We start from the raw sequence: 229350 nt of genomic DNA on the forward strand, positions 1-229350 counted from the left end.
CGCGATAGACTCGAGCGATCCGGCGCTCGTTGAGCACGGAGCGGCCGCCGTGGAACTGCATGCCCTGTTCAGCGATGTCGACCGCGGCTTCCGTTGCGCTCGTCTTCGCCAGTGCCGCCCAGTAGCCGGCGTTGTCGTCGGTTGCAACTTTTTCGCAGGCGCGCCAAGTGAGTGCGCGTGCGCTCTCGAAGTCCATCAGCATGTCTGCGAGACCGTGCTGGACGGCCTGGAACTCGTTGATCGAGCGGCCGAACTGCTCGCGGTCGTGGGTGAACGACCAAGCTTCCTCAATAGCGGCCGCGGCCATGCCGAGGCCGTGTCCGGCGACGGCGATGCGGCCGTGGTTGAAGAAGTCCGCGAGCATCCAGAAGCCTGCGCCCTCGGCACCGATCAGGTTCTCCTCGGGAATCCGGCAGTCGTCGAACTCAATGTGGGCCTGTTTCGAGGCGCGCATGGCCATCTTTTCGGGGATGTGTTCGGCGTCGTAGCCCTCGGTGTCGGTCGGCACGATGAACATCGAGTGGTTGCCGTAGCGGTTGGTCTCATCGTCGCCGGTTCGGGCGTAGAGAGTGATCCAGTCGGCCTCGACACCGTTGCCGATCCAGTACTTTTCCCCGTTGATGACCCACTCATCGCCGTCTTTCTCTGCGCGCGTCTGAACGCCCGCGAGGTCGCTGCCGGTTTCGGGTTCGGAGACGGCAAGTCCCGATAGCTGTTCGCCCTCCGCGACGGGTCGAATGTACTCCTCGCACTGCTCGTCGGTGCCGTACTCGTAGGTGATTTCACAGCCGAAACTTGCGAGTTGGAGCGTGAGCGCAATGCCTGCATCCGCACGATAGAACTCCTCAGTCAGCGCGAGCAGTTGTGGCAGATCAAAGCCACGGCCACCCCACTCCTCGGGGATGTCCTGAGCGACCAGTCCCGCTTCCTGGCCCGCCTCGAGAATGTCGTGGGGGTACTCGCCGGCGTCGAAGTACTCCTGGGCGTTGGGTGCGATGTACTCGTCGGCGAACTCGCGGGCTTCCTGCTTGATGTCGTGTGCGTGCTCGGGCACGATGGAGTCATCGAGTACGTCCATAGATCGCTAGACGGGAGCGACCCGAATATAGCCGCGGGTTTCGACTCAGTGACCGACACGTTCCGCGAGTTGCGACCGGCGATCACACACTCACACTGGCCGCAAGTGCTCGCAGTCGCCCGCCGCAACCGTTTCCCGTCCATCGTCGGTCTCGAGAACGAGCGCTCCCGTTTCGGTGATGTCGATAGCGTCACCAACGACCTCGCCTACGGGTCGATCAACGCGGACGCGCTGGCCAAGCGTCAACGCCAGCTCGCGCCAGTCGGGAACGACCGACTCGAGGTCAGCACGGTACGCGTCGAACTCCTCGAGCAGGCACTGGACGAATCGTCGCCGGTCGACGTCGCCTGCTTCCTCGCGGATGCTCGTGGCTCCCTCTGGGAGGTCCTCAACGTCGATATTCGCGTTGATTCCGAGGCCAACGATCAGCCACTCCACGCGATCCATCTCGGCTTCCATCTCCGTCAAAATTCCCGAGAGCTTGCGGTAGTCGCCATCATCGCCGACGGGAACGACCACATCGTTTGGCCACTTGATCTGTGCGTCGACGCCCGCCTCACGCGCCGCTCGTGCCGTCGCCACCGCGGCCGCAAGCGTGTATAGAGTGGCCTGCGAGGGCGCGATTTCTGGTCGGTCGACGATGCTTATCCAGACACCACCCGCGGGAGCCGTCCACTCGCGCTCGAGACGGCCTCGCCCGCCCGTCTGCTCATCGGCGAGGACCGCAACGTCCGTCGCGCCGTCGACTGCCACCTCGCGCGCTCGAGCGTTCGTACTCCCAATTGAGTCGTGGTACTCGAGTGAAAACGGTGCCTCGAGACCAAACTCGACGGCATCGCTGCCGTAGGCGGCAACCTCGAGCAGTTCGTACCCTGCTGGCCCGCTTTCGATCTCGAAGCCAGCCTCCCGAAGTTCCTCGACGTGCTTCCAGACCGCAGCGCGGGACACCTCGAGTGACTCGGCCAGGTCGGGACCCGAGACCGGCCCGTCGTCGAGCGCCTCGAGGATGGCTCGTCGCGTCTCGTTCATAGCAACACGAGGGGAGCGCGCGCACTTCAATCGGAAGGATTGCTATGACTCTGATTCAGGTCCTGATTGGAGTCGTTAGTGTCTAAAGGGATGTGATCGGGCTCTGTGAACTTCCTTGGTAGGTCATGTATTTCAGTAGCCATGCTGGATACAGAGTGCGAGTCTTGCACGACGGCCTGGTTTGTTGAATGATTATTTACCATCCAACTAATGATATAAAATGGGTGCTAATGATCGGAACGTACTCTAAAAATTCCGTAAAGCGTGATGAAAATACTGAGCCACATCAGAGCAGCAAATACTGCCCCATCACCCGTGAACAATTCTTGAGGTTTCATCAGATCAATGAGTGCCGATAATCCGGTAACAAGAGTAATTTGTAACCCAAGAATACCTAAGAGAATTTTATCTGAGTTCATATAAATAAAAATATCGGGCAGAATAAAAGTCTTCTGCGACCAGGGGTCTCACACAACCACTGACTGTTTGGTTTACGTGAACCGGTACGGAAGTAACGATGACTAAGTGCTGCACTCACCCTCTGTATTTAACAGACGGTTTGTACTAGTCGCTGAGGATTCAACAGAGTCACGAATCAATAGTGAAACGTCCTGACTGCTCGAGTCAGTCCCGAATCTCGAGTAGCTTTTCGCGCCCCGGTGCGATCAGTTCGTCGAGGTAACTCGCAAGCGTCCCCTTCGCGTCGGCGGGGTGAAGCTCACCGGACTCGAGATCGGCCGCGAGCGTCTCGTAGTCGTCGTAGGTCAGGTCGCCGCCGTACTCCTCGGGGCGCTCGACGACGATTTCGTCGAATCGCGGGAAGACGTGGTACTCGAACAGTTCGAGGACGGGGTTCTCGAGGTCGCCCTCAGGATCACGCGTCGGCGGACAGAACGCCGAGTTGACCTTTTCCTCGAGTTCCTCGGTGGAGTCTTCCATCGATATGGTGACGCCCTCGCTCGAGGACATCTTGCCCTCGCCGCTGGTGAGGTCGGCGACGATAGGGGTGTGCAGTGCAGGACGCACGTCGTAGCCCAGCCCTGGGAGTTCCTCGCGGGCGAGCATATGGACCTTGCGCTGATCCAGACCGCCGACGGCGAGATCGAGGTCGAGGTACTCGATATCGAGCGTCTGCATCAGCGGGTAGACGACATGGCTCACTTTTGCGGTCTCGCCGCCCTGAATCTCGGCCATCGCGCGCTGGGCGCGATTGAGCGTCGTCGCGAGTTCGAGTTCGTGCAGATCGAGGGTGTAGTCTTCCTCGAGTTGGAACTCGGAGCCGTAGACGAACTCGGTGTTCTCTTCATCGAGGCCGTAGGCGATGAACTGGGCTTTCATCTGCTCTGCGGTCTCGCGGATCTCCTCGAAGGTGCCCTTGCCGTTCAGGTAGGCGTGGACATCTGCGAGGAGGACGACGACCTCCATCCCCGCATCCTGCAGGTCGATGAGTTTGTTCGCGGTCAGGAGGTGGCCGAGGTGGAGCACGCCAGAGGGCTCGTAGCCGACGTACGCGCGCTTGCCGTCGGCGTCGGCGGCGAGATCGCGCACTTCCTCGTCGGTCACGACCTCCTCGGCGTTTCGCATGATCAGGTCGTAGGTATCCATTGGTATCCGAGTGAAATCAGCGGACGGGTTTATGTGTTCTTGAACTGTGTGACCGTGTCGGTCAGCTCAAAACGGCAGTTTGTCTCGGGCCGATCCCGCGAGATAGCCGGTCGCTGCGCCGACGCCCGCTCCGACAGCACCGCCAGCTGGACCGGCGACGCCGCCGACTTTGCCGCCGACTTTCGCGCCCTTCGCTGCGCCTTCGGAGGCATGTTTTGACCGCAGACACGGTGGCTCGAGTGATGGCATAGCCCTCGCTTCGTTCGGGACCGAAATAATCGTTCGGCTCCGCTCGAGAGACAGCCCCATGACAGATCGGGACCTGCCTGCCGTACACTCATCCGGTTTGGGGCCGTATCCTTCGGGCGTCTATGGGGTACACGGAGGATTTCATCAACGCAGTCCGGCGAAGCTTCGTTCCGCAAATCCATTACCTACTTCGGGGCACCTTCGGCGGCTACGCCGTCAGCCACACCACAGCAGAGGAGTACGCGCTGACGGCACGCTGTTCCGAAGACCAACTCGAGGATATCCTCGAAAAACTGGGATTTTCGCGGAATCCAATCGCCTCGCTGAAGGTGCGCATGGACGGCAACACCTCGGAGGGGTCGTGGGTCTGGCGAGCGTCACCGCTTGCAGATAACCAGTTGCATATCGTCCTCCACGAACTCGAGGACGAGTCGGGCGTCGACGTCTACGCCCACTGGGAGTGTTCGTGGATTCGCCACCCCTACAAACACTACGTCGCGCGGGGCTACGACGCCGATCTTGGCGTGGAACTGGCTCGACGGTGGCTCACCGACTACGGCGGCGACGAACTCGAGGGAACTGCTGTCGAGTACGAAATCGATAGCTCTGCGAGTCGTCGTCTGAGCGAGTACCTCTCGCTGTCGTACTACCAGCTCGAGGACGTGTTCGCGGCGATCCGTTCGCGGGTGCCACAACTGGATGACGAGGAGGACCTCGATATCGACCGCGATGGGGAACGCGATAGCGTGTCACCGCGGATCGCCGACCGCTGATCGGGTTTCCAACGACACCGGAACACGGCTGAAATCCCCTCTAATAAACTGTTTCGTGCTGTTTGGCGGCCGCCAAATTCGAATGTGGGTTTAACACCCCTCCCCGAAATGAGTCCACTAACGCGATGGCTTCGCTCCCTCCCTGGATCGACACCCGCATCGACGACGGCCTGAACAAGAAGTTGACACAGCGACACGTCGTCGAAACGATGCTCGAGGCAGACCGGCCGTACTTCTCGGCAGAACAGATCCGCGCACGGGTCCGCCCGGACGTGAGCAAAGAGACCGTCCGACTTCGACTCAACGAACTCCTCGAGATCGACGTCATCGCAGCCGATACGTACCCGGAGTCGATCACACTGTACTACATCAACCACCCCGACTCACACTGGCCGCTGAGCCCCGAAGGAAAAGACGCACTGGTACACGAAACACCGCTCGAGACGCTTTCGGTCGGTGACTTTCTCCGCCTGCGGAACCCGGCAGGGATCAGAACGCTGGTGCTCGCGGGCTTTCAGTTGGGTCTCGTACTCTTCGCGCTCGGAATCGTTGCCGCGCCGATTGCGGGCGATCCGGTCGTCCAGAGTTCGAACGCCTACTGGGAAGCCGCAGGGAACCTGTTCGTCCTCTGTGTTGTCCTGTTGGTCCTTGAGCGAGTCGCCCGAAAAATCCGGACGGACGGCGTGCTGGCGGGTGGCCTTCGCCCCAGTACGCCGGAGTCGAAGTGAGCCAGCGCCAAACAATCAGTCGTGACACCAGCGAACACCGCCTCCCACGCTACCCAACATATGTCCAACGAACACGACCATCCGACGGCATCGACGACACAACCAGGACCGCGCATTCTCGAGGAGCGGACGCTTTCGGGAATCTTCGTCCATTTTCTCGGACTCGGGACTGGAGTCGTACTCCCCGCACTCGTCTATCTGGTCGCCGAGAACGAGTTCACGCGCGAGAACGCCCGGAACGCATTCAACTGGCAGGTGATCGTCACGGGCGTCTTCACGCTCATGTTCGGCCTTCTCGGCGGTGCAATCGCGATTGATTCTACGTTTCCTGAAGAGTCGGCCGTTCAGTATCTCGGACTGGCATTGATCGTCGGCGCGGCCATCGTCATGTTCGGATCGTCGCTGTTCTTTTTTGTCAACGTCGCCTTCGGGCTGATTGCGATGGGGAAAGCAATCTTTGGAACGGCGTGGTCATACCCGCTTGCACCAGATTTCGTTGGCTGGCTCGCAGCGAGAACTGGCGACGATGTTCGCTGGTGGCGACTCCTCGTTCCACACTTGCTTATTACACCGCTACTGGGAGCGTTTTTCGCCGGGGAAATTCTCGAGTCATGGATGGAAAACGACTCGATGTTTTTCGGTGGCTTTGGCCTCGTGCTGGCGGTCCTTCTCACGTCGGTACTTACACCGGGCGTGCTCGTCCGCGATATGCGGGCCGTCGCGGCGAGGACGTCGTGGCAGCCACAGTGGCTGTGGTACATTGGCGGCCCAGCAGGCGTTGCGCTCCTCACCTACGTTGTTGCAGCCGCCCAGTTCACCTCCGAAAATCCGGCCGGAGATGCGATCTATGCCTTCGCGGGCGCACTCTGGCTCGCCGTGCTCGTCTACCTGCTCAGACGCTATCGGCAGGTCGATGCGTCGTAGAATCAGGGTCCCTGTTATAGGCCGCTTCGAATCCGATTCTCTGCGTCCTCGAGCGCGTCTTCCCGGTCAAAGTCTTCGATAATTTCCTCGAGTTCGTCTGCCGACGCGTCCGCTAACTCCCGCGCGTGCGCTGTCATATTCGGCACGGCGCGGATGATGTTATCGACGATTGGCACCTCGGCAACCTGTGGCGAGCGCGAGAGCGGGTTCAGGTCGATTACGAGTTCTGTCTTGCCCATTGCCTCGAGTGCCTCGGCACGGTCGCCGTCCTCGAGTGGCACGAGCACCACATCAGCCGTGTAAATGCCGTCTTCGTCGACCTTTGCGCGCTGGTGGTCGAGGTTCGGGATCCTTGCGTCGGCCTCGAGTCCCTTGACGTCCTCGGCACCGTGCTCTCGAAGATGGTCGGCGATGGCCGCGATACGCTCGTCAGTCCGGTTAAAGAGGTTGATCTCGAGGGCTGCGTCGACGGCGTCGGCCAGGGCGACCATCTCGCCGGGGACGAGGGCGGCGACGTTGCCGTTGATCGAGAGCACGGGGTGGTCAGCACGCAGGAGATGAGCCGCTGCGGCACGTTCTGCGGCATCGGCGCTTGGAATCGTCTCCTCGCCCAGCAGGTAATCGAAGGCGCTGCCCCGGCCTTCGGCGTGCATCCCCTGGAGGTGCGTGATCCCCTTCTCGACGCCCGTCTCGATCCGATGGCGCGTGAGCAGATCCTGATAGCGCGGGTGGTCTTCGGGAATCTCCTCCTCGTGTGCCACGTCGGCCGGAACGGTCTCGTCCTCGTTCACGCTCGAGCGATAGCGTGGGGCGATAAAAAGACGACCGATCCGTCACTCGAGGTGTGATCTCTCATAACTTCTCAGTCCCGACACTGCTCTCGAGACAGTATCTATCAGTGAACAGTCCCTTCGAACTGGTTCTCTGGCAGACAGTTATATCAAGAAAACAGGCGGTACGGTCGGGTTTAATGGATGAATCTGGCGTAGGAGAGTACTATGACATCTGTCCGCATGGAGAATGTTAGCAAATACTTCGATGCGGGAAACACCGTTGCGAACTATCAGCTAAACCTCGAGGTCGAAGACGGCGAGTTTCTCGTCTTTCTCGGCCCGTCCGGCTGTGGGAAAACCACGGCGCTCAGGCTCATCGCAGGCCTCGAGCAGCCCTCGGAGGGAGCGATTTACTTCGGCGACGAACGCGTCGATGGGCGCTCCTCGAGTGATCGTAACGTCGCGATGGTGTTCCAGAACTACGCGCTGTACCCGCATATGACGGTCGCAGAAAACATCGGCTATCCGCTGAAAGTCCGCGGGATGACGCCCGACGACCGTGATACGAAGGTCGAAGAGGTAACTGAGTTGCTCCACATTGAAGGCCAAGTCGAGAAGAAACCGGGTGCGCTGTCAGGTGGCCAGCGCCAGCGGGTTGCACTCGCCCGCGCAATCGTTCGCGAACCGACCGTCTTCTTGCTCGACGAGCCGCTGTCGAATCTCGACGCCAAACTCCGCCAGGAGATGCGAGTCGAACTCAAACGCCTGCAGAACGAACTCGAGATCACGACGGTCTACGTCACGCACAATCAGGAAGAGGCGATGAGCATGGCCGACAGGGTCGTCGTGATGAACCGGGGAACGATCCAGCAGATTGCCCCGCCGGGCGAACTGTACGAGCGCCCGCGGACGGCCTGGGTGGCCCGCTTTATCGGCTCGCCGCCGATGAATCTCTTTCAGGGACAGCGCCGAAACGGCTCGCTCGAGGTCGGGTCAGCGGGAGCCGTCGACCTGACTAGCATTGCACCGACAGCAGAGTCCAGCCCACAACCGGGTGAGGAAGCCGTCGTCGAAGCCGGCCAACCCGATGCAGGCGCGGCGGGCATGGTCACGGACGCATCTCAGGCGACGGGCGACCTCTCGCTCGGTGTTCGGCCGGAGGATCTAACGGTGACGACGTCGCCGCCATCCACTGGTCACGCGCTCGAGGGCACCGTCGACACCATCGAACCCTTCGGCGAGTACGACCTGATCAACGTCACCGTCAACGACCAACTGGTCAACGCGAAAATGGCGTCTGCAACGGTCAGTCGCGGCGACAGGGTCTATCTGACGTTCGAGGACGACGATGCATACCTGTACGACGAAACCGGCGAACTGGTCGGGTGAGCCGAGATGAGCTTCCGAGACCGACTCGAGGACCTCGAGTTCGATACCGACCGCGGTGAGGGGGCGATGCTGTCGTTCGACCGGGAGAAAGCGCTCGCGATAGCGGTGTTTCTGATTCCTGGGCTCACGCTGTTTGGTATCTTCTCTGTCGGGCCGATTGCCTACTCGGCGGTTGGCAGTTTCTACTCGTGGGAGACGTTCACGATGGGCGAGTTCGTCGGGTTGGACAACTGGATTGACTCACTCACTGACCCGCTCATCGTCCACTGGTCGAACATCCAAGAGCTACGGTATCCGATGGGGGCGCTGACGCACAACCTGCTGTGGGTCGTGATTCACGTCCCGGCGAGTACCTTCCTCGGATTGGGTTTAGCACTGCTCTTTGCGGACCTTCGCGGGCGACGAATCCTCCGCGCGATGGTGTTTGCGGGCTTTACCGTCCCGCCAATCGTCATCGGGCTGGTGTTGCTGTTTATCTACGACCCGCAGGCGGGGATCTTCAACGAGTTGCTTCGAGTGATCGGCCAGGAGCAGTGGGTTCGCAACTGGACGCAGTCGCCACAGGTCGCAATCTACGCTCTCATCGCGGGTGGCATCTGGGTCCACACCGGCTTCAGCATGCTGCTGTATAGCTCGTCGCTCTCAGCAATCGATCCCTCCCTGATTGAATCGGCTAAAGTCGACGGAGCCGGCCCGTGGCGGCGATTCCGCGATATCATCTGGCCGCTGGTCAAGCCGGTGACTGCCGTGGTCGTCATCATGGGCATCATCTGGGTGATGCGCATGTTCGACATCGTCTACGCCGCTGGCGGCGCGGCAGGCGGTCCGAATCACGCCTACTCGGTCCTCGGAATCGAGGTGTATCGCGCGGCCTTCCGGCCGGATATCGACTACGGGATGGCGATGGTCGTTGCCCTGTTGCAACTGTTCATCGTTGCCCCGCTCGCGCTGTACATCGCACGAATGAGGTAATCATGAGTAACGACGACCCACTCGAGCCGACTGGCACCGGCCCACACGCAGACACGGCAGGCACAGACCGCTATCTACGCGTCGAGGACATCCCCGAGACGGCTCCAGCAGCGGATCTCACCTGGCAGGAGCGACTCGCTGATGCCATCCCGACGAAACGACGCGCGCTCAAATACGTGCTCGCCATCGCGATTGCACTCCTCTGGATCGTTCCCTTTATCGGCTTACTCATGGCCTCGTTCCGGCCGCTCTCGGAGATCATCGGCGGCTGGTGGCACGTCGAGGGGATGACGCTCACGCTCGAGAACTACTACGGCGCGTGGAACTACAGCACGGCACCGATGAGTCAGGCGCTGCTCAACACGTTCATCGTGACGATTCCAGCCGTGTTAGTTGTCATGCTGCTCGGCGTAATGGCCGCCTATCCGTTCGCTCGCTTCGAGTTCCCGCTGAAGACGACGCTGTTCTTCCTGATCTTGCTCGTGATGGCCGCGCCGCCAGAACTCGTTGCGATGGGCAACTACAACGCCCTACGCGAGTTTGGCCTGTTCGACACCTACATGGGGCTGATCCTGATCCACATCGGCTGGGGCCTTGGCTGGGTCGTGCTGTTCTTGCGCAACTTCCTGCTTAGCATTCCGACAGAACTCGAGGAGGCTGCGCGAATCGACGGTGCCTCACGCTACCAGATTTTCCGGACGATCATCCTGCCGCTGTCGACGCCGGCGCTGGTGTCGGTGGCGGTGATCCAGTTCACGTGGGTCTGGAACGCCTTCTTCTTCCCGTTGGTGTTCATGCGCTCGCCCGAACTGTACCTCGCGCCGCAGGTGCTCCCGCTGATGAGCGGGCGCGTGCAGGTCGAGTGGGGGATGATCGCGGCCGGCTCGATTATGACGATGGCAGTGCCCGTGATCCTGTTCCTCGTGCTCCAGCGGTACTACACGCGCGGAATGGTGGCTGCCGTGGCGGATTGACTTCGAACTTTTTTCGCCTCGGGTTCGCTCGCGGTGCTCACGGGTCGCTCACGCTCCCCGTTCACAATTCCGCGGCGCTACGCGCCGCGTACCGCTCGCTCACCTCTCGGCGCAAAACGTCCTCAGAAGATCTGATGGGCCCACAAACGCGAAGGTTTGTGGACTTCGATGAAAAAGGCCACTCGCTCCCTGACTCACGGCGCGAAGCGCCGCGCTTTCGGTCGCTCGCGGGTGCAACGCTTGCGACTCGACTGCAGCGGTAACGCCTCTGCCTGGTGTCTTTCGCTCCAAGTCTGCTGACGTTACTGACGCTTGCTAACGCGATCAAATCCGGTTGACACCATCATACATTGGGGATCCGTGGTGCTGAATACGCGCACTATAGCGGCATGTACCCGGCTCGAGTCACGACCACAGCCACACCAATCACGAGCATGTTCGTGAGGAAAAACAGCCGTGAGGACATCCACGCGAACGAGAGCAAGACGGCGATGGGGAGCAACGCGATGAGCGCCGGCCAGGTGCCCCGAATCGCGAGCGTCGCGAAAAACGCCGTCGTGAACACGTACAGGAAGTCGACGGCGACGGCGTTGGCACTACTTCGGCGAATCTCCTGTCCGACGATGACGAGCGACTCGAGGAGGCCACGGCTGTCCCCGGTGGCTGCCTCCGGCCCCGTCTGCTCGCTGCCATCGCCGTCGCTGCCGTCGGTGGGTGTCGCCACGGGTCAGTTAGGCCTCGTCGTCCTCGTCGACGGTTTCCTGTAACACGTCGTCAAGCGACTCGAGCATCGGCTCGATGTCCTGTTCGGGTTCCGCCCAGAGGCCGAGCAGTTGCGACCAGAACTCCGCCTGGAACGGATCACCGAGTGCGTCATCTAAGTCGGGCACGAGTTCAACGTCGTCTGCTTGCTCGGAGATGTCTTGCATGACCTCGAGGTCGAAGGCATCGTCGGGCACGTCGAGCGCGGTGGGGACGAACCCGCCGAGCTCGGTCCAGACTTCCTGCCCGTCGGGTGAGATGATCGCCTCGACGGCCTCAGTCGCGGCGTCAACGTCGGGTGCGTAGGCAGGCACAGTGAACCAGTTGATACTCGTCACCATCGCCTCCGAGCCAGGCAGCATGAAGTAGTCTAAGTCCTCCGGATCCTCAATCGCGCCAAACGCTGGCGTCCACGAGCCCATAAAGTACAGCGGAATCTCGTTTTCCCAGAAGAACTCGTACTGGACGCCAAAGTCCCGAACCTCACTGAAGTACCCCTCCTCGAGCAGTTCCTGTAACTCCTCGAAGGCGGTGACGACGCGGTCGTCGGTAAACGAGGCATCGCCCTCGATGAGATCAACCTGTAACTCGGCACCGTCTTCTTGCCGAAGGATGAACGCCTCTGCCACGTCGCTCAATGGCCAGCCGTCGCCGTTGCCCGATGCAAGGGGCGCTTCGACGCCATCGATGTCGTCGATCTCGTCGAGCAAGTCGAGAAACTCGTCGTAGTCCTCGGGTTCCTCGAGATCGTGTTCGTCGAAAAACGACGGGCGGTACCAGAAGCCGGGTTTGATGTCCCCGCCGAAGGGGGCTGCGTACACCTCGCCGTCGACTTCGACCGCGCTGTAGTCAGTCGTGTAGTCGTCTTCGTCCCAGAGGTCACCCAGTGGCTCGAGGTGGCCTGCGGCTCCATCCAGTCGAACACGCCCTTCGGTTGGCAAGACGACAATATCGGCGGTTGCAACGCCGACTTCGTAGTCCATGAGCGTCTCCGTCAGGAGTGTTTCAGTGTCTCGAGGCGCATACGAAATCTCGAGGCCGGTTTCATTTTCGGCATAGTCGACGACCTCGAGGAAGTCTTCTTCCTCGTCGTCGGTCCAGACCGCGGTCACGGTGATCGCTTCCTGTGCGCTCGCCCCGCCGACGCTTCCCAGACCTGTTAGTACGACGAGTCCGCCACCTGCTCCTCGAAGGACCGTTCGTCGGCCGACATGAGTGTTATTCTCGCCCATATCAGCCGTATGCCGATCACATCCTTAATGGTTTCACACATGATTCTGTATGTACAGTTACGTGTACTGTCAGTATCGATTCACACGTTTACAGGAAGCTGTGTTGAGTGCCGTCTATCCACTATAACTCAAAAAGAAGATAGCTGACGTCTTGCCTTACTCAGTGAAGGTGATCCAGCCGTCCGGCGCGTGGCTCTTGACGTCGTTCATTGCCTCGCGAGCGTCCGTTCGGCTCTCGTAGGTCTGCGTACTTTCGGCCATCGTCGAGCCGTACTCATCGATGAGTTGCCAGACCCAGCCATCCTCGGCCGTATGCAACTCGAAGGAGACGCTATCGATCTCGAGGATGCTCGCGGAGTCGATCAGTTCACGGACGTTCTCGAGTGCCTCGCGGGCTCGGTCGTTCGACTCGTACGACTCTGTGCCGGTTGCGACCGCGCGGCCATCAGCATCGAGCAAGCGCCACTGCCAGCGGTCGTCCTCGTCGGAAACGAGTTCGAACGACGCCACGTCGAAGTCGACACGGCCGGCCATCGGCGCGAGTTGGCGGACCTCCTCGACAACCGTATAGAGGTCGTCTTTGGTCGCCTCGGTGTCAGCCGAGCCAGCGACAACCTCGCGGTCAGCAGTGATGAGATTCCAGCGCCAGCCATCCTCGGTGTCACCACCCTGCTCGAGTTGGACGACAGTGTCTTCAATTGTGAAGATCGGTGCCGATTCCGCGTGGTCAGTCAACGCTGCGACGCGTTCGCGAGCGTCTTCACGCGTGTCGTAGGAGACGCTCGAGTCGGCGATTTCCTCGCGGTCGCGGTCGAGGACGCGCCAGTGCCAGCCACTGTTTTCGTAGAGCTGGGCGGTTACGTCGCCAATCGTACAGCCACGTGCCGTTGCTGCAGCCTTCTTGATCTCCGGAACTCGCTCGGTGAGTTCGTCTCGAGTTGGATGTGGTTCGTCGTCGACGGCAACGGTCTGTCCCGACGGCAAGACGAATCGCCAGTGCCAGTCCTCTGCCGCAGAAAGCTGGAAGATGGCGTCGTCCATCGTCCGTACATCGGACTCAAGGTGCTCGAGCAGTCGGTTCATCGCGTCTCGCGCGGCGCTGCGAGTTGGATGGGTTGTCGGGTCTTCGGCGACGAGCTTTCCGCCCTCGTCGATGAGCCGCCATCCCCACTCGTCGTCATCGTTGACGAACAGTTCGAACGCGGCGGTTTCGATCTCGAGCAGTTCGGCGTCGGGTGCCTGCTCTTTAAGCGTCATCATGGCCTCGGCGGCCTCGCCGCGGCTCGTGTGCTCTTCACCGCTGTCTGCGAGGACGTTGCCATCCTCGTCGATCAGCCGCCAGCGCCACTCACTGTCGTCGGCTTCGTAGACCTGAAACGCTGCGTTTTCGAACTCGATGAGATCCGCTTCGCGAGCCTGCTCGCGCATGCGCTGGATCGCATCTTTTGCCGTCTCCGTGCCCATGTGTCGCTCGTTGCTCGCTGCGATGATGTCTCGTTCTTCGGTGACGAGACGCCACTGCCACGGCGTCTGTGGCTCCATTTCGTCCTCGTTGTGCTCGAGGGTGACGCCACCGTCGGTCGTCGCTGTCGACGTATCGGCCGTCGCTGGGAGATCATCGTCTGGCGTCATCCCGTCACCGAGTGACATCTCTCCGGCAGGGTAGAGTTCGTACTCTGCGCCGTCGATTTCGACGACATCCGCGTCGGTTGCGTGCTCGGCGAATTTGTCGGTTTCCTCGCTTGCAATCGCGTGGTTCGCGTGGCCGTCCGGCGAGCGGGCAACGATACGTTCGGCACCGTCGATGAGTCGCCACTGCCACTCTTCACCGGATTGATAGCGTTCGTACGTGGGTTCGCCAGCGACCGTTACGGGTGCCGACCCGAGGTCTGGCAGGAGCGTTTCAGCGGCTTCCTCAGCCTGACGGCGAGCATCGTAGGTCGCTGTCGCGGTCGCAACGACGCTGTCGGTGTCGTCGACAAATCGCCACGTCCATCCCTCATCTCGCTCGTACAGTTCGACGCCGAGGTGTTCGATATCGAGCACTCGAGCCTGTTCGAACCGTTCGGCGAACGATCGGGCAGCCTCCTCAGCACCGGCTTGGTCCGCGTGGCTCTCGTCGCTGGTTGCCAACACAGTGTGGTCGTCATCAACCAGTTGCCAGTACCAGCGGTCGCGCTCTTCGGTGTAGGTGAACGCCGCGCCTTCGATTTCGATGACGTCTGCGTCTGGGCCGCGATCTTTCAGGAAGCTCACGGACTCTTCTGCACCATCGCGCTCGGCGAACTCGCCGCTGCAGGCACCGACGACACTCCCGTCATCGCGTGCAAGCGTCCACTGCCAGGTCCCATCTCGGCCTTCGTATAGCCGGAACGCCGAGGTCGTCAACTCCATCAATCCCGCAGAACTGATCTGGGCTTTAACGCGCTCGATTCCTTCGCGCGCTTCCGGTCGCGTGACCGCACTCCCATCGCTCGTCGCCAGCGCCTCCCGGTGAAGCACGTTCCACTTCCAGTCACCGTTCTCGTCTCGGAACACCGCAAACTGGGCGTCCTCGAGTGCGTTCCCCGTCAAAATTGGTGGGTCATCGGTCGTTCCTTCCTCTTCGACGAACATCCCTTTCTGGCCGGTAAGGACGGGAACAAGTGCCATTACACCCGCAATAATCGCGACCCCGGCCGTGTAGACAACGATCACTTCCACGTCAAGCCCCTGACCCAGGTGTCGCCAATCGTGTGGGTACACGGACGCGAACCAGCCGACGCCGCCGAGTGCTACGAGAAGACCGACGAAACTCGCCTGTATCCCGCGTTTTCGAACCGGCAGCATCAACCCGATGCCGAACAGGCAAATCGCCAGGCTTGTCGCTGCGGCGGTGCCCGAAATTCTGATAATCGTCTCCTCAGTGACGCCGCCCGCGTAGCCGATAACAAATGTGATCAGCGCCGCGGCGGCAATTGCATACCCCAAAATAAACAACCAGTACCCGTACACATCCTTCCCCGAATCCGGTTCTCCGACGTAGTGTTCGTACAGTCGGTAGAGCCGGCGATTAATTTCGCTCGTGAATGACATTCGTAAATTCGAGTGCATAACTCGAACGTAATATGATAAAGGTTCGGCCAAGCGTTTGCTAAATTATGTGTATCGATAGATGTATTCGCCGGTTGCTACCCTGTGAACTACCGTAATCACACGACGGGACTGGGATCCAATCTGAACAGGTCTACAAAAGAGGAGGCTGGAATCGGGCGTTTAGGACCCTATATGGCCTGGTTTCTGTCGATTGTTACTGCAACATGGCTCCAGCGGGATGCGTCGCACAGACGTTCGGGTCGTAGCCTGCATCTGAGAGTCCAGTCCCCAGCGCGAACACCGTCTCGCCGAGCATCGCCATCGACGCGTGCCCGTTGACATCCGTAACATCTCCGATCGTTCTGGCAACCTGCTCAGTCACTAATTCAGCCTCCCGCGCGAATAGTCGGGATGCATACATCAACGACAGCAGCGTCGGCTCTTTGACCACTCGAGACAGCGCTTCTTTGCCGGCAGCAGTCAACTGCTCTGTGTCGCCCGAAAGCACGTCGGCCGTCGAAAGTTCGCCGAAGGTAACGTACTCGACGCGGGCGCGAGCCGGAATCGAATCCAATACGTTCTCGTGAGGGCCGCCAGGCTCGAGGCGGATCGGAATGCCGCCGTGAGCCTGGGCGACGACATCGCCCAGACCGGTCCCAGCCTGTACCTCCGCGCCGTGTGCAATCGTCACGAGTTCGTTCGTCGAGAGGGTGCGCTCGAATACCCGGTTCGTCGCGAGTGCGGTACCGAGCGCCATCGCCCCCGACACGCCGAATCCTGCCCCGAGCGGCAGGTCTGACTCCGCTTCGACGTGGGCCGTCGCCTCGAGCGTCTCGAGGACGGTCTGGACGGGTTCGATCTCGAGTTCCTCACCGTCGAGAACAATCGTCGTTTCTGCGGCCGGTTCAACCGTCACGGTAACGCCGTCGGTGAGTGTGAGTCCGGCTCCTCGAGAGCCCGCTTTCGTCGGATCGTCGGCCGGATGGGCGCTAAAAAAGCCCGTAATGTGGCCAGGAACGAACGCAGTCGCCTCATCGCGCATTACCTGCCGTTTCGGACCGAACGGTATAACAGTGTAGATTTCGGCCCTCGAGTCGGCATCGACGCCACCTGACTGGTCGTCACTAACGAGACGTGTTGTTTGGGTACACTCTCATCACACAGTGAATCTCACGACATCGTATTTATGTAACTGCGTTGGATGGTACGTATGAACACGGACCCCGATTCGAGCCCAAGTGACTCCGCTAGTCCACTCCACGACGGTGCCCACCTCAAGCACGAAGCAACACTCGAGACAGTCAGTCACGACGGCGTCGATCCACAGCCAGACGCGACCGACTCAGCAACCGCGAACACAGCGCTCTCCGAAGCGACCAGCCGATTCGAACCCCAGAGCGACCGCTGTCGAACCTGTGGCACGTCAATTGGTCCTCGAGAGTACCGCATCAGTTGGCGACAGAAAGGCGGTCAGGGGACACTCGAGGCCCACTACTGTAGCGAGAACTGTCTCCCGGACGACGCCCCCGGCGGGCACTCGCCAGACGGAGATGAGGCCGACATCGGCGAGACTGACACCTCGAGCAAGGCCCACCGACACAGCCCACAGGACTGGTCGTACTGTCGCTGATCAGCGCTGGCGTTCGATCACGTCGGGGATCTCGGTCAACCCCATCTCGCCGCGCTGGGAAGCGGACTCGTGCCAGCCAGCAAGCGTCGCCTCGACACCGTCTGCCTCTGCAATGAGTCTGTCGGTTGTGATCTGTTCTTCCCGTCGAAGCGCCTCGCGAGCGACCCGTCCGGCGAGATGGCGAACATCTCGAATGCTAAAGCCCGCCGTCGCCTCGGCCACTGTCTCGAGGTCGATATCTGCCGCCAAAAAACCGTCCGGCAGCGACTTGGCGAGAATCGCCGCTCGTGTCGTCCCGTCTGGCGGTGGGACCTCGATGCGCTCGTCGAACGTCCCCGCATGGAGCACGTCGATGTTGACGCCATCCACGCTGCGCGTCGTTGCGACGACGAGCACATCGTCGCCGAGTGTCGGTAACAGCGTCTCGAGGCGCGTCGTAACTCGTCTGGTCGCTCTCGAACCGCCTGAGGTAGGAGCGAGTTCGTCGAGGTCATCCAGCATGAGCACACACGGGGCGAGCGACCGTGCATCTTCGATGATCTCGGCTGCGCGGTCTGCCGGCTCGTCGACGCCCTCCTGATGGAATCGGGCCGTACTCAGTTCGACGATTGGCCGATCCAGTTCTGCCGCGAGCGACTGTGCAAGCGACGTTTTCCCTGCATCGGGCGGGCCGTACAGCAGAACGCCATCGACCGCAGGCACCTCGTACCGTTCGTAGCCGTCGGGATTTCGAACCGGCTCGAGAACCCGCCGCTCAAGTTCGGCCCCGATATCCTCCATCCCGGGTAAGGAATCGAGCGCAACCGGCTCATCGGCAGACGACCGGCCCAGTTCTTCGCCGAAGTGATCTTCGTAGCGATCCAGCCAGCCCGCGATGCTGGTGTCAATCTCTGAGACGGCCTGCTGGAGGTGGCCCTGTTCCACCGGCGATTCGTCGCCGATTGCGTGTCTGATTGCGACATCCGCGACGAGCGTAACATCGCTCGAGGCGTAGCCCGCAGTCGCCTCGGCAATTGCCTCGAGACTTACCTCCTCGGAAACCGGCGCATCGGCGAGTTCGAGTCGGAGCATCTCGAGACGTGCCCGTCGGTCCGGCGGCGGGATCTCGATGCGCTCGTCGAACCGGCCAGATCGCAAGATGGCGTCGTCAACATCGTCGACGTAGTTCGTCGCCGCGAAGACGACAATGTCGGCGTCGGTTTGGGACTCGAGTTCGGTCAGAAGTTGGTTGACCATCTGCTGTTCGCTGTTTGCCATCCGCCCCGAACGGTCGCCCGCGATGGCGTCGATTTCGTCGATAAAGACGAGACAGGGCTCGTTCTCGCGGGCTGTCTCGAACAGTGTCGCGACGTTGTCTGCGGCCTCGCCGATGTACTTGCTCGTGATATCCGAGGGCGTCACCTCGAGGTAGTTGTAGTCCGTTTCAGCCGCGAGCGCGCTCGCGACGAACGTCTTCCCACAGCCCGGTGGGCCATGAAAGAGCACGCCGTTGACCGCCCCAATCCCGTAGTAGTCATAGACGTCCTCGCGCGTCAATGGGTCGATCACCCGGTCGTGAAGTGTCTCTTTTAACTCCATCATTCCGCCGACGTCCGAGAAGTCGTGGCCCGGTGGCTCTGTCTCGAGGTCGTCGCCCGCGAGTGCGGTTCCAGTTTCGTCCTCGCTGTCGTCTCGAGCGTGCGACGAGTCGCCATCGCCCGGTGCTCCCTGTATCTGGCGCGTTTGTGTCCCCCCGTCCGTGTGCCGGCCGACGAACTGCCAGGCCAGCGTCAGCGCTGGCGGCGCGAACACGAGTGCGGCGTCGCCGGTCGCGACGAACCCGCCGACGCCAACGACGTACGCAGCACCCAGAAATAGCCGATCCGCCTGTGCGGCGACCGCCCACGAGACCGTTCGGAGCGCGACCGCGACCGTTCCGGCCATCAGCACGACTGCAAGAAATGCGGTCGAGCCGGGAACGAGCGCACTCGCGTCGGTGAGCAGCGCCGGTGTCAAATCATTCATTACTGATACGTGAAACGAATTTACCAAAATAGTTCCGGTGATCGGTGCGATAATTGATCGGTATCGACGGGGACAGAAAGGATCTGGAGCGTCGTCGTCGTCCGCTTACCGGACAACCGTCACGGGCACCGGCGCGCGCCGAGCGACCGTCTCGGCGACGCTGCCGAGTAGCAACCGCGCTGCGCCGTGTCGGCCCTGACTGCCGATAACGATGATATCGACGTCATCCGCGGCATCGATGATCGACCGCGTCGGATCGCCAACGCCCGTTTTCGTCTCGAGTGCCGCCTCGTAGCTCGCCTCACTTGCAATCTCTCGTGCTCTATCAAACACCTCATCGGCCTGGCTCTCCATATCCTGCTGGACGTCGCTGTCAAACCCGAGGCCGTCACCGACCGACAGTGTCGAGCCCTCGAGTTCGACGACATGTAACACCGTCACCGCAGCGTCAGGGTGGAATTCAAAGGCATGCTCGAGGGCGGTTTCGGCCGGTTCCGAGCCATCCATCGGAACGAGTACTCGCGTAGTCATACGTCCTATAGGTGTGCCCCGCAGATAGGCCTTAGCGATCTATGTGCGGCTACAGACAGCAGTCACATTGCTACTCGCGAGTCAGTTTCTGCAAAAAGTGGGTGTCGTTCGCAGTCTCGAGGATGCTCGAACTGGTTGCGTTCTCGCTTATGACGAAGACGTTGACGATCACGCGAAACTCGCTTCGCTCGTTTCGCTTGCTCCCAGAGACTTCGCCCTTACGGGCTCAGTCTCTGGCGATCTCGCGGGAACACCGTTGGACTCGCGCTGCTCGTCCAACGAGCTCCCACTCAACGAACAGCGCTCTCGCTTATGGCGAGAGGCGCTGTCGGTCCTGCAAGACGGGGCTCACTCCGTTCGCCACGCCTTGCTGGCTCCCAGGTTTGTCGCCTATGGCGACAAACGCTGGCGATCTCGTGGGAACAACACAGCCTCTCGGATGTTGCTCAATCCAAGAATCGTCATGATGAGGCGCTCGCCACCGAGGCCGAAGCCGGCGTGAGGCGGCATGCCGTACTTGAACATCTTCGTGTAGTACTCGAACTCGCTTGGATCGAGACCTTGCTGTTCAAAGCCTTCGATAAGCTTCTCGTGGCGGTGTTCACGCTGGCCACCGGAGACCAGTTCCATGCGCGGGTGCATCAGGTCGAACCCGGTCGAGAGGTCGGGATCGTCGTCGTGGTCCTTGATGTAGAACGGCTTGATCTCACTTGGCCAGTCCGTGATGAAGTAGTGGCCGCCGACGTCCTGTCCGAGCGCCTCCTCGGCTGGCGTCGAGAGGTCGTCGCCCCAAACGAGTTGCTCGTCGAGTTCGCCCGTCGCGTTGATGCGCTCGAGGGCCTCCTCGTAGGAAATGCGTGGGAAGTCGCCTTCTGGCACTTCGAAGTCCTCGGCGAGGTCGAGGTCCTCGAGTACGTCACCGTACTGCTCCTCGACGGCTTCGTAGGCGGATTTGACGACGCCTTCGGCGACGTCCATCGCGTCAGTGTGGTCACAGAACGCGCCCTCGAAGTCGATCGAGGTTGCCTCGTTCAGGTGTCGCGGCGTGTTGTGTTCTTCCGCGCGGAAGATCGGGCCGATTTCGAAGACGCGTTCGACGCCCGAGCCGGCGATGAGCTGTTTGAACAGCTGTGGCGACTGGTTCATGAACGCCTCTTCGCCGAAGTACGTGATTGGGAACAGTTCCGTACCGCCCTCGGTACCCGTGGCGACGATTTTCGGCGTGTTGATCTCCGTACACTCGAAGTCACGGAACTGGTCGCGAACGGCGCTCAGGACGTCCGAACGGATTTCGAAGACCGTCTGGACCTCGTCCTTGCGGAGGTCGAGCGTGCGGTTGTCCAGTCGCGTCGAGAGTTCGGCGTCGACCTTTCCGGAGGGGTCGAGTGGCAGTTCGGGGTCAGCGGGTGCGACGACCTCGAGCGACTCGGGAGTCACTTCGACGCCGGTCGGCGCGCGCGGTTCTTCTTCGACAGCGCCGGAGACTTTGACGACGCTTTCACGAGAGACGCCGAGGCCGGTCTCGACTAAGTCCTCGTCCATCTCGTCTTTCTCGAATTTGACCTGGATTTTCCCGGTCGTATCGCGGAGAATCAGAAAGGCGATGCCGCCGAGGTCGCGGATCTCGTGGACCCACCCAGCGACGGTTGCGTCGTCGCCTGGCTCGGCGTCCGCAGTGTAGGTTCTATCCTGCATACCCACTGCTTCACGCAGGCGGAACTTAAGCGCAATCGTTCGGCCTCGTCAGCGTGTGTCGCAGTCTCGTGGCTGTCGAGTGTGCCCAGTTAGTACGACTGGGTCTCTGCCTGCGTTGGCTCGTACGTCTCTGGCTCTCGAGTCAGGATCGGCTCGTCGGCGATGATGGCCGTCGCAGCAACCATCAGATCGAGATTGTCAACGGATTTTTTGTCCTCAGCGAGTCGCTTGTGTTCCTGCAGGGCGCAGTGGCCCTCGTCGATCGTATACGGCACGACACCGACCTCGCGGAGGATCGAATCGAACTCCTCGTGTCTTTCCTCTGGGAGGCCGCGTCGTAACTCTGTGACCGTGATCAACGAGACGGAGGCATCGCGCCAGTCGAACGTCTCGAGGGCGGCGATTGCGTCGTTGTCCTCATCGAACAGGTCGAACAGAAACGTCCCATCAAGCAGAACCATCGTCGCCTCCGAGCAGTTCTGATTTAAGTTGGTCGACGGATTGCGGGCGCTGGTCGTTCTCGCCCCGAAGTTTTGAGCGGAATATGTGTGATTCGCGTTTGACTGCCTCGAGTTCGTCCCCCTCGACGAACCCAATCAGTTCGCGAAGCGGATTGTCCTCGGCATCGGTGTGAGTCTCGTCTCCCATTGAACGCTCCGTCATAGGAATGCCATCATCATAAATGTTGTATGATGGACTTACAGTGAGGGAGATTCTCTCTGCCTGAACGCAGGGCTATCGCTCGCGAACAGTCATCGGTATCTCGTGTTTTGGCCGCGCAGTGATCGTCGCCCGCAGATCGAGGTCGACTCCGGGAACCAACTCGAGGTGATACTGCTGATAGATCGTCGCAAGCAACAACTGTGCCTCGAGCATCGCAAAGCGGTCGCCGATACAGCGCCGTGGCCCGGCAGCAAACGGGAAGTACGCCAGTTTCGGCAGGTCGGCTTCCATGTCGTCGCTCCAGCGGTCGGGCTGAAACGCCAGTGGATCGTCGTACCAGCGCGGATCGCGGTGGACAACCCACTGGTGCATGCGCACGGTCGCACCCGGCGGAATCGTGTAGCCGTCGATTACGTCCGGCTTAGTCGGCTCGCGGACGATGCCCGGCACCGGCGGATAGAGTCGCATTGACTCTTGGACCACCTGCTCCGTATAGGTGAGATCCTTGAGATCGGCCATCGTCGGTACCTCGCCCTCGAGAACGTCGTCTAACTCCTCGACGAGTCGCTTCTCGGCGGCGGGATTTGTCGAAAGCAAGTAAAACGTCAGCGTCAACGCCAGCGCGGTCGTTTCGTGACCGGCTAGCAAGAGCGTGACAACCTCGTCGCGGATCTGTTCGGTTGACAGCGACTCCCCCGTCTCGTCGGTGACGTCCACCAGTTTCGAAATCACATCGTGGTCGGTCGGATTCGCCCGGCGCTGTTCGATCAGGTGATAGACGACCTCATCGAGTTGTTCTCGAGCGCGTTGAATCTGGCGGCGAGCGGGCGTCGGCACCTGCGGTGGGAGGACGAGATGGCCAAGGTTCTCAGTCGCCGCCATGAACGTCTCGAGGGCATCCCCGATCCGGTCGACGTAGTCGTCGATGTCCGTCCCGAACAGCGCGCGGGCGACGATCCGCAGCGTCAGTTCCATCATATCCTCGTGGATCTCCCGTGTCTGGCCGCCCTGCCAGTCCTCGAGTGCTGACTCGGTGAAGTCAGTCATCATCGTCGCGTACTCCTGAATGCGCTCGGGATGAAACGCCGGTTGGATGAGATGGCGATTGCGCCGCCAGATTTCGCCCTCACTGTTCAGAATGCCGTTGCCGGTGATCGGCCGGAGAATATGCTGGAACTGTTCGCCTTTGACGTACTGTTCGTTTTTCTGGACCAGCACCTGCTCGATGTGGTCGGGGTGATTGAGCTGATACACCGGCCCGCCGGGGTCCTCCCAGGCCGCGATATCGCCGTGCTCGCGGGCGATCCGTGTCATCGACTGATAGGGCTCGCGCAAAAACGTGAGTTGGTTCCCGACCAGCGGCAACCCATCGGGACCCGGCGGATGATCCTCGGGAAGTGACGGTGTATTGAAAGCCATCGGTTTCGTCCGTAGGTCAACGCGGGCGCGTTTATAGCCGCCGCTCGCTCGAGGCAGCGGACGAATCGAGTGACCTGTTCGCTTTTGTCGATCCACCTCGAGGAGTCGGTATGGACGCAGTCCTCGAGCGACTCGCGGACGAAATCAGGGAGGCAGAAACGGTGGTGGCACTGACTGGGGCGGGTATTTCCGCTCCCTCCGGCGTGCCGACGTTTCGCGGCGACGACGGCGTCTGGGAGCACTTCGATGAGGGCCAGTTCACCCATGGTCGATTTCAGCGCGATCCGGAAGGGTTCTGGGACGACCGCGTTGCCCTCCATCGCGAACTGTTCGGCGAGGAGTACGAGCCAAACGTCGCCCACGAGGCACTGGCCGAACTGGGCCGAGACGGCCATCTCGAGGCGATTTGCACACAGAACACGGACGGGCTCCACCTCGATGCAGCGGCTGTGGTCGGTGAGAACGGCGACTCGAGTGTGAGTGACTCGAGCGCCGACGCAAACGTACCCGGAAGCGAGACGACAGTGCTCGAACTCCACGGCAACGCTCGGCGTGTTCGCTGTCAGGACTGTGGCGCACGAACCGAAGCAGGTCCGATCTACGACCGTGCCGAGAACGGCGAACTACCGCCGACCTGTGACTGTGGCGGCATCTACAAACCCGATGTCGTCCTCTTTGGCGAGCAACTCTCGGGGGCCGCGATACAGCGAGCGCAGTCACTCGCCCGCGAAAGCGACGTGTTCCTCGCGATTGGCTCGTCACTCATCGTCACCCCTGCGGCCTCGCTGCCCCGCACCGCCGCCTCGTCGGGCGCGACCGTTGCCATCGTGACGCTCGAGGAGACGCCACTCGATGACGTGGCCGACGTGTGTTGCCAGCAAGACGTGACCGACCTACTCCCGCACTTGCAGGCGCTCGTCACCGGCGAGTCCTCGAGTACGGAGTAAGGGACAGTTGGCAGTATAGTAGCCACTGCAAGTCAATGCGCACCTGTTCGCACGACGGGAGCGCGGTTCGGTGTGAGCGAAGCGAACGAGAACCGCGGAAAAGCGAACGGGTACGATGTGCCCGTGAGTCGGCTGTGCGATCAGTGTGTAAATCGTTGCAGTTGTTACTATAGAACAGAGTCGCTGGCGCTACTGATCGACACCGGGTGCAGCCGGAAGAACGTATTCCTCGATGAGCCTGGCTTGCCCACGCCGGAGTCGCTCGCTGACTGCCTGTTCCGAAATATTGAACGCGTCCGCGACCGCCGACAGTTCGGTTTCTCGCGGTACTGAAAAGAAGCCGTACTCGAACGCAAGGATCAGCGCCTCTCGCTGGGACTCAGTGAGCGTCTCAGTTGCGGCCTGTGGTGGCTCGACCTCGGCTCCAGTTGCAAGTCGATGCAGGTCGAACTCGACGCCATGATCCTCGAGATATGCGTGGTACTGTGCAAACGCCTCTTGATCCGGAAATCGCATCGTCATCGACCAGCGGCCATCACTCCCGTGGCCCTCGAGCAGTTGGCCACCGACAGACACCCACTCGCGATAGGCTGACAGACTCTCGTCATCGCTGTGTCGGACCCGGTAGAGCGTCTGGTCTGGGGTTTGCTCGAGTTGTTGAAACGAAGTAATTGTTCGGTCCGTCGTGAGCAACTGCTCGAGGTGGGTACGGTCGGGACAGCGCACCCAGCAGAACGTAATCGGCTGTGCGGGATCGAGAGCGTACTGGCGCTCGATGGTGAGTTCGACCGACGGCATCGCTTGCAGCGTGGGACCGAGAACGAGGTCCGGCGATGTCACGTCGAACTCCGCACGAAGGCACATAGCCATTCCAACGAGTCTATCAAAATAACTGTTGAGGCCACTCTGGTCAGCAGGGCCATAAGCGCTAATAGACGGAAGAATCGAAAACGGCCGCCACTCGAGAACGAATCCGGATTAGGCGTCCGATGCTGCCTCGACGGTTTCACGAACTGCCTCGACACCCTCGTCGTGTGCGAGGTCACCAACGACGATGACATCTGCGTACTGGGCCATCTGATAGGCTGAGTCGTAGTCGTGGATGCCGCCACCGTAGAACAGCGTTGCCTCGTCGGTTGCGTCGCTTGCTGCCTCGACGATTGCTTCGTCGCCGAGCATGCCGGAGTACTCGAGATAGACGATATCCTGGCCAAACATGCGTTCTGCGACTTCGGTGTAGGCTGCAACGTCGTCGGCGTCTAAGTCGCAATCGGCCTCGGTGTAGGTCGCGACGTCGGCGTCGGGGTTCATCACGATGTACGCTTCCGTGCTCGTTCGATCCCAGTCGAGGCCAGTATCGAGGCGCACCCACTCTTTGTGTGCGCCGGTGATCCAGAACGGCGAGCCGGCGTTGAGCACCGTCGGAATCAGATAGCCATCCAGTGCGTCATCGTCGATGACGACGTCAGGACTCGAGGGTTCTTGATAGAGTGCAACATCGTGTTCGGCACAGGCGCTCAGCACGTCGGCCGTGTTCTCCTCGGTAATGCCCATCGTGCCACCGATTTCGATCGCGTCAGTGCCAGTCGCACAGAGATCGCCATAGGTAATGCCGTCGGGGAGGTCCTTGTCCGGGTCGATTTTGAGAATGTGATCCCAGTCGGACCAGGGAGCAGTCATACCGCCCCGTTTCCCGACAACCGGCAAAAACGCTACGAATCGGGTGTGCACTCGAGTCGGTCCCGACAGATCGTCCGGTGACACCGTTTCTTCTCGGTGTTTTCGTAGCAAACGAGTGCCAGCGACTCACCACGCTCGAGACGATTCTCGAGCGACTCGAGTGCCGCCCGCGCGTCGGCTGACTCCTCGAGATACTGGCGATACTGCTCGCCGAAGCCCACCTGTTCCCAGGCAGCGTTGTGTGCGCCTTCCTCACAGAGTCCCTGTATCTTCATGTCCGATTCGGTCTCGTGAACAGCCTCGAGCAGGTCTGTCGGCGGCCCAAGTTCGGGCAGATTCTCGTTGACGGCCGCGTGAAACCACGAGGTCGGCTGGCGAACGACCCCGACGAGCGTCGCGTCCGCGGGGAGGTCTGCCAGGTCGTGCTGGAGCGCGGCGACGTAGGTATCCGCGAGCGTCCCGCGCCCGGAATCCGATTCGGCAGCCATACGTGTTGTGACGGTCGCCCCGCATTTATATACGCCGCCAGTGCGAATCGTCGCGTCTCGATACCGATGCCAGGGGACAGCGAAGACCCGAACGCGGACGTACAGTACCACCTCGAGGTCGGTCCCGACGACGTCGCCGACACCGTGCTCTTACCGGGCAATCCCGAGCGCCTCGAGAAGATCGTCGCCCACTGGGATGACCACGACATGCGCGCTCACCACCGCGAGTACCGGACGGCAACGGGAAGCTACGAGGGAACGCCGATCTCAGTCACCTCGACCGGTATCGGCGGCCCCTCAGCAGCGATTGCACTCGAGGAACTTGCGCGCGTCGACTGTGAGACGTTCATCCGCGTGGGTTCCTGCGGCGCGATTCAGGAGGAGATGGCTGTTGGCGACCTCGTGATCACGACTGGCGCGGTTCGACAGGAGGGCACGAGCGACGAGTACGTCCGCGAGGAGTATCCAGCAAGCGCGGACTACGAAGTCGTGAGCGCACTCATCGCCGCTGCCGAGCGACTAGGCTATGACTATCACACCGGGATCACGATGAGCGCGGATTCGTTCTATCCGGGCCAGGGCCGACCCGGATTCGACGGGTTCGAGGCCGCCGGCGCTGACACGCTCGTCGACGACCTCAAGGAGGCGAACGTCGCGAACATCGAGATGGAAGCGAGCGCCATCCTGACGCTCGCAAACATCTACGGCCTTCGCGCGGGCGCAGTCTGTTCAGTGTATGCAAACCGGGAAACCGGCGAGTTCCGAACCGAAGGCGAGTCGCGCGCCGCAGAAACTGCGACGCTTGCAACGCACCTGCTCGCGAAAATGGATGCCAAAAAGCGCGAGGTTGGTGCCGACCGATGGCACGCCGGACTCTCACTCGAGTAGCTGGTCAGTCACGGACGCGCGCGATTTCGTCGTCGAACACTCGCCGATTGGGAATAATGTACTCCTCGCCGTTGTTCTCGATTTTCGTGACAAACAGATCGACCTCCTGAACGATGCCCGTCTGTTCGCCGATTCGAATCTCGTCACCGATACCGTAGGGCTGGTTCAACAGCAGGTAAATCCCCGCTGCACTCGAGACGAGGAAGTCTTTGAACGCGACTGCGCCGAGGATGATAACGCCGACCGTATAGACGAGCAGCAGGATCAGCAGTGGCTGAATGTAGACGCCGATCTGGCCGAGTGCGATCAGAAAGGCCACGTACAGGACAGTGTATTTGACGAGTTTCGGGATAATTGCAACTTCCGGGAGTTTGACGCTACGGAGATACTCGCTGACGATGAGTTCGGCCTTATCAGCAACGATGAAGCCAAGAATAACGACAAGAACGGCGATGAACACCTGCGGGATGAACTCGGTAATACGAAACCAGAACTGGTCGGTGTCGAGCAACTGCGCGATATGAATTGCCGTCAGTACGGCGATGCCGTAGATGAACCACGAACTCAGTCGAGCAACGATTTCGACCGTCGACGTCCCAAGTGACTGGGCAGTCCGCTCGAACGGCGTCCCTTCGACCGCTTCCGGCACGCCCGAGGCAGAGAGCAGTTCCTGGTTCAGTCGGCCAACGAGGTAGCCCACGACAAAGCCAAGCGCTAACACCGCGGCGGCAATGACTGCTGGCTCGTCGAGAAACGTCTGCCAGTCCATCTCAATACGCCTCCGGGTCGACCTCGAAAATTAACTCGCCGGCTTTGAACGCGCGGACGAGTCCATCGCTTTCCGATAGCACGATCGTAATCGCGTTCGTATCACGCGTAATCGCCGCCCCGGCCATGTGACGCGTCCCGAGACCTTTCGGGATGTCGACTCCCTCTGCGGAGGGCTCGAGGTAGCGATACGCCGAGACGATCTTGCCAGCGTCGGAGATGACGAACGCACCGTCGAGCCGCGAGAACTCCTTGAGCATGACGTTGACAATTGGGTCGCCAACATGGACGTGGGACTTCTCGAATGGGTTGTACGACAGCGGGCGCGATTTGTTCATGACCTTGCCCGCGTCGCCGACGACGAACAGCGCACCGACGGGTTTGCCTTTCTGTCCTTTCTGCCCGAGTTCGAGTACTAATTCAAGGACAGATTTGACGACCTCGGGGTCTGCACGGGATTTTGCGAAGAGATCGTAGATGCCAGTGTGATCGCCGGCATCAGCTCGCACGCGTGAGAGCGTATCAATATCGTCATCAAAAATGTTCGTTGCACACAGCAAGTCGTCGCCGTCGTCGATGACGCCTTGCCCGAGAGCGCCCTCGAGTGCGAATCGAACTCGCTCTGAAACATCGCTGAACTCGAGGGGGAGTTCCACGAACGTCTCTGCGCCGACGTCGTTTTCCGTTCCGACGACGATCACGTCGAGGTCATCAACGGCAGCGATCTGCTCATAGTACGACCCACTCGGTGCAAAGAGCATGACCGCATCGACTCCCGAAAAGAGTTCCCCATACACGTCGTCTAACCCGGCCATTGCTCATACAACCCGTTTGCGCGCGAATAAGCGTTATGGACGTGTCTGACATGTGTCTGCCGATTCTCAACGAGTTCACTCGAGTTTAATTAGTTCAGAGACGGAAGTATCGAACGGTGCAATCGTTTCAGTGCTCGAGCACACCCAATGAATCGTTCACTGGGCAATCCCAGTGTCCAATCAGCTCTGAACGAGGGGTGTCACGCCTCGAGGCTGTCGCTACACCAGTGACTAACCGCAAATTAGGTCGACTTATTCCGACGTGCCCGTTTTGGTGATTGGGCGGAATTCGCCGTCACCACACGTACAGTCCTCCGAAACGCCGATTGGCCGAATCGATCCATCTGCTCTGATCTCGGAGACGAAGACCGACTCACAGGAGCGACACATGACGACGGTCTTCGAATGCGCTGATGACTTGCTCACGACAACTGGTACATGCTATGATCGTATCACCATTCCTCCAACCTGTTTTGGTACGGCCGCTCGTGACTGTCATAGCCACTTGAACGTTGGTAATCGTCTCCTGCAAGCGCCACAACTATATGCGTATTTCAAAAAGCGCGCCGATCAGTTGTCCTGCTCTTTCGAGGAGTCGTTACTGCCGACCCAGCGCTCCCAGAACGGCTCGAACTCCGCATCGTCCTCAGCAATTCGATTCCACTCTGCGAGGCCGCGCTCTTTGCGCGTCCCGGGAATCGTATTATCCAAGAAGAGTGCAGCCAATCCGCCAACTGCCATGCCCGTCGAGCCGATGATGTAGACCGTATCGACGACGGCGTATCCGGCAGCCTCGAGCCACGCTGTTGCGTCCGCACTCACGAGCCCTAGCGGCTCGAGCACCGATACCAGCGACGCAATCGCCCCCTCGAGTCCAACGGCGTCGCGGAACTCGAGCGTCGTCTCGAAGTTGCCCATGTACGCCGGAATTGCGAGCCCGACGAACAGCGCAAACCCGATGATGAAGACATTTCTCGAGGACTCGAGGTCGACGTGTCTGAGGTTGCCGATACCGACGGCGACGATCTGGGCGAACATGGCGATAAAGAGGCCGCCGATGATCGGGTCGGGAATCGTTGCGATGAGTTGGCCGAAGTAGCCGATGAAGCCGAAGATGAGCATGAAGACGGCACCGATCTGGACGACGTAGCGCGAGGCGACGCCGGTGAGCCCGATTGCGCCGATGTTCTCGGAGTAGGAGGTCGAGCCGCCGGTGCCCATGATGCCCGAGAAGACGTTCATCAGCCCTTCCATCCCGATACCGTGGTTAATTCGTTTCTCGCTCGGTGCGGCTGAACCGGTGATGTTCGCGACGGCGTAGTAGTCACCAATGCTTTCGACAATCGAGGCGAGCACGCCGGCGAACATGCCGATAACGAACGCTGCAGTCACTTCGGGTATTCCCCACTGGAGCGGGTAGATCGGCATGAGCAACGAGGCGTCCGTCACCTCGCCAAAGGAGATGTAGCCGGGGTGGCCGTCACCAATCGTGCCGGTTGCTGAGAGCATCGCAGCGACAGCCCAGGCGAGACCAATTGCAATGATAACTGGATAGAGCCGGAACGCGCGGTGTTTGACGTCGAGATACTGCGAAAAGAGGACAATGAGCCCAAGCGTGAAGCCGAGCAAGAGCCAACTCTGGTCCGTCTGCGTTACCTGATCGACGTTGAACAGCGCCAGTCCGATCAGGGCAATCGTCGGCGCGATCACGACCGGCGAGAGGAAGCGACGAAGCTTCCCGACCAGTCCGAAATACCCCATCGCGACCTGCACCGTCGCGGCGACGATGATTGCGCCCTGTAACTGTAACAGGGCCGTTTCCCAGTCACCAGCACCGACGCCACCCGCAGTCACGACCGTGATGATCGCCAGCGCGGGTGCGAGCATCGAGAACGGTGCCCCCTGAACGATTGGATACCGGTTCCCGAACGTCGTCTGGGCGAGCGTCGCGATCCCGCTCACGACGAAGAAGGTGCCGATAAATCGCGCCGCAACATCACCCGGCATCTCCATCGCACCCGCCAAAATCAGCGGGACTGCGATGTTCGCCCCCACCATCGTCAGGTAGTGTTGAATGCCAAGCACCGCCGATTCGCCCATCGGCGGCCGGTCGTCGATCCCGTACTCGATGTCGTCGTTTTCCTCGACGGCCCCTGATGAACCGTCGCGATTCCCCGCCGCCGCTGCATCGTCCCCCGTCATCTACGAGTCACTCACGGAGTCACGAGTGGGCATGCCAAAAGGCGTATTGATCCATTCCGACCAGTACAGTTGCTATCGTGACAGTTCCTGGCGCTCGAGGACAGTCTCCCTGCTCACAAGCGGTGAGACGTGGGCCCTACTCAACGGCGACCTGTGGCTGTTCGCCCTCCATCGGCTCCTCGGGTGCGTTCGTGCCTACCTGGACGGTGAGGACGGGAACCTCGGCACAGCGGACGACGCGTTCGGTGACGCTGCCGAGCAGGAGGCGGTCAATGCCGCCGCGGCCGTGTGTTCCCATGACGATGAGATCACACGCGTCGGGGCCGGCTTCCTCGACGATGACGCGACTCGGTGAGCCATCGAGGATTTTGGTGTCGACCTCGACGCCCTCCGGAGCGAGTTCTTCGACGCGCTCGACTGCCGACCGGCCTTCCTCGCGCAGCGCCTCGCTGATCCCTTCCCAGGCGGTCTCCATCGGGAGGCCACCATAGCCTGCTGCGTTGACGACGTAGACGGCCCGAATCGTCGCGTCGTGTGCGAGTGCAAGATCGAACGCGTACTCGAGTGCACGTTCACCCTTCGGTGAGCCATCAGTTGGGACGACGATGCAATCGTACATGGTTATGTGATAACGTTTCTCACCCACCTATAATAACGTTGTCGTAGTTCTGACCGACCATCAACTGGCGTGATAGGACTCGAAACGGTTCCTTCTGACTGATCAGTCAGGACGCGATTCGCAAATAGTCCGAACAAAGACTAATTTTGCCCTGCTCATTCCGGCCGGAACCGCTCGAGAAAAACTGAGCACACGACTCGAGTCAGTGTGTTCTCATCCGTAACTGGTCAGTTCGTGGCTGGCTCGAGGATCGTCTCCTGAATGTCATCGACACCAGCGCGGCGGACGACCGCCCGAACGGGGTCTCGCGCGCCCGCAAGATTGTGCGAGTCGCCATCGAGCACCAGCAGTCGTGCCTCGCGACCCGGCTCGAGGACGCCGTACTCGAGGCCGGCGATTTCAGCGCCGTTGATCGTCGCCATCCGCAACACTTCGTCGGCTGGGAGATCTGAGCATTTCGCCATGAACTCCATTTCGCGGAACATCGACGGCGAGTTGAGCATCACGTTATCCGTGCCGAGTGCGAGCGTCGTCCGCTCGGAAAGTTCTGTGTACGGCGAGAGCCCAACGTTCGTGACGAGATTCGACCGCGGGCAGACAACGATGGGCACGTTCTGGTCGGCAACGCGCTCGAAGTGGTGTTCTTCGGGGTGGACCATATGGACGAGAAACTCCGGCTCGAGGTCAAGCGCGGGGTCGATGTCGGTCGCGTTGACCTCGCCGGCGTGAATCCCGAACGGCTTGCCCGCCTCGCGGGTGGCCTCGCGTTCGGCGTCGAACGTGTTGTCGTTCGCGCCGCTGGCACCGAAGCCGTCGCCGGCGCGCATGGCGTCGACCGAGCCCCGGGCGAACGCGAGCGCCTCGAGCGGCAGTCCCTGCTGTGCCTCGGTGAGCATCTCGACGCCCGCCACGTCGCCCTCGCGGAAATCCAGACAGGCCGCCGTTCCGCTTCGCTGCATGAATCGCAGTGAGCGACGCATTTCGCGGACGAGGTCTTCGCGGTCAGCGCTGCGAAGCAGGCGATGTTTTAGCCCGTCCGGCGGCGCAACCAACTCCTCGAGCGAGAGCCCGCGTCCGGCCTCTTTCGCAATCGAGTCACCGATATGCGTGTGTGCGTTGACGAACGCCGGACAGATGATGTCGTTACTCTCGACGGACGCCTCCTCGATGGCTTCGATTCGCCCCGCCTCATCGATCACGATCCGTCCCTCGACTGGCTCGAACTCCCGCCCGCGTAGAATCGTCCCCGTGCGTTCCATGCGACGGTGTTCGACAGCGGTGTTTTCAACGCCATCGGTTCACGTTCCGAAGGGGTCTCGAGCCCGGAACAGGTAAGCAACCTTAAGAGCCGCGACGAACTGGGTTGGCGTATGCAACCGCGCGACCTGTCCGATCACGTCGCTTACGAGGCGGGTCGGGGCATCGAGGAAGTCGCCCGCGAACTTGGGCGCGATCCCGACGAGTTCATCAAACTCGCCTCGAACGAGAACCCACACGGCCCCTCACCGGCGGCCGCTGTCGCCCTTCGCGACGCCGCCTCGAGTGTGAGTTCCTACCCGAAATCCACCCATACGGACCTCACCGATGCGATTGCCGAACAGTGGGCTGTCGACTCGAGTCAAGTCTGGCTCGCAAACGGCGGCGACGGCGCGCTCGATTACCTCTCGAGAGCCATGCTCGAGCCTGACGACACCGTGCTCGTCCCCTCACCCGGTTTCGCCTACTACGGGATGAGCGCGCGCTATCACCACGGCGACGTCCGCGAGTATAGTCTCGAGCGCACCGAGGACTTCGAACAGACGGCCAAGGCCGTTCTTGAGGCCTACGATGGCGACCGAATCGTCTACCTCACGAGTCCACACAACCCATCCGGCTCGACGATCTCGCTCGAGGCAATCGAGCAAATCGCCGAGGAAACCGACGAGGAGACGCTTGTTGTCGTCGACGAGGCCTACGGGGAGTTCGCCAACGTCGACAGCGCCGTCTCGCTGCTCGAGGGTCGCGATGGCTTCGACGCACGAGACGATATCGCTGTCTTGCGGACGTTCTCGAAAGCCTACGGGCTCGCCGGCGTCCGACTCGGCTACGCTGTCGTTCCCGACGCGTGGGCGGACGCCTACGCGCGTGTGAATACACCTTTTGCCGCCAGCGAACTTGCCTGCCGGGCCGGACTGGCTGCCATCGGCGACGACGAACATGTCGCCCGAACCGTGGAAACGGCTCGAAACTCCCGCGCGTACATGCGAGAGCACATCGACAGCCACGTCTGGGAGAGCGAGGGGAACTTCGCTCTCGTCGACGTTGGCGATGCCAGTGCCGTCGCTGCGGAGTTACAGGAACGCGGCGTTATCGTCCGCGACTGCACGAGTTTCGGCCTACCGGGCTGTATCCGCATCACCTGTGGCACCGAGGAGGAAACCGAACGCGCCGTCGAAACCCTCAACGCTGTCCTCGAGGACTTCGAGGTCGACCCTGGACTCGCAACTGACGGCAGCGGCAGGGCGGCAGACGCTAACCCTGAGGTGCCCGACGCGTGAGGGTCGCCGTCACTGGCACGCCGGGAACCGGCAAGACGACCGCAACCGAGCGACTTGCAGAGCGATTTGCCGACGGCGAGTTCGAAGTCATCCACCTCAATCGAGTCCTCGAGGACGAGAAGCTCTATACCGAGGTCGACGCCGACCGCGAGAGTAAGATCGCCGACCTCGAGGCCCTCGCAGAGTGGCTCAAGGGCCGCGACGATGTCGTCATCGAATCGCACCTCGCACACCACTTCGACGCTGACCGCGTAGCCGTTCTCCGGTGTGCGCCTGCAACACTCGAGCAGCGATTACTCGAACGCGGCGAGACCGAGGCCAAAGCCCGCGAGAACGCAGAAAGCGAAGCGCTCGATGTCATCCTCGCCGAAGCAGCCGAAGAACACGGCCTCGAGTCGGTCTACGAAATCGACACGACCGAGCGCGAACCCGACGCCGTTGCAGATGCGCTCGAGGCGGTTGTGACGGGCGCACGCGAACCGAGTGCTGGTGGCGTTGACTTTGTGGGGTATCTCGGATGACGCTTGATCAACTGCGACCATACGTTTCACCGTTTCTTGACCCGTTCGTCAATGGGTTCGACCGTATTGGATTGACGCCGGATGGCGTGAGTGTGATCGCGTTCGGCATGGCAGTGCTCGCTGCCGTTGCCTTCTTCCTTGGCGGGCAGGCACACGAAATCTGGTACGTCGTGGCTGCTGCGTTGGTCTTTCTGAACGGCTGGCTTGACATTGTCGACGGCGCACTCGCGCGCGAGCAGAACGTCGCCTCCGCCGGTGGTGACCTGCTTGATCACGTTCTCGACCGGTACGCGGATATTGTTATCATCGCCGGGCTCGCCGCGGGCGTCGAGAACTACTTCCTCGGCTTTCTCGCCGTGACGGGCGTCATCATGACCTCGTATCTCGGCACGCAGGCCCAAGCTGTCGGCCTCGACCGCGTCTACGGCGGCCTCGTCGGCCGTGCCGACCGACTGGCGATCATCGGCATCGTCGGCTTTCTGGCCTACCCGCTTGCAGCCATGGATCCCGGCGGACTTACCGTGATCGGCTGGCTGCTCGTCTTCCTCGCCATTGTCGGCCACCTGACCGCTCTCCAGCGATTTGCGCACTCCTGGTCGGCACTCGAGTAAGCCGCCGCCGCTTGAATGAGTTTCTGTCGATTCGAGAGCACGCCGCATGCTTTATAGCTCGTCACGATATAGCTACGTGCATGGTTCAGTGCGAGATGTGTGGCGCCGAGACGTCGTCTCCGAAGACCATCAAAGTCGAGGGAGCAGAACTCGACGTGTGTTCGAACTGTACGGACTTCGGCACTGAAGTGAAACAGACCTCGAGTTCGAGTTCCTCGAGCAAATATTCAACTACCTCGAGTTCGTCGGGGTCCTCAAGTTCAAGTGGGGGTGCAAGCGGCACGAGCGCTGGAAGCTCCGCATCCTCCTCGAGTTCCTCCAGCCAATCGCGAACCGATATGTTCGACGATATGGACGAACTCGCGACGGACTATGATGAGCGGGTTCGACAGGCTCGTGAGAGCAAGGGCCTCAGTCAGTCCGACCTCGCGAACGAACTCAACGAGAAAGCAAGTCTCATCCGCAAAATCGAACGCGGTGATACCCTTCCGAGTGACGGCGTGCAGTCGAAACTCGAGCGCAACCTCGATATTTCCCTGAGCGCGGAGGGCAGTTCCGGTGATGACTCGGAGTGGTCGGGCGGGTCGTCCTCCGGCAGTTACACGCTGGGCGATGTCGTTAAACGCAAAGACTAGATCGAGCAGGTGTCGCCAGCAGTTTGGTTGCTGGCCCACCACCAGCGGCGTCGGTATCGGCTGTCTTTTTGCTGTCGACGCGACACTGACTCGCAAGCTATTTCTTTGCCGGGGCAGGGGTTGCATATATGTTCGTTCTCGTCAACCTGAAGACGTACCCGTGTGACCCGGTCGAGGTCGCAACGGCCGTTCGCGATGTCAACGATACCACTGACGCCCGACTAGCGGTTGCTCCACAGGCAGCCCACTTAGAGCGCGTCGCCGAAACGGGCGTCGAGACGTGGGCCCAGCACGTCGACCCAATCGACTACGGGAGCAACACCGGACACACGCTCGCAGAAACCGCCGCGGACGCGGGCGCGGTCGGGACGCTCATCAACCACTCCGAGCAGCGCCTGAAACTGGCCGACATCGACGGCTCTGTTCGCGCGGCCGAGCGCGCCGGCCTCGAGACGGTCGTCTGTGCGAACAACCCGGAACAGATTGGCGCGGCCGCAGCTCTCGGCCCGGATGCTGTCGCCGTCGAGCCACCAGAACTCATCGGCACTGGCACGCCGGTCAGTCAAGCAGACCCTGATGTCGTCGAAGACGCTGTTACTGCAGCTGAACACGTCGATAGCGACGTGTCTGTTCTCTGTGGAGCCGGTATCAGCACCGGCGACGATGTCGTCGCAGCCGGAGATCTCGGGAGCGAGGGCGTCTTACTCGCAAGCGGCGTCGCCAAAGCCGACGACCCTGAAGCCGCACTCGAGGACCTGGTCGCTCCGCTGTAAGCCTCAGACCACACTCGTCGATCATCCCTATTGTTCTGCACAGACCGCGGTTCAACGGGAACTTGACGGCTATTGAATTCTAACAATCGTCCCTTGAACAGATGTCTTGGTCAAGCGAAACCAGGTAAATTAATAGTGCATCGGTTACGTATCGGAGACGATGACGGGGGAACAGCTATACGTTTCACACGCACCCGGCGACCTCGAGCTCGTCCAAGAGCTGTTCTCCACAGTGAAGAATTTCCCGATTGGTGTCCACATCGCCCTCGAGGAGATCGAGTCTGGCCGCTCGCGGACGCGACTCACAGGTCGAATTTCGAACAGTGATGTCGTCGCCGTTGTCTTGACAGAGCAGTCGGCGACGAATCAGTGGGTCAATCAGGAAATCGGCTACGCACAGGCGAAAGGAATTCCGATTTTGCCACTGTACGATCACGAGCAACTTCGAGGCGGCTTCGTCGGCGATATCGAAGGCGTGACGATTGATCGCCAGAATCTGTCGGTGACGGTGTTCAACTTGCTCTGTCGACTTCGCAGTGAACTCGCCCCGCTCGGGGCGCTTTCGGTACCGAACTGGTATGTCGAGTTCCCGTGTACCAGCCCGGGCTGTACGCACTCGGTGACACTCGAGATCGAGCGTGCACAGACGAAACTCTGGAAACTCCACCGGCGTGGTCGCCACCTCACTGCTGACTGTGCCGAGTGTGAGACGCGATACTACTTCGATCCGGGAACGATCGGGTTCGTGGGCCGTGAGGACCGACATCGCCAGCGTCACTGAGGCGGGTACCTCTGGCGTACTGCGAAAAGTAGCGTACTACTCCGAAGAGTCCGTTTGCAGCCGGTCGTAGGCATCGGTCACGAGCTGGAACGCAGATCGACTGCCGCTCGGGCGGTCGGGGTGTGCGCGTTTGACTTGCTGGTGGTATGCTGCCCGGACGTCGTCTGCCGTCGCGTCCTGCTCGACATCAAGCACCTCACGCGCTCGCGCGGCCCGCATCTCGACGTGTTTGATGATTCCGTTCTCTGCAAAGCGGTCCTTACAGGTCGGACAGAGCTGTTCACTGCGGTCATCGACGGTCGTCACGCGAAACAGTTCAGCGCCAACCTGTTCAGTACACTGGCTACAGCGGTGTGTCTGTGCCGCATCTTGGGTGGTGTCGCAGTCGTCCGTCTCAGTGTTCGTAGTCGTTGTCGTCGTCTCGTCTGTGTCGGCTCGAGGCGCTTCGCTTGCACACGAAGCACAACACGCGAGGACGGTGCCGTCTTGCAGCACGAGTTGCTCGAGTTCGGACTCGAGGACGGTGCGACGACAGCCATCACAGGCGCTGCGTCGCTGGTCGAGTGTGGACTGGCTGTCGGTCGTTGTTTCCGCAGCATCGCCACCAATCGAACGAGCGTGTGGCTCACACTCCGGGCAACAACAGACTCGGTCGCCGGTGGGTAAGACGACAGTCGTCGACTCCTCGCTCGCCATCGTACACCCACAGCCATCACAGCCAATTTCACCCGCGGCCATCGGCGCTGTAATTTGTAGTCGCCCCCTTTATTTCTACCGTCATTTGTGTTCGGTGTCACGTTTGTCGCCCTGGCTGACCGTTGTCACAGACACAGCCGCGGGTTTCAACGAGTACTAGACCCTCCCATCCCAAGAGACAGCAATGACTGCTGGCGTTCACACTGAGCAGACGGGTGCACTGAGATCGCAGACGACGCTCCGGCTGGTTGCGGGCGATAGTCTCTTGCTCGTTGGCCTGCTGGCAGTTGGTCTCTACGAACACGAAACCAATCCACTCCTCGAGCCGCTGACATCGCTCGAGACGATGATTCCGTTTCTGTTCGGCTGGGCGGTTGCAGGCGTGCTTGCTGGCGTCTATACGCGGACTGTCGCGACCTCGCCGCGCCACGCTGCCCGTATCGTTGCGGTTGCCTGGCTCGCGGCGATGAACGTCGGACTCCTCTTGCGGTCGTCGCCGCTGTTCGATGGCGGGGCCGCCTGGCAGTTCAACGCCGTGATGACGGGACTTGGGCTGGCTGTCTTGCTCATCTGGCGCGTCGGTTACGCGGCACTGGTTGGTTCGGAATCGCCGTAGCGGGATCTGTAGCCCGGCGTCGATGGATTGGCCCGCGATCAGTGTTAGTTTTCGAACGAGTTGTTCACTCGCCCTCATGCTAACTTCACCCTCGGGTAATGGCACCAATTGTCTATCTAAAATACCAGAGACATCACCAACACCTCACAATTGAAAGATGTTTGTGGATGGAATTCGCGCCTCGAGCGAGCCACTCTCGTCCGCCATTAGTTCCACTATGGCCAAAGTAAAGGAGGAATAGAAACATGTGCTTCACAATTTCCGTCAAAATAGCTAATATCTGTCCAACAATCCCTGAATTACTGTGTACGGCTCATAAATGAGATGGCGGATTTGCGCCAAATAACATTCTCGTAAGTTATGAGTAACCAGTGCTCTAAATATGGGTTACGAACGAATCCAGTATCGGCTAATTATGGGAAACACTTATATGCCTATTCGTCATACTATAGGATACATTATGACTGGATATTACGACATTGTTCTTGGTCTTATCCCGGTCGCACTGCTCGGAATCAGCGCTGCCCTTACGGTCGTTGGCCTGTCGTTGACAGCGGCAATTCCGGTCGGTGCGTTCGTCGCAATGGCAATTATTGGCCACGCAATGTTCGTCAATACACCTGCAGACGCCTCCGACGACGCCCGCTCGGCACGCCCACCAATCAACGCGGACTAGGCATAATCCAGTCTCTCTCTCTTTGCGCTCTGTGTGCCGTTTTCCCTGTTTGTTTCCCTTCTGGCGCTAGCTTTTCCTTTCCTGTCTCCGAACGTCCCGGTATGACCACTGCGTTGTTTCTCACCAGCGACGACGTTACCGACCTTGCATCGCCAGTAGCGTACGTTGACGCGGTCCGTGACGGCTATCGCCAGCGTGGTGCGGGTGCACCCGCCCAGCCACGGTCGAAGTTTGTCCGCGCTGACCCCGGCGGAATGCTGACCAGCTACGCCGCTATTCTCCCCGAGACCGGTGTCATGGGCGGCTACATGTACAGTGCCGGATTTGGTGCCAAAGATGCCTGGTTCATGACACCACTTTTCAATGCCGACTCCGGTGAGCCACTCGCCCTGCTCGATGGCGCAAGCATGAACCCGTTCAAAACCGGCGCTGCTGGCGCTGTCGGCGTTGACACCCTCGCTCGAGAAGATGCCGAAACACTTGCGATCATCGGCAGTGGTGCACAGGCTCGCGGCCAACTGCGCGCAACGGCGACAGTCAGATCGCTGACTGATGTACGCGTCTACTCGCCAACGCCGACCAACCGCAAGGCGTTTGCCGAGGAGTTCAACGAGTGCCTCGAGGCCGAGGTTCGAGCCGTCGACTCGAGTGCAGCGGCACTACAGGGTGCCGATATCGTCATCACGGCGACGCGGGCCAGCGAGCCGGTGTTCGATGGCGAGGACCTCGAGCCAGGCATGCACGTCACGGCGATGGGCCAGTACGCGACTGACAGGCGCGAACTCGATACGACGACGATCGAGCGTGCGACGTACGTTCCGGATTTGCGTGAGCGGGCGACGTTCGACGCGGGGGCGTTTCTGGCAGCGCTCGAGGACGGCGCCATTACCGAGGCGGACATTCACGCCGAACTCGGCGAGGTCGTCGCCGGACAGGCACCTGGTCGGACGAGCGATGACGAGATTACGGTGTTCGATAGCGGCGGGACAGGGATCGAAACCGTCGCCGCGGCACACATGCTGTACGAACGCGCACTCGAGTCGGGCGTTGGCACGGACATTGAGTTTGCACCGGCGAGTGAGGCATTGACTGGCGAGTAACTCACTTTCACCGACTCAGTGGCCGGCTGTATGGTCGCCATAGCTGGTCACACTCGCTCGTTGGCTGTCCTTACGATGCTGTACTCGCCCGTGATTCAAGCGTCTCGGTGCTGTAGCCGACGGTATGACCCGCGCGGCCGACCTCGTGTCCGTCCTCGAGACGGCCGATTCGTTGGCAATTGTCTGTCACGACAATCCCGATCCTGACTGTCTCGCGAGCGCGTTGGCTCTCGAAGCGATTGCACTCGAGGCCGACGTCTCGTCGGTGACAATCGTCTACGGGGGTGAGATTTCTCACCAGCAGAATCGGGCGTTCGTCAACATGCTCGAGATTACGTTAGAAAGCGTCACGGATTCGGCGGTCGAGGAGTTTGATTGTATCGCGTTCGTCGATCACACACAACCTGGTGCGAATACGGAAGTCGCCGCCCACATCGACCCAGATATCGTCGTCGATCATCATCCCGGCGAGCCAAGCGACGCGCGGTTCCAAGACGTTCGAACGAAATACGGTGCGACAGCAACTATTTTCATCGAGTACCTTCAGCAACTCGAGACCCATCTCACGACGCGACTCGCCTCAGCCTTGCTGTTTGCACTCCATCGCGAACGCCTCGATTTCGTCCGCGAACCGACCCGCCGCGAGTATGAAGCCGCCCTCGCCGTCTATCCCGATGCCGACCTCGAGATGCTCGAGCAACTGTATGGAAGCGCCTTCTCACCGGGGACGATTGACGCAATCGGGCGAGCAATCGCGTCTCGCGACCGACGAGGCTCCTCGATGGTTGCGAGCGTCGGGGTGACTGGCGAGACTGATGCCTTGCCACAGGCGGCAGACTATCTGCTCAATCTCGAGGGCGTCGATACCGTCCTTGCCTATGGCATCGTCGGCGACGCAATCCGGCTAAGCGGTCGCTCGATCGATCCACGCGTACATATTGGTGAGACGATTGCCGATGGCTTCGACGAGTTGGGTGCCGTTGGTGGCCACCATGATATGGCCGGCGGTCGGATTGGGCTCGGACTGTTCGCAGACACGGCTGGAGACGAGGACGCACTGCTCGAGTTCGTCGGCGAACGCGTCACTAAACGATTCTTCGAATCGTTAAATCTCGACGACGATCGAGATCGATGATCCACCGGATGGGATCCTCAATCACCGGAAACACGTACTACCACTTCGTCTTACTCGATATCGATCGGCGTCGTCTCATCCGGGTGCGTTGACTCTCGCTTCGGGAGTCGAACCGTGAGGATCCCGTTGTTCACGGTTGCCGTCACCGCGTCCGTTTCGACCGGTGCTGGCAGTGGCACCTGCCGGCTAAACGACTGAACCGACCGTTCGGTGCGAGCGTGCTCAGGGGACGAGTCAGTATGAATCGCTTCCTGCTCGCGATTACCCGTAATGAGCAGTGACGGGCCGGTGAGACGAATCTCGAGGTCGGCTGCCTCGTAGCCGGGTGCGTCGACCGTGACGCGAAACTCATCTCCCTCGTCGACGAGATCGAGACTCGTCAGTCCCGACTGAAGCGACGGAATCGGCGTTCGCCTCCACGTGTGACGGCCGATCCGTCGATCACTGTGATCGGAGCGATCGCCCTCGAGCAATCGAGCCATCGCCTCAAAACGTCGCGTGAGTCGCTGGATAGCTGTTCGCAACTCGTCGAACGGTCCAGTTCGGTCGGTCATACGCGAGTAGAGGCGTGCAAGCGCGAAAAAGCCACTGTGGGGATGGCCTGACTCTCACGAAGGCCGACCCGTCAGGCGAAACTACCGGCAGCATCGATGGCAGGGCTGGGAGTTTTGACGTTGCCGTTCGTAGCTGGAACTATGACGAGCGCATTGTTTATCGTCAGCGAAGAAGGGTATTGGGGAGAAGAGTGTATCGAGCCGCTCGAGACGCTCTCAGATGCCGACTTTGAGATCACTGTCGCGACGCCCTCGGGCGATCCACCCGTCCTTGATGAAACGTCGGCTGATCCAGACGAGGTCGGCGAGGAGACTGCCGAACACGTGCGTGAGGTCCACGAGAACGACGAGCGACTGAACGATCCGATTCCGACCGCTCGAGCGGATGCCAACGACTACAATGCGGTTGTCTTCCCCGGCGGCCACGGCACCGAGTGGGACATTAATCAGGACCACGATGCGCGACGACTCCTCCGAGATGCTGTCGAAGGCGACAGTGGAAAAGCACTCGTCGTCTGCCATGCCGTTGGCATCCTCGCGTTCGCGCGCGACAGCCAGGGCGCGTTTATCGTCAACGGTCGCGACGTAACCGGCTTCCCCAACGAATGGGAAGAGGGCATCGTCGATGACGACGATCTGATGCCCACCGGGCGAAAGCTTCCCTACTGGGTCGAAGACGAAGTCATCGCCGCCGGCGGCAACTGGGACGCCGAACTCGAGGCCGACACGAGCGTCACCGTCGACGGCGACCTCCTGACCGCCAGAGGGCCGGAATCCTCGAGTGCTGCAGCCGAGACGCTGCTCGAGGAACTGAACGTATAGACTGCCTGTTCGCTTTCGTGGTTGCGCTATTTTCGCGGTATCACCGTCGAGTAGCCATCTCGCTGGTCAGTACCGGCACAACTGTTCCTCGTGCGAAGGACTAACATCCACCATCGCAAGACGACAGCTATGGAAATTACGATACTCGAGACGTTTACCAGCCGTCGAGTCGGATTCGTCCGTGTTCACACATCGGACGGTGACACTGGGATCGGGCAACTCTCACCCTACAACGCCGATATCGCCGCGACTGTCTTTCACCGACAAATTGCTCCCCAGGCGCTGGGTCGCGACCCGCTCGAGATCGAGTCACTGGTCGAGGAAATCATCACGGGCCAGTACAAATTTCCCTGGTCCTACGTCTGTCGGGCGGCCTGCGGGCTCGATACGGCGCTCTGGGATCTTCGCGGCAAGCGGCAGGAGGAACCAGTTGTCTCGCTGCTCGGTGGCGAACCGACCGCGGTCCCTGTCTATGGTTCGAGCATGCGCCGTGATATCGAGCCTGAAGCCGAGGCTGACCGGCTTGTGCGTCTGCGCGACGAGGACGGGTACGACGCGTTCAAGATCCGCATCGGCGGCAGCAACTCGCTGGGCGACGACGAAGACGAATGGGACGGGCGCAGTGAGCAGATCGTTCCCACCGTCCGGCAGGCAATCGGTGACGATGTCGACCTCTACGTCGACGCAAACGGCGCATATACGCCAGAAAAGGCAATCGAAATCGGGCAAGAGGTTCTCGAGCCAAACGATGTCGTCCACTACGAGGAACCCTGCCCGTTCTGGGAACTCGAGCAGACCGCCGTGGTTACCGAGCGACTGGACATTCCAGTGACAGGGGGCGAACAGGACAACGACCTCGCGCAGTGGCGACGGATGCTCGAGATGGGTGCAGTCGACGTTGCCCAACCGGATGTGTGCTATATCGGCGGGCTCAGTCGCGCGAAACGCGTCGCAGAACTCGCCGCTGACGCCGGACTCCCCTGTGTCCCCCACTCGGCGAACCACTCGCTGGTGACCGTCTTCGCGTTGCACTTACTCGGCGCGATTGACAACGGCGGTCGCCTTGAGTTCTCGATCGAAGACCACTGGGCGACTGGGCTGTACGACCCCGAACTCACTGTCGAAGACGGCGCTGTCGAGATTCCGTCTCGTCCGGGTTGGGGTGTCACCCTCGATCCTGACTGGCTCGCAACGGCGCAGTACGAGGTGAGCGAACCGTGAAAAACGACGAAGCGCCCGACAGCTATCACTATCCAGAACCGTTATTGTCCGTGTTATCCGTGCGAATAACCCAATGACGCTTTCAGTCGGACTCATCGGCGCTGGCGGCATCGGCGAGACGCACGCGACGAATATCGACGCACATCCAGACGCGACGCTGCAAGCCGTCTGCGACCTCGAGCGTGACCGTGCCGAGGCGGTTGCGGAGGCAGCCGGTGCGGAGGCCACCGTCTACACGGACTACCGCGACGCACTCGCAGAGTTGGCACTCGACGCGGTGTACATCACGGTTCCACCCCAGATTCGAGTCGACGTGATCCGAGACGTTGCAGCGGCGGGTGCGGCGATCTTCTGTGAGAAACCGCTCGCGACGACGCTCGAGGACGGCCGCGAGATCGCCGATATCGTCGAAGAAGCCGAGATACCGTTCATGATGGGCTTTTGCCTTCGTTTTGCGAAACCACTGCAGGATCTTCACTCGCTCGTCGCAGACGGTGCAGTCGGCGAGCCGATCTGTCTGTTCAGCACGCGGCGGGGCTGGGGCGTCCCCGATGGCGATAACTGGCGGACGAATCCTGAGCACGCGTGTGGCATTACAATCGAATCCACCTCCCACAACATCGACCTGCTGCGCTGGCTTGGCGGCGATATCGAGACCGCCGGTGGCGCAACGACCAACGTGACACATCCCGAACTCGAGGCGTTCGACGACACCATGGTCGCCCACGTCACCTTCGAGAACGGCGCGATCGGGACGATACTCAACAGTTGGACGGCTCACGTCGAGGCGTTTTGTCATGGTGTCATCGGCACCGAGGGCACCGCCGTTGCGTCGGGCGACGGCTGGTGGCAACTCGACCGCCTCGAGTACGCGTGCGGAGGCGAATCGACGATGACCGAGTACGACAGCGACGTTGCAACAGCAATGGGCTATCAGGGCGAAACTGCTGCCTTCCTCGAGTCGGTCGCTGCCGGGACGGAGCCACCAGTCGAGATCGAGGACGGACTGCGCGCGCTCAACGTGTCCCACGACATCCTTGGGTGACCACGTCTCGGTGGCCGGGCACAGAACGTAGCGATTCAAGTCACTTACCCGATCGCAGGACGGCGTTGCGACCGGGTGTACATCGTTTCAAACACTCCTGTAGGATCCTTTTGGGCTGAATATGGCTGGCCTACCGCGATTACGGGTGGCCGAGATAGAACTGGCTCGAGGCGGAATTACGACTCATCCGATAGAGTCCATTGCGAGTTACCAGCGTGGCGGCTCGAGGCCCGCCCGCTCGAGAATATCCTTCCAGCGCTGTTGGATCGACAGTCGTGAGACGTCGGCAGCGTCGGCGACGGCACGCTGGGTGCGCCCATCGCCGGCGACGAGCGACCCGGCGTAGACGCTCGCCGCGAGGACGACCCGCTTGGAGCGGTCAGCGTCTGGAACGTCGGTTAGAAAGAGGTCGATGGCACACGAGCGAGCATCATCCTCGAGTTCGAGTTCCGTTGCGATCTCCTCGAGATCCTCGAGCCAGGGCTCGTACTCGAGGCGGTCTCGTGCACTGTGCATACCTGCTGTAAGTGCTCGCATCGCATAAACATACGTGGCTGTGTACTGGTACACGTAGTAGCTATTGGTGATGGTGTATGGACCTAGCATCTGATTATCGAATTGTTCCCATTCAGTCATTGATTCTCAGACCAACGAGTAAATTAGCTTAAAACGATCACACAGGCCGTTTGTTTGGCTTGTCTAACTGCCATATTGTATTCTCTGGAGCAGATAATTCGGCGTAGATGCGCTCTCTTGTCGGCAGATTCAACAGAGTATCTATCATGTGTCTGTGGTGAACAATCGCCTCGACGTTCAAGTGAGACTGTCACCAGCAGGGGTGAATATATCGCCGTATTTGAACACTGTCTGTGTGTACGCCGTCCCGAGCGATACCCAATACTGTGCTACCGAATCCAACGTTCAGCTAGTACTGAGTCGGTATACCGGCCGTTCTCGTCCGGTTCCGCTAGGAGACGACTACTAAAGCCCTCTGACGACCCAGTGATGAATATGCCACCGCCCGGCAGCGATCGGGCCTGTTCGCCATGAAGGAACCAACTTGCAAACTCGTCTGTACTGGGTGCGGCCTCGAGATGCCATACCGAGATCGTTCGCTGGCCGAACAGGCTGCGGAGCTGCATCAGCTTCGAGATCCAGAGCACATCACGTTTATTGTGCCGCCGGATTGGTCGCCTGAGGAGCCGGTCAAGCATCAGTAATTGTCTCTCGCAGCGGATAGCTCGGATCGACAGGTTCTTACTCGATTCGTGAAAACGAACAGATGCGCGCGGGTAGCCAAGCCAGGCCAACGGCGCAGCGCTTAGGACGCTGTCCCGTAGGGGTCCGCCGGTTCGAATCCGGTCCCGCGCATGAGCGAACGAAGTGAGTGAAGAGCAGGCCGGATTCGAACGAGAGAAGACGCGCGCAGCACCGCGAGCACGTCTTCGCGTTGTTCGAATCCGGTCCCGCACACCGTCGACTGTTCACACGTTCACTCGAGCGCAACGCCCCGTCGAGACTCGAGCGGACACCAGAAGTTCCTCCTCGAGCGGACACTGACTGTCCAGATTCGAGGATCAAGTTCTACTCGAGTATCTTACCACCATTCGAGCACCCGTGCACCGCTCGAGCAGCGGCTATCGAGAATCGCCAGCCGATGGCAACTGGACCGAACCTTTACCTCGTCGGTCAGCAGAGAACGGTGTATGTCACTACTCGTTCCCTTCGATGCCTCCCAGCTCGCAACGACTGCACTCGAGCGCGCCGTAATGTTCGGGTCGGTACTCGAGGAAGATGTTGTTGTGCTGACTGTAATTCCCGATGATCCGGCCTACGCTCGAGAGCGGGGCTGGATCACGGAGGGTGAGCCGTTCGAGATGGATGCCATCGAGTCGGGACTGACAGCTCGAGCGAACGATGTGGCTCCGGCGGCGACGGTGCGGACGGTTCGGGTCAGCTCCGATGAGCCGACGGCGACGTCGACGACGAACGTGGTGCGAGAGATTCGTCGCGTTGCTGGCGAGATTGATCCAACAGTGTTGTTTATCGGGTCAGAAAACGCGGGCTCGGTCATTGCGCCCCAATCGAGCGTTGGCAGCCCAGTGGCAAACGACCAACGATACGATGTGTACGTCGTTCGTGAGAGTACGAAAACGGACGCAAGCGATCTCGAGTCGACAGCGGAGTTCTAAGGCGCGACCGACTCGAGCGAGTGGTCTCGTCCGGCTGTAGTGTGTCCCATACTGCCCGCAACACCTGTTTGAGTGCGTGTATAATGCGGTACTGGTCTGAATAGGCCGTTCGTACGGCTGGAACCGTCAACGCCTTTTTTTGCGGCGACACGAACGCGGTGTTCGTGGACAGGCGTGTGCAAGCGAAGCGAATCGCAGTAATAGGCGGTACAGAGCCGGTGTACTAAGCGATGGTGTCGGGATGGCCGGTCGACGATCCAATACTCGTCTTCGGTATTGCGATCGTCGTTTTCTTGACGGCACCGCTTGTGATCCGGCGGGTTCGACTGCCAGGAATTATCGGTATTATTGTTGTCGGTGCAGCTATCGGTCCCAACGGGCTGGGGGTGCTCGAGCGCGATGCGACGATTATCCTGCTCGGCGAGGTTGGAATCGTCTACCTGCTCTTTGTGGCCGGCCTCGAGATCAATCTCTCGCAGTTTATTCGGTACACAGACCGCAGCATCGTCTTTGGGGTGCTGTCGTTTCTCGTCCCGCAGACAGTGGGGATGGTCGTTGGCTACAGCGTACTCGGGCTGTCGCTGGGAGCAGCATCGCTCTTTGCGGCGATTTTCGCGTCGCATACGTTGCTGGCCTATCCGGTTGTCGCCCAGTTGGGGATTGCAACTCGCGAGAGCGTGACGGCGACAATTGGGGGGACGATCATCACCGATACGCTCGCATTACTCGTGCTTGCGGTCGTGATTGCCGCTGAACAGGGGACGCTCGGGCCGACGTTCTGGCTCGAGTTGAGCGTCGGGTTGGCGCTGTTTTTCGGCGGTGTCTGGGTGATTGTGCCGCGACTCGGTCGCTGGTTCTTTCGGACGGTCGAGCGGGAGAGCTACGTTGAGTTTCTGTTTGTCATGGCTGTCCTGTTCGGCTGTGCGTATCTCGCGGAACTTGCCCGCGTCGAGCCGATTATCGGGGCGTTTCTGGCTGGTCTTGCGCTCAATCGCCTGATCCCAGAAAGCGGGCCGCTGATGAATCGTATCGAATTCGTCGGAAACGCGCTTTTTATCCCGTTTTTCCTCCTGTCGGTCGGCATGCTCGTCGATGTTCGCGTGCTCGCTGCAGGCCTCGAGACGGTAGTTCTCACCGTCACCCTGCTCGTTCTCGTCATCACGACAAAGTACGCGGCTGCGTGGCTGACGGCTCGGAAATTCGGCTACTCGCATGCAGAGACGATGACGATGTTCGGACTTTCGGTCGGGCAGGCCGCTGCAGCGCTGGCAATCGTTCTTATCGGCTTCGATGCGGGTCTTCTCAGTGAGGCGATGCTCAATGCGGTCGTGCTCATGATTCTGGTTGTCAGCGTGCTCAGCCCGATTGTCGTCGACCGCTACGGGAGCGTCCTCGCGCGTCGCTCCGATCGGACCGCATATGACCCTCGAACCGTACCCCAGCGCGTCGCGGTTCCGTTCGCGAGTACGCTTCCGACCGTCGAACGCGATCGCCTTCTCGAGTGTGGGCTACTCGTCCGTGACCAGCGGGAAGAACAGCCACTAATACTGCTGAGCGTCGCACAACCCGGCGAAGAGACGACGACAGAGTTGGCGGCGATCGAGGAGGCGTTCGAGGATGCGGCTGGTGTTGCTGCTGGTGCCGAGGTTCCAATCGAGCGCGAGACACGCATTGCCGAGCGGCCAGCATCAGGCATCGTTCGTGCAGCCTACGAAAACCGCGCGACGACACTGCTTTTGGGGTGGGATGGCGCGTCGCCACCACGCGGGCGACAGGTCAGCACTACTATCGACGACGTGCTTGCCCGGACGACTCAACAGGTGCTGGTGACGACGCTCCGCCAACCGCTCAATACGACGACCAAAATTGCGGTGATCCTGCCGCCGGCGATCAACCGCACCGACGGGTTTTACGATACGATTCGGATGCTCGAGCACCTCGCGGTCGGCGTTGGTGCGTCGATCCATGCCGTCGCTGTCGGCCACGAACCCGACCGCTACGAGCAACTGTTCGACCTGATTGAACCGGCCACGTCAGTGACTGTCGATGCCGTCGACGGCTGGCGTGCACTCGAGGCGTGGCTTCACTCGCTCGAGGCGACGACGCTTGTCGTGGGGGTGTGTCCGCGCTCCGGAGCAGCGGGCTGGCATCCCGAATTACGCGATGTTCCGCTTCGACTCGTCCAGCACGCACCTGGTTCAGTTATGCTCGTCTATCCACCAAGCAGCGACCGCGAGGATAACAGACAGTTCCTGCAGTTCGGGTGAATTAGTCGAAAATCGCTAGCCCCTATGGCGGTGTCTCCGGAGGAACGTTTATTCGGCTGACTCTCGTCGGTTCGAATGAGACATGGTTGATCGGAGCGGGTGGGGACAAGATCGGACCGTTCCGACCGGGTCGCCACACAGCCCCCCAGCGTGGTTCACCGAACAGGCAAACGTCGCTGACTCGAGTATCTACGAGACGTTTGATACCTCCTGGCCAGCGTGTTGGGAACAGGCGGCTGACTTGCTGTCATGGGACCGTGAGTACGACAGCGTCCTCGAGACGGACGACGCGCCGTTTTACGAGTGGTTTTCCGGCGGGCAACTGAATGCCGCGTACAACTGCGTCGACAGACACCTCGAGTCGGGGCGAAAAACTCAGGTTGCGATTCGCTGGGAGGGCAAACACGGCGAGCGCAAGACGTACACATACCGGGATCTGTACGTGGAAGTCAACGAGTTCGCCGCTGCGTTGCGTGGACTTGGGGTCGAGGAAGACGACGTCGTGACGATCTATTTGCCGATGATCCCCGAGTTACCGATTGCAATGCTCGCGTGTGCGCGTATCGGCGCACCACACAGCGTGGTTTTTGCAGGACTCTCGGCGGACGCGCTCGCGACGCGAATGGACGCCGCAGACAGCGAATTTCTTGTCACCTGTGACGGCTACTACCGCCGCGGCGATGCGTTCAACCAGAAGAGCAAGGTCGATAACGCACGCCTTGCACTCGAGGCGGACATCGAAACGGTGGTCGTCGACCGACTCGGCGATGATCTCCCGCACGTCCTCGGTGAGAACGAACACGACTATCACGAGTTGCAGGCCGCCCATGCCGGCGAGACGGTCGATCCGGTTGCTCGAGACGCCGAGGAGATGCTGTTTCTGATGTATACCTCGGGGACGACGGGCGAGCCAAAGGGCGTGGTGCACACGACCGGTGGCTATCTGGCCCACGTCGCCTGGACGAGTCAGGCAGTCCTCGATATCGAGCCCGAAGACACCTACTGGTGTGCGGCTGATATCGGCTGGATTACCGGCCACTCTTACATTGTCTACGGGCCGCTTGCACTGGGGACGACGACGGTCATGTACGAGGGGACACCGGACTACCCTGACCGGGATCGGCTCTGGGAAATCGTCGACAGAAACGCTGTCGACATCTTTTACACCGCCCCAACCGCGATTCGTGCGTTCATGAAGTGGGGCTCAGAGTACCCTGACAAACACGACCTCTCGAGTGTGCGCTTGCTTGGGTCGGTCGGGGAACCGATTAGCCCACGCCCGTGGCGCTGGTACCGCGAGCATATTGGCAACGGAGAGTGTCCGGTTGTCGACACCTGGTGGCAGACAGAAACGGGAGCCGTCGTTGTCTCGACGTTGCCGGGTGTGGACGAGATGAAACCCGGCTCGGCCGGACCGGGGCTCCCTGGCATCGAAGCCACCGTCGTTGACGACACCGGAACCCCCGTCGACCCGGGGGAAACCGGTTATCTCGTTCTCGAGCAGCCATGGCCAGGGATGGCTCGAACGTTGTACGACGGCGACGAGCACTATCGCACGGAGTACTGGGAGCGCTTTTCCGACCCAGCCGACGATGAGTGGCGCTACGCAAGCGGCGACGCCGCAGCGGTCGATGCCGACGGCTACATCACCGTGCTTGGGCGCATCGATGACGTGATCAACGTCTCCGGGCGGCGACTGAGTACGATGGAGATCGAGAGCGCAATTACCGACGTTGCCGGCATCGCAGAAACCGCCGTCGTCGGGCGCTCGAGCGATATCGGCGACACGGAGATCTACGCATACGTTTCGACTGAAAGCGGCTACGAAGCCGACGGGGAGATTCGAGCGGCGATCATCGACAACATCGACGCGACAATTGGGCCGATTGCCAAACCGACCGAAATTGTGTTCACACCAGAGTTGCCCAAAACACGCTCGGGCAAGATCATGCGCCGCCTGCTCGAGGATATCGCCAACGGCGCGGAGTTAGGTGATACGAGCGCGCTCCGGAACCCAGAAATCGTCGGCGAGATTCAGGCCGAACGCAGCGACGACTGATTCGGCGTTTCAAATCACGCGAAACTGGATCGATTAGTCAATATTTTGTAGAGCCTCAAACGCACATTCTTGGGTCTCTCTGTCGATACTATTATGTTCGTCTCTGCTGAAACCGCGAACTATGTCGCTCGAGGAGGCAGGCGAAGAGCGAGTGGGACTCTCGAAACGCCAGTACGAGTCACTACTCGACGCTGCTGAAACCTATCGCGAGGCGCTCGTCGTCCAACTTTGCGGTGCAGTTGGCCTTCGACCGGCCGAGTTGGCGCGGCTCACGGTCGGCGATATCGAGCAAGTTCGAATGGACCCGCCGCGCTATCTCGTTCGGATTCCTGACGGTGAGGATCGTGACGGTCGAACAGCGTACCTGCCGACGACTGTCGAGCGAGAGCTGCGACGTTACGCCCGCAGTAACGACCTTTCTGCTGATGACCGGCTGTTCGGCGTGACGCCGCGTCGCCTCCAGATGCTCGTCTCAGCGGTCAGCGATCGAGCGGCCGAACACACCGACGACCCCGCGCTTGCTGACGTCTCGACAAGCGATCTGCGGCAATACTTTGTGGCTCAAGCGCTCGTTGAGCACGATATCAACCCGCGGATCGTCAAAGCCGCAGGTGGCTGGCAGAGTTTCGAAGCGCTTGAGCGCTATCTCGAGGAGCCAACGGATACCGCGCTCGTCGACGCGTTCGGGGCTGTCGAACGGCCCAGGCCGGGCGAGCAACAGAGCCACGAGGAGTCACGAACGGAGAGCGTCCTCGGTGACAGCGTTATTCGACTGTTGCTCGCTGCGAGTGATCGCTATGCCCTCATCCGCCTGGATGCGGAGGGCTACGTCGAGCGCTGGAATCGCAGTGCAGCCAGTCTCTTCGGCTACCGGGCTGGCGAAATCGTCGGCACGCATCTCTCGACGTTCTACCCCGACGACGCCGTCGAGGCGGGCGACCCCGACCGAACGCTGTCAGCCGCACTCGAGGATGCTGGAACGGAAGTCGACGGCTGGCGTGTCCATAAGGATGGCTCGCGATTTCGCGCGACAGAGGTCGTCTCGCCGCTTCGAGATGATCGAGGTCGCCACCGCGGGTTCGTCGTCTTCGTCCGTGACGGAACCGCCACACAGGACGAACTCGAGGAAATGCGTGCCGAGAGAGATACGCTGGCGTCCCGACAGACGATCGCACAGCGGTATCGAGCGCTGACACAGGGGCTGCTCGAGGCAACAGACCACGAGACTGTCGAACGAAAGGCCTGTCGGGCGCTGGCAGCGGGTGACCCCTACGTCGGTGCCTGGATTGACCGGACGACGATCGCACAGCGCCAGGGGAAACGGACGACTGCGGGGTTTGCAGCAGCAGCAGCCGAGAGACTTACTCCAGACGAGTGGCCCGTGGACGGACCGACTACTGCGTCGACGGGTGTGCTCACGCGCGACGTACAGGCGACGATCGATGAAACCTCGTTTACCGGCACGCTTGCAGCTGTCGAACTCACTTACGGCGACACGACGTATGGGACTCTCGCAGTTGTGACGTCCCGTCCCGAGGCGTTTGACGACGACGAGTGCGCGTGGCTCGAGACGATCGGTCGCCACATCGGCGCGGCAATCGCAGCCGTTCGTCGTCGCAACCTGTTGCTCTCCGATCGGGTCGCCGAACTCGAGATTGTCTGCAAAGACAGCGGTTCGTTCTTCGTTGAGACCTCTCGGAGCCTCGGCTGTCGATTCGAACTCGAGACGCTGGTACCCGTCGCCGAGTCGACACAGTTGTACTACGTTCGACTCGAGGGGAGTTCGCCAGCCGAGGTTTTCGAACGTGCGGAGGCCACCGAGGGCATCGCTGACTGCCGGTTAGTCGAAACCGATGCCGAGGGCTGGCGACTCGAGTTCGTCGTCGACGGCGCTGCGCCGACGCTGACGCTAACGGAGTACGGCGTGACCGTCCTCGAGGCAGTCATCGAAGACGGAACAGCGACGATCACCGGCGAGTGTGCAGCCGATACCGAACTTCGAACCGTTGTTGACGGGCTGCGAGCCGTCTTCCCCGACAGCAAACTTGTTGGCAAACGCGAGACCGAACGTACCGTCCAGACGGCTCGAGAGTTTCGGACAGGACTCGAGGATCAGCTTACTGACCGGCAGGAGGCAACGCTTCGAGCGGCCTACTACGGCGGCTACTACGACTGGCCACGCGAGAGTACGGCCGAAGAGATCGCTGATGCGATGGACGTCTCCTCACCGACCCTGCACAATCACTTGCGAAAGGCCCAACACGAGTTGCTCCAGACCTTTTTCGACCGGTCAACAGGTGACGGAGAGGCCGGCCGCGAGCGCCTTGAATCGACAGCTGACACAGCTACCCAGAGCTGACACAGTGCTCGAGGCAGGCAACTCGTCTGTAAGCCAATACTAATTCTCTAGATGAGCGCGTAATCTGCCCTTACAGCGGCGAAACAAACGGCTTTCGGACAGGCATTTTCGATATGAGAGTGATCGTGGACGGACTGTCTTGCACAGGTAGCCCGATAAACCGGTGCTCGGCCGCACACTCATGCTTCGTTCACGCGCTCAATTTTGCACACCTAGAGCGCCCTTTTAGTATCATGGTTATTCATTGACTGTGTGTACCATGACACAGGAGGAAGTTAGTCTCGAGGCACGACTCGAAGAGCAGGCGGCGTTCGACCCGCCCGAGTCGTTCGTCGAGCAGGCAAACGTGTCGGATCCGGCGGTGTATGAGGAGTTCGAAGAGAACTGGCCCGAGTGCTGGGAGCGGGCGGCTGACCTGCTGTCGTGGGACCGCGACTACGACACCGTTCTCGATGACGACGATGGGCCGTTCTACGAGTGGTTCACAGGTGGGGAGCTAAACGCCTCTGCGAACTGTTTGGACCGCCACGTCGAAGATGGGGCAAAGAATCGGGCGGCGATCAAGTGGGAGGGCGAACTGGGCGAAACGCGGACGTACACCTACGGCGAGTTGTTGAACGAGGTCGAATCGTTCGCGGCGACGCTGCGTGACCTCGGCGTCGAAGAAGATGACGTCGTCACGCTGTACATGCCGATGATCCCCGAGTTGCCGGTCGCGATGCTCGCGTGTGCCCGCATCGGCGCGCCACACAGCGTCGTCTTTGCCGGCTTTTCGGCGGACGCGCTCGCGACGCGGATGAACGCCGCAGACAGCGAGTATCTCGTTACCTGTGATGGGTACTACCGCCGCGGCGACGCACTCGACCACATCTCGAAGGCCAACGAAGGCCTCGCTGGCGTCGAACACGAGGTATCCGACGTCGTTGTCGTCGACCGACTGGGCGATGCGCTGACGCATTCGCTCGCGGACAACCAGCACGATTACGACGAGTTGGTTGCGGAGCATGCTGGCGCATCGGTCGAGCCAGTCTCTCGTGACGCCGAGGACATGCTGTTCCTGATGTACACGTCGGGAACGACGGGCGAGCCGAAGGGTGTCAAACACACCACGGGTGGCTACCTCTCGTACGCCGCCTGGACGAGTCACTCGGTGCTGGACATCAAGCCTGAGGACACCTACTGGTGTTCCGCGGATATCGGCTGGATTACCGGCCACTCCTACATCGTCTACGGCCCGCTCGCACTCGGGACGACGACGATGATGTACGAGGGGACGCCCGATTACCCCGACAAGGACCGGCTGTGGGAGATCATCGAGCGCAACCGCGTCGATATCTTCTACACCGCCCCAACCGCGATTCGCGCGTTCATGAAGTGGGGCCAGCAGTACCCAGACGAACACGACCTCTCGAGTCTGCGGCTGCTCGGGACGGTCGGGGAGCCGATCAACCCGCGCGCGTGGAAGTGGTACTACAAACACATCGGCAACGAGTCCTGCCCCATCGTCGATACCTGGTGGCAGACCGAAACCGGCGGGATGATGATCACGACGCTGCCGGCGATCAACACGATGAAACCCGGCTCTGCCGGCCCGCCGCTGCCGGGCATCGACGCACGGGTCGTCGACGCCGAAGGCGAGGAGGTCGAGGCCGGCAAAGCGGGCTATGTGACGGTCGATAAGCCGTGGCCGGGCATGCTCCGAACGCTGTACAACAACGACGAGCGGTTCATCAACGAGTACTGGCAGGAGTATTCAGACCCCGACAACGACGAGTGGGTGTACTTCCCCGAAGACGGCGCGAAAATCGACGACGACGGCTATATCACGATTTTGGGCCGCGTCGACGACGTGATCAACGTCTCCGGCCACCGCCTCGGAACCATGGAGATCGAATCCGCCGTTGTCGGCGTCGAAGGGATCGCAGAGGCCGCCGTTGTTGGTGGTGACCACGAGGTCAAAGGCGAGGCGGTCTACGTCTACGCGATTCCCGAAGACGGCTACGAGGGTGGCGACGACCTCGAGGCCAAGGCCGAAGACGCGATCAACGACTCGATTGGGCCGATTGCACGGCCAGAGAGCGTGATCTTCACACCCGAACTGCCGAAAACGCGCTCAGGGAAGATCATGCGCCGCCTGCTCGAGGATATCGCAAGCGGCAACGACCTCGGGAGTACGTCGACGCTGCGCAATCCCGATGTCGTCGACGAGATCGAAGCGAAGGTACAGGACGAGTAACTGAGCTGTTTCGTTCCAGTTTTCCGACTACTGGGACGGAACCAAACGCAATCAACTATGGCAGATAATACCACTCACGATTCGACAGACGCCGCGGAGACGGATGGTGGCGTCACGACGGAAGCGTACCTCGATAAGGAAATAAACATCTTCAAGCCCGCGACGCCGTTCATGCGGGACCATCTTCGGGTGATCTGGCTGTCGTTTGCCGCGTGGGCTATCGTCGTTTTCGGCCCGACGACCGCGCTACTGATCGAAGCCGAGTTCCTCGACTCGAGCGTGATGACCGGGACGACGGTGTTGGGCGGCTTCCCGCTGCACTTTTTCCTAGCGGCGATTGTCACGCCGCTTGGCGCGTTGTTGCTCTCGGTCGCATACGCCATGCAGCGTGACCGCCTCGACACCAAGTACGGCATCTCACACGACGACGATGACCCCGACTCGAGTAGCACCGTTGCTGCTGACGGAGGTGAGAACTGATGTTAGGATTGCTCGAGCCAGTGCTCCTCGAGACGGCGCTCGATGTTGGTGACTTTAAACTCGTTCCGGCGCTGACGGTGGCTGCAATGCTGGCACTGTTCCTTGGTGTTGGCTACTTCTTCCGCGTAGCTGCAGTCGACGAACTATGGGTTGCCGGTCGCTCGATCGGGTCGATTGAAAACGGGATGGCGATTGGGGCTAACTGGATGAGTGCAGCCTCGTACCTCGGCGTCGCAGCATTAATCGCGACGCTTGGGTACTTCGGGCTTGCCTACGTCGTCGGCTGGACGACAGGGTACTTCATCCTCCTGATCTTCATGGCGGCGCAGTTCCGCCGATTCGGGAAGTACACCGCGCCCGACTTCGTCGGCGACCGATTCTACTCCGACTGGGCGCGCGGCATAGCCGCGTTCACCACGCTCGCCATTGCGTTTACCTACGCGATTGGGCAGGCAAGCGGCATGGGACTGATGGCCCAGTACATCTTCGGCATCTCCTACGAGATGGGCGTGATTCTGCTGATGGCCGTCACCATCGGCTACGTCGCTCTTTCCGGCATGTTGGGGACGACGAAGAACATGGCCATCCAGTACATCATCCTCATCATCGCGTTCACGCTCGGTCTCTACGCGACCGGCTGGACGGAAGGCTGGTCTACTGCCCTTCCGTATCTGGAGGCCGGTTCCCAGGTCGCTGAGGCAGCCAGCCTCGAGGCACAGTTCGTTGAACCGTTCGCGAGTGTGGGCTACTACGGCTGGATCGCACTGGCCTTTAGCCTGATCGTTGGTACCTGTGGACTCCCGCACGTCCTCGTGCGTTTCTATACGGTCGATAACGAGCGGACCGCCCGCTGGTCGACCGTCTGGGGCCTGTTCTTCATCTGCCTGCTGTACTGGGGTACTGCGACGTACGCCGCGTTCGGTGGGCTACTCTACGATAGCGAAGTCAGCGGCGGCGACGGCTTTACCGGTATGGCTGGTGAGGAGGCCGACGCGCTGGTCGTCCTCACGACCCAACTCGCGGGACTGCCAGAATGGCTCGTTGGTCTGGTCGCAGCAGGCGCGGTCGCAGCCGCGCTGGCGACGACCGCAGGGCTGTTCATCACGGCCTCGTCGGCAGCAGCTCACGACATCTACACGAACCTTTACAAGGACAACGCAACCCAGCGTGAGCAGATGGTCGTCGGTCGTTTGACGATCCTCGGTATCGGTGTACTCGTGACCCTCATCGGGCTCAACCCGCCAGCGCTGATCGGTGAACTCGTCGCGATGTCGTTCGCCATCGCTGGCTCCGTCTTCTTCCCAGTCTTCTTCCTCGGGCTCTGGTGGGAGCACACGACTCGAGAAGGTGCTATCACCGGCATGCTCACCGGCATCGTCATCTCGTTCGGTGCGATTCTCAACGACACCGCGATTCCGATGTACACGGGCGTCGAAGAAGCCGTGATCCCGGCACTTGCGACGTGGCTCCCAGGCACGTCCTCTGCACTCGTGGGCGTGCCGGTCGTCTTCGCCGTGATCATCGTCGTCTCGATTCTCACGGAGGAGCCACCGGAGGATGTCAAACGCCTCGTCCGGCAGTGTCACAGCCCAGAACCGATGAGCCGCATGGAAACCGCCGAAGACGTGGCAACTGACGGCGGCACCGACGATTCCGTCGCCACTGACGGCGGCGTCGACACCGACACGGAGGCTGAGTAACGATGTACGACACCATTCTCGTCCCCACCGACGGCAGCGACGTTGCAGAGAACGCAGTCGACCACGCAGTCGACCTCGCGAGACAGTACGATGCCGACATCCACGCGCTGTACGTCGTCGACCTGGATGCAATGGACGTCGCCGTCGGCACCGAACAGATCGACCGCTTTAAACAAGGCAATCTAAGCGACCTGCCCGAACTCGAGCAGCGAGCCACGGACGCGACTGGCAGCGTCGCCCAGCAGGTCAGCGAGAGCGGCATCGACGTCACGGAGGCGATCATCGCTGGCAACCCGCACACGCAAATCGCCAACTATGCTGACGACCATGACGTCGACCTGATCGTCATGGGATCGGCAGGCCGTGGCGGCGTCCGCCGGGTGCTGCTCGGGAGCGTTGCTGAACGAACGCTGCGCTCGACGCAGAAGCCAGTACTGGTCGTTGACATCGACCGAGAGTAACGAACTATACGCAGCCGTTTCGTTTTTATTGTTCAGTCTGTCTCACTGCTCGCGCTCCGACGAGCGTGCCAGCTCGAGGCTCGCGAAGAAGCCAAAGTACGCGATGATACCGGCAAGCATGAACATGTAGTACGCCCAGTCTGGGCCCTCGAGCACGCGAAAGAGCAGATCGACCATCGTTACCCAGGCGACGGCAAACGCGAGGTCGACGAGCAGTCCCCACCGCTCTTCTCGAGCCGTTGTGATCCACTCGCGAACGCCGCTCATTGGCCACCCACCCGGTGACTGCGTCTGCCACTCACCCGTTCGAGCATTACGGTACTGTTTCGCACACCACCGAAAAAAGCTATCGACAGCGGCTGGCGACAGGCTGCACCCGGTCAGCCGTCCCAGTAGTCGACGTCGTCCTCGAGACGATAGGTGCCCTCAAGCGAGCGCTCATCACGCCCGCCCGGTGGCGAGCCGACGTAGACCCCGAACGTCTCGTTCTCGGGGTACACAGTGATATCCGGTTCATTCATCGTCGAGAGCAGGAGATATCGCAGCGGGTCGTCGCTATCGTTGACGATCCGATGGCCACCACGTTCACTTGCGGGGAACGTGACGTAGTCTCCAGTCTCGAGCGGCTGCTCTCCGTCCGCTGCGATCAACAACCCGTCGCCGGAGAGGACGTACAGCGCTTCCTCGTTCGCCGTGTGATAGTGATAGGGCCACGACCGCGCTCCCGGCGGCAGTTCGTAGAGGCTGCAACCGATGTCGGCTGCGTCAACAGCGTTCGAGAGTTCTTTCCGGCGAAACTCCGTTTCATCGTCGGCCTCGGGATCGTATCGCTGCCACTCGAGGTCGTGCTCGTTGCGTTTGTCCATACAGAACCCATTCGGTGTGGTACCATTGAACTATTGAACGCCCGTCACTGACTGCGGCCTGGACTCTCGGTTTGACCGTGAAACTCCGCCCAAGCGAAAGCGAAACCACCTAACCGCCGCCGGGACTGCACTCGAGTATGCACACCGAATCGACGGTCGCCGTCCTTCGACTCGGCCACCGGCCCGGCCGGGACGAGCGGATGACGACCCACGTCGGACTTACAGCGCGGGCACTCGGCGCTGACCGGGTCTGGATCCCGGACAACGCGGGCCAATCGCTCGAGACGGTCAGCGATATCACGGACCGCTTTGGGGGTCCCTTCGAGGCGGAGTTGACGGATTCGCCGAAGGGAATTATCCGAAACTGGGATGGGCGGGTCGTTCACCTCACGATGTACGGCGAGCGCGTGCAGGACGTTGAAGCCGATATCCGCGACGCACACGCAGACGGCGAGGACCTACTCGTCGTCGTCGGCTCCGAGAAAGTCTCCTTCGACGTCTACGAGGAGGCCGACTGGAACGTCGGCGTCACTAACCAACCTCACTCCGAAGTGGCCGGCCTCGCCGTCTTTCTCGACCGACTATTCGAGGGACGCGAACTCGAGCGCGAGTGGGAGAATGCGGATCGGCAGGTAATCCCGATGGAGACAGGCAAACGAGTTGAGCCAGCCGACGACGAGGGACAGTAGTCGAGTCTCGGACAGAGCGACCGATGGGGCTAATTGCCTGCCGACTTGCCTGTTCGTAGCCAATCTATTTGTGTCCATCCGGTGGCAGATGTCCTATGGCTGAAACCACGGCAAACACGGACGACCTCTCACGCGACGAAGCAGCAGACCTCCTCCAGGGACTTGCACACGAACTCCGTGGCACCGGTGATGCAAACATCCGAATCGGCAACAAGACGCTGACACTCCAGCCCAGTTCAACAGTCGAGTACGAAATCGAAGCCGAAGAGCGCTCGCCGATGCTCGGTGGCAACCGCGAGGCGGTGTCGGTGACCGTCAGCTGGGAACTTGAGGACACCGGGGCGGAGTGACACACCCACCCGCACTGGGTTTCCGTGCGGGCAGAAGTTGACAAGACTTAATGGCTGCATGGCGTTAGTGGTAGGTAATGGCTTTTGAGGACCTGCTCGAGGATCCGGTCGTTCAAAAGTATCTTCACGAGCTTGTCGGTCCCAAGGGGATGCCGGTTGCAGCGGCACCACCTGACGGGGAAGTGACCGACGAGGAGCTTGCAGAAGACCTGGATCTCGAGCTAAACGATGTACGACGGGCGCTGTTTATCCTGTACGAGAACGATCTCGCAACCTACCGACGGCTGCGAGATGAAGACTCGGGGTGGCTCACCTACCTCTGGACGTTCCAGTACCAGAACATCCCGGAGAATCTCGAGGAGGAGATGCACCGTCTCCATGACGCCCTCGACGATCGACAGGAGTACGAACGCACCCACGAGTTCTACCTCTGTGAAATCTGTTCCATCCGATTCGAGTTCGGCGAAGCCATGGACTTTGGCTTTGAATGCCCCGAATGTGGCTCGCCACTCGAGTCGATGGATAACGACCGCCTCGTCACCGCGATGGAAGACCGCCTCGCGGCGCTCGAGGACGAACTTAATCTCGATACGAACGCGGACGCCTAATGGTCGTACTCGCAACGAAACTTTACGTCGACGGTGATGCACAGGACCGAGCGCTCGATTCGCTGCGCTCGCTCGTCGGAAACGAAATTACAGATCTCGATGTCGAATACGAGGTCGGCTTGCGCCACGATGACTTCCCTACCGTCACCATCGACGGGGACGACGCCGTCGTCGCGCGAAACGTCCTCCGCGAGGAGTTCGGCGAAATCGTCACCGACCTCGAGGACGGCGAAGTCTATACGGGCACGCTGATCTCGTGGGACGAAGACGGCTTCGTCCTTGATGCCGGACAGGCAATCGAACTGTCGACGGACGACCTCGGGCTTGGCCCCGGGACAGGCATCCAGATTCGCGACCGCTACGGACTGGTTCAGCATATGCCGCTGCGATTCGTCTATCACGAGGACGGGCCGGCGACGCTGGCTGAGGAGGAAGTCGACCGCCTCTACGAGTGGACACGCGGTGATGGCCGACTCAACGTCAACAGTGCAACGCGTGCGGAGGTTCGAGCGACACTGAATCGCGCGGGCCACGCACAGGACTACATCACCGTCGAGCGACTTGGCCTCTTAGAACAGAGCGTCATCTGTACCGAAGGCACCGATCCGCCGGGGCTGCTCGCAAGCGTCGGCGAGTACCTCCCTGCGGAACTGCGGTGTGTCGTCCCGTAATATGAATCGCCGACTCGTTCTCGCAGTGATCGCGGTCGGCTTCCTTGTCGGCTTAGCTGGCTGTTCGATGATCTTCGGCGGCATCTCCGACGAGGACCTCGATCAGGAGCAAGACTACGACGACCTGCGCGACAGCGACGCCGACGTGGCGATCGATATCGAAGGTGGCGGCCTCATCAGCAGCAGTGAGTTCCGCGCCGTTTACGATCTCAACGAAACTGACGACCTCTCGCTGTATCGGACCAGTTTCTATCGGGACGAAGCACTCGACATCCACAGCGTCCGGTATTGGTACCCTAACAATGGCACCGAAGTAACCGGCTCGGACCTCGAGATAGATCAAGGCCGCTCGAGTACGGACGTACAGGTTCCAGATGGGAACGGGACGCTTGCGTTCTCGGGGAGTGGCGGCAGCCAGACGTTCCAGTTGCCGGCGTACACCCACGGCTCGTACGAACTCACGTTGCCCGAAGACCATCGAACGTCGAACTTCCTGTTCGGCGACGTGAATCCGGGTGGCTATGACCGCGACATTAGCGATAATCGCGAGCAGTTGACCTGGGATCACGTCGATAGTACGCTCTCAGTGCGATTCTATCAGACGCGGGATATCCCACTGTTCATCGGGCTGGTCGTCACTGCTGTGGTCCTTGGCGGAATCGGGGTCGCCTACTACTACCGAAAGGTACAGCGACTCCAAGAAGAGCGCAAAGAGATGGGCCTCGATATCGATATCGACGACGATTCTGACGATGGTCCGCCGCCCGGACTCCGGTAGTCTGAGCGTTGGTTCCATCTTGCACGATAGGTCCTTTTTGTACTGAATAACGAGGGCGCGACAGCAGACCGAATTAGCCGTGAATTGCTGTTTCGTCGAGTAAAATTGCGCCACCGTCATCGAATTCGAACCGGCCAGCGATGTACTGGGTTGGTGCCTGTGTCGGCTCGAGTGACGAGGCCTGGACCGTTCTCGTGACATCGACGCCGTCGACCAGCCAGCCGTAGTACGTACCACTATCATCAGGTTCGCTCAGCACGAGCAACATTGGATCGTCGATTCGAGCGGTAGTTTTTGTCACACCGGCAAACACCCGTGGTAGGTCGACAATGCGAACGCGAGCGTCGCCAACCGAGACCGAACCAGCGTTCCACGGATCATCAGCATTCTCGAGTTGGGTTGTCTCTGAGACGGCGCGAACGGTCGCAACGGCGTCAGTGCGGACGCAATAGCGGTCATCCGCAAGCTCGAATGTAAGGACAGAAAACTGCTCGTCGGGAGGTGGATCAGTATTAGAAGCAGGGGGCATCGTTTGCGAAAGCGGGAACGAGACGCCGAAAAATAAACTCCTCGCTTTGCCAGATTGCGTGAGCGAGTCACACGCCACAGCGAACTCGAGGGGATCAATGTTTTATCGCTGGACTTGGATACTCGAACAGAACATGGCTCCGGACCTCCCCGACAAACTACTCGGTATCGACCTCGACGAGGCTCAATCGACGCGCGAGACAGATCGTTCCGACGACGATGACGTTGACGAGGAACATATTCGCGTCGTCCGGTTTCTGGTCGGAGACCACCGTCTCGCGGTGCCGGTCGACGACGTGCGGACGACGATGGACGTTCCCGGCGACCTCACTGAAGTCCCACGAACGCCCGAGGCTGTCGAGGGCCTCACTGACCTTCGCGGCGAGATCACAGCCGTTATCGATCCAACTGTTCACTTTCCAACGGAAACTGCCGGCTCCGAGCGCGAGCAACTGCTCGTCTTCGACCGCTCGAGTGAGGGCCAACCAGCAGCAATTCGCGTCGACGAGATTCAACAGGTCGCGTCGATCCCAGAACGCGACGTACTCGACGCCGACGAGGCAACCAAACGCGACCTCTCTGCCGACGCCCTCGAGCATCCACTCGTTCAGTCGCTCGTCGTACAGGAACACCGCCGGTCGCGTCGATTTGGGTCGGCAGTTGTCTCGCCGACAGCAGCAGACGAGTCAGAGACGGAGATCACAGCGACAGACGACGAGAGCGGTCAAACGGATGATTCGGTGTCGCGAGGGGAACCTACAGGGCCACAGACGGTTATCGAAGTTACGCCGGTGATTGATACGGATCAGTTGCTTGCGGCGGCCGGGCCCACAGTCCACAGTCGATAATGGCGATTGAGGCAGTTCATTGGAGAGTCAAGAGTGGAATCACCCGGCGGACGCGGCCGGGTGACAGTGACGTGTGCTGGAGTGCCTTCTAGATCGGGAGTCATCGAGAGTTCTTTTGGTAACAACCGCTCGAAATAGGACGTCTGAGCAGGCTCTGACGGCAATTATGCCGCTTATCAGAGGTGATAATTGAGAGACAGCATTTATGGTAGTTCTATGGCAATCAGCAGTTGGTGTACTAGTGAATGTCGACAGGGGTGCTCATCGTAGACGACTCACATTTTATGCGGAATCTATTGCGGCAGATTCTCGAACAGGACCACCGCATTCTGGGTGAGGCGTCGAACGGGGCTGAGGCAGTCAAGTTGTACAAAGAACACGAACCCGATATCGTGATGATGGACATCGTCATGCCCAAATGCAACGGCATCAAGGCAACGGCAGCCATCAAGAAAATAGACCCGAGCGCCCGTGTGATTATGTGCACGAGCGTCGGACAGCGCGAGAAGATGAAACTCGCCGTCAAAGCCGGGGCGGACGGCTACGTGACGAAACCCTTTGAGGAGCCAAGCGTCAGGAAAGCCCTCACGGACGTCGTTGCTGCATGACGCGAGTACTCGTTGTCGACGACTCGCAGTTCTTCCGAACAGTCGTCGGCAACGCGCTCACTGAAACCGGTTACACGATTGAAACGGCTGACGACGGTCTCGAGGCTGTCAAAACGGCTGCAACGTTCGATCCCGACGTAATCACGATGGACGTCAAGATGCCCGAACTAAACGGCATTGACGCTCTCGAGCGAATTATGCAAACCTCGCCGGTTCCCGTGATCATGGCCAGTGCATATACCGAAGCAAACGCGGATGCGACCTTCGATGCACTCGAGGCCGGCGCCGTCGACGTCATCGAGAAACCCGACGGCTCGGGCTCGAGAAATATCGCCCACTTCGTCGACGAACTCGAGGAAACGATCGAGCGACTCTCGGATGCGGATATTTCGGCACTCGCACTCGAGCAAACCGCAGCGACGGCACAGTTGACCCGTGCGCGAATGCAGGGGTCCTCAGAGCCGGCGACGTCGCCGACATCGGCGCGTGCCTCGGCCGCTGGCACTAGCTCGACACAGACCGACGTTGGAACGGCCGGTCCAACCGGCGCTGACGTCTCGGTTGAACAGCCAGCAGCGCCACTCGAGGACCAGACGACAGTGGCAGACGACGACGCTGTACCACCGACGATCATCATCGGGGCCTCGACCGGCGGCCCGAAGATTGTCGAACGAGTCTGTGCAGAACTCCCACGAACGCTTCGTGCGCGAGTGGTCATTGTACAGCACATGCCTGCGGATTTCACGGCACGATTCGCAGAACGACTCGATTCACGGACGACGTACGACGTCACCCACGCTACCGATGGCGACTGGGTCAGTGCCGGCGAGGCTGTTGTCGCACCTGGCGACGCAGACCTCGAGATTACGACCGACGCCGACGGTGCGTTTCGGGTTCGACTGGTCGATGGCGGCGAGACGATCCAGCCGTCGATCGATGTAACCATGAAAAGCGCCGCCACGACGATTTCGGCGTCGCTCTGTGGTGTCGTCTTGAGCGGCATGGGGAGCGATGGCGCGGCCGGTATCGAGGCAATCGCCGCTGCCGGCGGCCAGACGATTGCACAGGATGAGTCGACGAGTCCCGTGTTCGGAATCCCCTGTCAGGCGATCGAAACCGGGTGCGTCGACACAGTCGCACCCGCCGGCGACCTCGTCGACGAACTCGTCGAAGCAACCACAACGACAGGTGACAGTGATGACTGAGTACTGGGCAGATTTTGTTCGCGAAAGTCGCGATCGGATTACGGAACTCAACAACGCACTGTTGACCCTCGAGCGCAATCCAGATGACTCCGAAGCGATGGAGGAAGTGTTCCGGATCGCACACACGCTCAAAGGGAACTGCGGTGCAGCGGGTCTCGAGGGCGCAAGCGAACTCGCACACGCCATCGAGGACCTATTAGACGCTGTCCGTGCCGGCCGACTCGAGGTCTCGCCGGAGTTGATGGACGATATCTTCGACGCCGTCGACGACCTCGAGACAATGGTCGAGCGCGTTGCTGACCACCAAGAGCGTGGCGAGGTCGATGTGACGGCGCTCCAGACTGCGCCCTCTGCGTCGATCCAATCGTTGCGCTCCCATCTCGAGGGACCAGCACCGATCGATGTGCCGACCGACGAGGAGATCGAAGAGGTCCTCTCGCGGTTCGAACAGCCAGCCGGCGACCAGAACGTCTATCTGGTTCGTATCTCGGTCGCCGAGAGCGAAGTCGAGGGCGAAAACGCCGGTATTCTGGTTGTCAAAGCCCTGATCGACGCGTTCGACCTCATCGGGACGGCTCCGCCACGACACGCAATCGAAGCACACGCGTACAACGGCCGATTCGACGCTGTCTTCGCGAGCGCGGTGACGAAAGCCGCGATCGCCTCCGGCCTCGAGCCGGTTGATGAAGTGGCTGACTTCGAACTCGTTGACGTGACCGAGCAGTTCGATGACATCGCCGCGATGGATACGGACGAATCAGAGTCCAGCCTCTCGGACCCAGATATTAGCGCGGACGAAGCGAAAGACCTCGAGGTCGACGAACTCCTCGGCGAGTTCGACCAGTACGATGACCTCGATAACCTCGTCGAGGAAGTCGAAGACGACGATGATCTCGATGCGTTCGACAACATGGGGAAAGCAGGGTCGTTCGAGGACCTCCTCGGCGACGACGATGTCGAAATTGAATTCGACGAAGCGAACGATGTTGACGCCGATGCCGACTCGGCAGCCGACGCGGACGTCACTCCAGCGGACACCCAAGCCGCAACCGACTCGAGTGCCGCCTCAGAGGCGTCCGACACTGGGGCTGCAGCCGACGAGGACTCTGAAACCGTTGACGACGCCGAAGCGGTGTTCCAGGAACTCAAAGACGAAGTCGAGATGGTCGGCTTCGACGAACTGCAGGAAGAACTCGACGAGCTCGAGTTTGACGAGTTCGATACCGACGACGAGGTCGGCATGGACGAACTGCTCGGCGACGACCTCGAAACAGACAGCGATGAGACGTTCCTCGGCGAGCCGCCTGCTGATTCCGATACTGTCGAGACTGACGAGTCCGACGCAGCCCTTGAGGACGATCTCGAGGACCTCGTCACCGGCGACGAGTCGGCAGACGAGGGAGATCCGGTACCCGACAACAACGATGCCGACGCCGACGATAGCGCGACCGACGTTGGAACGGCTGGAACCGGGCTCGAGACGGCACCTGATGCAGATGCTGAGACAGACGGTCAGGACGAGTCCGAGCAAAGCGATGTGTCCGACGATGTCGAACATGGCGACGACTCACTCGAGGAAGACGTCGACCGCGAGTCGATCGAGGACGAGCCGTCCGCCGAAGAAGACGACACAACGGACGTCGACGAAGACGGCTTCGGCGACGATCCGAGCGTGTCCGAGTTCACTGAGACAAGCGACGAAGACACGGCTGCCGTCGTCGAGCAGGAAGACGACACTGTTTCCGAGGAGATCGATGAAGACGACTCTGACGAGTCAGATGCTGATGACGACTTCGCGACCGGTGGATTCGAGCCAGCGACTGACAGTCTCGAGCCAGTGACGACTGATACGGACGATAAAGTCGACACCGACAACAACATCGTGGACTTCAGCAAGTTCGGCAGTGAAATCGGCGCGACCGTTGCCGACGAGGGTGGCCTCGAGGCGGGCGACACGGAGACAGCGGATGCGTCGGCGGCTGACGAAGCTGGCGATCCAGAGGCGGCAGACGCGTCGACTGCTAACGAGACTGGTGACGAAACAGCGTTCGGTGACGGTAAAACCCACGACGACTCGCTCGAGACCGACGACGAGTGGACCACACCCGATGCTGATTCGGTCGACTCGTTTACCGATGCCGACACTCTCGACGAATCGGCGTTCACGGATGATGATCTTTCGGACTCATTCGAGACGACAGTCGACACTGACGCCGCTGCGTTCGACCAAGACCTCGAGTCCGGCGTCGAATCGGAACTCGATGATGATCGCTTCGACGACGCGGCCGATGAGTTCGAGACGCCAGACGACGACACGGCGGCGTTTGAGGCCGTTAGCGACACCTCGGATGCGGAGGCGTTTGAAATCGATGACGATGCCTCCTTCGATGCACTTGAGGCGTCGACGAACGCGACTGTCGAGACCGATTTCAACGAGTCCGATGCGGTGTCCGTCGACACGGAGGCATCACTCGATGACACAGCGGACTCCCTCGAGTCGCTCGAGGATACGCTCGACACCGATGACGCGGAATCCTTCGAGGATACCTTCGGTGACGATGCGTTCGGCGAACTCGAAGACGGCAAGTTCGATATCGCTGATACCTTCGAAGCGGACGACAGCGAGGGCTTTGGCGACGACGCAGCCGACCGTGATGGTGACCGCTCGGACACCGCAGCCGACGACAAAGCGGTTGAACCCGAGATCCGCATCGACGAGCCGTCACTCGAGATACCGGACATCGATCTGCCAGACGATTCGCGTGTCCGCGAGACCGACGACGGGCCCGATGAAATGCAATCCGTTCACGTCGATGTCGAACAGATCGACGAACTGCTCACGCTCGTCGAGGGACTGGTGACCAGCCGTGTTCGGCTCCGACACGCTGTTGACGCCGACGAGGATCGCCAGGCACTCGAGAGTGAACTCGACGCACTCGAGGACCTCACGGGTGAGTTACAGGAGACGGTCATGGACGTTCGCCTCGTCCCGCTTGGGACCGTCACGAACCGTCTCCCGCGGGTCGTCCGCGATATCTCGCGCGAACAGGACAAAACTGTCTCGTTCGAAATCACGGGCGAAGACGTCGAACTCGATCGGACGATTCTCGATCGCATCAGCGATCCGCTGATGCATCTGGTTCGAAACGCCGTCGACCACGGCATTGAAGCGCCCGACGAGCGAGCGGACACGGACAAGCCTGAAGCGGGATCGGTCGAGGTTACTGCAACGCGGACGCGCGATCGCGTCGAACTCACTGTCGAAGACGACGGAAGTGGCCTCGATCCGGACCGCCTTCGATCGGAAGCGATCGACGCAGGCGTAATTGGCGAAGACGATGCTGAAGCGATGTCTGACGAACAGGTCTACGACCTCGTCTTCCACCCCGGGCTCTCGACAGCCGATGAGGTCACTGATGTCAGTGGCCGCGGTGTGGGGATGGACGTCGTCAAACGAACCGTCACTGAACTCGACGGCTCGGTCTCGGTCGACAGCACCCCTGGCGACGGGACGACCGTCACGATGATGCTGCCCGTCTCGATCGCGATCGATGACGTGCTGTTCCTCGAGATCGCAGGCCAGGAGTTTGGCATCCCGATCGACGTGGTTCACGATGTTGAATCGGCCACGCTGATCGAGACGGCAGACGGCAAACCGGTGTTGCCCGTTTCCAACGAACCCGACGACGGCGTCGGTGCTGGTTCCGGAGCGACAGCAGTACAATCCACTGTCAGTGCTGGCGCCGAAGAGTCCGGCTCCGGGCACGCTGGAAGTGTCCCAGTCGTCTCACTTACAGATGTTCTCGAGACAAAGGCTGAGACTGAGACGGATGCTGAGCCGGCAGCCGATGGTGATACCAAGAGCGGTGTCGTCGTGCGAATTCGCGACGACGTTCGACAGGTCGCGTTCCAGTGTGACCATGTCTACGGCCAACAGGAGGTCGTCGTAAAACCCTTTGAGGGCTTTATGAGCGGCATTCCGGGCCTCAGTGGCGCAACCGTTCGCGGACGAGGAGAGATAGTTAATATCCTTGATGTGACAACACTATGAACGTGAAACGACACGAAGCGATACAATCACACCCACGGAGGAACCCATGACGATGATGGTCGATATTCGAAAGTTGAGCTTTATAAACGAAATGGCAAAAGTCGGTACGAACGGCGTCGCCGACAATATGAGCAAGCTGACTGGGCAGGACGCCCAGATGGAAGTGACGAAGACAAACTTCGTCGACGTCGCCGATATCGAGTCTCAACTCGACGGTGGCAAACGCGTCGGCGTCCGGGTCAGACTACTCAACCCGCCACACGGACACATTCTCATCCTCTTCCCGGAGGCAAGCGCCAAGAAGATCACCGCGATCATGCTTGACGACGTTGTTGACGACATGTCCGACGTCTCCGGAAAGATGGCACGCAGTGCCGTCGAAGAGATGGGGAACATGATGGCCAGTGGCTTCATCGACGGCTGGGCCGACGTACTCGGGCGCGTGATCGACGTTGCTGCACCACAGCTCGTCTACGCGCCAACCGAGGAAATCGTCACCCGAACGGCAAATCTGGGCGATGATGATCTCGCCCTGTTTTTCGATTCGGACCTGTCGGTGCCAAGCTACCAGATCGAAGCCGAAATTTATGCCTTCCCCGAACTCGAAGAGTTCGTTGAAATGGTCAACCAAACCGACGTCAAACCGGCATGAAACTCGACGTCAACGCACTCGGGACGTTCTACCGAATGGCCCGAGAGGGTGCTGGGTTAGCCGCCGGTCGGCTCACTCATATGACCGATGTCGAGACGCGCGTCGGCGTCACGAAACTCAACTTCATGCGCGGGCACGAACTCCGCCACGATTTTGAGGACGCTGGCGAGAAGGTCGGCGTTCGCGTCGAACTCAGCGGTGCGATCGACGGCTACTCCGTCATCGTCTTCGACCGCGCAAACGCCTTGCGCATCGTCGAAACGCTCGTCGAGAAGTCCGACGCAGAGGAGTTCGACGAGATGAACCGCAGCGCAGTCACCGAAGTCGGCCAGATTATGAACAACGGGTTTATTGATGGCTGGGCCGACGTTCTCGAGACTGTCATCGACGTTTCGACCCCCGAGTTCATCAAAGGCGACTCCGCAGAACCGTTCCTCGGCGACATTGAAACGGCCTCAGGCGATGAACTCGCCCTTCTCTTTCAGAGCCAGATCGAAGCCGTCGGCACCGAAGTCGGCTTCAGTCACTATCTGTTCCCAACGCGGGACTCGATGGCCGATCTGTTAGAGCAACTGCGAGCAAGCAACGGCATTGAGTACGACAAACTCGACGGCTTCGACCGCATGGCCGAACGCGGTGCCGAAGAGATCGCCAAAACGGCGACCACGCTGACCGGCATCGAAACCAGCGTCGACATCCGCCGGCTGAATTTCGTCTCGCTCGAGGCGATCCCCCAGCAGGTGCCAAACGAGAAACTGGTCGGTGTCGCCTTCGAATTTGAGGGCACGCCGAGTGGCTTTTTGCTCTTCTTGTTCGACGAGGAGTCGGCCGATGAGATCATCGATGCAATGGTTCCGTCGGGTACGGCGTCGGGAGACGACGACACGGACGGCTACGACCAAATGGGCCGCAGCGCGATCACTGAACTCGGAAACATCATGGCCAGTGGCTTTCTCGACGGCTGGGCAAACGTCCTTGATACGACAATCGACCACTCGACACCGGAGTTCATCCACGACATCGGTGCTGCAGCCGTCGACCCGGTCGTTATCCGACTTGGAGAAAATCAAGAGTTTGCGTTCGTCTTCGATACGGTCATCACCGCCGACGGCCGAGAGTTCGACTGTGAAGTGTACGCCATTCCCGACGAATCCGACCTCGAACGTGCGCTGAACGACCTCGATGTCGAACGAATCGAGGAGACGCCGACGACAGCGGACTTCCAGCAAGTGAACAACACATGAAAACATACGGAAGCGAACCGGGCATGCCATCGTCTGTCCAGGTCGGGATTTCCGAACTGGTCGTCAGCGATGGCACCGAAGACAGCGACGAGACGCTCAAATCGTACGGGCTCGGCTCGTGTCTCGCGATTGCACTGTACGACCCCGAGACCGGCATTGGCGGCCTCGCACACGCAATGCTCCCTGATGGCGATACGGCCGACCACAGCGATCGCAAACCCGGCAAGTACGCCGACACCGCGATTCGTGCGATGCTCCGTCGAATGGTCGAACGCGGAGCCAGCTACACAGCCGTCGAAGCGAAACTCGCTGGCGGCAGTGACATGTTCGATTTCGATAGCTTTGGCGATGGCGTCGGCCAGCGCAACATCGTCGCCGCCAGAGAGGAACTTGAGCGCCTCGGCGTCCCAATCGTCGCCGAAGACGTCGGCGGCGACCGCGGGCGCACCGTCGAATTCTCTCCCGAGTCCGGAACGCTTCTGGTAAAGTGCTCGAGCGACGAGGGGGAAGACGGAGTGACTAAATTGTGACCGACGAGTCGTTCGACGAACTCCTCGAGTACGTCGAGCACGAACTGAATTTCGCGACGAGCCACTACAACGACAGCTATCTTGACCGCCGTGTCTCCTCGCGCATGCGACGCACGCAAAACGAAACGTATACTGAGTACCTCGAACTGCTACAGGGAGACCCCGACGAACAGGAGGCGCTGTTGCAGGCGATGAGCATCAACGTCACCGGCTTCTTTCGCAATCCCGATGTCTGGGCAGGCATTCGAGACGTGTTGCGAACCCTCTCCACTGCAAACGACGACGTTCGCATCTGGAGTGCCGCCTGCGCAGACGGACGCGAACCCTACTCGCTGTCGATGCTTGCCCACGACGATAGCCAGATTGACGAATCGGCAGTCTCAATTCTCGGCAGCGATATCAGCGAACCCGCCCTCGAGACGGCAAGAGAAGGTGTCTACGAGGAGTCCCGAACGGTTGATTTCAGCGAGCAACTGTCCTTTCTGGATCGCTACGAACAGTACGTCGACCAAGACGAGCGACTGTACTCCATTACCGACCAGATCCAAGAACGCGTCACGTTCGAACGCCACGACCTGATCAATGACGACCCAAAATCCGGCTTTGACCTCGTCGTCTGTCGGAATCTGTTTATCTACATCGACAACGAGTACAAGCGATCGATGCTCGCCTCAATCGCGAAATCGCTTCGGCCGAAAGGCTATCTCGTCATCGGGAAAGCCGAAACAATCCCGCCGAACCTCAAATCCGCCTTCGAAGTCGATGACGCGCGGCTGCGGATCTACCAGCGAGATCCGGACGTCTCGCTGTAGCTCGCCGTATATTCCTTGGAGCGGTCGTCTGTATCGCCCCCTGAATAACACCCTGACATTACATACTCTCTGATCGAATACACTCGCGTAATGACCGGCTCCGATCTCCGCTCGTTTGTCTCACGAACAACCGCCCTTATTTCTGCCACCCCGCCCTCGACCGGCCGCGAAACTCGGGCGTGGATCGTCGATCCGCTCCTCGAGACACTCGGCTGGGACCGCTACGCTGCGTCAACGATCACCGATACAGCCGTCGAGGATGCCCATCTCGAGTACATCCTCGCTGTCGAATCGACCCCTGCGCTGTTCGTCGCCGTCGAGCCGTACGGTCGTGACCTCTCTGAACAGCGCGCTCGTACCCTTCTCGAGGCGATGGCCTGGACGGGCGTCGACCGCGCCCTCTACACAAACGGCCACTCGGTCGCGTTCTTTGCTGGGACGACCGACGCAGACCGATTGCTGTGTCCTCTCACATCGCTTCCCGACCACGAGTCATCACTCGAGCACTACACTCGAGCCGCGGCATCCAAGCGCCTCGAGACGGACACAGCAGACGCTGTTGCCCGTCGGCTCGCGGTCAATCGCTCGAGCGTCACGGAGTCGATTACGGACGAACTGGTAACTGTTGGGGGCGAGACCTACCGCGACGAGTTCGAAACTGCAGCGGATCGACTGCTCGACCGCCTCGTCGTCTCCTTTGCCGACAACGACGCCGAGCGATTCGAACCCGACTCGGACGATGTCGCACTCGAGTTTACGGACTCCTCTCAAGAGCACCCCCAGACAGACTCGGCCGCTGTGTCTCGAGACCCCACTGAAGACGAGTTGAGCGGTGGCTCCGTCGATGAGACAGCACCCACAGCAAATACGGATTCGGACGTGATCGAGGGTGAGAACACAGCCGAAACCAGCAGCAATGAGTCAGCAACCGAACCTGAACCGTCCGAACCTGCGACAGACAGCACTGACGAGGATGCAAATACCGACGAGACTAAGAGCGACCCCGACACCGAATACGTCGCGCGATTCTTCAACGACCGCGGCTCAATCGGCGCGGTCGGCCACTCCCAATCCGAACAGGCACTCGTCAGTGTCGCCGACTATCTCTTCGAGCGCGGCCTCTCTGGGATCACCGTCCCCTGGAGCCCTGATGACGACTCCGTTCCAACGCTTCTCAACGACAACCCACAGCGAGCCACCGGCGACCCAATGGCCTCGCCTCGAGAGTTATCGAACGGACTCACCCTCGAGACTGCCGGTGACGCCGAGTCTCACGCCCGAATTGCAGAAGCACTCGCCGCTCGAGCAGGGTTGCGGGTGATGTTGACGGGCGATTGGGAGTCGCCGGAATAGTCCAGAACAGAACCGTTCGATTAGTAGTCGATTTCGACTTCGACGATTGTGATAAGAATCCGATCCATATCTTCATTATTCCAGTGGGCCTCGTCGAGATAGTCTTCCCATATCTCACTTTCGTCACCACCTGAAACGCTTATCTCAACATCATCTTTGACCAATTTGCTCGTTCGATTTTTAACTGAAACAGAGAATCCTTGACTCCCATCGCTCTGAATGGATTGCCGGTCACCGTCAATTTTGACGAGCGAGAGGATGGCGACATCATCATTGTACTGTAACTTCGGATCAGAGAGGAATAGTCCACCGCCACTCTCAGCTTCTCGGGCCACAGCGCCGCCTTCGTACGAAATCGTGTCCGAACCGGACTCGTAAGTCAGCGATCCGAGGGGGATTGAGTCACCACTGTTCTCGAGGTGTTCGAATCCGTCGGTATCCGTAAGTTGGTTTCCATCGACTTCGATGTCCAGTTCTGGTCCACCGTCGCCATCGACTGTCACCGTCCCGCCACGCACCGTCAATTCACCGTAGCGTTCCTCGAGGCCGTCGTATCGTAGAACATCGTTGAAATTGTCCGCGAGTGTTTGCATCGCTCGGTCCGCGTTCTGCTGTTGTTCGCTTTCCTGATAGCTGTCCATCGCCTGGAAACCAGTCACCGAGAGAATGGCAACCGAGGTGAGAATAATCCCGAAGACGAGGACGAACGCCAGCACCTCAGAGACACCACGGTCATCTCGAGCAAATGTTATCTCGACAGTACAACGATTGTCTCGCATTAGTTGGCCCTCTCAAGTGTGATTCCGTCGTCTTCGTCGTAGCTGATCTCGATTGATCCACCGGAGGCCGTGCTTTCATGGTCGACAGCCGAATCGACAGCAACCGGTACATGGACGACTGCATCGTGATCGTATGTTTCTAACTCGAGACAGGCAGTCTCGGTGTCCTCGAGTAACGGTGCATCCTCCTCGTCACCGCATTTCTCGAGTAACGTGACTGTATATCCTGAATTCGAAACTGTTCGCGGATGATCGACAGTCAGGGTCACGTCCTCTGTTCCATCAGTGCTCGCGATCTGATCGACGTTTCCAATCTCACCCGCGATTCGTTCGCCAACCGTCTCGAGGGAGGTATCCGCTGAGCGGTCAGTCTCTGACTCGAGGAGCGTACTTCCGCTCATTAACAGCATGGCGATGAGAATCGTTGTGATTCCGATGGTCAGGACGTGCGTGATCGCAACAGAGACACCACGTTCCTGTGTTTGGGCTTGGGATTCGTTTCGCGGCCCGATCATGGATGCCCTCCTGGACAGTCATCGGGTTCAATCTCCTCGAGTTCCTGCGTGTAACTGAGGTCAGATGAATCATACCTAATCGAAACAGTTGTATTGACAATTTCCTCTCCATCACGTTCGTACTCATCCAAAGTAATTGTCTGAACCGATGGGCTTGATTGCGCTGTTACGTTCTGATAGTGATCACTCAGTGGTTCAATCTCGTTTCCAAGGTCGTCAGTATCTGCTGTGAAATCTTCGTCATCATTGAGTGCTGCAAGCAGACATCCGATGCTCTGATTCACCTCTGTGTTTGTCACATCGGCCGTACTGGCGCTCTGACTCGAGGACCCCGATGAAACGGTCTCCGTATAGAGAACGCCATTAAAGACGACGACGACACCGAGGATGATGAACGCAAGCGCGATTGCCCCAATGAGGATGACTTGCCCGCGAGAGTGGTCCTCGGTTACCATACGATCACCCGGACCTCCACGACATTGTATAGTTGTGGGTCATCTTTTACTCGCGGAATTGGAACCTCGTAGTCATCTTCTGCACCTTCGAGTGTCTCTTCCCCTATGTTGTTGTCGTCTGGATCAGACGTTACAGTCTGATTGTCATACAGTGCAACAGTATAGCTCGCCGTCACCGCATCGGACGGTGGACTCCCTTGATAGACAAGTGAGCTATTTGCTGGGCCGTGGCCCTCGTCTTCGTAATGTAATTCGACGTTGTAGCTCCATCCACGATCGGCAAAGCGCTCTTCTAGAACGCCACCGAGTGTGGATTCATTGAATTCGGAGACGCTGTACGTATTGTGATCTTCACCCGGTGCAGATGGATCCGTAGCTCCTTCGAACCCGCTATTACCATCCCAGTATCGGATCGTCTCTGAGAGATCTCCATCGTGGGTCGATACCAACAGCGCATCTTGTGCCTCCTGCTGAATCTGGTCTTGTACTGTCCGGTCAGCCAACCCGCCGGTTGTTGGTGTGATAACGACCGACTGCAACGCAAACAACAGCGCCATCAAGACGATCATCGCACCGATGAATCCCTCGAGGGTGTAGGCCTGTCCACGCTCGTCATTGGTGGGTGTATTCCCTCGCATGTGATCACCAGACCCTCACGATGAGTCGGTAGGCGTCTTCATCATCATCATCAACGGAAACGATCCGAGCCGAACTCGCGGCTGGTTGGTCCTCGTCATACGTATCACCAAACGACCACTCATCGTCGTCGCTATCGAGTTCCTGTACAGTCACGTTCAGACGATCAATATTATTGCCACTATTGGCTGTTCGAAGTCCAAACGCCTTCACCATATCGTGCTCATCTTCGAACTCTTCGAGAGCATCGGCATCGATTTCGTTCGGGTCAGCACCCGTCGAAAGATTGTCAAGGGCCTTATCCGAAATCCGATCTGCCTGTGCCGTCTCTGCACCGCCGATGGACGAATCATAGGGTGTCACGATCGAGGGCAGAAACGAGAAGACGAACGCGACGGCGAGGATAAAGATCCCGATGCCGACGGCGAAATCCTGCGTTGTCTGGCCGCGATCGCGGTCGCGCTCGAGTGGAGACGAAATCGTGACCGTCCGTGAGCGCTCGCTGGGGCGGTCGGTCGTCTCGTCTCGAGTGTCGAATCGATCCCGGAACATCTTAGGCCACCAGTACCCAGCCGACGAGTGCGATCGTTGCGAGCGCAACCGCGTATTTCAGCCCGCTGAGGACGTCTGCATCACGGATGTACCCGCAGATAAATCCGGAGAGGATCCCCTGCATCGCGACGGCGTGGAAGAACAACACCGATAGCATATCGACATCGATGTTTTCACTCAGATCTGCATCGGCGATCCCATCGGCACCGCCACCTGCAGCATCGGCGTCAACATCACCACCACCGGCCTCGAGTCCGGCCATCGTATCGATGAACTGAGTTTTAAGGATTGCAATGACGGCGAGGACGGTCATGAACGTCATGATGATGATGACGACCTGCATCCGAGTTCGGGATTTGCGTTCGCGCTCGATGTCGTCGTGATTCTCGCTGGCGCGGGCAGCCGTCCGCAGGACATCGGTGATCTGATTCGACGCTTCCTGTGCTTCGGTAATCAGTCGCGTCGAGCGAGCGAGTCGCGGAATATGATACTTGTTGTTGAACTCGATAAGTGCCTCTTTGAGGCTCATGCCGTAGTTGACCTTCGTGTGCATCATCTCGAACTCACGAGCTAGTTTGCCGTTGGTCGTATCAGAGACGGATTTGAGCGACTCGAGTAAGGTCAAGCCGGTGTCGTTGGCGCTGCCGAGTTTACGGAGGTTCTCCGAAAGGTTGTTGACGACTGCGTTTCGGTGTCGAACGTTCCACTCGCGGAAAATCGAGAGTGGAATTGCAATACAGTACAGCGGCACGTAGAGGTAGATGAACGTCCCCCAGATCGGATTCTCGAGGAGGGCGTTCCACGAGAGCGGAGCCGAGTCGGTCACCATCGCAGTTGTGACGACGACCAGTGAGACTGGCACCGTTACTGCAAGCGTATACAGGGGGTTATCTCGGAAGAAAATATGTGGCTTTTTGAGGACCTGCATGGTCTCGTGGGTTCCCTCGCGGTTCTTGATGCGGTCGAAGACACTGCGCTCGCCGGTGAACTGCTCGACGAGTCCGAGGTTGAGCAGGCCGCGCTCCTGAGCACTTTTGATCCGCTTGTCGTCACCGCCCATCGTCAGGAAGCCATCGCCAGGTTCGTCGTGTTTGACCGTCGAGACGAGTACGAGAAAGGCGATGCTGGTGAGCGGAATCAACCCGTAAACGGTCAGATACAGCATCTCGTTAGAGACCTCCGCGTCGGGAATCATCTGCATGACGACCATGATGATGATCAAAAGCAACGGGAACAGCGACAGCGTCATGTACATTTCGCCGAACAACTCGAGTGTCTCGAGAGTGATTTCCTGTTCCTGCTTGGCTGTCCGCATGTGTTTTTCTTTTTTATCCTCGAGGAAGCTCTCCATGTCACCGCCGCTGTTGACAATCGAGAGCATATCCGTCAGGAACTGCGAGAGTTCGTCACTTGGCGTCTCGAGTGCCTGTTTGCGGATCGCAGTCCGGTAGTCGACGTCGAAGTACTCGGTCTCTTTGACGATGCTCTGGAACTCTTTTGAGACCTCACCGTAGGTGTCGTCAGCCTGTGCCATCGCGTCGATGATCTCGAGTTGGTTGAGACCTCCGACCGACAGCGCGTACATGAACGAGACCGAGTCGGTGAGGAGCATGTTGATCTCGCGCTTTCGGGCTGATGCCCTCGAGTACGGAATCGCGACGAGCGAGCCAAAGCCAGTCGCGAATCCGATGGTCCCGAAAACAAGACCCGTGATGAACACGAGCGCTGGCACGCGAAGCGTCTCGAATGCCGTGATGAGCGTCTCATTCTGGAGTGGCATGCCAAACGCGCCGACGGTGATGAGCCCAGTCGCAAAGAGCGCGTAGCCAAGGGTCAATCCGAGAAGCCACAGCGCGAGGCCGGCGATGAACCCAATGCCAAGTGCGCGCGAGAGATACAGTTCAACCGGGTCGGTCATCCGGGCCTGTGCGAGTTTGGTTTCGACGTCCGCAGTGAACTCGCTTCCCTCGCCGAACAGGCGGTTGTACAGGGGATAGAATGCGTTGCCGAGTACGTCTGAGCCGGAGCCAAGACTCCCAGTTCCCCCGCTGGCGCTATCATCGGTCTGGAGGCTCATGTGTCACGCTCCGCAGATTCGTCACTCGAATCTTGCTGGTCACCCTCACTATTCTCGTTTGGCTCACTGTCTGCGTCTGTGCTATTGTCCGCATCTGCGGCGTTCTCGTCTTCAGTGTTTATTTCGTCTGCGTCGCCAGCCTCGTCCTCGTTGTCGGTGAAGATCGACCCGTCGTCAGTCTCTTCCCGTTCATCAAATAACGAACCGGATTCCGTGGTCTCTTCCTCGTCGGTCTCCGTGAACACCGATTCGGATTCGTCACCAAATATCGACGATGTGTCTGTTGGTGACTCTCCATTTTCTGCTGGAATCGCCTCATTGTTGCCATCCGTCACCGCGTCGCCAGTTTCATCGGGTGACTCGTCCTCGGTCGCAGCAGATTCGGCGTCTCCTGCTTGTGACTCGAGTGTCGGGTCGTCAAGTTCAATCGTCGGCGGGTCGCTGTCTGGTGCTGACTCCGCCGCTGGCTCATCTTTCCCCGCTGATTCAGCGCCAGTATCGTCCGGTGCTGTCGCCTCCTCGCCGTCAGACTCGCTCGTCATCGACTCGTCGATCTCGATCGTTGGAACGTTCTGTTCGGATACCTCATTCGAGTTGGCGCCGTCGTCTGTGGCCGATGTGTCCGATGATGACTCTGTGTCTGGTGCCGGCTCTGATTCGAGTGTTGATTCGACTTCTGAATCCGGTTCAGGCTCCGTCTCAGATGCTGGCGCGTGGTCGGGCGCTGGTGTCGACGCGGTCTCGGCTTCCGACGTCGACGTGGTCTGTGAGCCTGCGTTCGTCTCCCAGGCGTCCGAAGCCGACGGTGATTCTTCTGACTCTGTCTCAACGTCGGACAGATGCGCGGTGAAATCACCAGAGCCTTCGCCTGCACTCGAGTCCGGATCGAAAATCGAACCGGACGATTCCTGAGCGAAGACCGGGGAATCGTCGTCTCCGTCGGTCCCCTCATGGCCTGGCGCTGGTGCATTCGTAGTCGCTGTCTCGGCTTCATCGAGTTCTGCAAGCGCCTCACCCATATTTTCAAAGAGTCCACCGAGGTCGTCATCGGCATCGGGCGCGACCGAGGATCCGCGCGCTCCGAGTTGCTCGTTGACCGCATCCTCGGTCGACGGCTCTGCATCTGCGGTCTCGATCGGATTCATATCGAACTGCCCGGTCGAGGATCCACCACCTACGCCACCAATATCCGTACTACTTCCGGCACTCGAGAACGGATCTGAATCGGCACCGCTGCTCTCGTCAGTTGGCCCAAACCCACCGTTGGACCCCGATGCAGTACTGGCACTGGCCGTCGTACTCGAGCCGGTGTCCGCACCTGCGGTTGCCGTATCAGTGGTTCCTGATTCATCGAACCCAACCTCGAAGTCGGTGTCGTCAGTGATCCACGACGGCTGGTCACTGGACCCATCCGAACCGACTGTAAAGCCACTCGCATCGGACCACGAGTCGTTCCCGGTGCTAAACGAGTCGCTGAAGCCGAACTCCTCGTCATCGCTGGTATCGTCGGCCTCAACATCGATCGTCTCTGCGTCCTCGATATCCCCGAGTGCACTTGCAAGCCCGCTGGGAACTTTCCCACGATACTCTTCGAACAGCGACTCCTCAGCTCGCTCGAGGATGTCCGTCGACGTATTGTACGTCTCTGTTGTCGGGTCCGGCCGGGGGACGAGTTCCTCCTTGTCCTGATCGACGTCGATCAGCACGCTCTCCATCTCACGGAGATCATCGAGGCTGTCCTCGAGTTGCCCGTTTGCGATGAGCGTCAGAATCGTCTCTGGATCATTGATAAACGCCTGTGCGGTCGCGGCGACTTCCGCGTAGGTGTTCAGTTCGTTCTTGATGAGATAGGCGAGGATGACCTGGCGCTTGAACAGTTCCTGCTGGAGTTTCTCGTTGTTCCAGCCGCGGTCGAACTGGATTTCCTCTAAGGTGTTCGAGTCCCCCATCTTGAGGTACTCGTCAGTTTCTGCTTGCCACTGGTAGACGTCCTGAACGTTGATCTCGTCGTTTTCGGCCTCGTAGTGGTTAATCTCCGTCAGGGACTTGTTCCGGCGAACCTTGTTCCCCTGTACACGTGTCTGAGTCTGGATCGAAACCAGATCCAGCGCGGTGAACATCGTCTTCGAGACGTTGATCGGGTCCGTCGTGAATCGTTTGAGGACCTCGTCGACGGAGTCCGCGTGGAACGTCGTATACGTGGTGTGACCCGTCGACATGACCTGGAACAGGGTTCGACCTTCCTCACCACGGATCTCACCCATGACGATGTAGTCAGGCCGCTGTCGCAGTGCAGCCTCGAGCAGGTCGAACTCGTCGACGTCACCCTGCTCGTCGTCGGAGAACGAGGGGCGCGTAATGCTTGCAATCCAGTTTCGCTGTGGCAACTCGACCTCGCGTGTGTCCTCGATGGAGACGATCTTTGCACTGCTTGGGATGAACAGCGAGACCGCATTCAGCGAGGTTGTCTTCCCGGATGCCGTCCCGCCAGCGAAGATCAGGCTCTTGTGGTTCTCGATACAGAGCCAGAGAAACGCCATCTCGTCGAGTGAGAAGGTGTTCCAGTTGATCAGGTCGATTGGCGTGAACGGGACGTCCTTGAACTGACGGATGGTGTAGTTGGTCCCGTGGTCGGAGACTTCCTTCCCCAGAGTGAGTTGGGCACGCGACCCGTCGGGAAGCGTCGCATCGACCTGTGGGAGCCGTTTACTGATCCCCTTGCCCGAGCGCTGGGCAAGTTTGACGACGAAGTCGTCGAGTTCGTCCTCGCCGTGGTAGATGTTCGAAATAATCTGCTCGTAGTCGGAGTGATAGACGAAAACGGGCGAGTTGTAGCCATCACAGGAAACGTCCTCCACGTTGATGTCGTGTTTGATGCCATCAATCCGCTCGTAGCCGATGAAGTTCCGTTTAAGTAAATAGAGGAGTTTCTCGACCTGGTACTCGTTCAACGTATCCGGATCGTCCGCGAGGATAGCAGGTTCGGGACGGACCTCGATTCCCTCGAGTTCATCGGGACCGTCCTCGTCATCCTCATCGTCGTCGTTCAGGAGCGACTGGACGGTTTCGATGATGCCCGCCGTCTTGCTCCCCGCAGTCTTCTCGAATAGGTCGTAGCGTTTCAGCAGCCGGCGTGTCTCGTCTTCGATGACGTTTCGCCGGCCGTCCTCGTTCGCTTTCTCTTTAATACCGTCGTCGGAGTACTTGATTGCCGTCCGGAGTTTGCCCGAGAGGAACTCCTGTAAGTCCCCCTCGATCTCGTTGATGTACGGCTCGATCATGTAGTACTTCTTCTCGTTTTCCTTCTCGGAATGGAAGATGACGACGTAGGCGTAGGGCTTGTTGACCCAGTAACGCTCGACCTCTTGGTAGTGGGTCTTTTTGTCCATCGGCACCGACTTCTCGAGATCGTAGCGATTCGAGAGCGTCGTCGCGCCGTCGGCCGTCGAGAAGAAGTCGTCTTCCTCGATATCGTCTTGGACGTTGACCGTCCGTTCCTCGACAACATCGTCGAGTTCCATCGCCCGGTCCGCGCCGACAGTCAGTCGCTCCTCGAGCGTCTCGGGATCGAATCCGAGCGCCTCTTCCTTGTCGTGGCGGACGATCTTGCCGTCACTATCGCGCGGTCGACTGCCGTCTTCCTCGTAGTAGTACTCCCACTTGTAGTGCTCCCAGGTCCAGACGTCTTTGACGACCGGCGTTGTCTCCGGATCGACATACTTGAGAAACGATCGCTCGAGAATATCGTTGTTCGTCCCTGCAGTTGGAAGCACGTGGTCACGAATATCGTCCGGATGATAGCCCAGATAGACAGACGGATCGAACGAAACGCGATCCCAGTCCTCACCACGTGGCACCGTCGAGACGCTCGCTTCACCAGTCTCGAGACCGAGCTGGTCGTCTTCGTCGGGAGTCGGATCGTCCGGATACAGCGCGGAAATCTCCTCGCCGTAGCCGTATTCGGTCATAAAATCTTCCCACGAATAGTCGCCGACGCGAACCCGGCTCGAACCCGACGTGGCAGCCCGATTGCCCTCCGACATAGCATCGGACGCGTCACCCGCTGACGTCCCCCCGGCGCCCGATTGTTTGCCCTCGTCAATAGCCATTACATTCACGCTATCAGTCACCCTTCAAAAACCTCATCCATACATTACCACATCTGATAATCTTCTTCGCTAAAATTGTGTGAAAATACACACGTTCGTAGTGCCATACTCGAGTACTCACTCGCATATGAGTTACTCGGCTATGACACAGTGCAAACGCGGTATGCTAGTCGTTGTCCACACCTGACACTGGTGGACTGTCTCACGCAGACTGTTCAGGGCGCTCGATAAATCGTCTCGAGGACGGAACAGCCTCGAGAAGCGAGTTCGATGATGCCCCCGGTGTCACTCAGCTAGCACTGTCGCTATCGTTTGATTTTCAGGAAAACGGGCGTGGCGGGATTCGAACCACCTGAACGTCGCTCGCTATCGCTCGCTTGTTCCATAGTTCAAGAATCCCGCACGATCCGTTATCGCCCTCGTATTCACTCGGTACGATAACGGGCGTGGCGGGATTCGAACCACGGTCGTTCCGCTTCGTTTCACTCCCTGATTCGAATCCGTGCCCGTCCACTCCTCACGTCCGTTCGTCGCGGACGGGCGTGGCGGGATTCGAACCCACGATCAGAAGGTTAGGAACCTCCTGCCCTCTCCGCTAGGCCACACGCCCCGGCAAAAACCGCGTTAGTTGGTTTCCGTTTCTGTCTCGGTGTCGACGTCAGCGTCAGTGTCCTCGGCAGAGACCGGCTCCGTGTCGACGAAGTCGGTGTCAGCCTCGTCCTCGTCGAAGTCCCCTTCGAAGTCTCCGTCGCGCATCTCCTCGAGTTCTGTTTCGACCTTCTCACGCCCCTTCTGGAATTCGCCCATAGCCTCACCGGTCGAGCGAGCCAGCTTCGGGATCTTGTTCGCCCCGAAGAGCAAAATGGCGATGAAAAGGATGATCAAAAGTTCCGGACCCCCGGGTGCGCCGGGGATGAACAGCGGTGCGATTTCGGCTACCATCTCTATGCGTGGCTTACCGGCTGGCAATTATAACCTTTTTGGACCACTTAGTAACGTACAAGACATCGAAAGTCCGGTTTCGAGGCGCTGCCAGCCACATCGTACTCGAGGACACAAACCCTCCGGGAGAGCAACGCAAACGCGTTTTTCTCACGCACTGGCAACTCACAGTCCCTCTCCTCGGGTAGCGCTCTCGAGGCGCAACTCGCCACCGTTCCGCGGCAGACGCCTTGTGAGCGGGACCGAAAGTGGTACGATAAGTAAAACCACTGCTGCTCGAGGCGGGGTCGAATGCAGCTCACGCACCTCCTCACAACCCACCACGAACAGAACGGCGCAGTCGTCCGCGAACGAAACTATCTTTCCCGGTTAGACATAAGGGATAGTCGATGGTAGATACTGGCGACACTGCACCCGACTTTACCGCACCGCTCGCAAACGGCGACGTCGACTCGTTCACTCTTTCGGACCGACTCGAAGACGACGCGCCAATCGTTCTTGCGTTCTTCCCCGGTGCGTTCACGGGCGTCTGTACCGATGAGATGTGTACGTTCCAGGACCGCCTCTCGGCCTTCGAGGATCTCGACGCCTCGGTCTACGGCGTCAGCCGTGACTCGCCGTTCTCGCTCAACGAGTTCCGCGACCAGAACGACCTCGAGTTCGGCCTCCTGAGCGACTTCAACAAGGAAATCATCGACGACTACGGCATCGCGATGGACTTCGACGACCTCGGCGTCTACGGCGTTGCCAAGCGTTCGGTCTTCGTCGTCGACGCCGACGGCGACGTCACGTACGCGTGGGTCAGCGACGACCCCGGCGTCGAACCGGACTACGACGAGGTCGAGGCCGCTGTCGAGGACGCAGCCTAACGACGCGAACCGATACCGATTCCACGCGGGTTGCGCGCGACGTCACCACCCGCGCCGTAGCGCTTTTTTGTACCGCAGTCGACCATCCACTATGAGTGATTCTGCCGCCGATGATCTCCCCGAGGAGGCTGATGAGGATTCCGGACGGATCTACGAACCCGACGCTGCACACCACTTCCCCGACGAGAAACTCAACCGCGTCCTCGAGTTCATCACAACCGACGAGGAGATCCAGACGTATCTCGAGGCCCAAAACATCAATGCGGTTGATCGGATGCAGTACAACGACCACGGTGCAAAACACATCGAGATCGTCCGCAATCGCGCGCTGTGTTTATACGACCTGCTGAAAGCCGGTGGTGTCGAGTTTCACGCACATCAGCAGGGACTCGCCGAAGAAGACGAGGCGGTCATCGTCGCGCTTGCTGCGACGCTTCACGACGTTGGCCACGTCGTCCACCGTGACGACCACGTCTACTACTCGATCCCGCTTGCGGCCGATATCATGGATCGCGTGCTCCCCGAATTCTACGACATCGCAGACACGGTCCGTGTCAAAGGTGAGGTCCTCCACGCTATTCTGTGTCACCACACGGCCGAAACACCGCTGACGAACGAAGCAGGCGTCATCCGCGTCGCAGATGCCCTAGATATGGAAAGCGGGCGCTCACGCATCCCCTACGAACACGGCGGGCGGGGTATTAACACGCTCTCGAGTCAGGCGATCAAACGCGTCTCACTCTACGAAGGCGAGAGCCGCCCCGTAATGGTCGAAATCGCGATGACCAACGCTGCAGGTGTCTATCAGGTCGATAACCTCCTGAAGGAAAAACTGCACAACTCTGGACTCGAGGATTGCATTCGGATCGTTGCGGTCAACACGAACGAGAACCACGAGCAGTTAGTCGAACGGATCGAGCTCTAGGGACGAAGTTTTGCTCTGTCGTTCGAAAGACGCTCGCGTCTTTCGTGATGACGAGAGAGCTCCGCTCTCTCGAACCACGGGCGCGGCACGCCGCGCCCTCGGCAAAAATTCGATTAAAAGCACTCCTCTTTCCCCGCCAGCCGCGCACAGCGCGGCTTTTCGGTCAGTCGTCGGCCCGCTCGCTCACTTCGTTCGCTCGCGGTCGATAGCTGTGTGATGGCCTACCCTCCCCCGGTTCGCGGAGTCGCCGTCAATCGCGGCGACTCCGCTCTCGGCCATTGTTATCGCCCGTACAAGCACTGTACTACGACTCCGACCGCAAAATCAAACCAGTTCGTAGCGTCCGTTTCGGCGCTCGAGGTGGCCGCGCTCACGGAGCGTGCCAGTGATCGAAAGGACAGTGCTCTTGTTGACGTCAAGCGCAGATCGGAGTTCATCCGCCGTTGCGCTGCCGTTTGTGGTGAGATAGAGATAGACCAACTTCGCACGAGGAGAGGCGAGGTCCTCCGGCATCGACACATCGATTCCCTGTACCGTTGTCGGACTCATACTCGTGAGTCACTGTTTCGACGATAATAAACCTATGTTTCAACGATTGTCGAAGATTGGCCCACGATAGCGGGGTGTCGCGGCCTCTTCGAACTTTCTTTGAACCTCAAAACGGACCTACTTGCCGCCGTTGGGACTCAACGCTCGAGAATGTTGGTTTCACTGATCGTCGTGAATATCGTTCCGTGTGACCAATACCCACAGGGTGCCGGAGCACTACGAACATGCCGTAAGCGAGTGGCAGTGCGGGTTTCAGTCGCGTTCAGGAAGACTCGAGTACCAGTGAGAGTTTGGACATCCCCCAGGCGAACGATAGGAGTCCAACGAACGTGAGGTAGGCGACACCGAACGGGACGATGATGACCGGCAGCGACCCGTAGAACGCGTAGCCGGCCGCCAGCAGTAACGGCACCACGACCAGATTCGCCTTGATGAACCGCTCGAGACCCATAGCTGCATAGCAGCCCTGCGTGTACAAAGTCGTGGTGATGTTACGGACGCGGCGCTGTGGGCGAACGATATCACGAGGAGAAATAGAGGCGGTGTTAGTAGCTGCGGACTTTCGGCTCGTAGGTCTTGTCCTGGCCCTCGAGGATGACGGGGCGGTAGAAGATGTTTGGTTCGCCGTCGTCCCACGAGATGAGCGTGTGTTTGAGCCACTCCTCGTCTTTGCGCTCTTGGTGTTCCTGACGCCAGTGAGCGCCGCGGAACTCCGTGCGGACGAGTGCGCCAAGTGCAATTGTCTCGGCGACATCGATCAGATTGCGCGTCTCGTAGGTCATCTGGAGGTCGGTGTTGAACGTCCGCGATGGGTCATCAACGTAGACGTTCTGGTACTCCTCGCGGCACTCGCGGATGACCTTCAGTGCCTTCTTGATGCCGTCTTCGGTCCGGAAGACGTTGACGTAGTCGGTCATCGCGTTCTGGAGCTTCGAGCGGATCTCGGCGTGCTGGACGCCATCGTCTTTGTCCATTAGATGGTCGACACGCGTTCGCTCGCGTTCGACGGCACGCTCGAGGAGGCCGTCAGCGTCGGCGGTGACGCCTCCGTCGGCGGCAACACCATCGCTTGTCTCGATTCCGGCCTCACCGGGCTGGACGGGCAGTTCGGTGTCGTCGTCTTCGACATCGTCGCCGTAGCCAGTGCGAATCTGTGGCTCGCCGAGGTCGTCGCCGGCGGCGTGGCGGCCGGCGCGTTTCCCGAAGACGATCAGTTCCGGCAGTGCGTTGCCGCCGAGTCGGTTCCCACCGTGGACGGAGACACAGGCACACTCACCGGCGGCGTAGAGACCGTTGATGTTGGTCTGGCCGTTCTCGTCGGTCTCGATGCCGCCCATCGCGTAGTGCTGACCGGGCTTGACTGGCATCGGCTCGACGAGGCCGTCGACGCCCTCGAAGTCTTCTGCAAGGTGCAGAATGTTCTCGAGGCGGTCGAGGATGCGGTCTTCGCCGAGGTGGCGCATGTCGAGGTGGACGTACTCGTCTTCGACACCGCGGCCTGCATCGACTTCGTCGAGTTCGGCGCGGGCGACGACGTCACGGCTTGCGAGTTCGCCGGAGTTGTTCGCGTAGCCGTGTTCGAACATGAATCGCTCGCCCTCGTTGTTGTAGAGGATCCCACCTTCACCACGGACACCCTCGGAAATGAGGACACCGGTGGATGGTAGCGAGGTTGGGTGGAACTGGATGAACTCCATATCCTCGAGGGGGACGCCTGCGCGGTAGGCCATTGCGTGGCCGTCACCGGTACAGGAGACAGCGTTAGTGGTGTGATCGAAGGCCTGTCCGGGGCCGCCGGTCGCGAGGACGACACCGTTGTTGGCTTTGAAGCCCTCGATCTGACCGGACTGGACGTCGTAGGCGACGACGCCGTGGCACTCGCGGTCGTTTGGATCGGCTTCGTCGGTGGTGACGAGATTCATTACGTACCACTCGTCGTAGACCTGAATGCCGTGTTTGACTGCCTGCTCGTACATCGTATGCAGCAGGTGGTGTCCCGTCTCGGCACCGGCGTAGGTCGTTCGTGGATAGGAAAGGCCACCGAACGGGCGCTGGGAAACGGTTCCGTCCTCTTCGCGCGAGAACGGCATTCCCCAGTGCTCGAGGTTCATCGTTTCCTCTGGGGCGTCCTGTGCGAGGGTCTCGACTGCCGGGGCATCGCCCAGGTAGTCAGAGCCTTTCATCGTGTCGTAGGCATGGAGTTCCCAGTCGTCGCCCTCTTGCAGGGCGGCGTTAATGCCACCCTCTGCTGCGCCGGTGTGGCTGCGAACCGGGTGGAGTTTCGTGACGAGGGCCGTGTCGGCTCCCGCCTCGCTCGCTGCGACCGCGGCTCGGAGGCCGGCACCACCTGCGCCGACCACGATAACGTCGTGTTCGTACATATTACCAGAATTTCAGGTTCTTCTTGACTGCTTCGCGCTTGAGCTCCTGAATGTGCTCGGTGAGCGGAATGTCTTTCGGACACACCTCGGTACAGGAGAACTGGGTCTGGCACCGCCAGACGCCGTGTTCCTGCTCGAGAATGCGGAGTCGGTGCTCTTTGATGTCGTCGCTTTCGCGGTCGTCCATCGCGAACTTGTAGGCCTTGTTGATCGCGGCCGGGCCGAGATATTCGTTGTCGCCGGCGGCGATGTTACACGAGGACATACACGCAGCACACCAGATACAGCGCGAAGACATCTTGATCTTCTCGCGGTTTTCTGGGCTCTGGCGTTGCTCCTCTAAGTCGTCCGGATCTGGCGTATCCTCGTCCTGGAAGTACGGCTCGACGGCGTGCATCTGGTCGTAGAAGTGGTCCATATCGACGACCAGGTCCTTGACGACCTCCTGATGTGGCAGGGGTTCGATGCGAACCGGCTGCTCGAGTTCGGAGATCTGGGTTTTGCAGCCGAGTTTCTGCGTGCCGTTGACGAAGAAGGCGTCGGAGCCACAGACTGCCTGGCGACAGGAGTGACGGAAGGTAAGTGAGGAATCGAACTCGTCGCGGGCATACATGACCGCGTCGAGGACGGTCATCCCCTTCGTGAAGGGGACGTGGAAGTCGTCGAAGCGCGGTTCCTGTTTGGCTTCGACTTCGGGGTCGTAGCGGAACACTTTGAGGTGGACCGTCTCGTCAGCGAGTTCGGCCTCCTTCTCGGCGTGTTCGTCGACCATACCGCCTTCTTTTTCTTTGAGTCGGCGCTGCTGTGGCGACTCCGCCCCTTTCATCTCGGGGTCTTTCGGTGACTCCTGGCTCTCTGGCTCTTGTTGCTGCTGTTGTGTACTCATGTTAGATGAAATCCCCCATGACAAGTGCAACGTAGGTACCCTGCGCGACGAGTGCTACCCCGGCAATGACAAGGACCGCAAGCACGACCTTCTTCTGGGTGCCCTCGAGGCCCTGATTGACCAACGCGTTGTAGACGCCGTTGACGCCGTGGAACGCCGCGGTGACCAAGAACAGTATCATCGTGATAAAGTAGCCCACGTTCTCCATGCGGGCTTGTGTTCCCTCGAACGTCACGTCTGCGGCGTGATTGACGAAGTGTAGTTGGAAGAAGTGGAACGCGAGCACGACAACGAGAAATGCCGCCGTGATGCGCTGGAGCAACCAACGCGTCCCGCCTGGCGTGAACGACGAGTATCGTTCTGCCATTAGAAGCCCACCCCGTCCATGAAGGTTGGGACGCTGGCCACGGTAATAAGACCAGTGAGGATCAGCGAGGCGTAGAAACTCTTATCTTGGGCATCAAGTCCAATCCCGAGATCGACCATCAGCAGACGAAGCCCGTTCAGGATGTGGAAGACGGCCACTGCGAGCAGGCCGACCTCGAGCACTCGGATGATAAAGAGGGACTCGAGACCCTGAATCGTTACTGTGTAGATATCTGTCTGGTCAGCGATTGCCGCTTCGTTTCCTGCTGCACCAATAGCTGTACTCAGCACGGCGATGTGGGTAAACAGGTAGCCGATCAGCATCCACCCGGTGAATTTGTGGAAAATCCACGCCCACATCCCGGCCGAGAACTCCTTCCACCGCCCGAAGTCCTCTATGAGGCCGCGATTGTAAGACTGACTCATGCGCTCATGTGGACCGTTTGACCGTGGGGGTATAGAACTTACTTTTATCTCGCCGAGAACGTGTGACGCGCATGAATAATTGGCAGTGATTCGCAACCGGTGTCAAGTCGATTGCGCTCGAGTGCCAGACCCAGTGACAGGCCTCGAGACACACTTACTCGCGCTGTCGAAGCTTCGACTGTGAACGCTGTTCTGTATGTTCACGCTCGAGGGCAACTTGCGTGTCCGGCGAGAGCCCAACGAGGTGACAGAGCGGGTTTCCGGGGTAGACAACCGGATTCTCGAGGACACCGACGACGAGGCCGGTAAAGGGCGCTTCAACGGAGACGATGTCCTCTTCTTCTTTGAAGGGGTTCGTAATCGAACAGATGACGTCGCCGCCTCTGACGAGTTCGCCGCGGCCGTGTTTCATGTCGACGATCCCGCCGGCGTCGGCGCGAATCCAGGTCTTCTTGCTCGAGTCGTCGATGACGGTGCGCCAACCGGGCCAGTGGACCGACGAGTCGGGATGACAGCCAAATTCGGCGAGGACACTCGCGACGCCGGTTAGCGCACGGTCGATGAGGCGGCGCTGGAAGCGGTGGGCTTCGCCCATCTCGACGGTGATTGCCGGCACACCTGCATCAGTTGCTTCGCGCCGGAGCGTCCCGGATGGGCCTTCGCCACCGATGATGACGTTCGAACTGAACGCGTTGGCAAGGCGGGCGACCTGCCCGTTGCCCATGTTGGCTCGGACGTGGAGCATGTTGGTTCGCCCGCGCGTCGAGGTGTGAAAGTCAATCCCCAGATCGCAGGGCTCGATGAAGTTCGTAAAGATACGGTGGGCCATCCGCCGCGCGCTCGTCGAGCCTTCCCGGCCGGGAAACGATCGATTCAGGTCTCGGTCGTAGATCGGCAGATAGCGCTCCTGGGCGAGAAAGCCCGGGACGTTCATCACGGGCAGACAAACGAGCGTGCCGTGTAACTCGCTGTGATCCCAATCGTGGGCCACCTCGCGGACGACTTCGATGCCGTTGAGTTCGTCGCCATGGGCCGCCGCCGAGAGAAATACTGTCGGACCAGGGTGCTCGCCGTTGACGATTGTCACCGGAATCCGTACCGGATCGCCCAGATACGTCTCACTAATCCCATAGCGAATGTTCGCCGATTCGCCGGGATCAACTCGCCCGCCGTCGTAGGTAAACGCCTCCTCGAGAGGATCGGCGTCAGCGGTGGTCCCGCCATCACAGACGGGCCTGTCACCGTCGACGTCCGAACCGTCGTCGCTCATACCCTCGTCTGGGTGGGCAGCAATGTGAATCTTGTCGTTAGCTATAGTAGTCACTGCACGTCAGTGTACACCTGATCGCCAGGGGATTCGGCGAGCAGTGGGTCACTCGGTGCAGTTGTCACGGTCCGAACGCCGGGCAACTGCGGGAGAAACTCGCCCCGTGGGCATACGTTTTGTAGGAGGGCGTGATACCACCTCGCATGGAGATCCGTACTGCGACCGATTCGGATACCGAAACCATTCGCTCGATTGCCCAGCAGTCGCTCAGTTCGACGTATACGGACTTCCTTGAGAGCGAAACGATCGATCAGGCTATCGAGCAGTGGTACGGCGACTCGTTCAGCGACGACCTCGATACCGCGGACAGTCTCGTCCTCGTGGTCGAACGCGATGGCGACGTCGTCGGCTTCTCACAAAGTGACCTGATCGGTCAGCAACACAGCACCGGTCGCATCCTCTGGCTCCACATCGACCCCGACCATCGTGGCGGCGGGACAGGTGTTCGTCTGCTCGTTCGCACCCGTGAACGACTGCTCGAGGAGGGTGCCGACCACATTCAAGGCCTCGTCCTCGCGGATAACGAGGGCGGGAACGCCTTTTATGAAAATCACGGCTTCGAGCAGGCCGGCCAGCGCGAGGTCGACATCGGCGAGGAAACGTTCACCGAAAACGTCTACGCCGAAGGCGATCTCGAGGATGAGGGCTGGAGCGCAATCGACGAACTCGAGATAGATGGCGAAACGGTCTACGTCAACTACGGCGAGGCCGCTCGCGGCTCGAAATCGCCGTTTTACAGCGCCTACGAGACGGATGACCGTGAGGAGGTGTACGCCTGGCTCTGCGGGCAGTGTGACTCACTCGATAATACGATGGATACGATGGGCAGAATCCAGTGCAACGTCTGTGGTAATCAGCGAAAAGCGACTCGCTGGGACGCTTCCTACCTCTGAGTGCACCGGAAAAAGACGGTTACGACGTCCTTGTGCAGTACCGAATTGGGACGTAACGCATCCCTAGTGTGGAACGATGGTATCAGGATAGCAGTGCGGCGGTGTTCGCTTGGCTTCGAGCGTTACTGGGCGACAATCGCTCGAGACCGCCTGTATGAGGCTATTTCGCCGGAGTATCTTGGTCTTTCGTCCCTGTGGACTCGAGTTCGTCCCTGTTGACGCTGCATTACAATTGTCCCACTCCGTGACCGACAGAGTAGTTCGGTCGTCAGCTCGCAGTGACCGGAGACCATCGTCCGGTGCTATTCACCCGCTATCATCTCTATGAGTACCCAGGATCACATCGTTCGCGGCTTCAAGGCAACGCTCGTCGCTCGAGCAATCTACATGGTCTCGAGCGCACTCTTGATGTTCGTTCTCGCGCGCTTTCTGCTCGACCCGGACGGCTACGGCGCGCTGTACTGGGCGATAGGCATCTTGGCTATCGTCCAACTGTTCGCCGACGTGGGCCTCGGGAAGTCCGTCGCGAGATACATTTCTGAATACAGCGAGAAAGACCCCGGTCAGATCCCGCATCTGCTGCGCTCGACCATCGCGTACAAACTGGTTATCATCGCTATCGTGGCCTATGCGCTGTTGCTCTTTCACGAACAGATTGCGGTCATGCTCGGCGAGCCAAGTGCCGCTCCCTTCCTTGCCGCAGGCGTCCTCTACATCGTCGTCAACTCGTTTAACTCCTTTACGCAGGTCGCGTTTCAGGGCTTCAATCATCTTCAGTATAGCGCGGCAACGCAAGCCATCGGCGGCGCGATGCGTCTCATCTTCGCCGTCATCTTCGTCATGGCAGGTTTTGGCGCACTCGGCGCGCTGTTTGGCTACATTGTCGGCTACGCCATCGCCGCCGCGTTCGGGCTCGGAATCCTCTATTTCAAATTCTATCGCACCTACGATCCGGCCGAAGAGTACGAGCAGGGCCTCTCGAGGCGCTTGCTCGAGTACAGCGTACCGTTGACAGCGACCCGGAGTGCGAACGTCGTCGATAAACAGATCGACACCGTCCTCGTCGGTGTCTTTCTGACGCCGACGGCAGTTGCGTTCTACACACTGGCAAAGCAGATTACGGATTTCGTGCTTGCGCCCGCCGAATCGCTCGGCTTTACGATTTCGCCGAACTTTGGGGAGTACAAGGCGAACGGCAATCTTGCGGAGGCGCGCCAGATCTACGAAACGTCACTGCTGAACACGATGTTGCTGTACATTCCTGCTGCGGTGGGCCTCGCAATCGTCGCCGGCCCGTTCATTACGATGATCTTCGGTGCCGACTACGCCGGTGCCATCGTCGTCTTGCAAGTGCTCACCGCGTTCGTCGTCTTGCAGGCGATCACGAACCTCACCAGTGACAGTCTGGACTACCTCGGTCGCGCTCGCTCCCGCGCGATCGCAAAAGGAGTCACTGCCGCGGCGAATCTCGTCCTCAACATCATCCTTATTCCGACGATGGGCGTCGTCGGCGCAGCGGTTGCGACGGTTGCGACGCACTCGGTCTACGTCGCGGTCAACGTCTACATCGTCCACAGCGAACTGTCGCTTCGACTCGGTTATCTTGCCCGGTCGATGGGGCTGATCTGTGCAATCACTGGCGTGATGGCTGTGACTGTCCTCCTCGTGACGCCGATGGTCTCGAACATTCTGATGCTGTTTGGCGCGGTCGCACTCGGTGCGGCAATCTGGGCGGTACTGGCCGTTCTCAGTGGTCTTGTTGACCCGAATGAAGTTCGCTCCGTGATGAGTTAACGTGACGGCCAGGTAACTCCTACAAGCCGCTCAGAGCCGCAGAAACAGAGAGATGACGGCGAATACTTAACCTCGCAGTCGATGTCTAGGAAATATGGCTGTCGACGAGCCCGTCACCGTTGGGGTACTAAGTTTACACACAAGCAAAGAGACCAAAGCAATACTCAACGCCGTCGAGGCATTGGGACACGACACCGCGTGGCTACGCGCGGAAAACACGTCGATCAGCATTGAGGACGGAAGCGTCGTCCTCGAGCCGACTGTCGACGTGATCGCGAACCGAATGCTGTTATCGAACACCGAGCAGCCAGCGGAGGAACTCGGCCTCGCAAATACGTTTGCCCAACTCGTCCCAATGCTCAACGAGCCGTCGTCGGTACTGACGGCAATGCACAAGCTCTCGACGGCGACGACACTTGCGGCCAACGATGTCATCGTTCCCGACGTCACCCTCGCGTTACATAGCGACACCCTCAATGCGGCTCGAGACCGCTACGGCGAGGAGGCGGTCTACAAGACTGCAATTGGGACACACGGCGGGGGGACATGGAAGGTCGGCCCCGAGGATCCGATCAACGCCAAGGTCGGCAACCGATATGCTTTCTTACAGGAACTCATCGACCGCGACGACGCGCGCCACCGAGATATTCGCATCTACGTCGTCGACGGCGAGGTTATCGGCGCGATGTATCGCTATGCACCTGACAACGATTGGCGCACGAACGTTGCACTGGGTGGCAGTGTCGAAAATGCGACTGACGACCTGCCCGACGAAGCCCGCGAGATGGCTCGCCGTGCGGCTGACTCCATTGGCCTCGACTACGCCGGCGTCGATCTCGTCGAGAGCGACGACGGCTGGTTCGTCCTCGAGGTAAACCCGACGGCTGGATTCAAAGGGCTGTATGAAGCGACTGGTATCAGCCCTGCACCGGCCATCGCGAAACTCGCAATCGAGCAGGCAGGCGGCACGGTTGATACTGAGCGCGTGTCGGAGCTCTCGACCGTATTAGACGACTCACAGCCAACGGCGCGACCGCCTCAGTCGATTCAAGACGACAGCGAACGAAGCGTCATTGGCTACACTGAAGAGGTGGTCCTGTCGGGAACAAGTGGCTCGAAATCGGTGCTCTCGAAGTCAGATACCGGCGCAACCCGGACGAGTATCGATACGGCACTTGCGGCAGAGATCGGGGCCGGCCCAATCAAGTCGATCACACGTGTTCGCTCGGGCAGCAGCAAAACCGCAAAGAGCCGCCCAGTTGTCGATGTTGTCGTCGGCGTTGGTGGCAACCAACACACTGTAACCGCAAGCGTCGAAGACCGCAGCCATATGGACTACCCTGTCATCCTCGGACGTGACATTTTGGGCAACTACCAGGTCGACGTGAGCCGACGCGCGGACGCCGATATGGAGGACATGCCCGAGGAAGAAGAGGAGTAAGCTCGAGCCAACAATACACCGATCGTAATTGCCGTCTCTTATGACTGCTTCACCGATTAGTTTATTGACTATTCTTACGAACATGAATCTACGATGGCGACGGTCCTCGCATCCACCCTCTCCGGCAAACCCGTGATGAGCACGAACGGCGAAGAACTCGGCACGGTCGAAAATATCACGATGGACGTCAACAGCGGCGCGCTCGAGGCGGTTCGCGTTGCGCCAGCCAGCGACACGATTCGTGGATTCGACCGTACTGACGACGGGTCGTTACTGGTCCCCGCAGCGTGTCTGTGTGACGTCGATGACTACTTGCTCGTCGAGCGTCCAAGTCACTGAGGCCACTACCGACGACTGCTGTGTGGCAGTGTGCAGACAGTTGTAGTTGCGACTATATTGTCACCTGAGTCTATCATCGAGTGACGATCGTTTGAATGGTGACTCGAGTCAGCAGTCTGGCTGTTGTGAGGGGTTGTCTCGCGACCGACGATAACAAAAATTCGCAGATTGGAAAGTTCAGTTCTCACTGGCAAAAGACATCCTTCGCGAAGTAGACAATCTTAATAGGGAAAAGCAGCAACTGTCGTATGATGACAAAGTCAAACCAAGATTGGTGGCCGAACCGGTTGAACTTGGATATTCTCGACCAGAATACGCGCCGCATTGACCCGCGCGGCGAGGAGTTCGACTACGGTGCGGCATTCGAGGAACTCGATCTCGAGGAGGTGAAAGCGGATATTGAAGACGTCATGACCGACTCGCAGGACTGGTGGCCGGCAGATTACGGTCACTATGGACCGCTGTTTATCCGGATGGCCTGGCACAGCGCCGGGACGTACCGGACCAGCGACGGTCGTGGTGGCGCCGCCGGCGGTCGGCAGCGTTTCGCGCCGCTTAACAGCTGGCCGGACAACGCGAACCTCGATAAGGCACGCCGCGTGCTCTGGCCTGTCAAACAGAAGTACGGCCAGAACCTCTCGTGGGCCGACCTGATCGTGCTGGCTGGCAACGTTGCACTCGAGTCGATGGGATTCGAGACGTACGGCTTTGCTGGCGGGCGTGAAGACGAGTTCGAGCCCGACGAAGCCGTTGACTGGGGACCAGAGAACGAGTGGGAGGCCTCCGAACGCTTCGAGGACGAGGACGAACTACAGGAAAGACTCGGCGCAACCGTGATGGGCCTTATTTACGTCAACCCTGAGGGGCCAAACGGCGAACCGGATCCAGAGTGGTCTGCAGAACGCATTCGTGAGTCGTTTGGCCGAATGGCAATGAACGACAAGGAAACGGCTGCACTCATCGCCGGTGGACACACCTTCGGGAAGGTCCACGGCGCGGAGAATCCGGACGACCACGTCGGTCCAGAGCCAGAAGCAGCCCCAATCGACCAGCAGGGACTCGGCTGGGAAAGCAGCCACGGCTCTGGGAAAGGAGCCGACACGATCACGAGCGGGATCGAAGGCCCATGGAATACCACGCCAATCCAGTGGGATATGGGTTACATCGACAGCCTGCTGAACTACAAATGGTGGCCAGAAAAGGGCCCCGGCGGTGCCTGGCAGTGGACCACCCAGAACGGCGAACTCGACGGGACCGCCCCCAGCACCGACGGCTCCGACGAGAAAGAAGACGTCATGATGCTCACGACGGACGTCGCGCTCAAACGCGACCCAGACTACCGGGAGATTCTCGAGACGTTCCAGGAGAACCCACGGGAGTTCCAGCAGGCGTTCGCGAAAGCCTGGTACAAGCTGATCCACCGCGACATGGGTCCATCGGAGCGTTTCCGCGGCCCCGAAGTGCCAGACGAAGAGCAGCTCTGGCAGGATCCAATCCCCGATGCAGAGTACGACCTCATCGGCGACGAGGAAGTCGCCGAGCTCAAAGACGAGATTCTCGCAACCGATCTCTCGATCTCGCAACTCGCAAAAACCGCCTGGGCAGCTGCTTCGACTTACCGCGACAGCGACAAGCGCGGCGGCGCAAACGGTGCTCGCATCCGCCTCGAGCCACAGGCAAACTGGGAGGTCAACGAGCCCGACGAACTCGAGTCGGTACTTGCGACCTACGAGGAGATTCAGGCTGAGTTCAACGATTCGCGCTCGGATGACGTGCGCGTCTCGCTTGCTGACCTGATCGTTCTTGGCGGGAACGCAGCCGTCGAACAGGCTGCTGCCGACGCCGGCTACGATATCGAGGTGGCGTTCGAACCTGGCCGCACCGACGCCTCGCAGGAACAGACCGATGTCGAGTCGTTCCAGGCGCTCAAGCCTGCCGCTGATGGATTCCGTAACTACTACGGCGACGCTGCCAACGAGTCCCAAGAAGAGTTGCTCGTCGACAAAGCGGACCTGCTCGACCTGTCGCCAACCGAGATGACGGTACTGGTCGGTGGTATGCGAGCGCTGGGCGCGACCTATCAGGACTCCGACCTTGGCGTCCTCACTGACCAGCCCGAGACGCTGACCAACGACTTCTTCGTGAACCTACTCGACATGGACTACGAGTGGGAAGCCTCTGGAGACTCGGCAGACATCATGGGTTGGGAAGCAACCACTGATACCGAGACCGACGAGGTCTTTGAACTGCGCGACCGCGAGACAGGCGAGGTTGAGTGGACAGCAACCCGTGCCGATCTCATCTTCGGGTCGAACTCCCGACTGCGTGCCATCGCAGACGTCTACGCGTCCAACGATGGGGAGGAGAAGTTCGTCCAGGACTTCGCCGAGGCGTGGGGTACCGTGATGCACCTCGACCGCTTCGACCTCGAGTAATCGCGACACGTCTTTTTGTTTTTCTCCCTGCTACCGCTCTCGTCACTCGCTTCGAATGATGATTTCGTCGTCCGTGATTTCTGCGATCTGTGCGGGTTCGACCGGATACTCGTCGCTTCCGTCACCACCCCATCCGAGTCGTGCTTTGAGCCGGTCGGCGAGGCCGGCCTCCGGGTCGACGTAGACTGTCTCATTCTCGACTTGGGAGGCGATTCCAACCTCCTGTCCGGAGGCGTCAACGACGACTTTTCCCTGATCGTCCGCCGAGGGCGTATGCATCACTGCCGGATCGACCGATGGCTGGCTGTCGCTGCTATTGGTATCGGGGTCCATCGCCGAGTCAACACCCTGTCCAGTCGCTGGCGGTGACGCTGTCTCATCGTCGTGGGCCGTCGCTTCACCGGCTTCGGCCGCCTCGTGTTCCCCAGCCAGAACCGTCTCGTACTCCTCGAGGGCGATGAGTTCGCTCTCGAGGATGTCGCTGCCGATTACGTCGGTGTCGACGGTGTGAGTCTCCTCGAGGATGAACGTCATGTGCGTTTGCTCCGAGATTTTTTCGTCCCGCGTGCGGCGTTCGATGAGTTCGGTTCGGACGGTGTCGCCTTCGCCGCGCTTGCTCTCGATGACCTCTCGCTCGATGACCTCATCCGGCGCCACGTCGGCGGTGACGACATCGCTCTCTACAATCGAGCGCTGGACGGTCTCGAGTTCGACATCGGTCTCGAGGTCGTCGCGTTCAACATGCTCGTCTGACTGGAGGTCGACGTCGACGACGCGGCTCTCGATCGTGTAGCGTTCGATCTCCTCGATCGTCTCGAGTCGGGTTTCCTCCGTCGTCACGTCGATCGTGTCGGCGCTGACGAACTCGGTATCGGTAATTTCGCGCTCGAGCAACTCTGAGTCAACAACGTGTCGGTCGGCGAGTTCGGTGTCGATGATCTCGCTTTCGATCGTATCTCGTTCGACGATTTCGCGTTCGATCACCTGCGTCTCGACGAGTTCGGTCGTGACCGTCTCACCCTGTCGGAGCCGATCCTCGAGTTCGGTCTGCCCGAGGTCTGCCCGTTCGAACGCCGCGTCGCGTTCGACGAGGTCGAAGGAACCGAGTCCCTCGCGTTCGCTTGCGCGATCATCTTCGTAGACGAAGACCAGTTCCTCCGTCGTAAACGTCTCCGAGAACTCCTCCCAGGTGTGTTCCTCGTGGTCTTGCTCGAGTTCGTTTCGACGAGCGAACGTGTGGCCATGGCCCTCACCACCATGGGTTGAAACCGGGACAGCATCACGTTCTTCAGCCCACTCACGAATCTGATCTGGATCAGTTGTCATCCGTCGCGTCGACTGGGTGTCATCGACAGCGTGGTCTGCGTTGGAGTCGGGATCAGGTGTGTCGTCCGTCATCGACCCCCACTGCAGGCGGCGCACACTTCAGTCGACAGGGCCGTCTCTGCAATTCAGCCTGGGATTTCCTACAATGTACGATCGACTCGAGCCGACGTCCGCTGTAATCGATGATTGAACTCACTAGCGGCGCTCTCGAGTAGTCATTCTACACGTATTCGAAGGTGCCTATGCAAGTGGCGCAAGCCCTTCTTTTGGTATTGTCATGTCTTCGGCTCCGAAAACAGTAGCCGCTAGCTGCCAGTGAGAGATTACTGTTGCCGGCTCTCATACTACTGGACACAAGTCAGTACAAATTTTCGACTCCCCGTTCGGTCGAAAATCTGCTACTCGTTTTGTCCGATGGTATCAGTCTGATTCGTACTCCGCCCAGATATACCGCGTCGCAACACTCCGATACGGCTGCCACGGCTCAGCAATCTCGCGCATTTCTGCGCGAGTCAACTCCGAACCATCGGCGTACAACTGCTCGATTCCGCGCCGGACCGCCAGATCACCGAGCGGAAGGATATCTGGCCGCTCGAGGACGAACAAGAGGTACATCCGGGCCGTCCAGTCGCCGATTCCCTTGATTTCGGTGAGTTGGTTGATGACCTCCTCGTTCGAGTAGTCGGCCAGTCCGGTTCGCGTGTAGTCGTTTTCTTGGAACGCACGCGCGGCGTTCCGAACGTATTCGATCTTGCTCCGGGCGAGTCCGGCCTCGTAGAGTGCGTCTTGATCGGCCGCCAGCACTGTCTCTGGCGCAACGTCTCCGCCGAGGACGTCGAACACACGCTCGCGAATCGCCAGCGCGCTCGCGGTCGAGACCTGCTGGTTAATAATCGAAATACAGAGTCGCTCGTACTCGCTCCAGTCCGGTTCCTCGTAGGGGTCGTGGTCGTCGATCAGCCGTGCCATGACGGGATCATCTCGCAGGACGGATTCTGCCTCGTCTCTCATGCGATAGGGGGTGACCAAACTACAGGACCGAATCCGGATAGGCGTCTCGCTTCCGGCGAGTTGCGAGCGAGCCCGAGTAGCTCACTCGAGATGATGATAGTCGAGTTCGTATCCGACATCCAGCGCCTGCTGGACTGGCTCACTCGGCTCACCGACGCCACGACGCCGAACGTCCGTACCGCGTTCGTCTGCCGAGAGGACGAGATTGACACGCCAGTCTGCGTCCGTCTCCGGATAATCCGTCCGGTAGTGCGATCCCCGAGATTCAGTGCGCTCGAGTGCGGTCCGGAACAGAGTCTCAGCGACTGTGAGGCTAAACGAGAGATCGACAGCGTACTCGAACGAGCGCGACGTGCGGTCGCCGTCAACTCGAAGTGCACCCGTGCGATCTCGAAGCGAGGTGAGCCGTTCGAGGCCCTCTCGAAGGGTCGATTCGTCTCGCAGGATGCCGGCGTGGTCCCACAGTATCTCGCCAAGTTCGCCGAGCAGTGTTTCCGGTGTGTGGCGACCGTCTGCGGCCTCGAGTTGGGCGAGCGCCCGGAGTTCGCGCTCGGCAAGTGCTCGCTGGTCGGCGGTGACGGTTGGCTCCAGATTCACGTCCGTCACCATGTTGGCGACGTGCTCGCCGACGAGTTTGCCGATGGCAACGGTTTCGGCCAGCGAGTTACCGCCGAGACGGTTTGCACCGTGGACGCCCGCAACGGCTTCGCCGACCGCGTAGAGTCCGTCGACGGCTGTTTCGCCCGTCTCGAAATCGATATCGACGCCGCCCATCGTGTAGTGGGCGGTTGGAGCAACTTCCATCGGCTCGCTAGTGATATCGACGCCGAGGCTGTCGAAGCGCTCGACCATCGTTGGCAGGCGCTCGCGGATGTACTCGTCGTCGCGGTGTGAAATATCGAGGTAGACGCCGTCGGTGTCTGTTCCGCGGCCTTCGCGGAGCTCCTGGGCAATTGCTCGAGCGACGACATCGCGGGCGTCGAGTTCCATCTGGTCGGGCGAATAGCGTTCCATGAACCGCTCGCCGTCTACATTGTAGAGCCGTCCACCCTCGCCGCGGACGGCTTCAGTGACGAGGCGGCCGTCCCACTCTTCGCCGTAGCGTTCGCCGACCATCCCCGTCGGATGAAACTGGACGAATTCGAGGTCGAGCAACCGAGCGCCGGCCTCGAGTGCCAGCGCCTGTGCGTCACCGTTGTTCTCGTCATCCCTCGAGGAGTGGCGATCATAGATTGCAGAGAAGCCGCCTGCGGCGAGGACGACGTGGTCCGACCGAAACAGCAGGCCCGTCCCGGTGTCCATGTCGAAGCCAACTGCACCCGAGACGCGGTCGCCGTCAGAGAGCAGTCGCGTGATCATCACGTTCTCGCGATAGGGGATCTCGAGCGCCTGTGCTCGGTCGATCAACGTCTCGAGGATTGCCTCGCCCGTGCGGTCGCCGATAAAGCAGGTTCGGCGGTAGGACTGGGCACCGAAGTACCGCTGGTTGATCGCACCCTCTTCGGTGCGGTCGAACGGTGTCCCCCACGCGTCGAGTTCACGGATGCGGTCGGGCATCTCCTGTGCAGTGAGTTCGACCGCCACCGGATCGTTCAGGTGGTGGCCCTCATTGAGCGTATCGGCCGCGTGGATCGTCCAGTCGTCTTCCTCGTCAAGCGAGCCGAGCGCGGCGTTGATGCCGCCGGCCGCCCAGACCGTGTGTGCATCGCCGTGATTGCGCTTACCGATCACCAGCGGCTCGAGGCCGGATTCTGCGAGTTCGATTGCAACCCGCGCCCCAGCCGCACCAGCACCGATGACGAGCACTGGCGTCTGTACAACCTCGTACTCGAGGCCGTTCGCTGACGGCGTGCCGGTTCCCGGGCCGAGTCGGTTCTCGACGCCGGCTCCGCGCCCGCTTGCCGCACTCGTCGGCCGATTCCCCTCACCCGGATCAGCATGTTCGTCAGCAGGCATAATGGTACAATGTACCCTCAGAAGCGACCGTATTTAGGGCACACCCCGAACGATGCAATTCCCTCGAGAAGGGGGCTGTCGAACCCGTTTGGCGGACTTGCCGGCCCACCGTTTACGTCACTCGAGTCCATACACGCGACCAAACTGACGGATGCAACCGATCGTCCACCTCGTGGTTGGCTACCTCTGCTATGCAGCCTATGCACGCTGGCGTTTCGACGGGCCGCCCGCCGAGGTTCCGGCGCTCGTAGCCATCGGCGGCGCGGCGCTGCCGGATCTGATAGATCAGTCGCTTGCCGCCGCCGGGATCACTGGAGTTACCCGGACGATTGGCCACTCGCTGCTGTTTGTCGTCCCACTCATCATCGTCGTCTGGCTCTACGCGCGCGCTCGAGACCGAGAAATTCTGGGCGTTGCCTTCGCTATCGGACTGCTCTCACACATCGCGACGGACATTCCCTGGCACGTCCTTGCCGGCGATTACCACGAACTCGGCTTTCTCCTCTGGCCGATCACGCCGATGCCGGAGTACAGCGGCGTCAAGAACCTCGGAACCGTTGCCGGCCTCGAGGTCACGACACTCTGGCTCGAGGCCGTGATCTTCGTCGCTGGCGTGGCGCTCTGGTGGCACGACGGGAAGCCGGGACTCGAGCCACTACGGAAATTCGGCCGCAAGTAGGGCGTTAGTGCTCTATTTCGGGGTCGTCAGGGGTTTCAGGTTCGACGTTCGCGAGTCGCATCGCGTTGCCGGTCACACCGAGGCTCATCCCCATATCACCGATGACGACCGCGTGGATTACCGTCACAATACCGAACGGTGCACCTGCGGCGAGGACGGCTTTTACCGCGAGACTCGACCACACGTTCTGGCGAATCACGCCATTTGCCTGTCCTGAGAGTTCATACAGGTAGGGAAGACGCGTGAGGTCATCACCCATCAGGGCCACGTCGGCCGTCTCGAGCGCGGTATCGGTGCCTGCTGCGCCCATCGCGATGCCAACCGTTGCGGTCGCGAGCGCGGGCGCGTCGTTGATGCCGTCGCCGACCATGGCGACGTGGGCCGGATCGCCCTCCTCACCGTAGTCGGCTTCGAGCGAGCGAATCCACTCGAGTTTTTCGTCGGGCAGGAGTTCCGCGTGGTAGTCGTCGATGCCAACTTCACTCGCAATTGCGCGGGCGGTTCCCTCGTTGTCACCGGTAAGCATCACGACGCGAACGCCCTGATCCTGCAGTTGCGAAACGGCCCACGCGGCCTCCGGCCGAACGCGATCTGCGACGGCGACGACACCAAGCGGGCAATCTTCCGTGCCGACGATCACGACTGTTTTTCCATCGGCCTCGAGATCTGGCACGATGTCAGAAAGGACGTCCAGACAGCCCGCTCGAGTACACTGGGGCTGGGGCGTCGTCCCGTAGCCCATCTCCGCGAGCGCGACGCCGCCGTCGGTCGTCGCGTGGACGTGCTCTAAGTCGGCGAGGCCGTCAAATAAGTCCGGTTTGCCGACGTAGTGTGTCTCGCCGTCGATATCAGCGCGGACTCCTTTGCCGGTCAAGGCCTCGAAATCGGAGACGGTGGCTTCGTCGTCTGCAGCGAGACCCTGCTCGTCAGCGTAGCCGACGATTGCCTGGCCAATTGGGTGCTCGCTGCGCCGTTCAGCGGCCGCAGCGCGTCTGAGGACATCCGATTCGTCGGCTCCCTCAAGTGGGATCACATCGGTCACGGAGAGGTCGCCCGTCGTCAGCGTACCCGTCTTGTCCACGGCGAGGACGTCGCTATCGCCGACCGCCTCGAGGTGTTTTCCGCCTTTGATCAGGACGCCGTTTCGCGCGGCGCTCGTGATACCGGAGACGACGCTGACGGGCGTCGAAATGACCAGCGCGCAGGGACAGGAGATAACGAGTAGCGTCAGCCCGACGATGAACCAGTAGCTCCAGGATGCGCCGAAGACGAGTGGCGGCAGGAACGCAGCAGCGGCCGCGAGGACGACCACAATCGGCGTGTAGACGCTCGCAAAGCGGTCGATGAACTGCTCACGCTCGGTCTTTTCGCGCTCTGCATCCTCGACCATGCGGACGATCCGGGCGATAGTCGAGTCAGCAGCCTCGCTCTCGACATCGACCTCGAGATAGCCCGATTCTGGAATCGTCCCGGCGTAGACCTCGTCACCCGCGGCCTTGTCTTCAGGCACGCTTTCGCCCGTAATCGGCGACTGATCGACCGCGCTCGTTCCGCCGAGAACGGTCCCATCGGCAGGAATCTTCTCGCCCGGTCGGACGACGACTCGGTCGCCGATCTCGAGGTCGTCCGCGGGAATCGTCTCTTCGCTCCCGTCCGCGCGCTTGACGGTCGCGGTGTCTGGCGAGAGATCCATGAGTTCGCGCAGGGAGTCCCGCGCGCGGTCCATCGAGAACTGCTCTAAGAGTTCGGCGACGCTGAAGAGGACGGCGAGGATGGCACCCTCAAACGGGTGGTGTGCTGCGACGCTCGCGAGGATGCCAAGGCTCATCAGGAAGTCAATGTCGAGACTTCGATTGCGTAGCGAGTAGTAGCCGTTTCGCAGGATCGGTGTTCCGGCAACGACGACGGCCACAATGAACAGGAGATGCGAGAGGTCGTAGCCCCGGTCGACCGGCCCCACGGCAAGCGTCCCAAGCGCCGGATCGACAGCCGGGAACACGAACTCGAGGGCCATCCCGATGGCAACGAGGAGGCCACCAACTGCGGTGCCGATGGCGCGGCGGCTCTTCCAAACGGCCTCGCGCTCGCCGAGTGCGCTGTCGTCGTCGCCGACCAGCGTTGCCTCGTAGCCGGCGGATTCAACCGCCGCTGTCACGGTTTCGCGGTCTGCGTCCGTCGTCGACACTGTGACCCGACCCGATGCTGGCTGGGTTTCGACCGCTCCGACGCCATCGGTATCGGCGAGTGCGTTCTCGACTTTACTCGCACAGGAGGCACAGTCCATGCCGGGGACTGACAGCGTGAGTTCCGAGGCGGTTGCCTCGACCGTGTAGCCGGCTGCCTCGACGCGGTCGCGAATTGCGCGCTCGCTCGTCGTGGTCGCGTCGTACGTCACGACGAGTCGCCCGCTGGTTACTCGCGGGTCAATCTTGTCGATGCCATCGAGGCGCTCGACGCTGTTCGTGACCTTCCCTGCACAGGTCGGACAATCCATCTCGGGCACCCGCAGTTCGAGCGTGCGACTCGAGTCCGGCGGCGTGTCGGGGGTGGACTCGTTCATCACGCTGCTGTAGGACCCAGTCTCGGATAGGGGTTATTTGGCGTGCGCCAACTCGAGTGTTGGAACAGGCTGATTAGGGCGTTACAATCGCGCTGGCATAGCCTCGAGAGACGCCATCTCGTCGGCGAATTCGGTCGCCAGCGCGGCTTCAGCGCGCCGGAGTCGATAGGAGAGCGTCGAGCGCGGAATCTCGAGTTTCTCGGCGAGATCGGACAGTTCGACCTGCCGCGGCGTTTCGTAGTAGCCGTGCTCGACGGCCGCCTGCAGGGCCGCTTGTTGCTCGCGGGGCAACTCGGTCGCGCCGACATCGTCGTCGCTATGGTCGGGGTCGACATCGGTCAGCCGAAGCATTTCCATGCCCGTACACTCGCCGACCTCCTCGCCCAGCGCGTCGAAAAAGTCGTGAATCGGTGCCTCGTTCCCGAGGACGATCCGCCAGCGGTAGCGCCGGCCCTCGCGATAGGTTTCGAACAGCAGCCCCTCTCCAAGGTGCTCGAGGGCGACGTGGGGAACTGACGTACACACGTCGGTGCGCTCCCAGTAGGTGTAGACGACGAGCGTGTCGCCCGAGCGATCTAACACCTGTACCTCACACGCTGCGCCGCAGTCGTCTTTGACCAAACAGTCGGCGAAGTAGTCCGCCGTTTTGTACGCTTGTTCTAAGGATTCGAGAGCCTCTTCGGAGCCGCTTGCGTGGTCGACCCGCCAGAGGCTATCGGCGCTGACGTGACACGACAGCGATCGAATGGAGGCGTCGGGGTGGTCCGCGAGCACGTCGGCCACCGGGTTCGTCCCCGGTTCGTACTCGAGGGCGAAGACGAATTCTCTCATAGCTGTTGAAAGGGCCTCGGCGACCAAAGGGTTTCTCGCTGGCGACCGTAGCCTCGCCTATGGTCGCGCTGTGTGCAGTTCACTCGAGCGTTTCGAGCCGGCTGAGTGCGTTCTGGGCGTTCTACCGCGGCTATACCAAGACGGCGGTTCACACCGCCGCGACGGCTGCACTCGCGATCTTCGGACTGCTCATCTTTCTCGATCCGTGGTTTGCCGCGCTCGCGATTGCGGCGTACGTTCTCCCGCCGGTCGTGTTATTCCTGCGCCACTCAAAACAGGTCGAGGCGACTGTGGGTCAGGCTGCTGCGGACGCGAATCATCCACGACCGGCGGCGTCCACCCAATCGGACACTGGATCGACCCAGTCGGCGCGTCCCGAATCGGTGACGACGCATCGACAACGGGAGGGAGAGACAACAACAGAGACCGGCGGCACCGATTCGGATTCGGACACAGACAGCGATGGCACGGATTCAGACAGTGACTCGGATTCTGACTCAGACAGCGACGGGGCAGATTTAGACAGCGACGGACTGGACACTGATAGCGACGGGCCAGACACAGGCACGGATTCAGACAGCGATACCGATGGGTCAGACGGAGACTCCGATACGGACAGCGACTCCGACTGAGGCGAACACTCGAGGCAGCAGTATTATACTGATCTCGGCGGTACCTCGAGCCAGAGCCGTGTCGTCCACTCACACCCCATCGCTTGTCGGACTCGTCATCGCTGGTGGCTACTCCACGCGCTTTGGCGAGGCCGACAAAGCAGTCGCCGACCTCGCCGGGACGCCGATGATCCGCCGGGTTGTCGACCGACTGGCCCTCCTCACCGACTCGGTCGTCGTCAACTGCCGCGAGGACCAACACGAGGCGATCCGGGGCGCACTCGAGGGCTGTACACCGGAAATCCGATTCGCGTTCGATCCAGTCGACGATCAGGGACCAGTGGCCGGCATCCGGACCGGCCTCGAGGCACTCGAGCGGGAGTACGCGGCCGTCGTCGCCTGCGACATGCCCTTCGTCGACCCGGCGCTGTTCGAGGTGCTTCTCGAGCGCGCACGCGAACACGACACCAGTGCTGACGCTGCCGGTGCCGACGCCGCCCTCGTCAAACTCGAGGACGGCTGGTATCAGACGACACAAGCGCTGTACCGGACTGATGCGATGGCACACGCCTGTGGTGACGCACTCGCAGTCGACGACGGCCGCATTCTCAGCGCACTCGAGCGTCTCGAGTACGTCACCGTCAACGGGGACACGCTCGAGCGTGCCGGCATCGACGAGACGAGTTTCGAGAGCATCGACACGCGGGAGGCACTCGAGGCAGCCGCAGATCGACTCGAGTAGTGCGACTCGAACGTTCGAACGACAATCCCCTCGTTGCAGGCGAACATGTTCGTCAGTTTTCTTCTGGGGAGCACCATCGTCCGAGAAGGCGTGACTTATCATGCCTCGACGCAAGGTGCGACCATGAGCAGCGATGAGTTCGACTACGGCAAAGACGAGCAGTTGCGCAGTCGTGAGGTGACCGAGGGCGCAGAGAAAGCCCCACATCGCGCGATGTTCCGCGCGATGGGATTCGACGACGACGATTTTGGCTCGCCGATGATCGGCGTACCAAACCCCGCGGCCGATATCACGCCGTGTAACGTCCACCTCGATGATGTCGCAGACGCCGCACTCGCCGGCGTCGACGACTCCGGCGGGATGCCCATCGAGTTCGGGACGATCACGATCTCGGACGCAATCTCGATGGGGACCGAAGGGATGAAAGCCTCGCTCATCTCTCGAGAACTGATCGCCGACTCCGTCGAACTGGTCAGTTTTGGCGAGCGGATGGACGGGTTGGTCACCATCGGCGGCTGTGACAAGAACATGCCCGGGATGATGATGGCCGCGATCCGGACGGATCTCCCAAGCGTCTTCCTCTACGGCGGCTCGATCATGCCCGGCGAGCACGAGGGTCGCGAGGTCACCGTTCAGAACCTCTTCGAGGGCGTTGGTGCCGTCTCTGACGGCGATATGTCTGCCGAAGAACTCGACGAGATGGAACGCCACGCCTGCCCCGGTGCCGGTTCCTGCGGTGGCATGTTCACCGCGAACACGATGGCCTCGATTTCGGAGGCACTCGGCTTCGCACCGCTTGGCAGTTCCAGTCCGCCAGCAGAAGACGAGGCTCGCTACGAGGTCGCCCGCGAAGCCGGTGAACTCGCCGTCGAAGCCGTCGAAGCCCAGCGCAAACCCTCTGACTTCCTGAGTAAGCAATCGTTCGAGAACGCTATCGCCCTGCAGGTCGCCGTCGGCGGTTCGACCAACGCCGTCCTCCACCTGCTCGCGATGGCCGCCGAAGCCGGTGTCGACCTCGAGATCGAGGAGTTCGACGAGATCAGCCAGCGCACGCCGAAGATCGCCGACCTCCAGCCCGGCGGCACGCGCGTGATGAACGACCTCCACGAAATCGGCGGCGTGCCGGTCATCCTGAACGCCCTCTACGAGGCCGATCTGCTCCACGGCGACGCACTGACCGTCACCGGGAACACAATCGGCGAGGAACTCGAGGCACTCGACGTGCCGGCTATCGAGGACCTCGGCGCAGACTTCCTCTACACCGTCGAGGAGCCGAAAAACGAGCAGGGCGCGATCCGTATCCTGACGGGCAATCTCGCGCCCGGCGGCTCCGTTCTCAAGGTGACCGGCGACGACGACCTGCGCCACGAGGGACCAGCCCGTGTCTTCGAGGAGGAAGAAGCTGCGATGAAGTACGTCCAGGAGGGCAACGTCGAATCCGGCGACGTGCTCATCATCCGTAACGAGGGGCCACAGGGCGGCCCCGGCATGCGTGAGATGCTCGGCGTCACGAGCGCTGTTGCCGGCCAGGGCCACGCCGAAGACGTCGCACTCATCACCGACGGCCGCTTCTCTGGTGCCACACGTGGCTTTTCGATCGGCCACGTCGCACCCGAAGCCTTCGCTGGCGGCCCAATCGGCCTCATAGAGGACGGGGACGTCGTTGAGATCGACATCGACGAACGGACGCTTGCTGTCGATCTGACCGACGACGAACTCGCCGAACGCCGCGACGAGTGGGATCAGCCAGAACCAAACTACGACACCGGCGTGCTCGCGAAGTTCGGCCGTGACTTTGGCTCCGCTGAAAACGGTGCCGTGACCAATCCTGGCGTCAAACACGACTAAGTAGACGATTGCGGACGCGACGTTCGCGCTGTGTTAGACTTATTCACCTCTACAGCGTTCGAGTGAGGCTCGGTCGGAGGTCTCACTCCGGTGCGTGCCTTCGATTTCCTGCATGAACCTTTCGACGCCCTATCACAAAATGACCTATAGAGGAACGAATGTGCAAATACTGTCTCGAGTGTAACTGGCAAATCAGTACGATGCAGGGCTACACGGAAGCAGAAACGTCAGAGAAAGCGATCGAGCATTTCGTCGAGACAGGCCATACAGTCGATACACTGCGACCACCGCCGAAAGCAGTGCTTCAAAATTGACCCGCGGTTCGTTGCTGCGTGCACTCGATCGGTGCAAGTGCAGTGATTCCAAACCCGTTTTCAGACCAACTCGAGAGCGGACCTGGTCGCCTTAGAACGGCGGCGAGTTCGGAATGTCGCTCTCGAAGTCGTCGACTGGGCGAACGCCGATACCGTGGAAGTCCGGCGTGCTGATGTCTTCGTCCTCGATCTCCTCATCAGAGTAGCCCGTAATCGGATCCGGCTGGGCAACGTCGACGATCTCGTGCGTCTCGATGTCAAGAATCGAGAAGCCAGGTGTGACACCGGTCGCGGCGTGTGGGTCACCGGAGACGGGCTCAGGGCCGCGCAGACTGACGAACATGTATTCGCCGTCGGGCGACGACCACATGATGTCTGGTGCGTCTCGCTCTTCTGGCTCGTCGTTTTGCCATTCGCCGAAGGCATCGATTTCGTCGATGACTTCGTCGGTCTCTGGGTCGACGACAACGCCGTCGTTGGTCTCGCGGTTCAGGACCCACAGTTCCTCGCCATCTGGCGTGAACCAGAAGCCGTGTGCGTCGACACCTTCCGTGCTGACACCGTCTTCCGTGAGAATCTCGTCTTCGGCAGTGTCGTAGACGTAGAACTCGCCAACGCCTTCGTAATCAATGGAGTCCTCGTCAGCCTCTGGATCGGACGGAAGTCCGGCCGTGAGGTAGAATTTCTCCTCGTCAGGGTGGGGCATCGTCCCGCAGTTGGTTGGCAGTTCGTCGTGGGAGTACGCAAGGTCGACCGTAAAGTCATCGTGGTCAACGATCACGAGCGCGCCGTCGTGGTAACTTGGGCCGAGTGTGTGCAGCGAGCGACCGTCATGAGCGAACTGGTGACAGATCGGTGCACCGGAATCGATACCGGCGTCCTGAACGACATCATTTTCGAGAACCTCGATGTAGTCGGTCTCTTCGAACTCCTCTTCCTCGAGGTCGGCTTCGACGCGGACGATCTTTCCATCGTCGATCACGTCGACGTGAATGTACTCGTCGTCAGGCGAGAACGCGGCCATGTGTGAGCCAGGACCGGTCTCGATGTTGCCAACGAGTTCGTAGTCTTCGGTCCGGAAGACAAGGGTCCGTGCACCAGCCGTACAGGCGATTGCGGCGTACTCGTAGTCCGAACTGAAATCGATCATGTGCGGAACGACGCCTTCGTCTGGGACACCCTCGAGTTGGTTGAGATCGATCAGTTCGCTGGTCTCAACCGTAGACCCGGCACTTGGTCTGTAGATGTAGATCGTATCCTGGCCCTGGTCAAGCGCCCAGATATCGTACATCAACTGTTCTTCTTCCTCTTCTTCTCCCTCCTCCTCTTCTTCCTCTTCCTCTTCGCTCTCGTCGTCGTCTTCTGGTTCTTCCTCTTCCTCGGGTTCGTCGTCAGTATCGTCATCAGCACCGGCGCAACCAGCAATAGCAATAATACCTGCGCTGGCACTACCGGCGAGAAGTTTTCGTCGAGTCGGATCGATCGTCATGTCTGCGTACTCCGAACTACGGGATGAAAAGTTTGCGGGTTTCAGTCCGTCTCTGTGGCAAATATGGCGGATGTGGGGTATAGAGGAAAGTATTGTCGTGAACTCTGTTGCCCATCAACGCGACTGTCCAGATTCAACCGTTACCCGTCATACTACGACTCATCTCAACCTTTTACCAGAAATTATTTCCGCTAACTGTGTCACACTCCACACACGTTGGTGAGTGATAGCGTGGGTGGTTTTCCCATGACTACACGAGTTTCAGTTACAACTGTTGGCGGGCGAACTCAGTCCCGTCGCTCAAGAATTCGGTCGATTATGTGTCGGGTCGATAATATTTCGCTATCGGCTGTGGGCTCGCGGGCGCTTGCGCGTTTGACGACACACTCAATTTCGCGGCGCTCGAGTTCGTCCTCGATAGCTGACTCGTCGTGGTGCTGGTCGTGACCGAGTGCAATCACGTCAGGGTCGATCGCTTCGATTGGCACAAAAATATCTTCCTCGTGGCCGAGAATCGCCCGGTCGACCGGCTCGAGGGCATCAACGACGTCGCGGCGCTGTTTGGCTGGACAGATCGGAGTTTCCTTGTGATCGACGTTAGCCTTACGCGCGACGATAACGACGAGTTCGTCACCCATCGCAGCGGCCTCCTCGAGATAGTGGACGTGCCCGGGGTGGAGTATATCAAACGTCCCCTGGGCGATGATCGTTCTGGTCATTGTTCTGGCCCTACGGTTTCAGCGGTTTGCGTTGCCCGCCGCCTCGTCGCTGGTTGGCTGCTCAGTGCGCTCATCGTCGAATCTGTCCCCTGGTACAATCCCATCGTTAGCCTCGCAAATCCTCATCGATATCCGCCTGCGTAAAGTCGAAGAAGTCCTCCGAATCGGGGAGTTCGACATCGATAACGTGCAGATTCGTCCGTTTCCCACTCGAGTCGAACGCCGTCCAGTCTGAGCGGCGATACGGTGCGCCGATAATGATGTGGACGCTTCCCCGACCGAACGTTTCTAAATCCGCGCTGCTCGGCCTAATAACGCCGTTTGGATGCGAGTGGACGCTTCCGAGAGCCTTGACATCGTTCGGAATCTGGCTCGTTCTGACAGTGGCGCTCACGCTGTTGGATTCCGTTCCTGGGACCACGAGAACGTCCGTGATCACCAGTCCATCTTGCTCGAGTCCAAGTTGGCTCGCTTCAGTCCCGCGCAGAAAGCCCATGTACTCGTCCGGGTGGGCGGCTTCCGAGGATTCGATGGCAAACTCGAGGGTTTCCTCGGCGATGCCAAGAATCTCGTTCGACCGAAACAGCGCGTCGAGCAGCCCCATATCTCCCCGTCCGGGCTTGCGGTTGCTAAACGTTCCGATGCGTCGGTTGGGGAATCCGAGGCATGTGCCGAGTCGCTCCATCTCCTTGGCAAGGGTTATACGCGGCCACCCCCAAACGACGAGTCAAGATGACACGAGCGTCCGCCGGGGAGCCCGGCGCGGACGACGGGGATTCCGTCGTCTACGATCTCGATGCTGATTGTACCGCAGATGATATTGACCGCAACCAGGCCTATCTCGCCACAATTAACGGTATTGTCGATTACGGCGTCTTCGTCGACCTCTCCGAATCCGTCTCCGGCCTCGTCCACGAATCCGTTCTCGAAGGCACCTTTGCTGTCGGCGACGACCTCGCCGTCGAACTCGAGACGGTCCGCGACAACGGCGACATGGCGTTCGAACCCGCCGACATCGACCTTGAGGATGCGCCCATCGAAGCCATTTCTCACGAGTACTCGCTGACCGGAACCGGCCGCCTCGAGGCCAACGTCGGCGAACAGGTCCACCTCGAGGGCGAGATCGTTCAGGTCAAACAGACCGGCGGGCCGACAATCTTCCACATCGCGGACGAAGACGGTGTCGTCCCGTGTGCGGCGTTCGAAGAAGCTGGCGTCCGCGCCTACCCGTCCGTTGAAGTCGGCGATGTCGTCCGCGTCACCGGTACCCCCGAACACCGTGACGAATCGGTCCAGATCGAAGTCGACGGCCTCTCGAAACTCGAGGGCGAAGACGCTGAAGACGCTCGCGAGCGCATCGACGCTGCACTCGACGAACGCGCAGAACCGCACGATGTCGAGCCGCTGATCGACTGGCCTGCCTTCGAAAAGCTCCGCCCAAGCCTGCAAGAAGTCGCGAAACGACTTCGCCGAACAGTGCTTGAGGGGCGCCCAATTCGCGTCCGCCATCACGCAGACGGCGACGGCATGTGCGCTGCCGTGCCCGTCCAGATTGCCCTCGAGCGATTCATCGCTGATGTCCACGAGGACGACAACGCGCCACGCCACCTCATCAAGCGCCTGCCCGCGAAAGCGCCGTTCTACGAGATGGAAGATGCGACGCGCGACCTCAACTTCGCGCTCGAGGACCGCGAGAAACACGGCCAGCAACTGCCTCTCCTGTTGATGCTGGACAACGGCTCGACCGCAGAGGATGTCCCCGCCTACGAGACGCTGGCTCACTACGATATCCCAATCGTCGCTATCGATCACCACCACCCCGACCCTGACGCAGTGAGCGACCTGCTCGATTCCCACGTCAATCCGTACCTCCACGACGAGGACTACCGGATCACGACGGGAATGCTCTGTGTGGAACTCGCGCGGATGATCTATCCGGACCTCACCGAGGAACTGCGCCACGTCCCCGCCGTTGCCGGCCTCTCGGATCGCTCGAAAGCCGACGCGATGACCGACTACCTCGAGTTAGCTGGCGAGGAAGGCTACGACGAAGACCGCCTGCAGGACCTGAGCGAAGCGCTCGACTACGCCGCGTTCTGGCTGCGCTATAACTCCGGTGACCGCCTGATTCAGGACCTCCTGCAGGTCGGCAGCGACGACGAGGACCGCCACGACGAACTCGTCTCCTTCTTTGCCGACCGCGCCCGCGCAGAGGTCGACGAGCAACTCGACGCAGCCATGCCCCACCTCGAGCACGAAGACCTCGAGAACGGCGCGCATCTCTACCGGATCGACGTGGAGAACCACGCCCACCGATTTACCTACCCTGCACCCGGTAAAACGACCGGCGAGATTCACGACCGTAAAATCGAAGAAACTGGCGATCCTGTCATCACGGTCGGATACGGCCCTGACTTCGCTGTGCTTCGATCCGATGGCGTCCGCCTTGACATCCCCACGATGGTCACCGAACTCGAGGAAGAGATCCCCGGCGGCGGCGTCTCCGGCGGCGGCCACCTCGTTGTCGGCTCGATCAAGTTCGTGAAAGGCAAACGTGAGGAAGTGATCGACGCCCTGGTCGAGAAGATGGAAGATGCAGAACTCGACGAAGCGCTCTCGAGTGCGGCACCGATTGACGACTGATCGGATCGTCGCTGTTCTGAACTTCGGTTTTCGTTGTGATCACGCTTGGTAGTGTTCCGCCACGGAGAGGCGTCACTCCGCGACGACACCAACCCAAAATCGTCTTAATCGGAGCCGTGACGTGGCGTATGACCGCATTCAGTGCACTCGAGTGCGCCGTGTCGTACTCGCAGTGCGCCGGTGCATTCGTTACAGCGGAGGCCGGTATCGGTTGGGGACTGACTGATTGCCATGGGCGAATGCCAGAACTGGACGATTATAAACTCGCCTATTACAGTGATTAGATAGTTCTGTGGGATATAAACGCATACCTGTGTGCCGGGCAGACGGTCAGAACTGATAGCGCCGCTCGTCGTCCATCGTCGGATACTGATCCGCGCCAGTCATCTCCTCGAAGGTCATCCCCGAGAGATACTCATCGTAGGTCACGTCGTAGCCAGATCGAAGTTGGAAATCGAGTTTGCCGGTTTCGACGGTCGACTGAAACAGCAGGTGAATGGCTCGGCGGACGAGTTCGTCCGTCTCGTCGGGTTCGAGTGCTGCCTCGAGCAAGGCGAGTTCGTTTCGCGTCTCCCGGTCGAGTGAAACCGTTAGTTCGTCGTCGAAGGCGGTGTACGATGCCTGCATCTCCTCGTTTAGATCCTCGAGGGACATGGCCGATTGCAGGTGAGCCCGCACGATAGTCCTTTCGTGGTCGGTTGACGATGCTCAGTCAACCCACACAAAGATCGGAGGTGAATCACTGCCGACGCCGCAGGTGAGATTACTGCTCTGCCAGCCAGTCGAGCGCTTCCGACTCGGAAGCGAACATGCGGTACTCGAAGGAGGGATCGATCGCATTCAGTTTGCCTTCGATTTCCTCCATATCCATGCTCGCGAGCGCGGAATCACCAAAGACGCCAGCGCCGTATCGAACACCGTGGTCGATGAGGTTTGGAATCCACGTCTCGGCAAGCCACTGTTTGTCTTCGGCGTCGTGGGCAGTGATCGACTGGGTGTTGACGACGTACTTGTCCGCACCTTCCGATTCGATGACGTCCTCCCATTGGCTGGCGATCTCCCGAAGGCCCTCACCGGAAACGTATTTGTTGTACGTGAAAATCGGAATGTCGAGTTCGGCGTCTAGTTCGATCGTGTGTTGATCCGTTTCTTCCAACGTTTTCGTTGCCATCGTCTGGTCCATCAAACGCCGTCAGGGTAAGTGTTCTCGCCGAATTTACATCCATTATAGTCCATACTCAAATAGTTAACTCGAGAGCACTTCCTGGAACTTGAACAAAGTGGAAGGCCTAACCGAATCGGTGGACCGATATCGTCTTCAGTCCTGATCTACGGGTTCGGTTTGACCCCGAATCGCTGATCGACAGCCTCTCGAACTCGCTCGAGGACGACCGGATTGTCGCTTGGCCGGCCAACACTCACTGCATCAGCGCCGTACTCGACGTACTCACGGACGGTCTCATCGTCGCGAACGCCGTTGTTGGCGATAATAAATAGATCAGTCGCGTCCGCAACGTCGGCAACCACCAATTCGGAGTCCATCGCATCGACATGAACGAACGTTGCGCCCGCCTCCTCGAGTCGCTTTGAGAGGGCTGCAAGGTCGACACCAGGAACTTCGGCTCGAACTTTGACGCCGGTCGTCACCCCGGTCTCGGCAGCGGTTTCGACGTATGCACAGAGCCGGTCGTCATCCTGAAGCAACGTCTCACCGCAGCCAACGGCACACAGTTCGTCCTGTCGGCAATGGGCGTTGATCTCGAGGAGGCCGTCCCGATCACGACAGACTCGAGCGGCGTCGCTGATCGGGCCGACAGTCGCACTCCGGACATTGAACCCCGTCTGAATCGGTACGTCTGCGAGTGCCTCCAGTTGCTCGTCGATGAATGTGAGCGGGTCGTCCGGAAGGAACTCAGTCCGGTCGCGCGCGACGAGGTCGCGGGCCGCGGCTCTCGAGTCCGCATCGAGTGCGATGCCGCCAAGGATGGCCGCGCCGGCGTAGTCGGCACCTGCTCGAGCCCATTCGGCGTCTGCTTCCCCGCTGAGGCTGGCGAGTGCGAGCGGTGGGTGGAACATTAGCTGGCGAGGTCGATCGCTTCATCGACCGCACGGGCAACGCGTGTTGCGTCTTCCGGCGAGTCGATTGTAATATCCGTCTGGATGGTCGGTCGGTCGAACTCGACGTCGTCGCCGTCGTCAACGATAAACACGTCCGCAAAAGGATAGGCGGTCGCCAGTCCGTGCGTGTTCGGTTCAGCGTTGACCGCTTCCATCAGATCCTCGGCGGGCCCCGAGAACGCTTCGTCACCCAAAAACGGCGAGACAGCGACGACGGTTGTCTTTGCGAGTGCGTCCGCAAATCCTGGCAGCGCGAGCATCGGTCCGATACTCGTCACCGGATTCGACGGCCCGATTACGACCGGTCCCTCGAGTGCCTCGAGGACGCCGGGTGCGGGTGTCGCGTTCGAGGAGCCCCGGAACTCGACAGTTTCGACGTCGGGCTCACCGCGGTGGCCAACCCAGTATTCCTGAAAGTGCATCATGCCTTGGTCGGTGTGGACGAGACTGGCGACGGGGTCGTTGCTCATCGGCAGGAGTGAGACGGAGAGATCAAACGCGTCCGCGAGCGTCTGGGTTGCGTCGACTAGCGTGTTCCCCTGATCCAGCAGACTTGTGCGCGTGAGGTGGACGGCCCGGTCACGGTCGCCAATCGTCATGAACTCGGCGATGCCGGAGAATCGCCGCCAGCGCGCGAGTCGCCGGCCAGCGGTCTGTTTCTCGTCGGGCAGATACTGCGGTCCCTCGGGTAGATCCGCGGCGGCGGCGAGATCCATTAGCGCCGAGTTCGTCCGGTGTGTATCGCCGGCGATCCCCCACCACGTCTCGCGGTCGAGGACGCCCCCACCCTGAAAGAGCAGCGTATCGACGTCCGGCGAGACGAACAGCCCACCAAGCTCGATGTCGTCGCCGGTGTTGGCGACGATTGTCGTCTCCTCCGGCGAGAATACAGCCCCAGCACCGTCTAATAGCTTCGGCGTTCCCGTACCCCCGGAGAGGAAGGTTACCATACGCTAGACTCTCGGCTGAAGATGTTTAATGACTTTTGGCTCAGGAGAGTAACCACCGATACACCAGAAATTCCCATTCGACATTATTCCACAATCACAATGCTTGGGGTAATGTGTGGGAGAATATGTGGATTAATACCGATATAATTAGAGATCTAGGAAAATGGATCTCAATAGCATAGAGGATATTGAATGTTTGGCTCGATGTCCATACTATTGGGTATTTGGCAAATAACACCGTTTTGCTGTTTTTGTATGTGAATATCAACACAAATTCATATATAGTGCATACATTCATACATGTGTGAAATACTAAAATAAATATAAGAACCAATGGCTACTACCAATGGATATGGGTGATGAAAAGCACTACCCAACCCGGAGAACTGCTCTTAAAGCAACTGCTGCACTCGGTTCAATGATCGAATTGAAGACGGCGAAGACGAGCGTAGTCTAAATACAATTACAATCGACACTTCTGAATTAGATGGAGATATCCAAAGCGAGTTGGATATAACAATTCCGGAACAGTATCAGGGACTTAATGTTGATGCAGAGTTAGTCACCTCTGAGAAAGCATGTGTGAATCGAACAACATTTGATCCGGTTCCAGGAGGCGTTGCAATGAATGAGCCACCAAATGAATCCGGTACCACTTGCTGTCGTGTAAATCATGACGGGTTTGGAGACCACCTAATGCTCACTGCAGATCACGTAATACCGGATGGGGAGGGTGCAACGGTTTATCAGGATTCAAACTTCTTTGGAACAGCAACCTCATATGGTTCGGAATATTTAGACTATCGGCTTGTTGAAAGAGAACGTTCTGGCATATCTATGGATTGTACTGTTGAACATGATGGTGTCAACGAAGAATTCCACGGCCATGCAACAAATATGGAGGCACTTGATCACGATGGTGAAACAATCTATAAAACCGGTATCTCAACAGGGTATACTAGTGGGGAATTGGATATTCTTGATGATGACTTTGCAAATGTCGGGGCTGAGGCTGCTTCAGGTGATTCAGGTGGACCTCTATTTTATTATGAGGACTTTCCTCATCCGGTCGGAACAGGTGCGGTTATAGTTGGTATGACTATCGCAACATTAACTACAAATGATAGCATTGAATGTGCGGGCGAAGAAAGACAGTGGGGGCCTGGAACGACAATTACCCGAGCTGATGCAATAGCAGATGATGATGACGACATTATGTTTGACGGATGTGATGTCTAGAAGACACTTATAGAATCCCACATATATTTCTACCCAGACAATAATTCTGGGAAATTATTTCGTATTAGCCAGGATTACTGTATTATGGCCGATCGTGATTGTACAGTCCATTCTCTTGTGAGTGATACAGTTTGCTGTAACAATTCACCGCTACGATCGCAGGACAGTCGAGATGGTACCGGAAATGGCTTACTGCGGTTCATATGAACGAATCGCTTTTGGTTATATCCATGACCCCAATATTTTTGTGATATTGTGATAAACATTCTATTATGAACCGTCGGACATATCTTGTGGCCGTGGCTGGTAGCAGCAGCCTCGCAGTTGGAGGACTCGTTGCGGCCCATACGCAACAAAAGTCGTCTCCAGAGATAGCAGAAGATCCTCCTGAGGACGCCGAGCGACAAATCTCGATCGAAGACGTTGGGTCGATCCCCGACGAATCGCCGGTCGCGTTCGACGTGGAAGTCGACGATCCGTGGATCACGCCGTCCTCGACCGCGACGGTCGAGATTACGACGACGAACAGGGACGATCGGTCACACCAGGTCGACGCCGCATTTTTGAAGGGAGCGAGCGCCGACCGGAGCGACCGCGGAATCGTCGTCTACAACCACCGGGCTGCGGATTTCGAGGTCGACGAGTACGTGCCGCCGTGTTTCGCCGAGGACGTGGACCCAATCGTCTGGACCTCCGAGGGCTACATCGACGAGGACGTGGACCTCAACGACGTCGACCCGGCTGAGGAGGACGTCGGCATCATGTTCACGATGGAACCAACGCCGCAGGATCGGTTGGGACCAGGGGAGTCGCGGACGGAGCAGTTTATCGTCGCGGACGATCCGCTCGTTGACGCGTGTTTTCCGCCCGGAACCTACGAGTTCGCGGGCGAGGACCTGGCGTTCGAGGTCGACGGGGCGTCGGTCGACGTTCGCCTGACGTGGGAACTTACGGCCGAGTCGGTCTGAGAATGTCCGATCAGTCGCCGATCCAGTCCGCAAAACTCCCCTCGAGTAGGGTCTCGCGCTGTCGGTCCACATAGGTCCGCTGCATCGTCGCGATTGCCTCCTCGAGCGAGTCCCCGTCCTCGAGTGCCGCGTGGACGTGCTCGCGTTTCCAACTCGCGGGCGTGACGCCCTGTCGAACGCGACGCCGAAGCGGATAGAGATACTTTGCGGCCTGTTCGTCGGTCAGCCCCCGATTCGTCAGACCGTCTTCGGCGTGTGCCAGTAGATCCTCGTAGATGTCGAGCGTGTCCGTGGTCTCTTTGCCGTCGTTCGTGATCCACGTCAGGTCTGCCTCGAGGCCATCGCGCATCGCGGCGTAGAAGTTCTCGCGGGCGAGTTCCCAGTCGAGTTCGTGGACCGGATGCTCGAGACGGGTCAGGCTCTCGAGGAGCCCGGCGAAGGCAGCGAGGAAGGCCGTCGAATCTCGCACCGTCGGCTGGGCGGGGATCGGACGGAACTCGATGCGGGCGTTTGCCGCCGAGCGGGTCGGGCCGCCAAAGACCGGGCGAACCCAGCGCCAGTAGGTGCCGTGTTTCTCGCGGAAGTGCGGGAACTGATCGTCGAAGCGCTCTCCCTTCTCGACTGGCATCGGGACAATGGTATCGTCGTCGGCGACGCGGTCGACCGCCTCGTGGACCGACTCGAGGTCGTGAGGGAATCGGACCTTGCCTTCGCCCGTCGTGGGATCGTTCAGGACGGTTTCGAAGACGCTGATGCGGTTTTCCATCCAGCTATCGGCGAGGATGTCCTCGGGTGTTGCCTCGTCGTCGTAGAGATCCGCAGGGAAGAACGGAGAGTTGACGCCGAGTGCGAGCAGCGGGCCAGCAACGCGGACGGCGTAGTTGAAGTACGTCGGCAGATCGATTGCGTGGGCCACCTGATAGTGAGGCTGGATCGAGGTGATGAGACTCTCCGGCATCACGGTCTCGGCCTCGAGCGAGACGTGTGGCGCATCGAGGTGCATCCCGGCCGATTGGGCTTGGTCCGTGTTGGCCATCGCGTGATAGCGCGCGGAGTCGCTCATGTTCGTCGCGATGCGAATCGAGCGCTCGCTGCCGTTGGCGTCGTCCGCTGGTCGTTCGATACTGTCAGTAAGATACGTCGTCGCCGACTCGCCTTCTGGCGGGATGGTCCACAGGCCGTCGCTGACCAGTCGCATCCGCTCGGATTCGGTTACCCTGAGCGCCGTCTGCAATCGGGCTTTGACCTCTGATTCTTGTGCCGCGATTCCGTAGGCGTTCAGCGGCTGTGGACTCGTTGTCATCTCGGCGTTGTGCAGCCCCAGTTCCTTCTCGAATCCGATCAGTTCGAGCAAGCGACGTGGCACCCGCCGCAGCGTCGCGTCGTCATCTTTGATCGCATAGAACTCGTACTCGAGGCCGACAATGGCTTGCGGATTGTCGAACACCCCATCTTCGATGGCGTCTTTGATCACGTCCGCATCGGCCACGGCCCGGTCTCGGAACCCGTCGGCATCGACCGAGAGGACGTCAGCGACCCGCGGCGCAAGTGCTCCCTCTGTCATACTATCTCCGAGTGCGAGCGCGAACGCCTTGAAAGCACTCTCTCGGTGTGCCGGTTGGCGAACCGTCACACCCGCTCAAGGCCAGCCACCCGAAGGTATATAGTTCAGTCAGTTGAACAGTTGGCTATGAACCGAACAACCGCACTCTCGAGTCTCAGCCGCGCCTGCAAGCGCTATGGACCGGGTCGATTGCCAAAGGCAGACCACCGGGCGATCGGGGCTGGCTACGCTGGTGCCGCAGCGGCAGTGGGAATTGCGACCGTCTTTGCACTCGGTATGTTCGGCCTGTTTTACTACGGCCCGCCGCTCGAGACGTGGGCAATCGCGCCGTTCTGGGGACTCAGCGCACTTGTCGCGATTCCAATCGTGCTTACGACCGCGTTTCTCGCGGGCGCACTCACCTGGAACGTCGTACCCGCGTCGATCCCGTACGCCGGCGCTGTTGCAGGGTTTCTCGCGACGATCCTCACCTACATCGCCTCGCTCGCTGTCGTCTTCACGATTCTGTTTGGTGTCGCCGCCACTGATGGAGCGACATCGCTTTCGGCTGGCCTCACCGAAGCGGGTACCCTCACCGCCCTCATTGGCATCTTCGCTGTCGTCCTAACCGCCTGGTTCACGCTCCCGCTTGGCTGTGTCTGCGGGGAAATCTATGAGCGGGCTCGAGACACCACTTCTGAGTCCTAACACGGACACAAACAGACAAGCCGACCACCGCTTCTCAGAACCGTTTTACCGTCCCCGACGATAGCAGTCGGTGATGGAGTTCGCCACGTTCGCCGACCGTGTCGCTGCAATCGACGACGAGTCTGCAGACCTCGAGATCGTTGCTCACGTCACCGACTTGCTGACGGACGCGGAGACGGATCTCGACGTAGTCGCCCGCTTCGTGCAGGGTCGAGTATTTCCAGCATGGGAGTCCCAAACGCTCGATATCGGGCCGCGGACGTGCTACGAGGCGATTGCTCGTGCGGCAGGGACGAACGTCGACAGCGATGACGTGGAAGACCGTCTCGCCGAGGTCGGCGAAATCGGCGCGGTGGCGGCGAGCTACGACTTCGGCGGTCAGCAGGGTCTGGGCGCATTTACCGGCGGCACAGACACCGACGACCTCACCGTCAGCGAGGTCAATACTACCCTCATCGACCTGGCTGCCGCAGACGGGTCAGGAAGTCAGGATCACAAGGTCGATCTCCTATTTGGATTACTCAATCGCTGCTCGAGCGAGGAGGCACGCTATCTCGCCCGTCTCGTGCTCTCGGAAATGCGTATCGGCGTCGGCGAGGGCACTGTCAGAGACGCGATCGCCGAGGCGTTCGACGTTCCCGGCGAGCGCGTCGAACGCGCCCTGCAGGTGTCGAACGATTACGGTCACGTCGCCCACGTCGCCCGCGATGACGGACTCGAGGGGCTGGATGCCATGGACCTCGAGATTGGCCGCCCCGTGCAGGCCATGCTCGCGCAGGCCGGGACAGTTACCGAGGCGCTCGAGGAGTGGGAGGAGGCTGCGGTAGAATGGAAATATGACGGTGCCAGAATACAACTGCACCACGATCCGGCTGGAATGGCTGCTGCAGATGGTGAGACGACCGAAACCCGCGTCTTCTCCCGAAACATGGAGGAAGTCACCGACGCCCTCCCCGAAGTCGTTGAGTATGCAGAACGCACCCTCTCCGAGCCGACGATTCTCGATGGCGAGGTCGTCGCCGTCGACGACGATGGCGCGCCACTGCCGTTTCAGGAAGTTCTCAAGCGGTTCCGCCGAAAACACGACGTGGCGAAAGCCCGCGAAGAGGTGGCCGTCCGCCCGGTCTTTTTCGACTGCCTGCACACCGACGGCGAAGATTTGCTCGAGAAGGAATTAACAGCACGACACGACCGCCTCGAGTCACTGCTGACACCCGACGGGGCGGCTGTCGAGCCTGCAGACGTCGAGGGCTTGTCCCTGCTGTGGACCACCGACGACCCCGAACGAATCGAAGCAATCGATGCCGATGCACTCGAGGCAGGCCACGAGGGAATCATGCTCAAGAACCCCGACTCGACGTACTCACCGGGTCGGCGCGGGAAGAACTGGCGCAAGCGCAAACCCGACATCGAGACGCTCGACTGCGTCGTCACGGGCGCGGAGTGGGGCGAAGGCCGACGGGCAACCTTCCTCGGGACGTTCGAACTCTCGGTCTGGAACGGTGACGACCTCGAGACTGTCGGGAAAGTCGCGACGGGCATTACGGATGAAAAACTCGAGGAACTCACGGACCTGCTCGAGCCCCACGTCACGGCTGAGGACGGCCAGGAGGTCGACCTCGAGCCAGCAGTTGTCTTCGAGGTGGGCTACGAGGAGATTCAGACCTCGCCGACGTACTCGTCGGGCTACGCGCTTCGATTCCCGCGATTTCTGGCGGTTCGATCAGATAAGGAGCCAGCAGATGCAGAAACGCTCGAGCGAGTTGAATCCCTGCGTTCGGCGTGACTGACCGGGTCGACTGGTTACTCCATGAACCGGTCGAGCGTCGTATCGACACCGTCCCGAACCTCACTGACTAGCGCACCATCGATATCGAGTCCGAGCACGTCGACGGCCGCGTGGCCGACGGATTCGCGCATCTCGTCCGGACAGTAAACGCCGAGTCGCCACTGCGAGTACTGTGCAGCCCGTAGCGCGGCGACAAGCGGTGACTGTTGGCCAAGCGAGCGAACCTCACCGTTGACCATCACGCGCGTCGTCGACTCGGTCATTGACGGCCGGCGTGGAACGTCGATAATGACGCTTTCTGGGTCAACGCTGGCGATTTCTGCAATCTCGCGTTCGAACGCTCGCACTTCTTCGTGGCCGCTTTCGATCACACCGCCCGGAACGTCATCGATTTCGGCCCAGACGGCTCGCTTGAACAGGTCTCGCTCGTCTAATCGACGGGAGAACTCACTCGTTGTCTCGCTCGAGCGAAGCGCGACGAGCAAGTCGGCATCGTCCATTCGCTGCAGCGTTGCAGCGTCCGTTTCAGTCTGCTCGAGGAGTCGTTCGGCCGCGCGCCGGAGCATGGCCTTGCTGATTCGGGCGACGCTATGGCTGTAGACGGTCGGATTCATCAACGCGCGTGCGACGAGCAGACTCTCTGCGGCCTGGACGTTCCCCTCAGCTAAGACGAGTTCGCCGTCGACGAACGCGAGTTCGCGCAGCAGTCGCTCGTGGTCGATCGTCCCGTAGGGAACGCCAGTATGGTGGGCGTCCCGGACGAGGTAGTCCATCCGGTCAACGTCGAGTTCACCCGAGACGATCTGACCGAACCGGCCATCACCCGCGATTAGCCCCGCAACTCGGGCTGGCTCGAGGTTGTGGGATCGCAACACATCGCCGACAGCGCCGTCTGCGAGCAGATCGTGAACGTCGTCGTGATAACGGCCGGTCTCGCGGTAAGTCAGCGACTCGAGATTATGGCTGAACGGCCCGTGGCCAACATCGTGGAGCAAGGCTGCAGCCTGGACGCGGTCGGCTTGCTGGCCGTCGATGTCGAGGTTCTCGAGGGCTTTGCAGGCGAGGTGGTAGACGCCGAGACTGTGCTCGAACCGGGTGTGATTTGCGGAGGGATAGACGAACGAGACCGTTCCGAGTTGGGTAATCCGGCGGAGTCGCTGGACCTCGGGCGTATCGAGGAGATCGCGGGCAACGCCGTCAACCCGGATGTGATCGTGAACGCTGTCCTTGATGACCTTCATTGGCTGTACTTACTGCCGATCATACAAAAACCGTCGTTCACGGAGTGGGTTGGAGAGCCGTCACAGGGAGTCTCCATGCGCCTCGAGTGGCTGTGGACCGGTAGCCCTTTTATTGGCGGCTTCGAAGCCCCGCTATGCCATCACAACAGCTGATGACAATCGGTCTGTTCGTCATCGTAATCCTCTGTCTGATTGCGCTGTTGTACATTTCGACCCAGTGGGAGGCGTAGCCAGCACAAAAGCGCCCGTCATCTGACGCCGCCGTACTTACCCGCTTCGGCGTGGTCGTCTTTGACACCGATGACAGAGCTTGAAATCCCGCCGGATGCCTCCGAAGAGCGCGCCGCGAAACTCGTCCAAGAACACGTCTCGGTCGGTGACGTCGTCGAAGTCTGGGAAGCCGATCGGACCGATGCATCGGACGCTGACCGCACGGGAGAGGTAACTGGTATCGAACACGGCTATCTCGAACTTGACGGCCACGACCTCAACGAGGGGAGCGTTCGCTACGACGAGATACGTACCCTTATCAGAGTCAAGTCGAGATAGCGACCGGGTCGTGGGCGGTCCGATTGTGGAACATCTGCCTGCATGCGACCGGAACGACGTCATTCTGCCCGACAGGATTAGTATTATGGTAGCGACTTCACGTCACTGCACACCTGATTGCACGACGGGAGCGCGGTTCGGTGTAAGCGAAGCGAACAAGAACCGCGGAAAAGCGAACGGGCACGATGTGCCCGTGAGTCGGCTGTGCAATCACTGTGTAACTCGTTGCAGTTGTTACTGTCCCACAGTCGTGTGTACCAATTCGTCGCAGTATCATGGACTGAGGATGCTGATACTGCTGATTACTGAAGAACGGACCGATATCACAGAGAGTATCTGGTCTGCCATATGATAATATGTAGGAAGCTACCGTTCCACAAACGAGACAGACGAGAGAGAATGGCGGTCGCTCGTGTTTTTATTCTCATGCGAGTAAGTGCATAGTTCATTCGTATCAGCAGTTAGTTTAGTTGCTCGAACAAATGTCTATTCGCTTAAGTTTATTAACAATGGTGAAGTATCTGGACAAGTAATGTTGTCAACTGACACTGCAGAGCGGACCGAGTCATCCGGAATCGATCGGCGAACGGCGCTCGCATCGGGGGTCGCTATCGTTGCTGGATCATCATTAGCGGGCTGTCTCGGTGACGATGACGACGGCAATGACAATGGGAACGGGGACGCGGACGACACTGACGATACGGGCGACGAAGATGCGGCAACATCGGTCGCAATCATCTCGAGTCCGGCTGGCTTTGATGACAACGCGTTCAATGACAACGCCGCGTCTGGTCTCGAGGAAGCGTCAAACGATTTTGACCTCGAGTATACAACGATTGAAGAGACTGAAGAGGCCCAGTACGAGTCGGTACAAGCGGACACAGCTGAGAGCGGCTACGATCTCATTGTCTGTGTCGGCGACCACCATACGGATCCGATGGCGACGAATGCTGAGCAGTATCCGGACCAGAACTGGATGCTTATCAATAACGTCGTTGAGGGCGCCGATAATGTGTCAGGTTGGATCGAAATGAACAACGAAATGTCGTTCCTCGCGGGCGTTGTCGCCGGTGTGATGACTGACGAGGAGTTCGAACACGAAGACAGTGAAACCGATCCGGACGAGTCAATTGTTGGCTTCGTCGGCGGCGAGGATATTCCACTCATCAACGCGTTCGAGCAGTCCTACATCGAGGGAGTCGAGTGGGTCAACGACGACGCGGAGGTGCTGACGGGCTACGGCGGGAGCTTCTCGGATACCGGTTCGGCGAACAACGTCGCTGAATCCCAAATTGACGACGGTGCAGACATCGTCTGGCACGCTGCCTCGGCGGCAGGAGCCGGTGCGTTTGCAGCCGCCCAGGACAATGACCGCTTCGCGATCGGCGTCGACGTCGATCAGTCCATCGAGGAAGAGCAGTACCAGGATGTCATCCTTGGCTCTGCAGTGAAGGAACTCAACGAGGCGACCTACCAGGTCTCCGAAGCCGTCGTCAACGACGACTTCGAGAGCCAGGTTGGCGAGCAGAACTTGAGCATCGAACAGGAGAGTATCGACTTCATCGTCGGTCAGGCGTTCGAAGGCGAACTCCCCGACGCCGTCGAAGAGGAACTCGAGGCTGCGAAAGATGCTATCGTCGCAGATGAGGTCGAGCTGACGTGCGGTCCGACGAGCTGCTAACGTCGGTATTTTTCCATTTGTACACATGAGCGCACTTTCAACGGAGGGGAGACAATGACACCGGACGGGCCACCAGCGGTCCATCTCGAGGGAATCACCAAACGGTTCGGGGACGTGGTCGCGAACGACGACATCGAGTTCATGCTCGAGACGGGCTCGATCCACGCGCTGCTCGGCGAGAACGGGTCGGGAAAGACGACCCTGATGAGCGTCCTCTATGGGTTGTACGACCAGAACGACGGGACAATCTACGTCGATGGTCAGGAACGGTCGTTTGACTCGCCGCGGGACGCGATGGACGCTGGAATCGGCATGATCCACCAGCACTTTCAGCTGGTGAAGCCGATGACGGTTCTGCAAAATATCGTCCTGGGTCACGAACCGACCGAGAACCGGTTTGGCCAGATCAATGAGGATGTAGCCAGAGACGAGATTGAGGCAATCTGCTCGCGGTATGATTTCGACGTGGATCAGTACCTCGACACACCGATCGAGGAACTCGACCTTGGCGCACAACAGCGCGTCGAGATTGTCAAGAGCCTTTACCGAGGGGCAGCGGTGCTCATCCTCGACGAACCGACCGCGGTGCTTACGCCTCAGGAAGTCGAGAGCCTGATGGACGTCATGGCCGACCTCAAAGCCGACGGCCACTCGCTCATTTTCATCTCACACAAACTCGATGAGGCGCTGTCGATCGCCGACGACATCACCGTTCTCCGGGATGGCAAGGCAATCGGAACCGTCGACGCCGCCGACACGACCGAACAGGACCTAGCGCGGATGATGGTCGGCCGAGAAGTGCTGTTCGACCGCCTCGAGCGCGAGACTGAACCCGGTGAGCCTGTCCTCGAGGTTGAACGGCTCCAGATGCGTGGCGATCGAGGGCGAGAGCAGGTTGACGGCGTCGACCTCACTGTTCGAGAGGGCGAGATTCTCGGTATCGCGGGGGTACAGGGGAATGGCCAGCGCGAACTCATTGAGGGCATCACCGGCCTTCGCACTGTCGCGGACGGCACGGTTCGCCTCGATGGGACGGACATTACAAACGCTAGTCGCCGCCGCCGTATCGAGGCTGGTATCGCCTACATTCCCGAAGATCGCCAGAGTGAAGGGCTGGTTCAGGGTGATTCGCTCGTCCGAAACGCGCTGCTCGGAAATCAGACGATCGATCCCTACGCGAGCGACGGTATCCTCGACTGGTGGGCAGTCCGCGATCACGCCGAAGATATCATCACGGAGTTCGACGTGCAGCCACCCGATCCCAACACAACGGCCGGATCGCTCTCCGGAGGAAATCAGCAGAAGTTCATTGTTGGACGCGAGATTGGCCACGATCCCGACGTAATCGTCGCCTCGCACCCGACTCGAGGCGTCGATATCGGCTCGATCGAGTTCATTCACAACCGACTGATCGAACTACGCGATGAGGGGCTGGCGATTCTCGTCGTCTCCTCGAAACTCGATGAAATTCAGAAGCTCTCGGATCGCATCGCGGTCATGTACGAAGGCGCGTTCATCGATGTCGTCGATCCCGAATCCGTCTCCGAGGCGGATCTCGGACTCTTGATGGCTGGCCAGTCCCTCGAGAATGCCCAGTCCCTCACAAACGAACAAGAGGACGCCGACGAGGCCGAGTCCGGCGAATCTGATCGAGGTGTCCAAACGTGAGTGAGGATTCCGACGGACGAGCGCGCGGAACGCTTGATCGAATAGCGACTCGCATGTTGGATGCGACGGTGCTCGAGCGGATCGGAATCGCGGTCGGGTCGACGGTGTCAGCGCTACTTATTGGGCTGGTGATCGTCGCGATTTCAGGCTACAATCCAGTGGAGTTTGCCAGCCAGTTGCTCGTTGGTTCGTTCGGGAGCGAGCGAGCGGTGGCGCGAACGCTTCGCTATTCGGTGCTGTTCGTGCTGGCAGGTGTCGCCGTTGCGATTGCGTTCCGGGCTGGCGTGTTCAATATCGGCGTCCAGGGCCAGTTCATCGTCGGTGGCTTCGCGACTGTCGTCTCGATCATTACACTCGCACCGTACCTGCCGAACGGTACGGGCGGCGGGGTTGCCCTGATGCTCATTGGTACCGTCGCGGCGATCGCCGCAGGCGGGCTGTATGCGGCACTCCCGGGCGTATTGAAAGCCTACGGCGGCGCGAACGAGATCATTACGACGATCATGTTGAACTTCATCGCGATCGGCTTCGTTGGCTGGCTCGTCGCCGGCCGGTTCGGCGATCCACAGGCGACGGCGACGCGGACCGAGCACATGCCAGAGAACGTCGGATTCCCGTCGGTCATCTTTGACGATCCGAACCTCTCAATTGTCGGAATTGTGCTGACGCTGGTTGTCGTCGCGCTCATTGCGGCCGTCATGACTCGAACCAGTTTCGGCTACGACATGGTGACAAGCGGCACGCAGGAAGCCGCCGCGACGTACTCCGGGGTCGACGCCAAACGCATGATCGTTTCGACAATGACCCTGTCCGGAATGGTCGCCGGACTGGCCGGCGCGATCTTCGCCATCATGATCCAGGGCTATTTCACCGACCCATCCGGAATCGGTAACTACGGGTTCGACGCGATTGCCGTGAGCCTGCTTGCGGCGAACAACCCAATCGGGGTCATCCCCGCAGGTCTCTTATTCGGCGGCCTCGAGTCTGCTGGCTCGCACATCCAGATCAGCACCGATGTGCCAGTGCAACTAATCGACGGCATCGTCGGGCTGGTCGTGCTGTTCGTCGCCGTCCCGGAACTGTTCAGGATGATTGCGAAACGAACCGGGCTGGGAGGTGACGGCGAATGAGCGTCGTCGACTACACCGAGCAACGACGGGTTCGACTCGGCGCGGTCGCCCTCGCCGCAACGCTCGTCGCGCTTGCGGTCGTTGGTACCCAGACCGACATTGCTCTCGAGCGACTGTTCACGCTTGGCTTCCTGACCCGTTCGCTCGAGATGGCGACCCCGATCGCGCTCGCAGCTATCGGCGGCCTCTACGCCGAAAAGAGCGGTGTCTTCAACATCGGCCTCGAGGGATTCATGATCTTCGGGGCGTTCACCGCCGCAGCGAGCATGTACGCCATCGGGGGAACGGCCTCGACGCAGGTTCACGTCTGGTCTGCGATCGGGATTTCGGTGCTGATTACGGGGGCGATGACGGCTATCTTCGCCGTGCTCGTGATCCGGTTCAAGGCGGATCAGATCGTCGCCGGGCTGGCCGTCTGGTTCATCGGCCTCGGATTCGCACCCTTCACCGCGTCGATTATCTGGGGAAGCCAGTCGAGTCCGGGCCTCTCGAGCGTCGGGTCGCTTCCGTTTGGCCAGTCGCCGTTGGTCGTCCTGACTGTCGTCATCGTGGTCGCCGCCTGGTACGTTCTCTATCGCACGCGCTATGGCTACTGGGTGCAGGCAGCCGGCGAGAACCCCGAAGCACTCGACACTGCGGGGGTCAACGTCAATCGCGTCCGCTACGCGACCGTGATCTTCTCCGGTGTGATGGCTGGATTGGGCGGAGCCGTGTTGCTCGCCCACGAGGGGAACTTTGTCGGCACCGGAGACACGATGGTCGAAGGCCGCGGCTGGATCGCCATCGTTGCCTACCTGTTCGGCAACTACAACCCAATTGGAGCGGCCGCTGCTGCGTTGCTATTCGGTGGGCTTGACATGCTGAACGTCCAGTTCCAGACCGTTGGGATTGAGGTATCCGCGCGGCTCGTCAACCTCCTACCGTACATTGCTGTGATCGTCGTGCTCTCAGCGTGGGGCAAGACGCGAATGCCCTCGTCCGTCGGCGAATCCTACGAAAGCGAGGACTAGCAGCAATCGGTTCCCACACCGTCTTTTGGCTGACTGCATCTGTCTTGGTGCAGCCGAACAAGTTCGGGCACGTCCTTTCCGCGCTCGAGGCCGTCTAGACGGCTATGCCTGCAGAAATCGCGCCCGAAACGGAGACCAGCGACGAGTCGCCCGTCACGACAACCGTAACCGTCCGCTGTACCGGCCACGTTCGCGACGCCGTCGGGGCTCACGAACTCGAGTACACGTTCGAGGGAACGCGATTACGAGACTTTCTCGAGGCCTTCTTCGCGGAGTACGATGTTGAGGACATGCTCATCGCCGAGACTGAGGCCGACGCAACGGCTCGCGGCTGGGCACCGCCGCCGGATGATCTACCCGGAACGTGGCGCAAGAATCCGGAAGGTGAGCAAACCCGGCCCTACGCCCGTGTCTGTATCAACGGCCGCTTCAACGAACACGCAGCGGGATTTAAGACCAAACTTGCGGACGGCGACCGGGTTGCACTGATCTACCCGTTCATGTTCTGCTGTTGAGGGAGTGCATGTACCTCTGCTGTGCGCGAGCGCATTGACGGCGTAAGCCGCCGGTCTGCAGGCACCTTACCCGTCCCACTCCGCAAGCACAGCCGTCTGATCGTCGGTTGGCGACTCCCAGATCACCTGCACCGGTTCGTCATCGACAGTACCCTCGCCAAGACAGGTCGTCAAACTCGAGCCCGCATCGACCATGCCGTTCTCGAGGCCGGTCGGTTCGTGTCCGTCTGGGTTCTCCCACGTCGTTGGCGTGCTCTTTGCTGGTGAGTGTAGATAGAGTTCGTCGGCTGGAATTGAGTCGCCAGCAACGTGAGTTACGGTGACGCCGTCGCCATCGCAGTCTGTCTCGTCGAACGAAAAGCCGGCAATCGGCTGCGGTTCGGGCGGTTCGTCGGCAAAGCCGATCAGTGCGGCGTGCACTGTCCCTGCCAGAATAATCGTGATCGCAACCATCAGGACGACGCCGATGACGGGCGTGACAGCCGTCTCTGCGTCGCGGAACCGTTGTGTTGTTGTTGACCCCCACGGAGAACGCATACGCTGAGACTCACAGTCCGTAGCCGTTGTTATACTGCGATTATCGCCGCGCAAGAACGTCGTACCCGTGAGATAGTCGTCCTTGCAATCCAGTAGTCGCCGGAAAACCCAGCGCCAACCCGAACATCTCGGGCCGGGACGAACATGTCTGTGTCTTCTATCGCTTTGGGAACGAGAGCAGTCCTTTCGTGTGCGACCCACCAACGCTCGCCAATGCGACCTGGTCAGTCACTCGATACGACAGCCCGCCCGCTGGTGCTCATCTGGGAAGTCACGCAAGCCTGCGGGCTGGCCTGTGACCACTGCCGGGCCGACGCACAGGAACTGCGCCACCCCGATGAACTCTCGACTTCCGGGGGTAAACGCCTGCTCGAGGACGTTTCCGAATTCGGCGAGGGACAACTCGTCGTCCTCTCGGGTGGCGACCCGCTCATCCGGGACGACCTCGAGGAACTGGTCTCCTACGGGACGGAGTTGGGACTGACGATGACGATTACACCGAGCGGGACGCGCTCACTGACAGCCGAGCGCATTCAGGCGCTCGCGGACGCGGGCCTCACCCGGATGGCGGTCAGTCTCGACGGCGCGACACCGGAGCATCACGACGATTTTCGCGGCGAGTCCGGCAGTTTCGACGAAACCATCGCAGCCGTCGAAGACGCCCGCGCCGTCGGGCTGCCGGTCCAGGTGAATACGACCGTCTGCGAGGCGACCGTCGACGAACTGCCTGCAATTCGCGACCTGCTCCGCGAGATCGGCATCGTACTCTGGAGCGTCTTCTTTCTCGTGCCCGTCGGCCGTGGGAGAATTCTCGAGCCGATTGATCCTGAAACGGCCGATGCGGTGATGGCCTGGCTCCACACAGTCAGCACCGACGAACCGTTCGGCCTCAAGACGACGGAAGCACCCCAGTATCGACGGGTGGCACTCCAGCGCCGGGCGAATGAGGACCCAAAGACGAACCCAGCGGCCACCGAGACCACCCGTCGCGCTGGGATCATCGCCGGCGACGGCTTCGCGTTCGTCAGCCACACCGGCGAGGTCTTCCCCTCTGGCTTCCTGCCCGAATCAGCCGGAAACGTCCTCGAGCGCCCAATTACCGACATCTATCGCAACACCGACCTGTTCGAGTCGCTCCGAGACCGTGACCAACTCGAGGGCAAATGTGGTGCCTGTCCGTACCGACACGTCTGCGGTGGCAGTCGCTCGCGTGCGTTCGCGACGACTGGAAATCCACTCGCAAGCGATCCGCTTTGCCCGTACGTTCCTGACGGGTACGACGGACCACTGCCGTGGTCAAGCGAAACGGGATCGGATCACGTCGCCAGCGACTGAGCGGAGCGTCTCATTCTCTCAATTTGCTCGATGCTATCTCACACTGTATAGCCACGAAAAGATTCGAGCGGTTTCGACGGCCACCCGAAGAGATGGCTGACCAGGCTCCACCAGCACGGGGAAACCGAACTGTGTGCTCAGGGTGGCCGTCGTGCTCGAGACGGGATCGAACCAACGCAACTATGTTGTCGAACTCGATCCTCACGCGAAACGCAAGCCCAACTGGACTATGTCCGCGTGCAGTTGCCGTTTCGCGACATCACAGTTGAACGTTGGCCTGCATATGTTCGGATACTGTACCACCACCGGGAACGCTCTGTACAGATTCGAGAAATCGGATACAACGCAGGCCGTTCGCTCGCTACTCGAGGACGACGAGTACGTCGCCCATATCGACGCTCTGGTCTTCCTCAATTGCGATCTCGGTGACCGTCCCCCCCTTGGAGGCGACGATATCGTTTTCCATTTTCATCGCCTCGAGGACGACGAGCACGTCGCCGGCGGCAACCTCGTCACCTTCCTCGACTTCGATGTCGAGAATCGTCCCCTGCATCTCGGCATCGACCGTTTCGCCGTCGCCGCTGAGGTCCGCCTCGTCGCTCGAGCCACCGGCAGGCTGCGGTGGGCCGGATGGGTTGCCGGCGTCAACATCGCCGGTTGGAATCGCCGGCGCGCCGTGTTCTGCGAGTTCGACCTCGAAGCGCTTGCCGTTGACCTCGACGGTGAACTCGCGTTCGACGGTCTCCTCCTCGTCGTCGCTCGAGCCGTCGCCGATGTCACCGCCCCACTGTGATTGGGCCTCTTCGATGCGACTTTCGTCGAGTTCCTCGTCGAGATACTTCGTCGTGTGTGTGCTCTCGACGAACGCCTCGTCGGTGAGCATCAGGCGGTGGAACGGGATGATCGTCGGGATGCCCTCGATGTCGTACTCTCGAAGCGCGCGCAGCGAGCGCTCGATGCAGTCGTTTCGGTCCTCGCCCCAGACGATCAGCTTCGCGATCATCGAGTCGTAGTCCGTCACGAGGTCGTCGCCCTGCCGGAGCGCATCATCCATGCGGACGCCAATCCCGCCCGGCGGGTCGTACACCTCGAGCGTGCCGCCCGTTGCGGGGGCGAAGTCCTCGGCGGCGTTTTCGGCGTTGATCCGGAACTCCATGGCGTGGCCGTCGATCTCGACCTCATCCTGTGCGAAGTCGACTTCCTCGCCTGCCGCGATCTGAATCTGGCGCTTGACGATATCGAGGCCCGTAATCTCTTCCGTGACGGTGTGTTCGACCTGAATCCGGGTGTTGACCTCGAGGAAGTAGAAGTTCGCGTCGGGGCCGAGCGGTTCGTCGGGGCCGCGTCCGGGTGCTTCCTCGACGAGGAACTCGACGGTGCCGGCGTTGGTGTAGTCCGCAGCGGCGACTCCGCGGCGGGCCGCTTCGCCGATTTTCTCGCGCAGTTCGTCCGTCAGGGCCGCTGATGGGCCCTCCTCGATGACCTTCTGGTGACGCCGTTGCAGGGAACAGTCTCGTTCGCCCAGATGGCGCACGTTGCCGTGTTCATCTGCCAGAATCTGGACTTCGATGTGACGCGGGTGCTCGAGATAGCGCTCGAGATAGACCGAGTCGTTATCGAAGTAGGCTTCACCCTCTCGCTGGGCGCTCTCGAGTTGGTCTGCGACCTCGCTTTCGTCGCGGACGACTTTCATCCCGCGGCCGCCACCGCCGCCTTCGGCTTTGATCGCAATGGGATAGCCGTGTTCCTCGCCGAAGGCTTCGACTTCGTCGGGGTCGGTGACCGGGTCCGTCGTCCCGGGGACGATTGGCACGTCGGCGTCGTCCATGATCGTCCGCGCTTTGGTCTTCTCGCCGAGGCTCTCCATCGCCTCTGCGGCGGGGCCAATCCAGGTGATACCCTCGGCCTCCTCGACTTTCGCCGCGAACTCGGCGTTCTCCGCGAGGAAGCCGTAGCCGGGGTGGATCGCGTCGGCATCGGCCTTGCGCGCAGCCTCGATCACTGCCTCGTGATCCAGATAGGAGTCAGCCGCTCGCGCCGGCCCGACGTTGTACGCCTCGTCGGCGTAGCGAACATGGCCGCCGTCTGTGTCGGCCTCGGAGTAAATGGCGACAGTCCCAACGTTTAGCTCCTCACACGCCCGCATCACTCTGACGGCGATCTCGCCACGATTCGCCACCAAAACCTTCCTGAACATTCTTGGGCAAACAGTTGCTCGGCCAGTACCTTACTTTTTCGCAACGGATAGCGCCCTTGAGAACGGCGATTGTTACTGAGCTGTCTTGTTGGTCGCTTCTCGAGCCGTGATCATCGTTGTGTCTCTGACTCCCACAGACGACTCGAAACGTAACTGTTACTACGCACACTCGCCATTGTTGAAACGAACTCGTGGCCAGTCTACTGGCTGCGACGACACTGAGGCGGCCACAGCGGCGAGGACCCTCCCGTACCCATCCCGAACACGGAAGATAAGCTCGCCTGCGTGTCGGCAACTACTGGAGTGGGCGACCCTCTGGGAACGTCGACTCGCCGCCTCGCTCTTCATACTCGTTCTCAGCCCTCGAGCAACTGCACTATCGCACTCGAGCGCACATCGAAAACTGTCTCAGAAATCTACGCCGCGACAGCGCCGATTCAGAACCGATCCACGCGTCCCGCAGCCGACCACGCATCCGTTGGCGCGTTCCGAGGCACGCGAGCGAATCGACCTTGCTGAGCGCGGACACGACCGCTGAACGCCCAGCGCTTGCCATCCCACGATTCCTCTTCGCTCTGGGCGGCCGCAGCGACGGCAAGTGCCTGATCGTGGAGATGTGCACCGACAGCGGCGACAATGGCGGCCGCTTCCGCCTCGTCTGCGTCGTCGGGCAGCGTGATATCGACTTCGGACAGGAGTGACGGCTCGAGTGCGTCACACGCGTGCTCGTCCGTGGGCGCGTCGGCGTCGGTCGTCTCCGTCTGATTTTGTGATGCCATCGAACTCGCTTACAGCGGGATGTTGCCGTGTTTCTTGTCCGGGTTCGATTCGCGCTTGGTTTCGAGCATCTCGAGGTCTGCGATCAGGCGCGGTCGGGTTTCGGTGGGGACGATCACGTCGTCTAAGAAGCCCTTGTCCGTCGCGGTGTAGGGGTTGGCGAACTCCTCGCGGTACTCCTCGATGAGTTCGTCCCGCAAGGCGTCGGGGTCGTCGGCTTCGGCGAGTTCGTCGCGATAGAGAATGTTGACCGCACCCTGTGGCCCCATCACCGCGATTTCGGCGGTCGGCCAGGCGTAGTTGACGTCTGCACCGAGATTCTTCGATGCCATGACGCAGTAGGCGCCGCCGTAGGCTTTGCGCGTGATAACCGTCAGGAGTGGAACGGTCGCCTCGGCGTACGCATAGAGCAGTTTCGCGCCGTGGCGGATGATCCCGCGGTGTTCCTGGTCCGTCCCAGGCATGTAGCCAGGGACGTCGACGAAGGTGACGATAGGGATGTTAAACGAGTCACAGAAGCGTATGAATCTCGAGCCCTTCATCGAGGAGTCGACGGTGAGCGTGCCCGCGTTCACGCGGGGCTGGTTCGCGACGATGCCGACCGACCGGCCATCGAGGCGGCCGAAGCCGACGACGAGTTCCTTCGCGAAGTTGTCCGCGACTTCGAAGAAGGAGCCTTCGTCGACCACGCTGTCGACCACATCGATCATATCGTAGGGTTTCTGCGGACTCGAGGGGACGATGGATTTGAGGTCCTCGTCACGTCGGTCGGGGTCGTCCCACGGCTCGACGCGCGGTGGGTCCTCGACGTTGTTCTGCGGGAGATACGAGAGGAGGCGCTTCATATCGTCGAGTGCCTGCTCTTCGCTTTCGCAGGCGAACTGGGCGACGCCGGTCTTTCCAGAATGCGTCATCGCACCGCCGAGTTCCTCGTGCGTCACGTCCTCGCCGGTGACGGTCTTGGTGACGCCGGGGCCGGTGATGTACATGTGACTCGTGTCTTTGACCATGAAGATGAAGTCGGTAATCGACGGCGAGTAGACGGCCCCGCCGGCACACGGCCCCATAATCCCCGAAATCTGTGGGATGACGCCACTGGCTTCCTGATTCCGGTTGAAGATTTCAGTGAAGCCGGCGAGGGACTTGACGCCTTCCTGAATACGCGCACCAGCGGAGTCGTTGAGTCCGATCACGGGCGCGCCGACCTCCATGGCCATATCCATGACCTTGCAGATCTTTTCGGCGAACACTTCGCCGAGCGAGCCACCGAAGACGGTGAAGTCGTGTGCGAAGACGAACGTCGTCCGTCCGTTGACCTCACCGTAGCCCGTGACGACGCCGTCGCCCGGGATCTTCTGTTCTTCCATCCCGAACTGGCTCGTCTGGTGAGTTCGGAGCTGGTCGAATTCCGTGAAGGTGCCCTCATCGAGGAAGTACTCGATCCGCTCGCGGGCAGTCATCTTCCCCTTGTCGTGTTGTTTGTCGATTCGTTCCTCGCCACCACCCAGGCGAGCCTCCTCGCGGCGCTCCTCGAGGTCGTCGATGCGGTCTTCCATCGTCACGTCTGGAACACCCCAGTCGGTTGCATACCGCGTTGTGTGAGCACCAACTGGAAAAGGATTCCGTAACACTATCACGACCTTTCTCCAATCTAGTAACAGGTATAGGACATATTTAGAAAAGTTATATAGTCTTGCTATTTAAAGTGACACACCATGGCACGAGAAACATGGGCAACACGTACAGGTTTCATCCTCGCCGCGGTCGGGAGTGCGGTGGGGCTTGGCAATATCTGGCGATTCCCGTTCGTTACCAGTGAGGGGGGTGGGGCAGCGTTCCTCCTTGTCTACCTACTTTTCATTGCGCTCGTCGGGTTCCCAGCAATCCTCGTCGAGTTCGTTATCGGCCGACGAACCAATCTGAATCCGGTGGGTGCACTTCGTGAACTCGGTGGTGATACATGGAAATACGTCGGGTACATTTTCTTCGTCACCGGTTTCGTCATCCTCTCGTACTACAGTGTCGTTGCAGGCTGGTTCGTTCGCTACTTCGTGATGGGAATCACACAGGGGTACGATGACGCCGTCGGACAGTACGAAGCGGAAGCGGCTGAAGCGGATGTGTTAGCCGCAGATCTACTGTTCGGCGCGGTTTCGACTGGTCTTGATTCAATGCTGTTCCATGCGCTGTTCATGGCAGTGACGGTCGGTATCGTTGCACTCGGCGTCCAGAAAGGGATCGAACTCGCGGTCAAAGTCATGGTCCCTGCGTTGATTATCTTGCTCGTTGGCCTCGCAATCTGGGCTGCAACACTCCCCGGTGCGATGGAGGGCTACCAGTACTACCTCGAGCCAGACTTCGGTGAAATCGCCGCGAACTGGACGACGCTGCTTCCTGCCGCCGCTGGACAGGCGTTCTTTACGCTCTCGCTCGGGATGGGTGTGATGATCGTCTACGCCTCCTACATCGGCGAAGACCGGAATCTGGCCAAAGACGGCGGCATCATCATCGGCTTCGACACCGCAATCGCGCTGCTGGTCGGTCTCGTTGTCTTCCCAATCCTGCTCACCGCGACACCTGACCCCGATGGTGAACTCCTGTTCGCCTCGCCAATCGGTGCAATCTTCACCGCCGTCGCCGACGCCATGACCGAAGTGCCCGACATTCTCGGCTTGCTCTTCTTCGGCGTCGTCTCCGTTGCAGCACTCTCGAGTGCGATCAGTATTCTCGAGTTCATCGTTGCGTATCTGATGGACGAACACGATCTCGAGCGAAAGACCGCAGCGGTTGGCGCTGGCGGCGCACTGTTCCTGCTCGGCGTCCCAGTGACGTACGATCTGGTGTTCCTCGAGTTGTTCGACTACTTCGCAGATTCCGTTCTGCTCGTCCTCGGTGCACTGGTGCTCGTCATCTTCGTCGGCTGGGTGATTCCGGATACTGCACTCGACGAAGTTTCCAAGGGTGTCGGCTCGCTCGGTTCGGCTGGAGCCGTCTGGATCTGGTCCGTCCGTATCCCGCTGCTGATCGTGCTGGCTGTCACGCTGGCTCTCGGTATCATCGACTACGTGAACTTCCTGACCGGTGACTTCGCAGACTGGCTCGGCGCCAACCTGTAGAGTAGCCGACGACTACAGTCCGTTTTTTGCGCATTGCTCTTCGAGAATAGCATCGCCCCTCCGTTCGGTTACAATCGACTCGAGACGAGAACGGAGCGATTACACCGATTCGTACGGCCCTAACCGCGTTCCATCGAGGAGATACGCCTCACCGCCCGCGAGCCCATCGGGCAAAAACGGCGAGAGAAACGACTGTTCTGCGAGATTGACCCACGTTCCACCCACAAGGTCGTTAAACGCCGGCAGGACCACCAGTCGCGGCGGTTCCGCACTCGAGTCCGTGAGCCACGAAACGTCCTCGTAGCTGCCATGCTCGCGAAACGGCGTCGGATCGACGCGCCCGCGAAGCCACGCGCGTTCGACGCGACTCCCGCCGACTTCGTCCTCGAGTCGCACGCAAGGGTGTTCGTGGCCGAGACAGAGCACGTCACACTCGAGCACGTCGGCTGCGGGCCAGGTGTGGCCGTGACAGACGCCGACGCCGTCGAGAGCGATGCCGTCGCCGGAGACGACGCTGACACTCGCGCTGGGAGCACCAGCTACCGCATCACCGTCGGCTCCGAACCACGTCTCGAGATTGCCATCGTGGTTCCCCTTGATGACTGTGACGTCAATAGTCGATGGAAGCGACTCGAGTACCACCTCGAGTTCGCCGCGTTCGGCTCCGCCGGGGTCGCCAATCGAGTGCATCAGATCGCCGAGGACAACGAGTCGGTCGGCTGCGGTTTGCTCGCAGAGTGAGAGCAGTCGCTCTCGGCGGTCGGAGGCCTTACTTGGAACGTCGACGCCGCGTTCGTATCGCAGTCCGGCCTCGTAGCCGGCGTGGTAGTCCGCGACGAGCAGCGCGCGCTCGCCGTCAACTGTGGCGGTCGCGGCTGGCTCGCCGGGCACGGGTTCGACGCGGACGCGACGCCCTCGAGTCATCGTCGGCGATTAGATCGGCTTCAGCGAGTCGTCGTTCGGTTCGTAACACTGTCCGCCCATGAGCGCGTCCTGAATGGCGTCTTCGACCTCGTCCTCGGAGACGCCGATGTCGCTCGCGACGGTCTCGACGAGTTCCGAGCGGTCGGCACCGTCGCCGTCGTCCAGGTCGCCCATGGTGTCGATGACGTAGTCCTGTAGGTCGACGTCTTCGGCGGGCTCGTCTGCCTCGTCCGCAGCTACTGGCTCATCTGCCTCGTCGTCGGCTGTGTCGTCCTCGTCTCCCGACGCCTCGGCAGGCTCGCTGTCAGCGTCCGATTCATCGGAGTCGCTGGACTCTGCGGTCTCGAGGCCGGATTCCGGCGGTGCACCGATGTCGTCAGTGTCAGTCGCGGGTTCGTCGTCCGCAACAACGTCTGCCGGCTCACTCTCGTCGACAGCGTCAGCCGACTCATCCTCGGTGTCCATATCGACTTCAACGTCAATACCAGCCTCGCCGGGTTCTTGGACCTCTGAGCCGGTCGTAAACTCCGCGCCGAACTGTTCCTCGAGTTGCTCGCGCTCGTCGTCGTCCATCTCGTACATGCCGGTGTCTTCGGCGTCGAAGTTCTCGAGGTCGTTGTCGCTGCTGTCCACTTCGGCGTCTGCGGCGTCGTCAGAGTCGGCTGCAGCGTCCGTTTCGTCGAACGTTGTCGTCGTCTCCGCTGCCGACTCGTCTTCGGCCTCGGCATCAGCTGCAGTATCGGTGTCCGTCTCGGTCGGCTCGGACTCGAGTGAGGATTTGGACTCAGTCTCGGTCGGCTCGGACTCGACCTCAATCTCAGTTTCCGCTTCGGCAGCAGTCGCAGTCTCAGACTCGGCACTCGCTTCCGAGTCAGCCGCCTCTGCGGATTCGTCGACATCGACATCGACGGATTCTGTACTCGAGTCGGGCGTTCCTGTCGCCGTTCCCGCTGCCGACGAGGCGTCGAGAGCGTCAGTCACAACAGCATCGTCTTCGTCCGAGACTGCAGCAGTCGGAGTCGATACTGTCGATTCGGCTGGTATTGCCGTCTCGAGCGCCTCGAGATCGAGACTCGAGAGCGCCGAAAGCGACTCGAACGTCGCGTCGTCGGAGCCGGGTGCTGGCTGATCCGGTTGGGCGTCGAACGACCCGACCTGATCGCGCTCGCCGGCGACGACTGCGACGGCCTCCTCCGCGCAGTCGCGCAGGGCGGCGAGATACGCAGGGGTCGTTCCATAGCCGTCCTGTGCGAGTGGAATTCCCGCCGCGAGGCCAGGTTCGATATCAGCCTCGAGCAAGGCATCGGTCAACTCGTCGCCGCTTGCGTCAACGTCGGCTGCAGCGGCGTAGGTTCCGATCCGCTCGAGCGTCTGCTCGGCCGCGCTGACGACCCAGCGGTCGCGGGTGTCGGCGTCGACCGTTGCGATGCTTTCGGGTCGGATCGACGTGTAGACGCGATCCGAATCATCGGGCTGGAACGTCCGGGCTTTGCCGGTGACCGCAACGAACGCGGGCGGCTCGAGGGACTCGAGCGTGGCGAGTGCGTCGGGCTGATACTGGCCTGCGTAGACGACGAACGCGCCCGTCGGGTCGACGATACGGGCGCGAAGCATCTCGTCGTTGACCGCCGTGATTTCGGTCAGCGTCCCGACGGCGAACAGGCGGTTGATTCGCGCGCCTGTCGGGGCGATGACGTAGTTTGGGGCACGCTCTTCGTCGCTTTCAGTGTGAGACACAGAGGCGTCGTCGTACTCCGTTGCAAAGAGCCGGTAGGCGACTTCGCGTCCCGGAATTACCTCATCCTCGTCGGTTGCGCTCATGCGTCCACCTCCTCGAGTTCGCCAGCAGTGTCATCGATCCCCTCGAGGAACGCACTCGCACGCGTCTCGGGGTCGTCGTCGCTCTCGGCGAAGGATTCGGCATCGAGATTCGCGCCGTACTCATCGACCGAGAGGTGCCCGCGGACACGGTACTCGCGGCCGACGATCTCCTCGCGGATCGTGTCGGCGACGACCTCCTGATCCATCGCCTCGCGGGCGGCCTCGAGCGCATCGTCCAAGGTGCCGCCGTAGACGTCTTCGGTGATTTCGTCGTCCAGCACGGCGGTGACGGTGCCGGTGCCGTCGTCAACGATTGCCTTAACGCGCAGGTCGTCGATGCCGTCAACGCTGCCGTGGGTTCGACACTGGCCTTTCTGGATGACGCGATAGCATTCGGGACAGCGCTGGATGAGCCCCGAGCCGTCGCGGACGGCGATGACGTTGCCGACGACTTCCACGTCGTAGACGCCGCCCGTGCGGACGGCCTCGCCGACAGCCATCGTCGTCGTATCTGCGCCGACGTCGATTTCGCGCTCGAGGGCGGAGACTGTCGAGAACTTCGAGACGTTGACTTCGGGAACGCCGCGGAACTCCTGGACGTAGGCGTTTTCGATGCGGACCGTCCCACCTTCTTCGATCTCCGGGGCAGGGTCCCAGTTCGTAAACGGCAGGCGGCCGCTCTCGTCGCCGAAGACGCCGCTCAGGATGTCCGTTTCGCCGTCGCGGCCATCGATTGTCCGGCGCTCGCACTCCACAACGGAGACTTCGACGGTTGCCGCGCGGTCGCCCGTCTCGAGGTCGGCGAGGTCGGCGTCGCCGCCGATTTCGTGGGGCACCTCGAGTCCGTCTTCATCGAACGAGATGGACGTGCTCTCGCCGAGGTTGAGTTCGGGTTCGCCGTCCCACTCGCGGACGTTCGCGTTGCCCGCGGTGATGGTATCGCCCGGCGAGAGACCGAAGTCTTCCCACGAGGTGTAATCGACGGTGCCGGTCTCGTCTGCGAGGCGGCCCTCGACGATGACGTGATCGTCGCCCTGGTAGCGGATCGAGCGCTTGCCAGCGGAGAGGACGACGCCCGTGACAGTCACGCTGCTGTCGTCGGGCGTGATGTCGGCGATGTCCTTGGCCGACGGCGCTCCGCCGCCGCCACTACTCCCGTCGCCGTACTTCCGGCGAAGGCTCTGCTTGGCTTCGTCGATTGGCACGCTGTACTCCACTAAGTTCTGCAGGTCGGCTATGACCTCCTCTTTGTCGACACCGAGGTCGGAGGCAAGATCCTCGGCATGATTCTCGAGTTCCATTCGTCCGTAATTGGCGTGGTGGATTTATAAGCGTTCCCGCGAGACGCGCCCTGTGAGCGGGTGATGAGTTACCGACCCGGCGCTCCCAGTCACCGGGAATGGTGGTCCCGTCTTAGGTCCCTGCAGGTCGATGTACTCGTATGGCCCTCGCTTCCGATTCGGACCACGAGCACCCGACGCAGTTCCCGCGCCCACCAACGCGGATTACCGATCAGGCGGATCGCTCGATCAGCATCGACACCCACGCCGACGACCCAGAGCCACTGGTCGCAATGTACGAACGCTTCGACGAGGAGTCACGCGCACAGGGACTCCCGCCACGCCAGGAGCCGCGAATCCGTGACTGGGTGAGCCTGCTGCTCGAGGACGGCTACAACGTCGTGGCTCGTCACGGCGACGACGTGGTCGGTCACGCGGCACTGGTTCCTCACGATGACACGTCGGAACTCGCGATTTTCGTCCATCCAGACTACCAGTCGGCGGGGATCGGTACGCACCTCATTCGCGGGCTCCTCGGGCACGGCCAGTCCCGCGGACTGACCCACGTCTGGCTCTCCGTGGCCCGCACGAACCGGATCGCGATGAATCTCTACCGATCCGCTGGCTTCGAGACGACGCTGCGCGAGCGCGGCGAGTACGAAATGGCCCGCTCGATCTGAGCGGATTCGAGTTCGAACTCGAGGGTCACCCCGTTTTACCACCGTGCACTGTGTGTTTTGCGTATGGACGCCGCTCACTCGAGAACCAGCCACCCGTTTCGCTTCGCGTACGATCCGGCGACGATTCGCGTCGGAACCACCTGCGTCGCCGACCTCGCAGACGAACTCGAGCGCCAGAACAGCGAGCGCGCGCTGGTCGTCTGTGGCTCGACGGTCGGGAACACGCCTGCCGTAATCGACCCCGTCCGCGAGGGCCTCGGCGACCGGCTCGCAGGCGTGTTCGACGAGACGACGCCCGAGAAACGGCTCGGAACGGCGTTCGACGGCCTCGATCGCCTCGAGTCAGGAGACGCCGATGCGCTCGTGAGCCTCGGCGGGGGTAGCAGTCTGGACGTCGCGAAGGTGATCAGCGTGCTCGCGGCGAGTGACCGCTCGCACGAAGACGTCGCCGCGGAGTTCGCCGAAACGGGAACGATCTCCGTGCCGGATGAGAATCACATCTCCATCATCGCGATTCCGACGACCCTCGCCGGAGCCGACCTCTCGCAGGGTGCTGGCGTGACGGCCGCACCGGACTCGAGTCCGGTCGATGCAGAACAGGGCGGCGGCATTAGCGATCCAGGGCTGATGCCCGATGCGGTGTTCTACGACCCGGAACTCGTCTCGACGACGCCGGACGGCGTGCTCGCGGGCTCGGCGATGAACGGCTTCGACAAGGGCCTCGAGACGCTCTATGCCGCGAACCGAACGCCGATTACCGACGCCACGGCCAGACACGGCCTCGAGAACTTCGCGGACGGACTCCGCGCCTTTGGCGACGGCACGCGCAATCTCGAGACATTCGAGGCGCTGCTCGAGGGCGTGCTCCTCGTCCAGTACGGGATCTCGCGACCGGGTGGAACGACGCTCTCGATTATCCATGCGTTCGGCCACGCACTCACGCGAACGGACGACGTACAACAGGGCGAAGCGCACGCAATCGTCGCGCCTCACGTCCTCGAGTACCTATTTGAGCAGGACGGCGTCGACGCCCGTGTGGGACTGCTCGCGAACGCGCTTGGGGTTGACAACGCAGTGGATCAGGGCGCTGCCGTCGTCGAAGCGGTGACGACGATCCGCGATGGCCTCGAGTTACCGTCACAACTGCGGGCTGTCGACGGCCCCCAGCCTGCGGAGTTCACCGCGGTCGCTGAGGACGTTCTCGCGGACCGATTCATGGAAAACGCGCCACCGGGCCTCGAGCCGACGGTCGCGGAGATCGAAGACGTACTCGAGGCGGCGTGGTGAGCGCACTGATCAGGACTCGACCCGTTCTGGTAGCTCGACCTCGACGCCACGACGTGCCGGCTCGAGGCCGCGATGAAACGGCGAGACGAGCCTGAGCAGCGAAATGACGATGATCGTCACGCCAGTCATACAGAGTGCCACGACGAGTGCCCCGGTGGCCGGCAGGAACTCGAGTGCGGAAATCCCGAGGCCGCCACTGAACAACGTAAAGAGCGTCAACCCGCCGATGTCTTTCTCCAGAAGGGACTTGACAATCGGTTCTCGGTAATACACGGCGTAGGCGTAGCCACACCAGAGCCCTGCTGCAGCGGCCAGCCAGGCGGTGGTCGCCTGTGGCCAGGCAAATCCGTCGCGACCGGTGACGAACCAGAGCGCAACGGGGAGCGTGACGAGGAGTGCAACGAGTTCACCCCGACGACCCGTCGGCGTCGTCCACTCACCCTCTTCGTCACGAACCCACTCGAGGAGGCCGGAGGCCATTGACATGTCTACAATAGCTGTCGATGATAGTCAACATTACTCTCAGTAGCTAACAGGTTTCGGCTGTCATTACTGGTTGCAGCTTCTGCGAAGCACCAGCAGGTGCCGCCGCAAGCACGGGCTATACGTCCCCGGAAGACCCCGTTTGAGACAAGATGCCTGCTGAAATGCGTGCCTTCCAGATCGAAGAGTACGGCGATCCGGACGTCTTCGAGGCGGCGACTGTCGACGTTCCAGAACCCGGCCCCGACGAGATCCGCGTCGAAGTCGTGGCCTCGAGCGTCAACCCGGTTGACTACAAGATTCGTCGCGGAGACATTCCAGATTTCACCCCCGAGTTCCCGGCGACGCTGCACTGTGACATTGCCGGCGTGGTCGATGCGGTCGGCGAGGATGTCGATGCGTTCGAGGCGGGCGACGAAGTCTACGGCATGCCCGGCGGCGCGGGTCGACAGGGCACACTCGCTGACTATGCTGTCGGCCACGCAGGTACGTTTGCACACGCCCCCGACTCGATTCCGCTCGCAGACAGCGCCGCGCTCCCAATCGTCGCACTCACCGCGTGGGAGATGCTCGCCGACAAAACGACGGTCGACATCGGCGACGAGGTACTGGTCTATGGCGCAAGCGGCGGCGTCGGCCACATCGGCGTCCAACTCGCCGACTGGTTCGGTGCGAACGTCACCGCGACCGCCTCGAGCGAGCAAAAGCGCGACCTCGCCACCGACCTCGGAGCCGATGCAACCGTCGACTACACCGACACCGCAGTCGAGGAATACGTCGCCGAACACGCCACCGGCGACGGCTTCGATACTGTCTTTGATCCTGTCGGCGACGGCCACCTCGAGACCGCGTTCGAGGCAGTCCGGCCGTTTGGGACCGTCGTGACGACTGAATCCAGCGCCGCGCAGGACCTCGATCTCGCGCCGATGCACGGCAACTCGCTTGAGTTAGGCGTCGTGCTCGTGATCCTCCCAGTACTGCTAGGTGACCGCCAGGAGCGCATCGGCGACGAACTCGAGACCATCGCAACGCTGGTCGACAAGGGTGCGCTCGAGCCCCACATCGACGGTCGGTACGCCTTCGAGGAGGTTGCAGACGCCCACAGTCACGCGGAAGAAGGTGATTTCGTCGGCAAGCTGTTGCTGGTCGCCGAGTGAGATACGGCGGCGTCAGCAATCGATTGGCGCCCCGTCTTCGGGCTCGCCGCCGTGTTCGTCGACGCGGTAGGTCGCTGTCTCGGAGACAAAGTAGTACGCCACTGCTTCGCCGTCGCCGTGGAACTCCTCGGTCACCAGCGACACATCGATGGCGTCCCCCTCATGCTCGAGAACAACAGTCTCTTGCTCGCTCCCACGACCATCGATTTCGAACGCCTCGAGGAACCCGTCACGAATTGCGTTGTACTCATCGAAATCGGCGTGGAGAGTTGTTTCCTCGCCGGAATCAACAACCTCAGAAAGCACCCGTCGAAACTCCGCAAGGTCGGCGAACGGTTCGCTGTCGGACGCTGGCGCGTCCGCTGGGGGATCAGACGATCCGGGTTGGAGCGTGATCTCGAGGATGTCCACGCCGGGAACTATCCAGTGTGACTCAACCTCGAGTTCGGTGTACTCGTGGTTGTATCGCTCACTCGAGACAACCGAGGCGTCGATCGATGGAGGATCCTCGTCGTCGAAGACGTTGCGCTCGAGGTACGAACCCTCACAGTCTTCGATTTCAGACGCAGAGCTGTCCGGCGATCTGGAGATTGTCGACAGACATCCAGCAAGCCCAGCGGCACACCCACATATCGCGACAAGGGCTGCTCGCCGCTTCATAGCTCGAGTCAGTTTGACCGGCGTATAGGTTTTCTGGACGGCGTCTGATACGGATTGCTGTACCGATTTCCCGGTGCAACCGCCGCCCGCGTCGCGGTTGCGCCGGAAATGACGGACAGTAAACCCTATGAGTGTCGAGTTAGCCTACGTTTCGAACCCGTCCTCGACGTACGACGGCCGTTCTGCGTACTCGATTGGGTCTCTCACGCCGACGTTCTGAAACGCCTGCAGGCGGAACGCGCAGGCATCGCAGGTGCCACAGGCTGGCTCGTTCTCGCGGTAACAGCTCCAGGTGTGTTCGTAGGGCACCTCGAGGTCGACCCCGTGTGCCGCGATGTCGGTCTTTGACCACTCGACGAACGGCGCTTCGATTGCGATGTCGGTTTCGGGTTTCGTCCCCACGTCGACGACGGACTCGAACGCCTCGAAGAAGGCGAGGCGGCAGTCAGGATAGCCTGAGAAGTCCTCGCTGTGTGCGCCGATGAAGACAGCCTCGCAGTCGTTGGCCTCGGCGTAGGAGACTGCCATCGAGAGCAGGTTCGCATTTCTGAACGGAACATACGAGGTGGGAATCTCGTCGCTCTCCAGATCCGCGTCCGCGACGGCTAACTCGTCGTCGGTCAGACTCGAGGCCCCGATTGCTGCGAGGTGGCCCGTTTCGATCTGCAGGAAGTCTGTGGCGTCGATTTCCTCAGCGAGTCGGCGCGCACACTCGAGTTCGCGATCCTCGGTTCGCTGGCCGTAGGACGTATGGAGGGCGTACACCTCGTACCCCCGCTCGCGGGCCTCGGAGGCGGCAGTGGCGCTGTCCATGCCGCCCGAGAGGAGAACAACGGCGCGCTTGTCTTGGGGTCGGTCAGCAGACGATTCACTGTCGTCGGTGGTGTCGGTGGTATCGGCTTCGGTGGTCATGGTCGGGTAGTCTGTAGTCGTGTCAGCAGTCTACGTTTCGGGCGCGTCGTTCCAGAGATCGACGTGCAGGCGCGGCGTGTAGCGAAAGCCGTACTCGAGGGCAAGCTCCGCGGTTCGATTGCGCGTCTCCGCGAGGCGTTCTCGGGTCGCGCCCTCGGGCATCAGGAGGACGTTCTGATCGGGAATGGCCACGTCAGCAGCGTCGCGGAGATCCGCGAGCAACTCGAGAATCTCGTCCATATCGGCCTCGTCTGTGACGACGAACTTCAACTGAAAGTTGTAGTGTTCGACGAGCGCGGCTAGTGCCTCGAGGTCGATTCGGTCGTCCTCGTGGCGTTGTGCCCACTCGCCCCCGCCCTTGCTCCCGTTCGCGCTCGCGCCCCCGCCGTCCGGATCGCGCGCCGGCGTCGGCGTGCTGCTCTTGAGTTTCGGGCTGATCGAGGCGAGATCGATCGGAGCGTCGCGATAGATCGTCCCGTTCGTCTCGACGGTCGTATGGTAGCCCCGGTCATCGAGGGCCTCGAGCAGGGCGACGCTCTCTTCGTGCAACAGCGGTTCGCCGCCGGTAAGGACGACGTGCTCGACGTCGTGGGACTCGATTTCGGCGATGATGTCCTCGAGTTCCAGCCAGGCGTGGGTTGGCTCCCAGGAGGTGTGATAGGAGTCACAGAACCAACAGCGGAGGTTACAGCCGCTCGTGCGGACGAACACGGACGGGACGCCAGCGAGCGTTCCCTCGCCTTGCAGAGAGGCAAACAGTTCGTTGATAGGGAGTGCGGGGCCGTCGATATCGGCTGTCGCTGTATCTTCCATATCGACATCGACGGAATCGGAAACCGGCATTCAGAACCGACTGCCTCCACAGAGTTCGCTCGTTTCGGTAACCTGTACTGCAACGTCGGTGACTGTCTTGGGCAGCGCGTCCTCGAGTTTTCGCTCGAGGACGACGCTCATCACCTCGGCGGTTGGTGGCTGCTCGAGGACGATGAGGCTGTCTGCGTCGCCGGCCGCCTCGAACGCCTCGATCAGCGGATCACCGGCCTCGAGTAGGAACATGTGATCCCACTCGTCGATTACTGCAGTAATATCGCCTTTGTCGGCGATCCATCCCTCTGCGGTGAGTTCGCCCGTGAGCGCGACGGTGACCTCGTAGTTGTGGCCGTGGGGTCGCGAGCACTTGCCGTCGTGATGCAACAGTCGATGCCCTGCACTGATTCGGATTGGCCGGTCTCGCCCAATATGGAGGACGCGTTCGGTGCCGATGACCTGCGTGTCGGTCGCCTCTGCATCTGTGGCATGGCCGACGGGGCCCAACGAGTTAGACATACCTTGGTATTCTCGAGAGAATACTTAAGGATGATCGTTACTGGCGGACAATCAGTAGGCGATGTGCTGTGCTGGCGAGCAGACGACGTGCTGCCCGTATCAGTTCAGACGCGTTTCGCCAGAAATCAGACGCTCGAACGGCTGATTCGCTCGCGAACACCTTGCGAACGAGCCAATCCGCTATCGCTGCCAGTCCACTTCCGACTGCGACCTCGAAATGCCGTTGTGGCCCCACCCACATCGACCTGCAACTGCAACCGTCCCCCATCCCACACCAGAACGTTCGTGAGTTGTGTTTCTGTCAGTTACTCCCCAAGTTGATCCTGGATCTGATTCTTTGCCTCGGTGCGGCGTTTCTGTGAGAACGCCGGGCGCTCCGAAGAGAAGTCGACCTCGAGTTCGTCGACCGTTCGGCGGTAGATGTTCGTTCGTCGCCCCTTCTCTGAGAGCTGTCGCCCCTCACAGGTCAACAAGCCCGCATCGACCAGTTCCTCGATACGGCGATAGCAGGTCGCGATGGGGATTTCGATATCCTCACTCAGCGCTTGCGCTGATTTTGGCGTGCCTGCTGCACAGAGGATTTCGGCACTGTATTTGTTCCCGAGTGCCGAGAGAACCGCGGGTGAATTTCGGTCTGTCTGTTTCGTCCGGTGCGAAGACATAAGTGAACAATATCTAATTACACGAATTGAATCTTATGGTTATAGCGAGTGTTGTTTTATACGTACTCCCTCTCGAGGCGAGATTACGAATTGACGAGCCAGAGATGTTGCCAGGCTGTCGTGTGTGCCAACGTAGACCTCTCTCGAGGTAATTTTTGTTTTTGTTCCCTCCGCCTTTGGGCATTATACAAGCACGAAAACACGCTATTAGCCATCCGGTCGACTGGTTGTTTCACCGGACAGACTATCAAATCACGAGAATTGTATATATACTCACACGTCGACTAGTATACTGGGTGTTACCATGAACACAGTAACCACTACATCTGATGCTGAGCAGATCCAGACTGAGTGGCGAACGCTCGCCATTGCCGGCGGTTTGATCGCGATTGCTGGCCTGCTTGCGCTCGTCGCGCCGTTTGCGACCGGCATCGCGCTTACATACGTCCTTGGGGCGCTGTTGGTCGTCGGCGGGATCATCCACGCCGGTCACGCTTTCACGGTCGGCGACTGGACCGGACGGTTCTGGCAACTCGCGCTCGCGGTCGTCTCGGTCATCGCAGGAATCATCCTGCTCGTGAACCCCATGGTTGGACTCGTGAGTCTGACGCTGCTGGTCATCGCATACTTGGTCGTTGATGGCGCGGCCGAACTCTGGATGAGTATCCGCATGTCCGGTGAATCTGGTCGTGGCTGGATCGCCGCAAGCGGCGTCGTCTCGCTCGTCTTGGCGGCGTTCCTCTGGGCAGGCTTCCCCGTCGACGCAACGTGGCTCATCGGCGCTGTCGTCGGTGTCGCGCTGCTCATGACCGGGTTCTCGATGATCGCGGTCGCCTACAGCGGGCGCCGCATCGACGAAGACGATGTGACGCCACCCGCAGCCGAACCGCGACGTGCCTAATCTCTTTTATTTTCATAGTGCGTTTCAAGAGTCACCACCGCGCTCCGCAACCGCGTCAAACTCCCCACCAAGCGCTGCGGCCGTCGTGGCCCGCTCGAGAACGTGTGCTGGATCGATCGTCACGTCCGCGCCCAACTCCGCGATGTCTGCCCGTCGCTCGCGGGCGACGAGCGCAATAAGACGGACAGTCGAGTCAAGTCGCCGAGCAGCGAGGACAGTGTAGGGCGTCTCCTCGGCGTCAGTCGCAACGACGATTGCGGTGAGGTCAGTCGGTGTTGCCTGCTCAAGCACTTTGTCGTCGGTCGGATCACCAACTGTCACGTCGATGTCGTCGGCCTCGAGTTGGGTTGCCCACCCCTCATCGGTTGTGACGACGGTGAGAGCACCCTGCCTCGAGAGCGAGGAGATGAGTTGGTTTCCGGGTGTGGACGTGCCGATCAGGAGGAACTGCTCGCCATTTGTCGGGCGCTCGGCGTTCGTGGCTCGAGCACCGGCGCGCGTGAAGTACGATTGTAGAGAGGGGCCGATAAGCGAGCCAGCAATCGCAGCGACGCTTGCGGGGCCGAGTAACACAAGCGAGATGGCAAACAGCCGTCCGGCGTCGGTGCTTGCGTGGATATCGCCGTAGCCGACAGTGCTCGCCGTAACGAGCGTGAAATACAGGCCGTCGATAAGCGAGTCGACGCCCTCGAAATCGGCTCTGAGGACGTACGAGCCGATGGTTCCATAGCAGACGACGCTGCCGACTGCAAGCACCGCACCGATCTGTGACTCCGTCAGCGTAATCGAGCGCGTAAACGGCGTTTCGGAACGCCAGCGAACGAGTAATGCGGTGACGACGAGAGAGAGCACAACGAGTGGAATCGACAGGAGCCGCGTTTGGACGATGCCGTGTGTCGCCGCGAGAACGACCAAAACGATTGCAGCAAGATACGCAACCCGAAAGCCACGGCGCATTCCCCAACTGGCTCCGAGAAGCGCAAAGCCGACGAGCACACCGCTGAATCCGGTCGCGGTTGCGAGTGTCGGTGTGTGAAAGCCAGTCTCGAACGTGGGGTCTGTACTCATCGCTGCGAGCCCCGTCGCAATGGAGACGAACGCAACGGCGGTGACGAGGACCACGGCGAGGTGGACAATTCGGCTGCGCTGGCCGGAGACGTGAGCCATACTCGAGCAACCACGTCGATGATAAAGAAAGCAGAGTGGCAATCTCCGTAGATACCGTTTTGAGGGCCACTCCCTAACTCCCGGCTATGAATGTCGCGGTCGTCACCGTCGGAGACGAACTACTAGCCGGGCGAACCACGGACACGAACGCCACCTGGCTCTGTGAGCGCCTCGCCGACCGTGGGGCGACAGTCGAACGCGTCACAACCGTCCCGGATCGTATCGCAGATATCGCACGTGTCGTCAACGAGTACCGCGCTGAGTACGATGCCGTCATCGTCACCGGCGGCCTCGGGCCAACTCACGACGATGTGACTATGGAAGGCATCGCCGCCGCGCTCGGGCGCTCACTCGAGGAGCACGAGGATGCACTTGCCTGGCTCGAGGAGGACGGTTACTCGCGTGCAGCGTTGACTGAGGGCACAGCGCACCTCCCGGAAGGCGCGCGAGCCCTTCACAACGAGGCTGGCGTCGCACCGGGAGCAGCACTCGAGGGCGTGTATGTTCTTCCTGGTGTCCCGACGGAGATGCGGGCGATGTTCGAGTCGATCAAATCGGAGTTTTCAGGGACCCCCACGCATGTCGTAGAAGTCGTGGCTGACGAACCCGAAAGTGCGTTACTCGACCGCCTTGAAGAGGTACGGGAGCGATTCGACGTCTCTGTCGGGAGCTATCCTGGCGAGTCCGTTCGACTCACAGTTGAAAGCACCGATGAGGAGACAGCCGAGGCTGCAGCCTCGTGGCTTCGCGAGCACGTTGAGACGCGATAGCGCGGTCTGCTATCCTACCGATAGAGGTACGCGAGCCAGACGAACGTCACGATGAGAGCCAGTGCCAGCGTCCCCCAGCCGGCAATATCCATTGGCAGTGTCGTCTCGAGTACGGCGTGTGTCAGTGCGGTCATACTCGGCGGTCCGTTCTGGGACCTCTTAATGGTTCATACTGCCGGCCAAAACGAGTCACAGCGTTTCGATCGAATGGGTGGTCGAAACGCTGTACTGATTGTTGGCCGGTCGTATCTGAAAACTGGCCGAACCGACGACACACCGAGGCACCTTTTTGCGTGCTGTCCGTGATTTCGGTATGGACGTGGGCGTCGTCGTCAACCCAATTGCAGGTATGGGCGGCCGGGTCGGCCTGAAAGGCACCGACGGCAAACTCGAGGAGGCACGCGAACGCGGCGCAGAGCCACGCGCACCGGCTCGAGCCCGAGAAGCACTCGAGTCACTCGCTCGACACGCACCCGAGTGTACGCTCTACACTGTCGCCGGTATGATGGGCGAGGATGTTGCTCGAGCCGCTGGATTTGACCCACAGATCATCACCACTGGCGATGGAGCGACTGACACAGCACCGATGGACGAAGATGGAGCAGAACTGGAGACGTCCGCTGAGGACACGCAAAACGCCGTCCGCGCGTTTCTCGAGCAGGGCGTCGATCTCGTACTGTTCGTCGGCGGCGACGGCACGGCAGTCGACGTTGCAGACGTCCTCGAGACGCTCGAGGGAGCCGAGACGGGAATCGATGACAGCGATCGAACGCCGATGCTCGGTGTACCCGCAGGCGTCAAAATCTATTCATCCGTCTTCGCTGTCACGCCCGCCGACGCAGGGCGGGTCGCCGCGGAGTTCGAGCGCGTCGAGTTTCGCGAGGTCAACGACATCGACGAAGACGCCTATCGCGAGGGAACCGTTCGAAGTGAGCTTCGAGCAATCGTTCCCGTCCCTGTCGCCCCCGCACTGCAATCGAGCAAACAGCTTGCAAGCGGGAGCGTCGACTCCCTCGCAGCCGGATTCGCCCGTGAGATCGAATCGGATCGCATCTACATCTTCGGTCCCGGCAGCACCGTCGGCGCAATCGAAACCGAACTCGAGATCGACCCATCGCCCCTCGGTATCGACGTCTGGTACGACGGCGATCTGCTTGCTCGCGACGCAGCAGAAGCCGATATCCTCGAGGCCCTCGCAGAACGGGACGCCGACGTCACAATCGTCGTCTCGCCAATCGGCGGGCAGGGATTCATTTTCGGTCGTGGGAACCACCAGCTTTCGCCAGCCGTCCTCGAGCACGCAGATGAGATCGAGGTCGTCGCGTCGGAGGCGAAACTCGACGGTATCGACGCGTTGCACGTTGATACGGACGACAAATCGATTGACGAGGACCTTTGCGGCTGGATTCGCGTCCGAACGGGGCGATTTACGACGCGTCTTATTCAGGTCGTCTAGAATTATCATCTCCGAAGCGATACTCGAGCAGTTTCGCCCGGTTTGACGCGAGAATCACGTCACGAGTGGCTGCGGCCGTCGCTATTGTCGAATTATATAAGGTCTGCTGGAATTGTGGGGAATCACCCAAGCATATAACGACGGCACTGTGATATAATGGCAATATAGTCAAGATTAAGGTTGAGTGTTGCATACGAAGGTGTATGGAAACCCGGAAAGTGCAGCGTCTCGGCCCATCGACACTCGCGATGACGCTTCCCGCGGAGTGGGCGTCCGAGCACAATGTCGAGAAAGGCGACGAGGTCTCGCTGCGAACCAGTGGCAAGGGAACGCTGACGGTGATGCCCGAATCTGCAAGTTCTGAAGAAACTGAGGCGATTATCCACGCTGACGATCTCAATGCCGACGCCGTCGAGCGAGCAATCGTCGCCCAGTACGTCCTTGGCCGCCGCGTCATCCGTATCGAACGCGAAGAGGGCGCGCTCTCGTCCGATCACATCAACGCCGTCTACCAGGCAGAAACCCAACTCATGGGACTTGGCGTGATCGAAGAAACGCCCGAAAGCATCTCTATTCGCTGCTCGGTCGACCCTGAGGACTTCACCCTCGACAACCTGCTCGAGCGCCTCGAGCGAACCGGCCAGACGATGCGTGGTGAGGGGATCAAAGCCCTTGCACACGGCAATCCCGACCTCGCACAGCGAGCGCTCAACCGCGAGCGCCAAGCCAACAAAATCTTCGTGTTGCTCTTGCGGCTGATCTTTACGGCCTACCAGAACCCGAATCTCGCACGTGCCGTCGATCTCGACAGTGGCTTCCCATTGATCGGCTACCGATCCATCGCGAAGAACCTCGAGTTGACGGCGGACAACGGTGAGGATATTGCAGAGATCGTTATCGAAGCCGAAGATCACGATATCGACGTCGACAGTTCCGTGATGCGCGACATTCGTGAGATGAACGATCTCGTCGATGAGATTACAACCATCTCGGTCGAAGCAGCCGTCGAACGCGATTACGACAAATCGAATCGCGTCCGCGAACTGTTTCACGAAATCTCCGACCGCGAAGACGAAATCCTCGACGGACTTCCCGAGATGCCGAACAAGGACCTGCTTCGCGTTCGAGAGGTCCTCGTCAGCCTCGAGCAGACTGCACAGTACGCGATGCGAAACGCCGAAATTGCGGCGAACCTGGCACTAAACGAAGAGTCAGATCATACAACGATCAAATAATCGCCGACTCGACTCGAGGAGCAAAGCGACTACCCTGATCGGTTCGATTCTCGAGAATAAGTGCGTTTAAGAGACCCCACTCACAATCTCGGGGTATGGCTACCGAATCGAACTCGACGACGGACAAAGGGCTCGGCGTCGCACTCGCCTGTGCGGCAGTCGTTGCGGTCGGGGCAGTGTTGATGATCACTGGCGCACCGGATATCGAAGCCGCATGGGGCTTCGCCGCGGCAATGATCTTTAGCGCAATCGCAATCGTCGCGATCCATCTCTGGGGCTAAGGGCCTGTCCGCTGTTCTCGCGGCACACGTGGTCACGCAATACTGTTAAGACCGACGAGTGCGTACGTTTTGGTACGGACGATGACTGACTATTCCGACGAAGAGAAGCGGATCCTCTCGCACCTCCGTGAGAGTGCTGCCCGGGGAGAACAGTACTTTCGGGCGAAAAACATCGCCGCAGCGATCGGACTCTCGTCGAAACAGGTTGGCGCACGACTACCCCACTTGGCAGAAAAATCAGAGGATGTTGACATCGAAAAGTGGGGTCGCGCCCGCTCGACGACGTGGAAAGTGACTGTCAGTTAACCCCGGACCGCCACGTTTGCGTTTCGATCGGCGTTTCTCGCGTACTATTCACTATCGTATTCTATAGTTTCTCGAGAAAGGGTCCGTCTCGAGTCGTCACGGTCCACGGCCTTTTTACCCCAGAATCTCCGAGGTAGCCCCATGACTGTACGGGTCGATCGTTCGTTCGAGTTGTCGGCGTCACCCGAGCGCGTCTGGGAGTTCATTTCTGACCCGGAGAATCGCGCTCGAGCGATCAGCGTTGTCCAAGACTATCGTGTCACCGACCCAGCTGGTCGACAGGTCACCTGGGATGTGGAACTGCCAATCCCGCTTGTCCGTCGGACGGTCAGCGTCGAAACCGAAGATGTAACGCGAAATGAGCCGGAATACGTCAAATTCGTCGGGAAGGCGAAGGTCATGCAGGTGACCGGCGAACACACCATCGTCCCCACTGAAACCGGGACTCGAGTCGAGAATCACTTCGTCGTGGATGGGAAGCTTCCGGGCGTCGAAAAGTACTTCAAACGCAATCTGGACGGCGAACTCGAGAATCTCCAGCGCGCACTCGAGCGAGCCGTCCAGACGACGTAGATAGCATGACCCCACCAGCGATACCAGCACCAGATGCGACGCTGACGCTTGGAGCGGCCCAACTGCAGATCGACCCGGGTGCAGTGACAGCCAACCTCGAGCGCGCACTCGAGGCAATCGAACAGGCCGCAAGCCGTGGCGTGGACCTGATTGCGCTGCCGGAACTCTTTACGGTCGGCTACTTCGCGTTCGACCAGTACGACGCAAGCGCCGAACCACTCGAGGGCGAGACGCTGACGCGCCTGCAAAATGCGGCCGACGAACACAACGTGGCCGTCCTCGCGGGCACCGTCGTCGAGGACCTTGCGGCGACTGAGGGCGTTCCAACGCCAGCCGAGACGGGACTCGCGAACACCGCCGTTCTTTTCGATTCCGCTGGAAAGCGCCAACTTGTCTATCGGAAACACCACCTCTTTGGGTACGACTCGGCCGAATCGGACCTCCTCGTCCCCGGCGAGCGCCTCGAGACGGCGACAATTGGCGGCCTCACAGTAGGCGTGACGACTTGCTACGACCTGCGGTTTCCGGAACTCTATCGGCGGCTGGTCGATGCCGGCGTCGAACTCATTCTCGTGCCGAGCGCGTGGCCCTACCCGCGTATTGAGCACTGGGAGACGCTCTCGAGAGCGCGTGCAATCGAAAACCAATGCTACGTGGCGACGATTAACGGCGCGGGAACGTTTCCGACCGACAGCGGCGAGACGACGCTGCTCGGACGCTCGAGTGTTATTGATCCCTGGGGCGTGACGCTAGCCTCGAGTGGTGACGACCCTGCACTGGTCACCGCAGAGATCGATCGTGAGACGGTGACAGCCGTTCGTGAGGAGTTTCCGGCGCTTCGGGACCGGCGATTCTAAGCGCTGGACCGCTGGGTTCACTCCGACCGACTGTACTGCCAGCAATACCATCAGGCGACCGCTGACTTTTTAGTCGGGTAGCGTCTGTGTATAGACGCCGGTTCAGGCGCTTTTCACGTCTCGCCGGCAACAAAGCGCGTCTCCGGGCCACCGAACGCTCGTCCCCGGGAACGAGTGTTCAGCCACGTCCGCATCCACTCCGCCACTCACCTCGGCCTCGTCCACCCCTTTCGTATTACGCTTTCTCGCCCAGTGGCACAAGTGTCGACACCCGTGCGTTTTCTTTGATCTCGAGGCCACCATCGGGAACGGTCAGTGGCACCAGCGGAAGGTGCGAGCCGACCTGTACCGACGGATGGGAGCCACCGCGCGCAAGGAGTTCGTTTCGCGGCTGGAGCAACAGCGCCATCTCGGGGTCCGTCAGAAACTCGTTGTGCTGGATAACGTACTGGCCGCCCTCGAGTGACCACCAGCCGAACTCGTCGTCGGGGTTACGGAGTTCAGTGTCGACCGGCGCTAAGTCGGCGTCTGCGAGTTCGTCGCCGCCGAAATCGAGTCGGCCGGGTGCGGTGACTTCGTAGATCGCACTCGCCGTCAGGTCGATACCGTGCTCGTGAACCTGCGTTGGTTCGTAGATCAGGTTATCGACGACGTCAGCGATTGGATTCCGATCTGCATTCGTTGGGGGATCATCAGCAGACATTTGCGATAGCTGACGGGTTCGACCGACAAAAAAGTGGCTTCGACATGTCTCGTCCCGCAGTTCTATACTGTCCCCGTTGAAGATATCCGTATGGTCGAGGTACTCAGCGACGAGATCACTCGCTTCGTGCGCACAGTTGGCCCGGATACTGACGAGACGCTCGAGGAGATGGACGCCTACGCAGAACGGGAAGGGTTCCCTCACGTTGGCCCTGAAGTCGGCGGCGTCCTTCGATTGCTCGCCCGACTCAGTAACGCCGAGCGCGTCTTCGAGTTCGGCTCTGGCTACGGCTACTCGGCGTACTGGTTCGCAGGCGCGCTCCCCGATGACGGCGAGATTGTCCTCACCGAAGTCGACGAAGACGAACTCGAGATGGCTCGTGAGTACATGGCCGAGGGTGGCTACGACGACATCGCGCAGTACGAACTCGGGGACGCACTCGAGGCGATTGAACGCTACGACGGCCCCTTTGAGACGGTGTTAATCGACCACCAGAAGCACCGCTACGTCGAGGCGTTCGACGCGGTTCGCGAGAAAGTCCCCGTCGGGGGCGTGATCGTCGCGGACAACGCAATCACCGCCGGTCCACTCGAGTTTGACAAACTACTCGCACTTGCGGAGGGTGACGAGACAGTCGCTGCTGACGCAAACAAACATACGCGCGGTATTGCGGACTATCTCGAGCGTGTTACGACTGATCCAGCGTTTGAGACGGTCGTGCTACCATTGGGAGAAGGAATCGCCGTGAGTTACCGCGTCGAGTAATCCGAGGTCTCACCCTCGAGCACCTGTTCTTCGGCCGCATGCGCGCTCGAGGCACCGTATTCTCGGAACCCGAGGAAAGTGGTCGAACCACAGGCCGTCAAAAACGTCGCCCAAGTGATTGCCGTCAGCGAGGCAACGAGAACGCTACTCGAGCCTGGAACGGCACTCGCGATTGCCTCGAGGCCGATAGCGTGGAGTCCAGAGACGGCGAGGAAGGCGATCCAGAACGCAAACGAGAGGTTCGCAAGCGTCCGGCGGCTAACCCGATTCGCGTAGCGGGCGAGACAGTACACAGCGATGACGGCAAGCGCGGTCGCTGTTACTGTGTGTCCAAGTGAAAGCACCTCGGCGCTGCCAGTCGCGATGCCGGCAACGGCGAAACAGGCGAACGAGGCGGCGAGCAGAAGTCGATCCGAACGGACGTTAGACTGGATCACGGCGGTCACTGCCTTGGCGAGAGGTGTCTCCGGGTGACTATATAGCTGTTGGTGGCATCGAATCCCGCCGCTACTCGCCGTTCAGGAGACTTGTCTCTCAGTGCTCCTGCTCAGTTGCTGGTAGGGTAAACGACACTGACGTTTGTTCGCCGGGTTCGGACTCAATCCAGATGTCGCCACCGTGGCGTTCGATGATCCGCTTACAGACTGCGAGTCCGATCCCCGTTCCATCGTGTGTCTCCCGACTATGCAGTCGCTGGAATACCTCGAAGACGCGCTCGGTCGCATTCGCTTTGATTCCGATCCCGTGATCCGTAACCGTCAATTCCCAGTACGACCCGTCGCGCTCGCTCGAGATCTCGATATCTGGGGCCTCGTCACCGCTGTATTCGATCGCGTTCGACAGCAGATTCTGAAAGACTTGGCGCAGTTGCGAGGCGTCTCCGCGCACTGTTGGCAGCGAGTTTGTCGTCACCACAGCGTCGGATTCAGCGATACGCAACTGCAGATCCTCGTGGACGTTCGAAACGACTGTCTCGAGGTCAACCGGCTCGAGCGGGTCACCCTGGGTTTCGACGCGCGAGTAGGTGAGCAAGCCGTCGATCATGTTTCGCATCCGATCTGCGCCATCAGTTGCATACTCCAGAAACTCCTGGCCATCGTCATCGAGGTCGTCACCGTAGCGTTGTTCGATCAAGCGGAGGTAACTCGAGACCATCCGTAACGGCTCCTGTAAGTCGTGGCTGGCGGCGTAGGCGAACTGTTCTAAGCGTTCGTTCGACGCCTCGAGCTGTCGTTCATACACTTTCCGTTCAGTTACGTCGCGAAAGTACACCGAAAGGCCGGTTTCGGAGGGGTACACGTTAAACTCGAGCCAGGCGTCTGTCGTCCCATCGTAGGATTCGAAACTGACACGCTCCTGTGAGTTCATTGCGTCGTGAAACTGCTGACGGATGCGGTCCGTTTCTCCCTCTTCGGCTGTATCCGCAGCGTAGATCTCTTCAAGTCGACGGCCACGCAACTCGCCGGGCGCGTATTGCAGCAACGCTGCAGCTCGGTCATTGACGTGGGTGAACCGATAGTCTTCATCGAGCGCGAAGAACGCATCCGAGATACGCCCCAGAATCTCGCTCAGTTCGGTCTCGAGTTCGCTCTTGCGGCGCTCGAGTTGGCGCTGCTGAGTCTTGAGCTCTGTAATGTCTTCACCGACGGTGATGACGCGCTCGACGGTCCCGTCAGCGTCAAAGACCGGCGCGGCGTTGACGATGAACCACGTGCGCGTGCCGTCTGCACCCACTCCCTCGAGTTCGACATCGACAACCGGCTCACCGCGATCCCACGCGCGAGCCGCTGGCGTTCGCTCGAGTGGCAGCGGGTTTCCGTCAGCATCGTACAGTGTCAGCGTCTCGTCCGCGTCGACCGCCTGCTGCGTGGGAAAACCGGGAAGCTCCATAGCGTGTCGGTTCGCCTGGACGGTCTCACCATCACCATTCATGACCGCGATTGCGACTGGCGCCGTCTGCAGAAGCTTCTCCATCTGGACGTGCTCGCGCTCGAGTTGGCGTTCGTTTTCGATGCGGTTGAACGTCGCCTCGAGACTCGATGCGGCGATTTTAAGCAACGAGAGATCCCCGCGGTCGAACGCACCCGGCTGTTCCGAACCGGCGATGATGATGCCGTAGTCGCCGATTGGCAGGATGATCTCGCTTCTAATGGGCGTCTCGAGGTTGTAAACGTCCGGATCCGACCTGACATCGTCGTAGATTTCGGGGCTTCCAGTTTCGAAGACGCGCCAGGCGATTCCCTCCCCGCGTTCGAACGTCGGTGCCTCGTCGAACAGGCCGAGCCCCGGTTCCGAGATCGCAATCGGACACAGCGCCTGTGCAGTTTCCTCGTAGCGAAAGACGCCGTTTATCTCGAGGTCGAGAATCCCACGCAGACTGCGACAGGCCCGTTCGGCGGCATCTTTGTCTGACTCCGCCTGCAGCCAGTCGTTGACGGCTTCGTTGAGTCGACGTAACTGGTAGGACCGACGACGGCGATCGGTTACGTCGTAGTAGAGTTCGATCCGCCCACCGGCGTACGGTCCAGACTCGATCGGTTGGCTCCGATGCTCGAGCCAGCGTGTCTCCCGATTTTCGCCGGGGAGGATTCGACACTCGAACTGCTCCACGTAGCTGTTGTCGTCGTACGTTGCGATGACGGTGTCGCGAAACCGCGGGAAATCGGCGACCCGATCAGCGAGTGTTTCGGTGATCAAGGAACGTTTGTCCCGGCCGACCACGGCCTCCCGATTAAGCCCGAAGTAGCGTTCGGTAGCTTCGTTGATCCACGCGACATCGAACGCCGAATCTAACACGAACACGCCGACAGCGGCTTCCTCGAGCACGGAGGCGACGGTTGTATGTGTCTCATCCATCGGGGGGAATGGCTGATCGCCGGTGGCATCAGCTGTTTTTATCGGCTCGACAATCCCAATCAGGGACGGCGGCGTGCGGGAATCGTCGACCCCGAAGTGCTTCAACCGAAGGGTACAGGGAAGTCGTCGGCCGTCTGCGGTGTGAACGTCGATTGCTACCGTCTCAGTCTTGGTTTCGGCCTCAGCTGCCTGATTGGCGAGGAACTCGTCGAAACACTCACTCGAGCGGCCGTCACCGTCGCGGTGGTCGAAGACGGCACTGACCGGTTCGCCAAGCAGGCGGTCACGACTATTGTTGGTCAACTCGAGGAACGTTTCGTCGAGTCCGACCAGACGGCCGTCAGCGCTGAGCTGAACGACGCCGCCGTCGACCATCTCGACGAGTGCCCGGTAGCCCGCGAACCCACCGTGGTCGTCACCGACGGCCCAGAACGTCGAGTCAGTCGCCGCTGCTCGGTCGTCCATTACCGGGAGAACGGTGGTCCAAGGCATAAGTCCCGCGCTCGCTCTGGTGGACCGCCGCACGGACGAACGCGAACAGCGAACGGCCGGTGCTGATTCGATCAGGAGCCACGAGCACCCACCCGCATTACTGCGATCCAGTCCGCGCGACGTGAGGCTGTGGCATGAGCGCCTCGAGCGGCTGGGCATCGAGCCACTCGAGCAGCGCAACGAGTTGCTCGGTTGCAGCCTCGAACAGTCGCTCGCCGATTTCAGGGGTGGCCTCCGTCTGATCGCCAAAGACGCCGTTCTCGCTATTATCAATCGTATCGTAGAACGTCGTCGCGCCGTGGACGCGCTCAGCGTCGAAATCGAAGACGGCTCCGCCATCGCGGGCGTCCTCGAGGCGGTCCCCGTGAACGAGTTCGTTTGCGATGTGCATGATCATCGCCGTCTCCTTTGGACCGCCGTGGGGGCCAGGCGTCTCGAAGACCTCCTCGAGCACGTCGGGAATCGACTCGTCCCACATCCACTCGAGGGCGTAGGCCGTCTCGTCGTCGTGGAGTCGTTTGCCAACTTCGCGGAGGTGGGCGACGTTGCCCCCGTGGGCGTTGACGTAGACGATGCGGTCGATGCCGTGGTAGGTAAGATTCCGCGAGAAATTCTCGACGAAGTCGCGAAAGACCAGCGGATCGACCCACATCGTGCCGGGAAACTGCCGATGATGGGAGCTAACGCCGATTCGCAGCGGGGCCGTACAGAGCACGTCAGTCCGGTCCGTGGCCGCTCGAGCCAGTGCTTCGGCGATCAGGTGATCGGTCCCTTCGGGGAGATGCGGCCCGTGTTGTTCGGTCGAGCCGATGGGAACGACCGCGAGTGACTCGGTCTCGACGTATTCGGTCAGATCCGGCCAGGCCTGCTCAGGAAGGTACATATGGTGCACTCGGAGCGAACGCGCAAAACTTCGGTGGCTGATGTGACGTTCCTGCAGCAAGACCGCGGACTGTTAGCATCGAGGTGCGCCGAACCCGGCATTCGATGATAAACCTTAATACTTGCTGACGGCCGAGTTATTATATGGCAGTCGTAAGCGTCTCGATGCCCGATGAACTCCTCGAGCGACTCGACCAGTTCGCTGACGAACACGGCTACACCGGCCGCAGCGAGGTCGTCCGCGAAGCCTCGCGCAATCTGCTTGGCGAATTCGAGGACACCCGACTCGAGGAACGCGACCTCATGGGCCTCGTCACAATCTTGTTCGACTACGAGACCACGAGCGTCGAAGAGCGGATGATGCACCTACGCCACGAACACGAAGACCTCGTCGCCTCGAACTTCCACAGCCACGTCGGCGACCACTACTGCATGGAACTGTTCGTCCTCGAGGGCGAACTCGAGGATATCTCGACGTTCGTCGGGAAGATCCGTGCAACGCAGGATGCGCTGACGGTTGATTACTCCGTGATTCCGGTCGACGATTTCGACCCGATTTCACAGGAGCACTCCTAATCGACGAACTGTTATTTTCGAACCGGTCAGCGGCCTGCTGTGGCCAATTCGCTGTCGACAACGCGGCTGATCCCCTGTCGAAGTAAGACGAGAACCGCGAGCAGGCCGGCGATGAACACCGCAAACACCGGTGCGAGAAGGACACCGCCAACGCCGGCGACGAGAATGTAGATACTGCCCACGACCAGCCAGAGCGTCGTCAGCGAAAGCACACCGAACACGAGTGACGTTGCGAGCGCGAGTACCGACGTGTCGCCTGCACGCCGCCGATCCGTGTCGGTCACCAGCGACGAGACGAGTCGATAGCCGTGTGCCAGAACACCGAGGAGGACCCACAGCGCGAACACCCCCGGACCCCCGATGATCACGACGGGGACGAGAAGTTCGCCGAGTGCCCACCCAGCACGTCCGGACGGTTGCACGAGAAATACCAGCGCAATCCCAACGACCAGCAGCGCCAGTGCCGCCTCGAGGCCGTCGCGAGTGAGCGGAGCGGACAATCGATTCATACCCACATCATTTCTGACACCAGCAATAACCGTTCGGCTGGGTCGAGAGTCGTTTTACCTGCAGTATGGACCTCGAGATCATCTCTTGGTTGACAACACAGTATGGTCTCACACAGACGTGAACCGATAATAATTAAAACTATTTTGACCGGAATTTTCTCGATTGCTGTCGAAACCCGGTTGAACCAGTGGTTCTAAGGCTTTGTCACCTCTCAATTCATATATGGATTCGATCTCTGCCGTCGTTCTTGCGGGAGGAGAGGGATCGCGCCTCCGCCCGCTGACGCGCTATCGGCCGAAACCACTCTTACCGGCCGCTACGACGCCGATTATCGAGCACGTCTTCGATCAGTTGATCGAGGCGGGCGTGACGAATATCACCGTCGTCGTCGGCTACAAACGCCAGCGGGTACAGTCACACTTCGGGTCGACCTACCGCAACATCCCGCTGACGTACGTCACACAGGACAACCAGTTCGGCAGCGGCCACGCACTGCTGGCTGCAGACGGCACTGTTTCCGGGCCGATGCTCGTCGTCAACGGCGACCAGTTCGTCGAGAGTGCGATCATCAAAGACGTGCTCGAGGCCCACGACGACAGCAACGCCGCGGCGACACTCGGCGTGCTCAACCGGATGGATCTCGACCCCTACGGTGGCGTCGTCCTCGAGGACGAGACAGTCACCGCAGTCGTCGAGAACCCGGACGATGATCGCAGCTATCGGCTCAACGCAGGCGTCTACGTCTTCGAATCCGGGATTTTTGACGCGATTCGCGCCGCCGAGTCACGAGCGGGTGAGCAGTCACTGACCGATGGGATCGCCGAACTCCTCGAGCGCGGTGAATCTGTGTGTGGAACGGTCTCTGAGGGAGTCTGGGTCGATGCAACCTACCCGTGGGATCTGCTCGACGTCTCCTTTGAACTGCTCGAGAGCGGTGTCGTCGACGACAAACGGGACTCACCGATTGCCGAAACGGCGACGATTCACGACTCAGCTGTGATTCGCGAGCCGGTCGTCGTCGCACCTGACTGTGAGGTCGGTGCGGGTGCCGTCGTCGGTCCCTTCACCTGCCTTGGCGAAAACGCGACCGTCGGTTCGAACGCAGTCGTCGAGCGAAGCGTAATCGATGCGGATACGCGAATCGGCGCGAACGCGACGGTTGTCGACTGCGTGACCGGCATCGGCGTCACGGTCGGCAACGGGTCGGCAATCCCCGGCGGTCCTGGCGACGTTCGCGTCGGGAACCGCATCTTCGAAGGCGAGCGACTCGGCGCCTTGCTCAGTGATCGCGTCACGGACCGTGGCGGCAGTACGTACGTCCCTGGTGCCGTCATCGGACCTGACGTGAGCGTCGAAGCCGGCGCGACCGTCCGCGGAACCATCGCCGAAGACACCGAGGTTCGATCCTAATGTGTGGGATCATCGGCTACACTGGGTCGGAAAACGACGTCCTCGAGGTGCTCATGTCGGGCCTCTCGAACCTCGAGTATCGGGGTTATGACTCCGCTGGCGTCGCGATTGCCGATGACTCGCTCTCGGTTGAAAAACGCGAAGGCGAGGTCTCCGCACTCGAGGGGGCGCTGCCCGACGGCGGTATCGACGGACTCGCGGGCATCGGCCACACGCGCTGGAGTACGCACGGGCCACCCTCAGACAGAAACGCCCACCCACACACCGACTGTACGGGTCAGGTCGCCGTCGTCCACAACGGCATTATCGAGAACTATCAGACGCTGCGGACGAGGCTCGAGGATGAGGGCCATACCTTTGCGAGCGACACTGATACCGAGGTCGTCCCCCACCTGATCGAGGACGAACTCGCAGACGGAGCGAGCTCCGAACAGGCGTTTCGACACGCCATTTCCCGTATCGAGGGTAGTTACGCCGTCGCGGCCGTCTTTGGGGATTCAGACACGATCTATGCGGCTCGCCACGAGTCACCACTGGTGCTTGGCCTCAGCGATGATGGCCACTACCTGGGCAGCGACGTGCCCGCGTTTCTTGAGTACACGGATCAAGTCATCTACCTCGAGGACGGGCAGTTCGCTCGCATTTCGCCAGATGAAATCGTCATCACGGACAGCGAGGGAACTGTCGTCGAGATGCCAGTCGACACCGTCGCGTGGGACCCCGAAGATGCCGGGAAATCGGGCTACGACCACTACATGCTCAAGGAGATCAACGAACAGCCACTGGCGCTTCGTCAGTGTCTGCGCGAACGGGTCTCCGAACTCGAGCGGACGATTACGGTCGAGGAACTTGCAGACCTCGAGCGTCGTGGGCCGGTCCAGTTCGTCGCCTGTGGAACCTCCTATCACGCGGCGTTGTACGGTGCCCGGTTGCTTCGCGAGCAGGGCATCCCAGCGCAGTGTTTCCTCGCGAGTGAGTACGACGCGCGCTCGATTCCGATCACCGACGAAACGCTGGTCGTCGGCGTCACCCAGAGCGGCGAGACGGCGGATACGATGTCGGCGCTTCGCGGTGCGAACCGAACCGGCGCGACAACGCTTGCGCTGACGAACGTCGTCGGAAGTTCGGCCGCCCGCGAGTGTGATTACGTCATGTACATCCGCGCCGGCCCGGAGATCGGCGTCGCCGCGACCAAGACGTTCGCGAGCCAGCAAGCTGCCCTCGCGATGCTGTCCGGTGTCCTCTCAGACGACCACTCCCCGAACCTCATCAGACGGCTCCGGCGACTCCCCGATCAACTCCAGCAGGTGCTAGACGAGTCGAGCGCCCGCAAAATTGCGAGTAGGTACGTCGACGCCGATGCGTACTTCTTCATCGGGCGGGGCTACAACGCGCCGGTCGCACTCGAGGGCGCGCTCAAGATGAAAGAAATTACGTACAAACACGCGGAGGGCTTCGCCGCCGGTGAGTTGAAACACGGGCCGCTGGCGCTCGTGACCGAGGAGACACCCGTATTCGCGCTGATTTCGGGGCCGAACGCGGCGAAGACACTCGGCAACGTCAAGGAGGTCGAAGCCCGCGGCGCGCCAGTGATCGCCGTGACTGACCAACCGGACCTCGTCGAGCAGTACGCGACGCACGTTCTCGAGGTGCCAGACGCTGGACGCCGACTGACGCCGATTCTGGCAAACGTCCAGTTGCAGTTGCTTTCCTACTGGGTGGCCAACGAACTGGGCCGCTCAATCGACAAGCCGCGCAATCTGGCAAAGAGTGTGACCGTCGAGTGAGCGGGCTGGTGTAGCCGCGACTGCAATTGGGTGAGGAAGTGCACGAACCACCTGGTTCGAACCCTGTCGATCAGAAGATACTTGTCCACGTATTTGGGATATTCCGGGCATGCAAGCTGTCGTTCTTGCCGCCGGCGAGGGGACGCGTCTGCGGCCGCTCACCGAGGACAAGCCAAAAGGGATGGTCGAAGTCGATGAGGAGCCAATTCTCACGCACTGTTTCGACCAACTCGTCGACCTCGGCGCGACCGAACTCATCGTCGTCGTTGGCTACCTCAAAGAGCGGATTATCGACCACTACGGCGATGAATACCGTGACGTCCCCATCACCTACGCCCACCAGCGCGAACAGCAGGGCCTCGCCCACGCCCTGGTGACCGTCGAGGAGCACGTCGACGACGACTTCATGCTCATCCTCGGCGACAACATCTTCCAGGCCAATCTCGAGGATGTCGTGCGCCGCCAGCGCGAGGACCGCGCCGACGCCGCCTTCCTCGTCGAGGAGGTCCCCTGGGAGGAAGCCTCGAGATACGGCGTCTGCGATACGAACAAGTACGGCGAGATCACCGACGTCGTCGAGAAACCAGACGACCCGCCGTCGAACCTCGTGATGACCGGCTTCTATACGTTTACGCCCGCAATTTTCCACGCCTGTCACCTCGTCCAGCCATCCAATCGCGGCGAGTACGAGATCAGCGAAGCCATCGACCTGTTGATTCAGTCCGGCCGCACCATCGACGCCATCGGCCTCGAGGGCTGGCGAATCGACGTTGGCTACCCCGAAGACCGTGAGGAAGCCGAGACGCGGCTTCAGGATGGGGAGGCCGACCTCGAGCAGTCGTAACTAAGTCACACGCTACCAAGCGAACCTGACTGACACTCACTGGCACTCTATCCGGCGAGACAGTCTCGTATCCGAACGTTTTCGCCGACTGACTGCAAACGACGAGTCGTGTCTTCGCCCTCTCCCGAGCGACCAGATAGTCGCCGCAGTTGGCTGGTGGCCATCGTCGGCTCGATTGCGATGGTGTTTACGTTCGGAACGCCGCTTTCGTACGGCGTCTTCCACCAGCCATTCAGCGACGCGTTCGGGATTTCGCCGGTCGCAATGTCGACTGTCTTCTCAGTGATGCTGTTTGCCTTTTTTATTGGCTCTGGATTGATCGGTATCGCCTCGACACGACTCCCTGCTCGCGTCGTGCTTCTTGCATGCGCTGGCGCGACTGCCGCAATCGCGCCCGCACTCTACGTAACGGAGTCATATCTGGGCCTCGTCGCCGTCTTTGCCGTGCTCGGGCTGGCGCTCGGGACCGTCTTCGTTCTGCTCGCCTCTGTTGTTCCGCGCTGGTTTGACGAACGCCGCGGCGTTGCAACCGGCCTGATCTTCGTCGGAAATGGATTAGGCTTGACCGTCTTGCCACCGATCTGGCAAGCCGCAATCGAAACCGTCGGCGTCCGGCAGGGCTTTCTCGTCGTCATGGGCGTGACAGCCGCCGCGTTCGCCCTCGCCGGTCTCACCTGTCGCCGACCCCGGTGGGCCGACCAGACGACAGAGTCGTTCCGCGGCGTCCTCGAGTGGGTCCGCGGGTTAGCCGGCAGCCGAACCTTTCAGTTACTGTTCGTCGGCATGAGTCTCGCGTTTGCGTGGTATCAGTTGCTCGCCGCCTACGCGATCGATTACTTTGCGGCGCGAGGGATGACTGAAGCCGCCGCATCCGTCGCGTTCGGGCTCATCGGCGGCGTGAGCATCATCTCTCGAATCGGTGGCGGCTACGTCGCAGACGTCGTCGGCTCGAGGCGGGCGTTTCTGGCCTCGCTGGGCTGTGCAGCCGTCGGTGTCGTGTTATTGTTGGTGCCCGGCTGGGTGGCCCTCGGGGTTGCGATTATCGTTACTGGCCTCGGGTTAGGCGGAAGTGCAACGCTGTACATCCCAGTGTTGATGGAAATTTTCGACCCGAAGCGAGATACGGCGATCATCGGCATTTTCAACGTCGCTGGCGGCGTGGGTGCGCTGGCGATGCCGCCGCTTGGGACGGCGAGTGTCGCCTACACGGGTAGTTACACCGTTGCACTCGCACTGACCGTCGGCGTCGTTCTCACCGGCTTTTGGCTGATCGCGATGGGAACGCGTATCCGCTGATAGTAGATCGGCTACGGGCTCGAGAAGGAGCTATGCATTGTGCCTGATTGCCACAACGTTCAGGCCTAACAGTGACTACAGTCCACACTTCCCAAAGAATACTCGTGAGACCGACGTTCGCAGCATTCGCCACCCACAGTCGGACACAACCCCCAGCGGCCACCCATTTTTCATGGCGAAACCACGACTGTTATGACGTCGCGCTTCTTCAGTCACGCCAGCATGTGGCCACTCGGACACGCTGCGGTCGGCTATCTTCTGTATACGTTCGCGACACGGACGCGATTTGATAGCCCGCCCGCTGCCCTCCCGCTTTTTTCACTCCTGCTCGGGACGCAGTTTCCGGACCTCGTTGACAAGCCACTGGCGTGGTACGTCGGCGTCCTGCCAACCGGCCGAACGCTTGCCCACTCGCTGCTGTTTTTGATCCCGCTCTCGATCATCGTCCTCGCAGTTGCCCGTCGCTACGACCGGACCGAACTCGGCTTCGCGTTCGTCCTCGGCGCACTCTCACACGCGGTCGTCGACGTCATCCCTGCACTCTGGGGTGCTGCCGATCCGAACATGCTGCTCTGGCCGCTTCTCCCCGTCGAGACCTACGAGAGTGGGCCGCCCACCATTATCGGACTCTTCCTCGAGTCGCTGTCCGATCCGTACTTCCTCCTCGAGTTCGTCCTCGCCGCGCTCGCGCTCGCGGCGTGGCGACGCGATGGATACCCCGGCCTCGAGGTCGTTCGCTCGGCGGTTGGTCGGCTACTGCCGGGTCGGTCGGATGCTTGACCCAGGCGTGTTTTACACGGCGAAGGCCCTCAGCAAGCGGAGCGTAACTGACACCGACCGCTCGAGAGTACAACTCGTCGGCGAGTACAATATGTGTAGTTAAGTACGGCGACGGTCGTCTGTAGAGTAAGATGGTCTACTATGCGGGCGTCGACCTCGGCGCGACGAACGTGCGGGCCGCCGTCGCGGAAGACGACGGGACGACAATTGGTGTGAGTAAAAACGCCACACCGCGGGGGCCAACTGGCATCGATGTCACGGAAGGTGTGCTCCAGACAGTGCGAGAAGCTTGTATCGACGGCGACATCGATCCCGAAGCCGTCGAGTCGGCGGGAATCGGCTCGATTGGGCCGTTCGACCTCGCGGAAGGCGCGGTGGTCGACCCGGCGAACCTCCCCGACTCGATCGACCGAATCCCACTCACCGGCCCGATTGGCGAACTGATCGACAGCAACGAGGTCTACCTACACAACGACACGAACGCGGGTGTCATCGGCGAACGGTTCCACGCCGACCGCAACCCCGACGACATGGTCTACATCACCATCTCCTCGGGGATTGGTGCCGGTGTCTGCTGTGACGGCGAAATCTTAGACGGCTGGGACGGCAACGCCGGCGAAGTCGGCCACTGTGTCGTCGACCCCCGTGGCCGCCTCACCTGTGGCTGTGGCGTTGATGGCCACTGGGAAGCGTACTGCTCGGGCAATGGCATCCCCGACTATACCCGCCTGCTTGCCGAAGACGACCCGACGATTTCAACCTCGCTCCCGCTCGAGGACCCCGACTTCACGGCCAGAGACGTCTTCGAACTCGCAGGCGAGGACGAACTGGCAGACTACACAATCGAGCAACTCGCCCACTGGAACGCAATCGGCGTCGCCAACGTGATCCACTCGTTTGCCCCACTCGTCATCTCCTTTGGTGGAGCAGTTGCCCTCCATAACGAGCAGCTGGTCGTCGACCAAATCCGTGACCGAATCTCCAGAATGATCATGAGCAACGTCCCTGAAATCCGCGTGACGGATATGGGCGATGACGTCGTGCTCGAGGGCGCACTCGCGAGTGCAATGACCGAAGGCACTGGCGACCGACGACGATTCCAGAACTGACCCGCAAGTCGTCGGTACTGGCTCGGACTCGCGTGAGATGGCATTATGTGTCTCCGACGATGACTAATGCGTATGCGACGACGTGCCCTCCTTCGGACTGGTGGCGCGAGCCTGGTGATCGGGATGGCCGGGGCCGGGATACTCGCCGGAAGTCCGCGAATACGAGCGACCACGACGCAGGCAGACTACGAACCACTCGGTCGTGTTGAGATCGATAACGCGGCGGAAGCTGTCGTTGGCGACGATGGCGATATTGTCTACGTCGCGGCCACCACCGGCTTTGCGACCGTCGATATTAGCGATCCAGCAGACCCCGAGGTTCTCGCCGAAGAACGCGGCCTCGAGTTCGATGACCAGAGATTCAACGAGATTCTGGACGTGAAAGTCGACGGCAACCTGCTCGCTGTTGCTGGCCCGGCAAATCAGGCGAACGACTTCCTCTTTCATGGATTTGCAATATACGACGTGAGCGACCCTGCCGAGCCGGAACTGCTCGGCGAGCCGTACGAAACCGGCTACCACATCCACAACTGCTTTCTCGAGGATGAGACGCTCTACGTCGTCGGCAACGGCGAACTCGAGAACCCGCTCGTTGTGTTCGACCTTGGCGGTGACGAAATCGAAGAGATCAGCCGGTGGTCATTGGTCGAACAGGAACCCGACTGGCAGGATGTCAACTGGCTCGTGCGCTACCTCCACGACGTGTACGTCCACGACGACATTGCGTACCTCGCCCACTGGAACGCCGGAACCTACCTGCTCGATGTCAGCGACCCCAGCGAGCCGGAGTACATCTCTCACGTCTCAGAGACCACGCTCGAGGACGAACTGGCCGTCGAGGACGACAACGAGGCACAGATGGGGCTGCCCGGCAACGATCACTATTCGGCAGTTGATGACACCGGCGACCTGCTCGGCGTCGGCCGCGAAGCCTGGGCGACGGGGCAAGGCGACACCGATACTGATCGACCGGGCGGGATCGACCTCTACGACGTCAGTGATCCCGCCGATCCCGTCCATCGGGCGACGATTGACGCACCTCGAGCGCTTAACGAACGTTACAACGGCGGGCTCTGGACGACGGCACACAATTTTGAACTCCGGGACAACGAACTCTACGCCTCGTGGTATCAGGGCGGCGTGACAATTCACAACGTGAGCGATCCGAGCGACCCCGAGGAAATCGCCTCGTGGCACGACCCCGAAGCCGCGGGCTTCTGGACCGCTCGAGTCGCCGAGCCCGGTGAAACGTTCGTCGCGAGCAGCACCGAACTCATCCCGAACGCGCCGACCGAGGGCGCACTCTATACGTTCCCAATCGAGGCCGGCGAACAGGCCGACCAGCCCTCACTCACCGATCCCGACGACCTCGAATTCGACGTGGAAGCGCCAGATGGCGACGACAACGGCGGGAGCGACGACGCCGACGACCAGTCAAACGAGACGCCAACCGATGCCAACGGGGGCGACAACTCGAGCACTGAGGCGGACGACAGTTCCGATTCCGTCCCCGGGTTTACTATCGGGGTCGGCGCTGCGGGTGGACTCGCTGCACTCGAGGCGCTTCGGCGGCGCAACGACCGCGGAGAGTAACTGGAGCGAGCGCTCGAGGGCGAAATGATATGATCGCGCTCGCGTTTCGGATCCTCGAGTAGTGAATCACTGATCGCAGGGCCGAACAATGATATGCCCGGCACGCCGAGTGACAACCAACCAAACGGGATCCCAATGACGAGTCACTACGATCACGAGCAGGTCCAGGAGTTTTGGCAGTACGTCTGGGAGCGCGACGAGGTCTATCACCTCGAGGATGACGCCGTGGATCCGACCTACGTTCTCGGGATGTTTCCCTACACGTCGGGCACGTTGCATATGGGACACGTCCGAAACTACGCGATTACGGATGCCTACGCCCGCTATCGTCGAATGCAAGGCGACGACGTGTTGCATCCGATGGGATGGGACGCGTTCGGCCTCCCAGCCGAAAACGCCGCCTACGAGCGCGCGAGCGATCCGAACTCGTGGACACAGGCCTGTATCCGACGAATGCGCGAGGAACTCGAGACGATGGGGTTTGGCTACGACTGGTCGCGAGAGATCACGACCTGTGAGCCCGACTACTACCAGTGGAATCAGTGGCTGTTCAAGCGATTTTACGAGGCCGGACTCGTCGAGTACGAGGCTGCGTCGGTCAACTGGTGTCCGGACTGTGAGACCGTCCTCGCGGACGCACAGGTAGATGAACGCGAGTCCGCAGACGGCAGCCACGACGGCGAACGCGTCTGCTGGCGCTGTGAAACGCCCGTCACCTGGCGCGAACTCGATCAGTGGTTCTTCACGATCACCGACTACGCCGAAGAACTGGTCGACGGACTCGAGGACCTCGAGGGCTGGCCCGATGGCGTCCGCGAAATTCAGCGCAACTGGATCGGCCGCCAGGAAGGGACGCGGATCACGTTCGAAGTCGCCGGTGATGAGACGGAGACCACCGCCGTCGACGTATTCAGCACTCGCCCGGACACCATCTACGGCGCAACGTATCTCGCGGTCTCACCCGGCCACGTTCTCGCGCGTGACCTCGCCGAGACGGACGAGAGCGTTGCAGCGTACGTCGATACCGTCCGCGAGCAAGACCCCGGAGACGTTGGCCTCTCGGGTGTCGAAACCGACGCGACGGCAACCCACCCACTAACCGGCGAGGAACTCCCAGTGTACGTCGCAGGCTACGTCCTCGAGGATGTCGGCACCGGCGCGGTGATGGGCGTTCCTGCACACAACGAACGCGATCACGCCTTCGCCGCCGAGCACGACCTGCCAATTGCGGGCGTTGTCGCGCCGACAACGGGCGCGAGCGATGTCGACCTCGAGTCCGCGGCCTACACCGGCGAGGGCATTCTCGAGGACAGCGGCGAGTACTCCGGACTCGAGAGCGAGACGGCTCGCGAGCGACTGCTCGAGGAGCATGATGCGCTCGAGGAAGACGTGACCTACCGACTGCGCGATTGGCTCATTTCTCGGCAACGCTACTGGGGGACGCCGATTCCGGTCGTCCACTGCGAGGACTGCGGGCACGTCCTCGTTCCCGACGACGAGTTGCCCGTCGAACTGCCGGAGTTCGTCCGAACCACAGGAAACCCGCTCGCAGAACACGACTCGTTCCGCGAAACTGAGTGTCCCGAGTGTGGCGGCCCGGCCCGCCGAGAGACGGATACGATGGACACCTTCGTCGACTCGTCGTGGTACTACCTGCGATTCCTCTCGCCCGACTACGACGACGGCCCGTTCGACCCCGAAAAGGCAGCGGAGTGGATGCCCATCGATGTCTACGTCGGCGGCGACGAACACGCTATCCTCCATCTGCTGTACATCCGCTTTTTCGCCCGCGCACTCTCCGATCTCGGCCTGCTCGAGTGTCGCGAGCCGGTCCAAGAGCTCATCAGTCAGGGGACGGTGCTGTACGACGGCGAAAAAATGTCGAGTTCGAAAGGCAACGTCGTCGCGCCACAGGAGTACGGCGCGGAGACGACCCGGCTGTTCGTGCTCTCGGCAGCCCACCCCGAACAGGACTTCGAGTGGACCGCAAACAACGTTCGCGGGGCCTACGACCTCCAGCAGGACCTGTACGGAATGGCGACCGCGTTCGTCGAGGAGGGCAACACTCGTCTCGAGCGCCAACCACACGACGAGTACATCGCTGACGAAATTGACCGGACGATCATCGCCGTTACGGACGAGTACGAGCGCTTTCGGTTCCACCGCGCAGCAACCGAGATTCGAGAACTCGCCCAACTGCTTCGCCGCTATCGAGCCTACGCCCAGCCTCACGACGAGACCTATCGCCGCGGGCTGTTGACTCTCGCCGCACTGATCTCACCGATGGCCCCGCACCTCGGCGAGGAGTGCTGGAACAAGCTTCGCGGCGACGGACTGGTCGTCGAAGCCGACTGGCCCGAGCCCGAAACCGACATCGAAGATTCCCGCCTCGAGCGTCGACTGGTCGAACGAACGCTTGCAGACGTTCGCGATATTGTCGAGGTGGCTTCCATCGACGAACCCGAACAGATCGACCTGGTCGTCGCACCGACGTGGACGTATCGCGCCGCGACGCTCCAGGCGGTCGCCGAACGTGACGATACGACGGATGCAGATGACCTCGAGTCAGTTGCCGAGCGCGTGTCCGAGCAACTCGAGGCAGACGTCTCGAGTGACCAACTCGCTTCGTTCCTCGAGCAACGAGCAACGGCTCGCGGCCACGGTACTGTCGAGGTCCTCGAGCCCGAACGTGAGCGACTGGTCCTCGAGCGGGCGGCCTGGCTCGTAACCGACGAGTTCAACGCCGACGTGACGATTCGGCGGGCGGGTGAGGTCGACGCACTCGATGAGGGCGAACTGAACGCTCGACCCGGCAAACCAGCGATTCGGATCGAATAGCGCGGCTACCGTCAGTCGTTGCCAACGTCGAAACCCCCTTTTTGTGGGCGTTCCTACGGCAGGTAAGACGGTATGTCGACAGTGACCGTTAGCGCAGGCGCACGCCTCCACGTTGGCTTTCAGAACCTCTCGCTGGCCCGGCAGCGCCTCTACGGCGGCGTCGGTGTTGGCCTCGCAGAGCCACGCGTGACTGTGGTGGGCGAGCCCGCCGAAACCGTTGACTGCGACGATTCGTTGGGTCAAAAGTACGCCACGCGAGCCTGCGATATTCTCGAGGTGCCCGGCGTATCGCTCACGATCGAAGAGCGCCTGCCGCGTCACGTCGGCCTCGGTAGCGGCACGCAACTCGCGTTGTCGGTCTTTGCGGCCACTGCAGCAGCCTATGACCTCGAGATCGACGTTCGCGAGCACGCACCAGCGATGGGGCGGGGCGGGCGAAGCGGGATCGGCCTCGCGACGTTCGAGGACGGCGGCTTCGTGGTCGATGCGGGCCATCCAACGGCCCGATTCACGACGCGCCCACCCGCAGAGGGCGACTGGACAGTTCCGCCGGTTGTTGCCCGCCACGACCTCCCTGACGACTGGCGATTTCTGGTCGTCGTCCCCGACGTTGCTCCCGGACGAAGCGGCGAGAGCGAAGACGAAAGTATGCGTGCCGTCGTCGAACGCGCAGACCCCGCTGTCGCCGACGAACTCGCCGGCGTCGTCACCCGGAAACTGCTCCCCGCCGCCGCGGCAGGCCGACTCGAGGCCTTCGGGGAAGCGATCGCCGAAATCGGCCGCAAGAACGGCGCGTGGTACGCGGATGCCCAAGGTGGCGTTTTCCGCCCGCCCGCGGGCGAACTCGTCGAAGCACTCGAGGACTGTCCCGTGCTGTCTGGCATTGGCCAGTCCTCGTGGGGGCCGGTCGTCTACGGCGTAACTGACCGCGAACACGGCGATGAGGCTCTCGGTGCAGCGGAGGACGCACTGACGGAGCGTGGACTCGAGGGCGAAGTGTTTCTCTCGCAGGCTGCGACGAGCGGGGCGACGATCCGCGCTGAGGACGCGTAGTTCCTCGTCGGATCACGAACACCTATACCGCATGCCACCCACGGACGGGTATGGAGCGGATGCCGCTTGGCGTCTCACGACTCGACCGACTCATTGGGGGCGGGGCCCCGACCGGCAGCGTCGTCCTGGCCGCGGGCGACTCCGGGGCGGGGGCGCGCGAATTCTGCTATACGAGCGCCGTCATGAACGGCCTTGCAATCCAAGAAGCCGACCAGTTTGACCTCCATTACGGCGACCTTGAGTCGGGAACGACGCTTCCCGAGGCGGTTCATTATGTGTCCTTTACCGATGACCAGCGAGCGGTTGGGACGGAGATGTCGTTCGTAATGAATAATGACCTCGTCACCGACGGCATGGAAACCGTCGAATTCATCGAACTCGCCGAGGAATACTTCCAGTTAACTCCGGTGCCAACGGAGTGGTACGCCGAACGGACGGCCGACATTACGTCACTAGGCTCACAAACGAAGCGCGACGGTATTCTCGAGGCCTTCGCAGAGTATCTCTCGGCGGAGGCCGCGGGAAGCCTCGTCGTCGTCGACTCCGTGACTGATCTGGTCGCAACAGCGGACGACCGCTTCGACTGGGCGGACCTGACCGTCCTCCTGAAGGGGCTCGCTCGCGCGTCCCGTCGCTGGGGCAGCGTCATCTTGTTACTGGTCAACTCAGAGGTGCTCGAGTCGACCGAACTCGGCCGACTCAAAGAAGCGAGCGACGGCACGTTGCTCTTCGAGTGGGAAAGTGGCGGTTCAGAACGCGCACGCACCCTCGTCGTCGAACAGTTCCGAGGCGTGCTCTCGCGACTCGAGGGCGAAGACATCGTTCGCTTCGAGACCGAAATCGGCGACGCTGGTTTCGACATCAGTAACGTTCGAAAAATACGCTAATCCGAACCGGCACGGGCTTAGCGGTGCTATTACTGTCAATTGACCCAGGCAACAACCCTTATACACCGACCCCCAGTAACTATGATAGATGGCGAGCGAGGACGACGATGGGGGTGTCTCGTTCGCGCTACCGGCCGATGTCGACGACTGGGTGGCAACTGCGGCCGAACGGCGCGATGAATCGCGCGAAGACGTCTGTCGTCGCGTGGTAACTGCAGCCCATGCTATCGCGACCGACGATGACGAGCCACAGCCAGTCGATCAAGACGACCTCGAGGCACTCGAGGACCAGTTCGAAACCGACCTCGAGAGCCAACACGAGGAGTTCCTCGAGTTACTCGAAGACGTTCGCTCGCGCGTTATTCAGGTCAAACGCGAAACGGACGCAAAAGCGTCCGCAGAACACGACCACGACACCTACGAGTCAGACCTCGAGTCACTGCAATCTGACCTGTCTGCTCTCGAGGAGCACGTCGGCGCCGGCTTTGAAAACTTCGAGGACGTCCTCGATTACCTCTTTGACCAGACCGACGACCTTGAGAAGCGCTCGACGGTGCTTGCAACGGCCGTCGTCGATCTCCGTGATCGGTGGAATACGTTTGCTGACCGTGAGCGCCGTCGCGCCGCTGCCGAGCGCTTGCAGTTGGCCGCAAACCAGCTGGGAATCCGTACCGCGGCCTGTGCAGACTGCGATGCAAGCATCGATATCGCGTTACTCACGGCCCCCGAATGTCCCCACTGCGAGAGCACGTTCGCCGATGTCGCCGAGCGCACCTCGTTTTTCGGCTCGCATACGCTCGAGACCGGCGAGCCACCCGCACTCGAGGGGCGGGCCGAACGCGAAACACAACCGACCAACGAGGATGTTTTTGAAGCGGTCGAAGCTGAGGCAGCGTCCACCGACCAATCGGAACCGAACACGTCGTTTGACGCCACTGACAAGCGATGACTGACGACAGCGAGTTCCCAGCTGATGACGAGTGCGATGACAGTGCATCCACAGAGAGAGACAGCATTCACACAGACGCGAACGAAGACGACTCACAAGCGACAGATCCGGCTCCCTTTAGCGACCACGTCAATGCTCTCCCAACTGATGACGTTGAGCCGACAGCGCGTAGCTCGTCCAAGGACGAATCGTCTGAGTCTGACTCGAGCGTGACAGCTACTGATGATCTTCCGCGCGTCCACAGCGAGCAAGCGGAATCGACACGCGAAACCCAGTCATCCGGTCGCGACCGGCAGGGACCCCTGAGCGACATCGCCTCGAGTGTTGACGAGCGAGCGGACGACGCTGCTGGCGACGGCGACGCGTTCGACGACCTGTTCGAACGCGAAAAGATCGGTGAAATCGATAGCGAACAACTCTGGGACCGCCTCGAGAACGACCAGCCACTCGACTCATTTCTCGAGGATGACCGCGAGATTCGCGACATCGACAAACACAGCTACTGCCACCAGTGTCCACACTTCGCCGAGCCGCCTGCACTCGAGTGTCAACACGACGGGACCGACATTCTGGCAGTCACCGCACTCGAGTCGTTCCGCGTGGCGGACTGTCCGGTCGTCCTCGAGAACGAAGCACTCGAGCGAGAGCGCTGACCCGTCACACGCCGATAGGAGCGAGGGTGTTTTTGCACTCGATTGCGTATCGCCAGTCATGCAGTTTTGCGATGATTGCGGTTCGATGATGAAAGCCGACGGCGACCAGATGGTCTGTACGAGCGACGACTGTGGCGCCTCGAGCGATCGGGATCGCGATCTTGAAGACGAGTTCGTCTCGACGGAATCGCAGACGGACGACGAAATCATCGAGTCTGATGAGAACGCGAACTTCGAGGGGAAACCGAAGGCGACCGATGTGATCTGTGATGAGTGTGGGAATCAGGAAGCCTGGTACACCCTCAAACAGACCGCCTCAGCGGATGAGCCGCCGACGCGCTTTTTCAAGTGCACCGAGTGCGGAAAGCGCTGGCGGGGCTATAACTGAGTTACAGTTCGTTTTTGAGATAGACGCCGACAATCGCCCCAAAGATGCTACAACCGACTATGTAGAACACCCCGAGCAGCACTGCGAGTATCAATACTGTGGCAATCACCCCTGGGGCGCCAAGGAAAAAAATGAGCGCGAGCATCCCGAAAAACGTGATCGGAACGAGCATAATCAGCCCGGCGAACAGGCCGACCCAGAACCCATCCGTGAGGTCGCCACCCTCGAGATAGCCGGCGATTGCGCCCCCAAGCAGCGGTGAGCCGGGGATAAACGAGAGTACGATGCCAGCGCCGCCACCCGCTGCGGCGTTCATCAGCGTGCTTCCGTGGTCCGGCGGCTCCTCGTAGGAATCGACCGGTGGCGGTGTATTCGCCGAATCAGCAGACATAGGTCCCGATTCCGACCCGACCGGCAAAAGTCTTCCTCACAAACACGATCCGTCGGCGACAGCGGGACACAACGTTCACAACGACGCGGACGAACGTCCAACTGAATGCCCGATGGGCCACGGCTGCCGGGCGTTGACCACGCAGACGACGAGGACCGCATCATCTGTCACGTTGACGCCGACTGCTTCTACGCCTCGTGTGAGCGACTGCGCGAGCCCGAACTCCGAGACGACCCCGTCGTCGTCGGCATGGGCTACGAACCCGGCGAGACTGTCGGCGCAGTCGCCACCGCCAGCTACGAGGCCCGCGAGTTCGGCGTCGAAAGCGCCCAGGCAATCTCGAGCGCGCTCGAGCGACTGCCTCGCCGCGCCGCGCTCTCCCCGGCTGCCGACGATCACGACCCAGACCTCACGCGCGAGGAGACTGGCTATTACCGTCCGGTCGATATGGACTTCTACGAGTCCGTCGCCGATGACGTCCGCTCGATTCTTCACGACTGTGCCGATATCGTCCGCGGGGTCAGCATCGACGAGGCCTATCTCGACGTCACCGAGCGCACCGCCTGGGAGGTCGCCGACGGCTTCGCTCGCCATATCAAAGATCGCATCCGCCGTGAAGTCGGCGTGACCGTCAGCGTCGGCGTCGCACCCACCATGAGCGCCGCCAAAATCGCCAGCGACTTCGACAAGCCGGACGGCCTCACCGTCGTTCGTCCCGGCACCGTCCGGGAGTTTCTGGCCCCACTCGAGGTCGACCTGCTCCACGGTGTCGGCCCCGTAACTGCCCGCGAACTTCGGGAGATGGGCCTCGAGACGGCCGGCGACGTAGCAGCGACCGATCCCGAGCCGCTGATCGAGCGCTTCGGCGAGCGCGGCCGGGAGCTGTACGACCGCGCCCGCGGTGACGACGAGCGGCGCGTCGAACCCAAAGGCGATCCCAAGAGCTTCTCGCGCGAGTCTGCGTTCGCGGAGCCTGTTTCCGAGCCCGAGCCGAAGTACGACCAGATCGAAACACTCGCCGAAGCCGTTGCCGACCGTGCAACCCGCGAGGGCGCGCTGTACCGAACTGTCGGCGTCAAAGCCGTCCTGCCGCCGTTCGAGGTCAACACTCGCGAACAATCCCTTCCCGGCCCCGTCGACGACCCCGAACTGGTCGAGCGCATCGCTCGAGAGCTATTCGTCGAGTTCGAAACCGAGGCCGTCCGAAAGCTTGGCGTCCGCATCGCCAACCTCGAGTTCTCTGCAGCCGATCAGGCCAGCCTCGACGGGTGGGACGACGCAGTCTCGGAGGCGGACGCTGATGACTCTACGGAGGCAGTTGGCGATGCTGGCACTCTCGAGGGACCTGACAGGCCTGCAACTGATGGGACTACGACTGATGGTGCCGATCCTGACGACGAAACAGACGCTGTTTCGGACGACTCGAGACCCATGACAGACGGCCAATCGTCATTGACCGACTTTTCCCGCGAATGAGAGGAGTCTGAACATGTGTGACGGATCGGCCACCACTCGGCGGGACGTGACAGCAATCGATTCGAACAGAACACTGAAATGATCCCCCTTCGTTCACACCCAGTAGTAACGAATATCGCTCCGATCGCTCATGACTGATGATTTCTATGATCTTCTCGAGATCCCGTCCGACGCCTCCCAGGACGAGATCAAAGACGCCTATCGGGAGAAGGTTCGCGTCTACCATCCGGACGTAAACGACGACGATCGAGCGCGAGCGCAGTTTACCGCCGTCACAAAGGCCAACGAAATTCTCGGCGACCCGGTCGAACGCCAGGCCTACGACCGACTCGGGCACAAAGACTACGTCGCAAAACGAACCAGCGGCATCCCCTCACCGGATGTCTGGAAGACAGACAGCGACTCGAGCACCACCAGTACACGCACGTCGAGCACCTCGAGCGGATCCACTGCGTCCTCGAGTACGAGTTCAAAGTCAGGAACGGGAACGAAAACGAGCACAGGCCCGTCCTCGAGTAGCGCCTCCGGGTCGACAGCAACCGGGTCGCGCACACGGTCGTCTCGATCGCGCTCGAGTTCGAGTTCGCAATCGAAATCGGCCTCGAGTTCCGGCTCCGGTTCCAGTTCGAGTTCACGTGCAGACTCGAGTTCCTCGCGATCACGCTCTCGTTCGCGTTCGGATAGGACGGACCGATCGGCAAGTGCGGGTGCGAGGACAGCAACAGCCGGTGCCAGTAGCACAACGCGCTCGAAAACGACAGCGGGGGCTGCGACTAACTCGAGCAAGACGACAGGAAGCCAGTCACGCTCGCGCGCAGACACTGCAACCAGAACGAACGCGACGACAGAGACTAGAGAAACAAGCGACGATGAGACATCGACACCAACCGACCGTCGCGAGAATCCAATTAGCCGCTGGTGGCGTCGCCAGAATTTCTCGCTGCCGCTTATCTGGCTGTCCGTGCTCGTCTATGCCGTTGGACTCGCTCACTTCGCCCTCGAGAACGCAACCCCACTCGAGGCGCTCGTCGCCGAAGTAGCGGCAGTTGGAACCGACCCAGAGGCAGTCTGGACGCTGCTTACAGAGAGTCGCCACGGCATTGATAGCCCAGCAATGTTCGTCGCAGGCGTCGAACTCGTGGCCACACCGCTGCCAACGCTCGAGTGGTACGCCGTTCTCGTGGGGATCGTCGTCGCTGCGCTCGTGACTCTCGTCGCAACCCGGTACTGGCGACGAGGCAAAGTTGGCGGCACGATCACGATCGATGAGACGATCCTTCTGGCACTCGCGCTGGGAACTGCCACGACGCTGCTCGGCGGACCGTTGCTTGCCGGTGCCGTGCTCATGCCGTTCCTGTTCGGCGTCATCGTCCGTCACACGCGACTGCAACCCGGCTGGAAACCGTCGTATCTGTACGTCGCACCCGTCCTCGCACCGATTCTCGGCATCGGTGCTGGACTCGCCGACTATGGATTGCTCCCCGCAGAACTGCTCGCGTTCGTCATCTTGCCGCTCGCGGGCGCTCTTGGACTGCCGCTGCGCGCAACGATCAGGAAACGATTCGGTCGGTAATCAGCCGACCGTCGTCGCCACACCCTTTGTCTGACGGTAGTCGCTTGCGAGAATCGCCTCGAGTCGTTCAACCAGACGCCCACGGTCTGTGTCGTCCCACTCGCTGGGTTCCCGAATTGGGACGACCATGAAGCCACGACCGCGGATTTCTGTCGCATGCAAGTCGTCGACCTCGAGGTCAAACCGTCGCCGTTGGGTGGTGTAGGCCTCGAGAACGTGGTCCGTTGCCGCGTCGCCGACCGGCAACAGGATGTGAGCGTTGATCGCCCGCAGTTCAGCGTCAAAAAAGCGCTCGAGGTCGTCGTAGTCTCTCGGTGCTGGCTGGTGGCCATCCGGCAGACAGCACATGTGGATGTAACTCGCAAAGAGATTCTCAACGTTCGGCTCGTCTGTCGGCCCGGTGACGAACTCGAGGTCTCGAAAGACGTTCTGAATTGCGAGGCCGGCGTCGGTGTCAGTAAACGGGACACCGGATCGCTTGCCGCCGTGACTGCCCGGATGGTCGCCGATAACGTGAAAGTCGGCGTTCGCGTCACCGTAGCCGAAGACGGCTGTGCGCTCGTCCGGGGCAGTCCGGTCGAACGGCGGTCGGAGTCCGAACGGATTGCGTGTGTGATCGGTGACGTTCTTCACGAGAGTGACAACGGGCGCGGCTACAATAACGGCCGCGGTTGTCGAATGGAAACCGGTCTGGCGTCCGTTGACACCGTGTTCACATCACTTGTCGTCAGAGCGAGATGGGCTGGATGGGGGCCCATACTCGTTTTCGAGGGTCTCAGGTGTAGCTGGTGTCTCGGTGGCTGCATTCGACTCGGGCATGAGCGTCGAACTGATCAGTGCGGCGAGTCCACGTCGAAGTCGCTGTGAGACAGCAGAGTCAGAAATCTCGAGTTGTTCGCCAAGATCGACCAATGTCGTCTCTCGAGGCACGTCGAAGTACCCAGCCTCGTAGGCTGAGACGATGAGGTCTCGCTGTGCTGTTGTCAATCCGAACTGGAGTTGGTCTTCTGGAGAAACCGCCTCGTGGAGTTGAATGAGTTCGAGAGAGATGTCCTGCTCCGTACAGGACGTATAGAACGTCGAGAGAGCCTCGTACGTTGGAAATCGAAGCCGGAGCGTCCACGTTGACGGCGTGCCGACGGCGTTCGTTACGATCGCTTCGTTTCGCTGAATCGCCTTGAGAACGCCGTTAACATGCCCGTTCCAGTCGATTTTCATCAGAACGCTCTCGTCGGCTTCGTCGACGACAGAGACGGTATCGACGGCCGATTCACGCTCGAGTCGGTCGGAGACAGCGTCAGTCGCCTCGAGCGGAATCCAGAGGTATGGGATAATACCCTCGTTCGTCGGCACTGTGGTTTCGACGGTGACGGTGACATCGAGTTCTGGATCGAGCACCGCGCCGAGCGGGAACGCTGTTGCGGGGACGGAAACTGTCGCGATAACACTCATTGATTGGGGACGCAAGCCGGCAGTGTGTGGCGGTTGACCACACGTTGACGTCGGTTGTGAAGCTGTGTTGTTCGACGGTGGTTGTGGAGGAGTATCCTGTAAAGACGTGTGAACATACGGGGTGCTCAGTCCTATATTCTCTGGATCTTACAAGAATCGGTGGGTTCGATATCGAAGTCATTTATGTGTGTTGTGAGCGGAGTGACGACGCTCGTCGGCGTGGTCGGCATCCGCGCGCAACAGTGTGACTGACACACGGCCAACCGCGTCAAAGTCTTTCAGTTGATACACGAGCGAGCGAACCGTTTCCGCATCGCCGTGACAGAACACGGACTCGAGACACCACTGGCCGTGATGGACGTGACAGGTCGTATCGATGATTTCCTGATACTCGTGTTGAATTTCGTGGAGTGCGTTGATAATCTCGTCGTGGACGTAATCGAAGACGATCGTCGCTGCAACCGTTCCATGGGCTTGCTCGAGTCGATGATGTGATTCGACATACTCTTGGATTGCCTCGCGCAGCGCTCGAGAGCGAGAGTCGAGCCCTTCTGCTTGCCAGGTCTGGTCGAATTCGGCGATCATCTCCTCGGGAACGTTGAGGCTCGTTCGCATACCCCGTCGTTGGGCTGGGAGCGAAAAAGAACCGCGGTTGCAACTCGGTTCGACAACGTGGTCTCGAGTGCAAAGCTGTGGCGTGAAAAATGAACGCAACAGTACTGGATCGCAATTCGCTGGGTTTAGTGGTCGGTTCGCGTTGCGCGGGTCGCGCTATAGTAGCTGCCGACACAGAAGACAAGAAAGAGCACGGCAGCAAGTCCGATGTAGAGTTGGTCAAGTGTCGCGCTGAAGTTCATCACAGTCTGGCGGCCAAGATACGAGACGACGAGTGCTAAGACGGTAGCACCTCCAGCCAGGCCAATCAGTGGAACATCATCAAAGCGCCAGCGGCCGACCATCACGGCGATGATGACAGCAGCGATGAGCGCGAGGGTGACGCCGTACTGGAGCAACTGGACGGTCGGTGAGTACTCCGAGACGACACCGAGGTCAGTTGGACTGAGCGCGACGTGAAGCGGTAAGGAAACAAGCCCAAGGCCGAACGCGGCCGTGACCGCATCAGCTGAGAGTGCTGACTTCCAGACGAGCACCGTCGCGATGACGAACAGTGCGAAGATCAGGATTGCAGTCCAAAAGTGCAACGAGAGGATATCCATCTCGTACACTAACACAGTCTCACGGCCCAGATACACCTGAATCGGCGTCAAGACCATCCCGAGGACGACAAGCGTTGCGACTCGAGTGTCGATATTGGGAAGTCGCCAGGCGGCAACTGCCGAGCCGATGATTGCGACGCCAGCGAACATCGCGACGAATCGATGAATCCACTCGTAGAAACTCGGGAGGTTGGCCGGCAGGAGGTTAAACGGCCCAGCGTCGCACTGTGGCCAATTCGCCTCACAGGCGAGTCCCGACCCGGTTGCTTTCGCAGCAACGCCTAACAGAATCGTCGCCGCGACCAACACGAGCGTCGTCGCGAGCAGATGTGGGAAGCCAAACCGGTCGATCAACGATCGGAGTGTCGGACGCGAAGGGGAGTTATCGGACGACACAGTCGTTCAGACGGGAGTTAGGACCAACCGTATTTAGGCTTCCCGTGTTGATTCCCAGGGACTGAGAGCCATCGGTCCAGGTTTCGCGCATTTCGTTTCAGTTGCTCGTACAGTTATGACACGCCGCGGTGGGTACCGACACCTGTCCGCCGTGGTCCGTCGCATTCAAGGACTCCCCACGCCAGCACCTGACATGGACAACGTCAAACGCGAGCGACTCGAGGCCGACCTCGAGTCACGTGACCTCGATTCCGTCTGGTTCGCCCGCCCAAACTCCTTTGCCTGGCTGACCGGCGGCAGTAACGTTATTGACCGCGAAGCCGACGCTGGCGTCGCGGCTGTCGGCTACGACGGCGACGTCTGCGTCGTCACCGACACTATCGAAGCCGCCCGCACCGAAGCCGAAGAGCTCCCGGATCTCGAAGATGACGTTCGACTCGAGCAGTTTGACTGGCACGCAATGTCGCTCGCGGACGCCATCGCCGCCCAGGTTGGAGCGGACGAACGGGGGGCCGCAGATATCGACGTTGACGGCCTCGAGCGCCTCAATCCAACCACGATTCGCCAGCCGCTGACCGACCGCGACCGCGAGCGCTACCGCGAACTGAGCGTCGAAACGGCGGCAGCAGTCGAATCCGTCTGTCGCGAACTCCGGCCCGAAGACAGCGAACTCGAGGTCGCCTCGGCACTGCAAGTCGCACTGTCGGCGCGAAACATCGAAGCGCCGGTCCGTCTGGTCGGGGGCAGCGAGCGTGCAACGCAGTATCGCCACTACACGCCCACACAGACAGAACTGGGTGATTACGCGCTCGTCTCCGTCACTGCCGAAAAGTACGGTCTCCACGCCAGTTGTACGCGAACGGTCGCATTCGACGCACCCGACTGGCTCGAGGCGCGCCACGAAGCGGCCACACGTATTGATACGACAGAGCTGGCGGCAACGCAGGCAGCCGCGGCAAACGACGCCATCGCTGGCGAACTGTTCAGTGCCGTCCAAGACGCCTACGCTGCCGTCGACTACGAAGGCGAGTGGGAGTACCACCACCAGGGCGGTGCTGCTGGCTTTGCAGGCCGGGAATGGATCGCAACGCCGGATCACGAGGCACCCGTCGAGGCGCCGATGGCCTACGCCTGGAATCCAACGGTCCAGGGCGCAAAAAGTGAAGACACCGCACTCGTCACTGACGAGGAAATCGAGGTGCTGACGACGACTGGTGGCTGGCCAACGACCACGGTCGAACCGCTCGAACTCGAGGAGTGGGCGTTCGCGGCTGACCTTCCGGACATCGAACTCGAGCGGCCGGATGTGTTGTTGCTCGAGGACGCCTAATCGGATCCGTTAGGACTCGTCGTCAGTGGTGTCGTCGTCGCTGTCGCTATCGTGATCAGTGATTTCGATATCTGTACCCGTTGCAGCGTCGGCATCTGCTGGGTGGGATGCGTTGTCCGCATCGTCTGCAAGGGGGTCCGTCTCGTCGACGGTGATCGTCACGGGGTCTACATCGTCGCCGAAGGCGGGGTCAGGGTCGGCCGTTTCGTCGCGCTCGAGCACGCGGTCGAGCGTGAAGATCGTGTTCAGTTCCTGTTGAACCTGATCGACGACACCACCGACGAGTTCGCTCGGCTGAATCGCCGTGTACTCGTAGGGGTTGTTTCCTGCGCCCTCGCTTGCGCGCTTTTCACGCGTGACGCGGTCTTCGTCGTGCAGTTCCGCGAGCGCTTCACGAACCGTGCTCGGATAGAGTCCCGTCCCTTTCGCGACCTCCTCGCTCGTGCTCCCCGGCTGTGCGAGTAGGTGGACGTAGATTTTTGCCCGTGTCTCCGTATCGAGGATCCACGAGAGCAAATCAACGATGCGCTGGTCAACCTCGTCAACGGCGTGGCGACCATCATCGACAATTTCGTCGCTATGCTCGAGGAGTTCGTCCTCGAGTGACCGGTCATCGCCATCCGTGTCCGCGTCCCCGTCCCGGTGCTCGTCAGTGTCATCTGAATGCATGTGTCCTCTCGTCAGGGACAAAGTTTCGCTCGAGGTTAAACCTTTGTGCAAGCCGCAGCCACGGTCGATTTTACGGGTTTCTGCGATGGCCCAGTGCTCACTCGAGACTGTCTCGCTCACTCGGTCCCGTTACCGGTGTCTGGACCTGCGCTTCCGTCTCTATTGGCGTCCGGGCCGACGACTTCGATTTTGACGCCATCGGGCCCCTCACAATAGAGCGCATAGTAGCCGCCGGCGTAGGGGTGGCGATCAGGATAGAGCAGCGTTGCATCCTCGCGGTCTTGAATCGCCGCTGTGAGGGCGTCGACCATTGCGCGCGAGTCGGCGTGAAAGGCAAGATGGTTGAGTCCAGGCGCGTGCCGGTCGAAGGGATGATCGGTCCGTTCAGCCTGCACGAGCACGAGATATGTTGGGCCACACTCCCACGAGCGCCCACCCGCCCACTCGTTTTTCTGCTCATAGCCGAGTGAGGCAAGCACCCAGTCCCAGAACTCGACAGCGCTGTCGAACGCCGAGGTGTATAGCTCGAGGTGATGAAGCTGTCCCGCAGCGGCTGGCTCTGCATGATCGTCATCCATCCAACAAAATTGCTGTCAAAACTACAAAAAGGTCCGCGAGGGAGACGGAACAGACGTGCGTTTCGATCCAGATTCACTTTCACTTCGGTAGCGTACATCTTTTAGCCCCCCCGCTAGTACAGGGATACGATGACGTCGTTCCAGTCGACACTCGGTGAAGAGGAGGGGATCGCCGAGGAGCTGGCCGAGAACCAGCAAGCGATCTCCATCGCCGAGTTCTTCGAGAAGAACAAGCATATGCTCGGCTTCGACAGCGGCGCTCGAGGCCTCGTGACGGCCGTCAAAGAGGCCGTCGACAACGCCCTGGACGCCGCCGAGGAGTCAGGAATTCTGCCCGATATCTATGTTGAAATTCAGGAAGCAGGTGACTACTACCGGCTGATCGTCGAGGACAACGGTCCCGGGCTGACGAAAGACTCGCTCCCGAAAGTCTTCGGGAAGCTACTCTACGGCTCTCGATTCCACGCCCGCGAACAATCCCGCGGTCAGCAGGGGATCGGTATCTCCGCGGCCGTGCTCTACTCGCAACTGACGAGTGGCAAACCCGCCAAAATCACCAGTCGAACGGAAGGCTCGAGTGAGGCCCAGTACTTCGAACTGATCGTCGATACCGACGACAACGAACCCGAAATCAGCGTCGAGGAGACGACCACGTGGGATCGCCCACACGGGACGCGCATCGAACTCGAGATGGAGGCGAACATGCGCGCCCGCCAGCAACTCCACGACTATATCAAGCACACGGCAGTCGTCAACCCCCACGCCCGCCTCGAGTTGCGCGAGCCAACGGCCCACTTCAAGTTCGAGCGCGCAACCGATCAGTTGCCCGAGGAGACAGAAGAGATCCGGCCCCACCCCCATGGCGTCGAACTTGGGACTGTAATGAAGATGCTCGGCGCGACGGACTCTCAAACCGTCTCGGGCTTTTTGCAGGAGGAGTTCACCCGCGTCGGCAAAAAAACGGCCGACTCGGTCATCGATGCGTTCCGCGACCGCCACTACGGCCGTGAAATGCGCTGGCGACCGCCAGCCGTAAACGAAGGAATCGATCTCGAGGGCGCGGTCTCGGATGCGACAGCGAACAAAGGTGCGGACGCGACAGCAGCGTTCGCCGAAGCTATTGCTGAGGCAGTTGATGACACTGATCGAATCGCCCACCACGAACTACAGACAATCGTCGAGGAGGCCGCCTACACGGTCGAAGACAATCACGGAACGACGTTTGGTGAGACCGTTCGCGAGAACGCCGTTGATGCGGTCTGGCTCACACTGATCGACAAGTTGCCCGATGACGAAGCGGTTGACGACCCCGAAGCCACGTCGCGCCTCGTCACGGATCTGTACGCCCTCGCAGACGAGGCAACAAGTACCCGTAAGGACGACGAGATTATCATGGCGTTCGCCCAGCGTCTCGCTGGGACGTTCGCCGACGCAGCAGCCGAGGACGTTCGCCATCGCGTCACCCACGATGGACTCTGGGAATACGTCAGCCGCGCTGCAGACTTGACCGAGGAGTACGACGACGTCACCTTCGGTGACACCGCCCGCGAAAACATTGTCGAGGCTATCTGGGGCGTCATGGCGACCGTCCCTGACGATCCGCCGCTCGTCCGCGAACTCGACGGCGACCGCGATGCAACGAGCGACCTCGTCGACGGCATGCGCGAAACCGACATTATGGCTCCGCCGACGCGCTGTCTCTCACCGATTTCGGCCGAACTGGTCGAAGCCGGCCTCAAGAAGGAGTTCGACGCCGACTTCTACGCCTCCGCGACGCGCGATGCCGACGTCTCAGGTGGTGACCCATTCATCGTCGAAGCCGGTATCGCCTACGGCGGCGACCTCGAGGCCGAAGGCAGCGCCGATGTCCTGCGGTTTGCAAACCGTGTCCCGCTCGTCTACCAGCGCGGGGCGTGTGCCACGACCGACGTAGTCAAATCGATCGGCTGGCGCAACTACGGCCTCGACCAGCCAGGTGGCTCCGGCGTCCCGAACGGCCCAGCGGTCATCATGATCCACGTCGCCTCGACGAACGTGCCATTTACGAGCGAGTCCAAAGACGCCGTCGCGAACGTGCCGGCAATCGAAGACGAGATCGAACTCGCAATCCGCGAGGCCGCACGCGAACTCAAGAGTTTCCTGAACAAGCGCCGGTCGATGCAACAGCGCCGGAAGAAACAGAACGTCCTCGGGAAGATCCTGCCGGAGATGGCCAGCAAGGTCGCCGAAGTGACGGGTAACGAGGAACCGAACATCGATGACGCCATCGCCCGGATCATGAACAACGTCCTCGTTGAACGTGAGGTCGAACAGAACGGCACCACACAGGCCGTCTCGATCGTCGTCGAGAACAACTCGGGGACGAACGAGAGCCTGGAGATCACGGATATCGTCTCGGCCGAACCAAGCGACCTCCCCGATGATGCCACCGTCATCGAAATGGACGGCGAGTGGTTCGTCAAGTGGGAACCCGAGGTCGAAAGCGATGACGACGCTGCCCTCGAGTATACGGTGCCGGATGACGCAGCGTTCGATCTGGATGTCAAGGGTGTTGAAAGCGAGAAACTTACTGTCAAACAATGAGCGCGGACAACGAACAACAGGCAAGAGAGCAGTTGATCGATCTCGCATCGCAGTTTTACGACCAGTTTGAACTGGGCGAGATTCCACACATGTCCGTACCAACGCGGACGAAGAACAACATCGAGTACGACGAAGACTCGAATGTCTGGGTGTACGGCGACCGGGAGTCGACACGCTCGGCAAACTCCGTCAAAGGTGCCCGAAAGCTCCTGAAGGCGGTCTACACGATCGAGTTCCTCGCGGACCAACTCGACGAAGACCGATCCTCGACCCTGCGTGAACTCTACTATCTTTCAGAGAGCTGGGATAACAACGAAGCCCAGTTCACCAGTCAGGACGAGTCCAACGGAATGATCGAAGATCTCGAGATCGTCTCCGGCGTGACTCGCGAGGACTTCCACATGCGCCCCGAGGAGTCGGGTGCGAAGGTGATGGGGCCGATCCATATTCGTGAGCAGACGAACCGTGGCGACCGCGATATTCACTGCCAACTCGATGTCGGGCAGGGCGGCTACCAGATCCCGAACAACCCGGATATGATCCAGTTCCTCGACAACGATGCGGATTTCGTTCTCTGTGTCGAGACCGGTGGTATGCGCGACCGACTCGTCGAGAACGGCTTTGACGAGGAGTACAACGCCATCGTCGTCCACCTCGGCGGTCAGCCAGCACGCGCAACGCGGCGGCTGACGAAGCGATTCCACGACGAACTCGGCCTCCCCGTCGTGGTCTTTACAGACGGTGACCCGTGGTCGTACCGCATCTACGGCTCGGTCGCCTACGGCTCGATCAAGTCGGCACACCTCTCGGAGTACCTCGCGACACCCGAAGCGAAGTTCATCGGCATCCAGCCCGCCGACATCGTCGAGTACGACCTTCCGACGGACCCACTCTCTGATTCGGACAAGAACGCACTCGAGAGCGAACTCGAGGACCCGCGCTTCCAGACGGACTACTGGGAAGAACAGATCGAGTTGCAACTCGAGATCGAGAAGAAGTCCGAACAGCAATCACTGGCATCGCATGGGCTTGATTTCGTGACGGATACGTATCTCCCAGAACGGCTCGACGAGATGGGCATTATCTAGACGGTCATCGAGCCGCGGTTCTGGGAGATGTTGCCTGAACGGCTCAGTGAGATGGGCGTCATTGAGACGGCGATTCACTCGAGTGCGGGTTCTGTCTCACTGTTTTCAGCAGATGGTGTCTTGACAGTCGTATCGCGGTTGTTCTGATCCGCTATGGAGTCAGAAATCGGCTGCTCGGCGCTTGCACACCGCTGACAGTAGTAATTTGTCCCGCTCGAGCCGGTGATCGGAACTCCAAGCAGGCAAAACTCCGAGCGATAGCGTCGCTCGAGGCCGTGGCCAATCGGTTCGCCACAGTCCGTACAGGGCTCCGTGTAGGAGTCGACACGTCGCTCGTCGACTGAACGCGTGCGGCCGTTCGTCAGCACGGAGTGACGCCGCGAGAGTCGGTTGTTGACCGATGGCAGGACACTGGCTCCGACGAGGCCAAAGAGCGCTGCAATGGCCAGGAGAAGGCCGGTGACGAACAACGGGGCGGTGCCGAGGAACACGATTGCAAGTGCCAACACTAGTGTGCCAAGCAGCCAGCAGGTACCGGTTGTCATCCGCGCGAGGATATGCGACGATGAAGATGTCTCGGTCTCAAGGGCGGGATCACTGGCCGCATCGGGATGGAGCACCATCCGTTCGGGCTTTTCAGAGTACACGTAAATGCCGTAGAAGATGTTTCCAAGCCCCATCGTCCACCAGAGGGTAAGCAGTCCAATCAATACGTGATCGTCGAGGCTGCCGACTGACCGTCGACTCATGACCGCTCGGTCACCGAAGTCGTACTCGAGTTCCCAACCGTCGCTCGTCGCCATCGCGATTTTCTCCTCGAGTCGCTGGCGTCGGGCGTCGGTTGATGGCGAAGCGTGGCTCGCAGTGTCGCCAGACGAGGCTGTCTCGGTCTGCGTTCGACTCGGCGCGCCACACGTCGGACAGAAGTTCATCGACGCCTCGAGCCCGGAGCCACACCTCGAGCAGTCGTGTCTCTCACCCTGGCCCCGACGCTCGGTTGGCATAGTTGCCACTTCGGGTGGCATCCCACTAACTCTTTGGAAATATAACACGTTGGGTACGTCCAACGGAGCAACCGATTACATCTCGAGGACAACGGGGACGCCACGTCGGGCGACGTCGACGACGAATGCGTCCGCGTCGGCAGTAATCTCGTCGAACGTATCGTAGTGGACGGGAAGGACGAGATCCGGGGCGATCGCAGCGGCGAGGTCGGCGGCCTCGTGGCGGTCCATCGTATATGTGCCGCCGATTGGGGGCATGAAGAGATCGATCTCGAGGCCCTCATGAAACGCCAGTGCATCGGTATCGCCAGGCCAGAACGCGGTGACGCCGTCGATGGTAACGCCGAATCCGCAGCCGGTTCCCTCGGGGTGATATGGACGCCCCTCTGCGTTGGTGTGGGGTCCTGTCGGATCGTTGTACGCCGGTGTGGTAAACAGGTCTAGCGGCCCGAGGACGAACGATTCGTCGTCACCGACACGTTCAACCTCGTAGGGAAGCTCTTCGGGCTGGTCAACCGGCCGGTCAATGGCCGTCGCATCGATTGACTCGTGAACGACGACGATTGCGTTCTCGTGTGCGACCCGCTGAATCGCAGCCGGATCGTAGTGATCATCATGAGTGACCAGAATGAGATCACCATCGTTTGGGGCACGGTCCTCGAGAATGCCGTAGTCAGTCGGTCCAGGATCGATGTAGATGACGGCTCCCGTCTGGCCTTCGAGTCGAAGCGATCCGAGGCCAAACCAGTCGATAGTAACTGCGCCAAACTGGACGGTCATACGACGCTGTTTTGTGCCGGTTATCCAAAAGCGTTCGACTTGTGTTGTGGCGGAGATTGGTTACATTGGCCATGCAGTTTGGGCTAATATATCATTATCAATCAGCCTATAACCAAAACATATATATGTAGATTGGCTAGTCAGCATATAAAGTAGGCGAAATCTTTATATGCGTTCCGGTATTACTATATGTTAGCCGAGGCGACCGGGTTTCTTCTGGTTACCCCACCCGGGAGCCCCGAGTAACCAACCCGATACACCATGACAAACACAAACATCCGAGCCTATACAAGCGAGCGAGAGGTGGAAGACGAAGACGAAACGACGCGATCCGAAACACAGGAGCAGTGCCCCGAGTGTGGCGGCCGCCTCATCTCGGACGCCGAACACGCCGAGACAGTCTGTAGCGACTGCGGACTCGTCGTCGAGGAAGACGAAATCGACCGCGGACCCGAGTGGCGCGCGTTCGATTCCGCCGAAAAAGACAAAAAGAGCCGCGTCGGCGCGCCGACGACGAACATGATGCACGACCAGGGCCTGTCGACGAACATCGGCTGGCAGGACAAAGACGCCTACGGGAAATCGCTCTCGAGTCGCCAGCGCCAGAAGATGCAACGGCTTCGCACCTGGAACGAGCGCTTCCGTACGCGTGACTCGAAAGAGCGCAACCTCAAACAGGCACTCGGCGAAATCGACCGCATGGCGAGTGCGCTCGGGCTTCCAGAGAACGTCCGCGAAACTGCAAGCGTCATCTACCGACGTGCCCTCGAGGAAGACCTCCTGCCAGGGCGCTCCATCGAAGGTGTCGCGACGGCCTCGCTGTACGCCTCTGCCCGACAGGCTGGCACGCCACGCAGCCTCGACGAAATCTCGGCTGTCAGCCGCGTCGAGAAGATGGAACTGACCCGCACGTACCGCTACATCATCCGCGAACTCGGTCTCGAGGTCCAGCCAGCCGATCCAGAGAGCTACGTCCCACGGTTCGTCAGCGACCTCGACCTCTCGGATGAAACCGAGCGGATGGCCCGCGAACTGCTCGACTCCGCACGCGAAGAGGGTGTCCACAGCGGCAAGTCGCCAGTCGGCCTCGCGGCTGCCGGTGTCTACGCCGCAGCCCTGCTCACGAACGAGAAAGTCACCCAGAACGAGGTCAGCGAAGTTGCAAGCATCTCCGAAGTGACGATCCGAAACCGGTACAAGGAACTCCTCGAGGCGTCGGATTCGGCCGCGCCTGCATAAGGACGAAGCCTCGCTCGCCGGTTCGGTTGGTAACCTCGGATTGGGCGACAATGTCGGATGGCGTATGACGCGACAAAGCTTTTTACAGAGGGTGTGCAAAGAAGTAGCATGGACCAGACGACTGTGCAGCTGCTGTGTCCTGAGTGTACCAAAGACTGGCAGTCCGCACCGCGCGAACTTCCTGAATCAACGTCGATGTTTCACTGTCCAAACTGCCATGCGACACGCCGAACGTCCGAGTTTATGCGGACCGATCGGGATCTGCAGACCCTGAAACAACTCGGGTAGTACCCACTCAGGTTCTGGGTACTGTTTTTCCACACGTTCGTCCCGTCGCCTGTTACTTCGTTTTCAGGCGACAGTCAGCTTGTAGATGCCGAGACGCTACTGTATGCAGTAATTACTTGTTACATTCTGAATGCGGATAGGTTCTGCCGGTGACACGTCAACGTAGATGCTGATTGGTGCCGTTCCAAGGGTAAATTGTTGCCAATTTCAGCCGGCTAGTGTGTGGCTTCATCGTATTACCAATCGGTACGTTCAGCATGCTGTGTATAGGTCGTGTGGTAACGCGACTCAAGATAATAATATAACCCTGCAGTGGGTAGAACAGGATGGTTATGAAGAAGCAGGAGCTCATCCACCTTCACGGTCTTCTCGCGGAGGTATCGAATCAGTGTTCGGAGTGGGAAAACTGCCAGATCGACCTCGAAGAATACGAATCCCGGGGCATTCGGCCAACATCAATCCACAAGTCAAAGACAGATCATAAAGCCGCTGTTTTTGCACTCGCCAACGGTATCACGACGAATATGGGCGAAGACGAGCAAGAAGCCGTCGCCGCAACCGCAGACTAAACCCTCGAGACGTATCCTCCGGACGATTACTACGAACTACTGGCGAGACTGTACTCGACAGTACGAAACAGCACCACCAAGCGGTTGCTAACCGTTCTGTTCTGTTACTCAACGAGATCTTCGAATTCGGGCAACACGTCGTCTGTCGATTCTGACTCGCCAGACACATCGTCGTCGCCGTCCTCGAGCGACTCGTCACCTAGATCGAGTTCGTCGATGGCATCCCCATCGTCGTTGGCATCATCCGTCGTTTCGTCTTCGGATTCACTCTCGTCTTCGTCGTCGATCACTTCGACCACAATCACCTCGAGCGGGATATTCTCGAGGCGCTGGCCGATTTCTTTGCGGGCGATTCGCGAGGCGTGTTCCTCGCGCTCGACGTTGAAAACGGTCATTTCCAACTCGAGGGCGACGAGTGCTTCGTCGGCCGCGATAAACGCGGGCGGCAGTTCCTCGCCCGATGGGGAGGTCCGCTCGCCCATGTTGATTTCGACGTAATTTAAGTCAGGGTTCAGCATCTCGCCTGTCTTCGAGATGGCGATTCGAATCGCCTCGTCTTCCGTCTCAACGTCGAACACCGGCACGGCAGCCTCGACGACAACCCTGCAGTTCATACCTAGACATTGTGTGGCCTACAGTATCAAGGTTCGCCCAACGAGTCCCCAACGGTGACCGTTTCTCGCTGGAAACGATTGCAACAGTGAGCGCGCTCGCACCGAAAAACGGTTTCACTGACTTCGGCCGGGTTCGAGAGACGGACGCTGGCTTCGAAAGGCCCAAGCCCGCACCGACAAAGCTACCCACGAATGGAAACGGGAACGATTCCGCTCGGCTCCCTCTCGGGCGGACTCGACCTCTATCGAACTCTCGAGAGCGGCCAGAGCTACCTGTGGCGGCGCGGCGACGGCGAGATGTACCAGAGCGAACCCGACCCGGGAACCTGGTATTACACTGTTGTCGACGGCGACGTGATTCGCGCCCGCACGCTCGAGGACCGCCTCGAGTGGCAGTCATCGACGGATGCCGAGGAACAGGTTCGGCGACTGCTTCGACTCGATGACGACCTCGAGGAAATCGTCGCCACAGCACCGGATGACCCACTGCTGCGCGAAGCCTATGACGCCCACCACGGCATGCGACTGGTCGCTGACCCACCGTTTGGGACGCTCATCTCCTTTATTTGCTCGGCCCAGATGCGCGTCAGTCGCATTCACTCGATGGTGTCGACGCTGGCCCGCGAGTACGGCACCCCACTCGAGTTCGACGGCGAGACGTACCACGCGTTTCCGACACCGGAGCAACTCGCGACGGCGACCGAGGACGAACTCCGCGAGTTAGGCCTTGGCTACCGCGCGCCGTACGTCGTCCGCACTGCCGAGATGGTCGCAAACGGCGAGGCGCATCCGGCCGACGCGCGCGACCTCGAGTACGAGGACGCACGAGAGTATCTCTGTCAGTTCGTCGGCGTCGGTGACAAGGTCGCAGACTGCGTGTTGCTCTTTGCGCTGGATTTCGACGAGGCCGTCCCGCTCGATACGTGGATCAAATCGGCCATCGAGGAGTACTATCCCGACTGCGATGGCGGCTCCTATGCGACGACCTCGAGAGCGATCCGTGACCGACTGGGAAGCGAGTACGCGGGCTACGCCCAGACGTATATTTTCCATCACCTCCGAACTGGCTCAGGGGAGTGAGGGGGTGAGGGCAAGTCGAAGTATATCGTTCAGACACAGCGAACAATGATTTTGTGACTGGGTTGTCAAGATCGCATATGGAACTTGGGGAAGTGATTTCGCTCGTCGTCGCTGCCCTGTTCGTCGGCGGACTCGGGATTCTCATCAAACACTTCGGCCGCGTCGAACTCATCGCTGGCTACGATCCCGAACGGGTGACCGACGAGGAAGGACTCGCCACGTTCATCGGCACGAACGCCCTCTATGTTGCCGGACTGTTGCTGCTCGTCGCGCTCGTCAACTACACCGAACCAATGGGCGGGCAACTGGCTTCACTCAGTGGCCCGCTGCTCATCGCCGGCACACTGGCGCTGGCCGGTCGAATGGTCATTGGTGCACAGCGATACGAACAGTCCGCCGAATCTTGATCGGTGATCTCGAGGCCACAGAAGGCCGTTTATAGGAGGATTATGCAAGCGCCCACCGAAATGACTAAATACACATGATGATCTACTTTCAATAATGGAGGAACGAGTGTGGGATACACTCATTGCGACAGTCGCAGTTCTCACGCTTCCGCTCGGACTTTTAGCAGGTATCTTCGTTAGTTTCCAGACAGCTCTCGTCGTGTTCATCGTTGGCTGGTTGCTACTCCTGCCACTACTGGCGATTTCCAGAGAATTTGTTGTTGAGTCTTCCGACGACCCAAACCGCGGTAGCCACGAATCAGCGGATACCTCACTGGGGGCATTGGAGACGCTCAAAAAACGATACGCAGAAGGCGAAATCGATGAACACGAGTTTGAACGGAAAGTCGACACACTAGTCGGTACGGAGGATATTGAGATGGATCGGACGAACGGAACCGACCAGTCAACCCGGGAATCTGACGAAGAGTACGATTTGAACTAGCGTTTAGGTTCGAAACGGAATTAGAAGACGCGCTTTTATCGACTGTTACTCGTAATCCGACCGCCCGGTGATCGCCCAGTACGCCTGCGAAATGAGCATCACACCGAAGATCAGGACGAGCCCTCCCGCGACCACGAGTGCAACTGTGTCGCCGAGCAGATAGTACGCAAGGGCGCTTGCAACGAGGACGAACACCAGCGCACCCGCAGCTAACTCGAGCAGTTCCCGAACGGTTGCCCGGCGACTCGAGACGTCGACGTACTCGTCTTCGACGCGGTCGAGCGGTCCCATAGCGGCCATACACCGTGGTTACAGTTAAGCGCAGGCCCGGATTGCAGCGAGTGGCAACGAACTGGCTTTTTGTCGCTTGCGACCGACGGTCCAGCTATGACAGATTGGACGCGTGCACACGTTTTCGTTTCGGGCAAGGTACAGGGCGTCTACTACCGTGCAACGACACGCGATACAGCACAGGACAATGGCGTCGATGGCTGGGTAAAAAATCTCTCAGACGGGCGCGTTGAAGCCGTCTTCGAAGGACGCGAGGACGCAGTCGAGTCAATGCTCGAGTTCTGTCACGAAGGCAGTCCTGCGGCCGATGTCGACGATGTCGAAGTCGAGTACGAAGACCCACAGGGCGAAGACGGCTTTGAAATCCAGTACTGAGGCCGGACAGAGATTACTTGAGGGCCACAACCACTGGCTCACTCGAGCGCAGGGAGATACTCCTCGAGCCACGGCGGTTCGTCGGTGTAGTTCCACTCGGCCCATTCAGCCTTTTCGCCGGCGTAGTAGGCACGGTAGGCCGCGACGGGATCATCCGGGCGTTTGTACTCGTCGGGCATAGCCTGCGGGCGCGGCGTGGGCTCGCTTGCAGGAAAGTCGATTTCATCGGGGTCGATTTGCTCAATCACCTGCCAGCTTGCGTGGTCCTCATCCTTTTCGTAGCGCTCGACGAACTCCGCGTTGAGCGCCTCGGCGTGCTCGCGCAGGCGGAGCCAGTTCGCCCGCGATTCGGTCGCCCACTGCGTTACTGGATGCGCGATATGCGTCGGCTGGTAGAGAAACTCGCGCTCGAGGCCGTTCTCGCGGGCTGCCGTACACAGCACCTGCGCGGCCTCGAGCAGCAGTTTGTTGACGTGCTGGTCGCAGTGATATCGCGCAGCGAGTCGCGGCTCCGCATCGAGCCAGAAGACGTTCACGACGCTACTGGGGGCTGGGACGGCTTGAGCATGTCGTCGCAATATTGAACGGCCGGCCGGTCGAAGCCAGTTGTATGATCACAGGCGAGCGGATGGCCGCCGTTGACGAGAACGCTGCGGCACTCGGTGTGCCACAAAAGCAGTTGATGGAGTCGAGCGGAAACGCCGTTGCCCGCGCGGTTCGCGACCTCGTAGAGCCGGGCGCAACCATCGCAATCGTCGCCGGCCGCGGAAACAACGGCGGAGACGCGTTCGTCGCCGCCCGCTTTCTCGAGGAGTACGATGTGACCACCTTTTTGCTCGGACGGGCTGGGAACATCGGCACCAAGATTTCCCAGGAGAACTGGGAGATCCTCGAGCAGGCCGATTACGACGCCCGCGAGGTGCGCGACTCGAGTCAGTTCGACCTGCCAGACTGTGACCTCGTCATCGACGCCATGCTCGGGACAGGAATCAGCGGCGGCCTCAGAGAACCCGTTGCGACCGCCGCGCAGGCGATCAACGCAGCCGACGCGACAGTGCTCGCGGTCGACGTACCCACGGGCTTCGACGCCGATGGCGGCGATCACGCTGCAAATCGCATCGAGGCTGACCACGTCGTCACGTTCCACGACACGAAACCCGGACTCGCCGACCTCGAGTGCCCGATCACCGTCGCGGACATTGGCATCCCCGCTGCAGCCGAGCGTTTCGTCGGCCCCGGCGACATTGACCTTGCTCGCCCCGATGGCCGCAATGGACGACCGAATATCATCGGCGGCGGTCCCTACACCGGCGCGCCGGCGCTCGCCGCCCAGGCCGCGCTCCGCGCTGGCACCGAACTCGCGTTCGTCGCCGCGCCCGACACCGTCGCTGGCGAAATCCAGGGCTACAGCGAGGACCTCATCGTCCAGCCCTACGAGGAGGACGTACTCACATCCAAGCAAGCTACGGACCTCCTCGAGACCGTCGAAAACTACGAGTCGCCGGTCGTCATCGGGCCGGGACTGGGCACCGCAGACGAGACGCTCGAGGCTGCCCAGCAGTTCCTCTCTGACTACACTGGCACCGCAGTCGTCGATGCCGACGCGCTGCAAGTCGTGCCCGACCTCGAGACCGATGCGACGCTGATCTGTACGCCGAATCGGGGGGAACTCGCGAGAATGGGTGGCCCCGAAGCGGACGATCTCGAGGCCGTCGCCGACGACATCGAGTCCTTTGCGGCCGACCTCGGACACGTCGTCCTCGCGAAGGGAGCCGACGACGTGATCACCGACGGCGAGCGCACGCGAATCAGTCGCTCTGGAACCGTCGGCATGAAAGTCGGCGGCACCGGCGACACGCTCGCGGGAATCGTCGCCGCGCTGGTCGAACACGCTGACCCCCTGGATGCGGCGGCTGCAGCCGCTCACGTCAACGGCCTGGCCGGCGAACGACTTGCCGAGCGCGACGAACACGGCTTTCTCGCCTCGGAACTGCTCACAGAAATCCCTACTGTGCTGTGGGACGAAGGTGCGCCCAATGTCTGACGATCCCACGCCCGCTGCAGGCTCGAATCCGGACCCGAGACACGATGATGACGCCGACGCTCGAGATCTCACGCACACCACAGACGAGGGCGACGTACAGATGGTCGACGTCGGCGACAAACCCGACAGCAAGCGCCGCGCTGTCGCAGCGGGTGAGATTCGGCTTCAGCCCTCGACTATTGAGGCCATCCGCGACGACCAAATCGGCAAGGGCGACGTGCTCGCGACCGCCCGAATCGGCGCGATTCAGGCCGTCAAACACACCTGGGAGACGATCCCAATGTGTCACCAGATTCCGATCACGAACGTCGACACCGCATTCGACCTCGAGGAGGACCGCCTCGAGTGCGAGGTCGCCGTCGAGACGACCGGCAAGACGGGCTGTGAGATGGAGGCGCTCGAGGGTGTCACGACCGGCTTAAACGTCGTCTGGGATATGGTCAAAGCCGTCGAGAAGGACGCGGATGGGCAGTATCCCGAGACGGGTATCGAGAACGTGCGGGTGCTCACAAAGGAAAAACACCAGTGGTGAACACGCAGTCTGAATCAGAAGACTGATTGTCATATCAACACGACTCGGAGTCGATGCAACTCGGCCCGATCCCACACGAAGTCGTCTTGTTGGCATACATCGGCGCGTTCGTGTTCACTGCGGCCTGTTTCTGCTATGCAATCGCCGCAGATGCGAACGCTCGTGGGGCAAGCGGTGACAACTGGGCGCTGTTCGCGTTCGTCTTAGCGCCGATTGCTGCGCCAGCGTATCTGCTCTATCGACAACGACTCCCCTCTCGAGACGAGTCCGGGGGTTCACTCGAGCAGTGGGCCGGAGCGGTCGGTATCGGCGGGCTCGTGACTATTGTTTTCACAGCTATGATGACACCGCCAGACCCGTTTACCTCAGTCATTGTCGGGGTACCGTTGCTGGTCGTTGCGATTCCACTCGTCAAACTGCTGTGCTACGAGCCGGGGTGGCGAGCGGCGATAACGTGAATCAAATCCGAAATCGCTGGCTCAGTTCGTCCGCTGGACGAGCAATCAGCGGCACAGAGTAGTTTCAGCTACGATGACACTACTGTCTCTCTGACCCTTTCATAGCGCGTTTCGTCTTCGCTACAGTATAAGTATCTCCTCGCAGAACCTCACCATATGACACTGTTCGGGACCGCTGGTATTCGCGGTCCAGTGACCGAAATCACGCCGGCGCTGGCGCTCGAGGTCGGGCAAGCCGCCGGTGAGCCGGGCGAAACGTTCGTCGTCGGCCGCGACGGCCGCGAAACCGGGCCAGCGCTTGCCGCGGCGATGGAAGCCGGCCTCGAGAGCGCTGGGGCGTCCGTCATCCGGATTGGGCAGGTGCCGACGCCGACGCTCGCGTTCGCCTCCCGTGGTCGCCGCGGTGTGATGCTGACGGCGAGTCACAATCCGCCGGAAGACAACGGCATCAAGCTGTTCGCCGACGGCGTCGAGTACGACCGCGAGGCCGAACGCGCAATCGAGGACGCGCTCGCCGACGATGCCACAGCCCCCGTCCCGTGGGACACCTGGGGCGACTCGAGTCGGATGGACATCCTCGAGACGTACCGAGAGCTGGTCGTCGAGTATATTGAAGACGAACTCGCCGGGCAAGCGGATGCTGAAGGACCACTCGCGGGTCTCTCGATTGCCGTCGACTGTGGCAACGGGATGGGATCGGTTGCGACACCCCACGTGCTCGAACGCCTCGGCGCTGAGGTCGTTGCCCTCAATGCAACCGTCGACGGCCACTTCCCGGCTCGAGAGAGCAAGCCGACGCCGGAGACACTTCGCGAATTTTCGGCGTTTCTTGCAGAGACCGACCCACACACGTCACCGACCGAAACGCAGCGTTTCGACCTCGGACTCGCTCACGACGGCGACGCCGACCGACTGGTGGTTCTCGGACCCGACGGTGACGTGATCCACGAGGATACGATTCTCGCAGTCGTCGCCGAACACTACGTCGCCTCGAGCGAGGCGGCCGATCCCGTCGTCGTCACGACGCCGAACGCCTCCGCACGGATCGACGAGCGAGTCCGCGAAGCCGGCGGCCGGGTCGAACGCGTTCGCCTCGGTGCACTCCACGAAGGCATCGCTCGAGAGCGAGCAGCGGGCGATGAAGACACCGAAATCGTCTTCGCGGCTGAACCGTGGAAACATATCCACACGGCCTTCGGCGGCTGGATTGACGGCGTCGTCAGCGCCGCCGCGGTTGCCGTGCTCGTCGCCGACGCCGGCGGGACGGACGCGCTCCGCGAGCCAGTCACCGAACGTCCCTACCGAAAGATCAGCGTTGACTGTCCCGACGACGCCAAATCGGACGTGATGGAAACGCTCGAGACCGCACTCCCTGAGACGTTCCCCGACACGACGGTCGACACGGACTACGGCGTGCGCCTCGAGTTCGACGACGCCTCGTGGGTACTTGTCCGCCCGAGCGGGACCGAACCCTACGTTCGCATCTACGCCGAGAGCGATGAGGTCGACGAACTGGTGAGCGAGGCAAGCGACGTAATCGAGTCGACGGTCGCAGAACACAGTACATAACGTTCGCAAGCGGGCGGTGCTTTCTTGCCCGCGCTTGAGCAAGCAGTCGCTATGGCACGTTCTGACGCCGACCTCATCGAGGCCGCTCGCGATATCCAGACCCAGGCGCACGTCCCCTACTCCGAATACCGTGTCGGGGCTGCACTCGAGACCGCAGACGGCGAGGTCTTCGTTGGCTGTAACCTCGAGAACGCGAACTACAGCAACAGTCTCCACGCCGAGGAGGTCGCCATCGCAGAGGCGGTCAAGACGGGCCACCGCGATTTCGCGCGGCTCGCAGTCAGTTCGGGTCGCCGCGACGGCGTCACGCCCTGCGGGATGTGTCGCCAGACGCTGGCGGAGTTCTGTGACGACAATCTCCGGGTGCTCTGTGATGAGGGCGAGGACGCGGAGCCAACAGAATATACCCTCAGCGAACTGCTGCCGAATACGATCAGTCAGGAGACGCTCGAGTAGTCGTCTCGAGTGACCACTGATGACGAGTCGTTGTCTGATCGGAACCACTTTGGAGACTGACTGTCACGACACAGGTATGTCCCCTCCAGACGAGACGCAGCGAACGCCCCTCTCTGACATGGATGACGCGGAACTCTACACCATCGTCCGACGCGCCACTCGAGATGCCATCTTCGATGTCATCGGTACACTGGCGTTGCTTGGCTTTTCGTTAGTGCTCCTCTGGGGAAGCGTCCAGAATGTTCTCGTACACGGTGTTGACGGGCTGTTCTTTGTCGCTCCCTTTGTCGTCCTTGCCCTCTACTGCGGGGCTGCCGCGTTCGATCTCGCTCCGCTGCCGTCAATTCCGTTTACAGCCACTGACGACGGCACAGGCAGATACTGAAACTAACTTACCCGCTCGAGGACTCGTGGACTTCTTCACTCGCTTCGATCAGTTGGACCAGCACCGAGGCAAACAGCGATCCAGCACTCCAGATCGCAGTTTCACAGCCGTCGTCGTCGACCACACTCAACAGAATCGTATCGTCGTCGACGACGATGATCCGTCCCGAGCGCTGATCGCTGGTCCGCGACTGTGGCGGTGAGTCGACCGTGACGCCCTCGAGGTGCTCGAATTGCGTTCGGATCGACTCCACGCGACTCACGACGAGGACAGAGACGCCCTCGGCCGCCTGCGACTCGAGTGCGCGTTCCACTGGCTCGGTGATGAACTCCGGCAGGCGTGTCCCGAAGACGATCCGTTCTTCGGCCCGCGAAAGTAGGTCCAACACGCGGTCGTCGACCCGGTCCCGGCCGCGAACGGTCCAGATATCTTCCTGGGTTTCCTCGCCGGTAGAGTCCTGTTTGACCTCATCGACGTACGCAAACGCCCGTTCTCGCTCCTGTTCGAAGCGATTTTGCAAGGTGCGCTCTGCCTCCTCGAGACTGACCGGCCGGTAGCGGATTGGACTCGACTGCTGGACCTCGAGGAGCCCGCGTTCTTCCAAGCTCTCGGCGACGCTGTAGACCTGCGAACGCGGCACATCGGCGACTCGATCGACATCTCGAGCGGTGCCGGAGCCGAGTTGGTGGAGTGCAATGAAGACTTTCGCCTCGTAGCTGGTGAGGCCAAGACGTTCGAACGCGTCAATAGCCTCGGTTTCGTCGACGCTCATTGGGTATCACCATCGTTCTCATCGGATACTTGAGTAGCTACCTCTGTCTCGGCCGCCTCGTCGTCAGCTACGCTGCCGCCATCGCTTGCGGCAGGCGTTCGTCGCTGTGTTGAGTGCCGATCAAACGAGACATCCGGACCAAGGTAACGGGTCCAGAGCACGAGCAGCGTTGGCAAGACCACGACGCTCGCCAGGAACGCGTAGATGATCGTTAGCCCGGTAATGATGCCAAACTGCCGGAGCACGGGCAGGATGGCAAACGCAAGCGTCCCGAAGCCGCCGACGGTCGTCGCTGCGCTCCCGAGAAGGGCACCGCCGGTGCCGGTAACCGTCGTGTTCATCGCGTCCCAGACGTTGCCCTGACGATCTAACTCGAGGGTGTAGCGGGCGCTGATGTGGATGCTGTAGGCGACACCGAGGCCGATGGTGAGGCTGGTGATCATCCCCGTCAGGACGTTAAATGGCATCCCGATGAGGTACATCGTGCCGAGAATCCAACTCGTCGCGAACGCAACGGGCAACAGGGTGACGGCACCGAGCGTTGCGCTGTTGCCGGTCAGCCAGTACGCCGCAGAAAGGAACGTAAAGACGGCGACGAGCGTGATGAGCAGGCTCTGGAGAACCGTATCGAGCAGATCCTGTTCGACGATGTAGTTGACGAGTGGGTCCCCAGTTGCGATGGCACTGACGCCACTGTAGTCGGCGGCTGCAACGGATTCGTTATCCGCCTCGTCGTCGCTCGCGACGGCGCGGTCGTCGCCGATTCCATCGTCGTCAATCGAGCCAGCAATTATCCGCATCTCGTCTGTCGTGTCTGCAAAGGCAGCGTCGCCCTCAGTCGCCACAATGAGTCGGACCGAATCGTACTCCCCGTCGTCCGTTCGGTGGATGACGTTGCTCGCAGCGTCTTCGTCAACCTCGAACAGTTCGTCGAACAGCGCCGGCACGTCCTCATCAGGAACGTCGTCGCCTGTCGTATCCGCCGCCTGGAACGACTCGTTGAACGACTCGTTCTGTGCCGCGGTCTCTTCCATCACCGAGAGCGGGCTCTCGACATCCGCGTCGCCAGTCGGCAGCGTGTACGTCACCGGACTGTCGCTGGCCTCGTCCTGTGCGGCCTCGAGGCGTTCCAGAACGTCCCCATTGGCGACATCGCCTTCGACCAGAATCTGTGCCTGAACGTCGTCGCGCTGGAAGTTCTCGTTGATGTAGTCCAGATTATCCGCGGCCTGGTACTCGCCGGGTGCCATCGAGCCGGGCAGGTTCTGGGTCCACTCAGGCGGACTCTCCGCGAGGAAATCCTCCTCCTCGAAGCTCGTATCGACCTGACTCGCGCCGTAGACGCCGCCGGCGGTAAGCAACAGGACGGCAACCAACAGGACCAGCGGGATGCGACGTGCAACGACAGAACCAACTGAAAGCAGGCTGCTGAATCGGCTGCCGCCAGTCCCGAACGCGCGCTTATGCCGGTCGAAGCCACGCGACTCGAGCCAGGAGTCGATTTCGACTTTCGCGGCCGGAATGAGTCCGCCGAAGACGATCAGTGCGGAGATAATTCCGACAGAGCTGACGACGCCGAACTCCTGAATCGGCCCGATTGGGCTGATGAGGTTCGCGAGGAACCCGATTGCCGTCGTTGCAGTCACCCAGACGAGCGCAACGCCGACACCAGCGAGGGCGATAGACATCGAGCCACGGACGGTGTTGATGCCCGATTCAGTCGCCACTCGCTCCGCCTCGACTGTGGCCCGCGCGGCTTCCCGCTGCTCTCGATGACGCATAAAGACGTGTATCGCGTAGTCTATCGAGAGCCCGATCAGTAACACCGGGACCGCGACGAACATCTGGTTGAACGAGATTCCTGCCCAGCCCATGAAGCCGAACGTCCAGACGAGCACCGCGACGATACCGATGAGGCCGAGCACGATATCGAGCGGGTCACGGTAGGCGACCAGCAGTGCCGCAGCGACGAACGCCAGCGCAAGCGGCCCGACAATCGAGAGGCTATCGACCATCGAGCGGTCGATCTCGTCTGTGATGATCCCCACGCCGAAGACGACGTGGTCATGCTCGTGTGCCGACGCGAGCGTCCCGAGGTCTTGCTGGGCGTCGACCACGCCGTTGCCACCCTCAGCCGCGCCCATCTCGAGGTCGTCGCCACCGGTATCCTGCATGATCGAGGTCATCCGGGCGTCAGCGTCGGTCGAGCCCGGCTCGTACTCCGAAGGCATGAAGGCCAATCCTGCCCCGTCCTCGCCGTTATCGCCGTCTGCGAGCGTGTCCTCGAGTGCGTCCTCGAACGCGTCGTCGTCAATCGTTTCGAGCGTCTCAATCTGCTCCTCGAGCGAGAGTCGCTCGTCGTCCTCCTCGAGTGCCTCCTGATCCGCTTCAAAGGCGTCGAAGTCGTCCTCAAGTTGCTCGTACTCGTCTTCGAGGACGCCCATCGTCGCGCCAGCGTAGACGTCATCGAGACCCTCCTGAATCTCCTGATACTCGTCAAGCTCCTCGAGTTGGTCGGGATCCTCGACGCTTTGCTCGAGTTCGTACAGATCCGACTCGAGCATGCGCGCCTGTCCGGCGAATTCTTCGTACGTCTCGGCTTGCTCGTCATCGAGGTTAGCCTCCGTTGTGATTTCCTCGAGGAGTTCGTCGTAGCCCGCCTCGATGTCAGCGGCTCCCTGCTGGTACTCTGGGTCGTCCTCGTCGTACTCGGCACTCAGCTGCTCGTACTCGCGCTGGAGGTCTCGAGACTCGTTGATTCCAGCCTCGAGCTGGGCGCTTCTGGCCTCGAGTTCAGCCTCGCGCTCGCCGAGTTCTTCACCGCGTTCCTCGAGTTCCTCGCCCTGCTCGGTCGCATTCGCCGTAATTGCGACCAGGTTCTCAACGCCGGTGATTGGGTCGTCATCAGCGAGTGTTTCGTTGATGGACTCATTTGAGCGTATCTCCTGTTGGAACTCGAGTGACTCGAGCAGTGACTCGCGCTCGAGGACGTTGTCGCCGTCGCCTCTGGTGATCAACTGGACGGCAGTCGTGTTATCGTCGGTACCGAATCGCTCATCGATGTCGTCCATCGCCTGGGCCTCCGGAGAATCGGTTTCGAACTGATCCAGCGAGGAATCGTCGTCGACCATCGGCATTCCCGCACCCACAAGCGCGGTTAGCAAGAGAAGGGCTACAAAAACGATCCGTGAATGATCGGTCACAATGGCGGCGAGGCGGTGTGGCAGACTCATCTCATCGCCTCCATCGAACGACCACGGCGTTGGCAAGACATGCTGTTGTTATAATCCTACAAACGGCACGGCTTATACGTATTTGGTTGTTGATACTATTGAGAATTTCATAGAGTCTGATATTGTTCTGAAAGCCGTATACCCACCAAGAGTACGGAATCAATACTGGCTAATAGGATGTCTGTAATCAATTACATCCCGCGTCAATAGTGAACCTACACCGGTGTAATTGTCTCAAGTGGAGGCCTAACTAATTGGCTGTAGTTATACCGTTGATACATGGGCTCAACAAAACCGCAGACAGTTGGCCTTCTCGTCGAACCTTTTCTCTACGAGTGGCAGGTCCGCGCCCTCGAGACGCTGCAGTCGAGGACTGACCTCGAGATCAGCCTCGTTGTTAGCAACGGGCGGAACGACTCATGTTCAATTGACGACTGGAACACGCGCGACCGAATCGAATTCAGCGATGTGACGCGATTTCTACGCGAACTGCGCCAAGAACGCGCTTGGACGCTTGTCCTCGCCGAACGAAACATTGCCAGAGTCGCTGGCGATACCGCCGGGCTCTGGCACCGCCGCGCCATCGACGACGTATCCGCACTCGAGGGTGTCGATCACGTACGCTGTCGTCCAGAACGTACGGGTTCGTGGGCCGAATTTCCAGACCGCGTCGTCTCAGACGTTGCAACACAGTGTGACGTCGTCATCCGCTTTGGCTTTGGGCTCATTCGGGGCGGTATTCTCGAGGCACCCGACTACGGCGTGTTGAGCTTTCACCCCGCCGATATCCGTCGCTTTCGCGGGTTGGGTCCGCCGGCGATTTTCTACGAAGACCGGTCAGTCGCAGGCGCGACGTTACAGCGTCTGACGGACTCAATCGACGGTGGCGAAATCGTCGCCATCGACGAGGTTTCAGTTGCGGACTGTGAGACGATGTGGGACGTCTTCGACCGAACGGCAACGCTGCAAATTGACCTCTTGAGTGACGGCCTCGAGAATCTGCAAGATCCGTCGTTCGAGCCAGAGACGGTTCCAGAGTCAGAACTCGGCACGTATTACTCCCGGAAACAGCGCCGCTCACTCGGGTTCTCGGCCCGTGTTTTGGCGCGCAATCTCCGTGGCCGACTGGAACGCCGGTACCGACAGCGCGTACTGGCGCTCGAGGAAAGCGAAAACGCACGGTCTGCGGACGCAGAAACCAATCCTGCCTCTGATTCGTCCGGGCACCACCGCTGACTTCGAGAGCCTGCTGGTAGGGTGGCCGCTCACTCGATGGTGACCGTCGTCAGATCCTCCGCGAATCGAACGTCACCGTCGTACTGTCTGGCAATTGACTCGAGCATCTCGTCGTGGCGGCCATCGGTGTGTGGGTACAGATGTGTCAGATACACCCGGCCGATGTCGTGGCCGGCGAGTGCGGTTCCAAGCGTTTCCGGTGTGGGATGATTCGAGACGTCGACATCGTCGGGAAACGAGCAGTCGTGTGCCAGCACCGCCGAGCCCTCAGCGAAGTTCGCTAGTCCGGCAAACGCCTCGCTATCGCCGCTGAAGGTAAAGAGATCGCCAAATCGGTAAGCCAGACACGGCAACGAATGACGGGTTTCGTACGCCGACACGTTGAAGCCGGCGACCGAAAACTCGCCCTGATGGACCTCGCGAATTTGCAAGTCGAGCCGATCCTGCATGTAGTCGTGCACCGAGAGCAAGTCGTCGACCAGTCCTTTTGTCCCCTGCGGGCCGACGATCTCGAGCTGTTCCTCACCGGCGAGCCAGCGGGCTTTCATCAGCGGCAGGAGATCGGCGACGTGATCGAGGTGATGATGCGTCAACAGCACCGTCGAAATGGCCTCGTAGCCGACGCCAGACTGCTCGAGTCGGTGAAGGACGCCTGATCCGCAGTCGAGCAGCAACGTTCGACCGTCCTCCTGAACGAGCAGTCCCGTCTGGAAGCGCTCGCCAGTCGGCATCGCGCTTCCGGTGCCCAAAAACGTAACCTGCATGCGAGAGCGTGTGCCCGGGCCGAGCAAAAGGGTTGCGCTGGCCGATATTGCAACAGTACACTCACAAGAACAGAACTGGGTGTCCCAGTCAGTACAACCGACCGTATCATACGGTTTACTGTACGTCATTTCCGGCGCACCCGCGGCCAGAGCGTCGGTTACGCCGGCACATTGTCATACCAATCCGTATCAGTCCGCTCTCGAGACGGCACTGGGTTCGGCTTCGGTGACCGACTCTTCAAACGGGTTCTCGATGACTGCGCTCGCGTTGAGCGCGATCAGGCCGAATCCAACCTTCGTGAGTACATCAAGGTACATGATGAGCATGACATCAACCGTAAGCGTAAGCAGTCCAAGACCGGGTTGACCGAGTAGCCAGACGACTGGATACACCGTCCAGAGGATCACTGTCAAGTTTCGAAGACTGGTAAACAGCGACGCGACACCGGTCCCGTGCTGGCTCGCCCGAGCAGTCATTGGACCGAGCAACAGGTACAACAATCCGAGGTAGACAATACCAGCTAGAACGAACAGCCCGTATCGCGCCGATCCCGCCACGAGAGCACCGGCGAAGCCAAGGCCCATCACAGCAGTATTGACACCGATAACGAGGCCCAGTTCCCGACGACCGCTTCCAGCGAGCAAGCCCAAAAAGAGCAACAGTAGCGGTGTCGTCAGAATCCAATCGATGTACCGCGGAATGAATACAGTCCGATCAGCAACAGATATCCAGCCGACACCGAGCGCCATCAACACATAGGCCAGGAATGCAATTGAACTGATTGCCACCAGTATTCCGTAATATCGCCGTTGGGCAGTCTGAGCACTGATCCCACCCCACACGAACGCCACCGTGCCAGCAGCCATCCCGAACGCACCGATCCAAAACACCAGCGTTGGCTCAAGGTCGATCATCGCAACTCGCCTCCGTCAGCCAGCGCCGAGTGCACGCGCGTGCGTGATCCTCGTTCGGATATCTGCACGTCCTCGAGAACCTCGAGTAACGTCTGTGCGCCGTTGGACAGATGCTCGACGCGCTCGAAGACATCCCCGGCCACGTCCATCTGGGTCTCGGCTGCACCCGAGACATCGGTAGCTTCGCCAGCAGTCGTCTCAGCAATATCTGAGACCTCATCGATCATGCTCACCACTTCTGAGGCCGACTCAGCCTGCCGGTCCGTCGACGTGCTGATCTCCTGAATCCCCGTATTCGCTTCTTCAACCGAATCGACAATTCGCTCGAGGGAGGTGGCTGTTTCCTGGACCGTTTCGACACCGCGAGAGAGTCGCTCGCTTGTCTCTCGAATGTCTTCGACAGTCATTTCGGTCCGTTCTTGGATGCCGTCGATAGACGTTGAAATCTCTTCAGTCGCATCTTTTGTCTCCTCAGCGAGGGATTTGACCTCGCTTGCGACGACCGCGAAGCCGTCACCGTCTCGGTCGGCATGGGCCGCTTCAATAGAGGCGTTCAGCGCGAGCAGGTTCGTCTGGTCGGCAATGTCTGCGATAATTTCCGTAACTTCACCGATTTCTCTGACGTCCTCATGGAGCGTCTCGATTGCGTCAACAGTCGCCATTGTTTGGGCCTCAATCTCGTTCATTTCTGCAATCGAGGATTCAGCCATCTCGAGGCCGTTTTCGCTCGCCTCTGCGGCTTCGTGGGACGTTTGGGCCACCTGTGTCGCGCTTGCGGCCATCTCCTCTGTCGTCGCGGAGATGTCATCCATCTCGCGGGCAATCCCTTGGATCTGCTCCGTCTGGACGGTTGCGCCCTCGGAAATATCTGCAATGGTCTCGTTGACGTCCGCGCTTTTTTCCTGGACCCGCTCGGCGTTCGATCGGACCTCGCGACTCTCCGTTGACACGTCGACTGCAAAGCCGTGGATACGCCCGACTAACTGCTCGATGCCATCCATCATCTCGTCGAACGAGTTGGCGATATCCGCCATTGCCTCGTTGTCAGTTTCGGCGTCCATCCGCGCGGTCAGATCACCGTCGGCACAGCGAGCCATCACGTCGCTAAATCGCTCGGCCTCAGCCTCTAACTTAGTGTTCATCTCGTCGAGTCGTTCTCGCTCAGCTTCGGCCTCCGTTCTGGCGGCTTCAGCTTGTTCGCGTGCCTCTTCAGCTCGGACGCGAGCGGCTTCTGCCTCATCGCGGGCAGTCTCAGTCTCCTCGAGCGATGTCCGAAGCGAGGTCCGCATCTCATCGAACGAGTTGTACAGGTCGCCAACTTCGTCCTCACGACGTGTCTCGAGGTCAACCTCGAGGTCGCCATCGCCCATTCTGGCCGCTGTCGTCGACAGTGCCGAAAGCGACGCGGCGGTGTTTCCGCCAACAGTCGCCGCGACCAGCCCGAGATTGATCACCGTCAAGACAATCAACCCAAGAATCGCCGACACCGCAGCGTTCTGTACGGCTGCGGCGTCACCAGCTTCGATGCCGGCAGTAATCTCTCCGTACAGGACGCCACCAAATACGATCGTGACGACGGTAACAAGCGTGAATATCGCGCCGAGTTTCGCCGTGTAATTCCGGCGAACCCGACCAGGCAACAGCAATCTCGCGACGTTCATAGCATGCGATATGAAACCCCTCTCTTTTAGCGATAGTGGCCAACAGTGTTGAGATCGCTTCTCGAGGCTTCAAAGGGAGTTCATCGTTAGCCAGATCGTTCATTACCCCCTTGCCGAAACAGGCGGGCAATGCAGCGATCAATCGACCCGAGAGACCACACCAACTACCGATGACTGTTCCGCTGAGCTATCTCGAGTTTCACGTGCTGTTTATTCTACCACCGATTGCGTTCCTCGCGTGGCTTGCAATCCGTCGCGAGGACGCTTGGTGGGGGCGCGATCCGCTATCGGCGGTTGCCATCGTCTGTGCGCTCGCGCTCGTCTACACGACGCCGTGGGACAACCTGCTTATCGCCGAGGGCGTCTGGTGGTACGGTGACGGCGCCGTCGCCGCGACGATCTGGCACGCGCCACTCGGGGAATACTTGTTCTTCGTTCTGCAACCAGTCCTCACCGCGTTCTGGCTGTTCCAGTGGCCCCAGATTGCCGATCGGTCGTTAGCACTTCCGCGCAGCCATCGCGTTCTCGGTGCAAGCGCCGGTGTAGCTGTCTCCCTCTTTGGCTACCTGTTGCTATCGCTCGAGACACAGTCGACGATTTATCTGGGAGCGATCTTCCTCTGGGCTGGCCCAATCCTGGCGATTCAATGGGGGTTTGGCCTGTCTTACCTCTGGGAAGTCCGTTGGACTGTCGCAATCGGCATCGCCGTTCCGACGCTCTATCTCTGGGTTGCCGACCGAATCGCAATCGGGCTCGGAATATGGCAGATTTCTGAAGTACATACGATTGGGTACGATCTCTTCGGGTTGCCAATCGAAGAAGCCGTTTTCTTCCTCGTCACGAACATTTTCGTGGTTCAGACCGTTGTCCTCTATCTGTGGCTGCTTGAGCGCCGTCACGAACTGCCGGAACTGGTGCCCGTGCCCGCCCGATTCCAAAACTCTCACCCGACGGCTGAAGTCGACCGCGATGACTCCTAACGACTCCAGTCAAAGCGATCAATCGGGGCGAGCACCAGTCGAGAGGCCACTCTCCTCAACTGCCACCCCGATAGCTCTCGAGACAGCAAGACTCACAACCCTCGCGTTCGCTGTGATGGTACTTGGAATCGGCGTCACGCTCGCGGCACTCGTCGATAGCATGCCGCTAGCGGTGCAAGCAGTGCCACTTGCAGCCAGCGTCCTCATCCTCGGACTTCCGCACGGAGCAATCGACCATCTCGTGCTTCCGCGCGCTCGCGGCGAGCCGGTCACCCGCCGGTCGGTCGGACTCGTCTGTTCGGGCTACCTCGTACTCGCCGCAGGCTACGTGCTCCTGTGGCTGGTCGAGCCAGTCGTCGCGTTTGTCGGGTTTATTCTATTAACGGTCGTTCACTGGGGGCAAGGCGACGTCTTTGCCCTCCTCGAGCTACTGGGCACCGACCACCTCGAGACCCGAGGGCAACGTCTCCTCGCACTCTGTGTCCGTGGCGGAATCCCCATGTTTGTCCCGCTGGTCGCGTTTCCGGACCAGTATGCGTTCGTCGCGACCGCCGTCATCAACCTGTTCGAACCGGCCACAGCGGCCACACTCGAGCCCGCGTTCGATCTGAGAGTCCGCGCGTGGGTGGCGATGACTATCGTCACACTCGTCGTGACCTCGCTCGTGTGGGGGCTCCTGCGGATGGGTCCATCCCGGTCGTGGCTGCTCGATGCTGGCGAGACCGTCGGGCTCCTTGTCTTCTTTGCGGTCGTGCCACCGATTCTTGCAATCGGACTCTACTTCGCCGGTTGGCACTCGGTCCGGCACATCCTTCGCACCATGCTCGTCGATACCCGCGCGACCGCCGCGCTCGAGCGACGCGACATCCGCGCTGCAACGTGGCGATTCACTCGAGACGCAACGCCACTGACCGCCGGCGCGCTGATCGTTCTCGGTGGCCTCGCACTCGCCGTTCCACAAACGCCGGCGACGCCGACGGACCTACTGGGCCTCTATCTGGTCTGTCTCGCTATCTTGACGCTTCCCCATACTGTCATTGTCTCGTTGCTCGACCGGGAACAGAACGTGTGGGCGTGATACAGCCAACCATACTACGCGACCGTGACCCTGTCTGGCGAATAGAGCGGTCACTCGAGGCGGTGTTTCACTTTCACTCCACTGGCCAAACCCTCTTACATACCCGGCCCCGAGTCGGCACCAATGAGCGGGCTCGCGGACCTCGAGTTGCCCCTTTCCGACGACGAGTTGCCCTTTGACCCCGACGCGGCGACGATCACCGACAGCGACATCTTCGGCCTGCTCGAGCCCGCAGTCCAGGAGTGGTGGCTCGAGGAATTCGGCGAGTACGTCCCTGAGAACGAGGGCTTTTTTACGCCGCCACAGCGCGGCGCAATCCCGAAAATCCACGACGAGAAGAACACGCTGATCTGTGCGCCGACCGGCTCGGGCAAAACCATGTCGTCGTTCCTCTCGATCATCAACTACCTCTACCAACTGGACCGCGATACGGACGCGGGCCTCGAGAACGCCGTCTACTGTCTGTACATCTCCCCCCTCAAATCGCTCGCAAACGACATCCATCGGAACCTCGAGGTGCCACTCGAGGGCATCGAATCGATTGCTGCCGACCGCGGCGAACCGATGGGTGAGATTCGCCACGCCATCCGCCACGGCGATACCCCCTCGAGCGAGCGCCAGAAGATGCTCGAGGAGACGCCCCACATTCTGAACACGACGCCCGAGACGCTCGCCATCTTGCTCAACTCGCCGAAGTTCAGCGAAAAGCTTCGGACGGTAGAGTACGTCATCGTCGACGAAATCCACTCGTTGGCTGCGAGCAAACGGGGGACGCATCTGTCCGTGAGTCTCGAGCGACTCGAGGCGATGGTCGACCACGATATCACGCGAATCGGCTGTTCGGCGACGATTGATCCGCTGTCGCAGGTTGCGGAGTTTTTGGTGGGTTACGAGGTGCCGTCAGGCACCTCGGAAAAGCGAGCGGGGAACAGCGTGACCCGCGAGGTGCCGCCAGGCAACTCGAAGGAGCCGAGCGGAGAGCAACGCGACCCGCGAGGATACGACGCTCCTGAAAGCAGTCCGCGCGACTACGACATCGTCGACGCCCGCTTCGCCCGCGAGTTCGACATCGAACTCGAGTGTCCCACGGACGACTTGATCAACACCTCCCGCGAGGTCGTTCAGGAGCGGTTTTACCGGATGCTCCACGAGCACATTCAGGACCATACGAACACGCTCGTCTTTACGAACACCCGTTCGGGCGCAGAACGGGTCCTGCACAACCTCCGCGAGAACTTCGACGCCTACGACGAGGAGAACTCTGGCTGTCACCACGGCAGCCTCTCGAAGGAGGTTCGTCACGACATCGAGAGCCGGCTCAAAGACGGCACGCTCGACGTGGTGACCACCTCAACGAGCCTCGAGTTGGGGATCGACATGCCCCACGTCGACCTCGTGGTCCAAGTTGGGTCGCCCAAATCCGTCGCCTCGCTGCTCCAGCGGGTCGGCCGCGCCGGCCACCGCGTCGGCCAGACCGTCACCGGGCGGGTCATCGCGCTGGACCGAGACGAACTCCTCGAGTGTGCCGTCATGCTGAAAAAGGCCGAGGAGGGGTTCGTCGACTCAGTTTCGATCCCCGAAAACGCACAGGACGTGGCAGCCCAGCAGGTCTACGGGATGGCAATCGCCGAGATTCGCCCCGAGGAGGAGGTGACGAACATTCTACGTCGTGCCTATCCCTACCGCGACTACTCCGAGGCTGAGTGGGAGTCACTCTGTCGGTACCTCACCGCCGACTACGCCGGCCTCGAGGACAAGAACGTCTACGCGAAGATCTGGCGCGACGAGAACGACCCGCCAGACGGCGAGCACCACTACGAGGAGTATCCGGTCGGCGAACCCCTGATCGGCAAGCGCGGCCGACTCGCGCGGGTAATCTACATGACCAATATCGGAACGATTCCGGACTCCTTCACCTGCGATGTCTACACCCGCGCCAGCGACGAGTGGGTCGGCCAACTCGATGAGAACTATCTGGACACGCTCGAGAAAGGCGACGTGTTCGTTCTCGGCGGCGATCACTTCGAATTCCGGTACCGCCGCGGGTCGAAAGTCTACGTCGACCGCACGCATTCGCGGCCAACGGTGCCGTCGTGGTACTCCGAACGCCTCCCGCTGTCGTACGATCTGGGCCGGGAGATTGTCGATTTTCAGGGGCAACTGCTGTCCCACTACGAGGAGGGCGGGCCGGCGCGAGTCCGCGCGTGGCTCCGAGAGTTCCCGTTAGACGACAACAGCGTCCGCGCCATTGCGCGACTGTTCGACCACCAACTCCAGTACGCCGGCCCAGAAAGCGTCAGCACGCCCGACCGACTCGCCATCGAGGTCGACCGCGACCGCGAGGAGTACGAACGCCACTACTACATCCACTCCGCATACGGCCGACAGTTCAACGACGGCCTCTCACGCCTGCTGGCGTATCGCTGTGCCCAGGAGGCGACCGCCAACGTCCGCGTCGCCGTCGCGGACAACGGCTTCGTGCTCTCGATGCCCCTGAATCGAAAAGTCGATCTCGAGAGCATCATCGACGATCTCTCGGCCGATCAGGTCCGGGATGATCTGCGCGCAGCGATTGCTGATACCGACCTGTTGCAACGGTATTTCCGGATCAATGCAACCCGCTCGCTGATGATCCTCAAACGCTACAAGGGCTACGAGAAATCCGCGAGCGAACAGCAGGTCTCGAGCGAGATGTTACTCGGCTTTGCGGAGGACCTCGAGAACTTCGCCGTCATCGAGGAGACCTACCGCGAAATTCTCGAGGACAAACTCGCCGTCGACGAACTCGAGTCCGTCGTCGACGCCATCGATTCGGGCGACCTCATAATCGAACGCCACCTCGTCGACTCGCCGACGCCGCGTGCCTTTGGCCTCGCGACACTCTCTGCGAGTGACGTTGTGCTCGCCGAAGACGAGAGTGCGGCCTTACAGGCGTTTCACGAGCACGTTCTCGAGGAGATTGGCACAGAGTCGATGCAAGGACTCGCCTCTGAATCAGAGTAGGGCTCGAGCCCACCACGAGGATTTCCGACACTAATTTTTAAATATAGTTCCCTGCGAACAACTCATTAATGTCAATAATTGTACGTCCCCGTTCGGTTATGATGCTGCCGATTGCCAATGTTGCCCTTCCGATTACCCTCATCCTCCTTATTCTGCTTGCAGGAGGTGCCATTTTTGTCGGGGTACTATTCGGTATCGTCACTCTCTTCCAGCGGTTCTCCCGCAACTCCAAAGAGCACACAGAACCGTGAGGAGGGAACAAACACACTACAGCAAAGCGTGGTATAATGCGCTCAGTCCGTACTATGACGTCCTCGTTGATCCTGTTCAGGGTCGTCTTCGGGGACGCGGAATTGAGTACCTCGGCGTCTCTCCCGACGACCGCGTTCTCGACATTGGCTGTGGGACCGGTCGCGGGGTGGCCACACTGCAGAACGCTGTCGGATCGGACGGCCAGGTCATCGGGATCGACATTGCAGAGCAGATGTGCCAACTCGCACGGGACCAGCTTGACGACGAGGATCCATCCGTGGTTGTCTGCGGCAATGCACTGTCGTTGCCATTCGATACCGACAGCTTCGACGTTGTCCTCGCGAGTTTCACGCTCGAGTTATTCGCCGACGATCATCGGACAACTGTACTCGAGGAAATCCATCGTGTGCTTAGACCAGGCGGTCGAATCTGTGTCATCAGCCCCACGACAGCGGCGAGCGATACCATCTCGCTGCTCTATACGCGACTCAACGACGTTTTTCCGACGCTGGTCGATAGTCGACCGCTCGATGTCAGTACCGTCCTTACGAACGCCGGATTCGGCGTCGTTCAGACCCACATCGAGTGGGTTCTCGTCGTCCCGGTCGAACTCGTCGTTGCCCACTGTGGGTTGCGTGGCTGAGGGCATCTCGGCGGCACCGACTGCTCCCTCTATGCTGGCCGAGTTTGCCTGCGAGAGAGACACCGCGTATTCCCACACTGCGGTCACTGACAGTGATCGTCTATCGAAGTGTCATAGAAGAGTCACATCGGCTACCGATTATCAATGTCCTCGAGTCGACGCCGACAGGTACAAACCTCCAATCGTTCCAGTTCGTGATATGCCCGGGAAGGTACCGCCGGAGAAGTTGCTCACACACGTCTTCAATCGGACGGGAACCACTGACACAGACGAGACGATCATCCAGGGGCCAGCCCATGGCGAGGACGCCGCGGCCATCGACTGGCCGGGCGGCAACCTTGTCGTGAGTTCCGACCCGATCTCGCTCGCCGCCTCGAAGGTCGGCACCCTCGGCGTCGCCATCGCCTGTAACGACGTCGCTGCGGCCGGGGCCGACCCACGCTGGCTGACCGCCGTTATCTTGCTCCCCGGCGAGAGCGCCGACCTCGAGACCATCACGACCGATCTCGACGCCGCTGCGAACGATGTCGGTGCGTCGATTGTCGGCGGCCACTCCGAGTACGTCGACCAACTCGAGCGCCCACTGCTCTCGTTGACGGCGATGGGTGCGACCGAGACGGTGATCCCGACCGGCGGGGCCGAACCCGGCGACCGAGTGATTTTGACGAAAGCGGCGGGCATCGAAGGAACCGCGATCCTCGCGTCTGATTTCGGCGACGAGTTCGACATTGACGACGACCTGCGCAAGCGCGCTGAAGCGTTTCTCGAGGACCTCTCGATCGTTCCAGATGCCCGCGTCGTCCGCGAGTACGCGACGGCGATGCACGATCCGACCGAAGGCGGTGTTGTGGCCGGACTACGGGAACTCGCCCGCGCCTCGGATGTTCGCCTCGAGGTCGACCGTGATGCGGTCCCGGTCCGTTCGGAAACCCGGCGGCTCTGTGACGCGGCCAACGTGGATCCGCTCCAGATTTTCGGCTCGGGTGCGTTGCTCGCGACCGTTCCAGCAGGCGCTGTCGATGACTGCCTCGCAGATCTCGCAAACGCCGGGATCGCAGCCGCCGAAATCGGCATCGCAACGGCTGGCGGCTCGGATGTGTTACTCGAGGGCGAGCCACTGACCGGCTCGCTCGAGGACGATCTGTATCCGCTCTGGGAGTCGGCTGACAGCGACGCCGATGCCTAACAGTAGATAGTAGTACGGTTTCGTTAGTTAGAGTGATTGGTGAAAATCGCGGTCAGTACAGGGCAAAGACATACCGAGTCGGTCCCGAACACGAAACACGAAATCTGTTCGTATTTCAGTTTCGCAGTCCCGTGAAGGGTATTTACGCTCAGGGAGCCACAGATTGGACGATGGCTACAGAGGCTTCCTTTACGGTACCATCCGACGAGTTCCCGTTGGGAACAGTGTTCGAGCAATTGCCGGATGTGTCGGTCGAACTGGAACGGATTATCCCTGCCCGAGACGTGGTGATCCCCTACTTCTGGGTTCGGGGAACCGAAGTTGACGATATCGAAGGGGCGTTCTCGGAGCATCCGGGCGTGACGGGAATCCAGTTCATCGACTCTGTCAAAGACGACCATCTGTTGCGCGTCGAATGGGCGGTGGATTACGACGACGTGTTAACCACGCTGACGGAGACGGAGATCGCACTCATCGAAGCTGTCGGGACGGACAAAGAGTGGACGTTCGATATTCGTGGTGACAGCCGCGACGATATTGCTGGTTTTCAATCCCGGTGTCGAGAGGTGGGGATCCCGATTACGCTCACGAAGCTACACGCGCTCACGCCTATTGAGACGGCTACCGAGGAGGCTCTCACTGCTACCCAACAGGAAGCGCTGGTGCTCGCCTACGAGCGCGGCTACTTCGAGTCCCCACGCGAAACAACGATGGAAGAGATCGGTGACGAACTTGGAATCACACAGCAGGCCGTCGCATCCAGACTCCGGCGCGGAATCAACTACATCCTCGGAAATACGCTATCTGACGTATCAGCGCCCTCTCGATAGAGGATTTATAAGCGTGTTGGATACTAAAAAGGGAGGATAAACCGTGTAGGTCTCAGATACTAGTATCATGAGTGAGACCTCCATCACATTCGATACAATTCTCGACCTATGTGGGGACGGGCACCGTCGTATTGTCCTTGCGATACTCTCGGCAGAACAGCGTTCGTTGACCGTGAATGACCTCCGGTCAACAATTCTCACCTATAATCATCATACGCCAGTTACCGACGCTTCTGAAGCGGTACTAACGGAAATTCAGATCGCGCTACACCACACGCACATTCCAAAGTTAGAATCAGCAGGAGTCATCGAATACGACTCGGAGCGCCAACTCGTGGAACCGACAGAACAGTTCGACCAGCTACAGCCCCATCTATCTGCGATTTTCAGTACTGATCCAAATCTTGACGAACCAATTGAATTGTGAGTTCATACAGGCGACTCTCTATTTTTCAATATGGCGCGTGAATCACTTTACTGGTGTCTGAATAGAGGTACAATCAATAAGCACACGTAGTTACCGGATTGCTCAATTCGGTTTTACGAACAATTCTACATACAAAACCCGTACTACTATAGTAACAACTGCAACTATTTATCCACGGATCGCACAGTTCACGGCTCGCTTCGCTCCCCGTCTGCTCACGGCGCGAAGCGCCGTTCGCATGGTATGCGAGACCGCTGGTCTCGCACTCTTCGTGTGTCCGCGGTTCTCGCTCACTTCGTTCGCTCCGAACCGCACTCCCGTCGTGCGATCAGGTGCGCATTGACTTGCAGTGGCTACTATAACTACTGCTACCGATGCGTCAGCGAACCGCCCGCGATCCGCGATCCGCGAGCCAGCAAGTCCACTGGCTGTGGCAGTGCTGATGGCTGATAAAATCGCTTCGGCTCCGTTGATTCATGTGTCTCGAGCGTCCCTGGCTGTGGACGGCGAGCACACAGCTCGATTGCACCCCGTGATTCCCTCCCCACTGGTTGCATTCGCTCGGTAATTTGCGATAGCTATTCATGAACGTTGTGGTACTCGATACCGACCAAGATGATTCGGTAACCACAGCTGCAAATGTACCTTTTTCCGCCTCGGGATTCCTCGCTTCGCGAGGAACCGCTCGGCGCAAAAATCTACGCTAAAAAGGCCGCTCGCTCCCGATGGTCGCTCGCGGGTGCAGTGTTTGTGCTTAACCGCAGTGGTAATTGCACCGCCTATACTTGCCACCGGTTTCACGGATAATTCTGACTAAAGAAACGCACTATAGTACCAACTGAAACTGTTTACACACCAATCGCACAGCCCTCGTGCGATTGGGTGTGCACTGACTTTCAGTGGCTACTATACTAACTGCTATCCCTGTGCCCACTCGAGCATCCGCTTATAAACTGGCTCGCTCGCTAGCGCGGTCCCGTCGCCGACGAGTACGAGTGCGCGCTTTGGGCGCGTCAGCGCGACGTTGATCCGACGATAGTCCTCGAAAATCGGCCCCTCGAGCGTGCCCGTCGCGGTAAAGGAGACGATGATGACCTCCTGACTCGAGCCCTGGAATCGGTCAACAGTGTCGACCGCCACGTCCTCGGGGACGTGCTTCGAAATTTCGGATACCTGGGCACGGAACGGCGCGATAACGCCAATATCCGTGCGCTCGAGGCCAGCCGCTTCGTAGGTCTCGATCAACTCGGCGATACGGGCGGCCTCCGCGCTGTCGGTGTAGCGACTGCCGTCGCCCTCGACGTCGACGAACGTGACTGGATCGTGCAGAGAGTCGGGAAGGGCGTCTCGAGAGACACCCTCGAGATCGTCGAGCGTCCGGGCTGCAACCTCGGGTTCGGCTGGGCGCAACTGGCCGTCGTAGAACTCGCTCGAGGCGAAGGCCTGAATCCGCTGGTTCATGCGGTACTGGCGGTCGAGCATGACGCCCGCGTCGGGGTGCAAGTCGATGAGGCGTTCAAACAGCGACTCCGTGAGTTCGTTTTCGGCGCGGACGACGGGCGGCAGCTGCTCGTGGTCACCAACGAGGACGAACCGCTCGGCGAGATTGATCGCCGCGTGCGTGCCGGGTTCGGTTAGCTGGGCGGCCTCATCAACCAGCGCAACGTTGAACTGCTGTTCTTTCATGATGCGAGAACCACAGGTAGCCGTCGTCGCCGCGACGACCTGTGCGTTCTCGAGTTCAGCGAGACAATCTTCGGGTTCGCCCGACCGCTCTAAGCGATACGGTTGCATGTCGTCGCGAACGCCGCTTTCAGAGCCGACGCGGACGACGCGGTCCGACTCGAGATTGTCACCGAGTTGCTCGAGGACGGCCTCCAAGGCGTTGTCCACAGCCCGGTTCGTAAACGCCGACAGAAGGACTCGCTCCCCGCGTTCGACCATCGCGCGGATGGCTCGAGCGATGGTGTACGTCTTTCCGGTACCTGGTGGGCCGTGGATCAGCGCGCAATCGTTTGCGCCGACAGCCTTCGTGACGGCCTCGTTCTGGCGGTCGTTGTTGTCGATGAACGTCTCCTCGATGGAGTCAAACTCGGGCTCGGCACGGCCGAACAGCACGTCTTTCCGGCGTTCGTTGCCCTTCAACAGCGCGTCATGGAGCGCGGCGAGCAGCCGATCCGTGGTCAGTTCGGAGGGATAGACGTCCAGCCTCGAGACTTCGACCGGCTCGTCGGCGGTCAGTACGACCGCATCATCCAGTCGCTCGATCATCGCCAGTTCGGAGTTGCCACGGACTGGATGCCCGTCGCTCGCCAGCACGAGGTCGCCCTCGCGGAGCTTTGAGGTCGCGCCACCCTCGCGTGTCGCGCGTAGTTCCCAGCGCCCGCCCTCGAGTTCGGACATCTCGCTGAACTCGAGGTCGATCAGCGCGCGGTCGTCGTCGGCGCGTTCCTGGGCGTCTTGCTCCCAGAGTTTGGCGTACTCGCGGTGGACTTCGCGGCGTTCCTCCTCGATGGCGCGATAGAATCGGTCGAAGTACTCGCGTTCCTCCTCGGGGAGTGGCGTGCCGATCTGGCCGGCTTTTGACTCCTGGTTGAGCCGTCCGGAGACGACCATGCAGGTGTCTTGCTCGAAACAGTACTCGCACTTGGCTGAGCCTTCATAGCCCGTGGGGACGCCCTCGGTCATCTCCATCGCCGCAAGTTCGTTGCGCAATCGGACGACGAATTTGAGCAGTCCCTGGCCCATCGAGAAGTCCTTTGCCGGCGTGAGGTCGCCAGTTTCTTCGTTGCGATCCAGCGCGGAGTTTTTCGTATAGAGTAGCGTTCCCGTGTCGATGTCGCCACCGCGTTCTTCGAGCAGCAGGGCATAACAGGCCGCCTGCACCTTGTCCTTGAATCGGGGCTCCTTTTTGAGGTTCTTCCCAGTCTTGAGTTCGACCGGCGCGCCCCGTCGAATCGCGTCGGCTCGCCCGCGGATACCGAACGTCTCGCTGATGAGTAGTTGCTCAGACCGCCAGGAATCATCTTCAGTCAAACGCCCTTGCTCGAGCCAGCCCTCGATTGCGCCGGCGTTCTCGCGAACGTCCTCGGCGACGGCCTTGGGCGACTCACCGAGCAGGCCGAGTTGCAGACCGCGTTCCTCGACGCGCGCGTCGATGGACTCCTCGAGATCGCGCCCGCGAAGCAAGTCGCCGAAGACCTCGTGGACGAGCGTCCCTTTTACGACCGGATAGTTCAGCGGCACCCCGGATAGTTTGTTCAGGTAGTAGAGGCGCGGACACTCCACCCAGTTGCGGATCGAGGTCACGTTGACAAGAAAGCTCGGCTCGACGACGACGTAGGACTCGCCCGTCGTCTTGTAGCGCTGTTCGCCCTGATACTCGTCTTCCGCTACGTCCATGACCAGCAACTCCATCCCGGGCTCGAGCAGCTCGGCCGATTCGGTCCACTTGTTCCAGCACGTGACCGTGGTCGGCTCGTGTTCCTCGCCGTCGGCTGGGGCTGTCGAGGCGTGGACCGACTCGATATCGCTTGCGACCGTGTCGATCCGCAGCGGTACCTCGGCCAGATCGCTCTCGCCGTAACTCGTCGACACCGACCGCACCTCGACGTCGCCCGCGACGGTTCCGCGTATGTGCACGACTATGGCTCACGAACCGAGCCAGCAAAAACGCTACTGGTCGGCCGCCGCGCGAGCAGGCTGGTATTTCCTCTGTCCAACACGTTCGCGCCCAGCAAATCGTTCGACTGCGTCGGTCTGTGTAATCTCGTCTTACTCACCGTGATGGGCGGCCGATCACCGAAACGGTCGCCCTCGCTTTTGAGAACTCGAGGGCAAGCGGCGTCTATGAGTAACCCGTCCGACGACCGTCATCGGGAGACGGACACCGACGCTGATTCGAGACACGACGAGCAGACAGACACAGCGAGGGAGCCGTCCGATGAAGCGATGGTCTCCGACGTCGACTCGGAAACCGGCATCGGCGACAATCCCCAAATGGACGAACGCGACCCGGGAGATGATGGGACGCTGATCGCCTCGGAGGAGCGGCGTCGGAACACCCCGATCGTCAGCGCAATCGTCGCTGTTCTGGGCGCATGGGTTGCACTCTCCGTACTGGTCTATGACGTGAGCGGTGCGACACTCGGGAACAACGTCCTCGTCGGTGCAGTCGTGTTCGTCGCTGCGAGCTACAACTACTACCGCCTCGCGAACGATATTCCGCTAAGCGTTGGCGTTGCCTCGCTGGTCG

At 60.3% G+C, this 229350-nt stretch carries 220 protein-coding genes, 2 tRNA genes, 1 rRNA gene and 1 pseudogene (2 of these 224 running past the window's edge); 125 read left to right on the plus strand and 99 right to left on the minus strand.

Annotated elements, in window-relative coordinates; genetic code table 11:
- From G6M89_RS00295 to G6M89_RS00315, 5 genes are all read right to left on the minus strand, one after another.
- Positions 1-1078 carry the 5' portion of an acyl-CoA dehydrogenase family protein gene (locus tag G6M89_RS00295; RefSeq protein ID WP_165159756.1) on the minus strand. It extends 74 nt beyond the left edge of the window, so only the first 1078 of its 1152 coding nucleotides appear in the window; its start codon is at positions 1076-1078; its stop codon lies off the left edge, out of view.
- Positions 1079-1168: 90 nt separating this feature from the next.
- Positions 1169-2107, minus strand: coding sequence for a biotin--[acetyl-CoA-carboxylase] ligase (locus G6M89_RS00300; RefSeq protein ID WP_165159758.1), 939 nt, complete (start codon positions 2105-2107; stop codon positions 1169-1171).
- A gap of 227 nt (positions 2108-2334) precedes the next feature.
- Entirely contained in the window at positions 2335-2526 is a 192-nt protein-coding gene (locus G6M89_RS00305) for a hypothetical protein (protein WP_165159760.1), read from the minus strand.
- Between the two features lie 205 nt (positions 2527-2731).
- Positions 2732-3712: a tyrosine--tRNA ligase gene (locus G6M89_RS00310; RefSeq protein ID WP_165159762.1), complete on the minus strand. Its 981-nt coding sequence runs from the start codon at positions 3710-3712 to the stop codon at positions 2732-2734.
- Between the two features lie 66 nt (positions 3713-3778).
- Positions 3779-3961 carry a hypothetical protein gene (locus tag G6M89_RS00315; protein WP_087713801.1) on the minus strand — a complete coding sequence of 61 codons (183 nt, stop codon included), beginning with the start codon at positions 3959-3961 and terminating at the stop codon, positions 3779-3781.
- Positions 3962-4083: 122 nt separating this feature from the next.
- Between G6M89_RS00315 and G6M89_RS00320 the strand changes: the two genes are divergently transcribed.
- The 3 genes from G6M89_RS00320 to G6M89_RS00330 all read left to right on the plus strand — a co-directional run bounded on the left by G6M89_RS00320 (position 4084) and on the right by G6M89_RS00330 (position 6386).
- A complete protein-coding gene (locus G6M89_RS00320; protein ID WP_165159764.1) occupies positions 4084-4734 on the plus strand; it encodes a hypothetical protein in 651 nt (216 codons plus the stop codon).
- Positions 4735-4859: 125 nt separating this feature from the next.
- Positions 4860-5462, plus strand: coding sequence for a hypothetical protein (locus G6M89_RS00325; RefSeq protein WP_165159766.1), 603 nt, complete (start codon positions 4860-4862; stop codon positions 5460-5462).
- Positions 5463-5522: 60 nt separating this feature from the next.
- Complete coding sequence (locus G6M89_RS00330; protein ID WP_165159768.1) at positions 5523-6386, plus strand: DUF4870 domain-containing protein; 864 nt, start codon at positions 5523-5525, stop codon at positions 6384-6386.
- A 14-nt stretch (positions 6387-6400) separates the two neighbouring features.
- Here the strand turns inward: G6M89_RS00330 and G6M89_RS00335 are convergent, their stop codons facing one another.
- Positions 6401-7177, minus strand: coding sequence for a 4-phosphopantoate--beta-alanine ligase (locus G6M89_RS00335; protein WP_165159770.1), 777 nt, complete (start codon positions 7175-7177; stop codon positions 6401-6403).
- A 222-nt stretch (positions 7178-7399) separates the two neighbouring features.
- Between G6M89_RS00335 and G6M89_RS00340 the strand changes: the two genes are divergently transcribed.
- The 3 genes from G6M89_RS00340 (at position 7400) to G6M89_RS00350 (ending at position 10494) form a co-directional block, all read left to right on the plus strand.
- On the plus strand, positions 7400-8548 hold the full coding sequence (locus tag G6M89_RS00340) for an ABC transporter ATP-binding protein (RefSeq protein WP_165160497.1): 1149 nt from the start codon (positions 7400-7402) through the stop codon (positions 8546-8548).
- Between the two features lie 66 nt (positions 8549-8614).
- Positions 8615-9520: a carbohydrate ABC transporter permease gene (locus G6M89_RS00345; protein WP_394352357.1), complete on the plus strand. Its 906-nt coding sequence runs from the start codon at positions 8615-8617 to the stop codon at positions 9518-9520.
- Positions 9521-9522: 2 nt separating this feature from the next.
- Complete coding sequence (locus G6M89_RS00350) at positions 9523-10494, plus strand: carbohydrate ABC transporter permease (RefSeq protein WP_165159774.1); 972 nt, start codon at positions 9523-9525, stop codon at positions 10492-10494.
- 379 nt (positions 10495-10873) lie between these two features.
- Here the strand turns inward: G6M89_RS00350 and G6M89_RS00355 are convergent, their stop codons facing one another.
- The 4 genes from G6M89_RS00355 to G6M89_RS00370 all read right to left on the minus strand — a co-directional run bounded on the left by G6M89_RS00355 (position 10874) and on the right by G6M89_RS00370 (position 16605).
- Positions 10874-11218 (minus strand): hypothetical protein, encoded by a 345-nt coding sequence (locus G6M89_RS00355; protein WP_241175182.1) that lies wholly within the window; start codon positions 11216-11218, stop codon positions 10874-10876.
- 7 nt (positions 11219-11225) lie between these two features.
- Positions 11226-12488 carry an ABC transporter substrate-binding protein gene (locus G6M89_RS00360; RefSeq protein ID WP_165159776.1) on the minus strand — a complete coding sequence of 421 codons (1263 nt, stop codon included), beginning with the start codon at positions 12486-12488 and terminating at the stop codon, positions 11226-11228.
- Between the two features lie 156 nt (positions 12489-12644).
- Positions 12645-15563 (minus strand): DUF1508 domain-containing protein, encoded by a 2919-nt coding sequence (locus tag G6M89_RS00365; RefSeq protein ID WP_165159778.1) that lies wholly within the window; start codon positions 15561-15563, stop codon positions 12645-12647.
- 214 nt (positions 15564-15777) lie between these two features.
- Complete coding sequence (locus G6M89_RS00370; RefSeq protein ID WP_165159780.1) at positions 15778-16605, minus strand: pantoate kinase; 828 nt, start codon at positions 16603-16605, stop codon at positions 15778-15780.
- Positions 16606-16773: 168 nt separating this feature from the next.
- On the opposite strand from G6M89_RS00370, the gene G6M89_RS00375 reads away from it, so the two are divergent.
- On the plus strand, positions 16774-17193 hold the full coding sequence (locus tag G6M89_RS00375) for a hypothetical protein (protein WP_165159781.1): 420 nt from the start codon (positions 16774-16776) through the stop codon (positions 17191-17193).
- Here the strand turns inward: G6M89_RS00375 and G6M89_RS00380 are convergent, their stop codons facing one another.
- The 6 genes from G6M89_RS00380 to G6M89_RS00405 all read right to left on the minus strand — a co-directional run bounded on the left by G6M89_RS00380 (position 17194) and on the right by G6M89_RS00405 (position 23505).
- Positions 17194-19197: an AAA family ATPase gene (locus tag G6M89_RS00380; RefSeq protein WP_165159783.1), complete on the minus strand. Its 2004-nt coding sequence runs from the start codon at positions 19195-19197 to the stop codon at positions 17194-17196.
- Positions 19198-19302: 105 nt separating this feature from the next.
- Positions 19303-19728, minus strand: coding sequence for a universal stress protein (locus G6M89_RS00385; RefSeq protein WP_165159785.1), 426 nt, complete (start codon positions 19726-19728; stop codon positions 19303-19305).
- 390 nt (positions 19729-20118) lie between these two features.
- Positions 20119-21423: an aspartate--tRNA(Asn) ligase gene (gene aspS, locus G6M89_RS00390; RefSeq protein ID WP_165159787.1), complete on the minus strand. Its 1305-nt coding sequence runs from the start codon at positions 21421-21423 to the stop codon at positions 20119-20121.
- Between the two features lie 89 nt (positions 21424-21512).
- On the minus strand, positions 21513-21884 hold the full coding sequence (locus tag G6M89_RS00395) for a type II toxin-antitoxin system VapC family toxin (protein ID WP_165159789.1): 372 nt from the start codon (positions 21882-21884) through the stop codon (positions 21513-21515).
- Positions 21871-22071, minus strand: coding sequence for a hypothetical protein (locus G6M89_RS00400; RefSeq protein WP_165159603.1), 201 nt, complete (start codon positions 22069-22071; stop codon positions 21871-21873). The genes G6M89_RS00395 and G6M89_RS00400 overlap by 14 nt, the downstream gene beginning before the upstream one ends.
- Positions 22072-22158: 87 nt before the next feature.
- A complete protein-coding gene (locus G6M89_RS00405) occupies positions 22159-23505 on the minus strand; it encodes a cytochrome P450 (RefSeq protein ID WP_165159791.1) in 1347 nt (448 codons plus the stop codon).
- Positions 23506-23615: 110 nt separating this feature from the next.
- Between G6M89_RS00405 and G6M89_RS00410 the strand changes: the two genes are divergently transcribed.
- Entirely contained in the window at positions 23616-24452 is an 837-nt protein-coding gene (locus tag G6M89_RS00410; protein ID WP_165159793.1) for a Sir2 family NAD-dependent protein deacetylase, read from the plus strand.
- A gap of 189 nt (positions 24453-24641) precedes the next feature.
- On the opposite strand, the gene G6M89_RS00415 is transcribed toward G6M89_RS00410, so the two are convergent.
- The 3 genes from G6M89_RS00415 to G6M89_RS00425 form a co-directional block, all read right to left on the minus strand.
- Positions 24642-25316 (minus strand): helix-turn-helix domain-containing protein, encoded by a 675-nt coding sequence (locus G6M89_RS00415; protein WP_165159795.1) that lies wholly within the window; start codon positions 25314-25316, stop codon positions 24642-24644.
- A gap of 114 nt (positions 25317-25430) precedes the next feature.
- Positions 25431-26132 (minus strand): phosphoglycerol geranylgeranyltransferase, encoded by a 702-nt coding sequence (locus G6M89_RS00420; RefSeq protein ID WP_165159797.1) that lies wholly within the window; start codon positions 26130-26132, stop codon positions 25431-25433.
- Positions 26133-26164: 32 nt separating this feature from the next.
- Positions 26165-26620, minus strand: a complete 456-nt coding sequence (locus tag G6M89_RS00425; RefSeq protein ID WP_165159799.1) for a DUF488 domain-containing protein — start codon at positions 26618-26620, stop codon at positions 26165-26167.
- A gap of 66 nt (positions 26621-26686) precedes the next feature.
- Here G6M89_RS00425 and G6M89_RS00430 point away from each other — a divergent pair, with 66 nt between their 5' ends.
- Positions 26687-27508 carry a nucleoside phosphorylase gene (locus G6M89_RS00430; protein ID WP_165159801.1) on the plus strand — a complete coding sequence of 274 codons (822 nt, stop codon included), beginning with the start codon at positions 26687-26689 and terminating at the stop codon, positions 27506-27508.
- A gap of 4 nt (positions 27509-27512) precedes the next feature.
- Here G6M89_RS00430 and G6M89_RS00435 read toward each other — a convergent pair whose 3' ends face one another.
- From G6M89_RS00435 to G6M89_RS00460, 6 genes are all read right to left on the minus strand, one after another.
- Entirely contained in the window at positions 27513-28277 is a 765-nt protein-coding gene (locus G6M89_RS00435) for a mechanosensitive ion channel family protein (RefSeq protein WP_165159803.1), read from the minus strand.
- Between the two features lies 1 nt (position 28278).
- A complete protein-coding gene (dacZ, locus tag G6M89_RS00440) occupies positions 28279-29091 on the minus strand; it encodes a diadenylate cyclase DacZ (protein ID WP_165159805.1) in 813 nt (270 codons plus the stop codon).
- Positions 29092-29343: 252 nt separating this feature from the next.
- Positions 29344-29517, minus strand: a complete 174-nt coding sequence (locus tag G6M89_RS00445; RefSeq protein WP_165159807.1) for a hypothetical protein — start codon at positions 29515-29517, stop codon at positions 29344-29346.
- A 144-nt stretch (positions 29518-29661) separates the two neighbouring features.
- Entirely contained in the window at positions 29662-31293 is a 1632-nt protein-coding gene (locus tag G6M89_RS00450) for a uracil-xanthine permease family protein (RefSeq protein WP_165159809.1), read from the minus strand.
- Between the two features lie 136 nt (positions 31294-31429).
- A complete protein-coding gene (locus tag G6M89_RS00455; protein ID WP_165159811.1) occupies positions 31430-31912 on the minus strand; it encodes a universal stress protein in 483 nt (160 codons plus the stop codon).
- 227 nt (positions 31913-32139) lie between these two features.
- Positions 32140-33171, minus strand: coding sequence for an amidohydrolase family protein (locus G6M89_RS00460; protein WP_165159813.1), 1032 nt, complete (start codon positions 33169-33171; stop codon positions 32140-32142).
- A gap of 111 nt (positions 33172-33282) precedes the next feature.
- Between G6M89_RS00460 and hisC the strand changes: the two genes are divergently transcribed.
- The 6 genes from hisC (at position 33283) to G6M89_RS00490 (ending at position 37770) form a co-directional block, all read left to right on the plus strand.
- The gene (gene hisC, locus G6M89_RS00465; protein ID WP_165159815.1) at positions 33283-34449 is read left to right on the plus strand and encodes a histidinol-phosphate transaminase; all 1167 of its coding nucleotides are present in this window, start codon (positions 33283-33285) and stop codon (positions 34447-34449) included.
- Entirely contained in the window at positions 34446-34970 is a 525-nt protein-coding gene (locus G6M89_RS00470) for an adenylate kinase family protein (protein ID WP_165159817.1), read from the plus strand. The genes hisC and G6M89_RS00470 overlap by 4 nt, the downstream gene beginning before the upstream one ends.
- A complete protein-coding gene (locus G6M89_RS00475) occupies positions 34967-35581 on the plus strand; it encodes a CDP-alcohol phosphatidyltransferase family protein (RefSeq protein WP_165159819.1) in 615 nt (204 codons plus the stop codon). Before G6M89_RS00470 ends, G6M89_RS00475 begins: the two co-directional genes overlap by 4 nt.
- An 80-nt stretch (positions 35582-35661) precedes the next feature.
- A complete protein-coding gene (locus G6M89_RS00480) occupies positions 35662-36216 on the plus strand; it encodes a multiprotein bridging factor aMBF1 (protein ID WP_165159821.1) in 555 nt (184 codons plus the stop codon).
- Between the two features lie 128 nt (positions 36217-36344).
- Positions 36345-36989, plus strand: coding sequence for a triose-phosphate isomerase (gene tpiA / locus G6M89_RS00485; RefSeq protein WP_165159823.1), 645 nt, complete (start codon positions 36345-36347; stop codon positions 36987-36989).
- 160 nt (positions 36990-37149) lie between these two features.
- On the plus strand, positions 37150-37770 hold the full coding sequence (locus G6M89_RS00490; RefSeq protein WP_165159825.1) for a toll/interleukin-1 receptor domain-containing protein: 621 nt from the start codon (positions 37150-37152) through the stop codon (positions 37768-37770).
- A gap of 36 nt (positions 37771-37806) precedes the next feature.
- Here the strand turns inward: G6M89_RS00490 and G6M89_RS00495 are convergent, their stop codons facing one another.
- Entirely contained in the window at positions 37807-38508 is a 702-nt protein-coding gene (locus tag G6M89_RS00495) for a J domain-containing protein (RefSeq protein WP_165159827.1), read from the minus strand.
- Between the two features lie 142 nt (positions 38509-38650).
- Between G6M89_RS00495 and G6M89_RS00500 the strand changes: the two genes are divergently transcribed.
- From G6M89_RS00500 to G6M89_RS00515, 4 genes are all read left to right on the plus strand, one after another.
- Complete coding sequence (locus tag G6M89_RS00500; RefSeq protein ID WP_165159829.1) at positions 38651-39082, plus strand: DUF3054 domain-containing protein; 432 nt, start codon at positions 38651-38653, stop codon at positions 39080-39082.
- Positions 39083-39542: 460 nt separating this feature from the next.
- Positions 39543-39758 carry a hypothetical protein gene (locus G6M89_RS00505; protein WP_165159831.1) on the plus strand — a complete coding sequence of 72 codons (216 nt, stop codon included), beginning with the start codon at positions 39543-39545 and terminating at the stop codon, positions 39756-39758.
- A 101-nt stretch (positions 39759-39859) separates the two neighbouring features.
- On the plus strand, positions 39860-40858 hold the full coding sequence (locus tag G6M89_RS00510; RefSeq protein ID WP_165159833.1) for an ornithine cyclodeaminase family protein: 999 nt from the start codon (positions 39860-39862) through the stop codon (positions 40856-40858).
- Positions 40859-40982: 124 nt separating this feature from the next.
- A complete protein-coding gene (locus tag G6M89_RS00515) occupies positions 40983-41993 on the plus strand; it encodes a bifunctional oligoribonuclease/PAP phosphatase NrnA (RefSeq protein ID WP_165159835.1) in 1011 nt (336 codons plus the stop codon).
- Between the two features lie 50 nt (positions 41994-42043).
- On the opposite strand, the gene G6M89_RS00520 is transcribed toward G6M89_RS00515, so the two are convergent.
- Positions 42044-42547 (minus strand): Hsp20/alpha crystallin family protein, encoded by a 504-nt coding sequence (locus G6M89_RS00520; protein WP_165159837.1) that lies wholly within the window; start codon positions 42545-42547, stop codon positions 42044-42046.
- Positions 42548-42688: 141 nt separating this feature from the next.
- Between G6M89_RS00520 and G6M89_RS00525 the strand changes: the two genes are divergently transcribed.
- From G6M89_RS00525 to G6M89_RS00535, 3 genes are all read left to right on the plus strand, one after another.
- The gene (locus tag G6M89_RS00525; RefSeq protein ID WP_165159839.1) at positions 42689-43369 is read left to right on the plus strand and encodes a type 1 glutamine amidotransferase domain-containing protein; all 681 of its coding nucleotides are present in this window, start codon (positions 42689-42691) and stop codon (positions 43367-43369) included.
- A 129-nt stretch (positions 43370-43498) separates the two neighbouring features.
- Positions 43499-44590 (plus strand): mandelate racemase/muconate lactonizing enzyme family protein, encoded by a 1092-nt coding sequence (locus G6M89_RS00530; protein ID WP_165159841.1) that lies wholly within the window; start codon positions 43499-43501, stop codon positions 44588-44590.
- A gap of 73 nt (positions 44591-44663) precedes the next feature.
- Positions 44664-45635 (plus strand): Gfo/Idh/MocA family protein, encoded by a 972-nt coding sequence (locus tag G6M89_RS00535; protein WP_165159842.1) that lies wholly within the window; start codon positions 44664-44666, stop codon positions 45633-45635.
- Between the two features lie 207 nt (positions 45636-45842).
- On the opposite strand, the gene G6M89_RS00540 is transcribed toward G6M89_RS00535, so the two are convergent.
- Positions 45843-46151 (minus strand): transcription initiation factor IIB family protein, encoded by a 309-nt coding sequence (locus tag G6M89_RS00540; RefSeq protein WP_165159843.1) that lies wholly within the window; start codon positions 46149-46151, stop codon positions 45843-45845.
- 578 nt (positions 46152-46729) lie between these two features.
- On the opposite strand from G6M89_RS00540, the gene G6M89_RS22515 reads away from it, so the two are divergent.
- The 10 genes from G6M89_RS22515 to G6M89_RS00585 all read left to right on the plus strand — a co-directional run bounded on the left by G6M89_RS22515 (position 46730) and on the right by G6M89_RS00585 (position 59389).
- The gene (locus tag G6M89_RS22515) at positions 46730-46855 is read left to right on the plus strand and encodes a hypothetical protein (RefSeq protein ID WP_255488035.1); all 126 of its coding nucleotides are present in this window, start codon (positions 46730-46732) and stop codon (positions 46853-46855) included.
- Between the two features lie 66 nt (positions 46856-46921).
- Positions 46922-47006 (plus strand) — tRNA-Leu (locus G6M89_RS00545).
- A 335-nt stretch (positions 47007-47341) separates the two neighbouring features.
- A complete protein-coding gene (locus G6M89_RS00550; protein WP_165159844.1) occupies positions 47342-47827 on the plus strand; it encodes a universal stress protein in 486 nt (161 codons plus the stop codon).
- 230 nt (positions 47828-48057) lie between these two features.
- Positions 48058-50094 carry a cation:proton antiporter gene (locus tag G6M89_RS00555; protein WP_165159845.1) on the plus strand — a complete coding sequence of 679 codons (2037 nt, stop codon included), beginning with the start codon at positions 48058-48060 and terminating at the stop codon, positions 50092-50094.
- 82 nt (positions 50095-50176) lie between these two features.
- A complete protein-coding gene (acs, locus tag G6M89_RS00560; RefSeq protein WP_165159846.1) occupies positions 50177-52153 on the plus strand; it encodes an acetate--CoA ligase in 1977 nt (658 codons plus the stop codon).
- A 121-nt stretch (positions 52154-52274) separates the two neighbouring features.
- The gene (locus tag G6M89_RS00565; protein ID WP_165159847.1) at positions 52275-54512 is read left to right on the plus strand and encodes a bacterio-opsin activator domain-containing protein; all 2238 of its coding nucleotides are present in this window, start codon (positions 52275-52277) and stop codon (positions 54510-54512) included.
- Between the two features lie 259 nt (positions 54513-54771).
- The gene (gene acs, locus G6M89_RS00570; RefSeq protein WP_165159848.1) at positions 54772-56748 is read left to right on the plus strand and encodes an acetate--CoA ligase; all 1977 of its coding nucleotides are present in this window, start codon (positions 54772-54774) and stop codon (positions 56746-56748) included.
- 57 nt (positions 56749-56805) lie between these two features.
- Complete coding sequence (locus tag G6M89_RS00575; protein WP_165159849.1) at positions 56806-57228, plus strand: DUF4212 domain-containing protein; 423 nt, start codon at positions 56806-56808, stop codon at positions 57226-57228.
- A complete protein-coding gene (locus tag G6M89_RS00580; protein WP_165159850.1) occupies positions 57228-58928 on the plus strand; it encodes a cation acetate symporter in 1701 nt (566 codons plus the stop codon). Before G6M89_RS00575 ends, G6M89_RS00580 begins: the two co-directional genes overlap by 1 nt.
- A 2-nt stretch (positions 58929-58930) precedes the next feature.
- Positions 58931-59389, plus strand: coding sequence for a universal stress protein (locus G6M89_RS00585; protein WP_165159851.1), 459 nt, complete (start codon positions 58931-58933; stop codon positions 59387-59389).
- 42 nt (positions 59390-59431) lie between these two features.
- Here the strand turns inward: G6M89_RS00585 and G6M89_RS00590 are convergent, their stop codons facing one another.
- Entirely contained in the window at positions 59432-59656 is a 225-nt protein-coding gene (locus G6M89_RS00590) for a hypothetical protein (protein WP_165159852.1), read from the minus strand.
- Positions 59657-59769: 113 nt separating this feature from the next.
- Complete coding sequence (locus tag G6M89_RS00595) at positions 59770-60255, minus strand: cupin domain-containing protein (RefSeq protein WP_165159853.1); 486 nt, start codon at positions 60253-60255, stop codon at positions 59770-59772.
- 137 nt (positions 60256-60392) lie between these two features.
- Between G6M89_RS00595 and G6M89_RS00600 the strand changes: the two genes are divergently transcribed.
- From G6M89_RS00600 to G6M89_RS00620, 5 genes are all read left to right on the plus strand, one after another.
- Complete coding sequence (locus tag G6M89_RS00600; protein WP_165159854.1) at positions 60393-60944, plus strand: tRNA (cytidine(56)-2'-O)-methyltransferase; 552 nt, start codon at positions 60393-60395, stop codon at positions 60942-60944.
- Positions 60945-61039: 95 nt separating this feature from the next.
- Positions 61040-61294, plus strand: a complete 255-nt coding sequence (locus G6M89_RS00605; protein ID WP_165159855.1) for an amphi-Trp domain-containing protein — start codon at positions 61040-61042, stop codon at positions 61292-61294.
- 77 nt (positions 61295-61371) lie between these two features.
- Positions 61372-61902 (plus strand): transcription factor, encoded by a 531-nt coding sequence (locus tag G6M89_RS00610; RefSeq protein WP_087713834.1) that lies wholly within the window; start codon positions 61372-61374, stop codon positions 61900-61902.
- Positions 61902-62573, plus strand: a complete 672-nt coding sequence (locus G6M89_RS00615) for a DUF2110 family protein (protein ID WP_165159856.1) — start codon at positions 61902-61904, stop codon at positions 62571-62573. Before G6M89_RS00610 ends, G6M89_RS00615 begins: the two co-directional genes overlap by 1 nt.
- A 1-nt stretch (position 62574) precedes the next feature.
- Positions 62575-63351, plus strand: a complete 777-nt coding sequence (locus tag G6M89_RS00620) for a DUF5803 family protein (protein WP_165159857.1) — start codon at positions 62575-62577, stop codon at positions 63349-63351.
- A gap of 73 nt (positions 63352-63424) precedes the next feature.
- Here the strand turns inward: G6M89_RS00620 and G6M89_RS00625 are convergent, their stop codons facing one another.
- Positions 63425-63880, minus strand: a complete 456-nt coding sequence (locus G6M89_RS00625) for a chemotaxis protein CheW (RefSeq protein WP_165159858.1) — start codon at positions 63878-63880, stop codon at positions 63425-63427.
- Between the two features lie 133 nt (positions 63881-64013).
- On the opposite strand from G6M89_RS00625, the gene G6M89_RS00630 reads away from it, so the two are divergent.
- From G6M89_RS00630 to G6M89_RS00670, 9 genes are all read left to right on the plus strand, one after another.
- Complete coding sequence (locus G6M89_RS00630) at positions 64014-64727, plus strand: chemotaxis protein CheW (RefSeq protein ID WP_165159859.1); 714 nt, start codon at positions 64014-64016, stop codon at positions 64725-64727.
- Between the two features lie 245 nt (positions 64728-64972).
- Positions 64973-65335 (plus strand): chemotaxis protein CheY, encoded by a 363-nt coding sequence (cheY, locus tag G6M89_RS00635; protein WP_087713836.1) that lies wholly within the window; start codon positions 64973-64975, stop codon positions 65333-65335.
- A complete protein-coding gene (cheB, locus tag G6M89_RS00640; protein ID WP_165159860.1) occupies positions 65332-66540 on the plus strand; it encodes a chemotaxis-specific protein-glutamate methyltransferase CheB in 1209 nt (402 codons plus the stop codon). Before cheY ends, cheB begins: the two co-directional genes overlap by 4 nt.
- A complete protein-coding gene (locus G6M89_RS00645) occupies positions 66533-70591 on the plus strand; it encodes a chemotaxis protein CheA (RefSeq protein ID WP_165159861.1) in 4059 nt (1352 codons plus the stop codon). The genes cheB and G6M89_RS00645 overlap by 8 nt, the downstream gene beginning before the upstream one ends.
- A 46-nt stretch (positions 70592-70637) precedes the next feature.
- Positions 70638-71243, plus strand: coding sequence for a chemotaxis protein CheC (locus tag G6M89_RS00650; protein ID WP_165159863.1), 606 nt, complete (start codon positions 70638-70640; stop codon positions 71241-71243).
- Positions 71240-72487 (plus strand): chemotaxis protein CheC, encoded by a 1248-nt coding sequence (locus tag G6M89_RS00655; protein WP_165159865.1) that lies wholly within the window; start codon positions 71240-71242, stop codon positions 72485-72487. The genes G6M89_RS00650 and G6M89_RS00655 overlap by 4 nt, the downstream gene beginning before the upstream one ends.
- Positions 72484-73017 carry a chemotaxis protein CheD gene (locus G6M89_RS00660; RefSeq protein WP_165159867.1) on the plus strand — a complete coding sequence of 178 codons (534 nt, stop codon included), beginning with the start codon at positions 72484-72486 and terminating at the stop codon, positions 73015-73017. Before G6M89_RS00655 ends, G6M89_RS00660 begins: the two co-directional genes overlap by 4 nt.
- A complete protein-coding gene (locus G6M89_RS00665) occupies positions 73014-73829 on the plus strand; it encodes a protein-glutamate O-methyltransferase CheR (protein WP_165159869.1) in 816 nt (271 codons plus the stop codon). Before G6M89_RS00660 ends, G6M89_RS00665 begins: the two co-directional genes overlap by 4 nt.
- Positions 73830-73919: 90 nt before the next feature.
- On the plus strand, positions 73920-75182 hold the full coding sequence (locus G6M89_RS00670) for a hypothetical protein (protein WP_165159871.1): 1263 nt from the start codon (positions 73920-73922) through the stop codon (positions 75180-75182).
- A 20-nt stretch (positions 75183-75202) separates the two neighbouring features.
- On the opposite strand, the gene G6M89_RS00675 is transcribed toward G6M89_RS00670, so the two are convergent.
- From G6M89_RS00675 to tatA, 9 genes are all read right to left on the minus strand, one after another.
- Complete coding sequence (locus tag G6M89_RS00675; protein ID WP_165159873.1) at positions 75203-75961, minus strand: hypothetical protein; 759 nt, start codon at positions 75959-75961, stop codon at positions 75203-75205.
- The gene (locus G6M89_RS00680) at positions 75961-76476 is read right to left on the minus strand and encodes a hypothetical protein (RefSeq protein ID WP_165159875.1); all 516 of its coding nucleotides are present in this window, start codon (positions 76474-76476) and stop codon (positions 75961-75963) included. Before G6M89_RS00680 ends, G6M89_RS00675 begins: the two co-directional genes overlap by 1 nt.
- Complete coding sequence (locus tag G6M89_RS00685; RefSeq protein WP_165159877.1) at positions 76473-76931, minus strand: hypothetical protein; 459 nt, start codon at positions 76929-76931, stop codon at positions 76473-76475. The genes G6M89_RS00680 and G6M89_RS00685 overlap by 4 nt, the downstream gene beginning before the upstream one ends.
- Complete coding sequence (locus G6M89_RS00690; protein WP_165159879.1) at positions 76925-77569, minus strand: hypothetical protein; 645 nt, start codon at positions 77567-77569, stop codon at positions 76925-76927. Before G6M89_RS00690 ends, G6M89_RS00685 begins: the two co-directional genes overlap by 7 nt.
- A 4-nt stretch (positions 77570-77573) precedes the next feature.
- Positions 77574-78119 (minus strand): hypothetical protein, encoded by a 546-nt coding sequence (locus tag G6M89_RS00695; protein ID WP_206335404.1) that lies wholly within the window; start codon positions 78117-78119, stop codon positions 77574-77576.
- Position 78120: 1 nt separating this feature from the next.
- A complete protein-coding gene (locus G6M89_RS00700) occupies positions 78121-80196 on the minus strand; it encodes a type II secretion system F family protein (protein WP_165159881.1) in 2076 nt (691 codons plus the stop codon).
- Positions 80193-84305, minus strand: a complete 4113-nt coding sequence (locus G6M89_RS00705) for an ATPase, T2SS/T4P/T4SS family (protein ID WP_165159883.1) — start codon at positions 84303-84305, stop codon at positions 80193-80195. The genes G6M89_RS00700 and G6M89_RS00705 overlap by 4 nt, the downstream gene beginning before the upstream one ends.
- A gap of 537 nt (positions 84306-84842) precedes the next feature.
- A tRNA-Arg gene (locus G6M89_RS00710) sits at positions 84843-84915 on the minus strand.
- A gap of 14 nt (positions 84916-84929) precedes the next feature.
- A complete protein-coding gene (gene tatA / locus G6M89_RS00715) occupies positions 84930-85247 on the minus strand; it encodes a twin-arginine translocase TatA/TatE family subunit (protein ID WP_165159885.1) in 318 nt (105 codons plus the stop codon).
- Between the two features lie 389 nt (positions 85248-85636).
- Between tatA and G6M89_RS00720 the strand changes: the two genes are divergently transcribed.
- Both G6M89_RS00720 and G6M89_RS00725 read left to right on the plus strand, forming a co-directional pair.
- A complete protein-coding gene (locus tag G6M89_RS00720; RefSeq protein WP_165159887.1) occupies positions 85637-86116 on the plus strand; it encodes a redoxin domain-containing protein in 480 nt (159 codons plus the stop codon).
- A 91-nt stretch (positions 86117-86207) separates the two neighbouring features.
- Complete coding sequence (locus G6M89_RS00725) at positions 86208-87041, plus strand: HD domain-containing protein (protein WP_165159889.1); 834 nt, start codon at positions 86208-86210, stop codon at positions 87039-87041.
- A 324-nt stretch (positions 87042-87365) separates the two neighbouring features.
- On the opposite strand, the gene G6M89_RS00730 is transcribed toward G6M89_RS00725, so the two are convergent.
- The 7 genes from G6M89_RS00730 to G6M89_RS00760 all read right to left on the minus strand — a co-directional run bounded on the left by G6M89_RS00730 (position 87366) and on the right by G6M89_RS00760 (position 92919).
- On the minus strand, positions 87366-87590 hold the full coding sequence (locus G6M89_RS00730) for a TrmB family transcriptional regulator (protein ID WP_165159891.1): 225 nt from the start codon (positions 87588-87590) through the stop codon (positions 87366-87368).
- Between the two features lie 262 nt (positions 87591-87852).
- The gene (locus tag G6M89_RS00735; RefSeq protein WP_165159892.1) at positions 87853-88041 is read right to left on the minus strand and encodes a hypothetical protein; all 189 of its coding nucleotides are present in this window, start codon (positions 88039-88041) and stop codon (positions 87853-87855) included.
- A gap of 94 nt (positions 88042-88135) precedes the next feature.
- A complete protein-coding gene (locus G6M89_RS00740; protein ID WP_165159893.1) occupies positions 88136-89971 on the minus strand; it encodes an FAD-binding protein in 1836 nt (611 codons plus the stop codon).
- 1 nt (position 89972) lies between these two features.
- Positions 89973-90857 carry a succinate dehydrogenase/fumarate reductase iron-sulfur subunit gene (locus G6M89_RS00745; RefSeq protein ID WP_165159894.1) on the minus strand — a complete coding sequence of 295 codons (885 nt, stop codon included), beginning with the start codon at positions 90855-90857 and terminating at the stop codon, positions 89973-89975.
- A 1-nt stretch (position 90858) separates the two neighbouring features.
- Positions 90859-91224 carry a succinate dehydrogenase hydrophobic membrane anchor subunit gene (locus G6M89_RS00750; protein WP_165159895.1) on the minus strand — a complete coding sequence of 122 codons (366 nt, stop codon included), beginning with the start codon at positions 91222-91224 and terminating at the stop codon, positions 90859-90861.
- Positions 91224-91649, minus strand: a complete 426-nt coding sequence (gene sdhC, locus G6M89_RS00755) for a succinate dehydrogenase, cytochrome b556 subunit (protein ID WP_165159896.1) — start codon at positions 91647-91649, stop codon at positions 91224-91226. Before sdhC ends, G6M89_RS00750 begins: the two co-directional genes overlap by 1 nt.
- Positions 91650-91803: 154 nt before the next feature.
- Positions 91804-92919 carry a succinylglutamate desuccinylase/aspartoacylase family protein gene (locus G6M89_RS00760; RefSeq protein ID WP_165159897.1) on the minus strand — a complete coding sequence of 372 codons (1116 nt, stop codon included), beginning with the start codon at positions 92917-92919 and terminating at the stop codon, positions 91804-91806.
- Between the two features lie 200 nt (positions 92920-93119).
- Between G6M89_RS00760 and G6M89_RS00765 the strand changes: the two genes are divergently transcribed.
- From G6M89_RS00765 to katG, 5 genes are all read left to right on the plus strand, one after another.
- Positions 93120-93869, plus strand: a complete 750-nt coding sequence (locus G6M89_RS00765) for a GNAT family N-acetyltransferase (protein WP_165159898.1) — start codon at positions 93120-93122, stop codon at positions 93867-93869.
- A gap of 324 nt (positions 93870-94193) precedes the next feature.
- Positions 94194-95663 carry an oligosaccharide flippase family protein gene (locus G6M89_RS00770; protein ID WP_165159899.1) on the plus strand — a complete coding sequence of 490 codons (1470 nt, stop codon included), beginning with the start codon at positions 94194-94196 and terminating at the stop codon, positions 95661-95663.
- 94 nt (positions 95664-95757) lie between these two features.
- On the plus strand, positions 95758-97104 hold the full coding sequence (locus G6M89_RS00775; protein ID WP_165159900.1) for a RimK family alpha-L-glutamate ligase: 1347 nt from the start codon (positions 95758-95760) through the stop codon (positions 97102-97104).
- Between the two features lie 93 nt (positions 97105-97197).
- Positions 97198-97443, plus strand: a complete 246-nt coding sequence (locus tag G6M89_RS00780) for a PRC-barrel domain-containing protein (RefSeq protein ID WP_165159901.1) — start codon at positions 97198-97200, stop codon at positions 97441-97443.
- A gap of 251 nt (positions 97444-97694) precedes the next feature.
- Complete coding sequence (gene katG, locus G6M89_RS00785; RefSeq protein ID WP_165159902.1) at positions 97695-99878, plus strand: catalase/peroxidase HPI; 2184 nt, start codon at positions 97695-97697, stop codon at positions 99876-99878.
- Positions 99879-99920: 42 nt separating this feature from the next.
- Here the strand turns inward: katG and G6M89_RS00790 are convergent, their stop codons facing one another.
- The 3 genes from G6M89_RS00790 to G6M89_RS00800 all read right to left on the minus strand — a co-directional run bounded on the left by G6M89_RS00790 (position 99921) and on the right by G6M89_RS00800 (position 104171).
- Positions 99921-101276, minus strand: coding sequence for a hypothetical protein (locus G6M89_RS00790; protein ID WP_241175184.1), 1356 nt, complete (start codon positions 101274-101276; stop codon positions 99921-99923).
- 348 nt (positions 101277-101624) lie between these two features.
- The gene (locus G6M89_RS00795; RefSeq protein WP_165159903.1) at positions 101625-102215 is read right to left on the minus strand and encodes a DNA-3-methyladenine glycosylase; all 591 of its coding nucleotides are present in this window, start codon (positions 102213-102215) and stop codon (positions 101625-101627) included.
- Between the two features lie 81 nt (positions 102216-102296).
- On the minus strand, positions 102297-104171 hold the full coding sequence (locus tag G6M89_RS00800) for an L-aspartate oxidase (protein ID WP_165159904.1): 1875 nt from the start codon (positions 104169-104171) through the stop codon (positions 102297-102299).
- Between the two features lie 151 nt (positions 104172-104322).
- On the opposite strand from G6M89_RS00800, the gene G6M89_RS00805 reads away from it, so the two are divergent.
- The gene (locus tag G6M89_RS00805; protein WP_165159905.1) at positions 104323-104850 is read left to right on the plus strand and encodes a metal-dependent hydrolase; all 528 of its coding nucleotides are present in this window, start codon (positions 104323-104325) and stop codon (positions 104848-104850) included.
- A gap of 4 nt (positions 104851-104854) precedes the next feature.
- On the opposite strand, the gene G6M89_RS00810 is transcribed toward G6M89_RS00805, so the two are convergent.
- Both G6M89_RS00810 and G6M89_RS00815 read right to left on the minus strand, forming a co-directional pair.
- On the minus strand, positions 104855-107410 hold the full coding sequence (locus G6M89_RS00810; protein WP_165159906.1) for a heavy metal translocating P-type ATPase: 2556 nt from the start codon (positions 107408-107410) through the stop codon (positions 104855-104857).
- 81 nt (positions 107411-107491) lie between these two features.
- Entirely contained in the window at positions 107492-108241 is a 750-nt protein-coding gene (locus G6M89_RS00815; protein WP_165159907.1) for a helix-turn-helix domain-containing protein, read from the minus strand.
- A 59-nt stretch (positions 108242-108300) separates the two neighbouring features.
- Between G6M89_RS00815 and G6M89_RS00820 the strand changes: the two genes are divergently transcribed.
- From G6M89_RS00820 to ilvD, 3 genes are all read left to right on the plus strand, one after another.
- The gene (locus tag G6M89_RS00820; protein ID WP_165159908.1) at positions 108301-108873 is read left to right on the plus strand and encodes a hypothetical protein; all 573 of its coding nucleotides are present in this window, start codon (positions 108301-108303) and stop codon (positions 108871-108873) included.
- 58 nt (positions 108874-108931) lie between these two features.
- A complete protein-coding gene (locus G6M89_RS00825; protein ID WP_343162610.1) occupies positions 108932-109594 on the plus strand; it encodes a molybdenum cofactor guanylyltransferase in 663 nt (220 codons plus the stop codon).
- A 123-nt stretch (positions 109595-109717) separates the two neighbouring features.
- Complete coding sequence (gene ilvD, locus G6M89_RS00830) at positions 109718-111442, plus strand: dihydroxy-acid dehydratase (protein ID WP_165159910.1); 1725 nt, start codon at positions 109718-109720, stop codon at positions 111440-111442.
- A gap of 405 nt (positions 111443-111847) precedes the next feature.
- Here the strand turns inward: ilvD and G6M89_RS00835 are convergent, their stop codons facing one another.
- From G6M89_RS00835 to G6M89_RS00845, 3 genes are all read right to left on the minus strand, one after another.
- Positions 111848-113245 carry a YncE family protein gene (locus G6M89_RS00835; protein WP_165159911.1) on the minus strand — a complete coding sequence of 466 codons (1398 nt, stop codon included), beginning with the start codon at positions 113243-113245 and terminating at the stop codon, positions 111848-111850.
- A 287-nt stretch (positions 113246-113532) separates the two neighbouring features.
- Entirely contained in the window at positions 113533-113964 is a 432-nt protein-coding gene (locus G6M89_RS00840) for an adenylyltransferase/cytidyltransferase family protein (RefSeq protein ID WP_165159912.1), read from the minus strand.
- Between the two features lie 106 nt (positions 113965-114070).
- A complete protein-coding gene (locus tag G6M89_RS00845; RefSeq protein ID WP_165159913.1) occupies positions 114071-114568 on the minus strand; it encodes a Mov34/MPN/PAD-1 family protein in 498 nt (165 codons plus the stop codon).
- Positions 114569-114696: 128 nt separating this feature from the next.
- Here G6M89_RS00845 and G6M89_RS00850 point away from each other — a divergent pair, with 128 nt between their 5' ends.
- Entirely contained in the window at positions 114697-116607 is a 1911-nt protein-coding gene (locus G6M89_RS00850; protein WP_165159914.1) for a DHH family phosphoesterase, read from the plus strand.
- A gap of 330 nt (positions 116608-116937) precedes the next feature.
- Here G6M89_RS00850 and G6M89_RS00855 read toward each other — a convergent pair whose 3' ends face one another.
- The 4 genes from G6M89_RS00855 to cofD form a co-directional block, all read right to left on the minus strand.
- Positions 116938-117261, minus strand: a complete 324-nt coding sequence (locus G6M89_RS00855; RefSeq protein ID WP_165159915.1) for a hypothetical protein — start codon at positions 117259-117261, stop codon at positions 116938-116940.
- Positions 117262-117370: 109 nt separating this feature from the next.
- Positions 117371-117778 carry a hypothetical protein gene (locus G6M89_RS00860; RefSeq protein WP_165159916.1) on the minus strand — a complete coding sequence of 136 codons (408 nt, stop codon included), beginning with the start codon at positions 117776-117778 and terminating at the stop codon, positions 117371-117373.
- 158 nt (positions 117779-117936) lie between these two features.
- Positions 117937-118683 carry a tRNA-dihydrouridine synthase gene (locus G6M89_RS00865; protein ID WP_165159917.1) on the minus strand — a complete coding sequence of 249 codons (747 nt, stop codon included), beginning with the start codon at positions 118681-118683 and terminating at the stop codon, positions 117937-117939.
- Positions 118683-119675 (minus strand): 2-phospho-L-lactate transferase, encoded by a 993-nt coding sequence (gene cofD, locus G6M89_RS00870; RefSeq protein ID WP_165159918.1) that lies wholly within the window; start codon positions 119673-119675, stop codon positions 118683-118685. The genes G6M89_RS00865 and cofD overlap by 1 nt, the downstream gene beginning before the upstream one ends.
- A gap of 696 nt (positions 119676-120371) precedes the next feature.
- Here cofD and G6M89_RS00875 point away from each other — a divergent pair.
- Complete coding sequence (locus G6M89_RS00875; RefSeq protein WP_165159919.1) at positions 120372-120914, plus strand: hypothetical protein; 543 nt, start codon at positions 120372-120374, stop codon at positions 120912-120914.
- A gap of 272 nt (positions 120915-121186) precedes the next feature.
- A complete protein-coding gene (locus G6M89_RS00880; protein WP_165159920.1) occupies positions 121187-121882 on the plus strand; it encodes a hypothetical protein in 696 nt (231 codons plus the stop codon).
- 10 nt (positions 121883-121892) lie between these two features.
- Here G6M89_RS00880 and G6M89_RS00885 read toward each other — a convergent pair whose 3' ends face one another.
- On the minus strand, positions 121893-123446 hold the full coding sequence (locus G6M89_RS00885) for a hypothetical protein (RefSeq protein ID WP_165159921.1): 1554 nt from the start codon (positions 123444-123446) through the stop codon (positions 121893-121895).
- A 126-nt stretch (positions 123447-123572) separates the two neighbouring features.
- Between G6M89_RS00885 and G6M89_RS00890 the strand changes: the two genes are divergently transcribed.
- Together G6M89_RS00890 and ligA are read left to right on the plus strand one after the other, a co-directional pair.
- Positions 123573-124133 (plus strand): hypothetical protein, encoded by a 561-nt coding sequence (locus G6M89_RS00890; protein ID WP_165159922.1) that lies wholly within the window; start codon positions 123573-123575, stop codon positions 124131-124133.
- A gap of 73 nt (positions 124134-124206) precedes the next feature.
- On the plus strand, positions 124207-125919 hold the full coding sequence (gene ligA / locus G6M89_RS00895; RefSeq protein WP_165159923.1) for an ATP-dependent DNA ligase LigA: 1713 nt from the start codon (positions 124207-124209) through the stop codon (positions 125917-125919).
- Positions 125920-125936: 17 nt separating this feature from the next.
- Here the strand turns inward: ligA and G6M89_RS00900 are convergent, their stop codons facing one another.
- Positions 125937-127163: an HD domain-containing protein gene (locus tag G6M89_RS00900; RefSeq protein WP_165159924.1), complete on the minus strand. Its 1227-nt coding sequence runs from the start codon at positions 127161-127163 to the stop codon at positions 125937-125939.
- A gap of 300 nt (positions 127164-127463) precedes the next feature.
- Here G6M89_RS00900 and G6M89_RS00905 point away from each other — a divergent pair, with 300 nt between their 5' ends.
- From G6M89_RS00905 to G6M89_RS00930, 6 genes are all read left to right on the plus strand, one after another.
- Positions 127464-127712 carry a hypothetical protein gene (locus tag G6M89_RS00905; RefSeq protein ID WP_165159925.1) on the plus strand — a complete coding sequence of 83 codons (249 nt, stop codon included), beginning with the start codon at positions 127464-127466 and terminating at the stop codon, positions 127710-127712.
- Positions 127713-128244: 532 nt separating this feature from the next.
- Positions 128245-129393, plus strand: coding sequence for a BMP family protein (locus tag G6M89_RS00910; protein WP_165159926.1), 1149 nt, complete (start codon positions 128245-128247; stop codon positions 129391-129393).
- A gap of 54 nt (positions 129394-129447) precedes the next feature.
- The gene (locus G6M89_RS00915) at positions 129448-131061 is read left to right on the plus strand and encodes an ABC transporter ATP-binding protein (RefSeq protein ID WP_165159927.1); all 1614 of its coding nucleotides are present in this window, start codon (positions 129448-129450) and stop codon (positions 131059-131061) included.
- Positions 131062-131114: 53 nt separating this feature from the next.
- Positions 131115-132191, plus strand: a complete 1077-nt coding sequence (locus G6M89_RS00920) for an ABC transporter permease (protein ID WP_165160500.1) — start codon at positions 131115-131117, stop codon at positions 132189-132191.
- Positions 132188-133201, plus strand: a complete 1014-nt coding sequence (locus tag G6M89_RS00925; protein ID WP_165159928.1) for an ABC transporter permease — start codon at positions 132188-132190, stop codon at positions 133199-133201. Before G6M89_RS00920 ends, G6M89_RS00925 begins: the two co-directional genes overlap by 4 nt.
- 104 nt (positions 133202-133305) lie before the next feature.
- Entirely contained in the window at positions 133306-133716 is a 411-nt protein-coding gene (locus tag G6M89_RS00930; RefSeq protein ID WP_165159929.1) for a pterin cluster protein, read from the plus strand.
- A 66-nt stretch (positions 133717-133782) separates the two neighbouring features.
- Here the strand turns inward: G6M89_RS00930 and G6M89_RS00935 are convergent, their stop codons facing one another.
- Positions 133783-134253, minus strand: a complete 471-nt coding sequence (locus G6M89_RS00935) for a type IV pilin (protein WP_165159930.1) — start codon at positions 134251-134253, stop codon at positions 133783-133785.
- A 213-nt stretch (positions 134254-134466) separates the two neighbouring features.
- On the opposite strand from G6M89_RS00935, the gene G6M89_RS00940 reads away from it, so the two are divergent.
- Positions 134467-135588 (plus strand): TIGR04053 family radical SAM/SPASM domain-containing protein, encoded by a 1122-nt coding sequence (locus G6M89_RS00940; protein ID WP_165159931.1) that lies wholly within the window; start codon positions 134467-134469, stop codon positions 135586-135588.
- Positions 135589-135949: 361 nt separating this feature from the next.
- On the opposite strand, the gene G6M89_RS00945 is transcribed toward G6M89_RS00940, so the two are convergent.
- Entirely contained in the window at positions 135950-137785 is a 1836-nt protein-coding gene (locus G6M89_RS00945; protein ID WP_165159932.1) for an acetyl/propionyl/methylcrotonyl-CoA carboxylase subunit alpha, read from the minus strand.
- A 219-nt stretch (positions 137786-138004) separates the two neighbouring features.
- Between G6M89_RS00945 and rrf the strand changes: the two genes are divergently transcribed.
- Positions 138005-138126, plus strand: a 5S ribosomal RNA gene (gene rrf, locus G6M89_RS00950).
- Between the two features lie 96 nt (positions 138127-138222).
- Here rrf and G6M89_RS00955 read toward each other — a convergent pair.
- Both G6M89_RS00955 and G6M89_RS00960 read right to left on the minus strand, forming a co-directional pair.
- The gene (locus G6M89_RS00955) at positions 138223-138564 is read right to left on the minus strand and encodes a hypothetical protein (RefSeq protein WP_165159933.1); all 342 of its coding nucleotides are present in this window, start codon (positions 138562-138564) and stop codon (positions 138223-138225) included.
- Positions 138565-138573: 9 nt separating this feature from the next.
- Complete coding sequence (locus G6M89_RS00960; RefSeq protein ID WP_165160501.1) at positions 138574-140118, minus strand: acyl-CoA carboxylase subunit beta; 1545 nt, start codon at positions 140116-140118, stop codon at positions 138574-138576.
- 159 nt (positions 140119-140277) lie between these two features.
- Here G6M89_RS00960 and G6M89_RS00965 point away from each other — a divergent pair, with 159 nt between their 5' ends.
- On the plus strand, positions 140278-141678 hold the full coding sequence (locus tag G6M89_RS00965) for a sodium-dependent transporter (RefSeq protein WP_165159934.1): 1401 nt from the start codon (positions 140278-140280) through the stop codon (positions 141676-141678).
- Between the two features lie 99 nt (positions 141679-141777).
- Here the strand turns inward: G6M89_RS00965 and G6M89_RS00970 are convergent, their stop codons facing one another.
- Genes G6M89_RS00970 through G6M89_RS00980 form a run of 3 tightly spaced genes read right to left on the minus strand, consistent with a single transcriptional unit; the run spans position 141778 to position 145724 of the window.
- A complete protein-coding gene (locus tag G6M89_RS00970) occupies positions 141778-142602 on the minus strand; it encodes a metallophosphoesterase (protein ID WP_165159935.1) in 825 nt (274 codons plus the stop codon).
- Between the two features lie 9 nt (positions 142603-142611).
- On the minus strand, positions 142612-144423 hold the full coding sequence (locus G6M89_RS00975) for an RPA family protein (RefSeq protein ID WP_165159936.1): 1812 nt from the start codon (positions 144421-144423) through the stop codon (positions 142612-142614).
- Entirely contained in the window at positions 144420-145724 is a 1305-nt protein-coding gene (locus tag G6M89_RS00980) for a Single-stranded DNA binding protein (RefSeq protein WP_165159937.1), read from the minus strand. Before G6M89_RS00980 ends, G6M89_RS00975 begins: the two co-directional genes overlap by 4 nt.
- 140 nt (positions 145725-145864) lie before the next feature.
- Here G6M89_RS00980 and G6M89_RS00985 point away from each other — a divergent pair, with 140 nt between their 5' ends.
- Positions 145865-146383 (plus strand): GNAT family N-acetyltransferase, encoded by a 519-nt coding sequence (locus G6M89_RS00985; protein ID WP_165159938.1) that lies wholly within the window; start codon positions 145865-145867, stop codon positions 146381-146383.
- A 63-nt stretch (positions 146384-146446) separates the two neighbouring features.
- Positions 146447-147670, plus strand: a complete 1224-nt coding sequence (locus tag G6M89_RS00990) for an iron-containing alcohol dehydrogenase family protein (protein WP_165159939.1) — start codon at positions 146447-146449, stop codon at positions 147668-147670.
- A gap of 9 nt (positions 147671-147679) precedes the next feature.
- Here G6M89_RS00990 and G6M89_RS00995 read toward each other — a convergent pair whose 3' ends face one another.
- Positions 147680-148156, minus strand: coding sequence for a hypothetical protein (locus G6M89_RS00995; protein WP_165159940.1), 477 nt, complete (start codon positions 148154-148156; stop codon positions 147680-147682).
- Between the two features lie 149 nt (positions 148157-148305).
- On the opposite strand from G6M89_RS00995, the gene G6M89_RS01000 reads away from it, so the two are divergent.
- The gene (locus G6M89_RS01000; protein ID WP_165159941.1) at positions 148306-149310 is read left to right on the plus strand and encodes a zinc-binding dehydrogenase; all 1005 of its coding nucleotides are present in this window, start codon (positions 148306-148308) and stop codon (positions 149308-149310) included.
- A 12-nt stretch (positions 149311-149322) separates the two neighbouring features.
- Here G6M89_RS01000 and G6M89_RS01005 read toward each other — a convergent pair whose 3' ends face one another.
- The 5 genes from G6M89_RS01005 to G6M89_RS01025 all read right to left on the minus strand — a co-directional run bounded on the left by G6M89_RS01005 (position 149323) and on the right by G6M89_RS01025 (position 152870).
- Positions 149323-149970: a hypothetical protein gene (locus G6M89_RS01005; RefSeq protein ID WP_165159942.1), complete on the minus strand. Its 648-nt coding sequence runs from the start codon at positions 149968-149970 to the stop codon at positions 149323-149325.
- A gap of 144 nt (positions 149971-150114) precedes the next feature.
- A complete protein-coding gene (gene queC, locus G6M89_RS01010) occupies positions 150115-150882 on the minus strand; it encodes a 7-cyano-7-deazaguanine synthase QueC (protein ID WP_165159943.1) in 768 nt (255 codons plus the stop codon).
- 30 nt (positions 150883-150912) lie between these two features.
- Positions 150913-151725, minus strand: coding sequence for a 7-carboxy-7-deazaguanine synthase QueE (locus G6M89_RS01015; protein ID WP_165159944.1), 813 nt, complete (start codon positions 151723-151725; stop codon positions 150913-150915).
- On the minus strand, positions 151726-152208 hold the full coding sequence (locus G6M89_RS01020; protein ID WP_165159945.1) for a 6-pyruvoyl tetrahydropterin synthase family protein: 483 nt from the start codon (positions 152206-152208) through the stop codon (positions 151726-151728).
- A gap of 305 nt (positions 152209-152513) precedes the next feature.
- Positions 152514-152870 carry a helix-turn-helix domain-containing protein gene (locus tag G6M89_RS01025; RefSeq protein ID WP_165159946.1) on the minus strand — a complete coding sequence of 119 codons (357 nt, stop codon included), beginning with the start codon at positions 152868-152870 and terminating at the stop codon, positions 152514-152516.
- 304 nt (positions 152871-153174) lie between these two features.
- Here G6M89_RS01025 and G6M89_RS01030 point away from each other — a divergent pair, with 304 nt between their 5' ends.
- Positions 153175-153771: an HdeD family acid-resistance protein gene (locus G6M89_RS01030; protein ID WP_165159947.1), complete on the plus strand. Its 597-nt coding sequence runs from the start codon at positions 153175-153177 to the stop codon at positions 153769-153771.
- 24 nt (positions 153772-153795) lie between these two features.
- Here the strand turns inward: G6M89_RS01030 and G6M89_RS01035 are convergent, their stop codons facing one another.
- The gene (locus tag G6M89_RS01035; protein WP_165159948.1) at positions 153796-154938 is read right to left on the minus strand and encodes an NAD-binding protein; all 1143 of its coding nucleotides are present in this window, start codon (positions 154936-154938) and stop codon (positions 153796-153798) included.
- A gap of 86 nt (positions 154939-155024) precedes the next feature.
- Between G6M89_RS01035 and G6M89_RS01040 the strand changes: the two genes are divergently transcribed.
- From G6M89_RS01040 to G6M89_RS01070, 7 genes are all read left to right on the plus strand, one after another.
- Positions 155025-155708, plus strand: a complete 684-nt coding sequence (locus G6M89_RS01040) for a molybdopterin-binding protein (protein ID WP_165159949.1) — start codon at positions 155025-155027, stop codon at positions 155706-155708.
- Between the two features lie 313 nt (positions 155709-156021).
- Positions 156022-157164: an ATP-NAD kinase family protein gene (locus G6M89_RS01045; protein WP_165159950.1), complete on the plus strand. Its 1143-nt coding sequence runs from the start codon at positions 156022-156024 to the stop codon at positions 157162-157164.
- A 203-nt stretch (positions 157165-157367) separates the two neighbouring features.
- Positions 157368-158399, plus strand: a complete 1032-nt coding sequence (locus G6M89_RS01050) for a phosphate uptake regulator PhoU (RefSeq protein ID WP_165159951.1) — start codon at positions 157368-157370, stop codon at positions 158397-158399.
- A 95-nt stretch (positions 158400-158494) separates the two neighbouring features.
- Positions 158495-158680, plus strand: coding sequence for a hypothetical protein (locus tag G6M89_RS01055; protein ID WP_165159952.1), 186 nt, complete (start codon positions 158495-158497; stop codon positions 158678-158680).
- Between the two features lie 81 nt (positions 158681-158761).
- Positions 158762-158986 (plus strand): hypothetical protein, encoded by a 225-nt coding sequence (locus G6M89_RS01060; protein ID WP_054863657.1) that lies wholly within the window; start codon positions 158762-158764, stop codon positions 158984-158986.
- A 141-nt stretch (positions 158987-159127) separates the two neighbouring features.
- On the plus strand, positions 159128-159559 hold the full coding sequence (locus G6M89_RS01065) for an SRPBCC family protein (RefSeq protein ID WP_165159953.1): 432 nt from the start codon (positions 159128-159130) through the stop codon (positions 159557-159559).
- Positions 159560-159564: 5 nt separating this feature from the next.
- Positions 159565-160416, plus strand: coding sequence for a carbon-nitrogen family hydrolase (locus tag G6M89_RS01070; RefSeq protein ID WP_165159954.1), 852 nt, complete (start codon positions 159565-159567; stop codon positions 160414-160416).
- A gap of 235 nt (positions 160417-160651) precedes the next feature.
- On the opposite strand, the gene G6M89_RS01075 is transcribed toward G6M89_RS01070, so the two are convergent.
- Complete coding sequence (locus tag G6M89_RS01075; RefSeq protein WP_165159955.1) at positions 160652-161119, minus strand: dCTP deaminase; 468 nt, start codon at positions 161117-161119, stop codon at positions 160652-160654.
- A 90-nt stretch (positions 161120-161209) separates the two neighbouring features.
- On the opposite strand from G6M89_RS01075, the gene G6M89_RS01080 reads away from it, so the two are divergent.
- Positions 161210-161884, plus strand: coding sequence for an O-methyltransferase (locus G6M89_RS01080; protein ID WP_165159956.1), 675 nt, complete (start codon positions 161210-161212; stop codon positions 161882-161884).
- On the opposite strand, the gene G6M89_RS01085 is transcribed toward G6M89_RS01080, so the two are convergent.
- From G6M89_RS01085 to G6M89_RS01095, 3 genes are all read right to left on the minus strand, one after another.
- Positions 161869-162330 (minus strand): hypothetical protein, encoded by a 462-nt coding sequence (locus tag G6M89_RS01085; RefSeq protein ID WP_165159957.1) that lies wholly within the window; start codon positions 162328-162330, stop codon positions 161869-161871. The two genes, G6M89_RS01080 and G6M89_RS01085, sit on opposite strands and share 16 nt — an antisense overlap.
- Before the next feature lie 88 nt (positions 162331-162418).
- The gene (locus G6M89_RS01090) at positions 162419-165205 is read right to left on the minus strand and encodes a PAS domain-containing protein (RefSeq protein ID WP_165159958.1); all 2787 of its coding nucleotides are present in this window, start codon (positions 165203-165205) and stop codon (positions 162419-162421) included.
- A 124-nt stretch (positions 165206-165329) separates the two neighbouring features.
- Positions 165330-166115, minus strand: a complete 786-nt coding sequence (locus G6M89_RS01095) for a creatininase family protein (RefSeq protein WP_165159959.1) — start codon at positions 166113-166115, stop codon at positions 165330-165332.
- Positions 166116-166258: 143 nt separating this feature from the next.
- Here G6M89_RS01095 and nikR point away from each other — a divergent pair, with 143 nt between their 5' ends.
- The gene (gene nikR / locus G6M89_RS01100) at positions 166259-166690 is read left to right on the plus strand and encodes a nickel-responsive transcriptional regulator NikR (protein WP_165159960.1); all 432 of its coding nucleotides are present in this window, start codon (positions 166259-166261) and stop codon (positions 166688-166690) included.
- Positions 166691-166716: 26 nt separating this feature from the next.
- Here nikR and G6M89_RS01105 read toward each other — a convergent pair whose 3' ends face one another.
- Positions 166717-167199, minus strand: a complete 483-nt coding sequence (locus G6M89_RS01105; RefSeq protein WP_165159961.1) for a hypothetical protein — start codon at positions 167197-167199, stop codon at positions 166717-166719.
- Between the two features lie 223 nt (positions 167200-167422).
- Between G6M89_RS01105 and G6M89_RS01110 the strand changes: the two genes are divergently transcribed.
- The 13 genes from G6M89_RS01110 (at position 167423) to G6M89_RS01170 (ending at position 182787) form a co-directional block, all read left to right on the plus strand.
- Positions 167423-168610, plus strand: coding sequence for a sugar phosphate nucleotidyltransferase (locus G6M89_RS01110; RefSeq protein WP_165159962.1), 1188 nt, complete (start codon positions 167423-167425; stop codon positions 168608-168610).
- The gene (gene glmS / locus G6M89_RS01115) at positions 168610-170397 is read left to right on the plus strand and encodes a glutamine--fructose-6-phosphate transaminase (isomerizing) (protein WP_165159963.1); all 1788 of its coding nucleotides are present in this window, start codon (positions 168610-168612) and stop codon (positions 170395-170397) included. Before G6M89_RS01110 ends, glmS begins: the two co-directional genes overlap by 1 nt.
- A gap of 109 nt (positions 170398-170506) precedes the next feature.
- Positions 170507-171241: a UTP--glucose-1-phosphate uridylyltransferase AglF gene (aglF, locus tag G6M89_RS01120; RefSeq protein WP_165159964.1), complete on the plus strand. Its 735-nt coding sequence runs from the start codon at positions 170507-170509 to the stop codon at positions 171239-171241.
- A gap of 180 nt (positions 171242-171421) precedes the next feature.
- On the plus strand, positions 171422-172537 hold the full coding sequence (locus G6M89_RS01125; RefSeq protein ID WP_206335431.1) for an MFS transporter: 1116 nt from the start codon (positions 171422-171424) through the stop codon (positions 172535-172537).
- Positions 172538-172759: 222 nt separating this feature from the next.
- Positions 172760-173317: a metal-dependent hydrolase gene (locus G6M89_RS01130; RefSeq protein WP_165159966.1), complete on the plus strand. Its 558-nt coding sequence runs from the start codon at positions 172760-172762 to the stop codon at positions 173315-173317.
- A 131-nt stretch (positions 173318-173448) separates the two neighbouring features.
- Complete coding sequence (locus G6M89_RS01135; protein ID WP_165159967.1) at positions 173449-174426, plus strand: ROK family protein; 978 nt, start codon at positions 173449-173451, stop codon at positions 174424-174426.
- Positions 174427-174498: 72 nt separating this feature from the next.
- Entirely contained in the window at positions 174499-176019 is a 1521-nt protein-coding gene (locus G6M89_RS01140; protein WP_165159968.1) for an LVIVD repeat-containing protein, read from the plus strand.
- A gap of 135 nt (positions 176020-176154) precedes the next feature.
- The gene (leuS, locus tag G6M89_RS01145) at positions 176155-178857 is read left to right on the plus strand and encodes a leucine--tRNA ligase (protein ID WP_165160502.1); all 2703 of its coding nucleotides are present in this window, start codon (positions 176155-176157) and stop codon (positions 178855-178857) included.
- A 72-nt stretch (positions 178858-178929) separates the two neighbouring features.
- Positions 178930-179910: a beta-ribofuranosylaminobenzene 5'-phosphate synthase family protein gene (locus G6M89_RS01150; RefSeq protein WP_165159969.1), complete on the plus strand. Its 981-nt coding sequence runs from the start codon at positions 178930-178932 to the stop codon at positions 179908-179910.
- Positions 179911-179960: 50 nt separating this feature from the next.
- Complete coding sequence (locus G6M89_RS01155; RefSeq protein WP_165159970.1) at positions 179961-180797, plus strand: HTR-like protein; 837 nt, start codon at positions 179961-179963, stop codon at positions 180795-180797.
- 88 nt (positions 180798-180885) lie between these two features.
- Complete coding sequence (locus G6M89_RS01160) at positions 180886-181746, plus strand: hypothetical protein (RefSeq protein WP_165159971.1); 861 nt, start codon at positions 180886-180888, stop codon at positions 181744-181746.
- Positions 181743-182399: a hypothetical protein gene (locus G6M89_RS01165; protein ID WP_206335405.1), complete on the plus strand. Its 657-nt coding sequence runs from the start codon at positions 181743-181745 to the stop codon at positions 182397-182399. The genes G6M89_RS01160 and G6M89_RS01165 overlap by 4 nt, the downstream gene beginning before the upstream one ends.
- 58 nt (positions 182400-182457) lie before the next feature.
- Positions 182458-182787: a transcription factor S gene (locus G6M89_RS01170; RefSeq protein WP_165159972.1), complete on the plus strand. Its 330-nt coding sequence runs from the start codon at positions 182458-182460 to the stop codon at positions 182785-182787.
- Between the two features lies 1 nt (position 182788).
- Here the strand turns inward: G6M89_RS01170 and G6M89_RS01175 are convergent, their stop codons facing one another.
- Entirely contained in the window at positions 182789-183178 is a 390-nt protein-coding gene (locus G6M89_RS01175; protein WP_165159973.1) for a DUF5518 domain-containing protein, read from the minus strand.
- A 105-nt stretch (positions 183179-183283) separates the two neighbouring features.
- Here G6M89_RS01175 and G6M89_RS01180 point away from each other — a divergent pair, with 105 nt between their 5' ends.
- Positions 183284-184654, plus strand: coding sequence for a DNA polymerase IV (locus G6M89_RS01180; RefSeq protein WP_165159974.1), 1371 nt, complete (start codon positions 183284-183286; stop codon positions 184652-184654).
- Positions 184655-184784: 130 nt separating this feature from the next.
- Positions 184785-184919: pseudogene (locus G6M89_RS22705) on the plus strand (DnaJ domain-containing protein); the annotation flags it as partial.
- Between the two features lie 77 nt (positions 184920-184996).
- Here the strand turns inward: G6M89_RS22705 and G6M89_RS22710 are convergent.
- Positions 184997-185476, minus strand: coding sequence for a hypothetical protein (locus G6M89_RS22710; RefSeq protein ID WP_343162621.1), 480 nt, complete (start codon positions 185474-185476; stop codon positions 184997-184999).
- A 139-nt stretch (positions 185477-185615) separates the two neighbouring features.
- Between G6M89_RS22710 and G6M89_RS22715 the strand changes: the two genes are divergently transcribed.
- On the plus strand, positions 185616-186227 hold the full coding sequence (locus G6M89_RS22715; protein ID WP_343162622.1) for a molecular chaperone DnaJ: 612 nt from the start codon (positions 185616-185618) through the stop codon (positions 186225-186227).
- Here the strand turns inward: G6M89_RS22715 and G6M89_RS01190 are convergent, their stop codons facing one another.
- The 4 genes from G6M89_RS01190 to G6M89_RS01205 all read right to left on the minus strand — a co-directional run bounded on the left by G6M89_RS01190 (position 186228) and on the right by G6M89_RS01205 (position 189292).
- Positions 186228-186860 carry a uracil-DNA glycosylase family protein gene (locus G6M89_RS01190; RefSeq protein WP_165159976.1) on the minus strand — a complete coding sequence of 211 codons (633 nt, stop codon included), beginning with the start codon at positions 186858-186860 and terminating at the stop codon, positions 186228-186230. It abuts the gene before it with no gap.
- Positions 186861-186944: 84 nt separating this feature from the next.
- Complete coding sequence (locus tag G6M89_RS01195; RefSeq protein ID WP_165159977.1) at positions 186945-187679, minus strand: helix-turn-helix domain-containing protein; 735 nt, start codon at positions 187677-187679, stop codon at positions 186945-186947.
- Between the two features lie 177 nt (positions 187680-187856).
- Positions 187857-188294 (minus strand): CopG family ribbon-helix-helix protein, encoded by a 438-nt coding sequence (locus G6M89_RS01200; RefSeq protein WP_165159978.1) that lies wholly within the window; start codon positions 188292-188294, stop codon positions 187857-187859.
- Between the two features lie 125 nt (positions 188295-188419).
- Complete coding sequence (locus tag G6M89_RS01205; protein ID WP_165159979.1) at positions 188420-189292, minus strand: COX15/CtaA family protein; 873 nt, start codon at positions 189290-189292, stop codon at positions 188420-188422.
- A 193-nt stretch (positions 189293-189485) separates the two neighbouring features.
- On the opposite strand from G6M89_RS01205, the gene G6M89_RS01210 reads away from it, so the two are divergent.
- Positions 189486-190622 (plus strand): Xaa-Pro peptidase family protein, encoded by a 1137-nt coding sequence (locus G6M89_RS01210; protein WP_165160504.1) that lies wholly within the window; start codon positions 189486-189488, stop codon positions 190620-190622.
- A 9-nt stretch (positions 190623-190631) separates the two neighbouring features.
- Here the strand turns inward: G6M89_RS01210 and G6M89_RS01215 are convergent, their stop codons facing one another.
- Positions 190632-191291, minus strand: coding sequence for a TrmB family transcriptional regulator (locus G6M89_RS01215; protein ID WP_165159980.1), 660 nt, complete (start codon positions 191289-191291; stop codon positions 190632-190634).
- Between the two features lie 116 nt (positions 191292-191407).
- Positions 191408-191869: a VOC family protein gene (locus G6M89_RS01220; protein WP_165159981.1), complete on the minus strand. Its 462-nt coding sequence runs from the start codon at positions 191867-191869 to the stop codon at positions 191408-191410.
- A gap of 129 nt (positions 191870-191998) precedes the next feature.
- On the opposite strand from G6M89_RS01220, the gene G6M89_RS01225 reads away from it, so the two are divergent.
- Together G6M89_RS01225 and G6M89_RS01230 are read left to right on the plus strand one after the other, a co-directional pair.
- Positions 191999-194452 (plus strand): DNA topoisomerase VI subunit B, encoded by a 2454-nt coding sequence (locus G6M89_RS01225; RefSeq protein WP_165159982.1) that lies wholly within the window; start codon positions 191999-192001, stop codon positions 194450-194452.
- Positions 194449-195540 carry a DNA topoisomerase IV subunit A gene (locus tag G6M89_RS01230; protein ID WP_165159983.1) on the plus strand — a complete coding sequence of 364 codons (1092 nt, stop codon included), beginning with the start codon at positions 194449-194451 and terminating at the stop codon, positions 195538-195540. The genes G6M89_RS01225 and G6M89_RS01230 overlap by 4 nt, the downstream gene beginning before the upstream one ends.
- 74 nt (positions 195541-195614) lie before the next feature.
- Here the strand turns inward: G6M89_RS01230 and G6M89_RS01235 are convergent, their stop codons facing one another.
- Both G6M89_RS01235 and G6M89_RS01240 read right to left on the minus strand, forming a co-directional pair.
- Positions 195615-196544 (minus strand): zinc ribbon domain-containing protein, encoded by a 930-nt coding sequence (locus tag G6M89_RS01235; RefSeq protein ID WP_165159984.1) that lies wholly within the window; start codon positions 196542-196544, stop codon positions 195615-195617.
- Between the two features lie 75 nt (positions 196545-196619).
- Positions 196620-197324: an MBL fold metallo-hydrolase gene (locus tag G6M89_RS01240; RefSeq protein WP_165159985.1), complete on the minus strand. Its 705-nt coding sequence runs from the start codon at positions 197322-197324 to the stop codon at positions 196620-196622.
- Between the two features lie 261 nt (positions 197325-197585).
- Here G6M89_RS01240 and G6M89_RS01245 point away from each other — a divergent pair, with 261 nt between their 5' ends.
- The 3 genes from G6M89_RS01245 (at position 197586) to G6M89_RS01255 (ending at position 199420) form a co-directional block, all read left to right on the plus strand.
- Positions 197586-198563, plus strand: coding sequence for a transcription initiation factor IIB family protein (locus tag G6M89_RS01245; protein ID WP_165159986.1), 978 nt, complete (start codon positions 197586-197588; stop codon positions 198561-198563).
- 108 nt (positions 198564-198671) lie between these two features.
- Entirely contained in the window at positions 198672-198851 is a 180-nt protein-coding gene (locus G6M89_RS22200; protein WP_165159987.1) for a hypothetical protein, read from the plus strand.
- Between the two features lie 332 nt (positions 198852-199183).
- Entirely contained in the window at positions 199184-199420 is a 237-nt protein-coding gene (locus tag G6M89_RS01255) for a UPF0058 family protein (RefSeq protein ID WP_165159988.1), read from the plus strand.
- Between the two features lie 104 nt (positions 199421-199524).
- Here the strand turns inward: G6M89_RS01255 and G6M89_RS01260 are convergent, their stop codons facing one another.
- Positions 199525-200034 carry a DUF555 domain-containing protein gene (locus G6M89_RS01260; protein WP_165159989.1) on the minus strand — a complete coding sequence of 170 codons (510 nt, stop codon included), beginning with the start codon at positions 200032-200034 and terminating at the stop codon, positions 199525-199527.
- A 192-nt stretch (positions 200035-200226) separates the two neighbouring features.
- On the opposite strand from G6M89_RS01260, the gene G6M89_RS01265 reads away from it, so the two are divergent.
- The 3 genes from G6M89_RS01265 (at position 200227) to G6M89_RS01275 (ending at position 202005) form a co-directional block, all read left to right on the plus strand.
- Positions 200227-201114, plus strand: a complete 888-nt coding sequence (locus G6M89_RS01265) for a DNA-3-methyladenine glycosylase (protein WP_165159990.1) — start codon at positions 200227-200229, stop codon at positions 201112-201114.
- A gap of 77 nt (positions 201115-201191) precedes the next feature.
- Positions 201192-201521: a DUF3784 domain-containing protein gene (locus G6M89_RS01270; protein WP_165159991.1), complete on the plus strand. Its 330-nt coding sequence runs from the start codon at positions 201192-201194 to the stop codon at positions 201519-201521.
- A gap of 94 nt (positions 201522-201615) precedes the next feature.
- The gene (locus G6M89_RS01275) at positions 201616-202005 is read left to right on the plus strand and encodes an SHOCT domain-containing protein (RefSeq protein WP_165159992.1); all 390 of its coding nucleotides are present in this window, start codon (positions 201616-201618) and stop codon (positions 202003-202005) included.
- 45 nt (positions 202006-202050) lie between these two features.
- On the opposite strand, the gene G6M89_RS01280 is transcribed toward G6M89_RS01275, so the two are convergent.
- Positions 202051-202296 carry a hypothetical protein gene (locus G6M89_RS01280; protein ID WP_165159993.1) on the minus strand — a complete coding sequence of 82 codons (246 nt, stop codon included), beginning with the start codon at positions 202294-202296 and terminating at the stop codon, positions 202051-202053.
- A gap of 96 nt (positions 202297-202392) precedes the next feature.
- Here G6M89_RS01280 and G6M89_RS01285 point away from each other — a divergent pair, with 96 nt between their 5' ends.
- The gene (locus G6M89_RS01285; protein ID WP_165159994.1) at positions 202393-202671 is read left to right on the plus strand and encodes an acylphosphatase; all 279 of its coding nucleotides are present in this window, start codon (positions 202393-202395) and stop codon (positions 202669-202671) included.
- A 38-nt stretch (positions 202672-202709) separates the two neighbouring features.
- Here G6M89_RS01285 and G6M89_RS01290 read toward each other — a convergent pair whose 3' ends face one another.
- Positions 202710-203207: a hypothetical protein gene (locus tag G6M89_RS01290; RefSeq protein ID WP_165159995.1), complete on the minus strand. Its 498-nt coding sequence runs from the start codon at positions 203205-203207 to the stop codon at positions 202710-202712.
- Between the two features lie 74 nt (positions 203208-203281).
- Between G6M89_RS01290 and G6M89_RS01295 the strand changes: the two genes are divergently transcribed.
- From G6M89_RS01295 to G6M89_RS01320, 6 genes are all read left to right on the plus strand, one after another.
- Complete coding sequence (locus G6M89_RS01295; protein WP_206335408.1) at positions 203282-204715, plus strand: NAD(P)H-hydrate dehydratase; 1434 nt, start codon at positions 203282-203284, stop codon at positions 204713-204715.
- Positions 204708-205247: a cyclic pyranopterin monophosphate synthase MoaC gene (gene moaC / locus G6M89_RS01300; protein ID WP_165159996.1), complete on the plus strand. Its 540-nt coding sequence runs from the start codon at positions 204708-204710 to the stop codon at positions 205245-205247. Before G6M89_RS01295 ends, moaC begins: the two co-directional genes overlap by 8 nt.
- Before the next feature lie 53 nt (positions 205248-205300).
- A complete protein-coding gene (locus tag G6M89_RS01305; protein ID WP_165159605.1) occupies positions 205301-205705 on the plus strand; it encodes a hypothetical protein in 405 nt (134 codons plus the stop codon).
- Positions 205706-205861: 156 nt separating this feature from the next.
- The gene (locus G6M89_RS01310; RefSeq protein WP_165159997.1) at positions 205862-207274 is read left to right on the plus strand and encodes a phosphomannomutase; all 1413 of its coding nucleotides are present in this window, start codon (positions 205862-205864) and stop codon (positions 207272-207274) included.
- Between the two features lie 51 nt (positions 207275-207325).
- Entirely contained in the window at positions 207326-207730 is a 405-nt protein-coding gene (gene cdd / locus G6M89_RS01315) for a cytidine deaminase (protein WP_165159998.1), read from the plus strand.
- A gap of 76 nt (positions 207731-207806) precedes the next feature.
- Positions 207807-208115 carry a hypothetical protein gene (locus G6M89_RS01320; protein ID WP_165159999.1) on the plus strand — a complete coding sequence of 103 codons (309 nt, stop codon included), beginning with the start codon at positions 207807-207809 and terminating at the stop codon, positions 208113-208115.
- 7 nt (positions 208116-208122) lie between these two features.
- Here G6M89_RS01320 and G6M89_RS01325 read toward each other — a convergent pair whose 3' ends face one another.
- Together G6M89_RS01325 and G6M89_RS01330 are read right to left on the minus strand one after the other, a co-directional pair.
- Positions 208123-208887 (minus strand): TrmB family transcriptional regulator, encoded by a 765-nt coding sequence (locus G6M89_RS01325; RefSeq protein WP_165160000.1) that lies wholly within the window; start codon positions 208885-208887, stop codon positions 208123-208125.
- On the minus strand, positions 208884-212120 hold the full coding sequence (locus tag G6M89_RS01330) for an RND family transporter (RefSeq protein WP_165160001.1): 3237 nt from the start codon (positions 212118-212120) through the stop codon (positions 208884-208886). Before G6M89_RS01330 ends, G6M89_RS01325 begins: the two co-directional genes overlap by 4 nt.
- Before the next feature lie 279 nt (positions 212121-212399).
- On the opposite strand from G6M89_RS01330, the gene G6M89_RS01335 reads away from it, so the two are divergent.
- The gene (locus G6M89_RS01335) at positions 212400-213356 is read left to right on the plus strand and encodes a formyltransferase family protein (RefSeq protein ID WP_165160002.1); all 957 of its coding nucleotides are present in this window, start codon (positions 212400-212402) and stop codon (positions 213354-213356) included.
- Between the two features lie 29 nt (positions 213357-213385).
- On the opposite strand, the gene G6M89_RS01340 is transcribed toward G6M89_RS01335, so the two are convergent.
- The 3 genes from G6M89_RS01340 to G6M89_RS01350 form a co-directional block, all read right to left on the minus strand.
- A complete protein-coding gene (locus G6M89_RS01340) occupies positions 213386-214120 on the minus strand; it encodes an MBL fold metallo-hydrolase (RefSeq protein WP_165160003.1) in 735 nt (244 codons plus the stop codon).
- A gap of 189 nt (positions 214121-214309) precedes the next feature.
- A complete protein-coding gene (locus G6M89_RS01345) occupies positions 214310-215035 on the minus strand; it encodes a bacteriorhodopsin (protein WP_165160004.1) in 726 nt (241 codons plus the stop codon).
- Positions 215032-216696 (minus strand): methyl-accepting chemotaxis protein, encoded by a 1665-nt coding sequence (locus G6M89_RS01350; RefSeq protein WP_165160005.1) that lies wholly within the window; start codon positions 216694-216696, stop codon positions 215032-215034. The genes G6M89_RS01345 and G6M89_RS01350 overlap by 4 nt, the downstream gene beginning before the upstream one ends.
- A gap of 170 nt (positions 216697-216866) precedes the next feature.
- Between G6M89_RS01350 and G6M89_RS01355 the strand changes: the two genes are divergently transcribed.
- From G6M89_RS01355 to G6M89_RS01385, 7 genes are all read left to right on the plus strand, one after another.
- Positions 216867-217676, plus strand: coding sequence for a lycopene cyclase domain-containing protein (locus tag G6M89_RS01355; protein WP_165160006.1), 810 nt, complete (start codon positions 216867-216869; stop codon positions 217674-217676).
- A gap of 115 nt (positions 217677-217791) precedes the next feature.
- Positions 217792-218754, plus strand: a complete 963-nt coding sequence (locus tag G6M89_RS01360) for a Brp/Blh family beta-carotene 15,15'-dioxygenase (RefSeq protein ID WP_165160007.1) — start codon at positions 217792-217794, stop codon at positions 218752-218754.
- A gap of 123 nt (positions 218755-218877) precedes the next feature.
- Positions 218878-221757 carry an ATP-dependent helicase gene (locus G6M89_RS01365; RefSeq protein ID WP_165160008.1) on the plus strand — a complete coding sequence of 960 codons (2880 nt, stop codon included), beginning with the start codon at positions 218878-218880 and terminating at the stop codon, positions 221755-221757.
- A gap of 247 nt (positions 221758-222004) precedes the next feature.
- Complete coding sequence (locus G6M89_RS01370) at positions 222005-222652, plus strand: methyltransferase domain-containing protein (RefSeq protein WP_165160009.1); 648 nt, start codon at positions 222005-222007, stop codon at positions 222650-222652.
- Between the two features lie 199 nt (positions 222653-222851).
- On the plus strand, positions 222852-223838 hold the full coding sequence (locus G6M89_RS01375; RefSeq protein ID WP_165160010.1) for an AIR synthase family protein: 987 nt from the start codon (positions 222852-222854) through the stop codon (positions 223836-223838).
- Between the two features lie 170 nt (positions 223839-224008).
- Positions 224009-224668: a helix-turn-helix domain-containing protein gene (locus G6M89_RS01380; protein ID WP_165160011.1), complete on the plus strand. Its 660-nt coding sequence runs from the start codon at positions 224009-224011 to the stop codon at positions 224666-224668.
- Between the two features lie 67 nt (positions 224669-224735).
- Entirely contained in the window at positions 224736-225095 is a 360-nt protein-coding gene (locus tag G6M89_RS01385) for a hypothetical protein (RefSeq protein WP_165160012.1), read from the plus strand.
- A gap of 918 nt (positions 225096-226013) precedes the next feature.
- On the opposite strand, the gene G6M89_RS01390 is transcribed toward G6M89_RS01385, so the two are convergent.
- Positions 226014-228737 (minus strand): AAA domain-containing protein, encoded by a 2724-nt coding sequence (locus tag G6M89_RS01390; protein ID WP_165160013.1) that lies wholly within the window; start codon positions 228735-228737, stop codon positions 226014-226016.
- Positions 228738-228944: 207 nt separating this feature from the next.
- Here G6M89_RS01390 and G6M89_RS01395 point away from each other — a divergent pair, with 207 nt between their 5' ends.
- Positions 228945-229350, plus strand: partial view of a hypothetical protein gene (locus tag G6M89_RS01395; RefSeq protein WP_165160014.1) — the 5' portion only. Its footprint extends 173 nt past the window's final position; only the first 406 of its 579 coding nucleotides appear in the window; the start codon lies at positions 228945-228947; its stop codon lies beyond the right edge, outside the window.

The organism is Natronolimnobius sp. AArcel1, assembly GCF_011043775.1.
In the GTDB taxonomy this organism is placed as follows: domain Archaea; phylum Halobacteriota; class Halobacteria; order Halobacteriales; family Natrialbaceae; genus Natronolimnobius.

Bases quoted from the DNA above. Each gene is read 5' to 3' on its own strand.
- dacZ (WP_165159805.1), bottom strand. From the start codon at position 29,091: ATGGCCGGGTTAGACGACGTGTATGGGGAACTCTTTTCGGGAGTCGAT.
- G6M89_RS00425 (WP_165159799.1), bottom strand. From the start codon at position 26,620: ATGGCTGCCGAATCGGATTCCGGGCGCGGGACGCTCGCGGATACCTAC.
- nikR (WP_165159960.1), top strand. From the start codon at position 166,259: ATGGCAGTCGTAAGCGTCTCGATGCCCGATGAACTCCTCGAGCGACTC.
- G6M89_RS01175 (WP_165159973.1), bottom strand. From the start codon at position 183,178: ATGTCTGCTGATTCGGCGAATACACCGCCACCGGTCGATTCCTACGAG.
- G6M89_RS00590 (WP_165159852.1), bottom strand. From the start codon at position 59,656: ATGAGCGGCGTTCGCGAGTGGATCACAACGGCTCGAGAAGAGCGGTGG.
- ilvD (WP_165159910.1), top strand. From the start codon at position 109,718: ATGAGCAGCGATGAGTTCGACTACGGCAAAGACGAGCAGTTGCGCAGT.
- G6M89_RS00985 (WP_165159938.1), top strand. From the start codon at position 145,865: ATGGCCCTCGCTTCCGATTCGGACCACGAGCACCCGACGCAGTTCCCG.
- G6M89_RS00655 (WP_165159865.1), top strand. From the start codon at position 71,240: ATGAAACTCGACGTCAACGCACTCGGGACGTTCTACCGAATGGCCCGA.
- G6M89_RS00990 (WP_165159939.1), top strand. From the start codon at position 146,447: ATGGACGCCGCTCACTCGAGAACCAGCCACCCGTTTCGCTTCGCGTAC.
- cofD (WP_165159918.1), bottom strand. From the start codon at position 119,675: ATGGTAACCTTCCTCTCCGGGGGTACGGGAACGCCGAAGCTATTAGAC.
- G6M89_RS01075 (WP_165159955.1), bottom strand. From the start codon at position 161,119: ATGTCTGCTGATGATCCCCCAACGAATGCAGATCGGAATCCAATCGCT.
- G6M89_RS00460 (WP_165159813.1), bottom strand. From the start codon at position 33,171: ATGGAACGCACGGGGACGATTCTACGCGGGCGGGAGTTCGAGCCAGTC.
- G6M89_RS00495 (WP_165159827.1), bottom strand. From the start codon at position 38,508: ATGGCCGCGGGTGAAATTGGCTGTGATGGCTGTGGGTGTACGATGGCG.
- G6M89_RS01140 (WP_165159968.1), top strand. From the start codon at position 174,499: ATGCGACGACGTGCCCTCCTTCGGACTGGTGGCGCGAGCCTGGTGATC.
- G6M89_RS01015 (WP_165159944.1), bottom strand. From the start codon at position 151,725: ATGCCGGTTTCCGATTCCGTCGATGTCGATATGGAAGATACAGCGACA.
- G6M89_RS00965 (WP_165159934.1), top strand. From the start codon at position 140,278: ATGGCACGAGAAACATGGGCAACACGTACAGGTTTCATCCTCGCCGCG.
- G6M89_RS00725 (WP_165159889.1), top strand. From the start codon at position 86,208: ATGAGTGATTCTGCCGCCGATGATCTCCCCGAGGAGGCTGATGAGGAT.
- G6M89_RS01060 (WP_054863657.1), top strand. From the start codon at position 158,762: ATGACTGACTATTCCGACGAAGAGAAGCGGATCCTCTCGCACCTCCGT.
- G6M89_RS01095 (WP_165159959.1), bottom strand. From the start codon at position 166,115: ATGTACCTTCCTGAGCAGGCCTGGCCGGATCTGACCGAATACGTCGAG.
- G6M89_RS01340 (WP_165160003.1), bottom strand. From the start codon at position 214,120: ATGCAGGTTACGTTTTTGGGCACCGGAAGCGCGATGCCGACTGGCGAG.
- G6M89_RS00415 (WP_165159795.1), bottom strand. From the start codon at position 25,316: ATGTGCCTTCGTGCGGAGTTCGACGTGACATCGCCGGACCTCGTTCTC.
- G6M89_RS00975 (WP_165159936.1), bottom strand. From the start codon at position 144,423: ATGAGCGCAACCGACGAGGATGAGGTAATTCCGGGACGCGAAGTCGCC.
- G6M89_RS00720 (WP_165159887.1), top strand. From the start codon at position 85,637: ATGGTAGATACTGGCGACACTGCACCCGACTTTACCGCACCGCTCGCA.
- G6M89_RS00475 (WP_165159819.1), top strand. From the start codon at position 34,967: ATGACGCTTGATCAACTGCGACCATACGTTTCACCGTTTCTTGACCCG.
- G6M89_RS00405 (WP_165159791.1), bottom strand. From the start codon at position 23,505: ATGGCTTTCAATACACCGTCACTTCCCGAGGATCATCCGCCGGGTCCC.
- G6M89_RS00695 (WP_206335404.1), bottom strand. From the start codon at position 78,119: ATGTTCCGGGATCGATTCGACACTCGAGACGAGACGACCGACCGCCCC.
- G6M89_RS00735 (WP_165159892.1), bottom strand. From the start codon at position 88,041: ATGGGTCTCGAGCGGTTCATCAAGGCGAATCTGGTCGTGGTGCCGTTA.
- G6M89_RS00490 (WP_165159825.1), top strand. From the start codon at position 37,150: ATGACGGGGGAACAGCTATACGTTTCACACGCACCCGGCGACCTCGAG.
- cheY (WP_087713836.1), top strand. From the start codon at position 64,973: ATGTCGACAGGGGTGCTCATCGTAGACGACTCACATTTTATGCGGAAT.
- G6M89_RS00340 (WP_165160497.1), top strand. From the start codon at position 7,400: ATGGAGAATGTTAGCAAATACTTCGATGCGGGAAACACCGTTGCGAAC.
- G6M89_RS01090 (WP_165159958.1), bottom strand. From the start codon at position 165,205: ATGGACGACCGAGCAGCGGCGACTGACTCGACGTTCTGGGCCGTCGGT.
- G6M89_RS00750 (WP_165159895.1), bottom strand. From the start codon at position 91,224: ATGGCAGAACGATACTCGTCGTTCACGCCAGGCGGGACGCGTTGGTTG.
- G6M89_RS01050 (WP_165159951.1), top strand. From the start codon at position 157,368: ATGGAAACCCGGAAAGTGCAGCGTCTCGGCCCATCGACACTCGCGATG.
- ligA (WP_165159923.1), top strand. From the start codon at position 124,207: ATGGAGTTCGCCACGTTCGCCGACCGTGTCGCTGCAATCGACGACGAG.
- G6M89_RS01260 (WP_165159989.1), bottom strand. From the start codon at position 200,034: ATGAACTGCAGGGTTGTCGTCGAGGCTGCCGTGCCGGTGTTCGACGTT.
- G6M89_RS01150 (WP_165159969.1), top strand. From the start codon at position 178,930: ATGTCGACAGTGACCGTTAGCGCAGGCGCACGCCTCCACGTTGGCTTT.
- G6M89_RS00505 (WP_165159831.1), top strand. From the start codon at position 39,543: ATGACTGGATATTACGACATTGTTCTTGGTCTTATCCCGGTCGCACTG.
- G6M89_RS00775 (WP_165159900.1), top strand. From the start codon at position 95,758: ATGGCTGTCGACGAGCCCGTCACCGTTGGGGTACTAAGTTTACACACA.
- G6M89_RS00960 (WP_165160501.1), bottom strand. From the start codon at position 140,118: ATGGAAGACCGCATCGACGACCTCGAGGAGCGCCGCGAGGAGGCTCGC.
- aspS (WP_165159787.1), bottom strand. From the start codon at position 21,423: ATGCAGGATAGAACCTACACTGCGGACGCCGAGCCAGGCGACGACGCA.
- G6M89_RS01035 (WP_165159948.1), bottom strand. From the start codon at position 154,938: ATGGCTCACGTCTCCGGCCAGCGCAGCCGAATTGTCCACCTCGCCGTG.
- G6M89_RS00790 (WP_241175184.1), bottom strand. From the start codon at position 101,276: ATGACGGACGACACACCTGATCCCGACTCCAACGCAGACCACGCTGTC.
- G6M89_RS01285 (WP_165159994.1), top strand. From the start codon at position 202,393: ATGACAGATTGGACGCGTGCACACGTTTTCGTTTCGGGCAAGGTACAG.
- G6M89_RS01040 (WP_165159949.1), top strand. From the start codon at position 155,025: ATGAATGTCGCGGTCGTCACCGTCGGAGACGAACTACTAGCCGGGCGA.
- katG (WP_165159902.1), top strand. From the start codon at position 97,695: ATGACAAAGTCAAACCAAGATTGGTGGCCGAACCGGTTGAACTTGGAT.
- cdd (WP_165159998.1), top strand. From the start codon at position 207,326: ATGGCACGTTCTGACGCCGACCTCATCGAGGCCGCTCGCGATATCCAG.
- G6M89_RS00500 (WP_165159829.1), top strand. From the start codon at position 38,651: ATGACTGCTGGCGTTCACACTGAGCAGACGGGTGCACTGAGATCGCAG.
- G6M89_RS00700 (WP_165159881.1), bottom strand. From the start codon at position 80,196: ATGAGCCTCCAGACCGATGATAGCGCCAGCGGGGGAACTGGGAGTCTT.
- G6M89_RS00580 (WP_165159850.1), top strand. From the start codon at position 57,228: ATGTTAGGATTGCTCGAGCCAGTGCTCCTCGAGACGGCGCTCGATGTT.
- queC (WP_165159943.1), bottom strand. From the start codon at position 150,882: ATGACCACCGAAGCCGATACCACCGACACCACCGACGACAGTGAATCG.
- G6M89_RS01005 (WP_165159942.1), bottom strand. From the start codon at position 149,970: ATGAAGCGGCGAGCAGCCCTTGTCGCGATATGTGGGTGTGCCGCTGGG.
- G6M89_RS00350 (WP_165159774.1), top strand. From the start codon at position 9,523: ATGAGTAACGACGACCCACTCGAGCCGACTGGCACCGGCCCACACGCA.
- G6M89_RS00315 (WP_087713801.1), bottom strand. From the start codon at position 3,961: ATGCCATCACTCGAGCCACCGTGTCTGCGGTCAAAACATGCCTCCGAA.
- G6M89_RS00930 (WP_165159929.1), top strand. From the start codon at position 133,306: ATGCCTGCAGAAATCGCGCCCGAAACGGAGACCAGCGACGAGTCGCCC.
- G6M89_RS01195 (WP_165159977.1), bottom strand. From the start codon at position 187,679: ATGAGTGTTATCGCGACAGTTTCCGTCCCCGCAACAGCGTTCCCGCTC.
- G6M89_RS00780 (WP_165159901.1), top strand. From the start codon at position 97,198: ATGGCGACGGTCCTCGCATCCACCCTCTCCGGCAAACCCGTGATGAGC.
- G6M89_RS00325 (WP_165159766.1), top strand. From the start codon at position 4,860: ATGGCTTCGCTCCCTCCCTGGATCGACACCCGCATCGACGACGGCCTG.
- G6M89_RS01065 (WP_165159953.1), top strand. From the start codon at position 159,128: ATGACTGTACGGGTCGATCGTTCGTTCGAGTTGTCGGCGTCACCCGAG.
- tatA (WP_165159885.1), bottom strand. From the start codon at position 85,247: ATGGTAGCCGAAATCGCACCGCTGTTCATCCCCGGCGCACCCGGGGGT.
- G6M89_RS01135 (WP_165159967.1), top strand. From the start codon at position 173,449: ATGGTCTACTATGCGGGCGTCGACCTCGGCGCGACGAACGTGCGGGCC.
- G6M89_RS01160 (WP_165159971.1), top strand. From the start codon at position 180,886: ATGGCGAGCGAGGACGACGATGGGGGTGTCTCGTTCGCGCTACCGGCC.
- G6M89_RS00940 (WP_165159931.1), top strand. From the start codon at position 134,467: ATGCGACCTGGTCAGTCACTCGATACGACAGCCCGCCCGCTGGTGCTC.
- G6M89_RS00820 (WP_165159908.1), top strand. From the start codon at position 108,301: ATGGTCGCGCTGTGTGCAGTTCACTCGAGCGTTTCGAGCCGGCTGAGT.
- G6M89_RS01295 (WP_206335408.1), top strand. From the start codon at position 203,282: ATGATCACAGGCGAGCGGATGGCCGCCGTTGACGAGAACGCTGCGGCA.
- G6M89_RS00925 (WP_165159928.1), top strand. From the start codon at position 132,188: ATGAGCGTCGTCGACTACACCGAGCAACGACGGGTTCGACTCGGCGCG.
- G6M89_RS00705 (WP_165159883.1), bottom strand. From the start codon at position 84,305: ATGGCTATTGACGAGGGCAAACAATCGGGCGCCGGGGGGACGTCAGCG.
- G6M89_RS01170 (WP_165159972.1), top strand. From the start codon at position 182,458: ATGCAGTTTTGCGATGATTGCGGTTCGATGATGAAAGCCGACGGCGAC.
- G6M89_RS01255 (WP_165159988.1), top strand. From the start codon at position 199,184: ATGAAGAAGCAGGAGCTCATCCACCTTCACGGTCTTCTCGCGGAGGTA.
- G6M89_RS01210 (WP_165160504.1), top strand. From the start codon at position 189,486: ATGGACAACGTCAAACGCGAGCGACTCGAGGCCGACCTCGAGTCACGT.
- G6M89_RS00330 (WP_165159768.1), top strand. From the start codon at position 5,523: ATGTCCAACGAACACGACCATCCGACGGCATCGACGACACAACCAGGA.
- G6M89_RS01180 (WP_165159974.1), top strand. From the start codon at position 183,284: ATGCCCGATGGGCCACGGCTGCCGGGCGTTGACCACGCAGACGACGAG.
- G6M89_RS01355 (WP_165160006.1), top strand. From the start codon at position 216,867: ATGACTGTTCCGCTGAGCTATCTCGAGTTTCACGTGCTGTTTATTCTA.
- G6M89_RS01200 (WP_165159978.1), bottom strand. From the start codon at position 188,294: ATGCGAACGAGCCTCAACGTTCCCGAGGAGATGATCGCCGAATTCGAC.
- G6M89_RS00435 (WP_165159803.1), bottom strand. From the start codon at position 28,277: ATGGACTGGCAGACGTTTCTCGACGAGCCAGCAGTCATTGCCGCCGCG.
- G6M89_RS00630 (WP_165159859.1), top strand. From the start codon at position 64,014: ATGGCTCCGGACCTCCCCGACAAACTACTCGGTATCGACCTCGACGAG.
- G6M89_RS01325 (WP_165160000.1), bottom strand. From the start codon at position 208,887: ATGAGCGTCGACGAAACCGAGGCTATTGACGCGTTCGAACGTCTTGGC.
- G6M89_RS00850 (WP_165159914.1), top strand. From the start codon at position 114,697: ATGACACGAGCGTCCGCCGGGGAGCCCGGCGCGGACGACGGGGATTCC.
- G6M89_RS00835 (WP_165159911.1), bottom strand. From the start codon at position 113,245: ATGACGATCGATCCGACTCGACGAAAACTTCTCGCCGGTAGTGCCAGC.
- G6M89_RS00375 (WP_165159781.1), top strand. From the start codon at position 16,774: ATGAACACGGACCCCGATTCGAGCCCAAGTGACTCCGCTAGTCCACTC.
- G6M89_RS00585 (WP_165159851.1), top strand. From the start codon at position 58,931: ATGTACGACACCATTCTCGTCCCCACCGACGGCAGCGACGTTGCAGAG.
- G6M89_RS00805 (WP_165159905.1), top strand. From the start codon at position 104,323: ATGCAACCGATCGTCCACCTCGTGGTTGGCTACCTCTGCTATGCAGCC.
- G6M89_RS00840 (WP_165159912.1), bottom strand. From the start codon at position 113,964: ATGACCAGAACGATCATCGCCCAGGGGACGTTTGATATACTCCACCCC.
- G6M89_RS01245 (WP_165159986.1), top strand. From the start codon at position 197,586: ATGACAAACACAAACATCCGAGCCTATACAAGCGAGCGAGAGGTGGAA.
- leuS (WP_165160502.1), top strand. From the start codon at position 176,155: ATGACGAGTCACTACGATCACGAGCAGGTCCAGGAGTTTTGGCAGTAC.
- moaC (WP_165159996.1), top strand. From the start codon at position 204,708: ATGTCTGACGATCCCACGCCCGCTGCAGGCTCGAATCCGGACCCGAGA.
- G6M89_RS00400 (WP_165159603.1), bottom strand. From the start codon at position 22,071: ATGGGAGACGAGACTCACACCGATGCCGAGGACAATCCGCTTCGCGAA.
- G6M89_RS00660 (WP_165159867.1), top strand. From the start codon at position 72,484: ATGAAAACATACGGAAGCGAACCGGGCATGCCATCGTCTGTCCAGGTC.
- G6M89_RS00760 (WP_165159897.1), bottom strand. From the start codon at position 92,919: ATGAGCGACGACGGTTCGGACGTCGACGGTGACAGGCCCGTCTGTGAT.
- G6M89_RS00915 (WP_165159927.1), top strand. From the start codon at position 129,448: ATGACACCGGACGGGCCACCAGCGGTCCATCTCGAGGGAATCACCAAA.
- G6M89_RS01020 (WP_165159945.1), bottom strand. From the start codon at position 152,208: ATGTCTAACTCGTTGGGCCCCGTCGGCCATGCCACAGATGCAGAGGCG.
- G6M89_RS00800 (WP_165159904.1), bottom strand. From the start codon at position 104,171: ATGCCTGCTGACGAACATGCTGATCCGGGTGAGGGGAATCGGCCGACG.
- G6M89_RS00410 (WP_165159793.1), top strand. From the start codon at position 23,616: ATGGACGCAGTCCTCGAGCGACTCGCGGACGAAATCAGGGAGGCAGAA.
- G6M89_RS00555 (WP_165159845.1), top strand. From the start codon at position 48,058: ATGGTGTCGGGATGGCCGGTCGACGATCCAATACTCGTCTTCGGTATT.
- G6M89_RS00525 (WP_165159839.1), top strand. From the start codon at position 42,689: ATGACGAGCGCATTGTTTATCGTCAGCGAAGAAGGGTATTGGGGAGAA.
- G6M89_RS00875 (WP_165159919.1), top strand. From the start codon at position 120,372: ATGCTCACTGCAGATCACGTAATACCGGATGGGGAGGGTGCAACGGTT.
- G6M89_RS00395 (WP_165159789.1), bottom strand. From the start codon at position 21,884: ATGGTTCTGCTTGATGGGACGTTTCTGTTCGACCTGTTCGATGAGGAC.
- G6M89_RS00610 (WP_087713834.1), top strand. From the start codon at position 61,372: ATGGCTTTTGAGGACCTGCTCGAGGATCCGGTCGTTCAAAAGTATCTT.
- G6M89_RS00520 (WP_165159837.1), bottom strand. From the start codon at position 42,547: ATGACCGACCGAACTGGACCGTTCGACGAGTTGCGAACAGCTATCCAG.
- G6M89_RS22515 (WP_255488035.1), top strand. From the start codon at position 46,730: ATGCCATACCGAGATCGTTCGCTGGCCGAACAGGCTGCGGAGCTGCAT.
- G6M89_RS01155 (WP_165159970.1), top strand. From the start codon at position 179,961: ATGGAGCGGATGCCGCTTGGCGTCTCACGACTCGACCGACTCATTGGG.
- G6M89_RS01230 (WP_165159983.1), top strand. From the start codon at position 194,449: ATGAGCGCGGACAACGAACAACAGGCAAGAGAGCAGTTGATCGATCTC.
- G6M89_RS00300 (WP_165159758.1), bottom strand. From the start codon at position 2,107: ATGAACGAGACGCGACGAGCCATCCTCGAGGCGCTCGACGACGGGCCG.
- G6M89_RS00905 (WP_165159925.1), top strand. From the start codon at position 127,464: ATGACAGAGCTTGAAATCCCGCCGGATGCCTCCGAAGAGCGCGCCGCG.
- G6M89_RS00740 (WP_165159893.1), bottom strand. From the start codon at position 89,971: ATGTACGAACACGACGTTATCGTGGTCGGCGCAGGTGGTGCCGGCCTC.
- G6M89_RS00935 (WP_165159930.1), bottom strand. From the start codon at position 134,253: ATGCGTTCTCCGTGGGGGTCAACAACAACACAACGGTTCCGCGACGCA.
- G6M89_RS00650 (WP_165159863.1), top strand. From the start codon at position 70,638: ATGACGATGATGGTCGATATTCGAAAGTTGAGCTTTATAAACGAAATG.
- G6M89_RS00885 (WP_165159921.1), bottom strand. From the start codon at position 123,446: ATGACAGAGGGAGCACTTGCGCCGCGGGTCGCTGACGTCCTCTCGGTC.
- G6M89_RS00770 (WP_165159899.1), top strand. From the start codon at position 94,194: ATGAGTACCCAGGATCACATCGTTCGCGGCTTCAAGGCAACGCTCGTC.
- G6M89_RS00510 (WP_165159833.1), top strand. From the start codon at position 39,860: ATGACCACTGCGTTGTTTCTCACCAGCGACGACGTTACCGACCTTGCA.
- G6M89_RS00920 (WP_165160500.1), top strand. From the start codon at position 131,115: ATGTTGGATGCGACGGTGCTCGAGCGGATCGGAATCGCGGTCGGGTCG.
- G6M89_RS01130 (WP_165159966.1), top strand. From the start codon at position 172,760: ATGTGGCCACTCGGACACGCTGCGGTCGGCTATCTTCTGTATACGTTC.
- G6M89_RS00945 (WP_165159932.1), bottom strand. From the start codon at position 137,785: ATGTTCAGGAAGGTTTTGGTGGCGAATCGTGGCGAGATCGCCGTCAGA.
- G6M89_RS01330 (WP_165160001.1), bottom strand. From the start codon at position 212,120: ATGAGTCTGCCACACCGCCTCGCCGCCATTGTGACCGATCATTCACGG.
- G6M89_RS01055 (WP_165159952.1), top strand. From the start codon at position 158,495: ATGGCTACCGAATCGAACTCGACGACGGACAAAGGGCTCGGCGTCGCA.
- G6M89_RS00995 (WP_165159940.1), bottom strand. From the start codon at position 148,156: ATGTCAATGGCCTCCGGCCTCCTCGAGTGGGTTCGTGACGAAGAGGGT.
- G6M89_RS01375 (WP_165160010.1), top strand. From the start codon at position 222,852: ATGCCCGGGAAGGTACCGCCGGAGAAGTTGCTCACACACGTCTTCAAT.
- G6M89_RS00345 (WP_394352357.1), top strand. From the start codon at position 8,615: ATGCTGTCGTTCGACCGGGAGAAAGCGCTCGCGATAGCGGTGTTTCTG.
- acs (WP_165159848.1), top strand. From the start codon at position 54,772: ATGACACAGGAGGAAGTTAGTCTCGAGGCACGACTCGAAGAGCAGGCG.
- G6M89_RS00550 (WP_165159844.1), top strand. From the start codon at position 47,342: ATGTCACTACTCGTTCCCTTCGATGCCTCCCAGCTCGCAACGACTGCA.
- G6M89_RS00685 (WP_165159877.1), bottom strand. From the start codon at position 76,931: ATGGTAACCGAGGACCACTCTCGCGGGCAAGTCATCCTCATTGGGGCA.
- G6M89_RS01105 (WP_165159961.1), bottom strand. From the start codon at position 167,199: ATGAATCGATTGTCCGCTCCGCTCACTCGCGACGGCCTCGAGGCGGCA.
- G6M89_RS01305 (WP_165159605.1), top strand. From the start codon at position 205,301: ATGCAACTCGGCCCGATCCCACACGAAGTCGTCTTGTTGGCATACATC.
- aglF (WP_165159964.1), top strand. From the start codon at position 170,507: ATGCAAGCTGTCGTTCTTGCCGCCGGCGAGGGGACGCGTCTGCGGCCG.
- G6M89_RS00890 (WP_165159922.1), top strand. From the start codon at position 123,573: ATGAACCGAACAACCGCACTCTCGAGTCTCAGCCGCGCCTGCAAGCGC.
- G6M89_RS00620 (WP_165159857.1), top strand. From the start codon at position 62,575: ATGAATCGCCGACTCGTTCTCGCAGTGATCGCGGTCGGCTTCCTTGTC.
- G6M89_RS01360 (WP_165160007.1), top strand. From the start codon at position 217,792: ATGGTACTTGGAATCGGCGTCACGCTCGCGGCACTCGTCGATAGCATG.
- G6M89_RS00535 (WP_165159842.1), top strand. From the start codon at position 44,664: ATGACGCTTTCAGTCGGACTCATCGGCGCTGGCGGCATCGGCGAGACG.
- G6M89_RS00845 (WP_165159913.1), bottom strand. From the start codon at position 114,568: ATGGGGCTGCTCGACGCGCTGTTTCGGTCGAACGAGATTCTTGGCATC.
- G6M89_RS00860 (WP_165159916.1), bottom strand. From the start codon at position 117,778: ATGGCAACGAAAACGTTGGAAGAAACGGATCAACACACGATCGAACTA.
- G6M89_RS00900 (WP_165159924.1), bottom strand. From the start codon at position 127,163: ATGAAGGTCATCAAGGACAGCGTTCACGATCACATCCGGGTTGACGGC.
- G6M89_RS00855 (WP_165159915.1), bottom strand. From the start codon at position 117,261: ATGTCCCTCGAGGATCTAAACGAGGAGATGCAGGCATCGTACACCGCC.
- G6M89_RS00515 (WP_165159835.1), top strand. From the start codon at position 40,983: ATGACCCGCGCGGCCGACCTCGTGTCCGTCCTCGAGACGGCCGATTCG.
- G6M89_RS01265 (WP_165159990.1), top strand. From the start codon at position 200,227: ATGGAAACGGGAACGATTCCGCTCGGCTCCCTCTCGGGCGGACTCGAC.
- G6M89_RS01385 (WP_165160012.1), top strand. From the start codon at position 224,736: ATGAGTGAGACCTCCATCACATTCGATACAATTCTCGACCTATGTGGG.
- G6M89_RS00540 (WP_165159843.1), bottom strand. From the start codon at position 46,151: ATGCACAGTGCACGAGACCGCCTCGAGTACGAGCCCTGGCTCGAGGAT.
- G6M89_RS01030 (WP_165159947.1), top strand. From the start codon at position 153,175: ATGAACACAGTAACCACTACATCTGATGCTGAGCAGATCCAGACTGAG.
- glmS (WP_165159963.1), top strand. From the start codon at position 168,610: ATGTGTGGGATCATCGGCTACACTGGGTCGGAAAACGACGTCCTCGAG.
- G6M89_RS00600 (WP_165159854.1), top strand. From the start codon at position 60,393: ATGCACACCGAATCGACGGTCGCCGTCCTTCGACTCGGCCACCGGCCC.
- G6M89_RS01335 (WP_165160002.1), top strand. From the start codon at position 212,400: ATGGGCTCAACAAAACCGCAGACAGTTGGCCTTCTCGTCGAACCTTTT.
- G6M89_RS00310 (WP_165159762.1), bottom strand. From the start codon at position 3,712: ATGGATACCTACGACCTGATCATGCGAAACGCCGAGGAGGTCGTGACC.
- G6M89_RS00380 (WP_165159783.1), bottom strand. From the start codon at position 19,197: ATGAATGATTTGACACCGGCGCTGCTCACCGACGCGAGTGCGCTCGTT.
- G6M89_RS00360 (WP_165159776.1), bottom strand. From the start codon at position 12,488: ATGGGCGAGAATAACACTCATGTCGGCCGACGAACGGTCCTTCGAGGA.
- G6M89_RS00670 (WP_165159871.1), top strand. From the start codon at position 73,920: ATGACCGGCTCCGATCTCCGCTCGTTTGTCTCACGAACAACCGCCCTT.
- G6M89_RS00795 (WP_165159903.1), bottom strand. From the start codon at position 102,215: ATGAGAGACGAGGCAGAATCCGTCCTGCGAGATGATCCCGTCATGGCA.
- G6M89_RS00980 (WP_165159937.1), bottom strand. From the start codon at position 145,724: ATGGAACTCGAGAATCATGCCGAGGATCTTGCCTCCGACCTCGGTGTC.
- G6M89_RS00745 (WP_165159894.1), bottom strand. From the start codon at position 90,857: ATGAGTACACAACAGCAGCAACAAGAGCCAGAGAGCCAGGAGTCACCG.
- G6M89_RS00810 (WP_165159906.1), bottom strand. From the start codon at position 107,410: ATGAACGAGTCCACCCCCGACACGCCGCCGGACTCGAGTCGCACGCTC.
- hisC (WP_165159815.1), top strand. From the start codon at position 33,283: ATGCAACCGCGCGACCTGTCCGATCACGTCGCTTACGAGGCGGGTCGG.
- G6M89_RS01270 (WP_165159991.1), top strand. From the start codon at position 201,192: ATGGAACTTGGGGAAGTGATTTCGCTCGTCGTCGCTGCCCTGTTCGTC.
- G6M89_RS01215 (WP_165159980.1), bottom strand. From the start codon at position 191,291: ATGCATTCAGATGACACTGACGAGCACCGGGACGGGGACGCGGACACG.
- G6M89_RS00595 (WP_165159853.1), bottom strand. From the start codon at position 60,255: ATGGACAAACGCAACGAGCACGACCTCGAGTGGCAGCGATACGATCCC.
- G6M89_RS00675 (WP_165159873.1), bottom strand. From the start codon at position 75,961: ATGCGAGACAATCGTTGTACTGTCGAGATAACATTTGCTCGAGATGAC.
- G6M89_RS01350 (WP_165160005.1), bottom strand. From the start codon at position 216,696: ATGAACGTCGCGAGATTGCTGTTGCCTGGTCGGGTTCGCCGGAATTAC.
- G6M89_RS01310 (WP_165159997.1), top strand. From the start codon at position 205,862: ATGACACTGTTCGGGACCGCTGGTATTCGCGGTCCAGTGACCGAAATC.
- G6M89_RS01000 (WP_165159941.1), top strand. From the start codon at position 148,306: ATGCCTGCTGAAATGCGTGCCTTCCAGATCGAAGAGTACGGCGATCCG.
- G6M89_RS00575 (WP_165159849.1), top strand. From the start codon at position 56,806: ATGGCAGATAATACCACTCACGATTCGACAGACGCCGCGGAGACGGAT.
- G6M89_RS00365 (WP_165159778.1), bottom strand. From the start codon at position 15,563: ATGTCATTCACGAGCGAAATTAATCGCCGGCTCTACCGACTGTACGAA.
- G6M89_RS01165 (WP_206335405.1), top strand. From the start codon at position 181,743: ATGACTGACGACAGCGAGTTCCCAGCTGATGACGAGTGCGATGACAGT.
- G6M89_RS01320 (WP_165159999.1), top strand. From the start codon at position 207,807: ATGTCCCCTCCAGACGAGACGCAGCGAACGCCCCTCTCTGACATGGAT.
- G6M89_RS01365 (WP_165160008.1), top strand. From the start codon at position 218,878: ATGAGCGGGCTCGCGGACCTCGAGTTGCCCCTTTCCGACGACGAGTTG.
- G6M89_RS01045 (WP_165159950.1), top strand. From the start codon at position 156,022: ATGGACGTGGGCGTCGTCGTCAACCCAATTGCAGGTATGGGCGGCCGG.
- G6M89_RS00970 (WP_165159935.1), bottom strand. From the start codon at position 142,602: ATGACTCGAGGGCGTCGCGTCCGCGTCGAACCCGTGCCCGGCGAGCCA.
- tpiA (WP_165159823.1), top strand. From the start codon at position 36,345: ATGTTCGTTCTCGTCAACCTGAAGACGTACCCGTGTGACCCGGTCGAG.
- G6M89_RS00430 (WP_165159801.1), top strand. From the start codon at position 26,687: ATGCCAGGGGACAGCGAAGACCCGAACGCGGACGTACAGTACCACCTC.
- G6M89_RS01025 (WP_165159946.1), bottom strand. From the start codon at position 152,870: ATGTCTTCGCACCGGACGAAACAGACAGACCGAAATTCACCCGCGGTT.
- cheB (WP_165159860.1), top strand. From the start codon at position 65,332: ATGACGCGAGTACTCGTTGTCGACGACTCGCAGTTCTTCCGAACAGTC.
- G6M89_RS00530 (WP_165159841.1), top strand. From the start codon at position 43,499: ATGGAAATTACGATACTCGAGACGTTTACCAGCCGTCGAGTCGGATTC.
- G6M89_RS01235 (WP_165159984.1), bottom strand. From the start codon at position 196,544: ATGCCAACCGAGCGTCGGGGCCAGGGTGAGAGACACGACTGCTCGAGG.
- G6M89_RS00955 (WP_165159933.1), bottom strand. From the start codon at position 138,564: ATGGCATCACAAAATCAGACGGAGACGACCGACGCCGACGCGCCCACG.
- G6M89_RS01225 (WP_165159982.1), top strand. From the start codon at position 191,999: ATGACGTCGTTCCAGTCGACACTCGGTGAAGAGGAGGGGATCGCCGAG.
- G6M89_RS01275 (WP_165159992.1), top strand. From the start codon at position 201,616: ATGGAGGAACGAGTGTGGGATACACTCATTGCGACAGTCGCAGTTCTC.
- G6M89_RS00730 (WP_165159891.1), bottom strand. From the start codon at position 87,590: ATGAGTCCGACAACGGTACAGGGAATCGATGTGTCGATGCCGGAGGAC.
- G6M89_RS00320 (WP_165159764.1), top strand. From the start codon at position 4,084: ATGGGGTACACGGAGGATTTCATCAACGCAGTCCGGCGAAGCTTCGTT.
- G6M89_RS00690 (WP_165159879.1), bottom strand. From the start codon at position 77,569: ATGCGAGGGAATACACCCACCAATGACGAGCGTGGACAGGCCTACACC.
- G6M89_RS00565 (WP_165159847.1), top strand. From the start codon at position 52,275: ATGTCGCTCGAGGAGGCAGGCGAAGAGCGAGTGGGACTCTCGAAACGC.
- G6M89_RS00880 (WP_165159920.1), top strand. From the start codon at position 121,187: ATGAACCGTCGGACATATCTTGTGGCCGTGGCTGGTAGCAGCAGCCTC.
- G6M89_RS01110 (WP_165159962.1), top strand. From the start codon at position 167,423: ATGGATTCGATCTCTGCCGTCGTTCTTGCGGGAGGAGAGGGATCGCGC.
- G6M89_RS01240 (WP_165159985.1), bottom strand. From the start codon at position 197,324: ATGACCGTCCAGTTTGGCGCAGTTACTATCGACTGGTTTGGCCTCGGA.
- G6M89_RS00480 (WP_165159821.1), top strand. From the start codon at position 35,662: ATGGTTCAGTGCGAGATGTGTGGCGCCGAGACGTCGTCTCCGAAGACC.
- G6M89_RS00865 (WP_165159917.1), bottom strand. From the start codon at position 118,683: ATGTTCCACCCACCGCTCGCACTCGCCAGCCTCAGCGGGGAAGCAGAC.
- G6M89_RS01080 (WP_165159956.1), top strand. From the start codon at position 161,210: ATGGTCGAGGTACTCAGCGACGAGATCACTCGCTTCGTGCGCACAGTT.
- G6M89_RS00370 (WP_165159780.1), bottom strand. From the start codon at position 16,605: ATGCGCGATGAGGCGACTGCGTTCGTTCCTGGCCACATTACGGGCTTT.
- G6M89_RS00420 (WP_165159797.1), bottom strand. From the start codon at position 26,132: ATGACTGCTCCCTGGTCCGACTGGGATCACATTCTCAAAATCGACCCG.
- G6M89_RS00625 (WP_165159858.1), bottom strand. From the start codon at position 63,880: ATGCCCCCTGCTTCTAATACTGATCCACCTCCCGACGAGCAGTTTTCT.
- G6M89_RS00305 (WP_165159760.1), bottom strand. From the start codon at position 2,526: ATGAACTCAGATAAAATTCTCTTAGGTATTCTTGGGTTACAAATTACT.
- G6M89_RS00645 (WP_165159861.1), top strand. From the start codon at position 66,533: ATGACTGAGTACTGGGCAGATTTTGTTCGCGAAAGTCGCGATCGGATT.
- acs (WP_165159846.1), top strand. From the start codon at position 50,177: ATGGTTGATCGGAGCGGGTGGGGACAAGATCGGACCGTTCCGACCGGG.
- G6M89_RS00680 (WP_165159875.1), bottom strand. From the start codon at position 76,476: ATGATCGGGCCGCGAAACGAATCCCAAGCCCAAACACAGGAACGTGGT.
- G6M89_RS00910 (WP_165159926.1), top strand. From the start codon at position 128,245: ATGTTGTCAACTGACACTGCAGAGCGGACCGAGTCATCCGGAATCGAT.
- G6M89_RS01125 (WP_206335431.1), top strand. From the start codon at position 171,422: ATGGTGTTTACGTTCGGAACGCCGCTTTCGTACGGCGTCTTCCACCAG.
- G6M89_RS01220 (WP_165159981.1), bottom strand. From the start codon at position 191,869: ATGGATGACGATCATGCAGAGCCAGCCGCTGCGGGACAGCTTCATCAC.
- G6M89_RS00385 (WP_165159785.1), bottom strand. From the start codon at position 19,728: ATGACTACGCGAGTACTCGTTCCGATGGATGGCTCGGAACCGGCCGAA.
- G6M89_RS00450 (WP_165159809.1), bottom strand. From the start codon at position 31,293: ATGACGGGGGACGATGCAGCGGCGGCGGGGAATCGCGACGGTTCATCA.
- G6M89_RS00605 (WP_165159855.1), top strand. From the start codon at position 61,040: ATGGCTGAAACCACGGCAAACACGGACGACCTCTCACGCGACGAAGCA.
- G6M89_RS00815 (WP_165159907.1), bottom strand. From the start codon at position 108,241: ATGAGAGAATTCGTCTTCGCCCTCGAGTACGAACCGGGGACGAACCCG.
- sdhC (WP_165159896.1), bottom strand. From the start codon at position 91,649: ATGAGTCAGTCTTACAATCGCGGCCTCATAGAGGACTTCGGGCGGTGG.
- G6M89_RS00455 (WP_165159811.1), bottom strand. From the start codon at position 31,912: ATGTACGATTGCATCGTCGTCCCAACTGATGGCTCACCGAAGGGTGAA.
- G6M89_RS01070 (WP_165159954.1), top strand. From the start codon at position 159,565: ATGACCCCACCAGCGATACCAGCACCAGATGCGACGCTGACGCTTGGA.
- G6M89_RS01345 (WP_165160004.1), bottom strand. From the start codon at position 215,035: ATGATCGACCTTGAGCCAACGCTGGTGTTTTGGATCGGTGCGTTCGGG.
- G6M89_RS00615 (WP_165159856.1), top strand. From the start codon at position 61,902: ATGGTCGTACTCGCAACGAAACTTTACGTCGACGGTGATGCACAGGAC.
- G6M89_RS22200 (WP_165159987.1), top strand. From the start codon at position 198,672: ATGGACCAGACGACTGTGCAGCTGCTGTGTCCTGAGTGTACCAAAGAC.
- G6M89_RS01280 (WP_165159993.1), bottom strand. From the start codon at position 202,296: ATGGGACCGCTCGACCGCGTCGAAGACGAGTACGTCGACGTCTCGAGT.
- G6M89_RS00765 (WP_165159898.1), top strand. From the start codon at position 93,120: ATGGAGATCCGTACTGCGACCGATTCGGATACCGAAACCATTCGCTCG.
- G6M89_RS01380 (WP_165160011.1), top strand. From the start codon at position 224,009: ATGGCTACAGAGGCTTCCTTTACGGTACCATCCGACGAGTTCCCGTTG.